The sequence below is a fragment of the Flammeovirga agarivorans genome (genome assembly GCF_012641475.1).
GTDB classification, from domain to species: Bacteria; Bacteroidota; Bacteroidia; order Cytophagales; family Flammeovirgaceae; genus Flammeovirga; species Flammeovirga agarivorans.
On sequence record NZ_JABAIL010000001.1, the window covers coordinates 519,043 to 749,728 of the forward strand.

Genomic DNA, 230,686 nt, shown 5'->3' on the forward strand with positions numbered 1-230,686 from the left:
AATAACCTTTTCTACCACCTTTGAATTTTATTTCTACTATATTAAAACGTTGCGATGACGGCAAATCCATGTCGCCAAGCCAATCAAAAGCGTTTAGTTTACTACATCCGCCCGAGCGGCAATCACCATTGCTTCCACAGCCTGTCGGCACTCCACACGCCACCGTTGAACACGATTGACATCCCATAATCTATATATTTATACTATCTGTCGATAGGTTCGGCAACCTAGCCTGAATGCAATTTAGCATTTAATCATTTAACAGCACCTTTCCCATGAAATTTATGTGGAAAAATGCTGTTAATATAAAATTTGATAGAGAAAGTAATCATTGTTACTCCTCGTCGTTTTTAAGCTCAAAAGGAACAAATTCTCCTACATCATGTCCAAATTTATGCAGTTCTCTGATAATGGACGAACTTAGATGTGAGTATTCAGGAGAAGTGTAAATAAAAATAGTGTCTAAGCCATTAATGTGTCTATTGGCTTGAGCAATACTATTTTCATATTCAAAGTCTGTTGTATTACGAAGACCTCTAAGTAATACATGGGCACCTAAGTCTTTAGCAACCTTAGCGGTAAGATCTTGGTAAAGTATAACTTTTATTTGAGGGTTATCACTGAAGTGTTCTTCAATTAGATCTTTCATTTTTTCGGCAGGGAAAAATCTCTTCTTTTTAGAGTTGTGACCTATGCCAATGATGATTTCATCAAAAAGTTGAGCACCTCGAAGTGCAATATCTTCATGCCCTTTTGTGAAAGGGTCAAAAGTTCCAGGGAAAAAAGCTATTCTTTTCATCGATTTAATTTCATATTACCAATAATGTCAACTGCTGAATATTCTTCAGGTTCTTGATCAAATTGGTAAGCAAAACGAACATCTGATGGTCTAGTACCTAAATGTACTTTACTAATAAATTGTCTTAAAGTTTTGATCGACTCATCATCATTTTTGATCTCCCCCCAAATATATAAGGGAACATCTTTGGCTGACAATTTCAGTTCATCAATAACAAAAAGTACGAAGTATAATAAATCTTGAGGTGTTTTGTATTTGAAGGTGTTCGCAAATTCAATGCTATTGTCCTCCTTACATTTAATCACCTGAAGCGTATTACTGTCAATATAACAGTGTATAGCATTGTTATCTTTTTCAATTGCTTCAATCATAAAACTTTCTGAGCTATGATTATAAGTGATTTCAGAGTTGCTATACATTTCTTTTAACCATTCTTCTAACTCGATAGGTACTGCAAACGTAATGTTGGCATCAAAAGGAGTAGAGTGGTTATAAACACGGTCTTTCTTTTTATTAAACTTAGAAGTCAGTGTTAATGCATTTTCTCCAGCTTCATTGTCTGAAATACCTGATGGTAAATAGGCGAATGTTGGTAAGGCAGAGATGATATGTACGTTTTTCCAAAACGCAGCATTCAAGAAAGAGTGTTTCTGCACAATATTATGCAGATTGACAATTAGAGCAGTAGTATTGAGTGCAGGATCATAGATATATGATTCCAGAGCAAGGCACTCATTGTTTTCGGCATCATATACCCCAATAGCCAAACAGCTTTGATGTATTCTCAAATGCAAGCTGTAATCAGCAAGTTGAGCAACATCAAAGCTGTCTGAATGTACGGAGTATCTGACTGATTCAAATAGCAGATCTTCCAATTTTATTCCCAGTTACCTGAAGTTGTAGCTTCACTTAATGAACCAAACTTAAGAAGTCTTCTTGTAGGAGATGCATTTGATTCTTTACGTTGTTTATCACGAGGGAATCTATCTACTACTTCGATAACAGCTACAGTAGCGTTACCCTTCTTAATTTTATCGGCAGAAAGTTCAAATTCTTTTCCATTTTTACCAGGGATTAATTTCAATTTAGCAGCACTAAAAGTACCGAAATCCTCCACTGGGAAAATTTTCTCTCTAACTTGGATTGCATCGATTGTGTCATATTCGATACGAACAGAGTCAGTACGAGTATAATATAAAGGATCATCCTTAGTACGAGCTTGGATAATTTCCTTTTTAGATACGTTGTACAATGAATCGTTATCAATGAACATTGCTAAAGTATCCCAAGAAGCTGTATATTCTTTGTATCGTTGGAAGTATGCTGTTTCAGCATCACGAATCATTTTTAAGCTTCTAATCACGTTTTTCTCAGAAACACGGATTTCTTCAGATTCTTTAATTGTGTCAAAAACACTGTGGTATAATGAATAACCCAGGAAAAGTACCACTGGGATCATTAAAAGTGTAAGTATTTTTGTTTTTGTCATTTCTCTAAGAGTTTGTTGTAATCTTGCTGCGAACTAAATACTATTTATAATCAAAATAAACGATATGATTTTAATAAATCATAATGACATTTTTATCAACATATCAATTTTGACCAAGGCAAATTTAATTAGAAAAGTGATAAAAAATAATTCCGTTAACCTAAAACTTGTTACGATAACGCGTTAAAATGACTTTTTTTTGCAAATAGTCTCTAAAAGTTATCTAAATCAAAAGTTTTAGCTATATCCTTCTTCTTTTGTTTAACAACTTTTATGTTTATTTCATATCTATTTAGGGGTTCTCCGTCATCATCGATCTCTAAATCAGCAATCTTTTCTACAACATCCATTCCTTTGATAACTCTTCCAAAAACGGTATAACTGCCATCTAAATGATGTGCGCCCTCTTTGGCCTCAACAATATAGAATTGGGAGCCACTCGAAGATTTACTTGGGTTGATTTCATCATTTTGTCGGGCAGCACCAACAGCGCCATAATCATGTACTAGCTCGTCTGTAAACTCACTATTGATAGTATAGCCAGGATTTCCAATGCCAATACGTGTGGAGTCTCCATCGGATCTAGTGTTAGGGTCACCACCTTGTATCATAAATCCTTTTAAAACTCTATGGAATGTTGTGCCATTATAAAAGCCTTCTTGAGCAAGTTTTAGAAAATTCTTTTTATGCTCAGGGGTTTTATCAGAAAGTAATAATACAATTTCTCCATAATCAGAAGTGATAATGGCTAATTGGTCTTTTCCTCTTAGTTTTTTACTCTTTTGAGCAGCTACTTCAGAAAAACTGAAAAAACACAATAGAAGGGTGATATATAATGGGATAGAACGCATATTTTTGCGGCTTGATATGATTATACAAAATTTGTAATGACGAAAATAGAAAACAAGAACGGAATACTAAAAGATATTTTATTCTTCCTGCCATCAATTATTTGGTTTGCAATGACAATCAAGTTGTTGTTGACTGTTGCACCTGTGGATCCGGATAATTTTTTTTCAAAGATCCCTCATTTTGATAAAGTGGCTCACTTTGGGATTTTTGGAATATTTACAGCTTGCCTTATGTTTTCTTTTTGTGGGTCATCTATCCTCAATAGGAATAAGAAAAAGATTATTCTAACCGTATTAAGTATAGTATTGGTTTGGGGAGCGGCTACTGAAGTTTTACAAGGCTTGCTGTTAGATGCTAGAGAAGGAGATGTGTTTGACTTTTTTGCGGACGCTATAGGTGGATTTCTAGGAGTGTATTGTTATGATATTCTAAATAGATTAGTACCTATAGTTCCTATATATAACAGATAATATTAACTAAAAACGGAAAAAGCCTATCACAACAAATAAGTATGTGATAGGCTTTTGTATTTTGAAAGAAAGGCTAGCCCCTTCTTAGTTTGTCATTACAGTTGACAGTGGTCACCGTCACAGAATTTCTCAGCTTCAACATCTTGACCTTGACCCATCTCATCGAAGTTCAATGGTTTAATATGTTTGGCTAGCTCCTCATACTTATCTTGTGAGATTTCTTCGTAAGGCATCTGAGGATATACTGTGTTACCTAATTCTAATTTTGGTAAGAATGAGATAGATTTCAAGTGGTATTGGAAGTAATTTAAGATTGGCTCAATCTGATTTGCTTCATCCTTCTTGAAAGTTACAGTTACTGAAACTTGGTTATCTGCCCAATAGCGTTGTAAGAATGCAGCAAGGTGTACTTGTTCCCAAATACCTACTTGGTTGACAGTTCTTACGTTTGGAATCTCTACCGGGATTGAAACTACCATTGTATCAGACTCTGAAACTGATGGTTCAACGTGGTAATTTGCTGCGATACACTTCTCAATAAGAGGTGATTTTTTCGACAAACGAATACGTCTGATGTAGTGATTACTTTCTGGGTAGTGCATACCTGGTGTTACACCTGGAAGTAATGATACAGTACCTGAAGGTTTTACAGAAGTAGTTTTTACTGATGGAGTAACACATAACCACTCAGCATAAATTGTATCCCAATTTTGAATAGTTTTGTATCCTTCATCACACCATTGTCTGAAAGTATCGATACCATGTTTTTCAACAAACTGAGCAATACCAGACATTGATGTGCCAATACGACGGTTTCTTAATAATACCCTGTTGGTTTCAGGCCAGTGAGTATTCGTTAATGTTACCGTTTTAGCATATAAATAAGCGAACTTAAGAGTTCTTAAATAATCTTCTTTAGATGTAGCTCTAGTAGGGAATGTTTCTACTAAACAGCAAAGTTCGTAAGATTCTAGTGTTTGCTCAGCACAAGGGTTAGTACCCATAGATCTGTTGTCTTTGTTGTCTGGAGCATCACCCATACGACCAAACTTACGCATGTTGTCTAACCAGATATAACCCGGCTCACCATTTACAGCAGTTTGATTTGCTACTTTACCGTAATCCATACCGACAGTAGAGAATACAGAGTTGTTAGAAGACCATCCGTATTCAGAACGGTGTGCTGAAGATCCTTCCATTTGTTGAGTTTCAGGATTCCAACGGTAGTCTTTTAGTTTTAAGTATTCTTCATCATCAGGATTACCAAATACAATCTCTGCAGATCTACGAACGTTACCAGCAACTACACAACAACCGATCATGTTCATGATATCTACAATATCAGTTACAGTGATTGTAGCACCTTCTGGTCTACCTGTAAACATAGTTCTGATTTGATCATGAAGTTTCATTAAAGGACCAGGTCCAGATGACATACCTCCGAATCCTTTGATCGGTAAACCTGCTTCTCTAATCTTAGAATAATCAAATTCTACGTTCACTCTTCCTGCGTGGAAAAATGAGTCAAGTAACATTCCTGTACTGTTTACCCAACCTTCACGAGAATCTGGAATTACGTAAGTAACCTTGTCTTCGCTGCTTGGTTGATAAATTGTTACAGTACCTGCTCCTTTAGTATCAAAACCAACACCAACACCTAGCATTGACATATCCATTAAAAACTCAAATGGTTTTGTTGGATCCTCTGCCATTGTTTCTGTACTAACAAATGAACAGTTGTTTAATGCAGCAAAAAGATTTCTTTTGGTAGTTAGTTCCGAACCCATTGCCCATAGACCACGACCTGGAGGTAAGAATTTCATATTGAACATTCGGTCGTACATTTCTTGAGCAGAGAGCTGTGCTTTATTGTCATCCCATCCTAATTGGTACTTAAGGATGTGATTTTTTTGGATTGTATAAGTACCTTCAACAACACGCTTAACAGTTTCCCACCATACCTCGTTAGTTCCGTCATCTTTAAGGCGAGAATAAGTACGCATGTAAACTAGTTCACCCAAACCGTTGAATCCAAACGGCGGACGTACTGTTTTGTACTTGTCAAGAAAGCTGTCATTCAAGGCGAATTTATATGTCATCATTTTTTAGAAATGTTATAGTATATCAACACACACTGCCGATACACAAGGGTACTGGTATTTTTCTAGTTTTGTTTATCTATTTTTCAAAATCAAACCTTGTAATAATATAAGGAGATAATATTATTAATACAAGATGTATATGTCTGTTTTTTAATTGATTATAGACAAATAATTAAGGAGTAGAAATCCTTTAGATTAATAAAATATGTCTTACAATAAACTGTTTAGGTTATTAAATATTCTCATACATACTTTGTCATCCTACCCTACAAAATAAGTGATAGAATATATCAAAAACAATATTGCTTTTTAGGTAAAAATTTGCATGTAAAAAGGTCTCTTATATATAAAGTGAATTAAGTCTATGATTTATTATGATTTAAGTAAATGTTTGCTTAATTTTTTTCATTGAACTATTTCTCAAGAACCAGATTTTATTAAATGATTATCCAAAAGTTGCCAAAAATTTTTAGTTCAAAGCTACTAATTCAATTTTTTTTGCTACTCTTTTTTGTAGGTCCAAAGGTGTCTACTTTTGGTCAATGGCATAAAGTGGAATATAACGAACTAAAAGGAATGCAGAACCCTTTGGTGAAGTCTATTACCAAAGATAGTCTTGGTTTTGTATGGGCTGCTACTGATGGCGGTGTGATTCGTTTTGATGGAAAAGAATTCCTTCAAATCAATGAAAATATTCCAAGTGAGTATATCAAGCACATATTTACCACCTCTACGGGAGTTACATTAGCCTCTTCTGATCTGGGCGTTTTTAAAATAAACACCACTGCATATCAACCAACAGTAGAAACAATATTGAAAGGTGATGTTTATGCATCTGACTCTTTGTTATGGTATCCAAAGTATATTTATGAAAGTATTTCAAAGGATATTTGGATAGCAGACAATCACTCTATAGTACAATTAGACTCTTCGTTAGCTGTTAAGAAAAGATACCAGTTTTTTGAAAAAGATATTCCTACAAATTTCCAAAGATCATTTTCCATTATAGAGGATAATATCTTAGGATTGTATGTGCTTTCTGAGGCGGGGTATATCTATCATCTTAACAAAAGGACTTACGAATTTGAAGAGGTGATGTTATTATCTGAATTGGATAGAGTAAACCATGCTTTTTTTGATGATGGTATAATCTATGTTTCAACACAGTCGGGCTTTTTAGCATTACAATTAAATAAGTCTGGAGATGAAATATTATCACAGAAGGTTCTAATTAATGAATTTGCACCTTCTTGGGTAACCCCATTGTCAAATAATGAATGGTTGGCCAGTACATGGAATAAAGGGTTGTATTTGATTAATTCATCTACCAAAAAGCTTACTTATACTAAAGTTGATTTGGTCGATCAAAAAGTAATCTCTTCTGTTTATGTAGATCCTAGTGGAGAAGTTTGGTTGTCTACAGATAATGGGATGATACTTTTGAGGGAACAATACTTCGAGGCTCCATTTAGTGATCTGACTGCAAACTATATACAAGATATTCAGGAAATGGACGGACAAATGGTTTTTTCTGATGGTCGTAAAGTATATTTCTGTAAGGATGATCAGGTAGAATCAGAAATAGAGGTTCCTTCTAATTATGGAATTGTTCTTAGAATTCAGAAAGTAAAAGGAAAATATTGGTTTTCAACGAATATTGGTTTTTTACTCGTGTATAATAGTCAACATAAGTTAGTGGATATTATAGATAGTTCTTTTGAAGGCGGTGCGATTTATAGCTTTTTGGAATTTAATGATGAAATTTGGTACCTACAGGATCATGCAGGAGTTTATCGCCTAAATAAAAATAAGGAACCAATAAGTTATGGAAGAGAGAAGGGGGTAGAAAGTAAAATTAATATTTTACGAGTGATTGATGGAGAACTTTACGCAGGTGGTAATAGTGATGAAGGCTACCTTTTTAGATATAAACCAAGGATTGATCGTTTTAAAAATGTAAGCTACCCTTTGCTGTTCGATAAAAATATTGATGTTGGTGTAAACGATATTATTGTAGATAAGGATCAGTTTGTATTGGCTACTAATTTTGGTATTGCAAAAGTAGTGAAGGATACATTAATATTAATTGAACCTGAAAATTTACCTGTGGGTGAAGTGAAAGCGATCACAACAGACCCTAATTACAATGATGTACTTTGGATTTCTAATGCCAGAGGGATCGTTCGTCTGCAGAATTGGACAGATTATCTAATTTTTGATGAATTAGCAGGTTTACCTAGTAAAACGATGAGTTATCGTACGTTATTCATTCGAAAGAATGGACAAATTTGGGCAGGTACAGCTTCAGGTTTGGGAATCTCTGATAAACAGATAAAATTAAAGGCAACACCTAAACCTGTGTTTACTTATATCGGTAACGCTATTTTTATGTTTCTAGGAAAAGAAAACCCTGAAATATCTTCTTCTTCTTATATCGATTTTCAATTTGCCAGTTTGTCTTACCCAGGTAATCTTATTCAATACCAGTACCGATATAATAACGGTGATTGGTTGGATATTGGTTGGAATAACAAGCATATCATCTCTGGATTAGATATTGGAGAGTATGATCTAGAAGTAAAGGCAAAGCAAATTGGTGGATATGATTGGAGTGAACCTTCAAAGTTCCATTTCAACGTAACAGAAAAATGGTATAAAACAGTTTATGGGATTTTAGGGCTGATTTCTTTATTAGGAGGAATCGGTTTTGTTGCTTTTAAACTTTACGATGAAAAAGTACAATATGATAAGGAAGTACTGGAACAAATTGTAAAGGAAAGAACCAAACAAATCGAAAGTCAGAATAAAATTTTATCTAACAGAGAATTGATATTAAAGAAGCAAGTAGACAGGTTTAAGAAGGTCAACGATAAGCTTCAATACCAAAGAAATATCACTCATGAACGTTTACAATATGCTAAATCATTGCAGTCTGTTGTATTACCGTCTGCAGAAAAGCTAAATACATTTTTTAATGACTCATTCTTGATCTTTAAGCCTAAAGAAGTGGTGTCTGGCGATTTCTATTGGGTGAAATCTTTTGATGAGAATGTGTTGTATTTAGTATTATCAGACTGTATTGGTCATGGTATGCCTGGAGCTATACAAGCTTTGATCGGTATGGAATCATTAGGTCAAATTATCGATTCTCCTAGAAAAAGAACCAATGAGATCTTAGAAGAGTTAGATGATAAACTCAGTGAAAAGTCTAGCGAAGATCCAACATTGGTAGGTATGGATATTATGATCTTAAGAATTGAGAAATTCAAAGAAAATGTAAATCTATGCTTCGCGGGTGCCAAAAGACCGCTATTCTATTTTGAAAACAATGAATTCCACGAGGTAAAAGGAACCCGTAGGGCAATAGGTAACGAACCCAATCATGTAAAACAAAAAGGGTTTATTGAACATACCTTTATCATGCCATATGGAACACAATTGTACCTGACATCAAATGGCTATTACGACCAATTCAATAATGAGAAAAAACGTATTGGGATTGTGAAGTTTAGAAAATTGTTAGAAGAAGTAGCCATTGACCAATCTATGGAAGGTCAAAGAAAATGGTTACAAGATTATCTTGTAATGTGGAAATCCTCTGCAGAGCAGATAGACGATATCACAGTATTAGGAGTAAAAATATAAATTCTAATAAGGAACTTTTTTATTGTTTGAAAATAGGTTTGTGAAGAAACTGAAGAACGATGCTTGTTCCTTTTTGTATCTTTTCAATTCACGCAATAAAGCCCTTCCTTGAGATTTCGAAGTGATCACTAAATCAAACGAATCTTGAGGAAAGTTTTTATATGTAATTACTTTTCCCGCATGTTTTCCTCTTTTATAGGAAACTTGCAAATTATGTTCTTGTTTATCGTAGATTAGAAATTCTATCAACGATGATTTTTTAGGGATAATTTTTTCAACAAGTATTTCTCTCATGGTTTAGTAAATAAATGATAGTCGAGTAGGGAATAACTAATAGTTTATAGCGCGGACGTAAGCTTAATAAAAATAAGGTTTTTATGTCAAAAATACACATAAAAGTGTACTTATTTTCTGTTGTCGTCGCCCTCTAACATACTTAAATAGCTTAAATATCGTGATGTAGCTATTTTTCCTTCATCAACAAGTAGTCTTACATTACAGTTTGGTTCATGAGTATGGGTGCAATTGTGATATTTACAATCATGCATTGCTTCTCTGATTTCCGGAAAAAAGTGTCCGATTTCATTTTCCTCAATGCTCATAATACCTAATTCTTTAATTCCAGGAGTATCAATTAAATGCCCGTCATGTTTTTCTAATTCAAACATTTCGGCAAAAGTAGTCGTGTGTTTACCTTTCATTGCAAATAAAGATATCTCGTCTGTTTTTTGTTGCACATTTGATGCCAACTTATTCAGAAGAGTCGACTTACCGACACCTGAGTGTCCTACTAAAAGTGATGTTTTACCTTCGATAATTTCAGTTAATTCATCGAGGTTCTTGTCCTCTAATACTGAAATACGCAGACACTTATATCCTAGTGGTTCGTAAATTTGTTTGAGGTACTCTAAGTATTCGCGGTCCTCGTCTTCTAATAAATCATCTTTGTTAAAGACAATGTAAGTAGGCACATTGTATGATTCAGCAGCTACCAAAAAGCGGTCAATAAAGCCTAGCGAGGTTTTTGGAAGTGCTAAAGTTGCAATTAATATTGCTTGATCGATATTTGCTGCAATGATATGCCCATGCCATTTTTTTCTTGTAGACTGACGTAAAATAATGTTTTTACGATCCAATATTTCATGGATAATAACAGTGTTTTCTACTTCATCTTCAAGAGAATAGTGAACATAATCTCCTACAGCAACGGGGTTAGTTACTTTTAAACCTTTTAATTTCAGTTTACCTCTTAATCTACCTTTGTAAAACTTATGAGTATCGCGATCTTCAATAGAGTACCATAACCCAGTAGACTTTGTAATGATGCCAACCTTAAGGTCTGCTTGTGATACTTTTGGTGTACTCTTTTTCTTTTTTGATCCGCTTTTTTTCATCCGTTTTATTAAAGACTAACGATTTATATGAAGAGGTTTTCCTCCTAATTAAAATACAAAAATATTGTGTTAAACTGAATTTATAACAAACATAATAGGAATTAAATAATTACTGAAGTTGTTTTTTACAGTATGTGATGATTTTTTCAGTACTTCCTAGGTTTTCTTGTACATAACCTTTTGTGATTTTACCTGATTTTTTTCTGAACTCAAGATCAGAGTTTAGTTTGTTGAATATTGATAGACAGGAGTTTACGTCTGTAATACTGAATGTGCCTTTACGTTTTACTAATTCAATAGCTTCATTAAACTTCTTGAATTCTTTACCAATAACGATAGGAATCCCAAATGTAGCTGGTTCAAGAATATTATGAAGTCCTTCTTTAAAAGCACCTCCTACAAAGGCAAAATCAGCAAATTGGTAAAGAGAAGACAGCATACCTACATTGTCAATAATGAATAGGTTTTTGTCAATTATGTTTTGTTCGGTTGCTTCAGAAAAAAGAATAGCTTTTCTAGTAGAAAAAGTATCTTTTATGTGATTAATTTTTTTATCTGAAATTTCATGCGGGGCAACGATAATTTTTATATCCTCCAATTCAGATGCGACAAGGCGTAATGCTTCAATATCTCTAGGCCAACTGCTTCCTACAACTAAAGTAGTAGCGTCTTTAGAGAATTGTTCAGCTAATGGTATTTGTTTTGGATGATTACAAATCTCAGCTACCCTATCAAATCTAGTATCACCTGCAACCTCTTTATTATCAATGTTAATAGAAGATAGAAGGTCATAAGAATTTTGATCTTGTGTGAAGAAGTAATCAAATTGCTTCAACATATTTTGTTGAAACCCATCTTTATTTTTAAAGAAAGCTTGATCTTTTCTGAATATTGTCGAGAAGGATACTACAGTTGCATTTATAGCTTTAAGCGCTTTTAAGTAATTGTGCCAAAATTCGTATTTGACAAAGAAGGCTATTTTTGGTTGAATAGCATCAACAAACCTTTTGGTATTCTGTGGTTTGTCGAGTGGTAGATAATATATAAAATCAGCGCTATCGTAATCTTTTTGTACTTCATACCCACTTGGTGAGAAGAAAGTCAATACGACTTTATGAGTTGGAAATTGTGTCTTATATTCTTCAATAACAGGACGGCCTTGCTCAAATTCGCCTAGGGATGCACAGTGAAACCATGCGACCGTACTGTTGTTATTTGCGAAATCAGATTCAACTTTTTCTAATAAATTTTTTCTTCCTTCGACAAATAATTTGGCTTTTGGATGTAAATAGGAAGCAAGTTTCATTGCTCCAGAAAACGCCGTTGTTCCGAGATTGTATAATGTTTCTTCCATCATACCGCAAAAGTACATCAAAAACTTTCTTTGTAATACTTTTTCTCGGGCTGCTAACTAATATTTGTCAGCGTAAATAGACAAAACTTGTTTTAACTCTTTTCTCGCTAAAAAGATTCTGTTTTTTACAGTACCAATTGGAATACTTAAACGATCTGAGATCTCGTGGTATTTAAAACCTCTAAAGTACATCATAAATGGCTCACTGTATGTGTCATCAAGATTTTCAATTGCCTCGTTGATGTCATCCATTGCAAATTTTGAGTAAGCAGAATTTTCATGCTTTACATTAGTGCTATTGATGAAATGTAAGTTGTCTGATGTGTCGATAAAAGTTTTTTGACGAGCTGATTTTTGGTAGTTCGTTAAGAACGTGTTTCTCATAATCGTAAATACCCACGCTTTCATGTTTGTACCTGCCATAAACTTGTCCTTATTCGAGAATGCTTTCAGCATAGTTTCTTGAATAAGGTCTTTTGCATTTGCTGAGTCTTTAGTCAATTTGATTGCAAATGGCTCTAGAGCTGGTATCAAATACTGTAGTTTGTGATTGAATTCTATAACTGTCATGATTGAAAAATGTTAAAGTGGTGTTTTGTTTAACTTTATTGTATTGTTGTTAAAACAAATTTAAGGTAAAAAATGATTCAAGGCAATATTTTGTTTAATAAATTTCAAAAACAGTTAAACAAAATTATTTGTAAAGTCATATAAATATTAAAGTTTGGTGAGTTATTTGTTTGATTTTTAGCTGTTTATATATGAATTAACTGCTTTACGATTTATGTTTATTTTGTTTATTAATTCTCTCTTTTGGGGATTTTTTGGTCATCAAACAATTAACAGTCAAGCTACTATGTTATTACCTGATGAATTGTTTCTGTTTTTCAAAACTCATATTACTGATATTCAAAAAGGGGCGATACGCCCTGATCAAAGGAGAAGGTTGTTAGATGAGGAAGGAGCAAAACATTATATAGATGTTGAGCTTTATGATTCAATGTTTAAACAAACTCCTATTTATTTTGATGATGCATTAATCAAGTATTCTAATGATACTTTATTGAAAAGAGGAACTTCGCCTTGGAATATCTTTATGTATAAGCAGATGTTGACAAAGGCGTTTCAAGAAAAAGATCCCTATAAAGTTATTAAGTATGCTGCTGAAGTAGGACATTACTATGCAGATCTACATGTTCCATTACACACTACTGAAAATTATAATGGTCAACTAACTAACCAATTGGGAATTCATGCCTTTTGGGAAACAGTTTTACCTGAGAGGTATTATGATGAATACAGTTTGCAAACACATGAACCAGAATACGTCACACATTTTATGGATACCTTATGGAGTGTGATGAATGAATCTCATGATTTAGTAAAGGTGGTGTTATCTGAGGAAAAACGTATTTCACAACTGTTGCCTAATCAGAGTAAATTAGTTTTGAGAAGAAGAGGGGCAAGTCTTCAACTTTTACCTACTGATGAATATGCTTTGTTATATCATGAAGCAGTCGGGGAAATGGTTTCGCATAGAATGAGTTTAGCTATACAAAGGATTGCAAACCTATGGTTTACTTGCTGGGTAGATGCAGGACAACCTGATTTGATGGAATTACCTTATCAACCTCCGAAAAGAAAAAAGAAACATAAAGGAATCTAATATTATAGATAACACCTCAATTTTAATTATTTTCGTGGTCTTATTTATTCTTGAAATATCATGTTCAACAACTATTATTTTTTAAGACAACTCAGTCGTTCGTTAAAAGAACGTTTAGTGGGGATGACTTTAGGGGCTTGTTTTAGCCAAAGTAAAGACGAATTGATGATTGGCTTTTATAAAGGTGGTCGAGAACAATGGATCAGAGCTTCATTAATTCCAAATTTTAATCTACTTACGTTTCCTCTTGATTATCAGAGAAAGAAAGTAAATAGTATAGATCTTTTTAAAGATGCTATTGATGAAGAAGTGACTGATATTATACAATATGAAAACGAAAGAGCATTCCTAATTCAGCTGACATCAGGATGGGGGTTGTTGTTTAAAATGTATGGTAACAGATCAAATATTCTATTAACTCATGAAGGAGAAGTACATGCTGTTTTTCAGAAAAGACATATTGAAGATCAGAACATGGATATCTCTTCTTTGGATAGAGAATTGAATCAAACAAAAGAAGGATTTTTTGAAAATGGATTGAGAGGTAGTTTTCCTACTCTAGGTAGGGAAGTGCAAGGATATTTAGATACAAAAGGTTTTGAGGTACAGGATCAAGAAGCTCAATGGAACTTGTTGTCTTCGATGTTAAATAAGTTGGAACAACCTAATTATTATGTCGAAGAAAAAGACGATCAAGTACAGTTTCTTCTATTTAAATTAGACGATGCTACAACTTTATTTGAAACATCAGATCCAATTGAAGCCGCAAATGAATTTTATTTCCGTTTTTCAAAACGCTACTTTGTTGAAAGAGAAAAAGGTCCTTTAATCAAAGAGATTGATAAAAGATTAAAACAATCTAAAGGGTACTTGAAGAAGAATTACGCCAGGTATGAAGAATTAACTGAAAATGCCAGGTTTGAAGAAATTGCCAATATTATTATGGCTAATCTTCATGCAATTCCTCCAAGGACAAAAAAGGTGAAACTCTTTGACTTTTATAAAGATGAAGAAATTTCTGTAAAGCTGAATGAAACACTGACTCCTCAGAAAAATGCTGAGACGTATTATCGTAAAGCCAAAAACCAGAAGCTTGAGGTAAAAAATCTTGAGGCAAATATTCAGCAGAAAGAAGGAGAAATGGAAGAGCTGAAAAAGCATAGAGATGCCTTGAATGATTTAGAGATGGTGCGCGAAATTCGTAAATACATCAAAACAAATAACCTTCAAAAGCTTCAAAAGAATGAGCCAGTTTTCCCATTTAGAAAATTTGAATACAAAGGATTTGAAATTTGGGTGGGTAAAAATGCCGTAAATAATGATTTACTAACTCAACGTTTTGCACATAAAAGAGACTTGTGGTTACATGCAAGAGATGTGGCAGGATCTCATGTTGTGGTGAAGTGGAAATCAAAACAGCCCAACTTCCCGGTAGATGTAATTGAAAAAGCAGCTTCAATCGCAGCATATTATTCTCAAAGAAAAACAGATACGCTTTGTCCTGTGATTTATACTCCTAAAAAATTTGTACGTAAGCGAAAAGGAGATCCAGCAGGATTAGTAGTTGTGGATAAAGAAAAGGTGGTTTTAATAGAGCCAGCTCCTTTTTCAGAGACTTTAACTTAAAATTCCGCAGTATTTTTTCATATCCTGTAGAAGCGTTTAACTTTGTAAATTGAATTGTACTTAAAAGAAGATAAAATGAGTAACAAAAAAGAGCATTTGGCTTTCGGTAAAAAGAACTATATGTGGATGTTAATCGGCATCATTACTATTGCTGTTGGTTTCTTTATCATGTCATTAGAAGATAGTCCAATGGGCTTTGGTGCATTAGGCTTAACAGTTGGTCCTATTGTAATTATGACAGGGTTTGGTATTAACTTTTATGCTATTCTACTTAAGTCTCCTAAAACTACTACAGAAGATTAATCAACAACTTAATTATATTATCCTATAGCTAAAACATGAATATCTTTGAAGCAATTGTCTTGGGAATTATCCAAGGCCTAACGGAGTTTTTGCCCGTAAGTAGTAGTGGTCACTTAGAATTAGCAAAAGCAATATTCGGAAACCAAGATCTTGGAGCAGAAGAAAGTATGATGATGACTGTAATGCTACATTTTGCTACTGCATTATCTACATGTGTCATTTTTAGAAAAGATATTGGAGATATTCTAAAAGGTCTTTTTCAATTTAAATGGAATGAAGAGACTGAGTTTTCTGTAAAGATTGTATTATCTATGATACCTGCAGCATTTGTAGGTGTATTCTTAGATGATCAAATCGAAGCTTTTTTTGGAGGAGCAGTTCTTTTAGTAGGTTGTATGTTGTTGGTAACAGCAGTATTACTTTTACTAGCAGACAAAGCAAAAAATACAAGTAAAAGTGTTGGGTATAAAGAAGCCATTATTGTAGGTATTGCTCAAGCTATTGCTATTCTTCCTGGTATTTCTAGATCAGGAGCAACGATCTCTACTTCAGTACTTTTAGGTATTGATAGAGAAAAGTCTGCAAGATTCTCTTTCTTAATGGTAGTACCATTAATATTCGGTAAAATTGCAAAAGACTTATTAGATGCTAGACATGAAATTGCTGAAGGTACATTTCAATTAGGTTTAGAACCGACAATCATTGGAGCTGGATTTATTGCAGCATTTTTATCAGGCATGTTAGCTTGCCAATGGATGATTGCTCTAGTAAAGAAATCTAAGTTGCAATATTTTTCTATTTGGTGTGCATTAGTAGGGTCTATTGCCATCATCTATTCATTAATGAATTAATATTAACTGTTAAATCTGATCATGAAAGATTTTGATTTTGCTGCTGGTGAAACAGTATTGGTAGACAAACCACTTGAATGGACCTCATTTGGGGTAGTGAAGAAGTTGCGTTGGGAAATGAAAGTGAAAAAAGTGGGTCATGCTGGCACTTTAGATCCTTTGGCGACAGGTCTGTTAATTTTATGTACAGGAAAGAGTACTAAAACCATAGATCAGATTCAGGGTAAAATAAAAGAATATGAAGGGGAGATGGTCATTGGTCAAACTACTCCTTCGCATGATTTAGAAACTGAAGTAGACAGTGAAGCAGATATCTCTCATATCACTGAAGACGATATCTATAACTTACTACCAAAGTTTACTGGAAAAATCATGCAAGTACCTCCCATGCACTCTGCTATTAAAGTAGATGGTGTAAGAGTTTACAAACATGCTAGAAAAGGAAAAGAAGTAAAGATAGATCCAAGAGAAATTGAGATCAAAGAGTTAGAAATAACCAATATTGATTTTCCTAGAATTCAGTTCAGAATGGTATGTTCAAAAGGAACATATGTGAGAAGTTTCGTGAGAGATTTTGGTAAAGAATTGGGTGTTGGAGCATACATGTCTGCACTTCGTAGAACCAAAATAGGGGAATATTCTGTAGAAGATGCCAAGTCTGTAGACGAATGGATTGAAGTAATCCAAAATTGGAGAGAAAAGAAAGAAGCAGAAGGTGAAAAGTAATTCATTTTTGCTTGAATAGATATTATATTTGGAGCATGTTTGATCAACTTCAGACATGCTCCTACTTATTTAACAACTAATAATGAAAGTACATTACGGTATTGATAATTTTCAACCTCTAAAAAGAGCTACTGTAACCAGCGGAACATTTGATGGTGTACATTATGGGCATCAACAGATTTTATCGCACCTCAGAAAAACTGCTCAGGAAGATAATTCCGAAACCGTATTGATCACTTTTTGGCCTCACCCGAGGTTTACATTACAGCCTGAAGAAGCAAGGAAAAGCCTCAAGCTCATCACTAATTTAGAAGAGAAAATTGCTCTTTTAGAAAAGGAAAATATTGATCATCTCATCGTTTTGAAATTTGATAAAAACTTCTCACAAATGTCTTCTATGGACTTTGTTAGAAAGATTCTTATCGAGAAAATCAATACAACAAAATTGGTTATTGGGTATGATCACCGTTTCGGAAAAAACAGAGAAGGCGGCTTTGATTATTTAAAGGCAAATCAAAAAGATTTTGGCTTTGAAGTAGAAGAAATAACAAAGCAGGAAATTGAGAATGCTGCCGTAAGTTCTACAGCGATTAGAAATGCATTATTAGAAGAAGGAGATGTTGAAACAGCTGAAAAATATTTAGGCTATCATTATTCTTTCGAAGGTTCTGTAGTTGATGGTAATAAGATAGGACGTAAAATCGGCTTTCCAACGGCCAATATTTCATTAGCAGATTCGTTTAAGCTTTTACCAAAAATTGGTGTCTATGCTGTGAATATTTTCATAGAGGGTAAAAAGTATAACGGTATGATGAATATTGGAAAACGACCGACAGTAACTGAGGGAGTACAGAAAACAATTGAAGTTAATATTTTTGATTTTAATGAAGACATCTACTCCAAAAGTGTCAATGTTTCTTTAATTCATCGAATCAGATCCGAAATGAAATTTGATGGAGTAGACGCCTTAATAGAACAACTGAATAAAGATAAAATAGAAGCACTTAAAATATTAACTACTTAATTTTATTTTTTCGTTTTTACTTCTTCTAAAATCCATTCACTTACCTTGTTCATAAATGTTGGGGAAAGTGTTTGATTTAATACTCCATACTCATTAGGCAATCCAGTTTCACATTCTTGGAATAAATGATTTAAGCCCTCAAGCTTTTCCATTTTATAGCGCACATTACCTGCTTTTTTTAGACTGTTCTCAATACCTTCTAGATTCTCATCTGCAAATACCTGAAGATCCTTACTGCCATTTAAAGCATAGACAGGAGCTTTTACTTTCGATAAATAATTTTCGGGATTAGTTTTAATAAACTCGATAAACCAAGGGTTTGTAATGCTTTTAACTATTGAATTTACTTGTTGATCACTGATATTATTGTGATACTGATGTTTAAAGAAATCCGATAATTTATCTTGAAGTGGAACTTCATTATTGAGTATCATATCGTATGCTTTGTCAAAGATTTTCTGATTGGAAGCAACAATATTTTTAGGTAAACCACTTATTATTTCAATTTTTTCCTTTTGATGAAGCATTAGGTCTTTACAAGGAATTCCAGGGGAAGCCATTAATACCATAAAATTAACTTTATCATTTTTGCTAGCCACCATGGATGCAACAATACCACCTTCACTGTGACCTATTAATCCAATGTGTGTAGGGTCTACATCATTTCTAAGTAATAAGTACTCAATAGCCGCTTCCACATCTGTAGCAAAGTCAGAAGTCGTTGCATTTTCAAAAGTACCTTGAGAACCACCTACGCCTCGGTCATCAAACCTTAATACTGCTATTCCTTTTTTAGTGAATTCGTCTGCTAATACTAAAAAGGGTTTGTGACCTAAAATATTTTGATTTCTGTCTTGAGGTCCACTTCCCGAAATTAAAATGACTGTTGGGTATCTCTTTACATCAAATGGACGAGTGAAGGTACCAGACAACATGATTCCATCTTTTTTATTATAAAACTCTATATTTCTAGAGAGGTATGTAAAAGGTGGACGAGGTTCTTGTGGTTTAGCTTCAGGAGTTTCTTCTTTTAAACTTTTTATTAGTGGCATTTTAAAAGATTGTCCTCCTTGTTTAAACGTTCCTTCAATATTTTCGTCGTCTATAACATTGCCTACATATTCTATTCCTAGGTTTGGAAGCTTGATAAATAAGAACGGCGATTCGTATCTGATTTCATGTATTGGAACACCTTTTACTTGCTGTGCAGGTATGTCCATAATTCCTTTTAAATTATTTCCTTGAGCAGATATCTTAAAGATGATATCTAGCTTACCATTTGGTAGTTCTAGTGTCCCTTTCCAAGGACCTGCTAAGTTTTGTCCAAAAGTGGGTAGACTAAATAAAAAGAATAGTAATAGAAAAAAATAGTTGTTTTTATTCATAGGGAATTTTCGAAGTATAATATTTAATGTAATACTTAACCTAAGCTTATAATAAAAGTACCATTACTATGTGTTCTTAGCAAGAAAATGAAGATTATGAACGATTTTGTCATGTTTTCTTCATCTATCAAAATAGCCGATGTATGGAATGTTGTGAATAATTATTCAATGAATATCAGTTCATTAACAAAATTAAATAAAATTAAATGAATGTAAATTTCAAAGTAAATATTGTATTTATTAAATTTGTTTTAACATATGTAAATGAATCACGACATAATTATTTTTCAGGGCTTATGGTTCACCAACTAAAAAAGTTCATACTTGGCAATAGTTCATTTGGTTTAGGTTTATTAATTGGACTATTATTCGGCTATTTTCTAGCTTTCTTAATGGTAGGTTACTACCTAGGATAAGTTACCACAATTCTAATTGATGGGTGCTGTTATCAATATCATCATCTTCATCAATTTCACTTAAGTTGCTAACACTTATTCCTAGCAATCGGATGTTTAACGATTGGGGATTAAGAGCTTCTAAAAGATAAATTGCTTCCTCTACTAAAAACTCTTTTGAAACAATACTCTTAAGAAATGTCTTACTTTTCGTATGCGTTTCGAAATCATGTTGTTTGATTTTTACAGTTAGGGTTTTTCCTCTCTTGTTACCTTTGATTATTCTTTGCCATAAGATGTCAGCAACATTAATAAGATGGGATTTCATTTTTTCAACATTTGCAATATCTTTTGAAAACGTTCTTTCTGCCCCAATAGATTTTCTTTCTCTATGTGGTTTAACTTTTCTATTATCGATACCTCTAACGATGTGATAATAGAACTTTCCCGTTTTACCAAAATTATCATTTAGGTGAGATATAGGCCATTCTTTTAGGTCTTTGCCTTTATAGATACCCAACTTTTTCATTTTTTCGGCAGTAACACTTCCAATACCATAGAATCTTTCAATAGGTAGTTGCTCTAAAAAAGCGGTAGCTTCCTCTGGAAGAATGACTGATAACCCATCAGGTTTGTTGATGTCAGATGCGGTCTTCGCCAGAAATTTATTGTAAGAAACACCGGCACTCGCGGTAAGGTTAAGTGTATCGTTGATTTTTGCTCTTATTTCTTTTGCTATTTGGATGGCAGAAGAGATACCTTTTTTATTCTCAGTAACATCTAAATAGGCTTCATCCAAAGATAGAGGCTCAACTAAGTCTGTATATTCAAAGAAGATTTTTCTAATTTGAAAAGACACTTCTCGATAAACATTAAATCTAGATTTGGTAAAGATAATCTGCGGGCATTTTCTGTAAGCTAAAGCTGAAGGCATAGCAGATCTTACCCCAAATTTTCTAGCTTCATAACTTGCGGCAGCAACAACACCTCTTTCTCTACTACCTCCAACAGCCACAGGCTTTCCTCTTAAATGTGGAAAATCTCGTTGTTCAATTGAGGCAAAGAAGGCATCCATATCGATATGTATAATCTTCCTTTGGATAATTGCTAGATATGTTAATCAAAGAACTTTACATCATAACTTTTTGAGACAAATTCAATGGTTTCTATGTTTTCCATTTTGTTTGCAAATACTGACATCACAAAGAAAATATCAGCCATTGTATTTAAAAGATCTGTAATAAGCTTGTCAACTTTTACATCTTCAAATTTAGCTATCTTATAAGCCCATCGGGTAGAGTTTTTACTTTTTGATCGGCATAAATTTAGAATTCCTGCAAGTTCACATCCTATTGGAAGACTAAACATTTTTGTCTCTTCTTTTACTAAGGCTTGGTATTTATCATGTATAGCTATAGCTCTATCTACGTCACTTTCTGTAACGGCAACATTTCCTCTAATAGAACCATTTACATGATATGCCATCTCGCAAAGCCAAGTTAATTCTTTCAACATTTCTGGATATTTAGAAGCTTTAGAATAAGCATATCCAATATGACTGGCTAGTGAATCCGTTTCAATTTCATAGTCACATTTAAAACTTGTCTCTTTTAGGTAAGGATAACACATTCTCACCTTTTTAGTTGATTTATTTTTATCAGTAGTAGATGTTGTATCTATACTTTTTTCATCATTTAAATTTCCCATGGAACTAAATTAGACTATGCTATGGACTAATCAAAGACAATAAATGTTTAGGGAAAACTTAAATTTCTAGGGAATCACATTGAAGCTGAAATACTGGGTACTTCAATAATTATTATTTCTTAAAGTATGGTATCAAATAATAAAATGATCATACTAAAACCTTTCTCGGATTAGGCATACTATGGAGTTTTTTGTACTCTATTAAGGTGTTTACTCTTATTTTTTGACCTCATCAAGGAATTCTATGACCTGAATTCAGTAAAACCAATACAAGGTAACGGCGTATATCAAAATAGGTCAATTAATGATGATCTAACTGAATAACAGCTATGTTGTACTATGTATAGAGATGAAAACTTCTATCATCATCAAAATAATCAAACTAAACATCTTAGAAACTAAATAAATTAAAAATGAAGACATCTATAACTAAAACGGAACGAGCATTTCTTCGCTCAGAATACAAGAGATATTCAGACGAATTAAAAGATCAAATACGTTTAGATTCCACTTCAAATGACGGGATTAATGCTCAAGAGCAAAAAAAACAGATTATTGCTATTATCAAAAGAATTCTATTTACAGAAGTTCATAATGGTGAGGTAGATATATTAGCAGATTTATATATCGCTCAGAATGATGCTTACGGTCTAAATTCGATGATATTAGAAAAAACGTTCACTCAACAGCTTTTAAACTTGAACTAAGTGAGATTTCAGTCCTATTACTTTTCTTATCTTAGATCAATTTATAGTAAATGTTTAATGTCCACCTTTGTAATGTAAACAATGAAATAAAAGTCTAATTTAACATTACAAAAATGAAAAGTTCAACATTCAATCGTATTATAGTTGCAGTAGCATTAATGATTACATCTACATTTACTTTAACAAGTTGTTCTGATGGTGGAGATGTAATTACTTCCGAACCAGTAGATCCCATTTACGGAAATACTCCAGCAGTAGATGACGATTTTGGTAATACACCTGAAATAGATGGAGATTATGGAAATACACCAACTCCAGTAGCTGAGCCTGTTTCAGAATAAAATAGAATAATTAATAGGGTTGTTTAAATATTATTGAACCACTTCAGAAATGGAGTGGTTTATTTTTTTATTGGTATTTATTTTCAAAAAATAGTTTAAATTCTATCATTGTTAATCCATATTAACCATCCTTCTATTTATTTTCTAGACTATATCTTATTGATTTGTAGATATGTACTAAATCACTTAAGAATGAAAAAGTTATTAGCATTACTACCAATAAGCTTATTGATCTTTAGCTGTAATAAGGATGTAGAACCGATTGGAGGAAACTTTGATAAAGTATTAGAATCACAAGGTGGAGATACTCTAATGATTTATCATTCGGGTGGTTTCTTCGAAGGGTATATTATTTCATCGAAAGAATACTTGAAATCTGGATGGAATTATAATACTGAAACCAATGAAGGTACATACGTAGATGTATCAAAAGGCATGAGGTGGATAGATTGTAAACCGATGTTAGGGAGTTTTGATAATTTCCCTACTTATAATATTGAGGAATTAAAGGTTTCAAGTAAGGATTTTGTTTCCTGTGATTTCTAACAAAATGATATAAAAAAAGCTCAAGGAATTACCGTAATTCCTTGAGCTTTTTTCTTATCTGACAATGGCAAACTTACCGACATATTTTTCATTTCCATCATTATCTGTGGAGAATATAAAATAGATACCTGTTGCAGGCTTTTGACCGTTATTAAGCCTGAGATTCCAAGAAGTACTTCCTCCAAATGATTGACCATCCCAAACTAAATTACCAGCAGTATCAGTGATTTTTACACTAGCATCAGTAACCAAACCGGAAATAGTAAGCACTCCTTGATATTCGGGTCTTACTGGACTTGGAAATACCTTTACATTTTCAAACTTTCCTGAACTTGTTGTAGCATCTGATCGGTAAGAAATAATGCCTTCTTGTGTTCCAATAAATAATTCACCACTCACTGGTTGAATATCCATGGTAATAATATTATTAGAAAGTAATGGAGAGTTATCGGTGGTAAATTGTTGATACAATCTTCCTCCATCACTACTAAATAACCATAGGCCTCTGCCGGTTCCTAACCATTTACGATTACCTCCATCGATAGCAATGGCCTGTACTTTTTCACCTTTCAATAATGGGAAACCATCGTATCGAGGTAGTGATACTGAAAATTCTCCAACTTCAGTAGGTGATGTACCAAAATACTCTGCTGTACCATCATCTGTTCCGATCCACATGCTTCCATTATTATCTAAACTAAGGCTCAAAGTGGTATTGCTTGGTAAGCCACCATTGGTTTGATCTGTATCTAAAAACCTTGAGTCGCCATCCTTAAAAGTAAGTAGTCGTTGATTACCTAATATCATCCATACATCACCTTGTAATGAATTTTCCATTTGTACGGCAGCACTACTGATATTACTATCTCTAAAGTGTTGCCACTCACCCGCAGGATCTCTAAAATGTAGCCATCCTTGTGTTGTTGTCCATAAATTTCCCCATTGATCTATGGCTAAACTATTGATGACAGCCTCAGTACGTCCCTCAACAAGAAAAGGGTCTTTGATAATTTCTGTTGTATGATCATCAATATGGAATGTCATAATACCATCACCTTGTGTAGCAAAATACACTTTTCTTTCTGCTGGCATAAAAGCTAACCCTAACATTGGAGCTGTTTGCGGAATTTCTTCTGCATTAGAACGTTCTAGAGAAGTATAGTTCGTCCACTGTCCGTCATTAAAAACAGAAAAACTACCAACACTTAGATTGTTATCTTCAGCTGGCGTTAAAAATATTTGATCTTCAGCATGAATGATTTCATGAGCTGTAGGGTAAAGGGGACCGGCGGGAGCATAACTTTCTATGGTATTGTTATTTACCCTCACCAAACCGTTTATCTCATCTGCAATCCAAGCAATATTGTCTTCATCATCTAGGATTTGACGTGGAGAAGGAGACTTTTCATCTTCCCATGTAGATACATTGTCATTGGCGTCGATCACCTTGATATTATTTGAGGTTGGAAGTGTAATGTTTTCCCCCCATAAGTCTAATAAATAGACATCACTATCAAAATCTAAAATTACTTGAGTAGAAGAATAAGTTCTTTTCTTTACTTGACTATCGGCAAGATCTGTGAAATATAAACCATCTTCAGTATATAGTAGGGTCGTTATGTTATTAGGGGATGAGCTGACAACCGTTTCCCAATTATTAAAATCTTGCTTATTTGTATCTTCATCATCGGCTACTCTTTTAATCCCTTCGGCTGAGGCTATATAAATTGAATCTTCCGAGAAACTAATATCATAGACAGCATTTTCGCTTCCGTTTTGACCGATAAAATCATATGTTTCTTCGATGACATAATCAGTTGTATTGATCTTAACTACCCCAAAAGAGGCACATACATACATAAACTGTTGTTCCATTCTTAATCCATAGAAAACCTTATCAGGATAATTTGAATTAAGTAATGTTCTCATGTTTACAATTTCACTTTCTGTGATGAAATCAATATTACCATTGCTATAGAGAACAACTAATTGGTCTGTCGGAGCGGCATAACCAAGAGTAAGAATATTTGTATCACTAAGACCATCATCTTTTGTGATCGTAGAGATGATACCACTTTCCTTTTCATATGAAAATAAAGCATTTGTCGATGCAGAAAAAACTTCATTATCTGCTATTGCTACTGAATGTGCATTTGAGTAATTTAGGTGTGCACGCCAAGAATTAACAGGAATATCTTGTGCAAATAATGGAGATGAAAATATCTTAAGAATACTGAAGATGAAAAAATATAAATAGTTACGATTGTTCATGAAGTTCCATTTCGTTTAGACTTTCTAAGATAATAAGAACCTATTAGTAATGATGAAAAATTACATGAAAATGTAAAAAAATAAACAATTGCAATCGGTTTCGTTTCTTGAGCGTTTTTTATTCCACAGCAAACCGTTTAAGTTTGTTATCAACGAATTGATTATCACTTATCAAAACATATGAAATTATTAAAAACAGGTGTGGCTTTGTTATCTGCCGTTTTGATGGCTTCTACAGTCTCTGTTGCAGATCATGAAGTAAACCTACCCGAGAAAACCTCTGTCGTTAAAAAAGCAAAGAAACCCGTTGTAGATCTAGTAGAACCCGCATTCTGGTGGGCTGGAATGAAATCAAGCACTGTAATGTTAACTGTTCATGGTGAAAACATTGCAGCAGCAAAAGCAACAATCGAAGGTGAGGGAATCAGTATTAAAGCTGTAAATTCTCTGGATAACCCTAATTATGTATTTATTGATTTAGATATCAAAGATGCTAAAGCAGGTTCTTACCCAATAACATTTACTGAAGGAAAAAAGAAAACGGTTTACAATTTCGAGTTAAAGGCAAGAAATTCAGAAACAAAAGCTCAAGGGCTTAACCAGTCTGATGTGATGTATTTGATTATGCCCGATCGATTTGTAAATGGAAACCCAGATAATGACTCTCAAGAATCATTAGTTCAAAAAGCAGATAGAAGTGATCGCGGTGGAAGACATGGTGGCGATATCGCTGGTGTTACTTCTAAGTTAGATTACCTAAATGACTTGGGTGTGACAACAGTATGGTTAACTCCATTCTTGGAGAATAATCAACCGGGTTGGTCATACCATGGGTACGCAATCACAGACTTCTACCATGCAGATGCACGCCATGGTTCAAATGCAGAGTACAAAAACATGGTTACTCAAGCCCACTCTAAAGACATGAAAGTAGTGATGGACTTGGTATTTAACCATATTGGTAACGGTCACCTTTGGATGAAAGATCTTCCATCAGAAGACTGGATTCACCAATGGGAAGAGTTCACGAAAACAAACTATAAAGGAGAGGCTTTATCAGATCCTAATGCATCTGATTATGACAAAAAGATCATGTCTAATGGTTGGTTTGATGGTCATATGCCTGACTTAAATCAAGATAATCCATACTTAGCTAAATACTTAATGCAAGCTTCTGTATGGTGGATTGAGTATGCAGGTATTGATGGTATTCGTATGGATACTTACCCATACAATAAGAAGGAAATGATGTCTGAATGGGTTTCATATGTATTGAATGAATACCCTGACTTTTATATCGTTGGTGAAACTTGGTTACCAGGTGCAACTTGGGAATCTTATTGGAAAGCCGGTGGTAAAAATAACGACGGTTTCGTTACTACATTAAAGTCAATTTCTGATTTTCCTGTATGGGACGCCGTTAATAGAACTTGGAGAAATGATTGGAGTATCACAGAAATCTACAAAACTTTGACAGAAGATTTCTTATATGATGATGCAAGCCAAAACAAAATTTTCTTAGATAATCATGATGTAGATAGAGCATTTGGTGTTTTCAAAAAAGATGTAGAAAACATGAAATTAGCTACAGCATTTTTATTAACTACAAGAGGTATTCCTCAAATTTTCTATGGTACAGAAATCCTAATGTCAAAAGGTGGAGACCATGGTGATTTAAGAGAAGATTTTCCAGGAGGATGGGAAGGTGACAAAAGAGATGCCTTTACTGAAGCAGGAAGATCGGAAGAAGAAAATGACTATTTCAACTATATGAGAACAATCCTACAGTGGAGAAGAAGTTCTGATGCAATTGAAAATGGTAAATTAAAGCATTGGGTGCCTTTTAATGAGGTTTATGCTTATGCTCGTTACTCGGACAAGCAAACTGTTTTTGTAGTCTTGAATAACAATAAAGAAGACCAGACATTTGATGTAAAACGCTTCGAAGAAGTTTTAAAAGGAAAGACTTCTGGTAAAGATATTATTTCAGGAAAAACAATCACTTTTGATGGTAAGATGACTATCCCTGCTAAGACAGCATATATTATCGAACTGAAATAACATCAACGTTTTTGATATACTAAAAAGACTGTAATGGATATTGACTCTGTTACAGTCTTTTTTTGTCTAAATTTTATCATTCTTTTGCTTAATTGATTTTAATAAACATTGTTACCTATTGATTTCATTCTCATATTGTTTCATCAAATAAACGATCCATTGAATGAAACAAATTTTACTAATATTATCCCTGGCGGTATTGTTTTCTTGTAACAATGAAAGCAGTAATGAAGCTCCAAAATATCATAAAATAAGAATACAGAACGCCAATGTTGTTATCCAATATGGTGATTCTTTTGATTACGAATTGACTAATGCAGACCCTAATTTACAAGTGTCTTATTTTGATAAAGTAATGCAAGTAAGCGGATCTAATAGTGGCGAAACGGATATTATCATATCGCTACCAGATTTAGATTCGGTAGGTATTGCAAGTAGAGGTAAATTGTCTTTTTCGGAAGGTTTTACTTCTTCAGCTCCATCACTTTTTATTTCTGGTATTGATGATACAAATATTTACGCCGAAAGTGAATTCAACATTGATACCTTATACTTGGATATCAGTAGTAGTAGCCAATTATCATTTCATCAACTAAATGCAGAAAAATTAGCGATTGATGTAACAAGTAATGGTAATGCTAATATTGAAGGAATGGCCACTTACCAACAAATAAGAGCTTTCAATGGAGGGCACTTCAATATGCAAGCTTCTGAAGAAGGTTGGAAGGTCGGAAATCCTGTAATTGGTAATACAGTTTATGCTTATGTTGGAAGTGGTGGTACCGCATGGGTACAAGCTACAGACTACTTGGAGTCAACAAACGGAAATGTTTATTATAAAGGAGAACCAAAAGAAATAAAAGGTATTGTAGAAAACAAAGAAGAGTAATCTACATTACTTAAGAGAAGATATATCTTAGAACACCACAGTACCTGTTATTGTGGTGTTTTTGTTTTCTTATACTCTTTTGGTGTGATCCCAAAGTACTTTTTAAATACCGAAGTAAAGTGACTGGAGTTGGAAAACCCTAGGTCCATAGCAATCATGGACATTGTTTTGGAATGGTCATTAAGTAGCCGTTTGGCTTCTTCCAAGCGTACTTCCTGTTGAAATTTATAAATAGGTTGTTTAAAGAATGTTTTAAATAATAAGCGTAGTCTGCTTACACTCATTCCACATTCTTTCGCCAAATCATTGATGTTGATATTACTCCCTTTTTGCTCTATTATAATCTGTCTCGCTTTAAATAGACTTTGCATATTTAATGAGGAGTCCTGTTTTTTTTCTGCTTGTTTAGAAAAACGAGCCAAGGACAAAGTGATTAAATATTGAACGCAATTATGGATTAACTCATTTCTATAAAAAGGATCGTTTACCTCAAAAGCACGAATAAGTGTTCCTAGCATCAGGTTGTCTAGATGGTCAAAGAGATGGAAAGTTTGCTCTTGTTCTAGCTTTTCTTTTAGAGGAGGAGATAATGATACAAGTTTATAAAAGGCATCTGGATGTATTTTTACTAATAATGCTTTAACAGGAATATGAGCCGGATGAAACCATTTCATTTTTTGTTTATCATCATTACTTAAAATCACACCTTTTAATTCAACAAACTCAGAAAAGTTTAAAGTGATGAATTGGTTAGAATTAGGCTTAGTTAAACCAAATAGAAAGTTGATATAACCTTTGTCATCCACTAAGGTAGTACCGTCTCCTTTTATTTCTTCTATTAGTTGAAAATCAAATTCTAGAGCATACATTTCTTCAGAGAATAGATATCCTTGCAGAAAACCTTTTCCTAAGTGATTATCAAAACTAATACGTTGGTCGTTTATCTTGCCTTGAAAAATATTGTTCCAAAACTCAAGTAAATGATGAAGCTTTTGTTGATTTGTCGTCATGTGGATTCAAGATTATACTATGAAAATAATAATATTATCGTTGCCCTCATAAGAATTATTGCTATTGCCTTCTTAGAGGTAGTTAACTGTCACAAAATCCAGATCTTTTTCGTATCTTAAATAAAGTGCGAAGTTGAATATAGACTCATCATCTTTCTACATTAGAACATAAATTAATAAACATGAAATATACACAAGGCATAGTAGATAACTGGCAATCAAAATTAAAGGAACAATTAGACGATCAATTACCCGGTAGGTTCGCTCATGATTTTATGTCTTCTACACAAAGACAACAAATCACACCACAAAAAATACCAGAAGGGGCAAGAAAAGCTGCTGTTTTAATTCTTATGAAAGAAGATGGAAATACTTGGAAGTTTCCCCTTATCCAAAGACCATCTTATGATGGAGTGCATAGTGGACAAATGGCTTTTCCCGGAGGAAAATATGACGACACTGATGAAGATATGATTTATACTGCCTTAAGAGAGTGTGAAGAAGAAATTGGTATTAAGGTAGAAAGATCAGCCGTATTAGGTACGTTATCAGATATCTATATACCACCTTCGAACATGCATGTAGTACCAGTAGTAGCGAAATACGATGAACGTTTTGAGTACGATATTGATACTTTTGAAGTAGCTAAAGTCGTAGAAACTACATTAAGTCAATTGCAAGATCCTGCCAACCACAAAGAGTATACTTTCAAGATGAGTAATGGTTTAATGTATAAAACCCCTTCTTTTGATGTAAACGGTCATACTGTTTGGGGAGCTACTGCGATGATATTAAGCGAGTTAATGATGGTTGTAGAACGCCTTTTTTAACAACATTTCTTTAATGAAGTGTAATGAATGTGAATACCTACCGAGTGTTTGTAACTCAAAAGGGGGGAGTAATCGTATTTTGATAGTATTAGATATATTTTTGATATTTTAAGACACTGTTAAACCCGTATATATAACTATCTATCGGAAATATATCGAAATATGATTACATCTTACCCGGCAGATTTATAAAAGAAATCATCATTACACTTTTAAATACTATGCAAAATAATCTATTAAATCAATCCCTACGTTTTTGGAAATTATTATTTCAAGGAAATATTGAAGGCAATACAATGAGATTTAATAATAACATTGGAAAAGGTATCGTACATGCTTACCATATTTCTGATGAGTTAGAAATGTTATTATTTGATTATACATTAAGAAAAGGGATTGAATTTAAATTTGACACTTTTGATGATAAAGAAGTATTAGAATATGTTCCGATCCTTTTCGGTGAGCCAGTTGATAATAAATTAATGATTAACGAAGAGGATGGTTCTGTAGATAAAATTAATATTAATTCAATCGGTGCATTTTGTTCTAATTCGTATAGATCGTTAGGTTTAGATTATACAGAAAATATGGGCAAGCCATTACGTTTTATCTCAATAAGATTACGTAATGATGTTTTCCAAAAATATATTTCAAAGTCAGAAAATATTCGTTCTCTTTTTAATTCAGAAAAAGAATACTTTATCTATGAAGAGTTTGATTCTAGTATGAAAGAGACTTTCAATAGATTATATGAAATTTCTGAAGATTCTGATTACGCACTAGATCACTTCGAAGTTTATGCTAAATTTTTAGTGACATCGTTCTTCACAAAAGTGAATGATAGAAAGACAATTAGTAAATCCAATAAATACACTTACCATTTAGATCCTGTATATAAGGCGAAGGAAATCTTAAAGGATAAAGCCAATACAAAAATCACCATCGATGAATTGTCTAAAGAATGTGGATTAAGTGGGAGCCGTTTAAGAGCATTATTTAAAGAAACATTCGGAATTACGATTCATCAATTCCAGCAAGATGAAAGATTAGAAACTTCTAGAAAAATGTTGTTGGAAGGAAATATGACAATCATGATGATTGCAATGGAATTAGGTTTCTCTAGTGCAAGTCATTTTACCATGGCATTTAAGAAACGATTTAATATCACTCCCAAAGAGTTTCAGAAAAAAGAATATGCAAGTAAACTTTCTGCATAGTTCATCAATTTTATATAAAGAGAAAGAGGTTGTCTTAACTATAAGTCAACCTCTTTTTTCAATTTATCTTGCATAATCTAATAAGCAACAGATATTTAAATCAATGGTTGTTGCTCATGTAAAATTCATAATATAGTCTACTTTGTTATTTTAAATGTGTTTTTAAAGATTGAAAGTCTTTAGATTGTAGCTTTATGGGCGTGTTATTATAGTTACTTCAACGAACTTCTTATAGTAGTGCCATTTTAAAAAACAGTTGATTTTTTTCGAAAAAAAACTTCGTAAACCATTTATTCCAAAATTGTTTAAAAACCTTAAATAGGATTTGCTTTTTCTTATAGATTTTAATCATTTTTTGTGATTATCCTTAATACATCCTCCGTAAAATAATAGAACAGTGTCTGGACACCATAGAGTAATACTAGATGTTTCTGACTTTATTTTTTATACTAACCTATTTTTTATAACTAATTTTTTTGCACACTATGTTTAACAAGAGTTTAAATAATGCCTTACAAAAATGGGCCGAGTTATTAGGAGGAGCAGTGAATAACAATATTGTAACCATTAATAATGATAAAGCCATAGGAACAATAGAAGGCTTCTCAATATCTGAGGATATGGATTTATTGAGATATGATTTTACAATTCTTAAGCCTGTCCATTTAAAAGCATCTGGTAAAGAACCTTTTCAAGATTATGAAGTTCCTATTTATTTCGGGGAGCCCTTAAGTAAATCAATCAAAGTGATGAGTAATGAGGATGGTACGCTTACAAAAATGAATACCACTTCGATAGGTGGCTTTTCTTCTAACGCTTTCACCCACTTAGATTGTTCGAATGAAAATAATATCAATAAGCACATGAAGTTGATTTCTGTAAGAGTTAAGAACAATGCTTTTGAAAAGTATGTCAACTCAACAGAAAATATCAAAAAACTATTTGATACCTCTAAGCACTTCTTTGTATATGAAGAATTAGATTTAAGCATGAGAAACATCTTTAATAACCTTATGGATGTGGATATTTCAACTCCTTTTGCAAAAGAACATATAGAAATCTATGCTAAACACTTACTGGCGACATTCTTCTTAAGAATCGAAGAACGAAAGAATATTGAAGCCTCAAATACATATAACTTTCATGTCGAACCTGTTTTTAAAGCAAAACAGATATTGAATGATGTAAAAAATGAAAACCTCAATATCGATTACTTAGCAAGAGAATGTGGGTTAAGTGGTAGTAGATTAAGAGTGCTCTTTAAAGAAACTTTTGGTATTACGATTCATAAGTACCATCATGATATTCGATTGGATGAGTCAAAGAAACTATTAATCGAAGGGCAAAAATCGATCATGATGATTGCTATGGATTTAGGTTTTGCAAGTGCAAGTCATTTTACTACTTCATTTAAAAAGAGATACAATACCACCCCGAAAGATTTTCAGAAGAGTATTTTTGGGAATAAAATATATGCATAAGAAATATAAAGGAAGTCGATTTTGACTTCCTTTTTTTGTGAACTTATTTTCCAATTCTTTGATCTTTTTCGCCAATTGATCCTTGTAGAAATCGACCACCTTTGTAATGTTCAGAAAATAAAAAACTATAAAACTCTTATCTACTATGGAAACATTACAACCTCAATCGCAATCAGTTCTTATCACCGGTGCAAATGGCGGAATGGGAAAAGAAACTACTAAACTATTAGCTAAAAAAGGATATAACAGAATTGTTATGGCTTGTAGAACTGAAGGTAAAGCCGAAAAAGCAAAACAGGAAATAGTTACAGAAATTCAGCCATACAAAGTAGATGGTTTAGAAGTAGCAGGAGGTTTTGATATGAACAATCCTGATGAAATTGAGAAAGCGGTAAATGCTTTACCTGCTAATAAACCTTTTGATGTGGTTTTTCTTCAAGCAGGGGGAGTTGTTTTTGGTAAAGATTTCGAGTTTATCAATTATAAAGGAAAGAAAATAGAAAGAACCATTTTCCAAAATACTCTTGGAGGTTACGTAACACTTTTTCATCTAAAAAGAAGAGGGTTATTGAAACCAAATGCCCGAGTGATATTTGCAGGAGGCGAAGGAGCAAGAGGAATTCCTGGAATGATTGAAAAACCTGAGTTTACTTCAGCACAACATCTAAATCAATATGTCTATGGTAATGTGAAATCAAAATATGTTGATATGAATGCCATGGGAGTAAGCAAGTACAGTTCTGCTATTTTAGTTCAGAAATTGGCGGAGTTATATAAGGATGAATTCCAAACGGTATGGTTTACGCCTGGTTTAACGTATGGTACCAATGGTTTGGCTTCTAAGCCTGCCTTTGAACGTTTTATATTCGAAAAAATCGGTTTTGGAATTATGGCTTTCTTCGGGTTAGCTCAAAGCCCAGTGGCTGCTGCACAAAAATATGTTGATGCTATTGAAGGAAAATATGGAGAAAATGGAGATGTATTAGGAGCACCAGAGAAAAAAATGTTAGGCTCAATATCAGATCAAAAACCAATGAATAGTTCATTGACAAACCAAGCTTTGATAGATGAGTTTTACTCTATTGTGGTAGATACTTTTGGTGAAATTCCAAAGAAAGAGAAAGCTACTGCATAGCAAAGAAGTCGTTCCAGACAATTTAGATAGTTAAGAGTATAGAGTGATGAAGTTTATTGACTTCTCACTCTTTCTTTTTAATAAAAAAGGCTAAATATTTCTACTTAGCCTTTTTAATTTATATTGTTGATGAGAAAATTCTTGATTGTGGTTTTGCAACCAACATTCTCGCATCTAGCGTCATGCAAATATTCCTTACAAAAGGTCTTCCTTTTTCTGTTACTTCTAAGGATCTATCATTTACGATCACTAAACCATCTTTTTGCATTTCTTCTAGCTTTTCGTCTAGATTCGCAAATAGAGGCAATTGAGCGGTCATATCGTCCCATTCTGTTTCGAAGTGACACATGATATTTAGAATATGCTTTCGTACCAATAAGTCTTCTTCAGATAAAACATGTCCTCGATAGATAGGTAATTTTCCATCTTCAATTACAGCTTTATAGTCTTCAACCTTTTTAATATTTTGAGCAAAAGAAGTCCAAGAATCTGAGATCGATGAACATCCAAGACCTACCATTAATTGAGTATAAGTAGGTGCATAACCCATAAAATTACGGTGCAGTGCTTTTTTATCAGCAGCGATTGCTAGCCCATCTGTTGGTAGTGCAAAGTGGTCCATACCAATTTCTACATAGCCAGCCTTTTCAAACATTTCTTTTCCTACTTCATACAATGCTCTTTTCTCTTCATTAGAAGGTAAATCTTCTTCTGAAAAACCACGTTGTCCTGGAGCAGTCCAAGGTACATGTGCGTAAGAATAGTAAGCAATTCTATCAGGTCTTAAAGCGTTAGACTTTGCGATAGTATCTTTTACACATTCTAATTTTTGGAATGGCAAACCAAATACTAAATCAAAGTTGACAGAAGTATAACCAATTCTTCTTGCTTCATTGGTCACAAATTCTACTTGTTCGTAAGATTGAACTCTATTAATAGCTTTCTGAACAACTGGGTCAAAATCTTGAATTCCTAAGCTAATTCTTGTATACCCAACATCAAAAAGAGCTTGTAAATGTTCTACTGTTGTATTTACTGGGTTGGCTTCAAAACCCATCTCAGCATCTTCATGAAGTTCAGCAAATTCAAAAATTCCTTTCGTTAACCTTTGTAAGTTTTCTGGGCTAAAGAACGTTGGAGTTCCTCCCCCTAGATGAATTTCTTTGATTTTTGCTTTTTCCTCACCAAAAATAGAAACATACATTTTCCATTCTTTTAGTAAAGCATCGATATATGAATCTTCAACCGAGTGGTTGATTGTAATTCGTTTGTTACACCCGCAGAAAGTACATAGCTTCTCACAATAAGGAAGATGAATGTATATACTGATACCATCTTTTGCATTACTTGCTTTAAAAGCTTGAGCAACATGTTCAGACCATTGCTCTACAGTAGGGTCATTATCCCAATAGGGTACAGTAGGGTAGCTGGTGTATCTTGGTCCGGGAACGTTGTATTTTCGAATTAGTGTCTTATTATCCATAATCATTTTTACAGAGAAATTCAATTACAAAGGTAGTCATAGATAGAATTGAAAGTGAGGATTGTTGTCATCAGAATTGATTTTTTTATTAACAATATTCAACAGAAAATCCATATTTCAATTCATCTGATTTTTCTAAACGAAAATCTCTCCTTTTAAATATGTAACAGCTTTGCCTGATATCAATACTCTTTCTCCCTTGTCTACACAATGTAATACACCACCTCTTTTTGAAATTTGATGAGCAATCATGTGCTTTTTATTTAGCTTTTCAGACCAAAAAGGAATTAAAACAGTATGAGCTGATCCTGTAACAGGGTCTTCATTGATACCAATACCAGGATGAAAAAATCTAGAAACAAAATCAACATTATCTCCTTTTGCTGTAGCGATAATACCTAAGTCTGGACTTTCTTTATTGATTAAATTGAAATCTGGAGTTAGAGAACGGACTTCTTCTTCAGAGTCTAATTCTGCAACTATAAACATACCTTGTTCATAACACTGTTGTACTGTTTTTCCTAATGCTTTCTCAATAAATAAAGGTTTAGTAATAGCACTGGCTTTCTGACTTGGGAAATCCAACGTTAATCCATTCTCATTTTTTTCTACAATTAATTCACCACTTAAATGGGATTTGAAAACAACTTTATTGTCATTATATTTTGTGTGTTCGAATAAGTAATGAGCAGCAGCCAGGGTAGCATGTCCACATAAACGGATCTCACTTTCGGGTGTAAACCATCTTATTTGATAGTGATCTTTATGAAAAACAAAGAAGACCGTTTCTGCTAAATTATTTTCCATTGCTATGTTTTGCATCAGCTTTTCATCGATCCAATTTTCAAGTGGAACAACAGCGGCAGGGTTACCTTTAAAAATTTTTTCACAAAAAGCATCAATTTGATAGATTGAAAGTGTCATGATTTTAATTTTAGTACGACTAATAAATTGAAAGTATATGTTTTATTATTTAATTACACTTGGAAAAGTGATATGATCAATATCAAAAGTATTTGTTTTCATTGCTAAAAAACAAAATTAAAGTGGCTTAAGTTATATTACTTCAAAGTGTAATTTGTGATAAACAATTATTCGAATCAAGCAAAACAATACATTACCAAGCTTACAATTACTACTATCATGAAAAAAATAATTTTCTCAATCATTGTTCTTTCATTATGCTTTTCAACTTCTTGTTCAAAGAATGAAGAGCCTGAGCCTTTAGACTTATCTACATTAACTCCTCAAGATGATGATGCCAACTCTAATAATGATGCGGAGGAAGATACTGAAACTGGGGATATGGATGAAAACATGGAAGAAGAAGAGACCGAAGGGTTAATGGGATCTTTTCAAGGAAGTGCCCATCCAACTTCAGGTGATGTGAAAATTGTCAACGACACCGTAATTATGTCAGATAATTTTAAATCTGATGATGGTCCAGATCTATACATTTACCTAGCACAAGATGTAAATGGAAACGGGTTTATTGATTTAGGGACCTTAAAAAGTACATCAGGAGTTCAAGAATACAGTGTTCCTGCTGGAGTAGATTACACCAAGAATAAATACGTTATGGTATGGTGTAAAAAGTTTAATGTACTCTTCGGCTATGCTGTAGTGGAATAAAAAAAGGGAAGTTTCAATTAGAAACTTCCCTTTTTTTTGAGCTGTATTAGACTAGAACATATGGTAAGCAATTAATGCACCTACATAAGCTAAACCACTCATATATATAAATTGAACAACAGGCCATTTCCAGCTTTTTGTTTCTCTTTTTACTACCGCTAATGTAGACATACATTGCATAGCAAATACATAGAAAATCATCAATGAGAAAGCAGTAGCTTTTGTAAATTCATGTTTTCCTGTAACTGGGTCAACTGCAGTTGCAAGTCTTTTTCTTAATGGTGCAATATCATCACCGGCAGATCCAACACTATAAATAGTAGCCATTGTACCTACAAAAACTTCTCTTGCGGCAAATGATGTAACCAGTGCAATAGAGATTTTCCAATCATAACCTAGAGGAGCAAAGATTGGCTCAATACCTTTACCGATGATACCTACATAAGATGCTTCAATTTGTTTTGAAGCTACATAATCTTCAGTTTCTAATTGATTGAAGCCTTTAAATTCAGCTTCTTTTTCTGCAAGTTGAGTAGCTTCTTCAATATTATCTCCAGGACCATATGATGCTAAAGCCCATAGAACAATAGAAACAATCATAATCACTTTACCTGCTTCCATAACAAAAGTATTTACTTTTTCACTTACAGTTAATGCGACATTTTTCCAGTGAGGCATTTTATAAGAAGGTAATTCTATTGCAAGGAATGAAGGCGCATCTGCTTTCAATATTAACTTGAAAATAAAGCCAGCAATTAATGTAACTACTATGCCCAATAGATATAAGCCCATAAATGCCAATCCTTGTAAGTTAAATACGCCCCATACCATTTCATCTGGTACAGCGAAGGCGACCAGTATTGCATAAACAGGAATACGGGCAGAACAAGAAATTAATGGCGTCACTAAAATAGTAATCATTCTTTCTTTCCAATTGCCAATTGCTCTAGCAGCCATTACAGCAGGAATTGCACAGGCACCTCCAGAAATTAATGATACAATCGAACGTCCACTCATACCAAATTTGATCATCAATCGATCAAACATATACACTGCTCTAGACATATAACCAGACTCTTCCATTAATGAAATAAGGAAGAAAAGTATAGTAATTTGTGGAACAAACACTAGCACTCCACCAAGACCTGCAAGTACACCGTCTAATACAAGATCCGTAAACCAGCCTTCCGGCATGACACCTTTAAGGTATTCACCAATAGTAGCAATACTTTCATCAATGAAATCCATAGGAGCAGAAGCCCAAGAAAAGATAGACTGGAATACTAACATTAATAATCCGAAGAATATTAATGGACCAAATACTTTGTGAGTAACAATTCTATCTAATTTATCACTAAAACTATCTTCTTCAGAAGCTTTTTCTTTTACAGCTTCTTGAGTCAGTGGTGTAATGAAGTTATAACGTTGAAGCGTTTCGTCAATCTGAAGTCGCATGTCTTTGAAGTCATGCTTTTCAGTAATATTCTTAATTTCCTCTTTGGAAGAAAGATCTATAAATGGTAACTGATCATAATGATGTGCCCAAAGTAATGCTTGGTAATCGTTGATATTTTCATTTAGTTTTTTGATATCAATGATAGAAGCTTGTTCAACTGCACTAAAGTTGAAAGTTTTAATAGTAGATTCAGAAGAAGTACTAATTACTTGTTGAACTTTCTCTTTTAACTCGGCGATACCTTCTCCAGTTCGTCCATTGATTTTCACAACAGGAACTTTAAAAGCATTCTCAATTTTCTTTAAATCTAATTCAAACCCTTTTTTTTCAGCGATATCAGACATATTTAATCCCAAAACTGTTGGGATCCCGAGGTCCTTTACCTGAGATAATAATAATAGGTGTCTTTCAAGGTTTGTTGAATCAGCTATATATATAATTGCGTCGGGATAATCCTCGGAAGAAGGGTTAGCAAAAGTGTTGAGAACAACTCTTTCATCAGATGAAGTAGGATATAAACTGTAAGTACCAGGGAAATCAATTACGGTAGCTTTATGGTCGTTGTCTAATGAAGTAGTTCCGATTTTTTTATCAACCGTAACTCCTGGAAAGTTACCCACTTTCTGACGTAAACCTGTTAATTGATTAAATATAGAAGACTTTCCAACATTTGGATTGCCTAGTAGTGCTATGGTTTGTTTGTTCATGATTTCTTAGTCTATAGTAGCAAATACAGTTTTGGCTTCTTTTAAACCTAAAGCAAAAGACTGTTGTTCAGATTTGATATATAAAGCTCCTCCAAATGGTGCTTTTCTTAAAATCTGAAGCTTTTTACCTGGATATAAACCAAGTTCAATAAGTCTACTACCTACCACTTTATCTTTGAACTCACAGATTGTTCCAACCTTTCCGTGAGGTAATGTATCGATACTGACCATGTTTGTTATTCTAATCTCGAATGAAAGTCTTATTTAGACTTAATATTGATAGGCGAAGATACAATTCTGTTCTGAAATTTGGTAGTGAATATTTTTAATGAGGGGAAACTTGTTGACTTATTTATCAAATTTTCAATAAATTGAATGATTACTCACTAATAAATAAGTAAATGACCTCTCCTCAAATAGACAACATCACAAAAGACGAACTTTATGTTTCTGTTGGATCAGACCAATTGTATGTGAAAAGGTATCGACATCAAAATGCCCAAGAAGCTATTTTAATGATTCATGGAAGTGTCGAAAGTGGGCGTATTTTTTATTCCAACTCAGATAAAGGAATTGCTCCATACCTCGCTCAGAAGGGGTTTGATGTATTCGTTGCTGATTTTAGAGGTAGGGGAAAAAGTACTCCCCCTGTTTCTTCAAAAAGTAAGAACAGACAAATTGATGCTATAGAAGAAGAAATACCAGCATTATTGAATAGAATTAACCAGGAATATGATGCGAAGGTAAATATTCACATTGTTGCACATTCTTGGGGCGGTGTATGGATGTTGGCACATTTAGCAAGACATCCAGAGTTAACAATAAAAAGTATGGTCTATTTGGCTGTTAAGAGAAGTATCTCAATAAAATCATTTAAAAAGTTTTTTGAAGTAGACCTTGTATGGAAATGGCTATCCGGCTTAATCACAAATATTGTGGGTTACTTTCCAGCAAAAGAAATGAAGATTGGTGATGAAAATGAAAGTAAAGGTGTTTATCAAGATTGTAAATCCTGGGTATATTCTTTAGATAAGTGGGTAGATCCAACAGATGGTTTTGATTACCTGAAAGCGTTTGAAAAAAGATCAGATTTACCACCAACTTTATATTTAACGGGAAAGAAGGAATATTACTTGGGGCATCAGCAGGATGTAAAAAGGTTGATGAAAGAAGTGAATAACACAAAAGACCAATTTATTTATTTGTCGAAGGATAATGGGTATGCTTTAGATTATAACCATATAAATATCTGCACAGCAAAGGAAGCAATTGAAGACCATTTTCCCATCATAGACCTTTGGTTGAAACAACAAAAACTAGCACAATAAAAAAAGACTTACCATTTCTGATAAGTCTTTAAAAGTTGGGCGAACGATGGGATTCGAACCCACGGCCCCCGGAACCACAAACCGGTGCTCTAACCAACTGAGCTACGATCGCCATTTTTTTTGCGTTGCAAATATAATATGAAGAATTAAAAAAATGCAACAATTACCTAGATAAAAGTTGCATTTTTTTATAAATGACTTGTTTTCAGTGGGAAAAATGCCCTCATGACTCCAAAGAATCATGAGGTGTATAAACATCCCACATTATATTATATCCTTAATTACTTAAGGAATAACATTTCTGAGTATTTCGGTAATGGCCATTCAGCGTCATCAACGAATAATTCAAGACGGTCAACAGCTTCACGGATAGTGTCAAAGTATTTAGTTTTGATGCTATCACAGAACTCAACAGCTTGAGCATTTGTGTCCTCGATTTCAAGAACTCTATCACGCTCTAATACCATTGCAGCTACACCTTCTTTAGCAGTCTTCATGAAACCAGTTACTTCTTCGATAGTAGTAACGATTGCAGAAGCGTCTAAACCAAGATCTTTTAACTTAGCAGCCGAGTCAACTAATTTAGCAACATAGCTAGTAGCAGCAGGGATTACTTTGTTTAATACGATCTCTTCCATAGTCTTAGACTCGATATCGATCTTAGTAGAGTAGATCTCAGACCATACATCATGACGAGCTTCGATTTCTTTTTCGCTAAATACATTGTGCTTAGCGAAGATCTCTTTAGCTTCAGAAGAAATGAAGAAGTCTAATGCTCTTGGAGTATCTTTAACGTTAGAAAGACCTCTTGATTCAGCCTCATCTACCCACTCTTGAGAGTAACCGTCACCTTCGAAACGGATAGCTTCAGATTCTTTGATGTAAGAAACTAATACTTCTCTGATAGCAGCCTCTTTGTCAGTACCAGCACCAATCTTAGCGTCTACAGCAGCTTTGAATTGTGATAATTGCTCAGCAACGATCAAGTTCAATACTGTCATTGGAGTTGCAGTGTTTTGGTGTGAACCTACCGCTCTGAACTCAAACTTGTTACCTGTAAATGCAAATGGAGAAGTACGGTTACGGTCAGTGTTATCTAACTTAAGACCTGGGATCTTGTCGATACCTAACTCGATAAATGCTTCACCACCTTCTTGGTATACTAATTTACCTGATTCAGCAACTTCGTTTAAGAATTCAGTTAAAGTAGAACCTAAGAATACTGACATAATTGCTGGAGGAGCTTCGTTTGCACCTAAACGGTGATCGTTACCTGCAGAAGCAATTGATGCTCTTAATAAATCACCATACTGGTGAACAGCTTTGATAGTGTTTACTAAGAAAGTTAAGAAGTATAATGAACCTTCTGGTTGGAATAAGTTACGGCCTTTGTTAGTGATCAATGACCAGTTGTTATGCTTACCAGAACCGTTCAAGTTAGCAAATGGCTTTTCGTGTAATAATACAGCGAAGTTGTGCTCACCTGCAACTTTCTCCATAACGTCCATCATCAACAAGTTGTGATCTACACCAGTGTTGATTTCTTCGTATAATGGAGCTGCTTCGAATTGACCTGGTGCTACCTCGTTGTGACGAGTAGTAATAGGAATACCTAATTTATGGCATTGGAATTCGAAGTCTTTCATGAATGCTGCAACTCTTGGAGCAATTGAACCAAAGTAGTGGTCATCTAATTGTTGACCGTGTGGAGGTTTTGCACCAAATAATGTACGACCTGTGATATATAAATCAGGACGAGCAGCATAAAATGCTTTGTCAACTAAGAAGTACTCTTGCTCACAACCTAATGAAGCAGAAATACTAGTTACACCATCCTCGAAGTAGTTACATACATCGATAGTTGCTTTATTGATTGCTTCTTGAGCCTTCAATAATGGTGTTTTATAATCTAATGTATCACCTGTGTATGAAACGAAGATAGTAGGGATACATAAAGTATTATTACTAATGAAAATAGGAGATGAAGGATCCCAACCTGTATAACCACGAGCTTGGTTAGTAGCTCTGATACCACCGTTAGGGAATGAAGATGCATCTGGCTCTTGTTGAGTTAACGTAGAACCTTTGAACGTTTCAATACCTTTAGTGTAATCAAAGAAAGAGTCATGTTTCTCAGCTGATGAACCAGTTAATGGTTGGAACCAGTGAGTGTGGTGAGTAACACCTTTAGAGATTGCCCAAGTAGCTACAGCAGATGCAACAGCGTCAGCAGTAGCCTCATCGATTTTAGTGCCATGTTTAACAGCTGATTCTACTTTCTTGTAAATAGCAGGTGCTAAAGATGCTTTCATTTGTGGAAGACCGAAACAATCTTCTCCGAAGTAATCAGAGATTCTGTTTGACGGAGTTTCTACATTTTTCGCGCTTCTAGATGAAGCTGTCTCTAAGGCGTTAAAACGAAGATTTGTCATTGTAATGTGAGATTAAAAAAACAAAAGCTTCGAACTTCTGATAAATACCGATAAACAAATAGATAAGTACATACAGTAGTTCGTTAGCTGAAGTTGTTAAATTGTTTATGTTGTAAATATGACTTAGATTTTCAAAAAAATCAAGAAAAAATGGGATTTAAGGGTGAATTTTCATGCAAACACCTTTAAACTTATGAATTTTTATAAAAAACAGGGTCTTTTTTAAATATAAAGCCGATCAAGGAGTGCTTGATCGGCTTCGTATATATAAATAGTATTGTTAGCTATTCTTAGAATGCATAAACAACTGCTAAAGTAGCTTGAGTAGCCGATTTAGAATCTAAGTTACCAGCAGCTTCAGCATCTTTGCTACCAAAGAAGATTTCTGAGTCAGCAGTATCGAATCTAAATTCAGGGATTACTGTCAATGGACCTAAAGCAACGTTACCAGTTAAAGTTACAGCGTTAACTGCACCGTCGAAGTCCTCAGTAGAGTTGTCAGCACCATATACTCTTGCGATATCTTTGAAGTATTCGTAACGAGCACCTAAAGCAAATGTTTCAGTTAAAGAGTATTGTAAGTAAGTTGCAACACCTGAGTATAATTGGTCAGCTTGTAAACCTAAGTCAGCATCTGTGTAAGCATCTTTCTTGTCAGCCCATGCAGCATTAACACCTAAGTAGAATGCATCAGATACTTGGTAACCTGCAGTTAAGTCAACAACAGTTCTTGTAGAAGAAGAGAAACCGTTTAAGTAAACATCAAGACCGTCAACTGGAGCAACATATAATTGAGCACCAAAACCACTCATACCTAAGTTAGGAGCAGCATTGTATGAATCCCACTCGTTAGTAAAGATACCAACCATTAATGCAACTTTGTCAGAGAATGAGTAATCAAACTTAAGACCTGCATTTTGGAAAGGACCGTTAGAGAATAAGTATGAAGTAGAGTAGTTGAAGTTTCCTGTTGGAGAAATTACTTCATAACCTACGAATGTACCCATGAAACCAGCAGTTGCTGATAATTTCTCAGATAATTGGTATGAAGCATATAAGTTTTGAATGTGGAAGTTACCGTCTCCGATTGATCCATTAGATCTTGGACCGAATGATAAGTCAGCAACAAATGAAGCTTTACCTAATGTTTGTGATAATATAACGTTAGCCATACCTAAGTTGATAGAGTTTTGACCTTCGTTAAAGCTTGTACCGATATTCATTGCATCTGTTCCAGCGAAATCATAGTTATAGAATAAATCTACTGAACCAGAAATAGAAAGTTTGTTAGCTTCTTCTTCCGTTGTTTCTTCTACCGACTCTTCAGGGATAACTACTTCTTCAGTTTTATCTTGAGCCATAGCGAACGATCCTGCTACCAATAATGGTGCAACTAGGGAGAAAATCTTAGTTTTCATCTTGTAGAATAATTAAAATGAGGTGAATAATAATATGTTGGATTCATATACTTACTTCGCACACAAAGAAGTAACTATACGTTTTAACTTCGAGTAATAGTAGAAGTTATAAGAGTGAGATTGTTGTTTTACGACTTTTTAAAAGTCATATAACGGATATTTTTGAATTCAATTGGAGAGATTATTTAATCTCTCCAATTGATATATATTTCTTAGTTATCGAAAGTGATAGTATAACCACGGATACCATGCTCATGGCTATCAAGACCTTCGTTTTCATGCTCTTCAGATACTCTTACACCGATAGTGAATTTCAAGGCGAAGAATAAAGCTAATGAAGTTGTGAATGCTACTGCACCGTAAGCAGCTACACCAGTTAACTGAGTGATGAACTGATCGAAACCAGCCTTTTGTCCTAGAACACCAATTGCTAAAGTACCAATGATACCACAAGTTAAGTGAACTGAAACTGCACCAACACAATCATCAAGTTTTAATTTGTCCATACCAACAGCAGAGAATACTACGATAACACCACAAACTAAACCGATAAGGATTGATTCGTTTGGTGACATTTGGTCAGCACCAGCAGTAATACCTACTAAACCAGCAAGGATACCGTTTAATACCATACCCAAGTCAAAACGCTTGAACATGATGTAACCACCTAACCATCCACCGATAGCACCTGCAGCTGCAGCTAAAGTTGTAGTTACTAATACTAATGAGATCGACTCAGCATCAGCTGATAATACTGATCCACCGTTGAAACCAAACCATCCGAACCATAATAAGAATACACCGATTACAGCTAAAGGAACTGATGAACCTGGCTTGTCAATTACTTTACCGTTCACATATTTACCTTTACGAGCACCAATTGCAATGATACCAGCTAAAGCTGCCCATCCACCAACTGAGTGTACTACTGTAGATCCAGCGAAATCATAGAATCCCATTTGAGATAACCATCCGCCACCCCAGTGCCATGAACCTAGTACTGGATAAACGAAACCTACAAGGAAGAAAGTGAAGATAAAGTAAGCAGAAATCTTAATACGTTCAGCAACCGCTCCTGATACGATAGTCGCACAAGTTGCAGCGAACATTGCTTGGAATAAGAAGTCTGTCCAATAAGTGTAAGCACCACCTGCGTAACCTAAAGAAGTATAATCTGCAGGAAGGCTGATTCCCCAACCAGAGAAACCGAAAACACCGTTGAATTCGCCTGGGTACATTAAGTTGAAACCAAACCAAGCGTAAGAGATAATACCTACACTTAAATCAACTGTGTTTTTGAATAAGATGTTTACTGTGTTTTTAGCTTGAGTGAAACCCGCTTCAACACATGCAAAACCAAGTGCCATGATGAATACTAGCATTGTTGAAACTAGCATCCAAACGTTGCTTGTTGTTAGACTTACTGTTTGTAATTGCTCAGCTGTTACAGCTTGAGCGACTGATTCTGTTGCCAACGTTGCATCGGCAATTAGGTGAATAGATGAGAACATTGCAGTCAAAAATTAAAAATTATAAGATAGTGTCATATTCATTTTAAATGTGATGATATTCCGTTTAGTGAGGATCTTAGAGATCCCCAATAAACGGATCACTCACATCTATTAAGGAAGAGAAATAAAAAGATTGGAAGATTCTTTTGTACTTAACTCCCTTGATTTCATATTACAATTGTAGAGTCTCGTGTTAAGAATTGCAAATGTGAGGTTAAAAAAATACCCTGTTTTCCTTGAAATATATAATATTTTCAAAAAATAGGGTGTTTTTTTATGGAGATTGCAATGATTTTGTTTGAAAATTTGAATTAGTAGGATTAAAAATTAACCTACAATTATTCAATTTGTAGTAATATTTGGAAGTTAGGGTCGAATTTTAACCTACCATTTGACTTTTTACCACTTTTTTCGGTAAATCCCTTGATTTTTGGGGTGGATCCCTTTTGAATAAGAGATTTTAACTGATTTTTTGTGATTTTTTTACCGTAATTCTCAAAAGGCACCTTAAAATCACACCCATTTTTCCAATTTGAGCACCCAAAAGCAGATTTTCCCTCTAAAATTTGACCTTTTTGACATTTTGGACATATAAGAGGAGCTTCTAAGGTCTCCTTGAATTCAATTTTACTCTCATTATTTAATATAAGGTAGCCTTGTTTTGTTTTTCCATCAATTTTCAACCCTTTTAGTTCAGGTGTCCTACCTTTTATAATAAGAGATTCAATTTGCTTATCTGTTAACTTTTTATTCTCGTAGTCAAACTTAATAAGAAAATCACATGACTTGTCTTTAAACCCTAGACAGCCATATGCACTATTTCCTTTTATTACTTCCTTTGTTTTACACTTCGGACAGGTGAGGGATATTTTTTGTTCACTCTTCTTTTTCGTTTTTGGTTTCTTCGACACTAGACTTTCTGTTGGAGTCTGAATCTTGAAATTAGAGCGTACTGATTTTACATTTTGTACGACTTCAGTTACCATTTCTTTAATCTCATTCATAAAGAGATTAATTTCATAGGTGCCGTCTTCTATCTGTCGTAATTTCTTTTCCCAAATACCAGTAAGTTCCGCAGATTTTAATAAATCATTTTGAATGGTAGCAATGAGGTCAAGTCCAGCTTGTGTAGGAATAATATTCTTTCGTTGCCTTTCTATATATTTTCTTCTGAAAAGAGTTTCAATAATATTGGCTCTAGTTGATGGTCTGCCAATACCGTTTTCTTTCATTGCTTTTCTTAATTCTTCATCGTCAATATTCTTTCCGGCTGTTTCCATCGCTCTTAATAAGGTAGCTTCCGTAAACAGTTTTGGTGGTTTTGTTTCTTTAGTTAATACTGAAGGAGTGTGTGGCCCTGATTCCCCAACTTCAAAATTGGGGAGAGTTTGTTCTTCTTCTTCTCCTTTTTTCTTTTTCTTCTTTGCTTCTTCTTCTTCCTCCTTTTTATATAGTATCCTCCAACCCGGATCTAGAATTTCTCTTCCGGTAGCTTTAAACTCAGCCTTATCTACTTGACCCATCACTTCCGTTTTTGCTACTTTACAGTCTGGGTAAAACGCAGCGATAAATCGAAGGGCTACTAAGTCGTAGACTGCAGCTTCTTGGGCATTCAAGTTTCGAGCTGCAATTTTGGTAGGAATTATTGCATGGTGATCGGTTACTTTCTGATCATTGAATATTTTCTTGGTTTTTCTGAAAGCAGATTTAAACAATGGAGCAGTTTCATTTTGGAACTTAGTTAATGCTCTCATTGTTGGTCCAATTTCGGGATACATATTATTAGGTAGATATGTTGTATCTACTCTCGGGTAGGTTAAGACCTTTTTTTCGTATAAGCTTTGAGCAATTTTTAAAGTTTGCTCAGCAGAAAAACTAAACTTTTTGTTACACTCTACTTGTAAAGAGGTAAGATCAAATAAATAAGGAGGAGCTTCATTGCCTTCTTTTCTATTGGCAGAAGTAATTTCAAAAGGCTTGTCTTTAATATAAGCTAATCCTTTATCTACAATTTCTTTTGATGTAAACTTTCCTTTTGTAGAATTAAAAGTAACATTTCGATATTTCGTTTTTAATTCCCAGTATTTTTCACTTTTGAAGTTTTGAATTTCTAAAAAGCGATTAGCAATAAGTGCAAGGGTAGGTGTTTGTACTCGACCAATAGAAAGTAATTGTTTATACCCACCAAATTTAATGGTGTATAATCTAGTAGCATTGATTCCTAATAGCCAATCTCCAATAGCTCTGGCACTACCTGCTGCATATAGTAAATCAAAGTCTTTTTCTTCTTGAAGTTTCTTGAATCCTTTTTTAATTGCTTCTTCAGTTAATGAAGAAATCCAAAGTCGTTTTACAGGTACTTTACATTTAGCTTGTCTAAGTACCCAACGTTGAATTAACTCTCCTTCTTGGCCAGCATCACCACAGTTGATCACTTCAGTAGCAGAATTTACCAGGGTTTCAATGACTTTGAACTGCTCTTTCGAACCACTATTATTAATTAGCTTAATAGCGAATTTAATAGGTATAATAGGAAGCGTGACAAGATCCCACCTTTTTAAGGTAGCATCATAATCATGTGGTTCCTTCAAGGTACACAAGTGCCCAAAGGTCCAAGTAACTTGATATCCATTTCCTTCAAAATACCCATTTCTCTTTTGAGTAGCTCCTAATACTTTAGCCAAATCCCTAGCAACACTAGGTTTCTCCGCGATACAAACTTTCATAATTCAAAAAATTCAAGAATCTAAAGATCTTAAAAATTGATGGAATCAAAAATGTATGAGATTATTTAAATACTTATTGAAAACTGAATGAAACGATTATATTTATAGTATTAACAAATGATAAGATTTAATTGAACGATTGATTAAACTTCATTTTACCTTATCCGTTAGTTAAATTATGAAGACCAAAATCTCTTCAAGAAATAAGAGAATAAGCTATTGATGGAACCTTTTTTGTCTTAAATTAAGTGTTACTTAATAAAATTCTCTTTAAATTATTTATTGAACACACTCGTTATAAAGCAATCAATCTAATTACACTATGAAAAAAAATAATTTAAGTTACCTGTTCGCTTTCTTATTGATGTTAATTTCTTCTGTATCATTTGCTCAAGAAGATAAGCAAATTGCAGAGCTGATTGAAAGAGTCATTGAAGCTAATAAGCATGCTAACAATAGTGTTGAAAAAATAAACAACATCACTGATATCTTCAGACCAGATGCCATAATTAATATCACTCGTATTGGTGTGGATGGTTCTAGAAATCATAATGTATTGAGAAAAGCAGATTATAAAGCTGTATTTGTCTCTCAATACCATCAAAATTTACATAGAGAATCAAACCTTAATATGCATGAGGTGAGAGTACAAGGAAATGTAGCTGTAGCCTCTTTTTCATTAGACTATACTATCATGGCTGATACAAAAAATAAAGTTGTATCAAAAGGGTATGAATCTATGGTAGCTACTCTTGTTCGTAGAAACGATAAATGGGGAGTATTGGAATTAAATATTACTGATATTGAAGAAGAACAATATCAAGGAAACTGTTCTTGTGAGTTGTACAAGAATCCTAATACTGGACAAGTAATTGCCAAAGTAGGAGCACCAAAAGGTGATAGATTTGAAAACGATCTTAATAACGTCTACAAGAGAAAGAAAGGAGGCGTAACCTACTTTATGGTAAAAGGAATTGTCTTTGAATGGAAAGATTTAAATAAAATCTGGACAGTAGATTCAACAATGAAGAGAATTGAACAGTTGGGGCCTGCAAAAACAGATGATGATGCAATTATGTTAATCTTGCGTTATGTTTATAAGGACGAATGTTCGGAGATGAAATTATTACAATAAAAAATGCCTCAATTTGAGGCATTCAGAATATCTTTGGAGTGTAGCTTTTGCTATGCTCCTTTTTTATTGGGATTAGGTACGAACAAATGATCAGATAAGATATAATTGATATCTAAATTTTGTAACTGATTTGTGATATCGAAATACGTCTTGTTAAAGTCTTGGTAACTTTTTGCAAAGAACTCGATTTCATAGTGAGGTCGATAGTCGATCACTCTGAAATTGTATTTTTCAATGATGTGATAGACCTGTTTTTTATTTTCGATAAGTAGTTTAAAGGTTAACATAATGGGTAGGTTTATGAGAAATGGGTTGTCAATAAATTTTCGTATCATAAGAATAATAAAGTTTTTTGAAAATGTGTTCATCTATCTAGAAATCTCAAAATAGAATAACCTTATTGTACAGTAATTCTGTGATCGATGAGTCCATTTTTGAACACAAATAAGAATTGTGTTTTTACCTTAACTCCCTGATGTTCTTAAAATCTGCAAAAAATGAATAGTTGTTGTAGGATATAGTTGTAATCATGAATTAATATGAATAAACCGATAATACAAATACAAAATATCAACAAGTCTTACAAAAGTGAAGACAATGAAACTCTTGCTCTTAATCATGTGACTTTGAATATACATGAGGGAGAATTTGTATGTATTATGGGCCCTTCTGGATGTGGTAAATCAACCTTATTAAATATTGCAGGATTACTAGATTTACCCTCGGAGGGAGAAGTGATTTTTCAAGGAGAAAATGTCGTCAATATCTCATCAAAAAAGAGAGCTCAGCTAAGAAGAAATTATATTGGTTTTGTATTTCAAAGCTTTAATCTAATAGATGATCTTACTGTTTATGAGAATATTGAGTTACCTCTGATTTACCAGCAAGTAGCACCTAACGAGCGAAAGTTTAGGGTAGAAAAAATCATGGATAAACTTCAAATTTCTCATAAAAAAAATGTATTTCCCACTCAAATTTCTGGTGGACTTCAACAAAGAGTGGCAGTAGCAAGAGCTGTAGTCTCTCAACCCAAACTTATATTGGCAGATGAGCCAACCGGTAACTTAGACTCTGAAAGAGGGCGCGAAGTAATGGAAATCCTTCAATCGTTAAATGACTTAGGAACTACTATCTTGATGGTAACCCACTCTACAGCAGCTTCAGATTATGCTAGTAGAATTATACATCTTTTTGATGGTCAGATTGTTACTGAAAATCTTCATAAAGGTAAATAAATAACAGTGTTAAGAAATTATATACTTATAGGCATACGTAACCTCCTCAAACATGGAGTGTATTCGGGTATCAACATCGTTGGTATGTCGATGGGTATAGCATTTTTTTCGTTATTATTTCTTTTGGTCAACTATGAAATGTCTTATGATGAATTCCATAAGGCATATGATAGAACGTATCGTATTGTCGAAATTATTGATACTGAGGATATAGGTGAACGATCTGCAAGTGTACCAATAGGTTTGGGACCAACCTTAAAGACCCTTTATTCGAACTATGTAGATGCTTCTGTACGGTTTTTCAACCATCAGGCTTATTCTCATATGGTGTTTGCAAAAGACCGACAGTATAATGAAAAGCACCTATATTTTACCGAACCCGACTTTTTTAAAATATTTAATTTTCCTTTAATCGCTGGTGATCAATCAACGGCTTTAGAAGAACCTCAAACAGCTATTGTAACAAAAGAAATTGCTCAAAAATACTTTGGAGATGAGGACCCCATCGGTAAAAAAATTCTATATGAAAACCGCTTCTATTTAACGATTACTGGCGTAATTGATAAAACAAATTACCCTTCTCACTTAGATTTTGAAATACTGGTCTCTTTTAGTACCCTTTTACTTACTGATCAGGAAATAATGCTGAGAGACCGTTGGGTATGGAACCCTTGCTGGACCTATGTTTTATTAAAGGAGGGAGTAAAACCAGAAGAGCTTGAAGCAGATTTTGAAGTACTCTACCAGGATAAATCTAAATTTCCTGATTATCTGAGAGATTATGTGCAGTTATATTTACAGCCTATTTGGGAAATACATTTATATTCTGACCTAGATTTTGAGATGTCACCCAATGGAGATTATATGTATATCTATATATTCTCATCTATTGCCTTAATGGTACTTCTGATTGCCGCTATTAATTTTATGAACCTTTCTGCAGTACGTTATTCTACGAGAATGAGGGAGGTTGGAATTAGAAAGGCAATAGGAGCAGATCAAACAGAATTGATTTTTCAGTTCTTAGTAGAGGCGATTATCTTAAGTATACTTTCCATGTTTGGAGCAGTAATGTTTATGGAACTCTTGTTTCCATTAATTTATCCTATGCTTGGTGATTCAGGTTTTATCTTAAGAGAGGTAGATACTCAAAAGCTTATTATTTTGATAGGCGGTAGTGGTATTTTTGTCGCAGCATTATCTAGCTTCTATCCATTATATTACCTATCTGGTTTTAAACCTATTGATGGATTACAGGAGTCTAAACGAATGGGTAGACAACAAAAAGGATTTAGAAAATGGAGTGTGATTGTACAATTCATTATTGCGATGTTTTTGTTGTTCAGTACTTATGTCTCTAAGAGGCAATTGGATTTCATGAGAGAATCTGATATTGGTTTTGATACTAAAGATGTCATGCTAATACCACTAGGTGAAGTAAGGTTTCAGTCCAATCAGATCTTTAAGCTGAAAAAGGAATTTTTAAATATATATGAAATAGAGGCGGTTACGGGAATTGATGAAATTATGGGCGTTTGGGTTCAAAATTACCCTATTTCATTCAAGGTAAAAGACAAAGTTTATCCTTCTTCTTTCTATGCAGGAGTGGTTACCAACCCAGAATTTTTTGATGTTTTTGATGTCAAAATAATTGCAAAAAATGATTTATATAATGATGGAGGATTATATAATAATCGTTATATTTATGTGAATGAAGCGTTTGTGGACTTTATGGGCTACACTAGTCCAGAGGAGGCCTTGAATACTACATTTTGGAGTAAGAATGGATACATTAATAAAATAGCTGGTGTTGTTAAAGACTTTAACTACGAACCTGTACATAAACCAATTGAACCATTTGTAATAGACATCAATAATGTTTGGCGACTAAAAGGGAGCTATGCGATTAAGTTTTTAGCTTTAAAAATAAAATCAGGAGCCAATTGGACAGATGTTGAAAGAAAACTGGAAATCTTATGGTCTAAAGTGATTCCTTACCGATTGATGGATGTCTTTTCATTGAATGATAAAATTGAAGCATCCTACCAAAAAGAAGAACGATTAGCTAGGGTATCATTAATATTTTCGATCATCGGTGTAATTATAGCCAATATGGGACTTTTCGGGTTGTCTTCTTTTATTACTGTTCAGAGGAAAAAAGAAATAGCGATTAGAAAAGCTCTAGGAATGGAAAACATTCAGGCGATGCTATTATTATCTAAAGAATTTTTTACTCTCGTAGGAACTGCATGTTTGATTGCTTGGCCTACAGCTTATTTAGCAATGAGGTTGTGGTTAGAGAATTTTCCTAAAATTATAACCATTGATCTTGGAGCTTATATTTTTTCAGGTGGTGTTACTTTGGTATTAACTTTCCTAACAGTAAGTTATCATGTTGTAAAAGTTGGAATAAAGAGTCCTGTTGAGGATTTGAAGTCTGTTCAATAAATTTTAAAAGCAACTTTTGTAATATATTGATATTTAAAAAAGGTCACCACTTATATTTCTTATCTTAAGGGAAAGAATCCTACCTGTATTCAAAATTTTGTACGAACAATTTACTTGTGGAATTAAAATCTTTACGAGAACTATCGCAACCTGATTATCAAACTAGAGAAGATGATTTTTTTACTGAAATCTATAGAGAAGAAGACTTAAAAACATTATCTGACCAATTATTTTCTCTACTCACTATTACTGTAAGATACCAGCCATTTGACACAGTAATAGAAAGGATAAGGCAATCTCTGCCTTTGATGGGGTTTGATATGCCTAATGAAGGGCAGCAGCTACACAGGGACTTATCGTTACAACATTTGAGGCTTTTAGAAAATGTTGGAGAGCGAGATGTGAAAGAAGCCTTGAACTCATTGGAGGAATTACCTCTAAATGATACTTCCTACTATCTCAAAATTATTGCTCCTCTGATTCTCTGCCACCGAGTTAGTAACTGGGAGACCTATAAATGGGTCGCTTTGGAAATTGTGAATTATGCATTCGAAAATGGGAAGTCTGAAATTACTGCTTTTGGTTGTTTAGCATTAGCAAGGTATATGATTACTCGATATGAAGATATCAGAATTGCTCATGAGTATGCCAAGTTTGCCATTACTGAGATCATGAAGTCAGACGATGATCTTTTTATCAATAATTTTCACTCAGATTATGCTTTTACAATACTTCCGTGGATAGAAAAGACAGATGTTTGTCTTCAGCATATTAAAGATTACTTCAATTATGCTGAAAGATCGAATGATAACTTTTCTGTCAATCGAGATGTGAAAAGATATTATCAGTTACTTCTATTTAATGGTTATAATAAAGAAGAAGCTTTAAAACTTACTTTCTCTGAGTTATCAGAAGGGAAAATCGAAATGTTCCCTCAAGTGGAGGAGGTGTTAGATTACTTTCAATTAGAGAAAATTACGGAGCGTTCTAATCTTGAAAAAGTAATTATGGTGATAGACAGTGAACCTGAAATGTATGAAGGGAATCTTTTACATCCTGCACTTCTTTTACTCAAAGCGGTGCAGATCAATAATGATCATGTTCAAGATGAAGGTTCTTTAAGGAAAATATTGGATCGATTTAAATATTGGGCGGGTTACTCCCCAGATATATTTAATGTTTGGGTAGCATTTGTTGAGGCAGAGTGGAGGTATTTCAAGAAAGAATATACAGTAGCTCAAGGTTTATATGATAAAGCACTTGACTTTGTTAATAGTAATAAGAATGATTTGAAATGCTTGATCGCATTAAGAAAGCTTGCTGTCTTTTATCAAGCGAAGGATAGTGGGATTGATACCAAGCAATTGTACCAGAATACTTTGAATATGTACACATCTTTTGGAAATACGAAAGCAATTGAAACATTGAAATCAAGATTTCAGATATCAGAATAAATAAAAAAGACCTAGAAACATCTAGGTCTTTTTTCATCTCTATATCTAAGTGTACCACCCAGTAATTATTTTGATAAATCAAATTTTAGCCCTAATTGTACTCTTGCATTGTAGTATTCACTTTGCATAGTGTACTCTTCAAAACCTTGATAGTATCTAAGTGGAGTGTTAAGAAGATTGTTGCCTTCAACATATAGGCGTAGTTTTTCATTAAATGCATAAGACGCATTAGCATCTAAGAATAATTGCTGATCGTAATATCTGTCTTTGAAAGCCTCGTCTGATAATTCGTCTAAATAAGCAGCAGTGTAGTTTAAAGAAATTCTAAAGCTGAATTTTTGAGAATCAAATGACAATGAGCCGTTTACTGTATGAGGTGCAGTACCAGGTAAGGCTAATGTTTCATCTTCTCTTTCTTCAATACCTAAATCTTGAATTTCTGAGTGAGTGTAAGTGTAATTGGTGTATAAAGCGAATCCTTTTAATGCTCCCGTAAATGGATATTGGAATGCCACTTCAGTACCTAATAAGCTAGCTTTTGCACCGTTTCTAGGTTGAGAATATCTATCGTAAACATTTCCGCTAGCAGGATCTTGGTAGTTTCTTGCTTGATAATCATAAATGAAATCATTCAATGTTTTTTGGAATACACCACCTGATAGAATACCTACATTTTCGAAATAATGTTCAGCCATAAAATCGAAGTTCATAGAAGTAGTAGGTTTTAAGTTAGGATTACCTTCCGATAACTCATTGTCTTCTCTTGAAATTGATCTATAAGGTACCAAATCATAATACCTAGGTCTAGCTAAAGTATTTGTCCAGGCAGCTCTTAAGATAGTGTTCTCATTGATATTGTATCGTGCTTGAACGTTGGGTAAGAAGTTCGTATAGCTGTTAGTACCCTCAATTGTTTTAGTAGCTGAAGGATCAAAGTCGCCTTCTTCATTAAATTCAATTTGGTATCCTGTATAATCTACTTGAGTATTCTCGATACGAGCACCCACAATAAAGAACCATTTTGTACCAACACTTTGCTTTAACATGGCATATCCGGCAGAGATTTGTTCTTTCGCATTGTAATTGCCACCGAGGTATTCTTCAGGTAGATCTGTAGCTTCGAATAATGAAGTATTTGTTAGATCATATTGTCCTAATGCAGTAGCATCAGTAAAGTTACCAGATGTGTAATTTCCCGCTAAGAAAGGATCTCTTGTTTGGTCTTTCATCGGTTGCAAAGTCATATTTCCAAAAGGAGCTTCATCTAGAGGAGCATATTCCATGTACCCATTGTTTCTTGACTTTTCTTTACCTCTATATCTACCTCCAATCTTGATAATACTTTTGTTCTTTGTGTTATTTAAAGGTATTTCAAGGTTGATTTTAGCATTTTTGTCAAGTTCTTCAGTGTACTGTTGCTCTTGTGTGATTTCTTTTAAATCGAAATCCCCGTACTGCATACCTGCACCGTTATCATTGATATTTGGTTGGCGAGTACTAGTCAAGTCTTGTGATAACCCAACATCTTTTTGTCTCCAAGAAATATAACGTTCGTGAGGTCTTTCTTCTGAAGCTTTTGCAAGTGTACCAGACCAGTCTAATTTGAAACGGTTAGCAAGTAAATGCTCTCCACCAAGAGTAACATTATATGTTCTTTGATCTTCTAGTCTTGTATTCTTATTGTTGTTATCATCAAGTCCTCCTTTCGTTTGTCTTCTGATCTCAGCAGTATAAGAGCCATCGTCGTTCATTTCGATGTCTTTGTATCTTAATCTGTATCTGTTTTCTCTATCATCTCTATGATTGTAAATACCACTCACATAAATTTTAGAGTTAGTACCTAGAGTATAATCTAATGTAGTTGATAATGATCTTCTAATTCTGTGAACATCATAAGTTCTCACCTGGAAGTCTGTCATATAAGGATTGTCTGCATCATCCCATTCTGCTTCAATATTATGAGAACCTAGTTGATGATCGAAGTATGAACTTGAAACGATCACACCTAACTTATCATCAAAAAATCTATTACCTAATACGATTGCTCCATTTAGCATAGGCTTTTCAGTAAGAAAGTTGTACCCAGTTCCTAAAGTTCCTGATACTCTTAAATTGGAAGGAGCCGAACGTAATACTAGGTTAGCAGAACCACCAATTGCATCGGCATCCATATCTGGAGTTAAAGTCTTACTTACTTCGATAGATTGAATCATATCAGCAGGAATTAAGTCTAACTGTACTGCTCTTGTTTCACCTTCTGCAGAAGGAACGCGCTCACCGTTGATAGTAATTGCACTTAAGTCTGGTGAAGTACCTCTGATAAGGCCAAATCTAGCTTCTCCTTGGTCGTATTGCATTGTAATACCTGGGACACGCTTTAATGCGTCTCCTACATTTGAATCTGGAAATTTACCTACTTGGTCAGCAGAGATTACGTTGACAATGTTGTTGGCATTTTTTTGTTGACCTAATGCTTTGGCCTGTCCTTGAAGGTTTGTTCCTAAAATGACTACTTCATCACCAAGTATAAAGTTTCCTTTCATCTGAATGCGTTTCAGATCTAGTTCTTGTCCAGCAGCTAAGTCGATTGTTTCTTTATAAGTTTCGAAACCTAAATAAGAGATTTCAATTTCTTGTTTTCCTTCAGGTACATTAACCAGTATAAACTTACCATTGTTGTCAGAAATTGTACCTAGGTAACTAAGGCCTTTTACTTGAACAGTTGCTCCAATTAGAGGAAGGTCTGATTCATCTAATAAAAGACCTGTAATTGATCCTTTTTGAGCATAGCTAAAGTTTGCTATAAGTAAAAAAATGATAGAAAATAAAGAGTGCTTCATGATTGAAAATTTATGATAGTTGTTTGTTTCTAAATCATGATGCAAAACAATAACTTATATATTATTTGATGTTTGTTGAACTATGAACGTTATTTTATATATGGATCGAAAGAGAATAGACAGTGTTAATTTAATGTCTCTTTATTAAATGGATTGATAACCCTATGTAAAGAAAAAGCCAATCTTAAGAAAAGAAAGGCTTTCAAATGCTTTAGTATAAAGGGCTTTTATACTTTTACTACTTAACAAAGGTCAAATAGCAGAACGTATTCTTAGTACGTTCAACATTTTTATTTATTAAATCATCTGTATTTATTAATAGATGTCTGTATATATCCTTTATTATCAATTCTTTATTGTATTATTTTTATAATTATTACTTTATATGGCTTCAATAATTGATTTGTAGGGCTATTTATTGTCTTCCGATAAAAAAAACAATAGCTTGCAAATACAGTTGGTTTACATACATACTCATTTTATTATCTATGAAAAAAGCATTAGGAATGTCTCCTAAGGCGAATGTTACTATTAAAAAGAAATCTAATTACCTGGACAAACTGATCATTGCCCAATTAAAAGAAGACAAACGAGAACAATATAATAGGTCCAAGTAGTAACCTTTAGAGACAAAAAAAGCGATCCATTAAAGATTTAGTCTTTAATGGATCGCTTTTTTATTTATCTACTGTATACTATTAATTAAAGTATATCTTGTCGCCTTCTTTAGCATCATCGTCTTTCTTCAGTTCATTTAACTTAAGAAGAGCCTTACGATCAATACCATATTTTACAGCAAGATAAGTGATAGTCTCACCTTCTTGAAGTATGTGATAGGACTCAGGAATTGTTTTTGGAAGTGGTGCAAGGTAATAGTGAGTATCTTTAATTAACTTATCCTTTTTTCCTTCGTAATTGTATTTTCTGATTTTACCTTTAGAAATACCTACAGCAGTAGCTAGTTCCGTTTGTGTCATTTCTTCATGTAGTATTACAGCTTTTACACCATTTACTAAAGCATAATCAAACTTCTTGTTTGTAGATTCGTCTGCAATAGGTAATACAAATGGGAAGCTATCCTGAATAGTATCTGAATAGAATTGGAAGATCGCTTTTCTATCTCTAGTCTTTCTAGGTTTTGCATATGGAGTTAAGCGAGCAACCAATTGATTGATTTCATCTGGTTTCGATTCGATCATTACAGAATATACCTTGTCTTCTGGAATGTACGAACTAGTAAGCCAAGTATTATTTTTTGTGAGTGTTGTTTCAGGTTGTCCTGTAAATTGAGATACTTGTGATAAAGTATATCCATTAGTTGGGAACTCGATCATTACTACATGACCATCATCTAAACCTACTTTGTCTTTAAATGCAAAGTAGTGAGCAAGATAATGTAACACATAAGGGTGTGTTTTTTCATTAATAGTAACCTGGTTGTAGTAGTTTAAGTTGTTAGACTTAATATAGTTTCTAGCACCACCTAAACCATCATGATATGAAATCATAGAGTAGAACCAGTTACCTAAGTAATAGTAGTTCTTTGAAAGGTAATCTGCTGCACCAATACTAGCAGAAACAACATTCTTACGCTCATCAATTTTATTATTGATTTTCATACCTCTTTCTTCGGCTGTGAAATCCTTAAACTGCCAGAAACCAACAGCTGGAGGAGTTGCATTAGAAATCGCATTACCATTTAAAAGTGATTCTTGTAATGCTAAATATTTGAACTCACCAGGAACCCCTCTGGCTAATAATTCTCTTTCTATATATGGGAAGTAAGAATTACATCTTTCCAATAATTCGTTGTAGTGTTTAGGCGAACGAGTTAGGCTATTGTATTTCACCATAATCTTATCCATTCCACCTTGAGTAATCACAACTTTTGAACCTAGTAGTTCAAATGAAGAGGGTATTGCTACCGTAGTTTTTGCCTGAGAGGAGAAAACAGTAATTAGGCAAAGTAATAAGAAGTTAATAAATCTTGTTTTCATAGAATGTTGTCTATAAACTTTGAATAGTTTGTTTTGATGCATTGTAGATGAAAGGCCATCAAAACAGGATTAAAATATAAATATACTTTCTTTTTAAAGGATAAAAAAAGCCAAGTTCCCGAAAATTGAAGAACTTGGCTTAATATACTTGTTAAAAATATGAATTATTGGTGTTTGCCAACTCTAGGTTTGTTGTCAAATCCAAATAGGTCGTTCAATGATAATTCTTGAACTTTTCCATATTCTTTAAGTGTTTTCATATCTAATTTATCTTTGTCGCCTACAACACAAACATTGTAGTTCTGACCTTCGATAAATTCTTTGTGGAATGCCATTACATCATCTACAGTCATTGTTTGTATAGCATTATAAACGTCTTTTCTCACGTCATGGTCATCACCTCGTTTTAATGCTGTTTCATAATTAAATAGCACCGCAGACTTAGTGATACGCTCACTTTCTAATTGACTCAAGATAGCCTTTTTAGCAGCCTCAAATGATTTTTCATTCTTAGGAGGGTGATCCAATAAAGATTTCATACCTGCCATAGCTTCTTTTAGTTTATCAGATTGCGTTCCGATGTAAGCTAAGGTGTAATCATTTTTATTCTTCTCTGATGCTACTCCGTATTTACTGAATACTGAATAAGCTAAACCTTGTGCTTCACGCATTTCTTGGAATACGATCGCATTCATACTTCCTCCAAAGTACTCGTTGAAGAGTGTAGCAGCAGCAACCCTTTTCGGATCATATTTATCTCCTTTTGCTAAGAAGATCACTTCTGCTTGTACCATATCATAATGTGACCAATATACTTTTGGTTGATCAACATCTTTGATAAAGAATTCTTTACGAGTAGGTACTGGACTAAGTTTCGCCGGAACCTTATGTTCTTTATTTAAAGTAGTCACTACTTTATCTAAAGATTCCGGTCCGTAATACAATACTCTATGTTTCGTTTTTGTAAGGCTATGAATACGTTCAATCAATTCTTCTGGCTTAATCAGGTCAAGCTCTTTGTTTGATAAAGCATTGGTTAATGGGTTGTTTGCTCCATATAAACCATAATTCATCAAACCTGAGAAAAGGATTGCTCCTTTATTTTTCTTAGTATCCTCACGACTTTTCTTCTCATTGGCGATCATATTTTTTAATACCATATCGTCAGCTTTGGCATTATTTAATAGATCTTCGAATAATTGAATCGCCGGAACCATTTGTTCCGTAAGACCATTCAATGAAACATATACTTGGTCAGCACTTGTATTCACATTAAAGCTGGCGCCAAGTTTATAGAATTCTTGTTTGATCTGTGCAGAAGACATTTTATCAGTTCCTAAGAACTCTAAGTATTGAATTGCAGTACTTAGTTTAGGGTCTGTATCTTTTCCGACATTAATGATATAATAAAGTTCGAAAAGATCATTTTCTTCATTCTTCTTGTAGCGAACAGTAATATCACTGTTCATTTTATCTTCTTTGATATCTTTACTGTAATCCAAGAAAAGAGGAGATAATGCACCTGGCTTTTGAGCTGCAATTTTTTGGAAGAATGTAGATTCTTTACCTCTATTTAGTTCCACCTTAGTAATTGAAGGCTTCTCTACTTGCATCTTATTAGGGTCTTCTCCAACTCTCTTGTATACAACTACATAGTTGTCCTTATAGCGTTCTTGAGCGAAAGCCATAATTTCTTCTTTTGTAATTGTCTGCATTACATCGATATCATCAATATAATTTGCCCAATCAATATTTCTTGTAAACGCCTGAACAAATGCATCCGCTCTTGCAGAGTTGGATTCAAGCTTCTTGATTTCAGATTTTTTGAAGTCGTTGACGATGGCTTCTAATAACCAATCTTCGAAATCACCACTCTTCAATTTCTCAATTTCACCAAGTAATAATTGCTGTGCTTGTTCCAAAGTCTGACCTTGACGAGGAATTGCATATAAAGTATGAACAGTGTAGTCATTGAATGGATAGACAAAACTAGATGCATTCAATACTTTCTGCTGTTGATTTAAGTCTAAGTCGATCAATCCTGCAGAGCTGTTTGCAAGGATCATATCACAAAGTTGTTCTTTAAGAAGGTCTCTTGAATCTGATTTTAAACCAGGCATTCTGTACCCCATAAATACCATCCCTGTTTGTGGACCATAAACTTCCTTTACGATAGGCTTTGTGATAGGTTTTTCTTCCTCGTAAGTAAACTCAGGGATATCACCTGGTTTCCAATCACCAAAGTATTTATTAACCATTGCGATTGTTTTATCAGGATCTAAATCACCACTCAAGCAAATTGCAATGTTATTTGGTCTATAATAGGTGTTGAAGTATTTCTTGATCTCTGTAATTGAAGGATTCTTCAAGTGGTCAATCGTACCAATTACAGTCTGTGTTCCATAAGGGTGATTAGGGAACATCGATGAGAACATAGCCTCAAATACTTTTCTCTGGTCGTTATCTAAAGATCTGTTTTTCTCTTCATAAACAGCCTCAAGTTCTGTATGGAATAAACGAGGAACGATTTCTTTAAATCGATCTGATTCAATTTCCATCCAACGTTCTAACTCATTGGCAGGGACATCGTTTACATACACAGTTCTATCATTAGTTGTGTAAGCATTTGTACCTGTGGCACCGATCATTCCAATCATTCTATCATATTCATTGGCGATAGAATATTTTGAGGCATCATTAGATACCTGATCGATCTTTTTATAATACTCAGTTCTTTCCCCTGCATCAGTTAATGTTCTGTAGTGTTCGAACATATTTTCGATACTATCTAAGTATACTTTCTCTGTGTCCCAATCTAGTGTTCCAAAATGAGAAGTACCCTTGAACATAATATGTTCTAAATAGTGTGCTAGGCCTGTAGCTGTAGCAGGGTCATTTTTACCACCAGCTTTAACAGCAATGTAAGTTTGTACTCTAGGTGCGTCTTTGTACTCAGACAGGTAAACTTTCAGACCATTTTTAAGAGTATAAATTCTAGTTTTTAGAGGATCATTTTTGACATATTCATAGTCAAATTCAGACGATTTTTGCGGGGCTGAACATCCTCCTGCAATCAGAGCACCAGCAATCAGAACTGATGCCACAGCAGATTTGTAAGTCATAATGGTTTTAAGATGATGATTAGTATAATTTAAATTAAGAGAAAAGTGTGTTTTACCGGTAATAATAATTTGACACTGATAGTTAGACACAGGTAAAACAATCTTCTTTAAATGTGAAATTAGCAATTATTTTAAAATATATAATAACATTAAAGAAAACAGACGTTAAGTAATCTTAATTTTCATTTTACCCATAATCCAATATTCAGTAAACAAGAACTTTTCACACAGAATAATTTCCTTTTATATTTTTTTGGTATATATGTGTTTATAACCATGAAACACACATAAATCAATGAATCAAGCTATAGACTATCAAAGTATTATTAATGAGATCTATCGAGACCTAATGTTTGAAGAGGACTTCGGACAGATAGCGACTTATATTCCAGAACTAGCAAAAGTATCGCCTAATAAGTTTGGAGTTCATCTTTATACACACGATGGTTTCAATTATTCAATAGGCGATGCAAGAGAAAAGTTCTCTATTCAAAGTATTTCAAAAGTCTTTTCCTTGTCAATTGCATTGTCATTATTAGGACCAGCCTTGTGGAAAAGAGTAGGGGTAGAGCCTTCTGGTACAGCCTTTAATTCGATAGTTCAATTGGAATATGAAAGAGGGATACCTAGGAACCCTTTTATTAATCCTGGAGCAATAGTGGTTGCAGATCTATTGGTGACTTACCTCAAAGATACAAAGAAAGAATTTCTCGAATATATAAGAGCACTTACAGGTGTAGATACCATTGATTATGATAAAGATGTAGCGAAATCGGAACAACGTTCTGGTTATAAAAACTCTGCTCATGTAAACATGCTAAAGTCTTTTGGTAATATTAAAAATGATGTTGAAGAGGTGTTAGATTTTTATTATCATCAATGCTCTTTATCAATGACTTGTGAAGAATTAGGTAAAGCATTCCATAAGTTTTCGGATACAAATTCCGTTTTTTCCTATAATGGTATTCACCTTTCCCAAAGCCAGGTAAAAAGAATTAATGCTATCATGCTAATGTGTGGTTTTTATGATGAGTCCGGAGAATTTGCTTTTAAAGTGGGTTTGCCAGGAAAGTCTGGAGTAGGAGGTGGGATTGTAGCAATACTACCCAATAAGTATACGATTTCGGTTTGGAGCCCAAGGTTAAACAACAAAGGTAATTCGTATATGGGAGTTAGGTTTCTAAAACAATTTACTACTCGCACCAATCAATCAATATTTTAAAACCTAATAGTTATTAACCATATTGTGAGATCATTTTTTTTTAATTCTCAAGTCTTTAAACTTACGGCTTAATTTAAGCTAATTACTAAATATGATATATTTCCAACTATTTTATAGCTTCTTTAAAATAGGGTTATTCACTTTTGGAGGAGGTTATGCAATGGTGCCTTTATTAGAGAAAGAACTCATTGATAATAAGAAGTGGCTCACGAATGAAGAGCTGCTTGAGATTATGTCTATTGCACAGATGACGCCTGGAACTATTGCTATCAATGCTGCGACATTTGTTGGTTACAGAGAAAAAGGATTCCTCGGAGGGATTATGACGACTGCGGGCGTAATAGCTCCTTCATATCTTGTCATCACTATTATCTACCATTTATTTGATGAAACATTTGAACACCCTATTGCTCAAAAAGCATTTATGGGAGCAAGAGCTTGTATTGTGGCTTTAATAGGTCATTCAGTTTGGAAAATGTTCAAAGGTAGTGTGACTGATAAATATGGTTTAGGGATTTTTCTAATTGCTTGCCTTTTACTTTTTGTTTTCCACATCCATCCAATATTATTAATTATCGTTGGTGCAATGTTAGGAGTAGGCTTATATGTTGCTTTACCAAAAGAAATGAAAAACTTATTGAAATAGTATGGAAGCATTATCATTAGAAGCAATTCAGGAGTATTTTGATCTATTTATTACGTTCTGTAAGATAGGTTTTTTCAGTTTTGGTGGTGGGTTAGCCATGGTACCATTATTTGTTGTAGAGTTTCAAAAACAAGGGTGGATGAAGCCAGATCAATTTTATAATGTACTATCCTTGGCACAGATGACCCCTGGAGCTATTGCAGTAAATTCGGCAACCTATGTGGGCAACCAAGCAGGGGTAAGTGTAGGTGGTAGGTTGGGAGCGATTATCGGAGGTGTTTTTTCTACTTCTGGTTTAGCAACACCTTCTGTTGTATGCATAGTGGCATTATCAGAAATCTTGAAAAAGTTAAAACAAAATAAATGGAAGCAAGCCTTTTTCTTTGGTATCAAACCGGTAACAATTGCCTTGATCTTATTTGCAGGATGGAAGATTGCTGAAAGTACTTTCTTTGATATTGAGATAGATAAGGTTCACTATCCTAGCATTGTATTATGCATAATAGTTGCTGTTATTATAAAATTCTTTGATAAGAAAATACATCCTATCGCTTTAATTGCAGTAAGTGCAATTCTTGGAATAGTATTATTTTAATATAAACTAGCATAAAAATACTAATAATTGTCCCCTCATCTGACTTCTTTAAATTTTACTATTTATAAATCTATTCTCTTTTGTAAATTGTAAAAGCTTAATCTAGCCACAACAAACTGAATATGACTCCTCGACTAAAAAGCATCTGCTATTGGTTACTGCTATCCCTACTAACTTTTCTTGTTTCATGCGAAAAAGAAGAGCCTATACAACAGGGGACTATGACTATTTCTTTTGATCCACAAGAAGTAGCTAATATTGCTTTGTCTAATCTTTCTTTACAGATTTATGATGAGTCTGGAGAAAAACTAATCGAGAGTTACAATCGTTATGCTGATATCCCTAAAGTGGTCACTCTTAATGAAGGGAAGTATACCGCTCTATTCTTTAATAATCAAAACTCAAATCAACCTAACTTTTATAATCCATTTTATTACAGTAGTGAGTCATTTACTGTATTACCCAATGAAAACTCTTTGGTATACTTTACATCGAAGCTAGAAACAAAGAAGATTAACATTCAATTGAGTCAAGATGTAGTAAACTTATATGAAGATGTTGTTATTGAGATTTCTGATGAATTCGGTACACTGTCTTTCTCAACAGATGAGATTAGAACAGGCTATTTCTTAGGTGAAGAATTTTATGTCAATATCATCTATAAAGATCAAGGTTTTGAGCGATTTAATGTAGATACTTTAAGGTCTATTAGTACTGAAGTGATTAACCAACTGGCAATTAAAAGAACCGGTGAAGATCAAAACTCAATGGTACTACCAGAGTATCAGCAAAAGTTTATGGACATTGGAGATGCACAGCCTGTAGGTAGTTTTTCTATTCTACCTTATGCGGTGAAAGGTATGGCAACAGAAATGCTTTTTACGGAAGATGAAAATGTGGAATATATCTCTTACGATTTTGGAAATGGAGCAGGTCTTATCGTTACATCTTCATTAAATGATCCCTTAAGTTATACTTACAATGCTGGTGGACTTTATTCGGTATCGCTAGTAATTGTAAATGGATATGCTAGAGATACGTTAGCAGCTCAACAAATAGAAGTCTTGCCTGCGGAAACTTTATTGTCACAAGACGTTGTAGGCGATAAGAAAGTTTTTGTTGAGGTAGATGGTACCAATAATAAAGTAGACGAGTTTATCTACAATTTTGGAGATGGAAATATTATAATTTCTAATAATGATACTTTGACTCATCACTATGTTAGTCATGGAAATTATAATATTGATGTTTCGATGAAAATCGATGAACAAGTATTACCGTTGGAAACGAAATCAATTGAAATTACCCCAGATTGCCAAGATGAACTGATGTTATTACTTGCTGGAGGTTGTGATAGCGAAGGGAAAACATGGAAGTTATCTGTTAGCGAAGGTGCAATAGGTATTGGAGATGAAGCTTCGGAATCATCAGACCTATATACAAGTAATAGTGGATATTTCATTGGTAATAACGTAGAAAATAGAAGTTTTGAAAATTCATTAGCTTCTCGATTTACATTTACAGCTACAAGTGAAGATCAATTTACAGTAGCAGTAAACGCAGATTACCAGATAAACCATTGGAGCTTGAGTGATTCTGAAGAAACAGTTGAGTTTGAAACTCTTTATTCGGGTCCGAAAGTATTTAATTTCAATTATACTGTTGATAACGGTAAAGATGTAATTTCATTTACTGATAATGGTTATTTAGCATATTATGAAGAGTACAACTCTTTACCAATAGTAAACTATGAAGTTGTTTCAATTTCTGAAACAGAACTCTATTTAAGATACTTGATAGAGTATGAAGGTTTGGTTAGTTATAGATACATTAAATATGTTCAAGAAGATGTTGTCGAAGAGGTTGAACTTGATACACCTTTAGAGGAAAGAAGCATTAATTTTCCTTTCAATAGTAATTTAAATGGAACTGTTGGAGATGAGGAATTGTCCTTTCAAATCAAGGATATCGATGGAGAATTCGTTTTAAATCCAAATAACACACAAGAAAATGTGTTTTCTTATGCTAAAAATGATAATATTATTCATTATATTTATCTTCAACTAAATCACCGATTAGACCTTTCATCAAGAAACTCTTTTAGTCTGGATGTATATTTTCCCTCTACAAATGACTATCAAACTATTGGTCTTCATGAAGATTGGAGTGATACTGACGGAAGTTTAGACCCAGTCGTATCAATAAAACTTGGAAACTCCAAAAAAGGTGAATCATCTTGGGACACATATGCTGCTGTATCTCAGGTAGTAAATCAGTCTGATCAATGGGAAACGATCACTTTTACATTCTCTGAATTTGAAGTGACTGACAAGTCAACAGGAGAAGTCATTTATAATGATGTATCCGAAGCGACAGATTACGATCAGATAATTATTCAATTAGGCGGAGAAGGACATGCTCGGCCAGGCACATTTTTTATTAAAAACTTTACTTATTATGAAAGTCAATAAACTAACCATCATTTTAGCCGGATTGTTACTATCAATTGTAAGCGTAGGACTACTAAACGTTGGATCACACCCATCCATTCCAGTAATGATGTGTTTAGGAGGCGTAATTTCAGCCTTCTATTACTCGATGTATTATAATCATAAGTCGATTAATTAAAATAATCTCTATCTACTTTCTAAGTGGAGATAAACCTTAGAAAGTAGATAGAAAAACAAAAGACAGTTCATAGACTGCCTCCTGTTATACTGTGGATTTATTCTTTACCAAATAAAATAACCTACACTCAATAGGTATTGATTGCTTTCAATGCTGTTACTTCCAGTTATAATATTAGCTCCTCTTTGGTATTTTAGGTCGACTGTAAACTTCTTGATATCAGCACCAACACCTGCTTGCCAGCCCCAACCAAAATCATTTAATTCTAAATTACTGTCGAAATCCGCAAGGTTATCTCTAACGGTTTTTTGAGCAATTACACCCCCAAAGCCTCTTACAGCAATTTCGCCAAGGCTGAAACGAGCACCTAATAAAATAGGTACTTCCACTCTATTCGTAATTAATTCTTGCTCAACATCATTGTATGATAATGTGCTTCCGGCATTAGTATAATTTGCCTCAATTTGTGCATAGATGGGAAGTACAGGAATATTTGCTCGTAACATTATACCTCCTTCCCAAGATTGTCTTGTATCTGTATTAATTCCATGATTACCGCTGATTGAAAAATCAGACATACCCACAGCAGTTTTAACACCAAAATTTAAGAGTTTGTCTTGTGCATTAGCAAATTGATAAAACGACAAAGAACACAGGATAATAAAAAAGATTTTTTTCATTTTGTAAGATGATTAATGATTAAAAATAGGTTCATTTAGGACGTAAAAAGCCAGGCCATAAATTATATGGCAGAAATTTTACAAGAAAATGATGATTTATATAATAAGCAGACTTATAAGTCTAGCCACTCTTTAAATGCTTTTACTCGGTCTCGACTAACAATGATCTCTTCATCAGGTGCATTTACCTCTACTTGCAATCTAGAATTGAACCATGTGTTGATCTTAGAAATACTATTTACATGAATGATATATTTTCTGTTTACCCTAAAGAAAGTAGTAGGGTCAAGTTCAGTTTCCAAAGTGGTTATACTTTTGTCAACTGGGTATTTTCCATGATCAAACAGGTGTATAAAAGATAAACTGTCTTCATATTTGATGAATGCAATTTGTTCAATGGAAATACTTTTTAATTGATCTCCAATATTAATGAGAAACCTTTGTTTGTATTCCTTTTTATTCGTTGTACTTACTTCTTTTAAAACCTTTTGATTGGAAGTCTGAAATAGGTTACCATAACTAATAAATTTGTCAATGACCCTTTTTATATCTTTTAAATCGTAAGGTTTTAGTACATAGTCGATACTATTTAGTTGGAAAGACTTTAAAGCATATTCACTGTAAGCAGTGGTAAATATAATTGGTACATCCACATCGACAGTATCATAAATTTGAAAGCAATTGCCATCACTTAATTCAATATCTTGAAAAATAAGGTCTGGAGCTTTGTTTTCCTGAAACCACTGAATACTATCTTCTACCGATTCAACCTTGTCAACGACATTTATTTGAGGATCATACTGTGTGATTAACTTTTCTAATCTTTGTGCAGTATGTATCTCGTCTTCAATGATCAAAACGTTCATAATTCGAATGGTTTAGGATAGGAAGTAAAATGCTAAATGTATCTTTAGTTTCTTTAATGTGAATATTTTCCTGAGCAATTAATAAATAACGTTGTCTGATATTTTCTAAACCTAACCCTGTGGAGTTTTCTTCTCCTGTTTCTTTTTTGTTTAGGTTATTGCTAACAATGATGTAGTTTTCTTCAATGCCAATAGTGATTTTTAATGGCTGTTTTTTGGATAACTTATTATGCTTAATCGCATTCTCAATTAAAGTTTGTAATGCTGTAGGTGGAATGTAAGTACTCTTTAAAGTTGGTTCATCTAAGTCTATCTGAAGATGAACAGCATCATTAAATCGTGTCTTGATAAGAAAAAAATAATCTTCAACGATATTCATTTCTGTAGACATTTCCACTAATGTATGTTGGTTTTGAGCGATAATATAACGTAAAGTCTTCGACAGTTTGATAATAAAGTCAGATGCCAAATTCTGATCAGTATGTACAATACTGGATAATACGCTTAGGCTGTTGAAAAGAAAGTGAGGTTCAATCTGTGCTTTTAATGCCATGTATTGAGATAACACTTTTTCCTTCTCTAACTCTTTAAATTGTAACTCTTGCTCTTTGTAATTAATGCTTTTTTTTAAATATAGGTTGGTCATATAAATCATCATATAGATGATAGATAAGCCAAAGGTTAACTCTGGGTTGATAAAGCTTATTTCTTCCCAAAGGTGAGCATTATTATATATCGTTGCATCTCCCCACATATAGATATTATTGGAGATAAGTCCAATAGTGAGTGAATACAAAATATTTAAACCTATTTGTATACGAGTTTCTCCTGGATAAATTCGTTTGTTGAGGTAACTAATAATATACCAGCAAAATAGCCAGAATGAAGTAAAGACCACTGTGAAAACAGCTGCTCTCTCATTCAAAGGGAAAAAGCCACTGAAACTTCTATCGAAGCCTTTTATGGTTAATTGTATTAAAAATACAATTAGTAGGCGAATGAAAAATTTCTGTAAAGGTGAAAACTTCATTGATTTTAATTTTTTTCAACACTACAAAGGTAAGTTACTGAAAAATCAAATCAGATGAATATTCTCTGAATTGTAGCATTTTCTGTTAAGCCGTAAAATTACACCGTTGAAATGTTAGAAACTCCATTTTAGTCTCCAGTTAATTTGAGAGCCACCTTGGCCGTATTGAGAATCCTCTTCTCCAAAGAAGAACATACCAAAAACAAAAATTTCAAAATTGTCACTTAATGATGTCGTCGCATTACCACCAATATAATAAGAGCCATCATTACTATTAATAATACTATTTACGCCTAACCTCGTTAATGGGGTGAGCTGGTATTGCATTTCATTAAAAAAGGCAAATCGACCGAGTGAAAGTGTTTTAGGAGTTAATTGAAAGTTAGGGTCGATGGGACCGATAGCATCTGTAGCACCAGCACTATTATAGATAGTTTCTGTATGTAAATACAATGAATTTTTGAAAGTATAGTCTAAAGATATATCCATTACAACAGAAGGTGATTCACCACTGTAATCAGGGTAAAAGAAAGTGCCTTCACCTTTAAAGCCTGCTCCTCCTATCTGTCCTTCCCAGCCCCAACCAAGGTTGTAGTTTTCTCTTACATAACCTGCAAGAAACTGGAAGTCATATTGCCATAAGTTCGTCTTAAACAGTGCTGCAGCATTGTAATACTCAAATTCATTGGAAGGAGAGAAGACAAACTCTATTGAACTTACCGGCCCTAGATAATTTCGGATTAGTATAGCATCAGCACCTGGTCTTTCTTCGTAGTCAAAGTCAAAAAATGAATAGGTGTTGAATAAGTCATTTGGGTTCCATACCATAGTCACTCCCCAGTTGATACGCTGTCTACCGACTCTTACTTGCCAATCTCCTGTTGAATAGTCAAAATAAAAACGATCAATTTGTGAGTTTAATACATATGAATTCCCATCTGTCCAATTATAAGACATATTGAATGCGTATTGATCTTGACTAGCAAATTGCTGTGCATAATCTGGGACATATTGCGGACTTGCACCAAACAATAACCGATTACGACCTTCTAATGCTAAAGTGATTTTATCTGAGGCATAATATTTAAAGTTTAAGCGATTGTGAAACAGGTTGTCAATAAACCACTCGTCATCAATATCAGTGGGTAAACTCACTGTTTGCATAAATTTTAAGTAACCACTAGAAACAAAGTTTTCTTTGAATTTACTGGTTTTTACCTCATCATCTTGAGCAAAAAGTAGTGTTGGTAGTAAAAGTAAAAAAGGTAGTAAGCTTTTTTTCATTGTTGTAAGAGAAGTAGGTCAAGCACCCATAACTTAAGTCGTGGGTGCTTGAGTAGATATATTATTTAGCGTCAATAATTTTACCGTCATCAAATTGAATCACTCTTTTAGCTCTATCCATTACTCTTTGGTCATGAGTAGCGATCACAAAAGTGATATTTTCCTTTTCATTAAGGTGCCTCATGATATCTAAAAGGTCAGAAGTAGCTTTTGAATCAAGGTTGGCAGTAGGTTCATCTGCTAAAATCAATTTAGGTTTTGAAGCTAATGCTCTTGCAACAGCTACACGTTGTTGCTGACCACCTGAAAGTTTGGTAGGAAACTGCTTGCCTTTATCACCAATACCAACAGCGTCTAATAACTCTTTTGAACGAGCAGCTCTTTCTGATTTTGGCTTTCCTTGCAATTCCATAATGAACTCTACATTTTCTTCTGCAGTGAGTACAGGCATCAAGGAGTAGTCTTGAAAAACAAATCCAATATGATCTCTACGGTAAGTAATCATATCAGCTGATGAACGATCATGAAGGTCAGTTCCATCAATTAAAACTTTACCTGATGTTGGTGTATCTAATCCTCCTAGAATATTCAAGAAAGTTGTTTTTCCACAACCTGAAGGACCAACAACAGCGGTAAATTCACCTTCTTCTATTTTTAAGTTCACATGGTTTAAAGCGTGAACTGGAATTGTATCTGCGTTATATGTTTTGACTAAGTCTTTTATTTCGATCATCTTAGTATGAATTTAAATTTGGAAATAGAGTGATGCATTGCTGCATTTTTTGATTGGATTATCCTTTGTATCTCACTGCTTCGGCAGGGTTTAATCGGATAGCTCTGAATGCAGGAGGTAAAGCCGAAACAATAGCTGTTACCAAGATCATAAAGAACAATGGAATGAAAGAATCAGGCATTAATGGATAGACCACATTGCTGAACCCTGCGATTGAACTTTCCGAATACTTTAGACCATGTTCACCATAATAAGTAATCAATCCTATTGATAATCCGGCACCAATTACACCTCCAATTAAAGAGATATAAATTGTTTCTAGTACAATCATAGTGAACACTTTAGTTCTATTTAATCCTACAGCCATTAATACACCAAGCTCTCTAGATCTTTCCCAAATAGCCATTGTCATTGAGTTCAGAATACCGAAGCCTAAAGCGAAAAGTATGATACCTAAAATGATATAACTATTGGTATTGCCAGTCTCCGCTAAGGCACTTAACTCTGGCATTATTTCTCTCCAAGTTTGAATGTTCAAGTCTTTTTTAGTGATTTCACTTTTAAGATGATCTCTTAAACCATTAGGATTTGAACCACCTTCAATTGATGTCATTGCTATTTCATGAATAAACTTTTGCCCAGCATTTCTCCACATATCTTTGGATTGGGTAAAGGCTACAGTTTTATCAAAATCAGGAGAACTCGTAGCAAAAATACCAGCTACTCTATAGGCAGTATTGACCATTTCGTTATTAGGTCCCATATAGGCAATAACGATCTTCGAACGGATCTTTACCTTCAACTTTTTTGCTAAACTTTGCCCAATAACAATTTGATTTTTTCTTTTTCCTTTGAAATAATCCCCTTCAATAAGAAAAGATTGAATCTCTGTAACATCCTTTTCCTTATTGGGATCCATGCCTATGATTTTGATTCCCTGACTATCGTTGGCAGATGAGGCCATACCATTGATAATAACTCTAGGTGAGCAACCTTTTGTCAATGAATCTTTTTCTGCAATTTTAACGATGGCCTGATAGTTAGGAATAGAATCTTTAAAGCTGTTGTTAACTTCAAATCCTGTTTTATGAATTTGTACGTGGGCTAAATCTGTGATCAAAGATTCTTGTACTTTCGATTCCATCATCCCTGTGATCAGGGCCATGGTGAATATCCCACCTAAAAGTCCAATAGCAATTGAGGCGATGAGGATACCACTTCTCATTTTGTTTCTCCAAACATTTCGCCACGATATTTTTGTAATCATCATTGTATTAAATGTTTAAGAGTGAATAGCTTCAACAGTTTTGATTCGAGATACATGAATCATAGGATAGATTGTACAGACGATCATGATAAATGCCATCAATAGTGCTTGAGGCCAAATAATATCTAAACTTGCAGTAAATCTTAAGATAGGTTCCATTCCCATTTTAGCCATAGCATCACCTTTTGCACCATCGATGTGAATAGGGTGATTTTCCATGTACAATAGGATAGGGAAGCCAGCAACAATAGAAGAAACGATGCCTATTAAACCAATAAATAATGATTCTTGTAAAAGCATACTGTAGATTTTAGACTTCACCATACCTACTGCTGTAAGAATACCGAATTCTCTTTCCCTTTCGATTGTCATCATTAAAATGGTACTGAAAATTCCGAAAGCAATAACGATATATAAGATATAGATCATGATCTTTCCACCTTCACGGTCAGTGTTAATCATATTGACCATCTCAGGTGATAATTCGTCCCAGCTCATTACCTCAAATTTTGCTTTGTCAAGGCGGTCTCTCAGTTCAGTAACTGTTTGATCAATTTGTCTTGTGTCTTTGATATTTAGAATATATGCGTTCAGCATATTGGGAGCGGAAACAAAATATTGAACAGTAGGCAAAGACATATATACTACTTGATTGTTCATTTGTGGGTTGGGGTGCTTAATAATCCCTTGAATTTTATATAATTCAGCGGCACTAGCTCCATGGTATCCTTGACCAAGTAAGGCGAGTGTATCATTCACAGAGATTCCTAAATACTTGGCTAAACCTTCTCCAATGATAATGTCTTTACTATCATTAGAAAGGTAAGTTCCCTTTACCATTTTTTGAGAAAGGCTACTTAATTGATCTTCACCTTCAGGTTCTGTACCCACTATCATTACACCTTTTGTAAGTGTGTCAGTAGCAGCCATTCCATAGGTTTCTAAACGACCAAAAGCTCCTTTTACATTTTTATCTGATAGTATTTTGTCTCTAGTGTCTTTGGAATCTTCCATCAATTTATTGATTGATTTATCATTCCAATATCCTTCTTGATGAACTTGAGCATACCCCATATAGAATCTTGCAGCAGTATCAATCATCTGTCCATAAGATCCTTCTTGAAGGGAACGCATCAAGATCGCCAAGATAACAGCGAAGAAGATGGAAGAAATACTCGTTATTGTTCTACGCTTACTTCTCCAAAGATTTCGCCATGCAATTTTAGTAATCATGGTAATCGTTGCTTTAAATTATCTAACTCTTTTCATATTTTGTTGAGTGAAGAAATTCTCGTTGATCTTCTGATTGTATTTAGCTTCATTGTAGATCATCACAGTTTTCTTACCTTCTTCATCAGCGGGTACCATTTCCATTCTTGTAGGCATTGTTCTACCTCCCATTTCTTTCACATCAAAGCAGTTCAAAGTATTGACTAAGTACATATCTTCATCATAATTTTCTACTTTGATTTGGTTGTAAATGCCATCAGTTGTTACCCAGACTAATACCTTACCCCAAACAACAGCTGCATCTTCATGTGGAATCATTTCTATTTTATAGCACTCAAGCCCATGAACTGTTTCTTTACCTAGTAATTTATGGCTGTAGTCTTTTACAACAGAAGCTCCTTTCATTAAATCATCATTGGTAAAGTCGGAGCCCATCCAAGCTTGAGACATCATAGAGGGGGAAATCTTAATAGTACGTTCAATACTTGGTGTCCATGACCACATTTCTTTGTAACGTTTTAATGATGAGGAACCTTTGTCTTTTGCAGGAGAAGTGACTAATACTAAGAAAAAGTCATCTGTACCTTTAGACCATGATTTCATCTGCATGGTTCTTGTCCAATCCGGTCGGATAACTTTCATGGTCATATTGATATAGCTACTTTGTCCTCTCTGTTGCTCTTGCATTTTTGCAATAATCTCTGAAGCAGTTTCTTGTGCTACAATGGGGAAGGATACAAGGTAAAATACTAGGGTTATTAATGCTGATGTTAAACGTTTCATAATTATTTAGTGGTGATTGATTTATATATTTGATCGTAAATTATTTCTAGTTTTTGATTTGGAGAATCATAGATGTTGGCAGAAGATAATAAGCCATGTCCTTCTGTACATGTTGTTATTAATAGTGCTGTGTTTTCTGGATCGACATCCTCTCTGATAATTCCTCTCTCTATTTCTTTTTTGATACAGTCACTAAGCTTTTGTTTGAATTTTTTAAAGTAATTCCTTGACATAGAGAGGATTTTCTCATCATTTCTGATAGAATAAAGCATATTGAGATACATTTCGAAGAAATTGTCATTCCCTTCATTTATCCTTTTGATTGCTTCATCGAACTGTTGTAAAATCATTGATAATGCATCTTTTAAGGACATGTCTTGTATGGGTAGTTTTACAACATTGTTAGACATGTCTTCCCAATAATAATGGATGCAAGTTGAGGTGAGCTCCTTCTTGTCTTTGAAATGATGGTAAAATGCACCTTTTGATAATCCCGAAGCTTTAATGACTTCATTAAGAGATACTTTGTTAAGTCCTTTTTCTTCAAAAAGCTGTAGGGCTACAGTAATTATATGTGTTTTAGTGTCTTTTTCCATAGATAACATTCAATAGACCGACTGGTCGGTATGTGAATGTAATAATATATTTTTTTAGAACAAAATCTTGTAAATAAAAAAGCCACTTCCTTTTCAAGAAGTGGCTTTTTTAATCAGAATATGATACTTATTAATTAAAAACTGGTACTGGCTCAGCTTTTAAAGATTCTGTATTAAAGTTGTTGATGATACTACCATCCTTACGAATAGTAATGTGATCTTTAGTACAATTCACTTTGTATTCGTGTTTTTCTATTTGGATAGTGAAGTTATTATCATCTAATGCTTTGAAAGTATAGCCTTTATCTGATTTGAATTCAGATAATAGAACATCTTTATAGTAGATACCTACCCACTTTTTGTTGTGAGGTTTTACTTTAATATCATGCTCATCTCTGAAGTTCTTAAGTGCATACTTTTTAGTATCATGTGATTGGAAGTACTTAGGGTCAATCTTAAATAAGTATTCACCGTCAAATGCCCAATCATGACCTTTCTTAATATCGTTTAGGTGAAGCCAAGAGTAATAATCATTCTTGATCGTATACTCCTCTTCTAATAGCTGAGCTTCTTTAATAATTTCACTTGTTAAATCGTCTCTAGACTTAATATCCTCAACGTTAGACATGCTGTGTTTGTAGTGGTTATACACTAAAAACTCTTCATATACAGTCATTTTGAATGTATTTGATTCAGCTTCTCCTTCTTCATCTTCTTCAACTACAGTAGTTGTTTCTTCGATTTTTACACCTCTTTCGTCCACAGGTACCACTTCGATAACATCTGGTTCTTCTTCAGGCTCAGGAGGAGTAATAGGTTGTTGGTCTACAACTACAACTTCCTCTTCTTTAGGTTCTGCTTCTTTAGCTCTAGCAACTCTTCTATCAAAAATTACAGGGTTTGTGTATTGAATATGTCGTAAAGTAACAGAAGAAAGAATTACGTTATCTTGTTTTACAGCAATATATCCTTTGTCTCCAGGTTGGTAGGGTAATTCTATAACATCACTTCTTTTATTAATATCAAAAGCAGTTCTATTGTTGTTGATGAAACTTACCAATTCAAGATTGTCGGTATTGGTAATGTTATCTACAAAAGCGTAATATTTGTTGTCTTGTTCTTTGATTAAAATAACACCATCCCATTCTTTAGAGCTGGAGTGAAATGCAAATGAAGACAAGAGTATTAGGCCTGTTAGTAGATTAATATACTTTTTGTAGTTCATTTTTGTATTTAGTAATTCAAATTGAATGAAATCTTTAAAGAATAAATAGTTTTACTGTTTAAAAAGTTAAAAACAAAAGTAATTAAAAAAAATAGATATTCAGTTATTTTACCTTTGTGCAAAGTAAAAATAAAGATCTAATGTTGGTAATAAAACTGATTCTCAGTTTTTATTGTCTTTTTATTAATTTTATGTAAAAGTTTCTCATTTTCTTTTACTATTAGATATTTATTATCTGAATATAAGGTGTATATATGCTCTCCAGTCTTGATTTTAAGCATATTGTCATTTCTCATTTGAATTGAATATGAGCTATTTGATTTAAAAGCAATGATCTCATGGTCTTCGAAATAGATTCCCAAAAGCTTTTTACTATGAGGTTTAATAAAGATTTTTTCATGTTTAAGAAAGTCAGTAACTGATGCTTCATCTTTGTATTTAATCCTGAAATAATTCTCTTTTATTTCAAATAAATACTCCCCGTCAAAGGCGTATTCAAGCTTTTTTCTTTTGTGCTCAAGATGTAACCAACTATTGTGATCTTTCACCACATAATACTCTCCATCAAACATTTTGGCATCTTTTTTTAGAGATACCCCTTCTCTTGTAGGTTGTTTATTGTTCTTGTAGCTTGGGTAAAGTGAACTTTGAATAATCATTTCAAATTTAGAAATATTACTCTGTTTTTTCATTTTCTTAGCTCCTCTTGTAGCATAAAGCTTTGTTTCATCTTCATCAAGTATCTCAGTAGTAGATGATGCATACACAGCATTTGATCGTTTTAACTTTTTGCCAACGGGTTCTCTATCTTCTTTCAATGAGAAGCCTTGATTTGCCTTCGAGGCAAGCATAATATCTTCAGCTTCACTTCTTCTTGCTATCTGCTTGTAGGGTATTGTAGAATATTTTCGGGAAGTGAAAATGTGACCAGATTTTTTATCCATTGAATTCATGATGGTCACCCTTGCTGATAAATAATATTTATTGGCCGACATGATATCATGTAATTTTACAGAAGAGACAATAAAACCAAGTTTTTTTACCATGATAAAGCCCGAGGCTTCTTTATCTTCTGTTATAGTTACGGTTAATGTTCTGCCATAATCTCTTACAGAATGTTTTATTGTTTTACCATTAATATTGGCTAAAATAATAAGATCATCTATTTGTTCTGTTTTATCTATAAAAGCAGTGATTTGATTATCAGTTTTATTTGCCAATAATATTCCATCCCAAAAAGGACTTTTGGGGTTGACAGCTTTGACGTTAATGGATATAAGTAGTAACTGTGTTAATAGTAATATCTTTAATTGAATAGGTCTTTTCATTAGGTAAGAATCTCATTTATAGTACTTTATTAACGTGTGTTGGGTGAATTTTATTTCAAGATTGAATCGTTTTGTTAGTTACTCACAAGTTTATGTCTGAATAGTTATATAATGCTAGGTTTTAAGGAGGATCATTTTATGGTGTAAGAAAAAAGGACTACTTGATATTATTACAAGTAATCCTTTCAATATTATAATTTTAAAGATCTATGCTGGATTAACGTTATCGAAGTTTGGCTTATCTCCAGGATTTTGTCCAATTTCATTAGTGATGATATCAACAATTTCTTGTACTGAAGCCTCTTGTGGAAACTGAATTGGCTGTTTGATTTTTACTTTCAATTTAGTGCCACGCTTCTTGAATAATAATCCTTTCTTATCAAATGCTCTTCTAAAGCCATCAATCACTATTGGTACTACAATAGGGTTGTAACTTTTAATGATATTACCTGTACCTTTTCTTACTGGAGCATATGGACTAGTTGTACCTTGTGGGAAAGTAACTAACCACCCTTGATCTAATGCCTTCTTAATTTTAAGCGGAGCATTAATATCTGCAGATCTTTTAACGTCTTTACCTTGTGCTCTCCAAGAACGTTTAACAGTTACGGCACCAGCTAAAGAGAAAATCTTTGGAATAATACCGCTTTGTTTCATTGTTTCTTCCGCTGCAACATAATATGTATTCACTCTTGGACTTAACATATAAATAGGGAGAGGTGCTACACCTTTTTTAAAACCCCACTTTGCACTTGCGAAAATATGGTAGAAAGAAATAACGTCTGTATAATATGTTTGATGGTTGGAAACAAAAAGAACATTATTTTTAGGTAAGTCTTTTAATATTTCCATTCCTTCAACTTCTAAGTTGTTATGTAACTTAAGTCTTGGGTAAGTTAATGCTGCTAGTGTACCAATAAGCATTCTCTTTAAGAAAATGACATTACCAAAATTATCACGTCTTATTAATTGAAATTTTTTCTTTTTATTGGTATCCTGACTACTCGCTTCATCAAATACTTCTGTTATCTTCTTTGGATCTTTACTATTTTCTTTCATTATCAATATTATATATCTACCTGATAGTGTTGCTATTCAGACAGTGTTCTATTACATATACTCTATTTTTAAACGACTAGTTTAAAAGTTTAATAAAATTAGGATGAACACAAAAATACAAAATATTCTTCCGAAAGAAGTGTAATTATAATATAACTTTTCTGTGATTTTGTTAAGAGCTATATAATGCTCTCTATTGCAGAAGAGGTTATTCATTTATTTTCACGGAGAAATCTTAAGAATTATTTATTTTTGCAAAAATGTCACTTTTGCTACTGAAAAAGGCTTGTTTAAACTCTTTAAGGATTAAAGTTCAATGTTTTAGTAGATAAATGTTTGTCTATTCTAAAAAATAAAGTTACATTTGCAGGCATTTCGAGGGAAATTATAATCGAAGACACAATGTACGCAATTGTAGAAATAGCAGGTCAGCAATTCAAAGTTGAAGAAAATAAATACATCTACACGCATAAATTAAACTCTGAAGAGGGTGCTGCGGTAGAATTTGATAAAGTTCTTCTAGTTGATAACGCTGACAACGTATCAGTAGGAGCACCAACTGTAGAAGGTGCAAAAGTGACAGGTAAAGTACTTGGTCACGTGAAAGGCGAAAAAGTTATCGTCTTCAAAAAGAAGAGAAGAAAAGGATACAGAGTGAAGAACGGTCATAGACAACACTTCACAAAGGTTCTTATCGAAGGTATCTCTAACTAATTGATTTTAGAAATCGAATCCATAACGATAAAAAGACATGGCACACAAGAAAGGAGCGGGTAGCTCGAGAAACGGTAGAGAGTCGGAAAGTAAACGACTTGGTGTGAAAATTTTCGGTGGATCAGCAGCTAAAGCTGGTAATATCCTTGTTAGACAACGTGGTACTACTCACCACCCAGGTCAAAACGTAGGTATGGGAAAAGATCACACGTTATTTGCCCTAGTTGATGGAACTGTTGAGTTCAAAAAGAAAAGACTAGGTAGATCTTATATTTCAGTAGTTCCAACTGCTGAGTAATATTCAAGGTCGATTATATTAAGAGGTTCAAACCTATCACTTAGGTTTGGGCCTTTTTTTGTCTGATTAAAAGTTTAAGATTCTTAAAAAGAATAATTGTGTTAAAGTACTGGGGATTTTGTAATTATTTTTATCTAATTATTGTTACAATTCTACCTAATTAAGTGCAAATACTTTACTTTCGCACAAAGTTTTTGAGTATCTTTAAGGTCTGAATTATTTTTTCGCAATAGATGGGAAAGGATTGTGTAACAGTTTGGCGAGAATGCCTAGATATTATTAAAGGAGAGATCTCTGCACAGAGTTTTCATACGTGGTTTGTTCCAATCAAACCCGTTAAACTGGAGCATAATGTCTTAACTATTGCGGTGCCTAGCCCTTTTTTCTACGAGTGGCTAGAAGAATACTATGTTCATGTCCTTAAAAAGGCAATTGATGCTGTACTAGGGCCACAAGGTAAGCTAGAATATTCTATTATGATGACTAGAAGACCTAAGAATGCTCCTTTCACATTACAGAGAGGAAATCAGCCTCAGCAAGAAAGAAACTTTTTTGATCAACAATACGGTAATTCGAATCAAGGACAAGGAAATTATACTCCACCTCCTGCACCGAATACAGGTATGGATCAACAGGATAATTACATGGGAAATAATAATCAACAATTTCCTCAGTATAATACACCTTCTCAACAACAAGACGGTGGACAAAATCCCTTTCAGCAACAGTCGCAGCAGCAACAGCCACAACAACCTCAACAGCGTCCGGTAAACCCCAACCCTTACGCTAAAGAGAACAGAGAAGGAAATAGACCAAACTTCGGACAACAAGAAAATAGACCACCTCAGAACCCTTCAAATGATCAAAACGAATTTGGAGCGTCTGATCCTTATTTTCAACAATCCAATTTTGATCAGCAACAACAATACAATAGAGGAAATCAAAATCCTCCACAGCAAGGTCAAAATCCATGGTCAAATCAAAACCCTTCTTTAAACCAAGACAGTAATCCTACTCCGCCTCCGCAGGAACCAAGAGTTAATCCTTCTCAAAATGAGAACCTAGGCGGTGGACAGAGAAATTCATATCAAAACCCTCCTCAATACAGAAAGAGTAATTCTAATGAATTGCCTCAGTATAGAAATTCTCAACAGAGAAGACAAGAGGAGCAAAAGCAACAACCACAGCAACCTTCATATCCTTCACATCAAGGAACGAATATGGATGGTTTTGTGGATCATTTCAGGGTACCTCAAGCACAAGAAAGTAGCTATAGAGAATCTTTCTTGAATCCTACGTATACATTTGAAACTTTTATAGAGGGAGATTGTAATCGTTTGGCAAGGTCTGCAGGTATCGCTATTGCTAGAAAACCAGGCGCTACAGCTTTTAACCCTTTGGTCGTTTATGGTGGTGTTGGTTTAGGTAAAACTCACCTTGCACAGGCAGTAGGTAATGAAGTGAAATTGAGTGACCCTTCTAAGTTTGTGTTGTATGTGTCTTCGGAACAGTTTACAACTCAATTTATTGAGGCATTAAAGAATAATAACGTTCAACAATTCACCAACTACTATTTACAAGTAGATGTGTTGATTGTTGATGATATTCAATTCCTTGCTAAGAAAGAAAAAACTCAAGAAAACTTCTTCCATATCTTCAACCGTTTACATCAAAATGGTAAACAGATAATCATGACATCTGATAGACCTCCAAGAAGCTTAGAAGGTTTAACAGACAGATTATTATCTCGTTTTAAATGGGGGTTAACGGCAGATATTCAGAAGCCTGATTTTGAAACTAGAGTAGCTATTGTAAAGCAAAAACTAATGTCTGAAGGAGTAAATGTTCCTGATGATGTAGTAGAGTACTTATCTTATAATATCGATTCGAACATTAGAGAGTTGGAAGGTACTTTGGTATCGTTAGTAGCCAACGCTTCGTTAATGCAAAGAGAAGTCGATTTAGATATGGCTAAGAATGCTTTATTGAATATTGTAAGAAATACTGAAAAAGAGATCACAATTGAATTTATTCAACAGATTGTATCAGAGTATTTTGGTATTTCAGTGGATGAATTAAAGTCTAAGACTCGTAAGAAGGATATTGCTCAAGCAAGACAAATTGCGATGTATTTCTCTAAGGAGTATACAAAAGAGCCATTGAAATCGATAGGTAACCAATTTGGAGGTCGTGATCATAGTACAGTAGTTCATGCAAGTAAAGCAGTAACAAAACGAACAGCTTCCGATGCACTTTATAATAGAATTCTAGAAGAACTTCTAGACCAGATGAATATAAAGAGTAAAGGCTAAACGTAACGATATACATAAGAATACGTGACAAAAAAAAGGCTTAGTATAAATGCAAAGCTTGGTCTCGTTCAAATTTTTGCCCTATTATTTATTTTGATAGGGTTTTATTTTATAGATGAAACGAGAAAAGCTGCTAACGAAACAGACATTTGGCATGTAGTAGCCAGTGAATCTATTGCTCTTGTTGAATTAGAAAATCCTCAGCAAGTGAAAAGTCTGATAGACTCTTCTGAAATGATTATTGCCTTAAAGGATCTAGAAGGAGGAGTTTCTACTTTAAAGACTTTAGACCAACTATTATTAATGTTGGATTCTGCTAAAGTCAACCCAATTCTTGGAACAAAACAAAAAGTCTATTTTTCTTTAAACTCTACCGGAAGCCAGCCCATTTCTTGGTCTGTGTATATTCCTACTGATGAGAGAGTTTATCTTGATCCCTTTACACAACTGACGTCATTACCTCAAAGTACTTCTACAAGACAGTATAAAGGGATGATTGTCCATGAGTATTACGTAAATGGAGAACTTCTAACCGTAGCTAAAATCAGAAATTTTATTGTTGCTTCGACAGATGCTTTATGGGTAGAAGAGGCAATAAGAAATAATGGAGAGAAATTTTACGACGAATACTATTTCAAAACACTTTCACAGAAGTTAAGTCAATATGATCAGCAAATAGAATTAGCTGAAGGTATTAATGTGTGGTTAAGGCCTAACTCAATCGCACATTGGTTTTCAAGAAAAAACACACCAAGTCTTTTACATCCTTTTCCAAGTATCGAAGAGTTTTCTTATGGTATGAGAATAAAAAGTGCTTCAGAGAATAGTAATGAAGTTCAAATTATTGCTCATAATGTGTTACCAGAGAATGCCTTTAATGGATTTGTCAAAGAAGCTTTGACCTCTTCAATAGATAAAATACATCCTTTAATGGTAGATGATATTGCATTTTATCAGAGATGGCATGTTAGTAATATCAATACTTTTATAGATGGAGCTGCTGATTACTCAGACCTTGTAAAAAAAGGCTATTTGGAGAGTGTACAAAAGAGGCTTCAAAAATCAGGATTCGATTTAAATAAATTATCTGATCAGATTAAGGGTGACATTGCTAAGGCAACAATTACGAATGTAAGCGGTAGTGCATGGCAACACTTGTATTTCATGCAATTGAAAAACAATGTTGAATTTGATATTGCATTAGGTGATCTAAGAAATGACTTTGATGATAAGTCATCACAAAAAGTAGAATTAATAGGAAGAAGTGGTTTTACTATTTATAGGTTTCCTGTTGGTGATGTTTCTGGCGGTTTAATGGGTGTAGAATTTCAAGATTCATATCAAGCCTCTTATCTTCTAAGATTTAACGATTTTATGGTTATCTGTGGAGATTTACCAACTTTATCACAGTGGTTAAATGATTGGCTAGTGAAAAGAAGGTGGGTGAAACAACAACGATATAACGTATTAATCAATAAATTAAAAAATACTGAAGGCGAAGCATCTTTTGTAATGAATACAGAAACCTCTTGGCCTGCATTAAACTATCCACTTTCAAAAACATACCGAGATTATTTAAATAGACATCTCCAATTGTTTTTAAGCTTGAATTTCCAACTATGGAATATCAATAAAGATCAAATTGAATTATGTGGATTATTCAGTGGTCAGTTGAGAGAAGATAAAGCGAAGAAAATTGAAAAGGTATTAACGATTACAACAGGTGAAAAACTAGCAATGGCCCCGAGTATCTTTAAAGATGTAATGGGACAGCCAAAAGGGTTTACTTTAATCGATAAAGAGAATATCATAGAAACTTATTCTTTTGCAGGTGATACATTATTCTATCAAGAATTTGATTCAACGATATCTTCTGAACCGCAACTCATGTGGGATATGAATGGTGAAGCATCGGTATTTATTAGTTTAAAAAATAAGATTCTTCATCTATCAAGAAATACTTCGTATACAACTGGTTTTCCTGTAGAATTACCAATTTATTCACAAATCCAATATTTGAAGTGGTTGCCTTGGCATGCTAAAGGTAGTTCAGATATGATCCAGAATACAGATGGATTGGTACTGGCGACAGATACCTTAGGTAATATTTATGGGATCGACAAAAAGGGAGAATATAGAGGAAAGTGGTTACCTCAGAATACACTAGAACCTTTAATTATTCCACCTTATTTATTCCAGTCTGATGCAAAAAATTATGTAGTTACTTTATCGAAAACAGGTAAACTGATCATTTTTGATGCTGAAGGAAGATACATGAAAGGCTTCCCGATGTTATTTAAAAATATCGTTTCTCCACAGATTTTCGTTGTAGAGAATGCAAACCTAGATGAGACTGTGATCACTTTTATTACTTTAATTGGTGATTTAGTGGAAGTGAACGGAAAAGGTGATTTAATCCGTAAAGAAGAGTTAGGAGATAGATCGTCGGGGAGAACTTTTGATTTATTAATCGATGAGGCAAGAAAAAGGTCTTATATGATTTTGGATCAAAGACATGGGTTGGTGAAAGTAAAAGACAGTTCAGGACAGTTACTTTTCGAGAATCAATTTGAGGAAAAAGGAAAAGCAATAGGACAGTTTTTTGATTTTGGTATTGATGCGGAAGTAGTTGGAATTACTTTCCCATTATCACAAAAGACCTATTTGTATTATACCAATGGGAAAAAATTTGTAGAACAACCGATTAGGAATAATACTACCTTTAATATGTTCTATGATGCAGATATACAGAAATTTGTTTTGGTTTCATCTTTTGATAATAAGTCAGAAGTTTATCATCTTAATAGAAGAAATTAGTCTTAGAAAACTAAAATACTGTTAATCTGCATACAAAGATCAATCTTATGTATATTTTTGTAAGATCAAATGTTTTGACGTAAAAGAAAGACAAATAATGATTAAAAGAATATTTATTATCGCAATTGCTTCAATGACTTTATTTTCTTGTGGAAGCAAGACCAAAACTAAAAGAGAAGCAAGAATGATATCTTTAGGTGAAGATACACCTGATTTTACAGCATTTGATATTGAAACTCTTCATACTGAGGATGCTGTACCTCAAAATAAATTAAAAGCAAAAGTTCAGATGAGGTATAAAAATGGTAATGAAAGATATCCAAATGGTATCGATATCGTTACTTATGATACGGAAACTGGCGACGAATCATCACATTTAATTGCAGATAGTGCTATCTATACAGCTGATAGTACAATGTATACTGTATATTCAAATGTAGTTTTACAAGATTATAAGAAAGGTCAGATGTTGGAAACTGATACTTTACATTTCAATAAAGAAACTGGAGATATTTTTACAGATGATCATGTGAAAATTACAACAGAAGACGAGATCGTAACAGGTAAGGGTATGAGAGCCAATCAAAACAACCCCGAAGAATACGAAATCTTGGATATTGAAGGTTCAGTATACGTAGGCGACTAAGGTCAACTAAAAGATATGAAAAGTACAATATTGGTAGCACTTGGTGCTGCCTTTTTCATTATTGGGGTACACCAATCTTTTTACTATGGTATACCTCAGAGTTATTGGTTGTTTATGCTTTCAGGAGCATGCTTTTTACTTATCCAGTATTTTAAAAAGAAAGATGAAGAAAAGCAGAAAGCAATCAAAAAAGACAAAGACAACAAACAAAACACCCCAACAAAAAAGAAAAGAAAGAAAAAATGAACTTCTCAATCATAATTCGCGAGCTTAAATTTTTTGTGTTTTTTGTGATCGGATATTTACCTTTTTTCTTTGGGGTAATGTACGTCATTGAGGAAGAACCAAAATCATCTTACTTTTTTCAAGGGATGATAGTAGCGTTTATCGTTACTTATATTACAAGGTCAATCTTGTATATTATGAAGAATATGGAATAAGATAAGTCTATGAAAAAACTATTTTTCCTTCTTGTAGTGATGTCTTACTTTGGTGTGGAGGCGTTTGCTCAATATCAATCAAAAGAGCAGAATAATGCTGCATTTACAGTAGCTATGTCTGATTTAACAAGTAAGAATGTTTTGTTGTATACTGCTTGTTATAATGTTGATCGAGGAACAGAGTATCCATCAGAAGCTGAGTTTTCTAGTGATAAATCATTGATTCAATTACTAACAAACGAAAACGATCAAGGGGAAAAGTATCATATCTTATTTTCTAGAGGTGTTTCTATTGTTAATCGGCCTCTATATACCAACGAAGAAATCTTATCTACTGATATTCAACAAAAGAAGGATCAGGATTATATGATTAGTCTTGAAAATGGAATTTACCATGCTTCTGGATCAGGATTCAACCCGTCTTATGATTACACTTTAGAAATTGTGGAAAAGGGGGAAAAAAGTCAGAATGATCATGTAAATACTATGATTGGTGAGCTGTCAGGCTTGGAAGTGGATGGTAAAACGATACAACCTTCCAAGGCAGTGATAAAATATGCAACAGGCTTTTCTAAAGTGATGATGCAGAAAACAAATAAACTGACACGTCAAATAACATTTTATTACCCAATAGATGAAGAGAGAACGATAGTTCAATATTATGTATTGAGCTATGTAAATAATTTGCCACCATCTTTTGTGGGAGGAGCAAAACTAATGGTAGATAAGGTAAAGAAAAGTGTTCTGTACGGTATGAATGCTTCAGAAGAATTATAATTTTTCTTCCTCATTAAATAAATCGTGAAAATAAATTGCATTCTGAGAGAATAGGGAGTAACTTCTATTGTTAGCAATACTATTGCTTTTTTAGTTTGTTTTTATAGCTAGATAATTAGGCCAATGATAAGACCTAATGCTAATCTTTACTAAATCCATGAATGGACTTTATATAGAATACTCTTGGTGGTGGTTGTTTTTTGGTGCACTAGCATGTGCTTTAATCACTTACTTTTTTTATACTCAGAAACAAATATGGAACCTTACTGTCAATAGAATTTTGATAGTATTAAGGTTTTCGGCTCTTGTCTTAATTTTATTTCTACTTTTGGATCCAATGTTCAAGAGTATACAGAGGTATTATGAGAAACCCATCATGTCATTTATCATCGATGATTCTGAATCGATGATTGCAACAGTGTCTAAAGACAAGCTTCAAAGTTTAGTAAATAGTATTGTTGATGTCGCTAAAAAACTCGAATCAGACGGTTACGATACTAAATTCTATAATCTATCAGGTGATAAGATTGAGGAAGAAGATTTAGCTTCTTTGAACTTTGATGGTAAGGTGACAAACTTAAGTAAATCCATTCAGAAGTTAGAAGAAATCAATGAACATGAGAACTTGGCAGGTATCACATTAGTGACGGATGGTATCTTTAATCAAGGCTTTTCTCCTTTATATGTTCCATCCGTAGTTCCAGTTTACACAGTTGGAATCGGAGACACTATTCCACAAATTGATCTACAAGTAAAGGATGTATATGCGAATAGAATTGCATATATGGGGAATAAATTTCCAATTATAGCAGAAGTAGTAAATGAAGGCTTTTTAGGTAAAGTGGTAGAAGTTTCTTTAACGTCCAATGGAAAAATTCTAGATAGAAAAAGGTTCAAAATCTCAAATGAAAAAGGGTTTGAACAAATTGAATTTTTAGTAGAGGCTAAGAAGAAAGGATACCAAAAGTTTATAGTTTCTGTAAAAAGCCTAGATGGTGAATTCTCTAAAGAGAATAACTCTAAGTCAGTATATATTGAGGTCATAGAAGGAAAAGAAAAAATATTACTAATTGCAAATGCTCCACATCCAGACATTAAAGCTATTAGAGAGGGCGTAGAAAAGAATAAAAACTATGAGCTTCATGTTTATATTCCAGGGCTAAAACTTAACAACGGTTTGGGGTATGATAAGAAAGCAAAATATGACTTAGTTATCCTGCATGAGTTTCCAAATATTAAAAATAAAGCAGGGTTGCTCATAAAGAAATTTGTCAATGAACAAGTCCCCTTTTGGTATATCATAGGAGATGTTACCGATATCAATGCCTTTAACAAAATGAATAACCTATTGACAATTGAAGGGTATAGAGGGCAAAAAGATAAGGTGACAGTGGCGTTTAATGATACTTTCAAAGCATTTACTTTCCCAAAGGAGAAGAAGGACTTGATAACGAAAATGGCTCCTGTTGAAGTGCCTTTTGGTGAGTACAAACTAAAATCTGGTAATATTTTAATGTATCATCAAATTGGTAGTGTAAAAACGTCTAAACCTTTATTAGTTTTAGGAGAGACTGGGGATGTGAAATCTGCAGTATTAACGGGTACCGGTTTATGGAAATGGCGACTTCAAGAAGGTTTGTTGGATTCTGATGAAGGGGCAATTGATGAATTGATCAGTAAAGTGATCCAATATTTATCAACAAAAACAGATAAGAGAAGATTTAGAGTAAATACTACGCAGCCAGAATATTCTGATATAGAAGATATTGTGATTGAAACGGAAGTGTATAATGATATTTATGAGTCGATTTATGGTCAAACCATCGACCTAGTGATACAGAATGATAAAGGAGAGAAAATGTCATATACTTATTTAAACTCTGCTCCCTATTTCAAGTATCATTTATCTGATTTGACAGAAGGCGTGTATAAGTATACAGCATCGACAAATATAAATGGTAAAAAAGAATATTCAACAGGTAATTTCACGGTGAAAACTATGGAATTAGAAGCTTTAAATCCTACGGCAAACTTTGAGTTATTAAGAAGCATTGCAGATAAAACAGGAGGAGCTTTCTATGAATCGAATACCATTAATGAGATCTCTGATTTGGTATTATCTAATAAGTCAGCTCAAAGAATTCATGCTGAGGAAATGTATAAAGAAGTGGGCTCTTCTTATTGGATTCTTACACTATTATGCCTGTTATTGTTCTCAGAATGGGTGATTCGTAAGGTATTTGGAGGGTTTTAGGCTCATTGAAATATTAAATTTATAAAGGATAATATTCTTTATTAAAAAATAGGTGTTGATCATGATGAAAATTTGTGAATTCAGCACCTATTTTTTGCATTTATAATCATTAGTGTAAAAATTACATTATTTTCATAATCAATGCGAAAAAACATTTTATTAGAATAAATATCTTATACTTTTGTACAAAGAGCAAAGCGGTATTGATTTTGTTCATTGACCAAGTAACATACTAGAAAAGACCAAACTTAAACATTTGATTACTTATTTGATTTATAATGTAGTATAGTATTGGTTGGCTCTATTATATATTCACATACGCAAAACATAGAAGTACCTTAATTTATTATGGGATTCAACAAATTGACCACAAAGGAGAAAGCTTTAAAAATTAACCTTGATCCAACAATTTATGGTTCAATTGCAGAAATCGGAGCAGGTCAGGAAGTGGCTGCCAATTTCTTTAAAGCCGGAGCAGCTTCCGGAACAATTGCCAAAACGATGTCTGCCTACGATATGGCTTTTTCAGATGCTATTTATGGTCCAGAACCGGGCGGTAGGTACGTATGTCAAAGTAGAGTGGAAAGAATGCTTGCAAAGGAGTTTAGTCTTTTGGGTGAGCGTCTACCACAAAGAGCTGATAAAACTTGCTTCTTTGCCTTTGCGGATACAATTGAACAGCTAAACTTTAATCGAACAAACCAGGGTCATGGATGGCTTGGTGTTCGTTTTCAGACAAAACCTAACGGAGGTGCAAATGAAGTTGTTTTACATGTTGAGTTAAAAGACAACGACCCTCTACTACAACAAGAAACTATTGGTATTCTAGGAGTTAACTTAATCTATGCATGTTTTTACATGACAGATAATGTAGATGACTTCTTAAGTTCATTAATGGATGAACTTAGTATCCATAAAATTATCGTCAACTTTATCCGAGTGACTGGTCCTGATTTCTTGGATGTTGATAACCGATTATTAAGTTTATTATTAGTTAAAAATGGTCTTGCAAAGACAACTATGTTCGGACCTGATGGTCAAGTTGCTTTACCACAAGACTTCCTATATAAGAAAAACATCTTAGTACTTAGAGGTCGATTTAGACCTATTACTAAGGTGAACATTGATATGATGGAACGTTCTTATGAACATTTTAAGAATGATCCTGAAGTCGATGAAAATAACATCGTAACTGTAGCCGAGTTAACATTAGAAAACTTAAGAATATCCGAAGATCGTAAGAAAGATGAAAATGATTTCTTGGATAGAGTAGATATGTTATGTTCGTTAGGATATACAGTAATGATCTCGAAGTACCAAGAGTACTATCGTTTAACTAACTACTTATCTCGCTTTACAAGAGGTAGAAAAATTGGTGTAGCAGTTGGACTTTATAACTTAGAATACATCTTTACACCAAAATATTATGATCATCTTAAAGGTGGAATTTTAGAAGCATTTGGTTTCTTATTCGGTAGAAATATTAAGCTTTATGTTTATCCATCATTAGCAAGAGAAAGTGCTAACGGAGCAGATGTATTAAGAAGTAAAGACATTAAATTGGAAGATGGAATACACTCATTATTCCAAGCGATGGTCGATAACAATAAGATTGAAGACTTAAGCGATTGTAACATCAAAAACCTTCAAATTATTTCGGACAGAGTTCTTGAGTTGATCAAAGAAGGAAGTACCGAATGGGAGGCGATGGTTCCTCAGATTGTGGTAGAACAAGTAAAACAGTTCTGTTTATTCAATTATCCTTGCTCAGTAGAAAGGAAAAAGGAAATTGAACAATCTCGAAAAGAGTCTACAAGGAAAAGGCAATTAGAGATTATGAATAAAGGTGCAAGTGTAAAAATCTAAGCATCAGAGAAATATATTTCAAAAAAATGTCACCTTTTAAAATTTTAGAAGGTGACATTTTTTATTTAACGATATAATGAGATAAGGTCTTTTTATATCGTGGATTTTAAGTAATTTTATTAATATTGGATAGATTAAAAGTAACCTAAATCCTAGAATGTTGGAGCAAGAATATACCACGTCATTAAAATCACTATTAGAAGATCTAAAAGAGCACAGAGAATCTGCTTGGAAATATTTATATGTGAATTATCAAGCAATGATTGTAAACCTTGTCAAGAAAAACGGAGGAGACGAGGAAGCAGGAAAAGAAGTTTTCCAAAGTGTGATTATAGATCTGCATAATAACCTTGAAAAAGGTAGAGTGAGGGATGATTCCAATCTAAAAAATTACTTATATACCCTAGCATACAATCAATGGAGAGTTTTCCTTAGAAACAATAAAGGAAAAAATGACGAGCTGGAACATGATAATACACTCTTAGATGATAGTGTGAGCTTTGATGAAGAACAATACGAGTTATTCGATGAAATGTCTTCAATTATTAATCACCTTGGAACTAAATGCCAAGAACTAATACACTCAAAATATTCTAAGATAAAGTTATCGATGTCGGAAATAGCAGAACAACTTGGTTTTGCTAATGCAAGGTCAGCAACCTCCCAATTGAATAAATGTATGGAAAAGGCCAGAAAAGAAGCAGTAACGGTTCTGAAGTCAAAAGGGATGTAACATGGAAGAAAACAGAGATTATACAGCGTATATTGATGCTTATCTGGAAGGTAAATTATCAGGTGATGAATTGAAAGAGTTTGAAAATCAACTCAAAGAAAATGTTGATTTCGCTTTGGAAGTTAAGGCTCATCAAATTCTTATCAATACAGTTCAACAGAGATCTATTGAGGAAAAACTAAAAGCTTTTGAAGCGTCATTTATTCCTGATAAAACATCTTTAATAGATGCTTATTTAGGAAAAGAGCTAACAGAGGAATTACTTGAACTCGTCGAAAATAAGATAAGAGATGATGAGCAATTTAAAGATGAAATTGAAGCTCAGAAATTACTCATCGAACAAGTAAAAAGAGATTTCTTAAAAGGTAAACTAAAGACATTCGAGGACTCTTTGTCTGAAGAAAAAGAAGAGAAAACATCTCCTGTCTTTAAAGTAGAAAGACCACAGGAAGAAAAAAGCAAAGAAGTGAAGTTCTATACATCTAGGACTTTTGCTGCAGCAGCTTCCATCTGTGTTATCTTGTTAGCAGCGATTTTTATGCTAAAAGATTACGGAGACAAACCCACAAATACCATTGTTTCTACATATACTATAAAGGTCGAGAATATTAATGAAGGCCTTGGTTTTGCAGATGACGGAGAAAGTGAGGTTGAAGTAGAAGTGATAAAGAATAAAGAGTTGGAAGGATATTATGAGTTTGAAAACAAGACATTAAAAATTTATTCTTCTGAGAAAATATCTAATATAAAATTAGAGTTTGATGCAACATCAGACCCATCGTTTTTATTAAAATTAGATGGTAAAAAATATTTAATTGATTATACTTCAAAACCAACTCAATTGAATTAGTAATTAATCTAAAACTTCCCAACGGAACCAATTTACAAGTTTTTGGTCTTCGAAGGTAAATGCAATACGCCCCGTATCATAAGTTAAAATGGTATGGGGTTTATTGTTCCATCTAAAAGTAGGATAACCATAATATTCTGAAGATCTCACTTTAGCAATATTGTCTTTCACTTTAATTCCTTTTTGAGTAGTTAAAGGATAGTTGTCCATGGCTTCTAAAAGTTTGATTTCAGTGGTTTTGCCTCTAAAAATAAACATAGAATAATCATCTTGTTCACTATAGTATAGCATCGACCAATTGCCTAAATCTGTTTTATGGTATCTTTTATCGACTTCTAAATCTTTTGGTAATAGTTTTCTTATTTTCTCTTTATTGCTATTAATTACTATAGTTTCTTTTTCGATAGGAGTTTCTGTTGAAATATATTCTTCTACCCAAGCCATGAAGTTATCGAAATAAGAATTTTCTTTTTTTACCTCAGCATCTAATACTTTTTTATTGTAATTATTGATGTCACTATTTGTTGTGAGGTGTTGAAAGTATTTAGAAGCTTCCTCGTAATTTTCATTTAAAGCTTTACTAATTCCTTTCACCATGTATGCATTTTCAGAGATACTCTTTCCTTCTAGTTGTAATTCTGACTCCAACTCAAAAATGGTCCCACTAGCAGCATCTTGATTTCCTTTTATGGAATAAGCACAGGCAAGGTTGATGTAACCCGTTTCATATAACGGATCAAGTTGGATGGCCTTTTTGAAGTTTTGTATGGCTAAGTCAATTTCACTAAAATTGAAATCTCTACTTCTTAAGTCAGTATTAGGTACTTTACGCTTTACTCGGACATCAAACTCAAAAGGGTAGATGTAGGGGTAGATCTCTTTAGACTGTACCTTATTCATGTATATTTTCAATTGACAAACCCCTAAATTATTATAGATAAGTTTACTTGGGTAATGGTTTAAAATATACTCTAAACATTGGTAGGCTTCTTCATATTTACCAATAGCATAAAGCATTTGCCCTACTTTATATACATGAATAAATACATCAACTTCATTAATAGCTTTATTGATAATCTTTTTTCTCTGTTTTAATTCGGGGTAACCTTTTAAGTGACTGTCTCTGTGATATTCGTCGTAAATTTTATCAAGAATTTTTGCAAAGGTCTTTGGTGTATTAAAACCAGCGACGGCACCATAGAACAATCCAAATTTATCAGCATCATCTTCCAATTCGGTTTTGGAATGAGTAACATCTGTATCCGAAAGACCAAAAGATTGAATATGATCTTCATAATAATGCCCCAGCTCATGCCCAATTATGCAAGCAAGTGCATTTAATGAATCACTACCAAGTGTAGCACATAAGTCATAGACTTTTTCATCTAAATAAATGAAATGTTGGCTTTCACCTGGGTAGTATTTTGCTACATACTTAGGCTCTATAGATATTTTTAGTTGTGGAATAGGACGATTGTCTCCTTTAGTGAATGCAATTTTATGGAGAACATTATTCGCTTCTTGAAACTTATAATTTTCTTCCTCTAAAAATTGTGCATTAATAGTAGAGGTGATACAAAAAAATAAAAAGATAAAAAAAAGATATGGGCTGTTATACCTAAGCATGTTTACTAAAATCGTCTAATTATATACATCACAAAAATAAGAGATGGAAACGATTTTTATATCATTACCAATAAAAGTTAACGCTTAGAAGTATTTGGTGACATTTTAAAGTGGGGGATATAACATAGTGAATCACAAAAAATAAAAAAACATTAAAATGAAATTCATCCATCTTCAATTGTCATTTGCATTACTTCTATTCATACAATTTAATACTTCTGCACAAGAATTCGATATTGAAATTTCAAAGCCTACTGTAATAAATGCTGATAATTACCTGGGCGATGCAGCAAGAATTCCTGGAGATATGATAGTGAAAAAAGAAATGCCGCTTTCATTTGAAGGAGAAGATCAAGACAAGTATACGGTTGTAGAGAAAGATTTGATATTAGAAGAGGGATCAATTTTAGTGTTAAATGAAAATACAAAATTAATCATTGAAGGTGAACTCATTATTCAAGGAGAAAATGTGATACTGGACATTGCTCCTGGAGCTCACTTTTCGATACAAGGAGATATTTCAGGAAATGGTAAGGCTTACACTGTTGAGTCTCCTGTAATTTACACCAACGGAAACACAAGTAATAATATTCATAATGCTGAATATATTGTCTCTTACAGCAGATAATGAATGCTTTAGATAAATGTATAATATGTTAATTATTTTAAGAAAGTAAATTGAGAGAGAGTTTTTAGTAGGGTAAGCAGCTTGCACATTGTGAGCTGTTTATTTTTTTAGAAATATAATATAAAGATGAATGTTTGTTAATACTCGAGTAAAATATCAACAATTCAGAATAAGATGCGTATTATAATAATGTAAGTAGTTTACAAGGTGAAAGAAGAATGTCTTTCCAAGTATTACGAACACAAACAATCAATAATAATTACAATTGGTTGTTCAAAAAAGTCAAAAAGAATTTATGTAGATAAAAAGTAATAATTCATTTCATTTCATACTAAGTTGGAGAGGTAGTTACTAAATAGTAGTTACCTCTTTTTGTATTTACATGATTTTTTTTGGTGACATTTCTAAACTTCTGATATAAGTAAGTGAATAAAGAAAGAAATACTTATGTCTAGAAAATCAATACTCATTTTAAAGAAATTAAAAAGAAAACCTGTAATAGAACATGTTGTTGACATCTCTATTTACGGTATAATGATGATGAGTCTACTTGTTATGATTGACCTGGAAGTACGTTAGATATTACTCTTACAGACGGTTAATCCCAAAAAATTAATTTGATCTCATAAAAAAGGCCTTCAACCACTAGTGATTGAAGGCCTTATATTTTTATTGAAATATATTATTTCAATTTGATCTTACGCATACGGATGTTCTCAGGAGTTACCTCAACTAATTCATCTTCTCTAATGTATTCCATACATTCTTCCAAAGAGAATTGACGTTTAGGAGCAATCTTAGAGTTGTCATCAGAACCTGCAGCACGCATGTTCGTTAATTTCTTACCCTTGATTACGTTTACTCTCAAGTCCATTGGACGGTTAAATTCACCAATTACTTGACCTTCGTAGATTTCCTCTGTAGGGTCTACAAAGAAAGTACCTCTATCTTGTAGCTTATCTAAAGAGTAAGCTGTAGGAGTACCTGTTTGGTCAGAAATGATAGCACCATTTGTCTTAGTAGTCATTTCACCTTTGAAAGGAGCATACTCATGGAAACGGTGAGTCATAATTGCTTCACCAGCAGTTGCAGTTAAGATGTTATTTCTTAAACCGATGATACCACGAGAAGGAATTTGGAACTCTAAGTGTTGCATGTCACCTTTTGGCTCCATGATTAGTAATTCACCTTTACGTTGAGTCGCTAATTCAATAGCTTTACCAGAAACGCCTTCAGGAACGTCAATTACTAATGTTTCAATTGGCTCGTGCTTCACGCCATCAATCTCTTTGTATAATACTTGAGGTTGACCTACTTGAAGTTCGTAACCTTCACGACGCATTGTTTCAATCAATACAGCTAAGTGAAGAATACCTCGACCATAAACAATAAATCTATCTTCAGAATCTGTAGCTTCAATACGTAAAGCTAAGTTCTTCTCAGTTTCTTTGTATAAACGATCACGTAGGTGACGAGAAGTAACGAATTTACCCTCTTTACCGAAGAAAGGAGAGTTGTTAATCATAAACAACATACTCATTGTAGGCTCTTCGATAGCCATACGTGGAAGTGGTTCAGGGTTTTCTACTGTTGTGATTGTATCACCGATTTCGAAATCATCGATACCTACAATAGCACAAAGGTCGCCAGCTTGTACTTCAGAAACTTTTTTACGGCCTAAACCTTCGAAAGTTTGAAGTTCTTTGATGTGTACTTTTTTGATTGAACCATCAGCTTTAGCTAAACCAACAAAAGTTTTCTCTTTTAAAGTACCTCTTGTTAAACGACCGATAGCGATACGTCCAACGAAGTTAGAGAAGTCTAATGAAGTGATTTGTAACTGTGGATCACCTTGAGGTGATGGAGCTTCTGGTACAAGATCAATAATACCGTCTAATAAAGGAACGATAGAATCTGTCTCGTTTTTCCAATCAGTACTCATCCAACCATTTTTAGAAGAACCATAGAATGTTGGGAACTCTAATTGTTCTTCCGTTGCATCCAAGTTGAAGAATAAATCAAATACCTGATCATGTACTTCGTCTGGGCGACAGTTTGGCTTATCAACTTTGTTGATCACCACGATAGGTTTTAATCCTAATGAAAGTGCTTTACCCAATACGAAACGAGTTTGAGGCATTGGGCCTTCAAACGCATCTACCAAAAGCAAAACAGAGTCAGCCATTTTTAATACACGCTCTACTTCTCCACCGAAGTCGGCGTGACCTGGAGTATCAATGATGTTAACTTTAACACCTTTATACTCGATAGCTACGTTTTTAGATAAAATTGTGATACCTCTTTCGCGCTCTAAGTCGTTGTTGTCAAGAATCAGTTCTCCTGTTTCTTGGTTTTCTCTAAACAACTGAGCTGCGTGCAGCATTTTATCTACTAATGTTGTTTTGCCATGATCGACGTGGGCGATGATAGCAATATTACGGATACTACTCATGATAATTTTAAATGAACCCCCAAAGATAAGAGAATGATTTGAGTTTAATAGCTTTCTATCAATGTTATTAATATCTATTGTTGATAAAGTGTAATTAATTGTTGTTCATACAATTAAATATTTACAAACAATTAACAATGGAAATTTGCGAAATCGGTTGCAGAGATTGATATTTGTATCATCAGAATAACCTAAAATAGTAGAACCCTTTCACTTACAGGGATTTATCTACTACCAAGTGACAAAAATTTAATAACCTTTATAAATAACCAAGTACTATGTCAAGCGAGACGAAATATTCGAAGTTCCTTATTGGAATGTGCCTCAACACTGGCCAATCTTTACAAGCAATTGCAAAAAACTTAGGTATTTACACTAACCGAGATGAAATCAATGCATTAGCAACAAAATTAGAAGCAGAAGGTCTTGTATCTAGAATCGAACGTACAGCAAAAGAAACATATGTATCTCTTTCGAAAAAAGGTCAAACGTATGCTTCCACATTAATGGACTCTGCTATTTAATAGCTAGTTAGTTCTTTAAAAGATTTTATAGCACTCTGATATATTCAGAGTGCTTTTTTTTGCTCGATGGATAAATCCTTAATATATATCAATGGTTTTTTATTAATGCAACCGGTTGTGTAAATTTATACTAACCTAAAACAATTACTGAGATTCAGTATATTCTTATAATAACTAATACCAACACAGTCATGTCCAGAGAGATTAAATTTTCGAAATTCCTAATGGGATTATGCCTTAATACAGGCAGTACTTTCCAAGATGTAGCAAAAAAACTAGGTATCTGTGCCACTTCAGATGAAATTAATGTGTTAGCCGAACAAATGAAGCACCAAGGGTTGATCGGTGATGTTGAAAATCATGGATACGTCACAAAAGCAGATTTAACAGCTAAAGGTATTCAACAAGCTCAACACATGATGGAGTGGGCGAACTAAAAGAATTCACTTAATAACATAGCTTCAACTAAATGTATGCGGTCAAAAATTTAATTTGACCGCTTTTTTATTGAATTAACTTACTACCACCATTTTGAAAAGAAATGATTTTTCCATTTGGTGTAGAAATAATACCTAATGTCCAGTCAGTTAGTTCTTTACCATCTTGGTTAACTACTTTTTCCAATTGCTTAATATGAAAAGTAAATACTCCTTGATCATATTTTACCTTTTCAAATGTAATAGGGTTGAGGGGAGTTCCATCAAGCCCAATCATTCTCCAAGTACCATCATGGATTTTCTCGAAACCCATATCTTGTGATACATCACCCGTTAAAGAGACTACCTTTCGCTTATTACCGTACTGCTCAAGATAATTTTCCATTTGAAACTTAGTGAATCTCTTTTTGGTTGTGGTCTTATTTATTTTTCTTGTAAGCTCCCAAATTTCACCAGTCTTCACAAAGGCTACACCGGCGTTATTGTATGGAGTAACCTCATCAAACTTCATCGCATAGGCAGCTATACCATTAGGTAAAATATGGCGTTGATAGCCTGTACCTTTAACAATTCCTCTAATGCCATTGTAATCATAGAGTTGTTCATGGTCTTTAAGTTCTCCTACAGTTAACCCTTTCTTATTAATAATAAAATGATGATCAACTTCAGCTAGTTCACCTTTAAAGTCTAATGCTGTAGAGTACTTGATAGGTATGACTACTTTGCCATTTGCATCTATATATCCCCATTTATTTTTTGAGCATACTGCAGCTAAACCATTACTAAATTGTTTTGCATGGTTATAAGTAGGAGCAATAATCCATTTTCCTTTTTTATTGATATATCCGTACTTTCTCTCTTTAACATTCTTGCTGTCTTTTTGAGCGGGAGCCAAATCACCGGTAAAAGGACTAATCTTTTTGAATTCTAGCTTCACTAATATTTTTCCATTAGGATCTATAACACCCTGTAGTTTTGATTTTCCTTTTTTAGATACAATTGCATAATCACTACCAATGTGATGGTATTTGTAATCATCAATCTTTTTAAACGAAGGTTGAATTGGAGTAACTTTTAAGTTTGCTATACCCCAAGTGCCATCATTAGAAATAGAAAAAGAAGATGTTGAATCTTTTAGAAATTTAATGTTTTCTGTCCCTTTTAAAGGAGATGACTTTTTATTAATAAATGATGAAAGAGTATCGCCGTCAGCATTAATTATCCCCCAGAGCTTATCTTTTTGAGCAATAAACCTTTGATCATTAATCGGATAGAGTTGTTGGTAAACAAAAGGTGATTTGTGATTTCCTTGGTAGTCCAAGAGGCCTTTCTTACGGTTTATTGTACCGATAGATACACCACTACTATCTTCTGCTATTTTGTAGAACGATTGGTCAATTGCACTGAATTCTTCTGGTAATACCTCATCGCCATGATAATCAACAAAATTTATGTACTTATTTTTTGTTTCAACCATAGCTACTCCTTTATGAAGTGTCCAGACCTCAGAAAAGCCATCTGCTTTTATATACTTTGGCTCTAAAACAGTTTCTCCTAGATAGTTGATGTACCCTACTAGTTCCCCCTTTTTAAGAATACCTAGTCCTTCTTGTTTTTCCCATGCTCTTTCAAAACCAATGATATCAGTGTAGACAGGCGGGATGATAACAGTACCGTCTTCTTTAATGTATCCTTGATATTTAAAACCAATGAGGGTTATTCGATCTACAGGGTTATAGATTGGTTTTCTTTGTAGTTTTGCTATACCATTTTTGAAAGAAAGCATCTCATTCACCTTGATAGAAGGTTGGAATGCCCACTTTTTGGTTCTTAAATAACGACCCCATCTACCGTTTTCGAAAACATTAGCTCCTTTTTCGTCCAAGTAGATTTTTTCATATTTAAAATCTAAAATTTGATGCCCTGTTTTATCAAAAATTCCCCACCTGCCTGCAGTTCCAGGACCTTTTTTAACAGACATCCAGCCATTATTTAATTTTGAGACACCGTTGTATTCTATAGGAAGAATAATTTCTCCATTTACATCTATAGTTCCATATAGGTTATTTCTTTTTACGATAGCTTGTCCATCAGTGAAATCTGTGATCACTGAATAGATTGGTTTTACAACTACTTCAGCTTTATCATCGATCAAACCATATTTGTAATCTTTGGTACTAAACCAAGCTCTTTTTTCGTAGAAGTTACCAATGTTATTGAATGTATAGTCATTACCTTGAACAGTTGCTTGTCGTTTCACTGTACCTTTTTTGTTGATTAACTTGTCCCATAATGTATCAACAGAAATTCTAGCCCATTCAGATGAATTGAAATCACTAAGAACAATCTCTTTGAAAGTATCATTAAAAAGGGTCGTTCCTTTGGTCATATCAATTAAGTAGTTCATGTACACATCTTCACTTTCCTGTCTTCGAGCAACGGATAGGTTAGAGTTGGGATCGTATTGAACGAAAAAGAATGATTTGCCACCCATGAGAATTTTACCATTGGGAGCAATTAAATATTTTTCATTTTGTACATCTACCCAGACAGGTTGAACAGGAGCATTGTTTATTACTTTATTGATTTCAGCACTTAAATACAATTCTTTTTGGTAACGTTTATAGTCAGTGTCTTTGTTGAAGGATTTTTCATTGATGACCGTACCTGACTCCTCTATTGTGAACCATTGAACTAAAGGGCCGCCTTCAATTCTACATATGATATGATTATTATCTAAAAACTCAACTGATTTAAATTGAGGAGAAACCTGCTCTTCTCCCTTTAGGTTAAGAAAGCCTTTCTTATTATTACTTTCAGTGATATATATATGTTGCTTTTTTTGGATGTCATCGAATTTCGGAGAAATAATAACTTCTCCATTTTTGTTGATGAGACCTACTTTATTTTTATGGAATACCTTTAAATAAGAACCAAAAGGGGATATAGAATAGTAGTTTTCTTTGGTCAGTTTTTCTTGTTTTTGATTGATTAATGAACATCCTTCACTATTCCAGATGACAAATAAGTTATGATCAAGAACTTCTAATCTTTCGTATACAGGAGGAATAATTTCTTTCCCTTTATTATCCATCAAACCTGTTTTATTATCAAAACCAAAACGGTAGAAAGATCCTTTTAGTATTGGAGTGATATATTGATATTTAGGTGAGACAATTTCGGAATTATCTTCAGTGACTAACCCCCATTTTCCTTGGTCTGAAACAGGAATAAGTGATTGAGCAGTAATGTAAAAAGGGAAGATTAGTATATTTAGTAGTATTAGAAGTGGCTTCAACATAATATCGTGATTTTATATCATGAAAATAGTCGAAAGTCATGCCAAAGAAAAAGGGAGATGGACTTTTTATGGTCATCTCCCTTTTAATTTATGCAATCACTTTAAAGTGCTTCTTTACTAAATCAACTTTTTCTAAAAGTTGTTCTTTTGTTTCGGCAATTATGGTGATGTGTCCCATCTTTCTTTCAGGCTTCGTCATCTGTTTATCATACAAATGAATATATACTCCAGAGATAGAAAGAACTTCATCGACACCTTCATACTTTGCAACGCCAGTGTATCCTTTTTCACCAAGAACATTTACCATGGCTGATGGAGATCTTCTAGCAGTATCTCCTAAAGGTAAATTTGCTACCGCTCTAATATGTTGATCAAACTGAGAAGTAATATTTCCTTCAATTGTTTGATGACCAGAATTATGCGTTCTAGGTGCAACTTCATTGACAATGACATTTCCTTCTTGATCTACGAAAAATTCGATGGCAAGTAATCCTATGAAATCTAACTTTTTCACAAGATCGATGGCAATTTCAGTCGCTTTATCTTCAATTTCTTTAGAAATGGTTGCTGGCGATAGAAGATAATCAACAAGATTACTTTCATGATACACTACCTCAACAGCTGGGAAAGTATTGATCTCACCTTTTTCGTTTCTAGCAGCGATGATAGATATTTCCTTATCGATATCTACCATTTTTTCAAAAACTGATGGTCCGTCAAAACCTTTTTCAAAGTCAGTCTCAGTGCGCATCACTTGTACACCTCTACCATCGTAACCACCTTTACCAATTTTCATTACTGCAGGTAGTAAGTCTTTATGCTTTACCAACTCTTCTTTGTTTTCAACTAATACAAATGGAGATGTTGGAATGTTGTTTTCCTGATAGAATTGTTTTTGAACTCTTTTATCTTGTATAAGAGCAATATGTTCTGGTTTAGGGAAAACAGGAGTACCTTGTTTCTGAATCTCAAGAAGTGCATCAGTATTGACATTTTCAATTTCTATAGTAACAATGTCAACATCTTTTGCAAATTCTAATATTGTGTCGTAATCATTTAAAGATCCAACAACAAATTCATGAGCAACTGCCTTACAAGGGGCATTTGGGTCTGGGTCTAATGTTTTGACATGAATGTTGAGATTCATAGCAGATTGAATCATCATACGTCCTAATTGACCACCACCTAAAACACCAATCTTTTTCATAGTGATAAGTAAAAATTGAAAGCCACCTAATTGCAATATTGTGTTGAACTAAGTGGCTTTGTAGTTTATATTATTGTCGTATCAAATTAAAGATCGAAACCAATATCAGAACGGAAGTACTTCTTGTCGAATTGTACTGTTTCTGCAGCTTTGAATGATTTAGCTAATGCTGATTTCATATCCTTACCTTTACCAGTCATTGCAATAACACGTCCGCCATCAGTGATAACTTCACCAAGTTCACTAAACGTAGTACCTGCATGGAAAGGAGTTACATCATCTAAATTATCTAATGCTGTGATTTCTTTACCTTTTTGGTAAGCTTCAGGATATCCACCTGATACTAACATTACAGTAGTAGCAAAATCAGAGTCAATTTCTAAAGAAGCTTCGTCTAATCTTCCTTGAGCTGCAAGGTCTAATACTTCTAATAAGTCTGAATTGATTCTTGGAATAACAACTTCAGTTTCTGGGTCACCCATTCTTGCGTTATATTCGATAACGTATGGTTTACCATCTACTTTAATTAATCCAAAGAATATAAAGCCTACATAATCAATTCCATCTTTTGCTAAACCATCAATAGTTGGTTTCACAATAGTCTTATCGATCTCTTGCATGAAGTCAGCATCAGCAAATGGTACTGGAGAAATAGCTCCCATACCACCAGTGTTAAGACCTGTATCACCTTCTCCAATTCTTTTGTAGTCTTTTGCTTCAGGTAAAGTAACATAGTTTTTACCATCAGTGATTACAAAAACAGAAAGTTCAATACCGTCTAAGAACTGTTCTACCAATACGGATTTACTTGCTTCACCGAACTGACCACTCAACATTTCTTTAAGGCTGTTTTTAGCTTCTTCAATGTTATCGATAATCAATACACCTTTACCAGCTGCTAAGCCATCTGCTTTTAAAACATATGGAGGCTTTTGCATTTCTAAGAATGCATAACCACTTTCTAAAGTTTCTAAAGTAAATGTTTTAGATGCACCAGCAGGGATGTTATGACGCATCATGAACTTTTTAGAATAGTCTTTACTACCTTCTAATAAAGCACCTGCTTTTTTAGGACCAATAACTTTTACATGAGATAATTTATCATCCTCCGCAAAATAATCTGCAACACCTTCTACAAGTGGGGCTTCAGGACCAACAATAAGCATGTCGATACCTTCTTCCAAGACAAATTGACCTAGCTTTGAAAAATCAGTAACTGAAATACTGATGTTTTGAGCAACTTCTGCAGTTCCAGCATTACCTGGTGCAGCGTACAGTTTCGTGAGCTTTTCACTTTGGGAGATTTTCCACGCTAAAGTGTGCTCTCTCCCTCCGGAGCCAAGAATGAGTACTTTCATCTCTTGTTTCTTAGTTGTAAGTATGTCAAAAAATTTCTGCAAATATGCTAAAAAAAAAATCGATTTGATAGTCGTTGCTTGTTTTTCAGAGAGTTGATTTAATAATTCAGATATTTTAAGTTACTTATATAAGAGAATTCAATTAATTAACTTCAATCTAGGATAATGAAAGCAATTTTAAAACGTACCAAGTTCCTGGAATTGCAAACCCAAGGAAAATTTGAACTTTATAATAATGATGATGAATTGGTATTTTCATGTGATACATTGGAACTACCATGGAAAGACAATCAAAATAGAATTTCCTGTATTCCATTGGGAGAGTATAAAACAATTCCGAGAACACATGGAGCTTATGCCAATAGAGCTTTTCATGTACAAGAAAAAAATGGAGGTGAGGTGAAAGGAAGGAGTCACATTCTTATACATTCAGGAAATTTCTTTACAGATACTAAAGGGTGTATACTATTAGGTAGAGGATTTCATGATATTGCCTTAAAAACGAAAAAGAGGGAAATTCAAAAAGATGGAGTGATGGACCTGCTAAATTCAAGGCAGACAATCTCTGAATTATTAGAATTATCTGATGGGTTTGAATTATCTGTTCAAACCGACGAAAAGGTAATAGAGAAAAAATCAAATTCTAGAATAAAGATTGACTTTATAAAAGAAGGTGAAATAGCCTATGTCAATGTAAAGTCAAAATTAAACCTTAGATCAGAGCCAAATACTGAAAGTCTTGTAATAGACCAATTGGTAGATGATACTCCATTATTAATAAAAGAAGATTTAGGAGAGTGGATGAAAGTCGCTACTTTAGGTGTTGAAGGTTGGTGTTTTGGTGAGTATATAAGTCTGATAGATAGTAATTTAGGTGTTGTTTCTGTAAATTCTGGAACTTTAAATATTAGAAGTGATTGCCATGTTAAGGCATCTAAAATTTTGGAAAAAGGCCTAAATAAAGAAGAAAAAGTGGAGATTTTAGAAAAAAGAGGAGACTGGTATCGAGTGAAAGCTAGAATAGAAGAAGGTTTTGTGTTTAACGAGTTTTTAATTAGATAAATTTTGGTATTCATCGAAAGATAAATATAAATTATCGTAGAAATGTAAATAACTTTAAATTAAAATTTGTTTAAGTGCAAAAAAAACACTTCTTTAGTGTTGTAGTCAAAAATAACAAAGCAAAAACATTCTCTTAAATAGAGAATCTAAAAATATTCGATTAGTTGGAAGTTTGTTTGTTAGTTTAGTTTTAGTGAAAAGAACCTGTGAAATTCGCAGGTTCTTTTTTTGTGTATGATAATTTGTTAATTATCTGATTTTATGTAAATTACAAGAACCTTACACCACGAACAACAATAACAGATAAATCAGACATGACAATTACTTCAACTAGAAAGCGCTTTTTTTCTGTTTTTCGACAACCATGTAAAAGCCACTACCATCGGTCCTTCAAAAAACAAGCAAATCCTCCAATCGAAAGATTAGAGATTTCGACTTCCAAGATGAACACAAAGTTTTATGAGTTTTATCTTCAACTAAGAAAAAGGAAAAAGCAAGTGTCATTTCAAGAATGTATCGACGAAATGTCACAAGAATTAAGGATTTCACCTCAAGAAATTCAATCAAGGATTCAGGTGAATCGATAATTATGTCAAATTAGAAAAAAACAGAAAGCAGTAATCTATATTATTAGGTTACTGCTTTTTTTAGATAATTCTTAGAATAATAGATTGGATTTAGGAACTATTTCTGTCCTACATAAAAAGTTCCCTCTAGTTGAGAAAATACAGAAAATAGAAATTAATAATATAAGAATATAAAGTTTGTTATTGGATTATTTTTATATGTATCGTTTCAAAGGGGGGTAAATGTTGGACATTTGAAATATTTACAACTATTTGGAAACAGAAACAAAGACACAATGTCTTTTATCTTTTGTCTATCTGCTAAGTAAAAACCGTATTAATTATGATCTTATTACATCAAATTTCATTGGAAGGAGAATTGAAATATTCTGATATAAATACTCCAGTATTCTTGAAGGTATCTTATAAGAATAATCAAGTAAGATATGAAGTTGATGCTAATGGAGAATTATTAAACGAGGATGAAAGAAATACCTTATTAATAGTAGGAATAGATCAATTTGTTGAAACACGAGTTTACGAAACATTCTTGACATTTAGGTCAGAAGGTAATTCTGCTACAGTCCAAGATTACATTGATGCTTTAACAACAGAAATACCAGCAGACATGGTATATTCTAAATTGATGGACTTAGCGATCTTTAACGAAGAAAACTTAATGAGGGTAGCGTCTTAAAAATGTTATATTTTTTTATTACGTACTTCATTTCAAAAATATTTTCATAACCCAATTACTATCTTATATTTTTATTACTCTTATTACCTACAAAAAATTAGTTGGAAGTTTGTTTGTTAGTTTAGTTGAAAAAGAGCTTGTTGGTATGCAGGCTCTTTTTTTTGCATTTACTATTTAGCACTATACTTATTTGTTAAAAGGTCAGGAACTTGTATTTTTTTACTACAAAACACGTTTAAAAGTAGTGTTTGAGGGGTTGATTGGATTTAAAAAAGAATGCTGTTTATAATTTAAATAAGTAGTTTTTGTATTTTTCTAATAAAATGGAATTATTATATAAAAAATGTTTGCTTAACGCTTATCAAATTATTTGTTTGCAAACATCATATTATTAGTAAATATTACTTAATAACCTATCTCAAATAAACGTAACCTGTATGATTATCAAATACAACTTCAGAATTGAAGAAAATTCGTCCAAAACTTCTACTGTAGGTACTTTGAAAATTACAACTGATAAAGTTGCTTCACCTATCTATGAATTAGTATCAAATGCAGATGCTACTATCGAAATCAAAGACGTTTTAAAGCAATATTCTGAATCAAGAATTTTTGAAATTTTTAATCAGGCAAGAACTGAAAATACGTATTTAAGTTCTGATGATTATTTGGATATACTTAAAAATGAAGTTCCGGCTTCATTAGCACAAGATGTAATTAATGAAATGCAGTCTTTCATTGAATATGATAATGTAAGACAAGCATCATAAAAATATTAGATTAGTTGAAAGTTTGTTTGTTAGTTTAGTTTAAGAAGGAAAGAGTTTTCGAATTTCGAGGACTCTTTTTTTATTTTCTACCGTTAAATATCATTTTCTCTTACGTATATTTGAAACTTGATAAAAATTGCACAGTAGTTGTATACAACTAACAGATAATCTTCATTTTAAATTGTTCAGTTCTAATGTTATCCAAAATAACTAGAAATACTTTTACTTTTTTTGTTTTCTTTTTGCTGTTGTCTTCCTCGTCAGTAATGGGGCAGTATGCCAAATGGAAAGTGGGTTTTGGAGTACAATCTGAACAAATTTTTGCCAAGAATTGGAACAATACCTTATATCAATTCAATACAGAGAATGCTATGAATATACCTAAACTCGGTTGGGGTTGGGGGTTCAATTTTAATTCTGATTACGAAGTGATAGAAGGATTAGCAGTTGGTTTGAGATATGGAATGTCAACTTACGATTCTAAAACAGAATATCTAGGAGAGGAAGTCAGTCTTACGACAAAGTTTCATGATATTTCAGTTTATGGTGATTTCTATATATTGAAATTTATTCCTAACTCTTTTTTACCACACATTAAAGAGAGTTTCTTTGTTAGAGTAGCTCCTACTTATCATAGTCTAAATGCTGAAACGATTTTTCCAGATTCTTTAAGGGTATATCAATCTGAGAATATAACGATTGATTCAACTAGTTTTGTTGGCGTAGAAGGTACCTCTGGATTTGGTTTAAATCTTGGTGTGGGATATACTCAGTATGTTACTGATAGGATCAGTATAACAGGAATGCTGAATATGGATTACAGCTTCGGACATAAAATTAATGGATTGTCTGATACTTATTTGGGAACAAATGACCCTTCAAGAGAAAGTGCTTTTGTTACAAGACTTTCTGCTGAAGTAAAAGTAGCGTATACTATTAAACAAAAGTTGCCTTTATGTCCTATTAAATCATGTCACATTCAACAGGAGCATAGGCATGCAGTGTTAGGAGGAGCGACGGTAAGAGGTAATAAGTATAGCTTAAGGCAAAACCAGAAATATGGAGATAAACATAGAGGACAGGTAGAGCCTAAGAAGAGGAAAAAGACAAAAACTGAGAGGCAACAAAAACGCATTCAGAATAAAGAAAAACGCAATCGTAAACGAATTAGGATATTCGGAGCCGGTCATTAATGAAAATTTACACCGGAATTGATTTTTTTATCATTGAAAAATTTTATTTTTGGGACAAATTAAATTTCCGGATACTTTGCCAAACAATTTTTGCGGAACACTAAGTTTGTTTTTAGAAGTATCGGGAACTAGTATTGTTCATTTTAAACACATTCATGACTATACATAAAGAAGGACATTCACTACTAATTAGCTTGTTAATTATTCTTGGGGTCCTAAACGCACCTTTGTACTACTATATACCACAATTTGGTATCTGGCATGGAATCGCATTAACTGTCAGTGTAATATTTTATTTATTGATTCTACAGTTTTTCAGAAACCCTAACAGAACAATTCCACAAGGAGAAAATTTAGTTATTGCACCTGCAGATGGTAAAGTAGTAGTGATCGAGGAGACAGAAGAAAATGAATACTTTAAAGATAAAAGGATTCAGATTTCGATCTTTATGTCACCTTTGAATGTTCACTTAAGTAGAAATCCTATTTCTGGAGTATTGAAATATTTTAAATACCACCCAGGAAAATTTCTAGTAGCATGGCACCCGAAGTCAAGTACTGATAATGAGCGTACAACTTTAGTAACTGAAAACTCTAATGGTGTTCAGGTATTATTTAGACAAATTGCTGGAGCATTAGCAAGACGTATTCGTTGGTATGTGGATGAAGGGGATCAGGTGAATCAAGGTGAAGAATTTGGTTTCATTAAATTTGGATCAAGGATAGATGTTTTTCTACCATTAGATTCAAAAATCAATGTCACTTTAGAGCAGAAAACTAGAGGAGGAGAGACAATCATTGCAGAGTTACCTCAATAGTTATTGAAAGTATTAATTAAAAAAGCACTTCATATTCCTAAGTTTATGAAGTGCTTTTTTTATAACTCAATTATTAGTCCGTCTTCGGCTAATTTCACATGTTCTGGAAGTTCTTTCTGAGTGTCTGAATGTAACCCCATTTTATGCCCTATGTGGGTGAGGTATGCTTTTTTAGGTGATAGTTCCTGAATAACCTCAAGTGCTTCTTCTAGATTGTAATGTGAAATATGCTCCTTCCTCTGTAGAGCATTAATTACTAAAACATCTAAATTCTTTAACTTACTCATTTGGTCACTGTCAATCTTATTTGCATCAGTGATGTATGCAAAGTTCTTTATCCTGTAACCCATTACAGGTAACTTATAATGCCATACTTGAATTGGGTCAATTAATGTTTTCCCGATATAGAATTCTTGATCTTTTTTGATCTCATTTAAATTAACAGAAGGAACACCAGGGTATTTGTTTTCTGCAAAAACATAGCTAAACTCCTGCTTTAACTGTGAGAATACAGCATGTGTACCATAGAGTTCTATAGGTTTCATTCCGTTTAGAAAATAAAACCCTCTAATATCATCCATGCCTGCAGTGTGGTCTTTATGTTGGTGGGTAAAAACCAATCCGTCTAACTGAGTGATACGCTCTCTCAATACCTGCTGTCTAAAATCAGGCCCTGAATCTATGATAATGCTTTCACCTTCATCTGTTTGAATATGTATAGATGAACGTAATCGTTTGTTTCGGTAATCTAATGATGTACAGACTTCACATTTACACCCAATAATTGGTATACCTTGTGAGGTGCCAGTTCCTAAAAAAGTTATTCTCATGTCTTTTTAAATAGAAAAATCTTTGTCCGTAACCTGTTGGTAAAGGGAAACATTTTTTTCACTAAGCTGTGAGGTGTCAATATCAATTTCCTTCAAGATATCAATCATCGACTGTATTTTACCTTCTTGACTGTAAAATTTATTGATTATGGCCACTTTAGCATTTCTAATTAAGCAATACCCAGATTTGAAGCTACCTCTTTCATAACGAAGATTGTAATCGGATTCTGCAAAAATATCTTCAAGTTTTGCTTGTAAGTGTTTCGTAGGTTTTAAAGTACTTTTTGTATTTGACATAAAAAAACTGAATAAATTACTTTTGCAATGTAATGTATTCAGCTTAGATATTTTGATGACTGTGAAAAAAATTAATTATTAGTAACTTTATTCACTACGTTAACAAGGTTGTCAAAATTTAAAGGTTTAGGTAGGTACTCATTGATTCCAACAGCTTTGAAATCATCCATAGAGTAATTTTTTGCATTTCCTGTAATTGCTACAATTGGAACATTTTTCTTTGTTTCATCATCTAACCCTCTAATTTTTTGGGCACATTCCATACCGTCCATAACAGGCATATTGATGTCAAGTAAAATGGCATCGTAATGACTTTTGGCTAATTTGTCTAGTACTTGTTGTCCGTTTTTTACAGAGATGATTTCATAGTTTTGGAATTGTAACACTTTTCTTGTGATATTTTGAATCACAGAACTGTCTTCAGCAACTAATATTTTTTTTCCCATTTGTGTAAATAGTTTCAGATAGATACAGAAATATAAACTTGGTGTAGTGTTAATCTGTGTATTTTAGTTTCGATTACTTATATAATTTTACAAACTAATAGTGAAAATTAAAAATATTCTGAAAGATTAAATGCGTAAAAATTATAAACTTCTTTTAGTAAAATACATTTCAAACTACATTGATAGAATTTTAACAATGAAGATCACTTGAAACTTATTTCTATTGTACTACCTATATTAAAATCGTAATGTTTTCTAAATTGCGAAAATCATGATCAAATTACATACAATGAATAAACTGATTATCCATTTTTCAATTTTTACTTTAATCCTAGGCTTAGTTGCATTTGCACATCCAATACATTTAAGTGTTTGTGAAATGAACTTCAATAAAGAATCAAAATCATTAGAAATTGCACAAAAAGTATTCTTTGATGATTTAGAAGATGGTGTGGAGCTAATAGGAGGTCCTAAACTTAATTTATTTACTGAAAAAGAACATCCTGATAGTGATTTATGGCTTAATAGATATTTTAATCAACACCTAAAAGTTCAAATTAATGGGAAACCCAAAGAGCTTATTTGGGTGGGTAGAGAAACGGATGCAAAGCAAGATATTCAAGCATTGTGGGTATATATGGAAATCCCCGGTATTAAAAAAGTAAAGGAATTGACCATAGAGAATACTATACTCTATGATGTACATCATGATCAAAGAAACATGTTGCATCTAACTTGTAATGATACAAAAAAGAGCTGGTTGTTTGATTTTGAAAAAAATACAGAAACAATTCAATGGTAAACATTGACTTTAGGGTAAAATGCTTTGTATATTAAATAATAGAATTAAGCTATTTATGAACTAGAAATTTCTGATTGTTAGCTAAATGACTTCAAATCATCTTTTTTTCATAAATACCTTGAGTATTATAAAAATAGTAAATGACCTATTACTCCTCTAAGTAAACAATATGAGATTGCAAACATATAAACTATTCAGTGCTTTACTGACTCTTCTTTTATTGACAATTCTGGTACCTGATGTGGTATATGCTACCCATATTAGAGCAGGTGACCTTACTATGAGAAGAAAGCCAAACGGTGGTGATAGAGAATACATTATAACGGCAATTCTATACAGAGACGTTACAGGTGTTAATGCTGGAGATGGTTTGATTGATTTTGGCGATGGATCAGATAATGCAATTGTGAAACCTCAGTCTTTGGGCTATACCGAAGATGGAGAAACAGAGATAATACAATATCAAGTAGAACATACTTTCCCTTCTGACGGTAATTATAAGGTAAGTTATTTTGAACGTAACAGAAACCCCGGTGTAAGAAATATGGAAATCTCTTCAGAGACTCCTTTTTACATTCAATCTGAATTTATGATTAACCCTGCTTTAGGATTGAATAGTTCGCCTGTACTTTTAATTCCTCCTGTAATTAAAGGAGCTATTGGACAGAAATTTATTCATAATGCCGGAGCATATGACATTGATGGTGATAGTTTATCCTACCGATTAACCGTTTGTTTACAAGGTACTGATACACCGGTACAAAACTACCGTTTTCCTGATGATCCAAATGAAGATTGGTCTAAAGTGACAGAGCAATGTGAAACTCCTGCTGTTTTCTATATTGATGAGTCGACAGGGGATTTAACATGGGATGCACCTTTTGTAGCTGGTGAGTATAACGTTGCATTTTTTGTGGAAGAATGGCGAGATGGTATTCGAATAGGGGCAGTAAATAGAGATATGCAGGTCATTATTATCGACCCATTAAACTTAAGACCAATTATCGAAGGCCCTGCAGATACTTGTGTAATTGCAGGAGATCCTTTATTAAAAGAAATATTTGCCTACGATCAGGATAATGCACCGTGTTATAATTCAGATTCAACATTAGATTGGGGACCACATCCAATCAAATTAGAAATCTCACAGCAAAGTGATGAGATCGCAATCCCACCTTATGCTGATATGATTTTTACTCCTACTTATAGTGGAGTGAATAATTCAGAGGCTAGAGGGGACTTTAGTTGGACACCGCAATGTGCTGATATTAGACAAGAACCTTATAAGATTACTTTTGAAGCCAAAGATTTTCCAGATAAATCTAACACGCAACTAGGAACATTACAGAATTGGAATGTTAGAGTTTTAGGTCCAGCACCTACAGGTTTGGTAGCTGAACCTGCTTCTTCAACAGATCTATCCAATGGAAATACGTTTGTAAGTTTAACATGGGACCCTTACACTTGTGATGGTGCAGATGAAATTCATATTTACAGAAAGAAAGGATCTTTTGATTTTAATCCTGTTTGTGAAACTGGTTTACCATCATGGACTGGTTATGAGTATGTGAATTCAGTTGATGTATCAGAATCGTCATTTAGAGATTTTACTGTAGATCAAGGAGCAAATTATTGTTATAGAATTTATGCAACATTTAGATCTCCACAAGGAGGAGAAAGTATTGCTTCAGAAGAAGACTGTGCATTTATTCCAGATAGCCAATATATCGTACAAGTAGATGTAGAATCTACTGAAGAAGAAAGTGGACAAATTAATTTAAAATGGACTGTACCAATGGATGTAACTCCTGGAAGAACACCATATTATAATGTTTACAGAGGAGAGGGAATGGAGAAAATTGAATTTGATCAATATACTAAGATCAATACTGATCCATTAACTGATACTACCTTAGTTGACAACCTTCTAAATACTGTTGAAACAGAATATCATTACAGAATAGAATTTTTAGAGGGAACTAGTTCTGATAATGCGGCACCTAGAGATACAACAACTTTAGCCTCCTATGTAAGGTTGTCATCTGATGCTGGTTTAGACTTTATTACTTTAAATTGGACAGGAAATGTACCATGGAACCTTACTCCAGATACTGTCATTGTAAATACAGACACATCTGCAGTATACCATAAAGTCTATCGTAAAATCGAAGGAGATGAAACAAGCTTTAGTTTATATGATAGTGTATTTACTCATTCAAATGGTTTAAGCTATACAGATAGAGGTACTGCAGATCTACCTTTGGATGATAGAAAACTGTATACCTATTATATAGAAACCATTGGTTCATTTGAGCATCCATCTATTGCAGAGCCTTTGATTAATAGAACACAAGAATTAACTGTGGAACTATTAGATACTATCCCTCCTTGTCCACCAATTTTGTCTCTTGCTAATTTGGAAGAAGGTTTCCCTATGGACAGTTGTGTTGTTGAACCAGAAACGGATGGGGAAAGATCTTGTCAGAAAGACCGTTTTGAAGTAGAGTTGACTTGGTTAAATGAGCAAGGTTCAAATTGTGATGATGACATTGTAAGCTATAATATCTATTATTCAAGAAGGACAGCAGTATCAAAGAATGATTTTGGAGCACCTGTAGCGACAATGGATCATCCAGAAGGAAGACCATTAACCATTCAGTTGTTGTATGAATTCCTTAATAGAGAATATGTTGAAGGTAGTTATGCAGTAACTGCAGTAGATGACTCAGGAAATGAAAGTGATCTGAGCAATATAATTATCCAAGATAATTGCCACTACTACGAGTTGCCGAATGCATTTAGTCCAAATGGTGATGGAATTAATGAGACTTTTATTCCAATGAGATGCCCTAGGTTTGTTAAGAGTATCAATTTTACGGTATTCAATCGTTGGGGTGTAGCCATATTCTCTTATAATTCTGATGAACATGATGGAGACATTGAGATCAATTGGAATGGTAAAACCGATTCAGGAAATGATGTCGAGCCTGGTAATTACTATTATAGAGGAGAAATGATGATTTATCGTCTTGAAGAAAGTGACGAGAAACAAGAAATAAAAGGTTCATTTGTGATTCTTAAGGGAAATGAATCTCAGTAAAATCTATTAATAAAAAAATAATTCTACTTTTGTAAAAGTATCCTCCAAAGGGATACTTTTACTGTTTGTTCAGAGTTATTTTTTTTAATTTTGAAACGTTATAACCCTTTTTTATATCAATAGATCACTATGAAATTGAAAGTCATCATTAGTGGTGGAGGAACTGGAGGTCATATCTATCCTGCTATAGCCATCGCCAATGCTATTAAAGAACAAAATAGCGAAGCAGAGATTTTATTTGTCGGTGCAGAAGGTAGAATGGAGATGGAAAAAGTACCTGAATCAGGTTACGAGATCATAGGTCTTCCTATAAGTGGTATCCAAAGAAGGTTGACGATACAAAATCTATATTTTCCATTTAAACTGATAAAAAGTTTATGGAAAGCTAGTAGTGTAGTACATGAATATAAACCCAATGTCGTTGTTGGAGTTGGTGGTTATGCTAGTGGTCCAATTATGTGGAGAGCACAATCGAATAAAATACCAACAGTAATTCAAGAGCAGAATGGATATGCAGGTTTAACCAATAAAATTCTTGGAGGTAGAGCAAATAAGATATGCGTTGCCTATCCTGGAATGGAATTTTACTTTCCTGAGAAGCTTATTGAATTTACAGGTAATCCAGTTAGACAAGATATCACAGATCTTGAAGAAAAGAAAAATGCAGCCTATCAAGAATGGAGCTTTTCTTCAGATAAAAAAACGGTATTTATTTTTGGTGGTAGTTTGGGTGCATTGACCTTAAATGAAAGTATGTCTGCAGGTGTAGACAAGTTACTGGAAAAAGGTATTCAGGTGATCTGGCAAACAGGTAAATATTACTTTGAGAAGTTCCATTCTCAATTTGGTGGTAGAGAGAAAGAGGGGTTACATGTTGTATCATTTATAAAAGATATGGCAGGTGTGTATGCTATTGCAGATGTAGTGGTAGGAAGAGCAGGCGCTCTTTCAATTTCTGAATTATGTTTGGCAGGGTTACCTACTATATTGGTTCCTTCTCCAAATGTAGCAGAAGATCACCAGACGAAAAATGCAATGGCATTGGTAAAAGAAAATGCGGCTATTTTAGTAAAAGATGTAGACGCTCGTTCTCAATTAATTGATGAGTTAATCACTTTGGTTGAGGATGAAGATTTGCAAAAATCATTATCTGAGAATATAACAAAACTTGGTAAGCCTAACGCTGCCAACGATATCGCATCTAAAGTTTTAGAGATTGCGGAAAAACATTACAAACGAATGAACTAATATGTTGCCTTCATATATATATTTTCTAGGAATAGGAGGAATTGGAATGAGTGCCTTAGCAAGGTGGTTTAATGCGAATGGAACTACTGTGACTGGGTATGATAAAACGGAAACAGAACTGACAAAAACATTAGAATCTGAGGGCATCCAAGTGATGTATAATGATAAAGTAGAAGCTTTACCCAAAGAACTCTTGACCTTGCCAAAGGATGATGTTTTAATCGTTTTTACACCAGCTATTCCTAGTTCTCATGAAGGCTTCCAATATTTGAAGTCAAATGGTTATACCATAAAAAAGAGAGCCGAAGTTTTAGGTATTATCACAAAAGCGAGCTTTACTATTGGTATTGCAGGTACGCATGGTAAAACAACTACCTCTTCGATGTTGTCTCATATCTTGAAAAGTGCAAATAAAAATGTGTCTGCATTTCTTGGAGGTATCGCGACCAACTATGGGACAAATATGCTGTTAGGTGATAGTTCAAAAGATGACCATATTGTTGTTGTTGAAGCTGATGAGTTCGATCGTTCTTTTTTACAGCTTTCCCCAAATATTATTGGTATTACTAGTTGTGAAGCAGATCATTTAGATATTTATGGAACTGAAGATGCCGTTTTTGAGTCTTTTCAGGACTTTATTAATAAGCTACCAAATGACGGGAAACTTTTTTTAGAACATAAAATCAACAGATTAACTGCAAAAAAAGAAGTTTTATCTTATTTTTATGGTATAAACGATGGAGATGCCCAAGCTTCTAATTTAGAAGTGAAAAATGGTAGGTTCTATTTTGATGCTAAATTTCACGAAGGAACTGTTATAGAACAGGTTGCTTTACCTTTACCGGGATTCCATAATGTTGAAAATGCCTTGCTTGCAATGTCCATTGCATTAGAGGTGGGTTTAACGATAGGGGAAGTTAAAAACGGTATAGAAAGCTATAAAGGTGTAAAGAGACGATTTGAGAAATGGGTGGAAACGGAAAATAGTGTTTACGTTGACGACTATGCACATCACCCAACAGAAATAACGACATTTATCAACTCCTTAAAAGCTTTATATCCTACTGAAAAGATTACGGTTGTTTTTCAACCACACTTGTATTCAAGAACATCTGATTTTGCTGATGGTTTCGGCGAAGCTTTATCATTAGCGGATGAAATTTGGTTGTTACCATTATATCCTGCTAGAGAAGAGTTTGTCGAAGGTGTAAATTCAGAAATGCTTTTAGGAAAGATCCTACATGATAACAAGAGGATTGTTCAGGATGAGGATTTGCTAAACGAAATAAAAGCATTTGATGGAAAAGTCATCGCTACTGTGGGTGCCGGTAACATCGATCGTTTTATCAGAGATATTGCTGATATTCTTTCTTAATTTAAGATGAGTAAAGAAAATAAGATACAACAATTTTTTAAGCAGAAAGGGGCCATTAGTCTCACTGTAGTTATTTTTTTAGTCTTATTGTCAATAGTCTTCACTGTAACAAGACCTAATATTGTCAATGAAGGTGAGATGATTATTAATGTCACAAATTATAATGCACCTAGGTTTGTTGAAGCTACAGAAGTAAAAGATGCGGTAGCAAAGATGAACTTAGATCGTACAGATCAAGGGATGTCAATTAAAGAAATTGAGAATTCTTTAAATGCCATTCAATTTGTCCGAAATGCAGAAGTATCCCGTGATGTTAAAAATAATCTTGTGATTGATATTGAGCAAGATCGTCCAATTGCTAGGATTCTAACACCTAGTGGAAAATCTACTTATATTAATCAAGAAGGTAAGATGATTGGATTATCAAAAAAACATGCTGCTCGTGTGTTGCTGATAACTGGTGCGGGAGCAGAAAAATTAATGAGTCAAAACTATTGGGAAGATTCTTATTACACTTATCTATTGTTGGAGTTTGTCAATAAACTAAGTAATGATAGATTTTGGAATGCCCAAATAACCCAATTAGATATCAATAAGGACATGTCGATTATCGCTTATCCTCAAGTAGGTAAAGAGAGAATTGAATTTGGACAACCAACTGATTATCTAAAAAAACTTGGTAAATTAAAGTTATATTATAACACGATTGTTTCAACGAAAGGTTGGAACGTTTACAAGAATATTAAATTACAGTATGCAGGCCAAATAGTTTGTGATTAATGAATCTTTGATCAAATAAGTTGAATCAATTATACCATTATCAATTAAACGTTTTGAATATTTGCTTTTTTCGGAACATATTAAGAAATTTTGTTTTTTTAATAGGATTATAAAAATTACCATCACAGAAAGAAAGTAATACCCGCTTGTTACTCACAATAATTCACGTTGAATATGGAAGAAAAGATTATAGTAGGGCTTGATATTGGAACTACAAAGGTGTGTGCCGTTGTAGGAAAGATGAATGAATATAATCAATTAGAGATATTAGGATTAGGTCATGCAACATCTGAAGGTGTTCGTGATGGTACTGTTAGTAATATCGCTAAAACTACAGAGGCTATCGACCAGGCAATTACAGATGCCGAAAATGATTCTAATATTGAAATCAATGTTGTCAATGTTGGTGTAGCTGGAAAGCATATTAAAAGCTTCAGACAACATGGAAGTATCACACTACCTCATCAAGAAGATGAAATATCAGTAACAGATGTTGAGCGTCTGACTAATGATATGTATAGAGTGATTACAGAACCAGGGACAGAGATTATTCATGTTCTTCCATTGCATTATACTGTTGATAGTGAGGAGAAAATTAAAGATCCTGTGGGGATGGCTGGTGTGAAACTGGAAGCAGATTTCCATATCGTAACAGCTAATAGTAACTCCATTCGTAACATTAAAAAGTGTATTGAGAGAAGTAATCTTGAAATAGACCAAATGATGTTGGAGCCTTTGGCTTCTAGTATGGCGGTACTTACTGAAGAGGAAAAAGAAGCAGGTGTAGCAATTATTGATATCGGTGGAGGTACTACTGATATTGCAATTTTCTATGATGGTATTATCAGACATACTGCAGTAATTCCTTTCGGTGGTGATATTATTACTTCAGATATCAAACAAGGTTGTGCTGTGATGCAACATCAGGCAGAACTTCTAAAAGTAAAATTTGGTCAGTCTATGGCTGCAAATACTAAAGATTCTGAAGTAGTAGAAATTCCAGGAATCAATAATAGAACTCCAAAAGAGGTATCTATTAAGAACCTAGCCTATATCATTGAGGCAAGAATGGAGGAAATTATTGATTTAATTAAAGCAGAACTTAAAGATTCTGGATATATGGATAAGTTGGCTGGCGGTTTAGTATTAACTGGTGGTGGATCAAAACTTAGAAATATCCAGCATTTATTTGAATATAAGATTGGTTTGGATACTCGTATTGGTTATCCGACAGCTTTCTTAGGAAAATCAGATCGATCTGAAAAAGTGAAAGATCCAAAATTTGCTACAGCATTAGGCTTAGCATTGGCAGGGTTTAAAGCTTTAGATCAGAGAGAAGAAGATCGTCCAAGAAAAATGTATCAACAACCGATTCAAGACGAGAAAACAACATCATATTCAGAAAGAACTAAAGTTGCGGATACTTCTGCTGCAAGAGGAAAGAATATTTTCTCAGATTTTCTTCAAAAGGCAAAAGACCTTTTGATAGATGATTATGATGATACAGAAGATTATAAAGATTAATACTTTATTTTAAATAGTTCTAGGTTGAACTATAATTTTTGTGTATTTTCATATAGGAAAGATGATATTTTTTTTAAATACTTATTTAAAGAATGTAAATCTTTCAAATTATGCTATTATTTTAGCAAAAGTTTTAACAAAAGAGCAACATGGATTCCTTTTAAAAGGATCCTAAATTTATAAATTTTTTGAGTCTATGACTGAAACGAGCTACGAGTTTGATATGTCTAGCAACTCTGCTGCCAATAAAATCATCAAAGTGGTTGGTGTTGGTGGAGGCGGTGGTAACGCCGTGCGACACATGTATGAACTAGGAATTCACGATGTGGATTTCTTTATCGCTAACACAGATAAACAGGCATTAGAGTCTAGTCCTGTACCTAATAAAGTACAATTAGGTTTAGAACTAACTTCAGGTCTTGGTGCGGGAGCAAAGCCAGAAATTGGTAGAGAGTCTGCATTAGAGACTAAAGATGATATTAAACAATTTCTTTCGAACGGTACTAAGATGGTGTTCATCACTGCAGGTATGGGTGGTGGAACAGGTACAGGTGCAGCTCCTGTTATCGCAGAAATTGCTCGTAGCTTGAACATTCTTACAGTAGGTATTGTTACAATGCCTTTTAGATTTGAAGGAAAACCAAAAGAAAGAAGAGCACTTCAAGGTATCGAAGAATTAAAAGAACATTGTGATACTGTTCTTGTTATTCTAAACGAGAAATTGAAAGAGGTTTACGGTAGATCTTCAATGAGAGAAGCATTTTCTCAAGCAGATAATGTTTTAGCTCGTGCTGCAAAATCTATTGCAGAGATTATCACTGTAGACGCATATATCAACGTCGATTTTGAAGATGTTAATACAGTAATGAGAGATGCGGGTACTGCCGTAATGGGCTCATCTATTGAGTCTGGTGAAGACCGTGCAATTAGAGCTACTGAAGCTGCAATTGCGTCTCCATTATTGAATAATACTGATATTACTAATGCGAAGTACATTTTACTAAGTTTAGTTGTAAGTGATTATGACAACTTAGATATGAGTGAACTTGAGCAGGTGACAAGTTATATTCAAGACAGAGCAGGTGAAGAAGCTGAGGTGATCTTTGGTGTAGCTAAAGACGAATCATTAGGCGATGCAATTAGCGTTACAGTTATTGCTACAGGTTTTGAAGAAGATAAAGATAAGTCACCTTCAGATTTTTTTAACAAAGGGGAGTCTGGTTTAGGAAATAAGACAAGTAGAATTTCTACTTCAATTCCTACAAAAACACCTGAACCAATCTCTACAAAGGAGGAAACTACTCCAGTTGTTGAAGAAAAATCTACAGAATCAGTTGAAGAAACTCCTGTAGCAGAAACTTCGGCGGCTCCCCAGGTTGAGGAAAAAGTAGAAGCAAAACCACAAAAAACGGTTTACTCACTTAATGATGAATATGAAGCAAGCTCTGCAGCATCAATATCTAATGATGATAATGTTGAAGAGACTGCAACACCAACATCACAAAACTTAAGTAGTTATAAAAAGTTTGACTCAATGAAAGAAATTTCAAATGATGAATTGAAAGATTTGAGAGACATTCCAGCTTACTTAAGAAGAGGAGTTAAATTGAATCCTACAAAAAATAATGAAGAAGATACAGAGGAATAATCTTATCTAATTCAAAAAAAGGGTTGATATCTACTAGATATCAACCCTTTTTAGTTTATGACTATTTTTGTAGTCTAGTTTTGTATATCAAATTTAATATTGTTCCTAGCATAACAAGGAGCATACCTAAGATTACTTCAATACTAAAGAATTCTCCAAAGAAGAATATACCATAAAGAGCTCCGTAAATCACACTTGTATAATTCATACTTGAAACTGTTGCAGCATCATCATCAGATTGATAGGCTTTAGTGAGTAGTATTTGGCCAATTTGAGATAAAATTCCAATGCTTAGTAATGCTATCCAAGTCCACCCTGTTGGGGTAACCCAATCAAAATAACACCATAACCCTGTTATTGGTACGGCTACAAATGGGAAGTAAAAAACAACGACGACAGGATTTTCTTTACCTTTTAATTTTCCTATTACAGTATATGCAGCAGCAGAACCAATTGCTCCACTGATAGCAATGGCTAGGTATAGAGGATCTACCCTTGGATCAAAACCCTTGATTAATACTACTCCAACAATACTTAAACTCATAAATAATAGCTGAGCGGGTTTAAGAGGTTGTTTTAAAAAGAGCATAGCAAAAATTGCTGTGAATAAAGGTGCTAAATTTTGCAATACTACAGCTGTAGCTAATGGTAGATTTTGAAAACTGGCAAAGACTAAAACAAGAGAAACGGTTCCAAAAAATCCTCTGAGAAATAACATCTTCTGATTGTTACCCCATAAGTAAACACTTGCTTTTTTGAGGGTAACATAACTTAAGACTAGAGAGACTAAAGCCCTGAAAAAAACTACTTCTTGAGGTGGTATTTGAGGAATCGATTTGACGATTAACTGCATGGTAGTCATGACTAAAGCAGCTAATAACATTTGTTTGGCTCCTGTACCAATATGTAATTTCATGTATTTGTATCTTTCGCGTCTAATATTAATTGCAATGTTAACTGAATTTTCCTAATATTTTTGATCAACTGATAATTGTCAGTAATGAATTCAGAATTGCTAACGAAATTTGTAGCATCTCAGAATTATATCTATCTAAATGCACTCAGAAAAGAACATACAAACTTGTTACCATTGCGGAGAAGACTGTAAGGATGAATTAATAACCAATGATGAAGGTAAATCATTTTGCTGTAACGGCTGTAATATGGTTTATGAATTATTGCAAGAAAATAATTTATCAGATTACTATAAATTAAATAATCAACCAGGAGTAAGACAAAAAGGAAAATCTCAAAGAGATAAGTTGGCTTACTTGGATGATGATTCGATAAAAAAGAAGTTGATTGATTTTACAGATGGTGAAATTGCAAAACTTAGTTTTTATCTCCCTCAAATTCATTGCTCCTCATGTATTTGGTTATTAGAAAAGCTACCCGAATTGCATGGAGGTGTGCTTGAGTCTAAGGTGAATTTTTTGAAAAGAGAAATTTATATAACCTTCTCAGAAGAAAAGATTTCATTAAGAGACCTAGTGATGCTCCTAATTAATTTAGGGTATGAACCATTAATTAATTTAGAGGATCTAGAGAAAAACAAGAAGAAGAAACAACGATCAGAACAAGAAAAGACTTTCTTTATTAAGTTAGGTGTTGTAGGATTCTGTTTTGGAAATATCATGATGCTGAGTTTTCCTGAATATTTGGGAATCACAGTAGAGGATCAAGAATTCATTGAGATTTTTGGCTACTTAAACCTAATATTAAGTTTGCCAGTATTCTTTTATGGGGCTAGAGATTACCTTACATCAGCTTGGCAAGCGATCAAGCATAGAGGAGTAAATATTGATGTTCCTATTTCATTAGGCATTCTAGCCCTCTTTCTTAGAAGTGCTTTTGAAATACTATCTGATACTGGTGCAGGTTATCTTGATTCTTTAGGAGCGTTAATCTTTTTATTATTGATAGGAAAGTGGTTTCAACAGAAAACGTTCGACAACATTAGTTTTGAAAGAGATTATAAATCTTATTTCCCTATTGCAGTTACTAGAATAAAAAATGGTGAGTTAGAGAATATTCCACTTTCAAAATTAGAAGTATACGATACGCTGCAGATTAAAAATGGAGAATTAATTCCTGCAGATGCTATTTTAAAAAGAGGGGATGCTCAAATTGATTATAGTTTTGTAACAGGTGAATCTAAACCTGTAGAAAAGCAATCAGGAGATTTATTGTATGCAGGAGGTAAACAAACTGCAGGGGTTATTGAAGTAGAAGTAACAAAAGAAGTTTCTCAAAGCTATCTTACAAGACTCTGGAACGAGCATACTTTTACTAAGGAAAATGCAACCGATTTTCTACAATCAAAAACCAATGTGATAAGTAAGTGGTTTACTTTAGTCATCTTATTTGTAGCTGCAATTGCTGGAACATATTGGTGGAATGTTGATGGACCAACACATGCCGTAAATACATTTACAGCTGTTCTAATTATTGCTTGTCCATGTGCATTGGCATTAAACGCCCCTTTTGCTTTAGGTAATGCCATGAGAATAATGGCAAGGTTTGGTTTGTATGCGAAAGACACAAGAACCATTGAAAATATGGCCGCTATTGATCATTTAGTATTTGATAAAACAGGAACGATTACCTCAGCAAAAGAACAGGCAATCAATTTTGTAGGGAATAAATTAATACAAGTACAATTAGATAAAGTCTATGCAGTTACATCCCAATCTACGCACCCTGTTTCGAGTAGAATAGCAAAACATTTAGCTAATGAAGCTCAAAGGGGTATTACAGTTTCTAATTTTAAAGAAGTAGAAGGAAATGGTATTGAAGGGATTGTGGATGGAATTCTAGTACGTTTAGGGAAAGCTACATTTGTAGGTGCAGATTCATCTTCTAAAAAATCATTTCAGACGGTTTCTTATGTGAAAATAGGAGATGATATTTTAGGTCATTTTTCTTTAGCTCAATCTTTAAGAGGTGGAATCGACCAGCTTTTAATGGACTTGTCAGAGAAAAAATATGAGGTATCATTATTATCTGGAGACAATTCATCGGAAAAAGAAAAATTGTCGAAAATTTTCCCTCAAAATACTGAGATGAGGTTTGAACAATCCCCTCAGGATAAAATGAACTACATCGTCAATAATCAAGACAAGCAGAAAAAAGTATTGATGATAGGTGATGGGTTGAACGATGCGGGAGCACTAAAACAATCTGATGTAGGTATAGCTGTTGCTGAAGATGCCCATCAATTCTCACCAGCTTGTGATGGGATTATTTCAGCAGAAAAAGTAAAAGATTTGAATATTTATATGAAGTTTTCAAAATCTGCAATGAAAATGGTTTATGTAGGTTTTGTAATTTCATTCTTATACAACATCGTAGGGCTTAGTTATGCTGTACAAGGAAATCTTTCACCGTTGATAGCAGCGATCCTAATGCCACTCAGTTCCATTTCAGTAGTACTAATTGGTATGCTAGGAACTACAATCGCCGGACGAGAATTTTTAAAGAAATAGAAAAAGGGCAATCATTTTTACGATGATTGCCCTTTGTTTTTGACTTTTATCTTAGCCAACAGAATTAGTTGATTTTTTCGATATCACCAGAACCTGAAACTTTAATTTTAGTTTTCTCAGGGTCTCCTTTATATCTAATATCTCCTGATCCTGAAACTCTTGCATTAATTTCCTCTGTCGCAAAACAATCAACATCGCCAGAACCACTTACAGAAATAGTAACAATTTTAGCTTCTAATTCTTTTGCATCGATATCTGCAGAACCACTTACACTAATAGAAAATTCGTCTACTTTTCCAGTTAAGTCTAATTCCCCAGAACCACTTAATGATGAAGTTAAAGCAGAACATTGAACATCTCCTTTAAAACTGCCTGATCCACTTCCTGATAAAGAAAGGTTAGACGTCTTAATCGTGTTTTGAGCTTCTATATCGCTAGAACCAGAGAAACTGATTTTTGTGATCTTTGAAGAATAAGTTAATGTTACTTTTGCATTAACGTTTCTCACCCCTTTTTTAGGTCGGATAGATAATCTATCACCACTTACCTCAGTGATCACATGTTCAAGTTTGGTATTCTTGTAAACCGTAATATCTGCTTGGTCTTTGTTTCCTGCTACTAAAACTACATCAATTGCACCCGAGATACCAATAACACTGAATGGTTTTAATTCTCTAGAAGATTGAGCAAGTGTAAATTGAACAGAAATAATAAGAGCTGTTAAAGTTGAAAGAATAAGTTTTAATTTCATTTTTTATTGTAGATTTGTGCCCGTGTATATATTTATAGCAATATCATTTTTTTAATATTGCGAACATTGTGCGAAACATTATTCACTAGTAAAGACAATGCGATTATTAAAAGGTTGCATATAATTCTAAATATCATAGAATAGGGTTACTTAGGTCATCCTTTTTTAAGATATAATTACTGTAATTCGTGTTTTGAAATTGATATCTAAAATTAGAACATCTCATGAACGACTTGAAAAGAGAAGACTTTGAGGTTAAGAAGCTTGGAAAAGCTACTATATTATCACCAATTTATAAGAACTACAAAGAAGCAGCACCAGACAAGGAATATATTGATGACTCTCGTAGAATTATTTATGATGCATCATTAGACGCTTTTAATTCTGCAAAATCTAGCGAAGAAGAACCTATCTCATTCTTAAAAGCAGGTGCAAGAAAGGACATCTACTTCGATCCGTCTAAAACAAAGGCAGCAATTGTTACTTGTGGAGGATTATGTCCTGGCATTAACAATGTAATCCGTGGTTTAGTAAACGGATTATATTATAGATATAACGTTAAAAATATTTGGGGTATTCAATATGGATACCAAGGTTTTATCTCTGACTATGGTCATGAAATGGTAAAACTTACGCCAAATGTTGTAAAAGATATTCACTTATTCGGAGGAACCATCTTAGGATCTTCAAGAGGTCGCCAAGATATTTCTGCAATGGTAGATACATTAGAAAGAGAAAATATCAATATCTTATTCACTATTGGTGGAGACGGTACTCTTTCTGGTAATCATGTAATCCAACAAGAAATTGAGCGTCGTGGATTAAAAATTGCTACTGCGGGTATTCCAAAGACAATTGATAACGACGTTAACTTTATGACAAAAACTTTCGGTTTCGATACTGCATTTACTACTGCAGCATCAATCGTAAGGGATGCTCATAACGAAGCAACAGGTGCTTATAATGGTGTAGCCATAGTAAAATTAATGGGTCGTGACTCAGGTTTTATTGCTGCAAATGCCGCTTTAGCAATGCCAGATGTAAACTTCGTTCTTATTCCAGAATCTAAATTTGACATGTATGGTCCTAAAGGATTCTTAAATGAGTTGAAGAAGCGTGTAGATGAACGTCATCATGCATTAGTGGTAGTGGCTGAAGGTGCCGGACAACATCTATTTGAAGAAGGTGATGAAGTCCTTGATAAATCAGGTAATGTGAAGCATAAAGATATTGGTGTTTATCTTAAAGATGAGATCAATAAATTCTTTGCTGACGAAAATATGGAAGCGACAGTGAAATACATTGACCCTTCTTATATTATTCGTTCAGAAGTAGCTATCCCTGCAGACTCAGTATTCTGTAATGATCTTGCATTAAATGCAGTTCATGGTGCTATGGCAGGTTTCACAGATTTTGTAGTAGGTCGTTGGCATAACCAATTTACTTACTTACCAATTCCTGTAGCAACAGCTTCAAGAAAGAAAATTGATATTGATGGTCCATTATGGTGGTCTGTATTAGAGACTACAGGACAACCCATCAATATGTATAATGAATAATAGAATTTTCTATTAATTATAGAGAAAAGGTATCAGAAATGATACCTTTTTTTTATATTCATTATTATCCCAAAAGCCCAAAGCATGAAACTATCTATTACGTCTTTTTTATTATTACTATTTATAAATATTTCATTTTCAGCCTTTTCTCAGGATTCTACTGCCGTTCAAAAAAATCGGAACAAGGAAATGACAAAGTTCGATGCTGTTAAAGAGAGAAAAGGTGTGAAACTGAGAGTGATCCCAGGGCCTATGTATGACCCATCGATTAAATTCGGACTTTTTGTAGCACCCATGTTGACGTATTATCCATCAAAAGGAGATACAATTTCACCAAACTCTATGACTTCAGTATATGGAATGTATACAACAAATAAATCATATATAGTTGGTTTTAATAATGAACTCTATTTAAAAGAAGACACTTGGAGAATTAGAGTGAGAGCCGGAGGAGGAGGCCTTAATAAAGAGTTGAGTTTATACGATTACTCAGAGACTCCAGATGGCACTTTGTACCCAGATACAACAAAGTTAGTTGGAGCCGATGCCAAGCAAAAAGTCTTTCAGTTTGATTCCTATGTGATGAGAAGAGTGATTCCTCACCTTTATTTAGGTCTGGGGTACAATTATAAAAAAGTGGATTTTGAAGGCAATAACCCTGAATCAGATACCTTAGTTACTGTTAATGGATTAACTGAAAGCTCAGGAAATAGTGGTGTAGCATATAAATTAGATTTTGATACTAGAGACAATGTTAATTATCCTTATAGTGGATATTTTGTGAGTTATACTGGCTATCAATATTTCGCATCAGACGAAAAAAATAATGAGTATTTAACCAATATGATTGAGTTGATGGGGTTTTGGTCTTTAAACCCAACGCATCGATATATTATTGCAGCTAAAGTATATGGAAATATTTTAACAGGAAACCCAGAGAGAGCAAACTATTCTTATTATGGAAGAGTGAATGGAGATGTTCAAAGAGGATATCAATCAGGACGAAGAGTAGATAAAAATGCGTTGAATATTGAAGTCGAATTCAGGTACACTTCCCCATTCTTCGATAATAAGTTACGTTTTATGGGACTTTTGGGTAACGGTAAAGTTTATGGTGATTATAATGATTTCACTGATGCCGAATGGTTGCCTGTTGTTGGATTGGGAGTGAGATATACAATTTTACCTTATGCAAGAATTAATGTCCGTTTTGATACCACTTACAGTAAAGATGGATTTATATGGTACTTTGGTATTCGGGAAGCATTTTAATGAATATATACTTTGTGTATAGATACCTAATTTCTCAAATTTATGAAATATGATACTTTTTTGATCAAGAATTAAATTTTTGAATAAATTCATCTACACATTTATCTATTTGGTTTTACCTTTATATTCAACTATAAAAAATAGTATTTATCTATATTATTTCGGAAGCACTTTATTGAATTAAGAACTACACCTAAGCAAGTCTCTATATGAAAGTATTAATCCCTGTCGCTGGAAGAGGGTCCAACCTTCGACCTTTAACAAATACACAACCTAAAGCGTTATTACCTGTTGCAGGAAAACCAATTATTGCACATATCATCGATAAATTTATTGATTCAGGGTTTGATGAATTTATCATTGTGATAGGGTATATGGGGGCTCGAATTGAATCATTCATTCTTGACAATTACAAGGATACCAAAGTACATTTTGAGTTTGTTGTTCAGATTCCGAGAGAGGGTTCAGCACATGCGATTCTTGTAGCTCAGAAATTCTTTAAGGATGAGGATGAATTAATGTTGTGTTTAGGGGATTCAATTGTGAACCTGGATATGAAACAGATGTTAGGTAATTCTAATTCTGTTGTAGGTGTACAAAAAGTGGATCAACCTGGAAAAGTAGGTGTTGCTGAAGTAAATCAAGAGAATATAGTTAAGAAGTTCGTAGAGCGACCAAAGATTCCTAAATCCAATTTAGGACTGGTGGGTATCTATAAAATAACAAACGTACCTCTGTTATTGGAATCATTAAACTATGTAGTACAGAATAACATTACTTGTAATAATGAGTTTGTGATTACTGATGCCATCCAACATATGGTTGAGCAAGGGGAAGTATTCAATATTCAATTTGTAGAAAACTGGTATGACTGTGGTGCAAGGTTATCTTTATTAGAAGCAAATGCCACTTTATTAGCTAGACCTGGATTTGAAACAAATACGACTTCAGATTTAGATTGTGATAAATCGATTATCATTGAACCAGTAAAAATAGGAGAAAACGCTGTCATTAGAAATGCGATTATCGGCCCTAATGTAGTGATAGGAGATGAGGCTAGAATTGAAAATTGTATAGTAGCCAACTCAATTATTGGGGCATATACAAGTTTAAATGATCTGTTATTAAGAAATTCTTTAGTAGGACACGATTCTACTTTAAAAGGGATAGCACAAAGCTTAAATTTAGGAGACCATACTGAGATAAATTTTGGCAACTAACCAACAAAAAGGATGGGATGAATTCTATCAACATCCTGATGCATTTGGAGCACCTTATCCTGAACTAAATAATTTTTTAGAAAACTTAGAACAAAAGAGAGCTCTTTTGGATTTAGGTTGTGGACAAGGTAGAAATTCTATGTTGGCTTTGAAGCTTGGCTTTCAAGTTACAGGAGTAGATTATTCAGCTGTTGGAGTAGATACAATGGTTACGAAGAGTAATCATCAGATAGAAGGTGTTGTAGAAGATATCTATAATTACAATCCTTCAAATACTTTTCAGGTAATATTATTGGATGCAGTTATACACTGCCAAGAAGAAGATAGGTCCAAAGAAATAAATATGTTTAAGAAGCTACTTTCATCATTGGAAAATGAAGGATTTTTACTGATCATTACACACCAATGGGATATGAGAGAAACTTACCTTAAAGAAACCATTGAAAAAGAATTTCCTCAATTAAAATATCAATTCAATAAGCATTTAGAGCATTTCTATTTTCCTCCGTTAGCTGAGGAGGAACATATTATGGAAATGTCATTTATGTGTTTTAAATATCAAAAGAATGACTAAAACAGCATTAATTACAGGAGCAACTTCAGGAATCGGAAAAGCAACAGCAGAGATGTTTGCAGATCATGGAATCAATTTAGTGATCTGTGGAAGAAGACAGGAACGTTTAGATGAATTGAGAAATCAGTTATCAGAGAAAGTAAAAGTACATACTTTATCATTTGATGTGCGAGATAAGAAAGACGTTTTTGCCAAACTAGAAAACTTGCCTCAAGACTTTTCTGTAATTGATATTTTAGTTAATAATGCAGGAAATGCTCATGGTTTAGCACCAATACAAGATGGTGATGTTGATGATTGGGATGCAATGATTGATATTAATGTCAAAGGATTACTATATGTTTCCAAAGCAATTATTGATCAAATGAAAGAACGAAAATCAGGGCATATCATCAATATCGGATCAATTGCTGGTAAAGATGTTTATCCTAATGGAAATGTATATAATGCTTCAAAATTTGCAGTGAATGCTTTAAATGAAGCAATGCGATATGATCTAAATGAGTTTGGTATTCGAGTAGGTGCAGTACACCCAGGGTTAGTACATACTGAATTTTCTGAGGTGCGTTTTAAAGGTGATTCAGAAAAAGCGGAAAATGTGTATAAGGGGTATACTCCATTATATGCGGAAGATATTGCTGATATAATCTACTTTATGGTATCAAGAAAGGGTTCTGTAAATATTGCAGATTTAGTGGTATACCCAACAGCTCAAGCATCAGCTACAATATTGAATAAGAAAGTTTAAGGCATAATTAAGCCCTATACTTTCGTGTAGGGCGGTAAACATTTCTAATAAAATAGACCTAAACCGTCTGTTCCTAATTCTTGTTTAAGGTCTTCTTTGAAGTAAGCCTTGTATCCATCATTTTGTAGTGATAAGGCTTCTTCTTCATTTTGAGGTACAATTAATCTACCTTCCTCGCTTGAAAAGATTACTTCAGAATCTTTAAAAGTCTTAAAGGTATCGATTAACTCATCCTTAAGGTTCTTGATATTCATGATAGTAAAATTTTAGTCTAAAAAAGTTAGTGGGTACTATATTAAACATACTTTTTTAGGAAAAAGTTTCGTTATTGATGCATTACCAACCGAAGTATAACGACTAACCAATTAATGTAATAATAAACTACTTACAAACTGCTCTATGGTAAACCAACAAAAAATTAATGCTGATGATTTTTCTTTGTCTACTGATTTTTTGAAAGAAAATGAAAAGCAAAACCAATCTAGGTTTTTACTAATTACCTTATTTACAACATTAGGAATAAGTATTGTCTATCTCATTCTATCCGAATTAGTAATGAAATTTGATGTAGGAGTGTACGTTTGTGCTTACTTCATTGTAGTTCATGCATTATTATTTCTACTACTAAAAATTAAAGCACCATATTATATCATAGGAAACCTTTTTGCCTTTCTTATTTTATCAGGACTAACGGTTATTGCGTTATACTCAGGAGGAATAACAGCTCCAGTTATTGCATGGTTTCTATGTGCGATTGTTAGTGCATTTTGGTATGCTAATAGGTTATCTGGAATCATTTGGGCGGTATTTACTGTATTAGATGTCTTAATTATTTTTCTTTTGGACTATCATGATATTGTGGTAAAAAATCTAATGCCAGATTCGTCATATGACTTTTATGCAGGAGTGATGTACACAGGGGTAATTGTGTATTATCTTATTGTTGTTTTTACATATGAAAATTGGAAACAAAAAGCGTCTGTTGCTTTAAATGATCAGCATAAAACACTATTGTCTAATCACGAAGAACTGACTCAACAGAATGAGGAAATTATTGCTCAAAGAGAAATGCTTTCTGAGAAAACAGATCTTTTAGAAAATGTCAATAATAAATTGAATTCAAGTATACGTTATGCGAGTAGGATACAACAGAGTTTACTGGAATCTGAAGAATATTTTAAAGAATTAGTTCAGGATGGTTTTATATTTTGGGAACCTAGAGATGTAGTAGGAGGAGACTTTTATTGGATGCATGATTATGGAAACGGTGTAAAAACAATTGCTTGTATTGATTGTACAGGTCATGGTGTACCGGGTGCATTTCTAACTATCATGGCCAATGATATTTTATCAGGGGCAGCTTCTCTATTAAAAATATCAGACCCAAGACACTTGTTGATTTACCTAAACCAGAATGTGGTAAAGCTGACAAGTAAGAATACTACCACCGTTGAGGATGGTATGGATGTTTCTATTATTAAGATTGATGATAGGAAACAAGAATTGGAGTTTGCCGGAGCAAAGCAAAATTTGTATTTGGTTAATAACTCTGGACTAACTGAATATAAGGGAGGTAAGTTTAGTATTGGAGGGCAATTAATCAAAGATAAAAGATTTGATTCTATTAAAGTCCCTTATCAAAAAGGAGATTGTATTTATCTTCAATCAGATGGGTATCAAGATCAGTTTGGAGGAGTTAAGAATACTAAGTTTTTAAAGAAAAAATATAAGCAACAATTGGCAAGCTTTGCAGGGTATACTATGCAAGAACAAAAAGTGAAATTAGCTGATAACTTTCTTCAGTGGAAAGAAAAAGAAAAGCAGACAGATGATGTTCTTGTTATAGGTATTCAATTATAGCAGCAAAAAAAACTCTTCTACTTTCATCATACATAGACGAAAACAGAAGAGCTTATCATTTTATAGATAAAACAAAATCTTATCCCTCTTCACTTTTTGAAGTGATTTCTACATTAAGAACACTTTGAGTTTCATTTCCTTCATGATCCCATAGGTGTAAAACGAAATGATAGTTTCCTTCTTTTATTGGAAGACCATCTACCGCTCTAGGGATATCGATATGTTCATGTAATTTATGATTATTAGGGTAAACACCCTCAGGAGTAAGACCATCATTTATTCCAAATTGCCAAATGATATTGGTGGCCCATAATATTGAATCGCCTTCATGAGTAACATTATGCTCATGACCTTCTCCCCAATGTATATCTAGTTTAACCGTCGATAATTGGTTTCCTTCGAGATCAGCATCAATAATTGCTTCTTCTCCTTTAAAAATGACACTTCCTTCATGTAGGTTATGATGGTGATGACCATCACTGACCTTAAAGTTTGTGATTTGAGGTTTAGGACTTAAATCCTCTTTGTTGTTGCATGAAAAAAGAATTATTAAAGGTAGTAGAATGATATAATGGAAATTGTTTTTCATGATTTTAATTTTTGATTGTATATAGATTGATTTTAGTTTTTAATTCTTGTTGTAAGAAAGTTGATTGATATTCTTTCATAATTGTAAGATTGGAGGTGAAGACACCTATCCTGATAGTACTCCACCTCTTGTATGTGTTTATTTAACTCTTACTATGAAATGACCTATTTTTTATATATTACTTTTCCTTCTTTAATCGTTTCTTGTACTTCTATGTTCTTAATATCCATAGGGTTAACCTTTAAAGGATTGTCAGAAAGAACTACCATGTCAGCATATTTACCGACAGTAAGTGTACCTTTAATGTCTTCCTCAAAATTCATGTATGCACCCCAATCAGTGATTGATTTTAATGCGATATATGGACTTACTCTTTCATCTGGACCAATAATATTTCCATTTCTTGAAACTCTATTCACAGCAGTCCAAACAGTAAACAATTGATCATGAGGAGTAACCATATAGTCTGTATGGTTTTCAAACTTAACTCCTTTTTCATAAGCTGATTTCATTGGACTAATAAAGTTGGCTCTTTCTTCACCCATATTTTCTAAGTGAACATCTCCCCAATAATATGTGTGGTTTGTAAAGAATGATGGAACAAATCCTTCTGTTGCATATCTATCTAATTGTTCTGGTCTCATAAACTGTGAGTGAATGACTACAGTTCTTCTATCACTTAAATCTTTTTGAAGATTTGCCTCCGCTTCTTTATGACTATCTAAAATTAAATCAATAGTAGCATCACCATTACCATGTACAAATAATTGTGCATTATTTGCATAAGCTCCTTGCATTAAACCTATAAGTTGTGCTTTCGTAAGATAAGGCAATCCTTTACATTCATGACTACACCCTGGAACATCTGTTAAGTAAGGTTCAGACATTGCAGCTGTTTTTCCTTGTGGAGAACCATCTGCAATAATTTTAATACCCGCTATTTTAAGGTGTCCGTTATATTCTTTATAATTTACGTCGTATTCAGTAAATAATTTTTCCATAAAAGGATAACCTACTAAAGTCACAATATCCATTTCTACTAACCCAAGGCTATCCATTTCTTGCACAAAGTCAATAAATTCTAATTCTGTAAAACCATCTTGTGCAGTAGTAATACCATGACTTGCATAATACTCTTGGATTGCTTTGAAATTTTGGATTTTTGTCTCTTGGTCAGCTTTTGGTAGCTCAAAAAGTAATTTTTTAACTGCATTTCCTTGAACTAAACCTGTAGGCTCATTACCACCTTCTTTTCTAACATATCTTCCTCCTTCTGGATCTGGAACCGACTCATCAATGTTCAATAATTTTAAAGCATAACTATTAATCACAGCCATATGACCTGATACATGGTGAATAAATACTGGGTTATTTGGGAATGCTTTATCTAAATCCTCTTTAGTTGGGTGTCTTTTTTCTGCCAAGAAATCTTGATCATAACCCCATCCTCTAACCCATTCACCTTCGGGAATGTTGTTTTTAGTTTGATTTTCTTTTAAAGCTTTAACGATATCATCAATAGATGTAATATCTCCAACAGGTGGTGAGGATAATTGAGCAAATGCAATATTTTGCATACCAATAGCCATATGGCTATGACCGTCTGTAAAGCCTGGTAATAAAGTTTTTCCTTGAAGATCCTTTTTTGAAGCTGTAGGGTATTGTTTTTTTGCATTCTCAATAGTACCTACATAAACTATTTTTCCATTTGATTCTACTAAAGCTTCTGCATAAATAGGAGAGTCTCCGTCCATCGTGATGATATCTCCATTATAGTAGAGTACAAAATCAATATTATCAGCTTTAGTTTTACAAGACCATACCAAAAGCATGGAAAGTATTATGGTTAGTGTTCTTTTGATGTAATTCATATTCCTCTTTATCTATTTGTTTAATACAAAATTACAAAAGCACTCCTCCTGTAAATACTCAGTTACAGTAATCCAATACTCCAAAACGGTATATTTATTTCTAGCTTAATTGTGTATGAAATAGTAGAAATATTATTATATAAATTGTCTAATTTTATGAAAAAGCCAATCATCTTTGATTGATGATTGGCTTATTTATTCCTAAATAACTTCAATTGGATTGACTCCTTTCATTTTCCTAAACATCTCAGAAAATTTAGATAAGTTAGTATACCCTAAATCATATCCTACATCACTTACAGAATACTTACCTGTCTTTAGCCTTCTATAGGCTTCGTCCATTTTCGCGTTGATATAAAACTTATAAATGGAAGTGCCAGTCATATTCTTAAAATCTTTATTTAATTTAGAAACACTAATGGCAAACTCCTTGGCGAGTTCTTCTGTGTTAACAGAAGTGGAAAGTGAATCTAATAATTTAGCTTTTACAGCATTCATTCTTTCCATGTCCTGAACCTTTAAGCTATTTTGCTTAGTAATCTGATTGTTTTCAAGCTTTTTAAAGAGAACTGCTAAAATTTCTAACCCTCTTGCTTTCAAATATGCCTTACGGTTAAAACCTTCTTTGTAAAAGAAGATAGTATCATTTGCTAACTTTTTAATTTCTTGAAAAATAGGTAAGTGGTAAATAACTCCTTCATTTTCGTCAAATAAACCATTGATAAAAGCAGAAGAGTCTGTGAAGACTTCTTCTATATCTGATTTATAAAACTTAAAAGTAATAGAGGTTAAACGTTTATTAGGTTCAAATTCAACATTAAGAGGGAACAATCCATTATAAAATATAATTCCATTCATATTGTCGGCTTCGACCTCCTTTACTTTATTTTTGAAATAATGTTTCAAATTGCCTTCACAAATAATTGCTAGATGAAGCAAATTGGGATCATTGTCTGGTTTTATTCTTTCCCATATCATTTTTTTTGAAAGAGAACATGAAAAAACAGCCATACTTATCCTATCACAGACTTTAATAACAGTACCTTCAACCACGTCATTACCCTTTTTATGGTACAAATCGTGATTACTGATATTCATGTTGGTGAAGTACCTAGAAAGTGTATTGAAATAATTTACATGAGGTCCTTCTTCAAACTGTAAATAATAAGTATCTTCTTTTTCCATAAGTCTCTCTCAAAAAAAATGAATAAATTGAATGTTAATTAATAAAGTAGGTTTTTTCTTTTTAGAAGTACTCGGTTAAATTCAAGTATAAAGCTCCACCTTCTCCAGCAGTATTCATACCGTAGTCAATGCCAATATTGGTACGTGTAGCTTTTTGAATTTGAATTCTTAAGCCTGCTCCGTATCCCATATTCCAGTTTTGCATTAATCTTTCTTTAGCATCTCTTGCGGCAACTGAAGTTGCGTTAGCAAAAAGTACTCCTCCTAATAAATCAGGTTTACTACCTATTAATGGTAAGCGGAATCTATATTCTGCCTCAGCATAGAATAAATCTTCACCTCTGAATCGTCCTTGTGCATATCCACGACCTGATCTACCCATTTGATCCCATGCTGTTGATGGTAAAGCCATGTACGGTAAGTGACCATGAGTAGTTACGTTTGCATAAGTCCATAAAGCAAGAATATTTCTTGGAACTTTTTTCGATAAGCTAATATACTCTCTATATTCCAAAAATAATGTAGATGACCCCGTAGAATTACCTAAAACTTCACCATTGTATCTAAATGAAGCATTTAAGAATCTACCTTCGTATGGATTGGCAATATTATCACGAGTATCATATAATGCAGTAGCAGAAAGACCTAACAAGTTATATCCATTTGGGTCAAATCCGTGTTTCTGACTATATACATAGTGGTGTGTCAAATCACCATTTTCTACATCCAGATTTTCATCAACAATGTTTGCAAAACGGTCAAAGTGAATACCTGTACCTACATAAAAAGAAGGTTTTATTTCTTTTAATGCTGTTTGGTGTATTCTGAAGAAGTCAAAATTCATTAATTCACCATTAGTATTGTCTTTTTCATCAAAAACTGAATATCTAGGAGAATTAAAATGTTCTGTTGAACCTGTTCCAAGTCCATATGTAGGTTGAGACGATAGCATTAACCTGTAATCTGATTGGAACATCCATTTATTTTCGTTGGAATAAATATTACCTCTCATTAATAACATAAGTTGATCCTTCGTTGTATACGTTGCTGTAGCCAATACATTAGACATTTTTGTGGTCTTAGGATCTCCCATAAACATACTACCTGATGCTGCTACACCATATATTAAACCATAGGCGGGGTTAGAAGCAATTACAGGTAAAGGAGCGATATAAAGCTTTCCTTTCTTTGGAATATTCTTATTTTCGACTAATTCTTCTAAGTCCTTAGTGTCATTATTACTTTCTTGAGAATAAGCAATTTGAGAATAGGCCACTAAACTTGTAATTAATAAGGGCTTCATTAAATTCCTTATCAACTCTTTACACACATTTTTCATTTGATTTTAGATTTATTTTAAAATTGGTTTTGTTGTCGATTTATAAGAGCTTTTTGTTAGTTGTTTACCACTTTGTTATTTGGAAAATATCTATTGCAACATTTAAATAACTTGTTTGATGTAGTGGGTTTGTAATCATTCCTATTTTTAGTGGAAGCGTAATGTTATCGTTTAATTGTACTTTTCTAATAACAGCTAGACCAACATCATTTAAACCAGCTTTACTGCCATAAAACTGTGAACCAGAAGGGTCTGTTAAACTAAAAGATCCACCTATATGGGCCTTTAATTTATTTTTACCCCAATACCAATTGTATTCTAATTGTAGATATTGTGTGTAACGTTGGTCTCCCCTTCTTGTTATTTCTTCACCTTCCTGTTCTATTGTCTCTATATAGGTATCTCGTCCAAATACTAAGGTAGATGAAGTAAGATTCCACCTTCCTTTTTTATCCAGTTGTACACTAATGATAAAGTCTAAAAACCCTCTTGTTGTTTGTCTATTAAAATCAAAAATTCCTGAGGGGATAGGTATATCTGTAATTCCTTGAGTGAAGTTATAGTAATACTCAAAACGGACGTTAAAACGAGGTGTATAGTATCCAAAAATAAAGTCTGTTTCCTGGTATACACCATCTAACCCTACACCACCATACATGGCAGCTACCCAGTTCTTATATTTAACACCTAATTGAGATGCCATAGCAGGAGCAGCAGAAGGTAAAAGTCCTCTAAATACGTTTTGAGATTTAAGAGTTAAACTCATATCCCAATCTAAAGGTGATGGCTTTGTATCTTCCAATAAATTTATATTATTAATATCCTTTTGTTGAGAGAAAGTATTTATTGAAGACCCAATTATTAGTAGCAGAATTGGTAAAATTTGTCTCATATTTTTCATTTTTTATTTATTGTAAAATTACTTTCATTACTTTGTTTTTGTTACTCTATTTCAGTAATCTAATGCTCCAAAAAGGTTTATTTTTTTGCTCAAAAATGTGTATGTATAAAAAAAATCTCCCTTAAAAAGAGAGATTTTTTTAATGACCTTAATCAAATATTTAACACTAATTTTGAAAGCACTTTCCCTCAAAGACAGTACCCCATATCTTTATGTCTTTTAAGTGACTTTCCTCAACCTCATAGGGGTTTTCTTCAAGAATTGTAAAATTCGCGATTTTACCTTCTTTAATACTTCCTAATTCATTTTCCATTCTCCATGAGTAAGCCGCTTCAATTGTAATTCCTTTCATTGCACCATGTAATGATAATGCAAGGTCAGGTCTATATGAATTTCCTTGTAATGTTCCTCTAGTTACCGCACACCACGCTAAGAATAATGGATCGGATGGACCGATTGGTAAATCTGAGTGTAATGAGAAGGGGATTCCTCTTCTTTCAGCTTCTCCAGATCTTACCATAGCTTGAGCTCTCACAGGCCCTAACCCTACTTCAGAATATTTATCTGAAAAAGCAGTGACATAATAAGGATTCGCACTTACAATACATCCAAGCTTTTGAATTCTTTCAACTTGTCCATTAGTTGAATTTGCAAAGTGTACAATCGTTGTTCTGTGATCTTCTCTTGGCATTTCTTCCATTTTTCTCTCAATAACCCTAAGAAGTTCATTCATTCCTTTGTCACCATTTACATGAACATGTAGTTGGTAATCTAATGGCCAGAAGATGTCGAATAGTTCAGAAATTGTTTCAGGTCTTTGTATCCATTCTCCTTCATGGCCATCCAAATAACCATCTTCCATCATCATTAATTGTGAAACAATTGCACCGTCGATAAGTAATTTTACATGCTTATCAAAGAAACGAACTTTACCTTCTTTAGGGAAACTATGAGTGATATCTTCTACTGCTTTAACGATGGCCTCAGGACCTTCATGAGCATGTCTGAAATAAGGTGTTTTAGACTCTGGTATAAAGAAAGAATACATTGGTGTTTCTTCAGCTCCTAACATTTCCATATAAATTTCATGATGACCTGGCATAATAAAAGCTCCAGGCTCATTGAATGCAGTTACACCATTTTTTCTCAAGATCTTAATCATTTGATCAAGCCCTTTTCTCATTCTTTCTTCTGATCCCATCAAGTGGTGAATTTTAGGAAGTAAACCTAGCATTAATCCTGCTTCTATGAAATAGCCTTTTTCGAAATCGATTTGTTCCTTTAGCTGCTCATTTAAACCTTCTACCCATTGTTCAGTAAGCCCCAAATGTTCAATCATGGCCGTATTTAAATACATCTCATGTACTGATCTATGCCATACTAGGATAGGGCGATCTTTACTGATCTCATCAAGGTAATCTCTATCAATTTTACCATGGAAATTATGGTGATATCCCCAAGTCATTAAGATTTCATTAGGATCTTCCTTCTCTGCCTCAATTTGAATTAGTTTTTCTTTGTAGGTTTCAGGAGTATAAGCAGGTTCCCAATATTTTGTTGGTAAATCCCAAGGTTCTGGTGCAATTACATCCATTACTAATGTTAAAGCTCCTAGAAATGGGTGTATATGCTGTTCGATAAAACCAGGGAACATTGTTTTGCCTTCTAAATCATGCTCTACAGCTTTGGGATAAAGAGCTTTTGCTTTTTCTTCTGTTCCTACAAAAACAATTTTATCGTCTATTGAAACAACAGCTTCAGCAGTTTCTCCTGCTTCGCCCTCCATTGTTACAATTGTCCCACCTTTATATAAAACTGTATTAGAATTAACCTTTTCTGTAGCAATACTATTTATAGCAATTAAAAGGGTAATTATGAGAGTTGTAATTCTAGTCATCTTTTTTCTTTTTCGTATCGTAATTATTTGTTGATAACAAAATTAGAAATACCTCTTCTTTTCAATTACTCCATAATGGTAATTCAATGCTCGTAAACTGTAATCTTACCTGTAGGCATAAATTGTAATAGATAAATAGAAGGAATGAGTGGTATATAACCATAAAAAAAGGTCAATATTCAAAAGAGAATATTGACCTTTTATAATTAGTATTTTATGAAAAACTATTTCATAATTGTTTCTTCACGATCTGGACCCATTGAAACCATTGTGATCGGTACACCAACGTACTCTTCAATAAATTTCACGTAGTCTAATAACTCTTTAGGAAGTTGGTCAAAAGGAAGTTTTACATCTACCTCTTGGTTCCATCCTTTAAGTGTAGTATAGATCGGCTCTTTGATATCTTCTAAATCGTAGGGAACTTCTGTAGTTTTAGTACCATCTTTAAGAAGATATTCAGTACAGATGCTGATTTCTTCAAACGTATTCATAACGTCTGCTTTCATCATAAATAATTCAGTAGCACCGTTAAGCATTACTGCATATTTAAGGATTGGTAAGTCTAACCAGCCACAACGACGACGACGACCAGTAGTAGCACCAAACTCATGTCCTAAGTTTTGAAGCTCTTCGCCAGTTTTGTCGAATAATTCTGTTGGGAAAGGACCAGAACCTACTCTAGTACAATATGCTTTGAAGATACCGTAGATGTTCTTTTGAGCGTTTGGAGCAACACCTAAACCAGTAGAAGCACCAGCAGCAAAGGTATTCGAAGATGTAACAAATGGGTATGAACCAAAGTCAACATCTAATAAAGAACCTTGTGCACCTTCAGCTAAAACTTTCTTGCCCTCTTTTAAAGCATCATTTACATAATACTCAGAGTTGACAAAGTTTAATGTTTTGATGTATTCAACTGCACTGAAGAATTCTTCTTCCATAGCAGGAAGTTGTTCAGAGAAGTCAAATTTGTAGAAATTCAGAATTTCAATATGCTTTGCCTTTAATGCTTCATATTTTTCTTTGAAGTTTTCAGCAAACAAATCACCAGTTCTTAAACCTACACGAGCAGATTTATCTTGGTATGTTGGGCCAATACCTTTTAAAGTAGATCCAATTTTCTGATCTCCTTTGCTTTGTTCATAAGCAGCGTCTAAAAGACGGTGAGAAGGGATGATCAAGTGAGTTTTCTTAGAAAGAAGGATTTTATCTTTTACAGAATAGCCAGACTCTTCTAATTTTTCGATTTCTTCGCGGAAAATACGAATATCAAGTACGACACCATTACCGATGATGTTTGATGTACCTTCTTGGAAAACACCTGAAGGAATTTGATGTAAAACGAACTTTTTACCATCGAACTCCAAAGTGTGTCCAGCGTTTGGTCCACCTTGAAAACGTGCTACGACATCATATTTTGGAGCAAGGACATCGACAACTTTGCCTTTTCCTTCATCTCCCCACTGCATACCTAAAAGAATATCCATCTTTAGAATGATATATATTTATTGTTATATATTAATTTCTCGTTATAATAATTAAGCACTTTTCTTGGAAAGCCTTAAATTCTGAATAGCTTCACCTCTTCTTTCTGCTTTAGTGAATACCTTATCTAATTTTGTAATCTTAAGTAGTTTTGAAAGTTGCTCAGGCGAAGCGACAAGAAGCATTCTCCCTTTATGTTGAGATACGTCCGTATATAATCTCACCAGCATACTTAAACCACCGCTATTCATATGATTTACCTGAGCTGCATCTATAACAAAATCTCTTAATCCAGACTTTGTAAAGTTTTTAGCGTCCCTGATTAAATTTTTTTCTTCGGGGTGGCCTAAGAAGTCTCCAACTAACTTAACTCCTACGACTCCATCATAAATAAAGAAACTGTATTCCATATTTTTCAAGATTTTGGTGAAAAACCTCACAAATATAACTTGAAGATAGTTAGGAAACTGTACTCAAATCTATTTTTATTATAACTTCGGGGCGGAAAGTGTGTTTCTTTGGAATTTATAAGAAAAAAAGATCATATTTTTGGGGTTGAAACTAACAATATAGGTAATGAATACGTTTGGAAAAGCATTTCGAATCACAACTTTTGGAGAATCGCACGGTCGTGCTATCGGTGTAACAATAGATGGTTGTCCTGCAGGAGTAGCGTTTGACTTGGAAGAAGTTCAAAAAGAATTGGACAGAAGAAAGCCAGGTCAATCAAAAATTACTACTCAAAGAAAAGAAGCAGATAGTGTAGAAGTATTATCTGGAGTTTTTGAAGGAGTAACAACAGGTACACCTATATCTTTATTGATTTGGAATCAAGACCAAAGAAGTAAGGATTACTCTCATATTAAAGATGTTTTTAGACCATCTCATGCAGATTATACTTACCATACAAAATATGGAGTAAGAGATTATAGAGGTGGAGGAAGAAGCTCTGCAAGAGAAACAGCTGCAAGAGTAGCGGCAGGTGCAGTAGCAAAAGCATTCTTAAAAAACATGGGTATAGATTTTAATGCTTATGTTTCGGAAGTAGGAGATATCCGCGTTTCTGATGATTATTCTACTTTAGATTTTTCTGAAATTGAGAACAATATTGTAAGATGCCCAGACCCTGTAAAAGCAGAGGAAATGATCGAACTAATCGATGGTGTTCGTAAAGATCGCGATACAATTGGTGGTATTGTTTCTTGTGTTGTTTCAGGAGTTCCTGCTGGTTTAGGTGAGCCTGTATTTGATAGATTAAATGCTGAACTAGGTAAAGCAATGCTTAGTATCAATGCTTGTAAAGGTTTTGAATACGGTAGTGGGTTTGAAGGAACTAAATTAAGAGGGTCTACTCACAATGATACATTCTATACTGATGCTGAAGGAAAAGTGAGAACAAAAACAAACTTATCTGGAGGTATCCAAGGTGGTATTTCAAATGGAGAAGATATTTACTTTAGAGTAGCGTTCAAACCTGTCGCAACGATTATGGTTGATCAAGACTCAATAGATAAAGAAGGAAATTCAGCAACAGTTTCAGGTAAAGGCCGCCATGATCCATGTGTGGTTCCAAGAGCAGTACCTATAGTTGAAGCGATGGCTGCATTGACAATTGCAGATATGGTGGTTCGATCGAATGGAAATCGATTGGATCAGTTTATTAAATAATTATCAGAGTCCTGATAATTAAAAAAGCTTTAGAGATTAGCTTCTCTAAAGCTTTTTTTTTCGCTTCAAATTGTTTTTCTTCATCCAAACTTTTTAATAATTATGACAAACAGCACTTTCTCAGCTCCACACCGAATTCTACATTGGTTGATAGCTTTCACTATGTTATTTCTTACTCTAACCATTTTTTTAAGGTTAGAATGGATGAACAAATATCTAATGAGTGATATCTTATTAGATCAACTGGCAAAAATTGATGTAAGTATCACAAAAGACCAATCGATTAAAATTGCCAAAGTCATTAGAGGACAAATGTGGCAATGGCATATTAATGCTGGATATCTTTTAATAGTATTATATGCTTGTAGATTAAGTTTAAACTTAAAAGAAAGAGGATTTAAGTTTACTACAATTACATCATCAACAGCTTCAGCAAAAGAGAAGTTTCAATGGTGGTTATATACTATTTTCTATATCTGTGTAGGAGGTAGTCTTTTAACTGGAATGTTTGTTATCAATGATATTGGTGATCATGAATTGATGGAGGATATCCACAAACTTTCATTGTATTATCTACTGAGCTTTATTGTTATTCACTTTGTTGGTGTTATTGCTGCAGAGCTAACTGATAATAAAAATATAGTATCTGAAATGATTAGTGGTAAAAACTAGTTGATTTTCAGGTTTAAACGAAAACTCCCTACTTAATTATAAAGAAATAAGTAGGGAGTTTTTTGTTAGTAAAGATATTTACTTCTTAAGATGGAGATGTCTGCTTGTGATAACTCTAAAACATTTTCAAAGTATTGGTCGATACTACCATAATCTTTTATAATCTGATCAAATCCTGCTTGAAGCCAAGTACGATCAACACCTAATAATTGTCTCATTATCTCTGGCTGTACACCCAAGAAAGAAATCTTTTTAATTAAGGATTCGTTTTTGCCATGTCTATAATGGTTTGAGAGTTCATATTCGTCATAGATAGTTTCAAGATCAACACCTAAAGCATAGAGAGTGAGTGCTGAACATAATCCAGTACGGTCTTTTCCTGCAGTACAATGGAAAACAATAGGCTCTTCTGTATTTATGAGAATATTAAAGTATTCTTTATATCGATGGGCCCATTTTTTTACAAAAAGACGATTCATTTCTAAAACTAAATTATCGATATCTTGTTGGGTTGTATTTTTATCCATAATCATAGTTTTAAATTCATCCATATTTCCGGGGTCTATGATCAAGTTGAATTCATTACCGTTCAACCTTTCAACAAACTTATCTGGATTCTCTTCTTTTTCTTGTAATGAACGGAAATCAACTTTACTTTTTACATTTAACTCAGATAGCTTTTCCCATCCATATTCGTCTATTTCAGAAAAATCATCACTTCTATAAATAGCTCCCCATTTCACTTGGTGATTATCTTTAGTATATATTCCTCCGATATCTCTAAAATTTGGAGCACCATTAATGGAAAGGTTTCTTTCTGAAACCCAAACACTATCTTGTTCTGAAATAGCCAAAAAAATGCCTCTATGCGATGGATGAAAATCGAGATCAAAATGATCGACTAATCTTCCAACTTTAATATTTCTATGATAGATGTCCCATTCTTTATCACCAAAGTTCTCAAACTTATAGTTTCCATCATCTGTTCTTTGGACATAAATTTCTTCAAAAAGAGTACGCTCAGGAGTATCTTTTTGCACATGCTCATTACATGACATCATTATTAATGTTGAAATTAAAATAACTAACTTTTTCATTGGGATAATAAGGTTTGAAGTCTCCTTCTTTTAAATTGTTATTTGATGAAAGAAGGAGAAGTGTAATAATTAATATTAGGTATACTTTATAGATTGTATCGAAGACCAATCTGTCCTCGGATACCATAGTACTCTACTTCTTCGGGACGATCAGGTGTGCCATGATAATATACTAATGGAGCATTAGTAAGATTATTAACTTCAGCATACATTTGGATTCGATTATTAATAGCATAACTACCAGAAGCATCTAGCATAAACATTTTGTCATACCATTGATAATGATTAGCACCAGCTTCTAGACGATATTCTGATATAAATGCTCCCTTATAGTTTGCTGCTAGGCGAAGCATTAAGCCATTGTGCTCATAATAAAGTGAGGCGTTGTATAAGTGCTTGGGTTGGTTTTTTAATGGTTCATAGACTAATTCGTCTTCTGAAACAGGAATCTCAATTTCTGACGCTGTGTACGTATAGTTCATGTCAATACCGAAGCGAGAGGCGAATCCAGGCAAGAAGGTTAATCGTTTTGAGAATACTAGCTCTAGACCGGCTAACCAACCACTATTAGAGTTTTCTGGGCGATAAAATGTAGTTAGAGTACCATCAACCATTCTTTGAGAGGCATTTGTATAAATGACATCATTTAGCTGTTTGAAAAATACGCCTGCTGATACTAAACCAATATCTTGAAAGAAATATTCACCCATTAAATCAATATTATGTGCATAAGTAGGGTTTAAATTCATGTTACCCCCACTAACAGTTGGTAGTCCATTGGCCCCCATATTTGTTGAAGTAGAAGGGTTAAGTTGAGAGAAATTAGGTCTTGCAAAAGTTCTTGTATATGCAAAACGAAGGTTGGTTTGCTCATTGGCAGCATATTTTAAATGAGCCATTGGTAATAACGAATGATAAGTGTTTGATGGAGATACAGCTTTTAAGTTTCCATCATTATTCATCTCATAGCCATCCATTTGTATAAAAGTGTTTTCATATCTTATACCACCTACAAAAAGTAACTTGTTGTTTAATTGCCACTCACCCATGATATATGCAGCTGAAACATTTTCTCTAGCATAAGTATTGGCTAATAATAAGTTATCAGTGTCTGTGAGATCAATAAAAGAACCTTGAGCATCCTTCGAACCAATCCAAGCGGCAGTTCTATCCAATTCGTTCATAGTAATATGCGGTAAGAGGTTTTTACCATATGGTGCTCCCATTTCTTTTAAGAATTGATTTTTCTGTGGTAAAGTCTCTGTATTAAAAGATGAAAGAGGATATACTGTAGCATCTGGAATTCCAATACCCGCCATAGAAAGATATACAGCTTGTCCTGTGATCATTTGGTGTTCTTTTCTTCTATGTTTACCTCCAAATTTTAATTTGAACTTATCATGTAATTGATTCTCAAGATTGAATTGATAATTCTGATCTGCTTCTCTTCCTTCAACACCAACCAATAATATCATATTTAAATTCATATGATCAGGATTTAATGGTATTTCATTATGAGGTAAAATACGGTAGGATGGGTCTCCAATACCATTTGGAGAATCCATAGCTAAATATTTATATCCATCACTGGAACGTCCTCCATAGGTTACTCCATTTTGTCTAAAATAGGTGAAAGGTAAACCATATTCCATATACTCATTATTTAAAGGTGTTCCCATCAATGAGCCTGTTTCATAATAAGATCCTTTCCAGTCTAATTTCCAACCTTTGCCAAGATGGTGTTCCCCTTCAATTTCTCCACCAAAAAGATCTGTATTTGCTGCATTTCTCCTTGTTAGCATTTCAGCAGCATTATCATCAAAATGGAAAGTATATTGTCTAGTTTGGTAGTCTTCTGACATTCTATTAAAAGTACCATTTATATAAATATGGTTTCTTTCATTGATTTTATAATCTGTTGCTAAGTAACCACCTGTAGTCACTCTTTGACCTCTATATTGTCTTAATTCCATATTATTGATGGAATAAGTAGGAGCTTCCTCAACCATATAGTTATAATTGATAATTTGATTATCCTGCGTTACACCTCTACTCCAAGATGAAGCAGATGCAATTACTCCTAATTTTCCATCAAGGAAACGCTTTTGAAAAATACCTGCGAAGTTATACCCTGGTTGATCTCCTTTTTCATTATATCCTGCTCCTAGATTGATATTTAACCCAAAGTCATCAGCTACTTTTCTTGTTTGAAGATTGATGCTTCCACCAATGGCATCACCTTCCATATCAGGTGTTAGAGCTTTAGTTACAGTTGCATATTCAATCAATTCACTTGGGAAAACATCTAATCCCGTAGACCTGGTGCCACCGCTATACGTAGACCCAGCAGGAAGACGGCTACCATTGATCATCATCGAGTTCCATTCCATTGGAGTTCCTCTTACAATGGCCATTTGTCCTTCACCTCTATATCTAGTAATGGAAACACCAGGTACTCTTTGAAGAGCTTCAGCTGCATTTCTGTCTGGTAATTTTCCTACTTGGTCAGCAGCAATAACATTTCCTATCGTTAAGTTTTTTTGTTGTAAACCTAAAGCTCTTACTTGTGAAGGAAGGTATTGAGAAGTGATAATGACACTCTCTAGTTCTGTGGCATTTTCATCCAGATGTATCGTTCCCAATTCAATATTACTTTCCTCTGTAATCAAGGCCGATTTGGTTACTTTTGAATAGCCAATAAATGAGAATTCAAAAGTTTGTTCGCCAGTGGGGATATTGTCTAAAAAGAATTTTCCAGATTGATCAGTAATTGTTCCTGTATTCGTTCCAACAAGTTTTATACTTACTCCTGGGAGAGGTCCTGTAGCATCTAATACAGTACCATAAATTGCACCTTTCCCTTGTGCATGGAGTAAGGAGTTTAGTCCAAAAATCATCACAATTAGTGATAAATAGTAAACTAGATCTTTCGATTTCATTTGTTTTTTCGTTTAAGTGATACCCAAATTTGTGGGCCAACGAAAAAAAAATCGACAATATGGATTGTCTTCAAATTAAATATAAAAACCGATTGTCTTTTACCTTGTAAGTTGCTGGTATTTAACTTTTTAGTTAGTTATTGCTAAATTGTTAAGTAATAATTACCCCAATTTACTTTTATACATTAAGTGAGTTTTCTTTATGATTAGACTTAAATTGACTAGGTGTATTCCCTGTAGTTTTTTTGAAATAGGTATTAAAAGTAGCTTTGGTATTAAATCCACATTCGAAGGCTAAGTGTAATAATTTTCGACTCGGGTCTTCTTCAATTAATCGAATGGCTTCTTGTATTCTATATTCATTAATGAATTGATAAAAGTTTTTTTCTAGATGAATATTTAAAGCCTCTGAAAGATGATGTTTTGGGGTTTTACTTTGTTCGGCTAAATCGGATAATGATAGTTCATGATTTAGGTATAATCTATTTCGTTCCACATACTGTGTGATTCTTTTGACAATAGTTTCTGCTTGATCTTTTGATAAGCTAGATCTTTCGTATTTTTTAGAACCTTCAATGGTTTGCTCTTCTTTAATTATTATTTCTGGAGACGATTCTATCTTTTGATTTTTTTTCCAGAGACTTACAGATTCTTTTAACGATAACTCATAACGTAGATATTGAATTGCAATTAATAGGAAAGTGATGTATGTAAAAGTCCTTAAGTAGGGGATAGGTATTATTTTAAAAAAGGCAGTTGTTACAATCAAGATTAAAATAGCAGAAAGAGGAATCATCCATTTGACAAATGCATTTGGGTATTTTTTTAATTGAACTAACCATAAAAATATATACCCAAAATACCCTAAAATACTTGGAACCATCACCCATGAAATATATTGGAAGTAATAATCCAGATAGATGATCTCTTTGTATATAATAGACATCACACCTATATATAAGTAAATAGTAAAACCAATAAAAAGAGGAATGAAATGAAGTTTCGAAAGTCTTTTTTTATTATACAACATTTTAAGAAAATCGAGAATCAAAGGTCCATATGCAAAAGTGAAACATGTCGCGTAGTACTGAAACATATATTCATCCTTTAGAATTAAGAGGATGTAACTTTTTATGGAAAAGTGGATAGCTAAAAGGATCAACATAAGCATCATAGGTGATTTGTTGATTTTGAAGCTTCCTAAATCGAAAATTAGAAAAATTGATAATAGTGTCTGGAATAGACCAATAGCCAATAAAGTCTGCATGTTTTTTTATTTAGACTTGCAATCTACCTATGGAATGTAAATTCAGTTTTGCATTAACATTATCTATCGGTCAACTTTGTTGGATTACAAAAAAATGAAGTAAAAAAAATCCCCTTCTCATTACAAAAAGGGGATTCTTAATATTTAAAATCTTACAGACTTAGTCTTCGAAGATATTTACGTCATTCAAGTCAGCAAATGCTTGCTCTAAACGAGAAATCATTGACTCTTCAGAAACTCTTAACCACTTACGTGGGTCATAGTATTTCTTGTTTGGCTCATCAGCACCTTCTGGGTTACCGATTTGACCTTGTAAGTAGTCATGGTATTTAGCTTCGTAACCGCGGATACCATCCCAAGTAGCCCACTGAGTATCAGTATCGATGTTCATTTTGATTACACCGTAAGAGATACCTTCACGAATTTCTTCTAAAGAAGAACCAGAACCACCGTGGAATACGAATTTAACTGGCTTCTTAGATTCAGTACCGTGCTTCTCAACGATATATTTTTGAGAATCATCTAAGATAGATGGAGTTAACTTCACGTTACCTGGCTTATATACACCGTGAACGTTACCGAAAGCTGCAGCTACTAAGAATTTATGGTCGATAGCACCTAATTGCTCATATGCGTAATCAACTTCTGAAGGTTGAGTGTAAAGACGAGAAGGATCAACGTCAGAGTTGTCAACACCATCTTCCTCACCACCAGTGATACCTAATTCGATTTCAAGAGTTTGACCCATTTTAGCCATACGCTCGAAGTATTTTTTAGAGATTTCCATGTTCTCCTCGATTGGCTCCTCTGAAAGGTCAATCATGTGAGAAGAGAATAATGGCTTACCAGTTTCAGCGAAGAACTTCTCAGAAGCATCTAATAAACCGTCAACCCATGGTAATAATTTTTTTGCACAGTGGTCAGTGTTTAAGATAACACGAGCACCATATTGTTCAGCCAATTCGTGAACGTGCTTAGCACCAGCGATAGCACCTGCAATTGCTGCAGCTTGACCTTCACCTTTAATGCCTTTACCAGCGTAGAAAGAAGCACCGCCGTTTGAGAATTGAATAATTACTGGCGCTTTAAGTTTTGCAGCAGTTTCCATAACAGCATTAACTGAGTTAGTACCTACACAGTTTACAGCTGGAAGAGCAAAACCTTTTTCAAGTGCGTATTGATAAACTTTTTCTACGTCCTCACCAGTGATTACACCTGGCTTGATATCATTAATGTTGAAAGACATAATTATAATTTGAATAATTTGTGATAGTGTCACACGTACATCTCGTGCGATCATTAGCGTCACAAATATACAACTTCATATTCTATCATGGTAGTGCAATTTTGGTGACTTTAGTAATGTTAATAGGTGTACTTTTGTCAATTTTTAATTTAATTTTTCACCATTTCAATAAGGTTATTAAATATTTATAATTATTTAGCTTTTACATTCTCTCTTGAAAAACAATACCTTGAACACAGTTTTTTTGATAAAATTCCGTAAAATCTCAATAAATTATTATGCAAACATACCTTTAAACTTTTTATCTGAATTCTTAATGAATATCTTTACGATCCAATTACGCATAAGTTTTATGTGTATTAATGTATAATTTCGATACAAGTTTAGTTTTTCCTATGGCTTGGTTTAAAAGAAAGGAACAGGGGATCCAAACCCCAACTTCAGAAAAGAAAGATTCACCAGACGGTCTTTGGTATAAAACAAACCAAGGCAAGATCATACATATGCAGGAGTTACGTGAGAACGCTTACGTTTGTCCTGATGATGAATTCCATGTACGTATTGGTTCAAAAGAATATTTTGAGATTATTTTTGATGATAACAAGTTCACAGAGTTAGATGAAAATATGACTTCTGGTAATCCATTATCATTTAAAGATAGCAAGTCGTACGAAGATAGAATTGCTGCTTCTCAGAAGAAATCTGATTTAAAAGATGCTTGTAGAACAGTATATGGTAAGGTAAATGATGTCGACTTAGTAGTAAGTTGTATGGACTTTAGCTTTATTGGCGGTTCTATGGGTTCTGTAGTAGGTGAAAAAATCGCAAGAGGAATTGACTACGCATTAGAAAACAAGTTACCATTCATGATGATTTCAAAATCTGGTGGTGCTCGTATGATGGAAGCAGGTTTCTCATTAATGCAAATGGCAAAAACATCTGCTAAATTAGCTTTATTAGAAGAAGCAGGTTTACCATATATCTCTTTATTAACAGACCCTACAACTGGTGGTGTAACAGCTTCTTATGCGATGTTGGGTGATATTAATATTGCTGAACCTGGTGCTTTAATTGGTTTTGCAGGTCCTCGTGTAATTAGAGAAACTATTGGTAAAGATTTACCAAAAGGATTCCAATCTGCAGAGTTCTTACAAGAGCATGGTTTTGTTGATATGATTGTCAACAGAAGAGAACTGAAGAGAAAATTAACGACAATCTTGAAGATGCTTCAAAATTAATCGTTAAAACTATTTATATTGAAGTCCTTAGAATTGCATAATACATTCTAAGGACTTTTTTTTGTAAAAACCTTTTTGTTCATGACTATCTTATCAATTTTAAGATAGTAGTACGAGCAGATTTGCTCAATTATCATATATCCCCTAAGAAAATAAAATGCGTCAGGTTACCGGAAGAAGAAATATAGACTGGTTAACAGTATTTCTTTACATCATCATGGTTATTGTTGGATGGTTGAATATTTATGCAGCTGTTTATCAACCAGATGCCCCTACAAGTATTTTTTCATTGAGTCTAAACTCTGGAAAACAATTAATGTGGATAGGAGGTGCCTCTCTGATAGCTTTCGTGATTATGATGGTTGACTTTAAGCTTTTTAGCACTTTAGCCTATCCTATATTTATAGTCACATTATTGGCATTATTAGGTGTTTTAGTAATTGGTCACTCTGCCGGGGGTAATACATCTTGGTTTAAAATAGGCTTTATCCGTATCCAGCCATCAGAATTTGCGAAGTATGCACTGGCATTAGCTTTAGCAAAATACATTGATGATCCTACTGTTCGTTTAGATAAATGGCGTTATTTGATAATGGCTTTTATTATTATCCTTATCCCATTTTCACTAGTTATGTTACAGAAAGATACAGGATCAGCCATGGTATTTGCAGCATTTTTCTTCATGTTGTACAGAGAAGGGATGCCTGCATGGATTATGGTTTTAGGACTTTGGATGGTGTTTTTATTTGTCACAGCCTTAGTGTCTACCACTTTGGTGGCAGGTGGAATATTAGGAGGAATGGTAATTATTGCAGTCATCTATATTGTTTACAATAAGCGACCTAAATCCATGATATTTATTGTCGTCGGGATAGGAACTTTATCTTTCCTATTTACAGAAGGTATCGATTATATTCTCTACGACATCATGCGACCTCACCAAAGAAAAAGAATTGAAGTTTTGGTGAATCCTAATATTGATCCTTTGGGAGTAGGGTATCAAGTTACTCAATCGAAGATTGCCATTGGTTCTGGTGGTGTTGCTGGGAAAGGATTTCTAGAAGGGACTCAAACAAAATTCAACTTCGTTCCAGAACAATCCACTGACTTTATTTTCTGTACGATTGGAGAAGAACATGGATGGATAGGTAGTTTGGTAACTATTGGACTTTTTGCCGCGTTAATTATTCGCTTAATTATGTTGGCAGAACGGCAAAAATCTAGATTTGCCAGAGTATATGGGTATTGTGTCTCCTGTGTATTCTTCATACACTTTATGATTAATATGGGAATGACAATAGGAATTTTTCCTGTAATTGGTATCCCGTTACCGTTCTTTAGTTATGGTGGTTCATCACTTTGGGCATTTACAATGATGCTATTTACATTTATCAAATTGGATAGTCATAGAACACAAATGCTAGCAAGAAACTAGTTGTTAAATATAAAAAAAGAGGCTGTATTCTTATTGTAGAATACAGCCTCTTTTTTTGGAGTTAGGTTATTTTTCTAAAGCCTTCTCATGATATAAAAGAATACCAATATTGAATAAGAACATTAGATTGTAATCTTCTTCATTATAATGATTCACCGAAAAACTTACAGGACCGATTGGACTGGTATAAACGATAGAGCCAGCTAATGCATAATCCATTGTACTTGGTTTAAAGAAACTATTCTTTGTTGTATTCGGGAAAATAGTGCTGCTATTGGCGTACTTTACATCTGTAGTAAAGAAATGCCCCTCTAAAAACAAGTTCAGATTTGGAGTGAAAAAGCTCTTAATTAATTTGAGACCACCTGCAAAAAACCTTGGACCTCTAAATCCATGTGTAAATAAGGACCTAGAATCTAGTAACGGATAGTATGCAGGAGCATTAGCAAGAGAAGTCGTAGTAGTAATTGAAGCCTCATAATTTGACCAAAGTGCATGCCCACGAACACCTAAAGTAAACCATTTCATAGGGAAGTATTGTTCATACTGAGCTTGAATTGTATACCAATCTTGAGATGTTTTTCCTTGGTAAGGTTCATCTATATAGATATTAAAATCACTATCTCCCCAAATATATTTTCCAGAAACTTTAAAATGTCTACCCGTAGTTGCAAAAGTTTTTCTATTCAATGAATTGGCTTCCCAAGCTACACCGGTTGTCCAACCTTCTAGTTTTTGTGAACCAACTAAGTCAATTCCGACTTGACTGTTATTTGAATCGAGGTCAATTAATACGATTTGATCATAACTATCTTTGTTCCAGAAATAGCCACCAAAGCCAATTAGTTTTGTCTTTCTACTTGTGGGAAATGACATTTTTCCACCCGCATAATTGTCAGCCCTATAAATGGATAGGTTTTCTTGAGGTTGAAAAATAAGTTCTTTGGCATTTCCATAATTCCACCTGTTAAGCACATATTCAGCACCTAGTGAAAAGGGAAGTTCTCTTGCATAAAGAGATTCTACTTCTGCTTTTATTGAGCTGTAAAAAGTACCTGCCATTGCTGATACTCTTACGGTATTTAATGACTTAGTAAATACGTTAAATTGCCCGTTGAGGTAAAATTGTCCAATACTCCTTGATGCAATATTACCACCAACACCTAGTTTAAACTTTTTATTAGGGGTTACATCTATCAATAAACTTGGTGTATTGTCAATACTGTCATATAGAAACTGAGCATCAACATTAGAAAAGTAATTATTGGAAAGTAACATGCTATATCCATCATAAAGTTCATTGATAGACGATTGTTTACGTCTTTTAGGCTTTACAATGTTTCTTACAAAAACTCTTTGTCCAAAAGTTAGATTATCTCCTAACTCTACTCTTGTGATAATTTCTTCATCAGGGTCAAAAAGAGCATCAAAGTTACTGTCTTTAGGTTTTACTTTTGGTTGATTATGTCCGTAGAGATCAACTACAGAGTCTATCATTGTTCTTGCATAACGATCACCAATAGCTAGAAGTGAATCAACAGGAGTAAAATCAGCAGCAGAATAATCATCTACAGGTACTCCAAGAAATATATCTCTTTCAGGATCCAATTCTTTAGGGTATACATTGTTCATAACGATGTATTTGAGGATATTTCCCTTAATTAATTCTTCATCATTTTCAGGATATTTCGCAAGCATATCATGTGCTCCTAGGTTGACGGCAATAACCATGTCAGGGTTAAACTCCTCTTTCATGACATCAACAGGGATATTATTATATATACCACCGTCGTATAAATATTTTCCATCGATTTTAACTGGCCTAAAAACAAGAGGAACAGCCATCGAAGCTCTGACAGCTTTTTCTAATGGCCCATGATCAATTACAATAGCTTTTCTTTCAAATACATCTGCAGCTACAGCTCTAAAAGGAATATCTAAGTTGTCAAAGTCGTAATTTATTTCTTTGGATTTTTTATAGAGTCTTGCAGATAGATTATAGTTTAATAATCCATCTGGCACTATAGTCGGATTCCATGAGAAACCATAAATTGAGTCTAGTTCTATATTGAAATTGATCCATTCGGCACCTCTGGATTGTCTTCCAAAATAATATTGATCTTCAGTATTGACTTTACCGTTGACCCAGTCTTGAAATTCAGGGTCACTCAATATCGTGATCATCTCATCGGTAGTGTAACCTGCAGCATAAAATCCGCCAACAATAGCACCCATCGATGTACCTGTGATATAGTCGATAGGGATTCCATATTCTTCCAATACTTTTATGACAGTGATATGAGCAATACCTTTTGCTCCACCACCGCTTAGTACAAGTCCAACAGTTTTTCGGTTTTTAACTTCTTGTTTAAACTCTGAATGGTTATCGGTAATATTTTGTGCCCAACAGAAAAGAGATTGAAAACTAAAAATTAATATGAATAGTATTTGTAAAGTACGCATAATAAAAAAATCCTTGTTGATTTGAAATTACCAACAAGGATTCAGAAAAAATACTTTTTACATAAAAATATTAGATACCAAATGCAGATTTAATCTTATCTACATAGTCTAATTTTTCCCATGTAAAGAATTCTACTTCTTTATTTTCAAGTTTTGTTGTCGTTACTTTTTGACCATTGCTTTCTACAATATCTTTCACTTCAACTTCAACTTCTTTTTTATAAGGTTTTTGTCCCATGTGACCGTAAGCGGCTGTTGGAGCAAAAATAGGGTTTGTTAATCCTAAGCGATCAACAATAGCTTTAGGTCTCATATCGAAGATTTCTTCGATTTTCTTAGAGATTTCAGCATCAGTTAAATCCACTTTAGCAGTACCATAAGTCGTTACATTCAATGATACCGGGTGAGAAACACCAATTGCATAGGCAACTTGTACTAATGCTTCATCTGCGATACCTGCAGCTACTAAGTTTTTAGCGATATGTCTTGATGCATAAGCAGCAGATCTATCTACTTTCGAAGGATCTTTACCAGAAAAAGCACCACCACCGTGAGCACCTTTACCACCGTAAGTATCTACAATGATTTTACGACCAGTTAATCCAGCATCACCATGAGGACCACCAATAACAAACTTACCTGTTGGGTTGATGTGGAAAATTGTATTTGCATCAATCAACTCTGCAGGGATAACTGTAGGGATAACATGCTTCTTCACATCTTCAGCGATTTGTGCTAATGCTTCATCGTCTGAAACTCCAGGGAATTCATCGTGTTGCGTTGAAACAACAATAGTATGAACTCTCAAAGGAGTATTGTCTTCATTATATTCGATGGTAACTTGAGCCTTAGCGTCAGGTCTTAAGTAACCGATTAATTCTGGTTCATGCTTACGGATTTCAGCTAATCTTTTCACTAAGCCATGAGAGAAAGCCAAAGCCATTGGCATATAGTCTTCAGTTTCAGTTGTCGCATAACCGAACATCATACCTTGGTCACCGGCACCTTGTTCTTTGTCGACACCTTCTCCAACATTTACACCTTGAGCGATGTCTGGAGATTGACTATGTAGAGCTACTTGTACACCACAAGAGTGTGCTGCGAAGTAGTAATCTTCTTTGTTATATCCGATTTTATCAATTGTTTCCCTTACAACGTCAGGGATTTCAACGTATGCTTTTGTAGTAACTTCACCTGCGATTACAGCTAATCCAGTAGTTACCATAGTTTCACAAGCCACGCGAGAGGCAGGGTCTTGCTTTAACATAGCATCTAGAATCGCGTCTGAAATTTGATCAGCGATTTTATCAGGATGTCCTTCTGAAACGGACTCGGATGTGAATAAATACGTCATATTTTATATTCTGTTCTTAGAATCTACTTGAATTTAACATCCCATTGTGTGATGAAGTCTACATTATCACTATTTGGGATTTTGCCTTTATATATGAGTTCGGTTGAGCCTAAACGCTCTATTTCGTATGATTTAACTGTTTTAATTTCTCGGTTTAACATCCAGTGAAAACTATAATTTGCAGAGTCGATATGCTGAGTCATAATCGTATTGGCATCCGAAGATGATGGCATATGTTCTGTAATAAGCGTTTTCCAATCGACATTTCGTATCCATTCGGCCTTTCTTTTTTTCATTTTCAAAAAAGTGTCCTCATTTTTTTTGGCTCTGTCCAATTTTGATAGTGCACTATTTAAGGCATGGATGTCAACAAAGGCGAACCTAATTCCTAATTTCCAATGTGTAGTATCGATCACTGATCTACTATCATACACACCGGGAACGTTATCAAGTTCTTCTGCAATGAGCATCAAAGGTTTCTTAAATTGACTGGGTTGGAAAATGCTATTGCCCTCTGCATTTTTATAAGCAGACACAATATTTAGCAACTCTTTACTTTGTGAAAAATCAAACGTAAAAGAATAGTTTCCTTTTCCGTCTTCCATAATCTGAAGCTGCTCCTGTAATTCAAAGCAGCTAGTAAATACTGTTGATAAAATAATAATACAACAGTTGAGATAAATATTCCTAAAAGCCAATCAGTCTAAGATTAAATGTTAACCCAAGTACTTATCAATTTTAGACATTGTACTGATAGACAGTACTTAATGAAATTTTTCTGGAGATAAACTCATCTTTTCTCGAACACCTTCGAGTTGGGAGTTAGCACCTTGCTTTGAGGAGCGCAGGTTGCCAAGACTTCATTGGGCCCAATCCCTCTGCCTTTCTTGATAAGTAATGCGATGCAAATATAGATAATTGGTTTAAAGATCAATAGATTTCATGCTTTATTTTTTTTCAAATTTTATTAACACTGTAATCTAATATACTCACAAAGAGTGGAATAAATCGAATTTTTTTCAAAAAAAATAAAACTACAATTTTCTTCAGATTTGCTACAGATTTGAAATCTACTTTTGTGATATCATTTAAATTCGACTCAATTCATGTTCAGAAAAACTTCCACATTAATCGCATTTATAACTTTCATTATTGTTTCAGCAGCATATGCCAACGACCCAATTAAAAAAGGTATTATTCTAGGTAAGGTAAAAGAAGCAGGTAGTAATGTACCTGTAGAATATGCTACTGTAAGTATTTTTGATCAAGCATCACATACACTTATTGGAGGAACAGTAACGAACCTTGAAGGTATGTTTGTTGTGAAAAATATTCCTGAAGGAATGTTTACCGTTGAAATCTCTTTTATCGGTTTTCAGAAGAATATTATTGATGGTGTTGAAATAGGTAAACCCAATTATAAAGCAAACTTAGGAGAAGTGGAGTTGTCTACAGATGCAGAAGTTTTAGACGCTGTTGAAGTAGTAGGTACTCAAAATTCTGTGACTTATGATATCGATAAGAAAGTAGTTAATGTAGGAACTCAGTTTGCCGCAATGTCAGGAACAGCAGTAGATATCTTAGAAAATATTCCTTCAGTTACTGTAGATGGTGATGGTAATGTGAGTTTAAGAGGTAGTTCTGGATTTACTGTTTTAATTGATGGTAGACCTTCAGTATTAGATGCTTCTGAGGCATTACAACAAATTCCTGCTAGTACAATTGAAAATATAGAGTTGATTACAAACCCTTCTGCAAAGTATGATCCCGATGGTACTGCTGGTATTATCAACATCATTACAAAGAAAAATAAGTTAGAAGGTGTAAATGGTGTAGCCAACTTTAATGTGGGTAGGTATGGAAGAATTGGTGGAGACTTCTTACTAAACTTCAGAAAGAAGAAATGGAACTACTATATCGGAGCTAATTACAATAAGAGACCAGGTCCGGGTAGCTATAAATCTGAACGTAGAACTACTACAAATGATACCACTTCTTATGTGATTTCTGATGGAGAAAGAGAACGTACTTTTGAAGTAATGGGTATTCAAGCGGGTGCTGAATATTCTATTTCGGATAATGATTTCATTAAACTATCTGGTAGAGTTGGTGATTTTAAAATGTATGGTGGGATGGATGCGAATTTCTATGAATACCAACAAATTGGAGGAAGTGACCAACCGATCAACGAGACGGAATATATTTCTAGTGAATACTGGCAAAGAGGTGGTTTATACTACAGTGCAAACTTAGCTTATCAACATAAATTCAAAGATAAAAAAGGACATACTTTAGATGCTATGGTAGATTATGGCGGTAGAGATATGACCGAAAGCTCAATCAATGAGTTGTATCCAAAAGATGCAAGCGGAGTGATAGCAGAAAACCCAGCTTCAGGCCAGAGGTCTACAGAAATTGGCCCTGGAGGAAGATTAAGAGCTAAAATAGATTATACGTTGCCTATCGGAAAAACAGACAAGTTTGAAGCAGGATGGCAAACAAGATGGAACAAATCACAAGATATTAACGAGGTATATAATTATGATGTGTCGACTGGTGACTATGTCTTTGCACCAGACTATAGCTTTACTACCAACTACACGCAAACAATCCACTCACTTTACGGTATGTATGCCGGTAAGGTAGGTAACTTTGGTTATCAGGGTGGATTGCGAGCGGAGTATACAGGCCGAAACATCAACCTTGAAGGAACTGAAGAGGACTATCCTGTAGATCAGTGGAATGTTTTCCCAACGATTCACCTATCTTATGGATTACCAAAAGAAGACCAATTGATGTTGAGTTACTCTCGAAGAATTGAAAGACCAAGAGGATATTACTTAGAGCCTTTCGTTACTTGGCAAGATGCCTTTAACGTACGTAGAGGTAACCCAGCTTTATTACCGGAAAACATTGATTCATTTGATTTTGGTTATTTAAAAGGATTAGGAGAAAAAGCTACTTTATCTTTTGATGCTTACTATAGAATGACACAAAACAAAATTGAAAGAGTTCAGAGTGTTTGGTCTGAAGGTGTTATTTTACATACTTATGAGAACGTAGGAACTGATTACGCTTTAGGTTTTGAACTTTCATTAAACTATAATCCTGTAAAATGGTGGACCATTGATTTAATGGGCAACTTATATGATTACAGAGTAGAAGGTGAATTGGAGGGACAGAGTTTTGATCGCCAAAGCTTAAACTGGAGTAGCCGTTTTAACAACACATTCAGATTGACAAAACAAACTCAATTGCAAATCAATAGTAGATATACTGGACCTACTGTAACTGCTCAAGGAGAAAATGAAGGGTACTATATGATGACTGCTGCTTTAAAGCACAATATGATGAAAAAGAAGTTGACCATTACAGCTTCAATGAACGATGTATTGGGGACAGCAGTAAGAAAAAGTACTTCAGAGGGTGTCGGTTTTAATAATTATACTGAAGATTTTAGATATGCTCAGTATTTTACTATGACATTCACTTATAGATTGAATAACTTTAAGCCATCGAGAAGAGGACCTTCAGGTGGTGGAGGTGGAATGGATGACTTCTAGAGACATCCTCTCCTGAATAAAAATATGCATTGAGTAGCCATAGCTTGCAAAAAGTAATATGGCTACTCTTTATTGATATTAGTGATTATGAAACTGTTATTGATCGAAGACAATCATTTATTAGCTGAAGATATATTAGCCAATCTAAAAGATCAGAGTATCGGTGTAGAACATGTCTCTACTTTAACTGATGCTAGAGAAAAAATAGGTGTTTACGCCTATGATATCTTAGTGGTCGACTTAGGCTTACCTGACGGTAATGGTTTGGATGTAGTCAGGTTAATAAAAGAAGTGGATGCCAATGCAGGAGTATTAATCGTTACGGCAAGGGATAGTGTAGACGATAAAGTAACAGGTCTTGAATTAGGTGCTGATGATTACATCACAAAGCCCTTCCACATGGCCGAATTGATTGCAAGGGTTCGTTCATTATTCAGACGAAAAAAGTTAAAAGGAAGTAATGTTATTGAGGTAAATGAACTAAAAGTGGATATCTCTTTATCAACAGTTTCTATCAATGATCAAATCATAGAAATGACAAAAAAAGAATATGATTTATTATTGTACTTCCTTTATAACAGAGAGAAGATGCTGACAAAAGAAAATATAGCAGAACATCTCTGGGGAGATCATATTGATCAAGCCGATAGTTTTGATTTTATTTATACTCATATTAAGAACTTAAGGAAAAAGTTACAGAAGGGAGGAGCCAAAGATTATATCAAATCAGTCTATGGCATGGGGTATAAATTTTCTACTAGCAAATAAATCTATGCAAAGTAAAAGAACTTTTAATTTACTATCACGAATCACCTTCTTTTACCTCATTTTCACTTTTGTGGTATTTTATTTTAATGCTAAACTACTGACAAAAGAAGCGGATGAATTTATCGATTCAGACTTAAATAGAAGATTTGGTTGGATTGAAGGAAGAGTGGAACATCACCTGAAAAAAGGTAGATCTATAGATTCACTTATCGGAGGAAGTGTATCCAATATTCAGGAGATTTCATCTCATTGTAAAAAGACGGATTATCCAATTACGGAAGATATCACTATTTATCATCCTGAAATTGAACGTAATTTAATTCATAGACGTAAAGTGGTCTTGGTTGAAGCTAATGGAAAATTTTATCGAGTATCTATGGATAAGGAAGTTCAAAATTACTATTACTTCCGAGATGATATTTTCGAATACCTTATCCCTTCTTTTATTGTACTCGTCATATTAATTGTAGCTTTTAATGTACTTCTACAAGGGTATTTCTTAAGACCTTTCAGAAGGATATTAGAAGCAATGCAAAACTTTAAAGTGGGAGGTTCAAAAGAAGTGGAGAAAGTATCTACAACAACCAAAGAGTTTGTAGATATGCAAGACTTGTTCACAAATATGATCGAAAGAATCGATGCGGATTATAACCACTTGAAAGAATATACAGAGGATGTAGCACATGAGATACAAACTCCTTTGGCAATAATTCGTAATAAATCAGAGTCACTTTTATTTTCTGAAAAGCTTGAAGAGGAAGATGCAAAGATGATCAAAACGATTTATGATGAAGCGAACCACCTGTCAAAATTAGGTACTACTCTGAACTTGATTACTAAAATTGAGAATGGTGAATTTACAGATATCAAGACACTGTATACCATTGAAGAAATTAGGAATCAGGTGGAGGCTGTAGAGGAATTAGCTCAGTTGAAATCGTTATCTATTGAGATGAAATTAGATGAAGAACATGCTTTAAATATAGATCCTTATCTGTTTGATATTATTCTTAAAAATTTATTGAAAAATGCCATCAGATATGGTACAGCTGAAGGACCAATAAAGATTGAAACAACTTCAACAGAGTTTCGCATAAGTAATTATGGAGCTCCTTTGAATATATCAAAAGACCAACTTTTTAAACGATTTGTAAAAGGGTCGGAAAGTGCTCAGTCTTTGGGCTTAGGTTTGGCTTTAGTGGCTAAGATATGCTCTGTTAGTGGACTGAAAATTTCGTACGGATACGAAAGAAAGCAGCATGTATTTCTATTAAAAAAGTAGATATTACAATTATTTAAAATGATTACCTTATCTTTAGGAGTTAAAGATTAAAACCATAAAGATTTTACATACCAATTCGAATTATCCAACTTTCATTAAAAGCGTTGCTTCGGTAACGCTTTTTTATTTTATAAATACTTAAAAATTAAATACAACTTACTATCTTAATATCACCAAAAGAAAACTTTATAAACTCTACACTTCAAAAATGAAAAGGCTTTTAGGAATTATCCTCGGATCACTAGCTATCGCTTTAGTTTATATTCTTGCAAACTTATTGTTGTTCTCATCAAAACAATCTGACATAGAAAAAATTGCTCCGATTAAGGTGACCAATGCAGCACCTCAGCATTTATCTGATGCGATAAAAATCAAAACGATATCGTACGATGATCCAGCTATGATTGATACAGCATCATTTCATCAGTTTATAGAATTACTGTATGAAAAATACCCTGTAGCTTTTGGTAAGATGGAGTATACTTTTTTGGGTGGAATGACCATGTTATTCAAATGGCAGGGAAAAAGAACAGATTTGAAACCCATGATCTTAATGTCACATTATGATGTGGTTCCAGTACCGGAAGCAAATTTAAGTGAATGGAAAGAACCACCATTTAGTGGATTAATTAAGAATGGAGAAATTTGGGGTAGAGGAGCTATTGATGACAAAGTGGGAGTGATTGGTATTATGGAAGCGGTAGAAATGCTTATTAGCTCAGGGTTTCAGCCAGATAGAACAGTGTATTTATCTTTTGGTCATGACGAAGAAATAATGGGAATTAATGGTGCAAAACAAGTTGCTCATTATCTTAAACAAAAAGGGGTGAAAGCTGAATTTGTCTTGGATGAAGGAGGTTATATCACCCAAGGCTTGGTACCAGGAATGCAGAAAGATGTAGCACTTATTGGTACTACAGAGAAGGGGTTTGTTACCTTAGAATTAAATGTTGACGTTGAAGGTGGACATGCTTCAATGCCTAAAAAAGAAACTGCTATAGATGTTTTAAGCAAAGCGATTGGTAAGATTAATGAAAACCCTTTCCCTTCATATATTTCAAAACCACTTAATGATTTTATTGATTATGTTGGCCCAGAAATGCCGCTAGGTTTTAGGACTGTTTTTGCAAACGCAACTCTATTAGAGCCTGTATTGATGGCGGTGTATGAAAAAGCACCTTCGTCAAATGCATTGGTGAGAACAACAGTTGCACCAACAATTATTGAGGCAGGAGAGAAGAATAATGTTTTACCTACCTATGCTAGAGCAGTTTTAAATATTCGAATTTTACCAGAAGAGTCAGTAAATTCTGTACATGAAGATCTAAAAGAAGTAATTGATGATGAACGAGTGAAAATCAAGATTCTTGAAAAATCTGAACCAGCATCAATTTCTAATCCTGATCATCCAACTTATGTGATGTTGGATAAATCTATCAAACAGGTTTTTGGAGATATAGTAATTTCTCCTTATATCATGATTGCAGCTTCTGATTCTCGATATTTCTCAAAGGTGTCGGACCATATCTACAGATTTTGTCCTTTTAAACTAAACAAGCAAAATATTAAATCTTTTCATGGTATCAATGAGAAAATAGGTGTGGAAGAATTTAAAGATTGTGTTCGTTTTTACCATCAGTTAATAAAGAATGGTGCAACAGAAATGTAGCCGTTCTCTAAGGCCTATTATAAAAATATAATTGAAAAATAGTTTAATTACCGTCGTATTATTGATCATAACCATCTCAGGATTGGCTCAAAACACTTCAACTTTTCGGGGAAAAGTAATCGAAGACAAATCATTGCGTCCAGTTGGTTTTGTAAATATCAATCTAGTTAATAATGCAGATGGTACATCTACAGATGCTTTGGGTCGATTTTCTATTTCAGTCAATCAACAGGATATCATTGAACTATCTTGTTTGGGCTATTCAAATATGAAAATCAATTTAGATACAGTAGATCTAAATACGGAAGTATTAATAAAGCTATCCAAAAGCGTCACAGAGTTAGAGGAAGTAGTAATTGGTCGAAAAGGGTATGAAAACCCAGCTTGGGAAATTATTCGCTTAGCTATGGCCAATGCAGATGATCATAATTTCAAGAAAGCGAAAGATTTAAATTATCAATCTAAAATACTAACTCATATCTACATTGCGGATTTGGATTCCAATAATTTGGAACAACGTCTTGTTAATAAAGCAATGGATAGGATGGAAGCGATCAGTAAATTAGAAACTGATGATAAAGGAATGCCCATCATTCCAATTTATGCTTCCCATTCAGAACAAGATATCCATTACAATGGTTTGTCTGAAGATCGTGATATTACTAGTTATAAAGAATCCTTCTTGGGACCAGATTTTGAAGACCAGTTCAAGCAAGGATTGGATACAGAGAAGACCACAATCAATTTTTATCAACATTGGTTGCGATTTTTGAATTATGATTTTGTATCACCGCTAAACCCCACTTTCAAAAATTACTTTGATTTTGAATTAGTGACCTATGAAAAGGTAGATGAGGATTGGTGTTATAGAATCAATTACATTCCTAGAAGAGCCAATGATATGACTTTTGGTGGTACTGTTTGGATTACTGATGATGTAAAAAGTTTTGCTGTCAAAAAAATTACAGCGAATATCTCTAGAGAATCTCCTATTAACTTTATAGATAGTATCACTGTAGATCAAAAATTGGCTCCTTTGGATACTTCGAAAGTATGGGCACCTTACAACCAGAGAATTAGAATGTGGGTGGGAGGAAAACTTAATGAAAATTGGTCAAAATTTTTAGTGGATATAAAAACTGAAAATACATTTGAATCCACTCAAAAGATCCATTTTTCAGATGCAGATACTACCATTTTTGCAATGATAGACACTGTAAAGCAGATGCCTTCTGTAAAAGCAACATCTAAGGTAATCGATATGGTGGCTACAGGATATTACAGAATGGGAGGGTTCGATTTTGGTTCCTTATTAGCATTATATGCTCAGAACAACATAGAAGATCATCATATTCAAATAGGAGGAACAACCAATACCCAATGGTTTAAAAACTTTGTAGCAGGTGGGTATCTTGCATATGGAACAAAAGATGAAGAATGGAAATGGGGTATCTCTGGAAAATATGTTTTCAATGAAGAAAAATGGACTTATTTATATGCCCGAGCACAACATTCACTACAACGTTTAGGGGCAGGAATTACTTACCCTGGGCAACCTCCTTATCTATGGTTTCAGCAATTATGGGGCAATTATAGTTACCCTTATTACTTAGATGAATATAAAATTATAGGTAGTTCTTATATTGCAGAAGGGATACAATTAAGAGGACAGTTTACTTATAAAGATGAAAATTACTTTACAGGGTCTACTACAGATTCTTTAATCTTTGATCATATAAGAACTGCTGAAGTTGGAGGTTCAATTATCTTTGATTTTGGTAAACGTTATGTTACGAGTAGACATCTGAACAGATATGTTGCTGCAAACGGAAAGTATCCCACAATTACTTTATCTTATAATAGAGGTCTTCCTGATGTGTTGAATGTAACAGACAGTTATCATAAGGTGACTGCAAGTATGCAACATAGGTTTAAAATTGGGGCAATAGGACGAATGGATTATGTAGTGTCAGGAGGTTGGACACCTTCGACTGTACCCTTTCCATTATTGTTTGTTCATCGAGGAAATAATTTAAGGTATATCTATGACGGAAGTGCTTATAACCTAATGGATTTTGGTGAGTTTATGTCAGATAAATACGCTAGTTTAAGAGTATTTCATCATTTTGAAGGATTGTTTATGAATAGAATTCCAATGGTGAAAAAATGGAATGTGAAAACCTTTGTGGTAGGTAACTTATTGTGGGGAGGAGTATCTGATGAAAATCTAGAAAGAAATGTAAACCCGTGGGATGAAAATACCTCTTCTTTCGGAAGTTTAGATCCAAGTACACCATATGTAGAAGTTGGTGGAGGGATTGAAAATATATTTAGAATGGTAAAAGTTATGTTTATATACAGAGCGACATACCAAACAAATGAAAGTAGAAAGTATGGTGTTATGTTTGCGTTAACACCCGAGTTTTAGAATTGAAAATCAATTACATCTAATCAAAAAAATGTAACTTGATATATAATTACTAAAAACTAATTATAAATACTGATGCTATTTAAAAAACAACTTTCTCTCTTGTCAAAATCTGTAATCATTTACAGCGTTTTTAATCTAATACTCTTTGCATGTCAAAAAGATGTTGAGACCAGTACTTGTGTTGATGGAATGGATGAATACATTGTCTCGATTGATGATATAAAGTTAACTGTTGGTCAGCTTCAATTAGATGAAAATGAAGAGTATGCATTTACTGTAAATGAGGATGCCAATGCTGTAGAAATAGCACTAAACTTTAGTTCAGTTTTATCAGAAGTGAATGTCTTTAACTACACATATTCCTATATTAATTCAGCAATTGCTTCTCCAGGTCCAAGATTTATTAATGAACAACAAATTGAAGATATTATCATCAGTTCAACAGACGGAAATGATTTAACCAATGAATTTGTAGTTCAATCTGATTATAACCCTGAAAGAGTAAATATCGCTGAAAGTCTTGTCTCAGAATATACACATTTCTATTTAGAAGGTGATCATGAAAGGTACTTTTACTTTATTCCTAATGAAGGTGTTTCTTTAGAAGGAGTGAAGTTTTCAATAGAACTCAGTGATGGGACATTCTATAAGTTTGATATTTAAAATCTAAACAAAGCTACCTTAAGATCGTTATCTTCTTAGAATCATAAAAGCTCTCAATAATGATCAACTTACAACGACTGAATATGGATAACTCTTGGTTTCTTGAGTTTGATGGGCTACGCATTTTAGTGGACCCATGGCTCGAAGGTACTGAGGTTGATTTTTTTACATGGTTTAATACACAGTGGCATAGAACTGCGCCAGTTCCCTACAATGAATTACCTGCCTTTGATGTTGTCTTGATAACTCAGAAATATCCTGACCATTTTCATCATCAAACATTAGAAAAGCTACAACCTAAGTTGGTAATCGGACCAGATAGTATTCAGAAAGATCTAATGAAACTGCTACCTAATACGGAGTTTCATGCATTAAACAAAAAACAGACAAAAGTAAATGTCAAGGGAATTGATGTCCATTTCTTGCCTACAAGAAGGTGGATAGATCCTATATACGATGCAATAGTCTTAAGCAATGGCAATGAAAGTGTTTACTTTATGACGCATGGTTTTACATTGGACCAAGCGCATCAAGAGCAGTTGAAAGAAGTAGGAGATTGTTCATTATTAGTAACACCTTTTAATCTATACAAGTTACCTTTTTTCTTAGGAGGTGTAGTATCTCCAGGTATAAAAGGGGTCGAACATCTTTGTGAAACTATTCAACCTAAAGTTGTTGTTCCAACGCACGATGAAGACAAGTATGCTAAAGGCATAGTATCTAAATTTGCTAAAATTAAAAGAGCAACACCAAAAGAACTTAACAAATACACTTGGTTGAAAGACAGGTATCAAGCATTTTCTGACTATAAATTATCATCTATCTCATGAAACAAAAACAAAAAGATTTATTAGAAGTAACATTAATTTATTTAATAATAGGATTTGCGGGATTCTATACATATTTAGAGATAGATGTACGAGATACCGTATTTCGATTATTAGTATCAGACCTTGTGATGACAGTAATTTGCTATATTTTTTCAGTGTTCAAAAAGAATAGTAGCACTTATGATGCTTATTGGTCTGTGATACCTTTTTATATGTTGATATTCTATTTCTATGATTTTTCGGGAGCATCTTGGGGTATACCACAATGGATTTGTGCTTTTGTAATTAGTGCGTGGTCATGGAGATTGACATTAAGTTGGGCAAGAGGGTGGCCCGGTTGGAATCATGAAGATTTCAGATATGTCAATTTTAGAAATCAGTTTGGAAAGTTTTTTCAACCTATTAATTTTCTAGCGATTCATTTATATCCAACGTTAATAGTTTTTGCAAGTATGTGGGGAGTACTGTATGTATATAATGGAGCCACTTTAACAATACCGTATTTATTTTACCTTGGAGCTTTAACTTCTTTAATAGGAACTGGTTTTGAATATTTCGCAGATAATGAATTAGATAAATTTAGAAAGAGAGAAAACCCTAAAAAGGAAGATATTTTAAAAACTGGAATTTGGGCGAAGTCAAGAAACCCTAATTACTTAGGAGAAATGATGTTTTGGTTTGGTGTTGCAATGATGGGTGTATCATTTTCTGCACCATGGTATACAACTTTAGGGTCAATAGGAATGTGGGCCATGTTTATGTTTGCTTCAATTCCATTAAAAGATAAACAAATGATGAAAAATCGCCCAGAGGCGTTTATTGAATATAAAAAGGAGGTGTCAAGGGTACTTCCATTCTAATAAAAAAGGACTCCAAGAGAGTCCTTTTTTTGGTGTAAATGTTTTAATTGAGAGTAAATATGTGAGTTAAACGTTAATTTCAACTTCTGTATCAGATGTTTTTAAAACACCTAAAATAATTTCTATTGCTCCTAAAAAGGTCTTTTTTCTATCGGCAATATAGAATCTAAAAGGATTCTGTAATTTTTTATCCTTCGCTTCACTGACCATAAACTTATTGACAGCCATAGGAAACTTGAAAAACTTAGTGAGCTTTTTAGATTTGGTGCCAAATAAGTAATATTCAGCTTTTCCAAAATATCCATGGTAACCAATGGAAGCCCATAAGAATTTATTTAATAGAGATTTCTTGTAAGATTTATCGATCCATAAACATGTGATTTCAGTTACATTGTTATATGCAGTGAAATGCATCATTTTTTGTTGATCGTATTGATCTGTTAAATGTTGTGTGTATCTGTATGGATAGGTATTTCCGAATACATATCCTCCGCAGATTTCGTCTTTGTGAATAAGTAAGTATGTCGTGTTCTTTTTAAGATAGTCGATACTTAAGTCGGAATGATGACACTTTTGTAGAAAAACCGAGTAGTGATTTTCATTTATAGCTTTGATAATCTTCATGGTGGTGTTGTTTATTTAATCCTTAAATAATTAATTAGTTAGTGAACAGGAGATAGTCAGATAGTTCGTATCAGGTCATTAATGTTCGAAAAACACAATGTAACTGATAATCAACTAGGTTGTCAACTAACAGCCTGTTATCTCTTTAAAAAGTTAAACTAAACCTTTAAATAATGATTTATTAATTTTTGGGTCCTATGTATTTGAATAGGAGTGTTTTATCTCATTGGAATTTATGAGACTATATGAGAACTAGAAGTTTGTGAAATTGTTTTCTTAATTATTAATGATTACCTGTGGTAATCCAACCCAGCTTCCTTGTTTATTTTCAATTTCGGCAGAAAGAATATAAGTACCTTCAGAGAATTTATCATATTCAACCTTTATAGATTCCGATGGTGGGTAAACGAATCGCTTCACTGTTTGACCTTCTTTATTTTGTACGGATACCATACAACTCTTATAAGAGACATCTTTCATTTTCATCATTACAACATTCTTCTTAGGATCAGGGTAAAACTTGACGGTTTCCACCCAATGCGAAAGTTGTTTTGGATCACTAGAAATTACTTGTTTTAATGCAGTTCTACTTCTTTGTAGAATGAATTCTTTTAGTCCATAATCGATATGATTTCCTACACTATTTTCAAATGAATTGATAAAATCAAATGTAGTCCAGCCATGGTCTAGTGAATATTGATAATCATTTTCTACAAAAGGTAGAAGCATTTCTCTTTGCTTGTTGAGGTAAGGACTTAGTGTTGAAATATTAAAAGTTCTAAGAACAAACTCTTCAATAAATCGATTAAAGAGGTTTCTGTATTTTGGCTGATCTAAAATTTTGTTGACTAGCACCCTAGCTTCGTAAGGTTCTCCCCATTGATTAATATCTCGACTAGCCCAATCATACTGATCTGATATAAGATTAATACCGAATGTGTGATCAAATTGATAGGGGATATAAGACCATTTTCCTGTTTTATCATCAAAATAAAGGAAGAAGTTATCTTTATTGAAAGCATATCCGTCCCAATGCCCACATAGAATTTCGATTGCTAATGCTTTTACAAATTGTTCCACCTCAAAATGAGTTTCAACATAGTGTATCAGTTCTTTATGATGTAAAAGATTAATACTGTCTAAAAAGGATTGAAGATGTTCTCTGTGAAAGTCTTTGCCTTGGCATAAAGGATACGTTTTTTCATCCAAATAACTATTAGGGTCATTGGTTAAATCTGCACCATAATTTCCCATATAGAGTATACCTTCATTACTCTTAAAATGATGGGTAAGAAAAGATGAGTCTATGAGTTCAGACATTAGATAAACACCATGGTATTCACCATTAATAAACAACAAAGTATGTGCTGATCTAGGAGCAGGGATTCCTTCGTTAGACATTAACTGATACATTAACTTGGATCTAGATAATGTAGGATCCCCACTATTACTTTCAAGTTTTAACCCTTGAAGGTGACAGATAGACTTTTTTCCAAATGCAATTTCAAATGACTTTTTTAAAGAGTAGCGAGTATCTTTTCCTGATAAACCTACACAAATGCTGCTTATAGTATCTTTAATAGTTTTGCTTTCGAACGTCATAGAGCCAAAGAAACGAAGTTGTTTTTCTTCATTACCAACGGCTAATAGTTGTTGTAATTCTGCTGAATCTAATGTTATATCAATTCTACTTACTTCGTCTGGGTGGAAAAAAGAACATTCATGGCCTACTGTACATTGGGCATAAGAAAGAATTGTTATATATATAAGCAGTATTGTTAGTACAAACTTTTTCATTCGTTGTTACGAGTTCATTTCGTATTTTAAATATTTAGCTACACAAAATACATGGTTTAAGAAGTAGCATATACAATTTACTACTTAATTGGTTATCAGACAAAAAGAAATAGTAATTAAGGCAGTCAATTATGAAATATTTGAAGTGAATATACCTGCATTAGGCACTGTTAAATTGTATGATTTATAGAATTATATATGAATAATTATTCATCAGAGAAGAAAAAGTAGTCATAATGATGTGGTTTTGTATAGAAATCAATAAAGCCACAATTTATCAAAACTGTAAAATCTGAAGAATAAACATTTTCGATAGAAATTAGTTGTTGTTTAAAGTTCTTTAAAAAAAATAATAAGTACTATCCACAAAATACTAACTATTACTATATTTGCGGTGCAAATGAATGGGAGGATACGGGAACAATTTACCATATCCTTGTTAACCATCGTAGGCCGAAATTTATTACCACAACACAACCATAGTCGATGAAGATTGATTTAAACAACTTCGAGAGATTTGAGGCAAGGCATAATGCGCCCAACCATACTCAAATTGAAGAGATGTTAGCCGCTTTAGGGGTATCAGATATTGATGAGCTCATTTCTCAAACTGTCCCTGAAAAGATTCGTCTAAAGAAACCTTTAGAGCTTCCTCAACCTCTTACTGAATACCAATTCCTTCGTCACTTCAAGACGATTGCGGATAAGAACAAAATTTACCGTTCTTACATTGGTATGGGATATTACAATACTATTACTCCTCCTGTAATTTTACGTAATATCATGGAAAACCCAGGCTGGTACACAGCATATACTCCTTACCAAGCAGAAATTGCACAAGGTCGTTTAGAGATGCTACTTAATTTCCAAACTATGGTCACTGACCTAACAGGTATGGAACTAGCCAATGCATCTTTACTTGACGAAGCTACAGCTGCAGGTGAAGTAGTTCATATGTTCTATGGTGCTAGAAAGGGAGCAAAAAAGAAGCAAGCCAATAAGTTCTTTGCTTCAAATACATGTCACCCTCAGACATTAGACTTATTAAAGACACGTTGTACTCCAATCGGGGTAGAGCTAGTAATTGGTGAAGTTGCTGATTTAGATGTGACAGATCCAACTTTATTTGGTGTACTTGTTCAGTATCCAGATACTAATGGTGGTATTACAGATTATACTGACTTTATTGCTGCAGCTCATGAAAATGGAGTATTGGTAGCAATGGCATCAGACCTTTTGGCACTAACAGTACTAAAAGAGCCAGGCAAGATGGATGCTGATGCAGTAGTTGGTTCCGCTCAAAGATTTGGTGTGCCAATGGGTTATGGTGGACCTCATGCAGGTTTCCTTGCGACAAGAGATGCTTACAAGCGTCAAATCCCTGGTCGTATTATTGGTATTTCTAAGGACAAGGATGGTAACGAAGCTTACCGTATGGCCTTACAAACTCGTGAGCAACATATTAAGCGTGAGAGAGCAACGTCAAATATCTGTACAGCACAAGTGTTGTTAGGTGTGATGGCTTCTGCTTATGCAATATATCACGGACCAGAAGGGTTAAAAACAATTGCTTACCGTACTCATGGTATGGCGAACCTTCTGAAACAATCAGTAGAAAAGTTAGGTTTCGAAGTAGTTAATAACGGCTATTTTGATACTTTAAGAATAAATACAACAGCACTACAAGCTAAGGCAATCCGTTTATTAGCGGAAGAGAGATTAACAAATTTCCGTTACTTTGAAGATGGAAATATCGGTCTTTCTATGAACCAATCAACAGATGTATCACACATTGCTGATATTGTTGATTTAATTCAAGATGCTTTAGGTTTAAACGTTGCAGTTAATGTAGAAGCATTAGCTGAAAATATTGAAATTGCTGTTCCTGCAGAATTACAACGTGAGTCTGATTTCTTAACACATCCAGTATTTAATCAATACCATGCAGAGCATGAGATGTTACGTTACTTAAAACGTTTAGAGAATAAAGACCTTTCGTTAGTGCATTCAATGATTTCATTAGGTTCATGTACTATGAAATTGAATGCAACAGCAGAGATGATTCCTGTAACTTGGCCTGAGTTTGGACAGATGCACCCATTTGCACCAAAAGAACAAGCACAAGGTTACCAAGAAATCTTTAAGGATCTTGAAGCATGGTTGTGTGAAATCACAGGTTTTGATGCTATGTCATTACAACCAAACTCTGGAGCAAACGGAGAATATGCTGGTCTTTTAACGATTAGAGCATACCATGAAGGTATTGGCGAAGGTCATAGAAATATAGCCATTATTCCATCGTCTGCTCATGGTACAAACCCTGCATCTGCTGTAATGGCAGGTATGAAGGTAATTATCGTTAAATGTGATGAGGCAGGAAACATTGATGTGGAAGACTTGAAAGCAAAAGTTGAGAAGCATAGCAATGAATTGTCTTGTTTAATGATCACATACCCATCTACTCATGGTGTATTTGAAGAGTCTGTAGTAGAGATTTGTCAAATTATACATGATAATGGTGGTCGTGTTTACATGGATGGAGCAAATATGAATGCTCAGGTAGGTCTTACATCTCCAGCTAATATTGGTGCAGATGTTTGTCACTTGAACTTACACAAAACATTCTGTATTCCTCACGGTGGTGGTGGACCAGGTGTTGGCCCTATCGGTGTTGTTGCTGATCTAGCTCCATATTTACCAGGTCATGCTGTAATCGATAACAATGTAGGAGAAAAAGCTTCTACAGCCGTTGCTGCAGCGCCTTGGGGATCTGCTAGTATTTTACCAATCTCTTATGCATACATCCGAATGATGGGAGGTGAAGGTTTAACAAATGCTACCAAAATAGCGATCTTGAATGCAAACTATATGCAATCGAGATTAAAAGATCACTACCCAGTTTTATATGTTGGAGCAAATGGACGTAATGCACATGAGATGATTGTGGATTGCCGTCAGTTTAAACCAGCTGGTATTGAAGTGGAAGATATTGCTAAACGTTTAATGGACTATGGTTACCATGCTCCAACAGTATCATTCCCAGTACCAGGAACATTAATGATTGAACCTACTGAATCAGAAAGCAAAACAGAATTAGATCAGTTCTGTGATGCGATGATTCAAATTCGTCAGGAAATTCAAGAAGTGATTGATGGACAAGCGGATGCTGTTGAGAATGTATTGAAGAATGCACCTCATACTCAGGCTCAAGTCATTACTGAAGAATGGACTATGCCATATTCGAGAGAAAAAGCGGTATATCCTCTTCCTTACGTACAAGCAAATAAATTCTGGCCAACAGTACGTCGTATTGATAGTGCTTTCGGAGACAGAAACCTTGTATGTTCTTGTATTCCTGTAAGTGAATTCGAAGAAGCAGAAGCTTAAATAATATACTATTTAAGTACCTTTATAGACATAGACAAAAACCTCCAGTCACTGAAAAGTGGTGGAGGTTTTTTATTATATTAAACTAAAGTATAATCAAATAAATGACTTCTTTATAAATTTGAATTGCTTTCTGAATCAATCACTCTTTGAATAAAATCGAACAACTTTTCTTTGTTTTCATCATTTTCATAGGTGAAGAAAGTTGAAATCTGATCTACATTTAATTCATGATTGAAATGTAAATCTTTTATGTGATCAATAATCTGCTGACTTTGAATTTCTTTTTCTATGCCTCTCATCGTAGCATCAAGATCATTATTTAATACTTTTTCTTTTTCTTCTGCTGAGAGGTCATTGGTAAGATATGTTTTGTCTACATCCACAGAATCAATGAGGTCTTTTGATACTTTTCCAGTGCCGTTACAATAAGCACATGTTCCGGGTAACCACCTTAATTCTTGTTTAAGTCTTTTGATGTCTTCATGATCGACATGCCCTTTACCTAAACATCTTGGGCATTCTATAAATGAGGTTTCCATAACTATATAGTTTACTTTGTGATAATATCTTTTACTGAACTTTCATTGATAATTACATCCTCTAATACACCTTTTCCATCTTTGATTTTTATTTTGGCATAGGTAATCAGAGTAGAATCTATTGCAGCTTCATTATAAGCATTTTCGGCTTCTTTGGCTTTACTTTCTTCTAAATAGAATCGAGTAAATGGAATAACGAATTCAACATATTGAGCATCATTATATGGAATATAGTTAATTGAAGTTTGTAAGTAATCTACATTACCAGAAGGGATTTCTTTTGTAATACCATCATATCTAACAAAATCACTTTCGTCTTTATCGAGTAAAATATACACAGTTTGTCCTACACCCCAATCCTTTGTGTTTTCTACAGCAATTCTATTTTCCTCATACCATAACGTAATGTATTTACCTCTAAAAGGATCATAAGGGTCTATTGCAGCAGTTCTAAATTTATACATAGTTCCCACTTCTAATACTTCCTCATTTTGTAAAATGAATGTGGCAGGAACATACAATTGAATGATAGCGACAATAAAAAAAAGTGCGATAAAAATGAGTTTCTTATTCATGAGTTTGTTTCTTTTTAAGGATAAAATAGTTGGTTAAGAAAAAGCCAAGTCCACCTAGAACGAAAATAATTCCTTTGTAAACGAAACTAATATCTGTATCAAAGAACCTACAATAAATAAGTACAGCGATCATTAATAAACCATAGTTGATTTCCCAAAGCCTAACAGTTTGTCCTCCTTTAATAATATGATATACCCCCAAGACAAAAATGAATAGGTTAATCAATAAAGTTGAAATAGCGGAGTAATATCCCAAAAAGAAAGTAGGGATAAATAGGATAAACAATAAAGGGAAAACACCTATATCTGAAAATGATTTTTTTCTATTTTGGTATACAAATACTACTAAAGTCAAAGCAGTTAAAAGGACGATAGGAATAAATTCTTTTGCTGAATAAATAGTGTTGATATTATCTCCTCTGAGGTCGTTCCAAATTATATCATCAAAACTTAAAATGAATAAGATAATTATAGACCCTATAACACTGATTACATGATAGGCGTTGCTGATGATAGAATAAGGTTTGAAATATTTCATTTCTCCTATCTGGTACATCAATCCAAACAAGGTAAAGAAAGTGACAAACATTAATTCATTAATATCATGAGTGTCTATCATTAAGCTTATAACAACGGAAATACAAACACTCCAATTTAAGAAGGAGATATAATTATTGTTTCTATATGTTTTTAATTGATAGATATAATAGGGTACTACCGTAGTAAATAAAATCCAATACCAATAGTGGTTTGAAATACCTAAATATTCCCAGTGTCTGTATTGAACACCAAATGCTGTAATACCAATAATAAATAAGATGGCAGCAATTGAAGACCTCATCACATAAATAAGTGGTAAGCTAAGTAGGGCCCAGGTAAATAGGAATGAAGTGAGGTTTCCATGATGGTGATAAATCTGACTTACTAAGGCAATGCAACTGCCAATAGCAAAGACTAAAAAAGTAGTTCCACCTTCTTTTAATACTGTATTACGGTTATTCGTAAAGAGTGAGTATCCACAGATTAATTGCCCTAATATCAATGGAATAAAGGCTAAGGTAGTTTGTGTACCTCTACTAAGCTGATCCCAATTATGTGCTATAATAAGGATGATACCAGATCCGACAAGTAGTGCCCCTAATATACCGAAGGCAGTGAGGACTCTATTGGTTTTAGGAGGGTTCCTATTTTGATAGTAAGCTTCTATATTCTCAGCAGTTTCTGAAGTGATTATTCCTGCCGTTTGTAGTTCTTTGAGTTCGTCAATTAGACTCATATTATTGTTTCAGTTAGTCGATGAATATACTAAAGATATAAATCGAAAGTTTATTAAAGCAGTAAAGGATAATATGTTTACGTTTATTTACGATTTAAGTTTTATCATCAATCATAAATTGATTTCTCAGCGGTTTCATACTTTGTAAACGTTGTTATTTGTTTTATGCATCTAACATTGTTAAATAGATTTCAATTTCTTTAAATTCTACAAAAATTGAAGATGATATTTATTAACAAATCTAAGATTTAGTATCACTATTTTTTTATTTAGTTTTGGTTACTAAGAGTTTAGGGCCTACAATCAAAGTTGATTCTTTATAAACCTAATCTACAAATACTTCTACTAACCTGTTTATTACAAAAAACTTTTCATTTATGAAAAAACTATACAAGCAACTATTATCTGTTTGTATGTTAGTTTGGCTAACAACTTCCTTCACTTTTGCGCAACAAACTTATTATACAATCAAATCTGGAGGGACTCTCAATTGGAATGATAATGCAAGTTGGACATTTGATCCCAACTCTGTTAACGGTGGAGCCGGCATTCCTGGAGAGCATGATAATATCTACATCCATACAGGTGTAACGCTAAAAGTACCTGCAGATCTCAGTATCGTAAATTATGGTACAATAGATATCTCAATAGGAGGTACACTAAAATTTGAAAATGAGAAACAATTAAACTTCACTTCCATTAATGGTGCGGGTAATATTGAGATCAATAATACCAAACTCCCAAAAGCATCAAGTCATTCTACTCAATTGTTTTCAGATAGTTCGAAAGGGTATATCATATTCTATGGCTCAAATAATTTGAGTATTAAGAATAAAGTTGGGTATATGTTTTCTAACCTTATCAAGAAAGGAAATGGTCAGTTAGAAATTGGAAAAAACAATTTTCAAGATTTTACCATTGAAGAGGGAACAGTTGTATTACCATTTTATACAAGAGCAATTGTAAAAGGAGATATTACAATAAAACCTGGTACATTCTTTTTGACGGATGATGATAGTGATAAAAATAAAGACTCCGCATTAGAAACCTATGGTAATTTTACAAATGAGGGGACAGTTGATATCAAAAACTGTAAGTATTATTTGTATGGCGAAAATGATCAGCAAGTTGTCTTGTCAACAGAAAATGGTGGTACAGTAGATCTAGAAAGGATTGTAATTGAAAAAAATAGTAAAAGCGATAAAGTTAGTTTCACTTCTTATCAAAACGATATTCTTACTCTACATGGTGTGAATAATGGGAAATTTTCTGGCACTGAAGGTGTATTGGAAGGGAAGTTCTCTTTTGCATTAGAGAAAGGTACTGCAATTATTGGTGAGAATATTCAATTGAATCTAGGAAATGGTGATGGAAACAGACCCTTACGTTCTGAATCGATTTTACATATCGATGGAGGCACAATTGAAAACGATAATAAAAATGCATTAACCGTTTATGGTCAGTTTAAAATTACAAAAGGAAACTATACTTCTTCAGGTAGTGAAGGGATAACATTAAGAGAAAGAGGAGAAGTCGTGATCAACGGAGGTCTTGTAAATATCAAGAAAATGAAGACTTCTAATCAGGGAGAAGACCATCAGGGGTCTTACACACAAACTGGTGGAATCTTAAATATTAAAGGCTTTGATGATAAGTACCAACCTTTCTCATTACCATATTCTTCTAATGTATTTAATATGAGTTCTGGTGGTTTGATTATTATTGATGGTACCGATAGTAATTCAGACAAAGGGCTTCTTATCAGATCATCTGATGGTAACTCTAAAGTAACTGGAGGTGAAATTAGATTGATCACTAAAGACAAACAAAAACTTGTAGTAGCATCTCAACCTTATCTGCCGACGTTAAATGTAACTGGTGATGGTGAAGTAGAAGTGTCTCCACTTTCATTTGATGGAGAAGCACCAACCCAATACCCATTAAGAATTGAAAAGGACCTAAAAATTGCAACAGAACTATATGTAGGTACTCAAGATGTTATTATTGGAGAGCAATTACACATTTTGAAGAAAGATGCTTACCGATATAAGAGTAATGCCAATAGAGAGATCAGGATTAACAATAACAGAACAATTTTTTCTGGAGATCGCAAAGGTTCAATTTTTATTGATTATCCAGCTTACAAAGAAAATTCAACTTCAGAAGAAGTTAACTTATACCATGTCGTTGTTGATAAGTCAGGTGCTGTAGGACAAGATTCTGTAGTTCTATTTGCTTCTGACCATGTGAAAGCAACAAAAATGCTTGCAGACTATATTGCTGGTGACAAGGATGAGGAAAATGAATGTAACTTATTAAGAATTGGAGACACAGATTCGGATAATGTTGATGTAGGTACATTGGAAGTAAAAAGAGGTATTTTACACCAAAACGAATATTCTATCCGACTATTTTGTAATACATTTATTGGTAAAGATGGACAGTTAGGTGTTTTTGATGCAGAAAAAACTTCTTCCAATGCAATTGTAAAGTTCAGACCTAAAAACCAAGTTATTAATGTAGAAAAAGGAGCTAAAATAGGTAATGTCAAAATCAATGCAGAAAATAATACTATTGCTTTCGATGACGATATCTATATCCAAAGAATCTATTATAAACATGGATTAGTAGACCTAAGAGAGAATAATATGAAAGTAGATCGTTTTGATCTACGATCTGACTTGGGGTACCATGGCCAAAATAAGAACTTCTTTATTACAAATGGTAATGATTCAGATGGTGGCTTATCCATTCTTGTGCATGATGGAATGTACCATAGAACCGATAGTAAAAATATCATCATTGACATTCCTATTGGTACAAGTTCTACAAACTACTCTCCTTTAAAACTACTACTAGAATCAAATACAACAGACTTAAGTACAATCAATGATTATATTACTGTTAAGGCTGTAAATAAGAAACTTGCTACTGCAAAACCTGGTAGTGATAATGAAGATATGCTTCCGTTGTATTGGAAAGTAACCAGAGGAAATGATAAGATGCTTCCTCAGATGATACTGAATGGTTACATTCAAACCAATTATACCATTGAATCAGATTGGGAAGCAGGTAAAGTTTTAGATTCAGATCAAATCATTGCTGATATCTATAATGTGGCCAACTATGAAAGAAAATCAACTCCAAATAAAATCACAGAAGATCTAAAAGGTTCAAAAGATTTGTATTTGTATAGAGATGGTTACTTTATGCATAGAGTAGTATTTGATGGCCGTTGGGATAATGATAATACAAAAGAATTTACAGAATTAGAAAATGCTAATTATACAATTGGTATTGAACAATCATTTGTAGGATCACCAGAGGTTTTCTATTGGACGTTTAAAGGTAATGGTGTAGGAAATGCCGCCGCTCGATGGGATAATGCTGATAATTGGGTAGATGTTAATGGAAAAGGTATTTATGATCCGACAGGTAAAATTAGATGGTATCCTATTAAAAATGATATTGCGGTTTTTGATAGAAGTTTTGTGAATAACCCGACAACTCAATTAAATGATATCAGGGTGCCTAATTATTTCTTGGGTAATGATGGAAAAGAAGATAAAACTAAACCATTTGTTGCTGAAGTAGCTGAAGTTGTATTTGCAGACCCTGATCCAGAGTTTAGAGTGATTGTTCATGATATAGGAACTTTAAAGGCTAGAAATGTAAAAGGCCCTGGGCAAATTATCGTTCACTATGGTGTTACAGAATATGGGCATTTAGAAGGTGACTTTGGTGCTTGGGCAAAAGAAGATTCTTCAGTGTTTAATGCCAGAGTAGCTAACAGTGTAAATACGTTAGATGATGTAGCTATTATTAGAGACCAGGAAGCGATTAAAAGCTATCCTAAGTTTTATGTAAACGCAGAAGGAGCCAATAAATTTGCTCGTTTAGACTTCGATTTATCCGCGACTGAATTTAGAGTCATCAATAAAGCAAAAGTACTTATTGATGGAGCTGTAGAAAAAGGAGGCAATATGAATATCAAAAATGATATTTATGTTGGTAACTATGCGAAAGGACAATTGATGTTTTATGGGGGGCAGTTTGAAAAAGAAATAAAAGCTCGAAACATATTTATTGGTAACCCTAATAATAATGATGGAGCCAAAATCATCACAAGTGATAATAGTTACACTGGTAAAACAGAGCATAAGTTCTTTTTGCGAGGAGGTATATTACTTACGAAAACGAAAAATGGGCTGAATAATATCAATGTTTCATTGATTGATAATAACACTTCAGTAAAAACTTATTTTGAAGGTACAGATAGAGGTTTTATTGATTCATATATCACGGAGAAAAACCCTATCAAAATGGGGGATATTGTTATCAATAAAGATTTTGTTACTGACTCAGTATTTTTCAATGCCGATATTGAATTTGTTCAGAACCGAGTAGCAACTAATAATGAAAAATCCTTTGTTTTAAATTCAGGTACTGTAATTCTAAATAACCCACTTCAGGTATTAGATGTAAATGCTGGAGGAGGAAACTTCGAAATCGCCAAAGAAGCAAAGCTGATTATTCAAAATGGTGCTAAAGTAGTTACAACTTCTGACCATGAAACTGGTGGAGGTGTTGATTTACATGGAGGTTTATTTGTAAAAGGAGGTACAGCCGATTTTAGTGGAGGACCAAATGGTAATACACCCGTAATTTATAGTTCTAACGCTACTATTTATATAGAAAATACGGACTCAAATCAAAGTAAACTTCTTATTGGAGCACAATTAAGAACACCTTTCAATACTCAAAAAGGTATTTTAAATTATGTTCATAAAAGTGGTGTTGTAGAAATTGGAGGGCAAACCTTAAAAGGAGAGAACCTTAATCAAGCAGTTTTAGAGTTAAATGATATAGAAAGTGTTTTCAATTTAGGTTTTAAATACGAAAAAGGAGTTAATGAATTAATCATTAGAGGTGGGAATAATACTGACAGAGTATTAATTGATATTTTCAACTTAACGCTAAATAATAACACTTTTGCTCATGATGCTAAAATTGTCATTGAAACAGAAGAAACAGCTCCAGTAAAGATTTATGCCAAAGACCTACCTTATTTATTCATTAATAAAGGTAAGATTGAATTAGATGAAAGAGCAACGAATACGAATATTCATTATGGTCTTGAAATAAATAACTTAGACGCTCAATTTAATCAAAAAGGAAAGGGATTAACTTTAATCAATCCTTATAAAATTGTAAACAACAATATTTGGTCTACTGAAGGTGGAGACTTAACCATCATTGGAGATGATCATGTGGTTTATTCAGGTGTAAATAGTACTCATGAAGCCATTAATAATTTGGTGATAAGTGTACCATCAATAAAGTTTGATCAGCCATTTACTTCCAATTCATTACAGGTAAAAGGAAACTTGGATATTCAAGACCAATCTGAAGTAATTTTAAAAGGTACTGATTTATTATTTGATGGAAATCTGTTGTCTCTTGACGGGAAGATTTCTAGCAATACTAAGACGGAGAAAATATCATTAAATAAAGGGAGTGAGCAATTCATTAAAGCAAACAATGGACATATCGATTTCTTGTCTATAAATAATGATGTCACTTTATATGACGCAGATCAGTCATCGTCTTTCTTTAAACTAACCTTACAAGAAAAGTTAGAGTTATTGAATGGTGTACTTTATATCCAGGAGAATCAGCTTTGGTTAGGAAGAAATTTAGAGATCACTTCAGGAGCAAATAGTTTTGATGAAACTAGAATGATTGCTACAAGTGGTAATCAGAGAGATGGAGGTATTGTAAAAGCATTTAAAGGAACGATCGACGGAAATACTATTCCTTTGGGGGTCATCACTGGTAGTGATAGAAAATATACACCGTTATCATTTACAGCTTTATCTGGACATGAAAAGGTAGATCCAGATGCTTCTTTCAATATCAATGTTGCCATTCTTAACCAAGTATATCCAGGTTTAAAAGTGGAAGGTAAGCCCGATGGTTATATCCATAGTTTGTTAGACTATACTTGGTTTATTAATTCTATTGATGATAATGGCGATATTTTACAATTACCAGATCATTTCAACTTAGCAGTAAATATGACCTATGATCAAGGTGATGTTATTACTAATGCTCCAATTACAGAAGATGATTACTTAACGGCTGAATTCTTTGAAAATGCTTTAAACTGGCAAGTGGGAAAAGGTGGAATAGATATTAATAATAACTATATCCAATTTATTCTCTCTGGAAATGTAATGAAAGTACTTAATAACAATGTTATTTCAGGAGTTTATTCAGCAGGGCATAGAGATGATATGAGTATCGGTATCACCGAATATTATACAGTAGCTGATGGTGATTGGAGTAATCATACGATTTGGGAGACTTACCCATTAAAGGAGGGAAGTAAGATTATTATTGATGGAGAGGAATATCCTACGTATGTAAAAGGTGATCCAGAACCATCTTCTCATGCACCTTCAAATGGTACTAACATTACGATTAATTCAGGCCATGTAGTGAATTACAATACACCAGGGCTATTCCTATCTAAAATGCAATTGGATGGCCACTTAAAGTTGTCACAAACAGGAGCACAAGGTGGATTCGGTTTTGTTTATGGAAATGGTACTATTGAATTGAATAAGACTTTGGCATTACCTGATGGCAACTGGGATGACTTTATGAAATCTGATGCTCAGGGAGGTATTGTGATGATGAACTTAGACCCTGATATGTATGGTATTGGTACTATCGATTATAAAGATGGAGTAAATGTAAACCTTGGTAGTTACCAACATATTAGAGGATTACAATTCAGCAATGCTGATATAAGCAAAAGCTTGGTCATGTATAATCTTAATTATTCCAATATCACAATAGGTGATGCAGGATTTACAATTGGAGATAATGCTAGAGTAAATATGGGAGGTACTGACCAAACTGTATTTACAATAAATGGAGTGACAACTATTGATGGGCATTTATCATTAACTAATGGTCCTAAAGCTTATTTCAATAAAGACCTTAATGTCAATTCAACAGGGCACCTACAATTAGAAGGTGAGCTTTACTTGTCTGAAGATTTTAATGTGACTAGTGGTGGTACAATATCACATAGCTCAACATCGCTCACTGTATTTAATGGTGTAGATCTTCAATCTTTATCATTGGCAGGGCAATCTTTAAGAAGTATTCAAGTGGCAATGACAGGAAGTGCACCAATTCTTAATGTGGTTTCTGAATCAACAATTGATAACCAAATTTTATTTACAACGGGTAAAATCAAATCGTCGGGTAACTTAATTGTCAACAACCCAGAAGGAGTATTTAACTCAAGTGATGTCAGTTATATTATTGGAGAAACCTACTTCAAGTTAGGACAAACCTTCAATGCTGATATTATAATTTTCCCTATTGGTTCAGACAAATATTTCTACCCAATTGCAGTAGGAACAAGAACAGATGGCGCAGGACTAGGAAAAGATGTGATGTTCAAGGCGGACTTTACTGCCGACATTAAAGAAGAAGATGTAAATGTGAATGTCCCTGATATCGTAGATAGTAATGGACATAAACTAACAGCTATACAAAAAGATGGTACTTGGATTTTAGAACCTCAAGATCTAAAAGTAGGAGAACAGATCGAGCTTTATGTATGGAAATATATTGGTAGAATCAAAAATGAATATGGTTCGGCCTTAGATGATCATGAAACTGATTTTAGAAACGTATTTATCGACGATGCTTCAGAATATCATGTCATCGGAGGTAATGTTAATGAAGTTCACGTTTCAAGAAATGGTATCAAACCAAACAGCACTATCTACTTTATTGGACAGGGTGTAGGGAAAAAGGCAACTATTAGCATAGCTTCTGGTTCTAGTAGTGCTAGAACAACATCTACAGAGTATTCTAATGCTGGTTTCCAATGGGGATATGTAGGACATGTTTTCGATAAAGATTTACCTGTCGAATTAATTAGTTTTGATGCTGAAGTAACAGATCAGGAGCAAGTTTTCTTATCATGGTCAACTGCACAAGAACAAAACAATGAAGTGTTTGTAATTGAAAAATCTTCTAATAATAGAGATTGGGAGTATCTTGGAGAAGTAGAAGGGCAAGGAAATACAAATGTGAGAACAGATTATTTCTTTAAAGATAAGTCACCTTTCAAAGGGCAATCTTACTATAGATTAATTCAGTATGATTTTAATGGAGACTTTGAAGTATTTGGACCTGTAAAAGTGTCAATGAATACAGAGGAAGAAGCATTGGAAGTAAATGTATATCCAAATCCAGCATATGGAGAAACAGTGACTTTAGAGTTTTTAACTGAGGCAGATAAATATTTTGTAGAAGTATTAAATGCTTCAGGTAGAAGAGTCTATTTCAATGAATCGGACCATTTCAGACATGAAATTAATATCTCCCAATTCACTAGCGGGATGTATTTTATACGAGTGACAGATGGCAGTAGACAAATTATCAAAAAGTTGATTTGTAAATAGATAGAACTTGTATACATAAAAAAGCCCTTACTGAACTTAATAGTAAACAGTAAGGGCTTTTTTGATACTTTTGAGTGACTAATCCTTTTGAAGAATCAAACCTTCATTAATACCCCAATCGTAGAAACGATCTATCCACGAATCAGAAGGAGTATTTTTTGTTCTCATGCCAAAACCATGACCACCTTTTGCATACATATGAAGTTCGGTATTATATCCTGCTTTTCTCCAAGAAGTATATAATGCTATTGCACCCTCTGCAAGTTGAAGGGGATCATTAGTAGCACAGGCGATAAACATTGGTACACTATCTTTTGGAGCATTGGGTTGCACAGGCATCTGAATGGTCCAAGGATAAATGGGAGCAAAGAAGTTAGGACGATTTTTTTCTACACAATTGTAAGCAACGCCCATGGTAACTGCTCCACCTGCAGAGAATCCCATAAAGCCAATATGTTGGGGATCAATACCCAATTCAGAGGCATGCTCTCGGATATAAGTAACAGCATTTAACCCATCATCAATAGAGTGGGGAAGCATTGTCTGTACATCTGCATTAAATTTCTTTTTTCCCTCTGATTTTAAGTGGCTAATTTCATCAACGGCATCTTTTCCTGTAGGAATCAACCTGTATTTTAATATTACAGCAGTGATACCTTTTTGAGTGAGAGATTTAGCTACATCAATACCTTCTGAAATAATACTATGTGCATATAATCCTCCACCAGGAGCAATAATTACCGCTGTCCCATTTTTCACCTTTTTAGAAGGTTCATATATCCAGATTTCAGGCTTTACCGTATTCGTAATGACTTCAGTATCCCAAATTTTAGAAAAGTACCTATTCTCTTTCGTTGAGTAAGTAACACCTTCCACAGGTGTGTATGGTAATGAGATGATTTTAGGATGAAGGTCAGATTTCTTCTGAGCAAAAAGGTGAACTCCACTCATAAGTGTCACACAAGTGAGTAAAGTAATAATTGTTGATTTCATTTTATTTGTTTTGTCTAGAATTCTATGTTGAAGTAAATATCATTGTGAAAATATTAAATCACAATGATATTTATTGACTGGCGCTTAATTGTACTTTCCTTCACTTTCTAAACCCTGACGGATATGTGCAAGATGATGTCGACAATGCCAATCGTACACCATAATATTTTCACCTAAATTAAAGCGAGTACCATGTTCAGGATGTTCAAACTCCAAGAGTAAATCACTTTCAGTCAAACTCTTTAAAAGTGACGCCCATTTATTATGAAGTCCCTTAAGTAATAACAACGTATCACTTAAGTCATCACTTAAACTATCGTTTAATTCTGCCCAAAGGTGTTCATGATAAGGTCTGATATGAGGAATATCTTCAGTTAAGGCTAGTTTAAAGCGGATAATGCTATTCATATGAGAATCGGCACAATGATGTACGACCTGTTTTACCTTCCAACCATCTGGCCTGTATCTATAATTTAGAGCTTCATTTGATACCCCATTTAATGTACTTTCAAGTAATTGTGGGAATACTTCGATAGATTGTATTGCAGCTTCGATTTCTTGATTCGAAGGATGCTTAATAACGGGACATTCACCAATTGGAAACTTTAATTGTTGTAAAGAGGTTGTTTGCATATTCTTAATAGTTTAGATGTTGAGAAACTAAGATAAGGTTAATTCTTTAAATAGCTGAAACAGCAAAAAGATGTAAATCCATAATATTCTGCTTAATTCTGATTTTTTAATTCTAAGGGTTTATCTATTTTATCAATTTAAATTAGCTTTGCAGCTTAACTATTTGATTTATGATTTCAGTTGATAATTTAAGTGTAGAGTTTAGTGGTGCAACACTATTCAGTGATGTGTCATTTGTGATAAACCCCAATGATAAAATCGCATTGATGGGGAAAAATGGAGCAGGAAAATCAACCATGATGAAAATTGTGGCTGGCGTTCAAAAGGCAACAAAAGGACATATTAGTGCTCCCAAAGATGCCGTAATTGCTTATTTACCTCAGCATTTATTAACTGAAGATAATTGTACTGTCTTTGAGGAAGCTTCTAAAGCATTCAAACAAATTTTTGAAATGCGAGATGAAATGGAAGAACTCAATAAACAGTTGGAGACGCGTACAGATTATGAATCTCCAGAGTACATGGGAATCATAGAAAAAGTAACGGATTTAGGAGAGAAGTTTTATGCTCTTGAAGAAGTGAACTATGATGCTGAAGTAGAGAAAGCATTAAAAGGTTTAGGATTCAGACAAGAAGATCTACACCGCCAAACTAGTGAGTTTTCCGGAGGGTGGAGAATGCGTATTGAGTTGGCAAAAATACTTTTACAAAAGCCTGATCTTATACTACTGGATGAGCCAACAAACCACATTGATATTGAATCTGTGATTTGGCTTGAAGACTTTTTAGTAAATAAAGCAAACGCGGTAATGGTTATCTCCCATGATAGAGCCTTTATTGACAATATTACCAATAGAACCATTGAAGTGACAATGGGTCGTATTTATGATTACAAGGCCAACTACTCTAAGTACTTAGAATTAAGAGAAGATAGAAGGGCACATCAATTAAAAGCTTATCAAGAGCAGCAAAAGTTAATTGCAGATACAAAAGCCTTCATTGAGAGGTTTAGAGGTACATATTCTAAAACCAACCAAGTGTCTTCTAGAGAAAGAATGCTTGAAAAATTAGATATTATCGAGATCGATGAGGTAGATACTTCAGCATTGAAGTTACGTTTTCCTCCAGCTCCAAGATCAGGCGAAGTGGCAGTGACAGTAACAGATGTATCAAAGTCATATGATACACATACTGTATTTAAATCTGCAAATATGTCTATTCGTAGAGGAGAGAAAGTAGCTTTTGTTGGTAGAAATGGTGAAGGAAAATCAACAATGATAAAAGCGATTTTGGAAGAAATTGGTGTTGATGCGGGAACTTGTGAATTGGGACATAATGTACAAGTAGGATACTTTGCCCAAAATCAAGCTTCATTGTTAGATCCTAAGTTGACTATTTTCCAAACGGTAGACGAAGTAGCTAAAGGAGATATCAGAAAACATATCAATAATATCCTTGGGCAGTTTATGTTTGGAGGAGAAGATGTTGATAAAAAAGTAGGTGTTTTATCAGGTGGTGAGAAAACGAGACTGGCGATGGTTAAACTACTTTTAGAGCCTGTAAACTTATTGATACTTGATGAACCAACGAACCACTTGGATCTAAAATCAAAAGATGTTCTAAAAGAAGCATTAAAATCTTTTGATGGAACTTTGATTCTAGTTTCCCATGATAGAGATTTCCTTCAAGGATTATCAAATAAAGTATTCGAGTTTAAAGACCAAAGAGTGATTGAGCATTTCGAAACCATTGATGCTTACTTGGAAAGAAACAGAATAGAAAGTATTGCAGAGATTAACTTAAAAGGATAAGATATAAAAAAAGTAAGGAGGAAAGTCGGAGATGAAAAAATCCCTTTGCTTCTTACTTTTTCCTTATAACTTTACATATACTATGAGAAAAACAAACAAACGTATTTACGGAAAAAATATAAAATCTGAAGCTGCTGAATTAGTTGGGAAAAGTATTGATATCGTTATGAAGAATGATAGATGCTATAAAGGTGTCGTCACAAAAGTTTCTGAAGATGCATACCACCTAAAGGACGGCTTGGATGGAAAACACTCATTAAAGTATGAGGATATTGATGAAGTTATAGTCATTATTGATGCTCCTTATTAATATTTGGTAACTCAAGTGAATACGGTGTAACATATGTGATTAGGCTTCGTACATAAAATGAACTTAACACACTATGAAACACAATAGATCAATCTATTCACTATGATTACTAAAAAGAAAGCTAAATCTGCGAAAGGATCTACAATTAGAGGTATTCGCAATCAGGTTTCAGTACCAAAATATGAATTACCTGAAGGCCAAATGGAACCTAATGAGGCCTACAATATAATCCATGACGAATTAATGTTAGACGGTAATTCCCGTCTAAATATGGCAACATTTGTGACTACATGGATGGAGCCTGAAGCAAAACAGTTAATGTCAGAAACGTTCGACAAGAACATGATTGACAAAGACGAGTATCCCCAAACGGCAATCATCGAAGAACGATGTGTCAATATTATTTCAAGATTATTTAATGCTCCTGAAGATGGTGAAGCTTGTGGATCTTCTGCAATAGGTTCATCAGAGGCAGTGATGCTAGCAGGTATGGCCTTCAAACGAAATTGGAGAAATCGCCGAGAAGCAAAAGGCTTATCGACAGATAAACCTAATCTAGTATTAGGATCCAATGTTCAGGTTGTTTGGGAAAAGTTCTGTAGATACTGGGATGTTGAGCCCAAGTATATCCCAATGAAAAAAGATAAATACGTCATCACAGCTGAAGAAGTACTGGATGTTGTTGATGAAAATACGATTGGTGTAGTTGCAATTTTAGGAACCACTTTTACAGGTGAATTTGAACCCATTGAAAAAATTCATGATGCACTTGTAGCCAATAATAAAAAAACGGGTTGGGAAACACCCCTTCATATTGATGCAGCATCTGGAGGGTTTGTGGCACCGTTTATTCACCCTGCTTTGAAATGGGATTTCCGCCTTCCAAATGTAAAATCTATTAATGTATCTGGTCACAAATACGGATTAGTATACCCTGGTGTTGGTTGGGTAATCTGGAGAGATAAAAAAGAACTACCAGAAGACCTTATTTTCCATGTGAATTACCTTGGTGGAGATATGCCAACTTTTACATTGAACTTTTCGCGTCCAGGAAATCAAATTGTTGGTCAGTACTATAACTTTATACGTTTAGGTAAGAAAGGGTATAGACAGATAATGAAAGACCTTCAAATGATCGCTATGAAATTGTCTGATGGAATTAATAAAATAGGAGACTTCGAACTCTTGTCTGATGGTAGTGCGATTCCTGTTTTTGCTTTTTCTGTTAAAGAAGGTAGAAACTTTTCAGTGTTTGATATCTCAAGTAAATTAAGAGAAAGAGGTTGGTTAGTACCGGCTTATACAATGCCTGCTGATGTAGAAGACATTGCTGTATTAAGAATTGTAGTCAGAGAGGGCTTCAATAGTGATATGGCAGATATGCTATTACAGGATATTAAAAATGCAGTTGCTCATTTTAAATCAAGAGGCGATAGAGAGATGCGAACTTCAGGGTCAAGTTTTGCGCATTAATATCAAGATATATTCAGAGTAGGTCACTTGATCTACTCTGTTACTAACAAATCAATATACGACACACTTTCATCATGCATATTCATACTCACCCCTTAACATCCAGGAAGATGGTTACTTGGATGTCTGTATTATTTATGTTTGGAGCTTCCTGTTTTGCGATAGCATCCATCATGTTTCTTTTACCAAAACAAGATGCTGACTTTTGGAATAAGATCTATTTTGTAGGTTCAATACCCTTTACTTCAGCTGCTTTTCTTCAATTGTTAGATGCTACTAACCAAGAAGGTCAATCATGGAAGTTAATGGCATATAGGCCTCAAAATAGAGGTTATATGGCAGGGTTAACACAATGGTTAGGGACTATTCTATTTAATTTTAATACCTATGATGCAACCTTACAATTAACTTGGCTTCAAGATGATTTTGCAGTATGGACTCCAAATATGGTAGGTTCTATTTTATTCTTAATCTCAGGTTACATTCTATTAAAAGAGATTGGTTTTACTTTTTCAATCAGCAATAAGAGCAACCTGAGTGTATGGATTAATATGTTAGGGTGTGTAACTTTCATGATATCTGCAGTAGCTTCTATTTATTTACCAATAGAATTGGGTTCTTGGGTAACAAATTTGGCCTTGGTTAATACTTTAGCTGGTGCTTTATGTTTCTTTACTTGTGCAGTATTGTCTTATCAAGAAGTACATAAAAAAGGGTAAGACAATGCTTACCCTTCAAATTATTTTTTTTCTAATGTCACCTTCACAGACTTACTAATTGGTGTGTTACTTATATCAGCAAATTGATCTATTGGAATCACAACATTAGCTTCTGGAAAGTATGAGGCTAAGTTTCCTCTTGGGATATCATAAGGAATAATTAAAAAGTTTTTAGCTCTTCTTTCTGTATCAACATAGTTACTTACAATATCCACAACATCAAATTTGTTGAGATTCATTTCTGCTGCTTGGTCTTTATTGATTAAAACCACTCTACGTTCATTATAAATTCCTCTATAACGGTCATCTAAACCATAAATAGTGGTATTATATTGATCATGAGTTCTGATTGTCATCATCAAAAATTCATCTTCTTTTAGTTGATGATCAGGCAATCGATTGATACTGAATTTAGCTGTACCTCCAGGTAATTGAGAAAAATCTCCTTTTCTCGCATGGTTTGGTAAATCAAATCCAGACTTTTTAGAGCGTTCAGAGTAATTGTCAAAACCATTGAAAACTTGTGAAATTTTCTCTCTCACTAAGTCATAGTTTTTTCCAAGTGTATTCCAGTCTATAGTACTATTTTCTTGAAAATAACTTTCAGCAATTCTAGATACAATCTCGGGTTCACTCATCAAAAATTCTGAAGCGGGCTTTAACCTTCCCTGAGAAGAATGCACTCTACCCATACTGTTTTCTACCGTAACAAAACGGTTTTGATCTTCCTCTGATCTACCGAGAGTAGGTAAAATCAATGAAGTTTTACCTGTAACCAAATGTGTACGATTTAATTTTGTACTGATAGATACTGTTAAGTTACAATTTTGTAATGCTTCGGCGGTGTAGATCGTATCAGACGCGGCAGATAGGAAGTTACCGCCAAGTCCAATAAATACTTTTGCTAACCCATTATGCATAGCTTGAATACTATGGACAACATCTAACCCTTCTTTTGTTGGAGGAGTAAAATTGAAGGTTTTTTGAAAACCATCATTTAATTTTTTCGATACATGATGGGTAATCCCGACTGTACGGTCTCCTTGTACATTACTATGGCCTCTTACAGGGCAAGTACCCGATCCCTTTTTACCTATACTCCCTTTTAATAGAAGAAGGTTTACACATTCCCGAATATTATCGACACCATTTTTATGTTGAGTTAAACCCATGGCCCAACAGATGATCACTCTTTTCTTTTGAGCAAGTAATGCTACTGTTTTGTCAATAAGCAGTGGATCTATACCTGTTTGCTCAAGTAATGTGTCTTCATCATAATTAGAGAGATCATTAATGAATTCGTCATATCCTGAGGTATTCTTTTTAATAAACTCATGATCAAAAACACCACCTTTTTCCGTCTCAATCTTAAGTAATCGTTTCATGATCAACTTAAGCAATGCAACATCTTGGTTGATATTTACTTGTAAGAAAATATCGGTGATGGCAGTACCACCTAAAACAACACCTTTTGCTTCTTGAGGATTTTTGAATCGTACTAGAGCTGCTTCTCTAAGCGGATTTACTGTGACAACTTTTCCTCCATTTGCTTTACACTTTTCTAAAGCGGATAACATTCTTGGGTGGTTTGTGCCTGGATTTTGACCGATTACCATAACCACTTCTGCATCCTCAAAATCGTTTAAGGTAACAGAACCCTTACCAATACCTAAGGTTTGGAAAAGTCCTGCTCCGCTAGACTCATGGCACATATTTGAACAATCAGGCATATTATTCGTTCCCATCGCTCTAGCAAATAGTCCATATAAAAAGGCAGCTTCGTTGCTTGATCTGCCAGAAGTATAAAATACAGCTTCGTTCGGATCATTTAAAGCCTGAAGTTCTTTTCCAATAATTTTAAAAGCATCATCCCAAGAAATAGGTTCGTAATGTTCCTTACCTTCATATGCAACCATTGGATGAGTAATACGTCCACTTTTACCAATTTGAAAGTCCGTCCATTGAGACATTTCTGCAATGCTATGCCTTTTAAAAAAGTCTATATCTACTCTTTTATTTGTAGCTTCTTCCGCAATCGCTTTTACACCATTTTCACAAAATTCACCAAGATTTGAACGATGGTCGGGATCTGGCCATGCACAGCCAGGACAATCAAAACCATCTTTTTGGTTCATCTTAGATAAAGTTTGGAATGACTTGGCCATTCCCATTTCTTTCATAGCATGACCCAATGCAATTTTAACCGCAGGGAGACCTGCTGCATAATCCTGAGGTTCTTCTAATGTGATATTAGTAAACTCACTAGGCCCTGTGATAGAAATAATACGTTTTTCAGAAGTTGCTTTCATAGTGTGTGTTTATGGTATTATCTCCATAAGATAATCAAAAAAGTAGCTTAAAAGTGAGAAGCTGTGAATTTATAGTCTATCAAAAAACTTTAAGGTATCTTCTAAATGCTCTTGCCAGTATTCCCATTGGTGTCCTCCTTCGAATTCTTCATATTCGTGTGGAATATTATTTACAGTTAAGTCTTTATGTAATTGTCTGTTGTAAGAGATTAATTCATCTGAACTTCCACAATCAAAACGGAAAGGAGGCAAATGTTCTTTGTTATCCAATACAGCAGTAAAAACATCTTCATCTATACGGTAAGCTTGCTTATAATTACTAATATCTTCCTCCACGAATAATTTCATCTGATCAATTTCTGTAATTGAGCTATGTCCTGTTACACCTGAGTATTGATGTCCGTATTTTGCACCTATTCTTAGTGCACCAAAGCCTCCCATAGACAATCCTGATATAAATAATTTAGACGAAGCTGAAGCCTGAGGGATATTTTCTAATACCGCCTGTGGTACATCTTCGGCAATCCATTTTTCAAAATTATAATCATGATGCTGATTGTAGGCAGAACCATCTCCCCATAATCCATCCGACGGCATCGCCAAAATACATGGTTGTATCACCTTTTCGTCTATTAGTCTTTGGGCAGTAATATGAGCCGCACCCATAAAAGCCCAAATCCATGCACTACCATATACACCATGTAGTAAAGTGACAATTGGTAGATCTTTATGTTCTCCTTTGGGAACAAATACACAAATATCTCCTCTTCCTTGTAAGTTATCCGTTTTTACTGTGATAAAGCGGAGTCCATCCATTTCAAACTTTGGGTTTGAAATTTCTGTAGTTCTAAATTTTGATGTTACCATTATTCAAATACAATTACTCCTTTAGCATTTTTACCTTCAAGCATATCTCTAAATGCTTGCTCTAGATTCTCCAATGGATATGTTCTAGTGATCATTTGATCTAACATGAGGTCCCCTTTATTGTATAAATTAACAAGCTTAGGGAAATCTACTTCAGGTCTACAACCTCCATATAAAGGATTGATATAGATTTTATCCCATTCAAATAAGCGCATATCAATAGTAATTTCTTCTTCAATTCCACTTACTTGAATGGCTGTTCCTGCATTTTTAACCATAGCCAAAGGAGCAGCTCCTAGTGCAGGAATAGCTGTACATTCAAAAGCGTAGTCGGCTCCTCTACCATCTGTTAATTCTTTTACAGATAACGCAGCATTTGCTAATCCTTTATCATTTTTATCGGCTAAGATGGTATGTGTTGCTCCAAATTTCGTAGCCATTTCTAAACGCTCAGGATTAATATCAATAGCAATAATTTTAGAGGCCCCAGAAATTCTAGCACCTTGAATAGCGTTAAGTCCAACACCTCCTGTTCCAATTACTACAGCAGATGATCCCGCTTGAAGTTTTGCAGAATTAACTACAGAGCCATATCCTGTCATTACCCCACAACTAATAATACTAGCCGAAGAAAATGGCATTTGACTGTCCAATTTTACACAAGCAACATCTTTTACTAAAGTGTATTCTGCTAGAGTACCAATATTAAATGACCTCTCTATAGCTTCCCCGTTAAAGGTTGTTCCTTCTAAGTGTGCATGTCCCGGTGTATAACCATTACCTCCCGCAGTAACTGGAGAGTTTGTTTCACAGATATGTTGATTACCGTCCTGACATTGATGGCAAGTCATACAAGGCGTTGCCCAATTGAGAATTACTTTGTCTCCAACTTTTACATTTTTGACACTTTTACCAACTTTTTCTACAATACCTGCTCCTTCATGCCCTAAAACAATAGGTTTTCCCCAAGTCAATGAATCATGATCAGTATGACAAAGTCCTGCAGCTTTAATTTTAACTAATACTTCATCATCTTTAGGATCTTCGACAGAAATAGTGTCAATTTTAAATCCGCCTTTACCATTACTAATAGCAGCTTTTGATAGTATCCCCATAGTGTTTTTGTTAATTAGATGTTTCTATAGCGTTCCAAAAAATGAGTGTGTTGTAATTATGTTGTACACTAACTCGATTACAAATGACGTAGCTTTTATTGTTGATCTTGTTCTTTATTTTGATGAAAAAGTTATTTATTTTGCAATCAACATTCTTTCTATACCTAAACTAATTACTATATACATTACTTTTTAAGCTATGAAAGCAATTTTAGAAAAGGTGATTACACAAGATGAATCTAATGTAAGAGCCTTTAAATACAGCAACAGACACTTTGAAACACCTTGGCATGTACACCCAGAATTTGAACTGACATATATTATAAATAGTGTAGGAAGTAGATACGTAGGAAATAATATCGCAGATTATCAACCGGGAGAACTGGTACTATTGGGAGCTAATTTACCTCACTGTTGGAAAAATGATCAAGAACGACCTGAACATGCTGAGTCATTAGTAATACAATGGCCTAAGGAACTTATCGATTCGGTAGCCCATTTTCATGATATCCAAGTTGCATTAAAGAATATTGAAAGAGGTATTCTTTTTCATCAACCGGAAAAAGTAAATGCTTTTGATAGAATGATGGAGATTATTAATGCCCAAGGTTTAGAAAGGCACCTTAAGTTTATTGAATTATTAGGACAACTTGGTTCTTTAGAGGATAAACAAATTTTAGCAGGAGCATCGTATTCTTATAACAATAATCACGAAACTAATACTAGGATAGAAGTAGTTCAGAATTATGTTGAAGAAAACTTCTCAAGAAAGATTAAATTATCAGAAATCGCGGCTGAACTAAACATGACTGAGCAATCTTTTTCAAGGTTCTTCAGTAAAGTGATGCAGAGACCTTTCTTCGTTTACCTTAATGAATACCGTATTAACAGAGTAAGTCGTTTATTGTTAGAAACGGATATGCAAGTAGCTGAAATAGGTTATACTTGTGGATATGATAGTCTTCCTTTTTTCTATCAACAGTTTAAAAAGTTCAAAGGTTATTCACCTCTTGGTTTTAGAAAAATGTATAAGAAGATTGGATAATTTGTTATCTATTATGTGATGATTTTATATTCAAATAATATTTGATGTTAAAATACATTACTTTTTAATTAAAATAAAGAACCTTAAATGTGTTTCCTCTCCCGACATTTGTAATGTAGGCGTTGCCCTCTTTTTTGAAATGAAGTGATCGTTTACTTTTTCTCTCTTAGTTCATCTCATAAAATTCAGAATTACCAAACTAAGCTTTGTGATATAGGTTTTTTATGTCTGATGTTTTTTGAAAAAGCACCTTCACTAGTAAATACACACATTACTTTGAACTATGGAACACGTAACAAAAGATCAGAAAAAGACCAAGACAAGTGAATTTCCAGATCCATTTGAGCAAGCTAGAATTCAGAAAGGTTACAGCGATATTGAGGATCAGAATGACCCTGTAACGATGCTTTTACGTCTTAAGGATGTAAGAAAAACAGCACATAATTGGAAGACATTTATTTCTGGAGCAAAACCGGGAAGAATTGTTGTACCATCAGAAGTGGCTATTCGAGACATCAGACAAATTCCTTTTGAGGTAGATCCACCTGAACATACAGATTACCGAAACTTGGTAGAGCCATGGTTTAAAAGACCATTAGAAGAGGAATACCAAGCTAAATTGAAAGGTATTATTGATGAGTTAGTTGATGAAGTGATCAATAAAGAGGATGTGGAAGTAGTAGCAGACTTCTCTTTGAAATTACAATCTAGAGCACTTACTCTATTACTCAATATTCCATATGAGGAGTCTGAAACATGGATTTCATGGGGTGTTCATGTTTTTAGAAGTGAAGACACTGCGTTAGACGGAGATAAGGCAAACATTTTATACGATTACTTGGATGAACAAATCGATAAAGCCATAGAAAACCCAGGGAATGACCTTTATTCTATGTTATTATCTTCTGAAGTTAATGGTCAGAAAATGTCAAAGGAAGAGGTAAAAGGAGTGATGATTCTAACCTTCGCAGGTGGACGAGATACAGTGATTAATGCTGTCACAAATTCAATTTCATATTTCGCAGAAAATCCTAAAGCTCTAAAAAGAATACATGAGGAGCCTGAAATCATCACAAAGGCTGTAGAAGAATTAGTGCGTTATTTTTCTCCTTTAACACATATGGGCAGAGTAGTAACAGAGGATACCAAGGTTTGTGAACATGCCATCAAAAATGACTCTAGAGTATCTATGTGTTGGGCTTCAGCAAATAGAGATTCAGCGGTATTCGAAAAACCAAATGAAGTAGTGTTGGATAGAAAAATTAATCCTCATGTAGGGTTCGGTTTTAGTCATCACAATTGCTTGGGAGCAACTCATGCCCGTCAGATTTTGAAAGTACTATTAGGCTCATTGGCTGAGAAAGTAGGAGGTATTGAGATTAAAAATTATAAAGACAATATCGAAGAATGGGGAGAGTTTAACCGTAAAGTTGGGTTTGATAATATTACCGTAAACTTCTCTGGAAAATAAATCTTATGGCGTCTCAATCGACGTTCTGTCTCAGAGGTCACAGCATAGCTGTGACTTTCTTTCCAATCAATTTTAATAAGACACTATTATGGCAAAAATAACATTTATCACAAAAGATCAAGAAGAAATTATAGTAGAAGCAACGTCTGGTTCTGTTATGGAGTTGGCAGTAAAAAACAATGTAACTGGCATTGATGGAGATTGCGGAGGAGTTTGTTCATGTGCAACATGCCACGTTCAAGTTGATCCATCTCATGTTTCAAAAACCGGAGAAGCTAGTGAAATAGAACAAGATATGTTGGAGTTGGATGATGATGCTAATGAGTACAGCAGACTATGTTGCCAATTACAAATTACCGACGCTATGGACGGAGTAGTCTTGAATGTGGTTAAATAATTTAGGTTGATGGAAACACAAAAAGACAGAGCGTGTGTGATCATTGGTGGTAGTCATGCAGGAGTGAATGTAGCATTTTCTCTAAGGAAAGAAGGGTATAAAGGGAGTATAACCATCATAGATAAAGATCCTGTATTACCATATCACCGACCACCGTTATCAAAAACATATCTTACTTCAGACGATAATATTGAACAAAATTGTATCAAATCTCTAGAGAGCTATCAGAAAGAGAATATTCATCTGAAGCTAGGTACTGAAGTAAAAACAGTGGATAAGCAGAAACAAAGTGTGACAACCTGTACCGGTGAAGAATTCAGTTATACTGAGTTGATATTAGCAACTGGAGCATCTCCAATTATTCCTAACATCGAAGGGATAGATCAATTGAATAACTGTTTTTCGTTACGTAACGCAAATGATGTTACATCAATAAAAAATTATATAACTACCTCAGAGCGTAAAAGAGTTGTAATTATTGGTGGAGGGTATATAGGTTTAGAGATCGCTGCATCGTTAAAAAAGTTAGGGGCAAGTGTTGTTGTGTTGGAAAGAGAGAACCGGATTTTAGCAAGGGTGACCTCCGAAGAAACATCATCTTATTTTCATGAATTACACAGCGATCATGGTGTGGATATTCTCACAAATAAATCAGTAGTATCGTTTACGGTAAGGAATGAAGATACCATCGTTTACTGTGAAGATGATTCTAACTTCTCTGCAGATATGATCATCTTAGGTGTTGGTGTAAAAGTGAATACTCACTTAGCAAACATGCTCAATCTCGAAGTGAAAAATGGTATTTGTGTTAATCAGTTTACTGAAACTTCTGAGAAAAATATCTTTGCTATTGGAGATTGCAGTTATCATTATAATCCACATTATGAGACTTCATTGAGATTAGAATCAGTTCAAAATGCAGTCGATCAAGCAAAAGTAGCGGCAGCAAAGATTTGTAATACCCCTTTTACTTACAACAGTATTCCTTGGTTTTGGTCTGATCAATTTGATACAAAATTACAAATTGTGGGTGTATCTGATGGTTATACAGATAAGGTCATCAGAAAAGAAGAAGGAAATAAAGTATCGATTTGGTATTTTAAAAATGATGAACTCCTTTCTGTAGATGCCATTAATAATGCAAAAGCATATGTAATAGGAATGAAATGCATCAAGGAAAAGCTATATATCAATAAAGGAAATTTAAAAGATATAGATTTGCCTTTAAAACCTGCAAATATTATCGAGAAGGAATTATCTCCAATGAAATAAAACAATAAAGGCTACCTTGGTTTAGGTAGCCTTTATTATTAAAAATCTTTTTCGAAGATGCTTTCATTACCAGCAGCATCTGTGATTATCATTTTAAAATGACCTTTAAATGGTCCGTTTTTATTCTTTAGTCGAGTAACTAACATATCTTTTTTAGCATCATATTCCAATAAGATAAATTGCCCGTTCAATGTAGCAGAATATTTATGTATACCAGATTCCTCATCCTCAATTTTGAAACGTAATTGATTGGGCTGCCACTGTTTTAATAAAGTGATTTTAGGAGGTGTATCTTCTTTGTGAATCTCGAATGTACCTAACCTATTTGTTCTAAATGAAATAGTTTTTCCTTGCCAAGTTCCCCCAATATATTCTAACTCTCCTTTTCTTGTTCTTCGGAAAACAAATTGTTGATCTCCCAATAAGGTAGAATCTTTTACAGTGTAATCAATTGAAACCTTGCCATGTAAAGGTGTGTAATAATTACCTATAATTAATTGATTCTCTTTCTCTTCCATATTGAGGAAAAGGGTATCAAATAAGATATGATCATTTACTTCGATGTTAGCAATTTGATCGAAGTATTTAAAATGAGCTCCTGAAGGAATCATATACTTTAAATGAGTAGCTTTTTTCTCTCCATTAACTGTATAGGCCCTTGGAATCCCTTTTCTTAAATCCCATAAGTAGTACTTAAGCTGACCTTTACTGTAAGCAAGTGGAATCTTTTCACTCCATAAAGGAAAATGTAAAGGGAGTTCCTTTTCACTCTGATTGGCTACACCTAAGATCAAGATATTTTCGTCTACTTTAAGAGTATCTTGTAGGATTATTTTGTTGGATTGCTTTGGTTTTATATGATTACCAGAAATTGTAAATTCTACTTGAGTTTCATTGTTGAAACTGTCCCATAGTCTAACAGTTATAGCATGTTTTTGCCCATCATTAATATTGAGGTGACCATTTAGCTGTTTATTAGGATAAATAGGTAAGTGATTCGCATCAAAGAAATAAAGACGTTGATACCTTCTTTTTTCCTGTAAGAATGCATAATAATCAGTAAACGTATTAATGTTAGCACTCATGTCGAATGGAATTCTATCAATTTCATGATGATAGATTAGTTCATCGCCATCATAGATTTTAATAGTGTTGATGCCATATTTATTGTAGGTTCCATCTGCTCGGTCATAAGTGTCAATTTCAATACCTACTGATCCAGTGGCGTAAAATGCCTGATTCAATCTATATTGCCCATTTTTACCAACTGCATTTATTTTTTTGATCGAATATTCTCCATTAACTCTACTGTTAATAGATAGTGGTTTTAATCGAATAGCTCTAACAGTAGGAGGAATATTGTCGACTACTTCATTGAAACCAAAGTGAACGGGATTTAATGGCCTCTCTTCTTTATCTCTTATTTCAAAATGAAGGTGAGGTGCAGATGAAGAGCCTGTATTTCCAGCGTATCCAATTAAATCACCCTTTTTGTAAACAAACTGATTTTCGGGTAGGTTTTCTAAATTGATTTCAAAAGTTTCTTTTTTGTATTGTTCATTTACAATAAAAGATTCTAATTCATCATTAAAACGTTGTTGGTGAGCATAAACCGAAGTTTGTCCATTTGGATGCATCATGTATAAAACACGACCATATCCGAAGGTAGATACTTTTATTCTAATAATATAGCCATCTTCAGCAGCATAAATTGGGTAGCCTTCGACTCCTCCAGTTTTGATATCCAAACCGCCATGGAAATGTGTAGTTCTTAGCTCTCCCATAGAACCCGCAAAGTAGTTCCGTTCTCCCGGACGTATGGGAAATTTATATCCTTTATAGTCATAATCCTCTTGTCCAAATGTTAGGAACGAAATGGAGAATATGAATAAGAAAAATAAGATTAAATGCTTGAAAGGATGTTGGTTATACATAAAATTAGAACATATGTTGTGTAGAAAACCAAAGCAGGCTTTTACTTGGAGCACAAAAATACAAACAATTGGATATAAAAAAACCGATGCCTGTATAGACATCGGTTCTTCTTAATATTTTGTCTGGGATTAACCTAGCTTGAATGAGATAGGTAATACCATTCTTTGTTTTACTGCACGACCACGTTGCTTACCAGGCTTCCATTTTGGAGCTTTCTTTAAGACATTGATAGCTGCTTCATCACAACCAGCACCAATACCTCTAACAACTTTGATATCAGTTAATGATCCGTCTTTATCTACAACGAATTGAACATATACTTTACCTTCCACGCCCATACGCTTAGCTTGTGAAGGGTATTTCATGTTTTTACCAACCCACTTGTAGAATTTACCCATACCACCTGGGAAACCTGCAGGATCCTCTACGATTTCGAAGATTTCGTCAACTACTTCCTCAACTTCTTCTTCTTCAACCTCTGGAGCTTCTTCGATGACAGTTTCTTCGTCGAATTCCTCAGGAATTTCGATTTCGATCTCATCTTCGATTTCTTCCTCATCAGGTACCTCTACGATAACTGGAGCAGTTACTTTTGGTGGTGGAGGTGGTTGTTGTTGAGTAACAGGAATATCTACCATTTCTTCTTCTTCAAATTCTAAAGAACCTAAGTCCATTAAAATTTGCTCATCATATGAAGGGAACTCCATTGCTACTAGTACGACTAGCATTGATAATGACATACCAATTAATCCAAATAATGAAGAGTATTTTGATACATCTACATCATTGTATTTTTTTACGAGGATGTTACCCTCTTTTCCTTCCTTTTTACCAGCAATAATATCAGAACCAGTTTTATTCATTATAAAACGGAAAATCTGAATAATTGCTAGGAAAGATAATGCCAACAGAGCTGCGACCCCTCCGGCACCTAATTTTCCTAAGATATCTACCATCTGAATACGAATTTAATGCTACGAATAATCCAAATCAAAATGTTATTCAGCGCCCGAAATTACAACTTGATATCATTAATTACAAAAAACTGTTTGTAAAGAACGGTTAAATAATTTCAAATTGAATATCACACGCTTCACATTTAGACCACAAAATAGTTATGTATATTCATTGGATGTTCAAATTTAACGGTTTTAACAGTTAATTATACTATTAATGTAGCTTCTCAATTGTTTTTGCATTTTTCTAGCCCTTGAAAGAAAGAAATCAACCTTTCAATATCTTCATAGGAATGGGATGGAAAATTTGCAATTCTTAAAGAAGTGTCTTTCCATTTTCCATATCCATTACCTAAAGTAATTTCCTCTTTTAATGCTCTTTCTTTAATTAATGAGATTTGTTCTTTAGAACTAATGATTCCAATGACAGTCTCCGATTGTACCTTATTTGTATTGATCAGAAAATTATACCCTAACCTTTTTAATGCTTTCTTCAATTGAAGCATTTTTTTCTTGGTATGATTCTCTACAGATTTAATCTCTTTTCTATTACTCAATACTTTCTCTAAAAGGTATATTCCTAAAGTGTTAGGTGTGTGGGTCGTTTGTCGTTTCTGCTGATTATTATAAATCGAAAGTATGTTGTTATAATGGAAATCATTTGCATTGGCTTCTTGTAATGCTTTTGGCGAAACAATCATAACTCCTAATCCAGAAGGCAATCCAAAACACTTTTGTACTGAAGCATACCAAATATCTCCAGAGAGCCAGTCTAAACGGACACCAGACATACTACTTGTTGCATCTATAAATAGAAGAGCATCTTTATATCGACTTCTTATTTTCTGAAAAGTTTTCTGATGAACTTTTGTTGTATTTGACGTTTCACAACTAGTTAAACACAATATATCAGCATTTTGAGCATCGATTTTCTTTAAGTGATTTAAACTGATACTTTTTTGAATGGAATATTCATGAGCAGTTACGTGTTGGTTTATTTTCTGATTGTACTGAAACCATTTTTGTCCAAATGATCCATTATATATATGTAAGAACTTTTTTCCTAAATAGGATTGAGCTGTAATTTCCCAACATTCGGTAGCACTAGAAGTAAATAAGACTTCATAATTTTTAGGTACATCCAATTGCTTTTTTATGGTTTTGATACAATTTTCCATCAAATCCATAAAAGGTTTACTTCTGTGATTATTGGATAAAATTCCCGATGCATGCGCTTCCATTAAATAGGAAGAAAGTTCCGGGTCAACTTTACTAGGACCGGGATAAAACGATAACATTTTTTTCATGCTTCAAAGGTAATTGAATTGGATAGATTGTTTATGAAATAATATACCGAACTCTTTTTTTAATTTTTGAAAACAAAAACGCCTTACAGTAATTACTATAAAGCAAAGGTTTGGTACAATATTGTTATGTTCTAATTTAACTCAATCGATAAGAATTTATGAACGTATTTATGGATCGAAGCCAACTGATAAACGAACGAAAGAGACAAACACTTTATGTGGCTCTTTGTGCTATATTTCTAACAAATGCCATAGTAGCAGAATTAGTTGGCCCTAAGATTTTTTCATTGGAAGCATTTATGGGTATTGCTCCAGCTCAATTAAAAATAATGGACGGTTTTGTCTTGGATTTTAATTTAACAGCAGGAGTTGTACTTTGGCCGGTAGTGTTTATTACTACAGATATAATTAATGAATATTTTGGCAAGAGAGGGGTAAAGAAAATCTCTTTTATTACTGCAGGACTTATTACCTATGTCTTTGTGGTAGTATTTTTTGTTACAAAACTTCCTCCCGCACAATTTTGGTTGGATTTGAATAGTACCGATTCTGCAGGCAACCCATTTAATATAGAAGAAGCCTTTGATAAGATATTTACTCAAGGAATGGGTATTATTATAGGATCTTTGGTCGCTTTCTTAATTGGTCAATTTCTTGATGCGCATACATTCCAGTGGCTAAGGAAACTGACAGGTAGTAAGCAGATTTGGGTAAGAGCAACTGGGTCGACTTTAATTTCACAACTAGTAGACTCTTTTGTAGTGTTAGGTGTGGCTTTTTATGTTTTTGGAAATTGGCCATTAAAACAAGTATTGGCCGTTGGTATTATCAATTACATCTATAAGTTTATTATTGCAGTTGGTATGACACCTTTATTATATGTATCCCATTATGTAATTGATAGCTATTTGGGAAAAGACTTTGCAGAACAAGTAGTAGAAGATGCAGCCAAGACTAATTTATTTGAGAAAAACTCCGATTAGTTTTTTTATTGTATTAATCTGTCAAACTTTTCTCATTTAATTGACTAAATTTATTCTTACCTAGTTTTTATCAAAAAAGACAACTATCTATTAACAAAGTAAACATTGGTAGTATTGGGTATCACTTGCCAAAAATTAATTATCAAGAAAACAATTAGACTATGATTAACCATGTAGACTTTTCAGGACTTTATGATGTAGCAGATGGAGATGAGGATTTCTTAGTCTCTGTATTAATGGTAATAGAGAAGAACTTGAATGAATTTCCAAATCAACTACAAACTCATTTAGACGAGAACGATACAGTAGCTTTTGCTAAAAAGGCACACAAATTAAAATCAAGTACAGCCTACCTAAAACATAAGGATTTAGAAACCCTGCTTTTATTTATGGAAGATGGGAATGATGTTGAAATATCGGTCTTACAGGATAAATTAGATACCTTTCAGCAAGTTGTAAAGGTGATTTTGGACGATGTTCAACAGAAAATCGATGAATTAGGGTAAATCTTTGATTTTGTTTTCATAAATAAGGTGTACAATATCAGAAAGTTCGCGAACTTTGTAATTGTTGGTTTGTGTTATGCAATACATAAACCTTTTACTGCCGTGTTGGCAGCATGTGTTACCTTCTAATAAAATTAGATGAAAAAGAATACTCCTAGAAAAGGAAAATCAAATACTAGTCCTTTCAAGAAGTTTATGAAAGAGAAACCAAAACGAGATGAGTTCCAAGAAAGAAGTTTTGGTGGACCTAAGAAAAGAATTTCCAAGAAGAGCGAGGAAAAACAAAAGCAGAGGAAAAACGAAAAGATTAAAAAGACAGCTTATAGCCCTTTCGAAAAAGGAACTCAAAAGCCTGTTTATGATATCAAGAAGGTAATGAAAGTTACCAAAGAGTTAAAAGAAGAAAAGCCTGAGGTTAAAAAAACTTCTGAAACTCGTTTAAATAAATACATCTCAAATGCAGGTGTATGTTCCCGTCGTGAGGCAGACCAATTGATTGCTGAAGGTAAAATCAAGATCAATGGTAAAGTGGTCACAGAAATGGGATACAAAGTAAAACCAAATGATAGAGTTGAATACGAAGGAAAACTACTGAAAAAAGAAAAGTATGTTTACGTATTATTAAACAAGCCAAAAGGTTTTATTACAACTACTAAAGACCCTCAAGAAAGAAAAACGGTAATGCAATTGGTGAAAAACGCTTGTGATGAGCGAATTTACCCTGTAGGCCGTTTGGATAGAAATACTACCGGACTTTTATTATTTACTAATGATGGTGAGTTTGCAACAAAAGTAGCACACCCTTCTAGTAATACACAAAAGATATATAGAGTAGAATTAAATAAGTCATTTAAAGAAGAGCATGAAGAAAAACTTCGTGATCCAAACTTCGCTTTAGAAGATGGACCAATCTTTATGGATGGCTTGTCTATTAATGGTGACGATAGAAAAGAAATTGGTATTGAACTACACTCTGGAAAAAACAGAATTGTACGTCGTATCTTCGAATCGTTTGGTTATCAAGTAGAAGTTCTGGATAGAACAGTGTTAGCAGGATTAACGAAAAAAGATCTACCAAGAGGTAAATGGAGATACCTTTCTGAAGATGAAATGATACAGTTGAAATACTTATCAGGACTAGATAAGAAAAAGAAAAAATAATTTAAAGAGGAAACAGAAATGTTTCCTCTTTTTGTTTTAATCGAGTGTAAAGTATGTTAATTTTATATCAATAATTATTTCAACACTTTTATGCTATTCATATGGTCCAAGCTACTTTAGATGTCCCTGACTTGCATATCCCAAGAGTCGTTATTATCGGTGGCGGCTTTGCAGGATTAGAACTTGTCAGATCATTAAAAAGTCAAGAGGTACAGGTAGTCTTGTTGGATAGAAATAACTATCATACATTTCAACCCTTATTGTATCAAGTAGCTACAGCAGGCCTAGAACCGGATGCGATTGCATTCCCGATAAGAAAGCTTTTCCATAATTATGAAAACTTTTACTTTAGGTACTCTGTAGTTCAAGAAATTGACACCCAACAGAAAGAGGTAGTGACTAACTTAGGTAAATTAAAGTATGATTACTTAGTGGTCGCTTCAGGGTCAAGAACTAACTTTTTTGGTAATGAGAATATACGGTATCACTCAATGCCATTAAAAACTGTTGTACAATCTCTTCAACTAAGAAGTTTATTACTCCAAAACTTCGAAAAAGCACTTCAAACTAAAGATCTAACAAAACGCGAAGCTTACATGAACTTTGTTATTGTAGGAGGAGGTCCTACAGGAGTGGAGTTAGCCGGTGCGTTATCAGAATTAAAGAACTATGTTTTACCTGTAGATTATCCAGAATTGGATGTTCGTAAAATGCAGGTTCACCTTGTAGATGCAGGTCCAAGAGTTTTAGCAGCGCTTTCAGAAGAATCTTCAGCATCTGCTGAGAGGTACTTAAAGAAACTTGGGGTTCACCTTCATTTCAATACATTAGTAAAAGACTATGATGGTACCACTGCGATTACAATTAAAGATGGAGAAGAAGGACAATTATTAGGTCGTAATCTGATCTGGTCTGCAGGGGTAGAAGGAAATGCTCCAAAAGGATTTGATGCCTCTAAAATTACTGAAAGAGGAAACCGAATCTTGGTGAATGAATTTAACCAAGTAGAAGGAGTACAAAATGTATTTGCCGTTGGTGACGTAGCATGTATGAAGCTAGAAGATTTTCCAAACGGACATCCCATGGTGGCTCCAGTTGCCATCCAACAAGCAACATTGTTAGCCAAAAACCTGAAATGTTTAATAAATGGAAAAAGCTTAAAACCCTTTAAATACCAGAACAAAGGTAGTATGGCTACCGTTGGTAAAAACAAAGCTGTTGTTGAAATAGGTAAAACACGTTTTAAAGGGGTGTTTGCGTGGTTTATATGGATGTTTGTCCATATTTTATCATTAATTGGATTAAGAAACAAAGCGATTGTGTTTATTAATTGGTTTTGGAACTACTTGAACTACGATAGATCCAACCGATTGATTATAAGCAGATTTAGTAAAGAAGAAAGGAAAGAAAAAAGGGATAAAGGTAAAGCAGGAGTTGTGATTTAAAGGTAGTTATTGTTAGAACTATTTTTGAAATAAACAAATAAAACAATTATTTACTTTGATGATGTATATCTCATTTTTTTTTTAAATTTTATATTATTCTTGCATATAGAAATCGTAAACGAAAGAATTTATATTCTCATAATTTAAAATCTCATAATAACAATGTCTAAAGAAGCAGCAAAGGTAACTCCTCTAAGTGCTCTTGAAGTTGTCAAGAAACACTTAGGAAAACCTTACGAAGATTTAGAATTCTTACTGAAGTGCCTTCATGAAGTACTTATGGATAGTGGGGAGGAAGAAATGGCCAACGCTATTCCATGGATTAACGAACAAACTCCAGAGCTTAAGAAATTTGATGTAAAATATATGCAATTGTATTCTATCGTATTTCAATTATTGAATATGGTAGAGGTTAACGGTGCTGTTCAGTCAAGACGTAAGAGCGAAGAAGATAAAGGCTTAGCAAGCGTAAAAGGTCTTTGGGGTGAACGTCTTAAGGCTTTAAAAGAGCAAGGTTATACTCAAGAGCAGATTGCTAAAATATTACCATCAGTAAAAGTTGAGCCAGTACTTACTGCTCACCCTACTGAGGCAAAAAGATCAACAGTTTTAGAGCACCATAGAACATTATACTTATTATTAGTACAAAGAGAAAACTCTATGTTTACTGGTATTGAGCAACGTTCTATCAATGCTAAAATTAAATTAATATTAGATACTCTTTGGAGAACTGGTGAAATCTATATTGAGAAGCCAGATATCGCATCAGAGAGAAGAAACGCAATTCACTACTTAACAAACGTATTCCCTGAGGTATTACCTATCTTAGATCAACGTTTCCAACAAGCTTGGGGTGAAGCAGGTTTCGATAAGAAATTTATCAATAAAGTAGATCATAGACCAAGAGTTTCATTTGGTAACTGGGTAGGTGGCGATAGAGATGGTCACCCAGGTGTAACAAATGAAGTAACGGCTGAAACATTAAGCATTTTAAGATTAAATGCATTTGTATTAATCCGTCGTTCATTATTCAGCTTGGTTAAAAAATTATCTATTGCATGTGATTTAGATCAGGTGCCAGAGGCTCTTCGTACTCGTATCTATGAGTTAGCGAAAGAACTTGGCGATGCTGGTAAAGATGCGTTAGAAAGAAACGTAGGTGAAGCATTCAGACAATTTGTAAACCTATGTCTTGCTAAGCTTCCAGTAGAAGTAAAAAGAGAGCATGCTGTTGAATTATCAGAAAGCGAATTCAAATATACTTTTGCATCAGAACTAAAAGCAGATTTAGAGTTATTACAATCAGCTTTAGAAGAGTTTGGTGCAAAAAGAATGGCTTACTCTTACTTAAATGAATCTATTAGAGTATTAGATACTTTCGGTTTCCACTTAGCGAGATTGGATGTACGTCAAAACTCTACGTTCCATGACAATGCGATCGCTCAATTATTGAACGCATCATCTATGGACGGTGATTCATTCTTAACATGGTCTGAGGAGAAACGTTTGGCATTCATGAACAATGAATTGTTATCAAACAGACCTTTCACTCACCCATCTACAAAACTTCCTAAAGAAGCAGATGCTGTTACTTCTGTTTACAGAGTATTAGCTGAATATATCTCTGAATTTGGTACTGCTGGTATCGGTGCATTGATCGTGTCTATGACTAGATCTGTATCTGACCTTGTTGCAGTATACTTATTAGCGAGAGAGGCTGGTTTAATGGAGCAAACTCCAGAAGGTTTAGTTTGTAAACTTCCTGTAGTGCCATTATTCGAGACAATTGAGGACTTGGAAATTAGCCCTCAAGTGATGCAAAACTTCTTGGATCACCCAATCACTCGTCGTTCGTTAGAATACCAAAGAAAATTAAATGGTAAAGAGAGACCAGAACAAATGGTAATGGTTGGTTACTCTGACTCTAACAAAGATGGTGGTATCTTAGCTTCACAATGGTCACTTCACTTCGCAGAATCTAGATTATACGAAGTAGGTGAAAACAGAGGTATCGATATCAACTATTTCCACGGTAAAGGTGGTACGATTTCTCGTGGTGCTGGTCCTGCTCACTGGTTTATCCAAGCTTTACCTCATGGTGGTGTAAATGGTAACATGCGTTTAACTGAACAAGGTGAAACAATTGAACAGAAGTACGCAAACAAAATGAACGCTTCATACAACATGGAGTTATTAATGGCGGGTACTATGGCCAATACTGTTACTGACCAATTAGGTAAGAAACCAGCTCACCCATTGGAGAAAGTAATCTCATGGTTAGCTTCTGAATCTAGAAACTTCTATGTTGATTTATTAGAAGATCCTAAGTTCATCAAGTTCTATGGTGAGGCTACTCCAATTGATGCAATTGAATCATCAAGAATCGGTTCTCGTCCAGCTCGTAGAACAGGTACAAGAACATTAGCCGATCTTAGAGCAATTCCTTGGGTATTCTCATGGAGCCAAGCTCGTTTCAACATGACATCTTGGTACGGTGTAGGTTATACATTAGAGAAACTTTCAAAAGAACGTCCTGAAGACTTCGCCCAATTGAAAGAAATGATCAACCATGATCCTCTAATTCGTTACGTATTCACTAACATCGATACTTCATTAGAAGCAACTGATGAGAAGATCATGAAAGAATACGCTGCAATGGTAACTGATAAAGATGTTAAAGAAGATATCTTAAACAAAATGTTATCAGAGCTAGCTAGAACTAGAAAAATGATGGATAGCTTATTGAAAACTTCTTTTGCTGAAAGAAGAGCTAACCACTATTACTCTAGCTTCTTAAGAGCTGAAGCATTGAACCCACTTCATAAACAACAAATTAAATTGTTGAAGAAATGGCGTAAAATGAAAGCTGATGAAAAAGCGAATCCAGAAGATGTAGAGGCAGTATTATTCCAATTACTGACTTCGATCAACGCAATTGCTGGTGCGCTTAGAGCTACTGGTTGATACCAACGCTGTTACAGCTTTAGATATAATAATCCTTGTCCGTTTATTCGGACAAGGATTTTCTTTTTTGGAGTAATTGGGTTTCATACAATAATTAATTAACTTCAGTGAAACTCAAAGACTCATATGAAACACTTCAATCTCGCATTCTTATTACTTTTTGCATTACCTTTTTATGCCCATGCCCAATACAGTGAAAGTATTACAACAGACAGACCTGGTTTAACTTTCTCTCCTTATACATTAGGCAAAAAAGTAGTACAGATTCAATCTGGATACAATATTTCAGGAACAGAATTTAAGGATATAGACTCTCAATCTAATGGGTGGTTATTTACAAATTTTCTAAGAGTAGGTTTATCAGAGCATTTTGATATTGAAGCCGTCATTGATTTACAAAGTGATAGAGTAAAAGTAAATAGTGTTGATGTTGATAGTTTACGCTTAAAAGGAATAAGTAATACTCAATTGGGTATACGTTATAATTATACTAAAAATGATGGTTGGGTACCTGCTTTTGGTTTTCAGGGAAGATTACTGCTTAGAGCAGTTTCCAATGATTACAAGAGAGAAAAAGTAGGGATGGTCTTTAATTTTATGACGAGTAATCAAATAAATAGTTGGTTGTCGTATAATATGAATATCGGAGCCTACTTGCCGAATACCGGAAATAATGATTATACTTTACCTTCTACATTTAATTTTGGTATTACCATAAATGATAAATTCGGAACATTTGTTGAAATGTTTGGTAACCTAAACAACTTCAAGCCAGGAGTAGATACAGGTCTTTCTTATCTGATATCCAATAATTTTATGTTGGATATAGGAGGAGGGATTACACCTACAAAAGATTCAAATACCTGGTTTACGGAAATAGGATTGTCATATAGATTTGATTGGAGAAATGGAACAGAAACAGATAATAGACCAAATAGTGAAATCATTAGAGCTTTTGATTGATGAAAAGAAAGTTGAAGCTCTTCCAAAATTTTTTAAAGCTTTTCCAGGAGGATATGGAGAAGGAGATCATTTCTTAGGAGTAACGGTGCCAAATATTAGATTAGTAGCAAAAGAAGCTTATCTATCATGTGATATTGATGTTATTCAGAAACTATTGACAAATAAATACCATGAAGTGAGAATGTGTGCTTTAATCATCATGCTCCATCATTATACCAAAAAACAGATACCTAAAGATCAAATTATTGAAACTTACATCCATCATTTAGATTATGTCAATAACTGGGATTTGGTAGATACCTCATGTTACAAACTTTTAGGAAGACATATTTATGATGGTAGGATGTCATCAGATATATTATTTGAGTTAACAAAATCAGGCGAACTATGGAGAGAAAGGGTAAGTGTTGTGGCTACAATGTATTTCATCAAGAAGGATGATTATGATATTGCTTTCAAGTTATGTGAGTACCATTTAGGGCATCAACATGACCTTATGCATAAAGCAGTTGGTTGGATGTTAAAAGAAATAGGTAAGCGTAATGAAGAAGCTGAAATTAAATTTTTAGATGAGCATTATAAAAAAATGTCAAGAACAACTTTGAGGTATGCGATTGAAAAGATGGATGAACGGATAAGACAATCCTATTTGAAAGGTGAAATTTAAAGGAATAATACAATAAAATTTGATATTTATAGTTATAGAATTAAATACATCCTACATAAAATGAAATTTACTTACATCTATTTACTCCTCTTATTACCAATACTTTCTTTTGCTCAACATACCCCGGAAGAAATCTCAAAGGAGTATGTGGCCTATGCTTACGATTTACTAGAAAAAGAAGATTATGATCATGCATTAATTAAAACCGATGAAATCATCTCTTTATTACCAAGAAGTACTGCTGAATTGCAATACATTAGAGCGCTTGCTCACCATCATTTGGATTTAGATATCGAAGCTCAAAAAGAAGTGGAAGATATGTACAACTATCCTATGACAGATGAACTCAAAATGCATGCAGATGAATTATCGCTTCTTCTAAAACATGAAATTGTAAAAGAAGCGAATACTGAAAAAGATACTTCAGGAAAAATCTACAAAATGGCTGAAGTAGGAGCGAGTTACCCTGGGGGAATGGGGGAGTTCTATAATTGGTTTCATGGAGCACTACATAGTCATGGAGTAGATAGAGAAGGACATGGTAGAGTATATGTACAATTTGTTGTGAATATTTATGGCAATTTGGATGATGTAAAAATCATAAAAGGTGTAAGTGAAGACGTTGATCAACAAGTCTTGAAAATATTAGGGGATTGCCCGAAATGGATGGTAGCTGTACAAAATGGAAAACCAGTAGAACAAAAAATTGTATTGCCATTAAATTTAGAAGAGCACCCTTACTAGAAGGCTTCACCAATTAAAAAGTAAAATCCATTGTCATTTTTACCCCATGCTGCGTCTACACCAATATTGATATTGTATTGTTTGGAAGCTCTATATCTAATGCCTACACCTCCGGCTGGTAGAAATGGAATATCATTACCCTCTGAAAATACGGTTCCCATGCCATAATAGAAGTTGGCTCCCCAATTTTTATAAAACCTCCATCTTAGTTCTGTTTGAGCTATATACAATTGTTCTCCACGATATTCTCCTTTATTGTAGCCTCTTAAATCTTGGAAACGAGTACCACCAAAACCCATAACATTTTCTTCTGAAAAGGGTACATCACCAAATAGAGTAGCAATATTTGCTTTAGAGGCTAAAATCATATTATCCCTGAATGAATGGAAATATGAGAATTCTCCATATAACCCAGTAAAAGTAGCGTCAGAGCCTATTCCATTAAAATAGGATAAAGAGTATACATTGGCATAAAAACCCTTTGTAGTAGAGAAAATATTATCTCTAGAGTCATAATCGAAAGTAAGGCCAATCCCTGAGGTTACAAACTCTCCAATATTAGCAAGTTCAAGGATTTCGTTTAATGTATCGTTATCGAATGATAAATTATTTATACCATAAGTGTAAATAGGTCCGAGAAATGCATTTTTGAAAACTTTTGTTGAAAAACTAGCCTGAACAGAAGAAACAGTATTTTGGTAAGGAACTATAGTAGAGGGAATATTTGGTAGAATATTATCTGTAAAAAACTGGAAATTTACTTCTGTAGTAAAGAATAATAATCGACTTCTGAATCTATCTTGAGAAAAGTAATTTTCTTGTAATAATGCCAACCACCATGTCGAGTTTTGAAAATACATGGCTTGCATAAAGGTCATGGAAGGAGGTGAAATGGTGTCGTTTTTATTTAACTTATAAAACGCCCCAATATTTGCACCGCCACCCCAACCAAAGACTTTATTATTCGCAAGGTTAGGTATACCTAGTAATTGTAGGTTTTTTTCTTTTTTGGTAGAATCGCTTTCGGCTTTTTGCCCAAATACTGTGCAGGAGAAAATTAAAAGAAGAGAGAGGGTAATGGCTTTCATAATATGGGTTACAATAGTTCTTGGTGTCTAAAACAATCTGTAGTGTGATCATTAACTAATCCCGCAGCTTGCATAAAAGCGTAGCATATGGTACTGCCGACAAACTTGAATCCTCGTTTTTTTAGATCTTTACTCATTGTATCACTAATAGGTGAAGTAGAAAGGACTTCATCTCTAGAAGTGACTTCGTTTTGAATAATTTTATGATCAACAAAGTTCCAAATGTATTTGCTAAAAGATCCAAATTCCTTTTGGACTATCAAATAAGCTTTTGCATTTGTAATGATAGCATTTACTTTTAGTTTATTTCGGATAATACCTTTGTCTTGTAGAAGTTCTTCTACCTTACTAGAATCATAATCTTTGATTTTAGAAGCATCAAACTTATCAAAAACTTCTCTGTACCTTTCTCTTTTTTTCAAGACTGTACTCCAACTTAAACCTGCTTGCATTCCTTCTAAGCAAAGCATTTCGAAAAGCTTCTGATCATCATATTCTGGAACTCCCCATTCCGTGTCATGGTATTCTGTGTCAAGTTCACTTATTAAACACCATGAACATCTTATTTTATCATCACTCATAAAAATAATTTACAAAAAAAGGTCGATCAAGTATATTGATCGACCTTTAAATATTGAATTAATACCTAAACTACTTGGCAAAGTGAACAGAGCGCGTTTCGCGAATAACTGTTACTTTAATTTGTCCAGGATATTGCATTTCTGTTTCGATTTTGTTGGCAATATCAAATGATAATTGTCCTGCTTCAGCATCTGGTACTTTTTCAGCATCAACCATCACTCTCAATTCTCTACCAGCTTGAATTGCATAACACTTATGAACTCCCTTGAAGCCCATTGCTAATCCTTCCAGTTCTTTTAGACGTTGGATGTATGATTCCATCATCTCTCTACGAGCACCTGGTCTAGAACCAGAGATAGCATCACATGCTTGAACGATAGGAGAGATAAGTGTTGTCATTTCAATCTCATCGTGGTGAGCACCAACAGCATTACAAACATCGGCAGATTCACCATATTTCTTCGCTAAGTTCATACCTAGAATAGCGTGAGGAACCTCAGGCTCTTCTGGCCAAACTTTACCAATATCGTGAAGTAAACCAGCTCTTTTGGCTACTTTAGCATTAAGGCCTAATTCAGATGCTAAAGTACTCGCTAAGTTTGCAACTTCTCTAGAGTGTTGTAATAAGTTCTGTCCGTAAGAAGAACGGAATCTCATTCTACCTACCAACTTAATTAATTCAGGGTGTAGACCATGAATACCTAAGTCGATCACTGTTCTTTCACCGATTTCGATAATTTCGTCTTCGATGTTCTTTCTTGTCTTCGCCACCACTTCCTCGATACGAGCAGGGTGAATACGACCGTCAGCTACTAACCTGTGTAATGAAACTCTTGCGATTTCTCTTCTTACAGGATCAAATCCTGAGATGATGATTGCTTCAGGAGTATCATCAACAATAATTTCAACACCAGTACTTGCTTCTAAAGCTCTAATGTTTCTACCTTCTCTACCAATAATTTTACCTTTCAATTCATCTGATTCAAGGTTAAATACTGATACACAGTTTTCGATGGCTTGTTCAGCAGCTGTTCTCTGAATAGTAGTAATTACTGTTTTACGAGCTTCTTTAGTTGCAGTCATTTTAGCCTCTTCCATGATATTTTTAATATGCATAGAGGCTTTTGTTCTTGCTTCGTCTTTTAAGGCTTCGACAAGTTGTTCACGAGCTTCTTCCGCTTTTAAGTTAGCTACTTTTTCAAGTTGTTCTACTTGTTTTAAGCGTAGTTGCTCTGCTTCTTCCTTAGCTCTAAAAGTAAGTTCTTTTTGCAAGGCAAGTTCTTCGAAACGCTCTTCCATTTCTTTATCTTTCTTTTTGAAAGATTCAACTTGCTTAGCAATAACTGCTTCTTTTTGTTTTTGTTTTGCTTCTTGTTGTTTTAAACGATTTTCAAATTGTTTTAATTTGTTCTCGTTTACGTTAAGCTGATTTCTTCTTTTTGCTGTTTCAGAATCAAAGTCTTGTTTCATTTTTAAGAACTTCTCTTTTGATTCGATCAGCTTTGTTCTTTTGATGCTTTCAGCTTCCTTCTTTGCATCTTGAACAATGTTTTGTGCTTTATCCTTTGCTTCTGTTTCCAGTCCCTTCAGCACTTTTTCTAGCAAAAATCTTCCGATGCCAATACCTGCGCCCAAACAGCCAACGGCTGTTAAAGCTATAATTATGGTTGTATCCATTTGTACGTACAGATGTCTGTGCGTAGTTCTTAAACTACAGTTTAAAATATATATATAAGCTAAAGGAAACTACCGTATCAGTGGAATGTGTTTATCTACTGTAAGATGTCGTCAAGTTGTTTGTTTAATGCTTTCAAACGATCATTTGTATTTTGTAACTCGTCTCTTTCTGTCATTGATTTTACAATCAAGTCGAAAGCGGTGATAGTTAGAAGATCCTTAATTTCTGCGTTTGGTAAAATGGCCTTTTTTTCCTCAAGAAGGTGATTCAACAGATCTGCAGCTTTAAGCAGCAGGTGTTCTTCAGTTTTGGTGGCTTTTACGTTGTATACTTTACCACAAAGTTTTAATTGTATACTTTCTTTAGGAGACCTTAATCCCATTCTACACTGCAAGTTTTTTTGGTTATTTACCTCGGGTAAGAGGCACAAATCTAATCGTTCGAATATATCTATTAAACCGTTTTGACTGACGATTTAAGTAAAATTCCCTTTATAAAAATAAATGTACTCTAAAAATTGGAATTTTTTGTGATTTAACGAAAAATGATGATTTATTTTTTAGATAATCGATCGATTTCTTCGTTTAAAAGTTCTATTTCTGTTGATAATTCCTCTTTTTCTGATATACAACGAGTATTTTCTGCTTTTAATGAGTTGTATTTTTCAGCCATTGCTCTCAACTGAACTACTTCATCCTTAAGCTTTTGATTTTCTTTAATCCACTCTCTTTTTTGTTGATTAAATATATCAATAGTTTCATCCTTTTCTTCAATGGATAATCGTAATTGATCGATATCTTGGTTTAAAAATTGGATGACAGATTGTTGTCCTTCAGTCAGTTGTTGTGCCTCATCCCTTTCTTGAAGAAGTTTCCCTTTTTCAAGCATCAGGTTATTGATTTGTTCATTCCCCTTTGCGATCAGTGATTGTAATTTATCACTATGTTCCTGAATCTCAATCTGATTATCAACTTGCATTTCTAACACCTGTTGATTTTCTTGATAGTGAACCAGTTTTTGTTGAGCATCAGCATATAAAGCACTTAATGCAGTAACTTTTTCTACTAGAAGTTTTACTTCTTCGCTTAAATTGGGGATGATAGTTGACATACTTTCTTGGTGAAAAATACCTTCTCCTTCCTGTTCAACAAGAAGGAGAAGTAATAGTGGAAATTACTTACGAATTACCGCATTTAATTGTGTTTCGAAAGCTTTGATTAAGCCGTTCATTGCTTTATCAATAGCCTTATCATTTAACGTCTTATTCTCGTCTTGTAAGATGAAACTTACAGAGTACGATTTCAAACCTGCCGATAAGTGCTTACCTTCATACACATCAAATACGTTGATGTTTTTCAGTAATTTACGCTCAGTTTTTTGTGCAATTTCTTTAATTGAAGCAAAAGTCGCTTTCTTGTCTAATACTAAAGAAAGGTCTCTACGTACTTCAGGGAATTTTGGAATTTCCTTGAATTTGTAGTCAGCACTATACATTTTCACTAATGCAGACCAATCGATATCAGCATAGAAAACTTCTTGTTTTACTCCAGCAAGTTTTGCAGCTTTTGGATTAACCAAACCAACTGTAGCGATTACTTGTTTACGGGCTATATATTGCAAGCCGTATGCCACAGTGTCATTGTTGATGTATTCAACAGAAACACCTTGGATGTTTAAACGGTCAAAAATCTTCTCCACCAAAGATGAAACTGTATGGAAATCAGATGCTGTAGCTTTTCTGATCCAAGATTCATCTGTAGAAGTACCAGAAACAAAAATTGATAAATGTTCTCTCTCTTCGTAACCACTTTCTTCTTTGTGGTATGTTTTACCGAATTCAAAAACACGTACATTCTTTTGTTGACGTCTGATGTTATGATTAATTACTTCTAGACCACTGAACATCATCGATTGACGCATCACATCTAAGTCTGCACTTAAGATGTTTAAGATTTTCACATCTTTATCAGCGTCTAAATCACCAAGTTCAGTAGAGTACTTGCTTGTTGTTAAAGAGTTGGTCATGATTTCATGGCAACCTGAACCGGCAAGCATTTCAGTCACTTTTCTCTGAAGAATTTGCTTATCTTTCTTAGGGAATGAAGCTAGGAAATCAGCAGAAAGTGATTCACTTAGTTCAACACTGTTGAAACCATAAATTCTTAAGATTTCTTCAATAATATCTGCTTCTCTTTGTACGTCTACTCTATATGGAGGAACTGAAACTTTAATAGTTTCTTCTGTTCTTTCTAAAATAGAAATATCTAAACCTTCAAGGATTGAAATTACTCTTTCTTGTGGAATTGCTTGTCCAATAAGACGATCAACGTTTTTGAATTTGACATCAATAACGAAGTTCTCAATAGCTTTAGGATAAACATCTACAATCTCAGATGAAATTTCACCACCTGCTAACTCCTTGATCAATGCTGCAGCATATTTTAATGCAGTGATTGTCATGTTAGGGTCGCAACCTCTTTCAAAACGGAATGAAGCATCAGTTTTGATTGAATGTTGCTGTGATGTTTTTCTAATTACATCTGGGTGGAAGTAAGCTGATTCTAAGAATACACTTGTAGTAGCATCATTTACACCAGATTCGATACCGCCGAATACACCAGCAATACACATGTTTTCTGATGCATTAGCAATCATCAAGTCATTTCCTTTTAATTTTCTTTTCTCCTCATCTAAAGTGATAAATTCTTCACCTTCAGTAGCAAATTTCACATTGATCTCGTTACCTACTTTAGCTAAATCGAAAGCATGTAAAGGCTGACCTAATTCATGTAAAACGAAGTTGGTAATATCCACAACATTATTAATTGGAGCTAAACCAATTGAAGATAATCGTTGCTTCAACCACTTTGGAGATTCTTTTACAGTAATACCAGAAATAGTAATACCTGAATATCTTGGACAAGCGTCAGTATCTTGAACATTCACCTTTACAGGTGCATTGTTGTTATCTACTGCAAACTTGTTGAAAATTTCTTCTTGAGAAACGCTTTTAATTGGACGATCTAACAATACTTTCAAATCACGAGCTGCACCATAGTGAGATGATCCATCTACACGGTTAGGAGTAAGTCCGATCTCTAAAACGTGATCGTTTTCTAGGTTGAAATACTTTGCAGCGGGAGTACCATTTGGAAGATCTGTATCTAATACCATGATACCATCATGAGATGTACCAAGACCAATTTCGTCTTCAGCACAGATCATACCCATAGATACTTCACCTCTGATCTTACCTTTTTTAATTTTGAAGCTTTCTGTTGGTGATGGGAATAATTCAGCACCTACAGTGGCAACAATTACTTTTTGACCAGCAGCTACATTAGGAGCACCACATACAATTTGTACAGGCTCTTCAGTACCTAGATCAACTTTTGTTACCTTTAATTTATCAGCGTTTGAATGTTGCTCACATTCTAATACTTCACCAACAACCAATCCCTTTAGTCCGCCTTTTACTTCTTCTACTTCTTCAAGACCTTCTACTTCAAGGCCGGACATTGTTAATAGTTCATCAATTTCTTGAGGAGTTTTATCCTCTATATCCACAAGGCTACCTAGCCAATTTAAGGAGATTTTCATATATCGCTATTTTTGCCCACCGTGATAAAATCACAGTTATTTTTATTCTTTTTTACTTAACTAAAATGTTGAAAAATGAAAAGACACTTTTCAACGGCAAAAATAATAGGTTATTGCTAGAATCTGCAATAACCTATGCTTTGTTTGGTATTTATCTTAGAGTTGACCTCCTAATTTTTTAATTTCTTCGTTTTTTAACTCAATTTCACGTTCTAATTCTTCGATTCTTTGAGCTTTTTGATCTGAATTTTCTTTGAGCTCTTTGATTTGCTCTTTATAAGTCGATTCAGAGGTCCTCATTTTATCAAAAGCTTTCTTTAAGACTGCTTCGTTATGTTGCATCTTTACGTTGGTAGCTTCTAATTCTTTTTGCTTTCTGTGCATCTCCTCTTGAGTTGCTTGTAGCTCTTCAACATTTTGCCTCATCTCTTCTTCCTGAGCTCTCATTTGCTCTGCTTGAATTTGAGAATCTTCTAATAAGGACTTCATTCGGTCTGAGTTCCTTGTAGCTGCAATTGAAGAAGCAATTGTTTCCCCAAGTTTAATAACAAACTCTCTCTGATAGTCTGGCATTTCGTTTAGAGAAGCCAATTCGATAATGCCATAAACTTCTTCATTCATCATCATAGGAGCGATAAATAAATTGGTTGGTCTGGCCTTACCTAATCCACTTGTGATATTGATGTATTGCTCAGGAATTTCTTTCAAATACATTGGTTTTTTTTCAATAAAAACCTGACCTACTAACCCTTCTCGAGGTTTAACTGTCTTGTTAATGTATTTCTTTCGTTCATAAGCATAGGCAGAGATTAACTGAAGTTCTTTTCTTTCCTCAATGTTTTCATTGATCACAAATAAACCTCCTTGGGTTACCTTTAAATAGCGGACCAAACTGTTGATAATCTTATCACAAAGTTCTTCTAAATTACTCTGTGATGTTCTTAAAATATCAACGAAAGTGGTTAATCCATTTGAAACCCATTCTCTTTCTTTTTCTATGACTTTAAGTCTTTCTCTTTGAACCTTAACCTTTTCAATAGCTTCTAGGAGAGGAGAGTTTTCAAGCTTTTCTAAAGAAGAAAGATCTTCTTCATTGAGTAAAGCATTTGTATAATTTAATGCTTCATTCAATTGATTATTGAGTTGCTTGTTCTCTTCTTTCAATTTTGCGTATTGATCAAGCCATAATATTTTAATGCCTATCTGTTTATTCATTATTGAGGTCAATTATTTCTTCCTAAGAATAAAAAATAACTCATTTCCTTGCCTAGGTGGTATACTATTATAGCAATCTTCCATTTGCTCAATGCTAAAATATTTACTGAATAATGGTTGGTATTCTTCTATAGAACCTCCAAAAGGAGGGCCATCCTGAGTTAAAGGAAATTTGAATAACAACCCAGCAAGTTTTCCTTGGCTATTTAAGAAACGATGCATTTCTTCAACATATTGTACTCTTAAATTAGGATTTAGAGCACAGAAAAAAGTTTGTTCAATGATTAGATCAAATTTTGTGCTAATAGAAGCGTCAAAGAAGTTTTCACAGAACAAATGTTCTTTAGGGAAATCAGGGACTCTATCTAAAAAGCTTTTAATAGGTTCTTCAGTAATATCAATGGCATAGACATTCTTGAAACCTTGATTCCATAGATATTCTAATTCATATCCATTTCCAACACCTGGTATTAAAATGTTGATAGATTTGTCTGTCAGTTGATCTATATATTCTTTGATGGGTGTACTAGGGTAACCAATATCCCAACCTGTATCATTGTCCTTGTAATGCTTTTTCCAATAATTCTTATTCAGTTCCATAATTTATAAAAATAAAAAACCTCTATACATATCTAAATATATATAGAGGTTAATGTAATATCTTAATAGATTATTTTGCGATAGCTTTGATTACTTCATCATCTAAAGGTTTAATGTTGCTGTTGAAGAAATCTTTCAACTCACCTTTGTCATTGATGTAATATTTACAGAAATTCCAGCTTGGAGCTTCATCATTCCATCCATTTTCACTCGGATCAGATAACCATCTGTACAATGGAGATTGGTCGTCGCCTTTTTTGACATTCACTTTTTCCATCATTGTGAAAGTTACCCCGTAGTTTAATTTACAGAATTCAGCGATTTCTTTGTTACCACCTGGCTCTTGGCCACCAAATTGGTTACATGGAAAACCTAAGACAACTAAATCGTCTTTATATTTTTCATGTAATTCTTGTAGTGCTTCGTATTGAGGAGTGTAACCACATTTAGATGCTGTGTTTACAATCAATATTTTTTTTCCTTTTAGTGTTTGAAAATCTAGTACTTCTCCACTTAATGTTTTCATCTTGAAAGAATAAAAAGCAGATTCGCGCTTTCTGAATTCATCATCATAAGTCGTTTCAGGACTTGTTTTGTGAACTTTGGTACAAGCAAGTAATGCAATTGAGCTTATTATAGAGAATATGGTAATAAATTTTTTCATATCCGGTCAGTTTAATTAATCGTAGTTGAAATAAAGTAAGTGAACAGTAAATGTTAATAAGTTCTAATTTAAGAGAAAAATATAACTAATCAAAGATTTTTAAATTAAAAGCCACTTTTCTGCTTCAAGTATATCATCAAAATAGTTCAATTGGAAGGCTGTTTCGTCTTTTACGTTATCTAGAGCTTCTTCAAAAGAAATTTGAGAAAATAAATCACTAGAAACGGCCCAACCCATTTTTCTTAGTTCTATCTTCTTGTGTATCTGTATGTTTCGTTCGTTGATCCACTCTTGTGTATCAGGTTTTATTTTGTAATATGCACGGATTGCATCTACTAAAATTAATTGAGGTGAAGTTTCTTCAATAATCTCAAAATATTTGTTCAATTCTTCTCTATAAAGTTTCTCTGATAGATTTATTGGAGTATTCCAAGAAGATTTTATAATATTATGGGTTTCATTATAGCTGATTTCTTGAAAATCACTTTTATATAACTGTTTATATTCCATAGTGGCCATATGTTTAACGTGTGATTTCTGTTATTGCAAAAAAAGTACCTTTTACTACTTCAGACATTTTTTGAAAGTTTAAAGTTTCCGGTAAGTCTGATTTTAAATGATAATGAGGGTTTCTAAAATAAGAGGTGTCTGTCACCATTAGTGCATTTTGCTTAAAATTCCAGTAGTTTCTATGATCTGAATTGGCTAACCCTCTAATTGATGAAGGAGCATTAATAGAATACGTTGGAACTTTTGAGGTGAGTTGTAGTCCTCTCTTGAACTTCTTAACGGTATTATGGTTATCTAAATTGCCAACTAATGCTATAAAATTGGCTTCTTTTGGATATAACATGTTTAAAGATGAAATCGGATAGCTTTGTGAATTTTTGCTATCATCGAAATATCCAATCATTTCAAGACATACCATTAACAACATATCAATGTTATCCTTATAATTTTTTTGAGCATGGATATAACTACCCATTCCTTTAGTTGTAAAGAATGGTCGCTCCTCATTGGCATAAGCAACAAGTTCAACACAGAAGTCTATGTTCGGATTATGTAGCTGTAATAATCGAGCAATCTCTAGTACCCCGGCAATGCCACTTGCATTGTCATCTGCTCCATGTTGGTCTCCAAAAGTATCGTAATGTGCACCTACAACTACTCTTGGTAGGTTAGGATCACCATAAAACGCTATTAAATTGATGTATTTATCACCGGCGGCTTCAAATTCTTGAAGCTTCACTTCATAACCATATTCTTCAAATGTGGTATGTATATAATCTGTGGCTTCTTTTTGAGCTCCCTTGTTTTTGTAATTACGATACTCACTTGTTGAACATAAAGCTTCAACATGTTTTCTTAATAAGGTGTGATCTGGTGTAATTGTATTGGCTAACTCTTGATTGAATGTGGTGTTAAAAGTGGGCATATATACCGTATATATACCAATTGATATTACAAGAAGAAATAGAATTAATAAAGATATTAAGAATGTTACTAGCATAGGTGTTTTATAAGTTAAGGGCTTAATCTGATTCTAACATATCAGACAATACCCCAAAGTCCATCAATTTTCTGTTGGTTAAAGAGAAAACCTTGCTGATTGTCTTTGGTGAATTAGCTTTTGCATGAGTAATTAGTTTCCCATTTTTATCGGTTTTCATTATTTCTAAAATAGCACCTTTTTGATAAAGTGGTATTTCCTGAGTACTAGTTTCTTGAATTATCATCCAAAATCCTTTTTTAAATCCATTATTTCTAAATTTTTTATCATTGGTCAAGTTAACCTTAGTAGCAACAGTATTGTTTTGAAAAATATAGTTAAAAGGTTTATCAAGTTTTTTGTCTTTTTTGAAGTGATAGGAGGTGCTATCGTTTTGTATTTGATTGAAGTAGGAAAAAGGCCCACATATAGCAAAAGGTTCTTCCTGAACGGTACAAAAAGTAATGATATTCTCTAAGTCTAAATCAAAAACCATTACTTCACTATCACTTTCCTTTTGTGACAATCCGAAATAGTTTCCTTGAGTAGGAGTGTACAAATAGAAAGTTTTAATCTCTCCATCTTTGGTTTGCATAATTTCATATGCGTTATCAAAAGTATATTCCTGTTTGAAATTCTCCTTATCGGATTGTTGCTCTAAATATTCAGCAAATGAACTGATAAAATTAGGTGTTTGTGCAAATAGTTTAGAGGTAATAAGTAAACAGAAAATGATACTATTTAGATACTGACTTTTATTCATAAAAAAATGCTGTCTTATTTTTGTACTATATTCAAAAATAAGACAGCATTTCTTAAAAACTAAATATTCTCAATTAACGAGCATGTGATGTGCCGATATATTGGTTGACAAGTTTTTCTAAGGTAGATAATGGAAGTGGGCCATTACCTAATACTACTTCATGGAATTGTCTTATGTCAAAAGCATCTCCCATTTCCAATTGTGCTTTATCTCTTAATTCTTGGATTTTCATCATTCCTACCTTGTAAGCTGTAGCTTGACCAGGCATTACAATATGGCGGTCGACCATTTTCTCACATTGACCATATGCCGATGGCGTGTTGGTAGTATAATACTCAATAGCTTCTTCTCGGGTCCATCTTTTAGCATGAATACCGGTATCTACAACTAGACGACAAGCTCTCCAAAGTTCCATTGCTAAACGCCCAAAATTTGAATAAGGATCTTTATAGAATCCCATTTCTTTTGGAATCCACTCAGAATAAAGTCCCCATCCTTCGATGTAAGCTGTATAGTTTCCAGCTTTTCTGAATTCTGGAAGACTACTTAGCTCTTGTGTTAATGCCAATTGCATATGGTGGCCAGGTATGCCTTCATGGAAAGCTAAGGCTTCCATTTCATAGATAGGCATTTGTTTAGTATCGTATAGATTTGCATAATAGTATCCTGGTCTAGAACCATCTTTGGCTGGTTCATTATAAAATGCTTTACCAGCTGTTTTTTCTCTAAACTCTTCCACTCTTTTTACTTGAATCGGAGCTTTGGGTTTGGTGATAAATAATTCATCCAAACGATTTCTCATAGCATCTATGATAGAAGTGGCTTCTGCTAAATATTTTTCTTTTCCTTCGTTGGTATTGTCATAGTAAAACTGTGGAGAAGTTTTCATGAACTTAAAGAAGTCTTGAAGCGTTCCCTCAAAGCCAACTTCTGTTTTAATGGATTTCATCTCTTGATGAATACGTTCTACTTCAGATAATCCAATCAAATGAATTTCTTCTGCAGTTAAAGCTGTTGAAGTGATATTTTTAAGACAATAAGCATAAAATTCATCACCATCTTTTACTTTCCATACTCCAGCATCTTGATTAGCACCCTTTTGTTGTTTTTCAAGCTCATGAATCAGCTTTTTATAAGTAGGACCAAAATAATAGACCATTGCATGATCGAATTGATCAATCAATAATTGTCTTTCTGCATCTGGTAATTCTAGTGTTTGAACTTTAGTAACAAAATCTTCTTTTAATGGATGATTCTTTGTACTCTTTGTTAAAGGGTTACCCGAAATTAGATTTTGGCAATCACTAAGAACTTTTGCATATAAATACTTTGGAAGAGTGTATCCATGTTCTCTTGCAGTATTTGATAAGTCAAGTTGCTGTTGAATATAATCGGGTGTTTTCTTTACTCTTGAAATATAGTCTTCAGCATCTTTTTTAGTGGTGATACTATGAAAACCAATTAGAAATGATGGAACGTGGCTTTGTGCTCCATACATCTGATTAAAAGGGTACTGATAATTGTGGTAACGTTCACCTTCTAATGATAATTTAATTTCTTCTTGGAATAAAGAAAGGCTTAGTGCTCTATCACTAGATAATTTCATTTGCTCAAATCGGTGTGATTCTCGCAATGCTGTTTTTTTATCTTTAAATTCTTGATAAAATTTTTCTTGAGAATAGTCGTCCCATTCGTCTTTTAGACGTTTGTCTCCACGGAAAGTTAAAGATTCTGGACTTTGTTCTAAATTGGCAAGGAATACACTATCAAAAAATACATCCACTTTGATATTATCATTCTCAGTTAGATGTGTCTCTTTAGTATTTTGACAAGAAGTTAACCACCCAAAAAAAAGTAATACAGCTAGTCGAGTCGTATAGAAGTTGGTCATTTGATACAGTATAAAAAATTTAAATTTCAATTGGCAAGTTGGTATTTTTCTAATTGGTTTCCAATCAATTTGTTAAATAGCCGGCGTGAACATAAGAATAATGTCAATTTTGTTCTTTTTTGTGTTGTAAATGAGTGATTTAAGCTGTATTTATTGATGTGATAGCACTTTCCTCTAATCATACAATTCACTTATACCTTTCATTACTAATGCTTATTTCTAAGCAATCAAATGAAATATATCTATTAAGTATAACCTGAATGATGACATACCTTTGATGAGTATTCCGGTTTATTTCATTCAATAAAAAAAGGTCTATCTTTTGATGGAGAATAATATTGAAATAGCGATGGAATAGTCTCTTGATTTAGTCCATTAAATTTCACTTTGCAATATGTGGCTTATCTTAATCACCAAAGTAAGTAGAGGTATGTAGAATTCAGACTATCGACTCCTCATTTCCATCAACCGAGCATGATAAACCTTGTTGTCTAGTATATAAAAATAGGTGTGATAAGAAATGAGAAAAGAATTGAAAGATAAGGGATCATAACATCAATAAATTTACATCATCATTGTATTCGTATAAAACAAACATCAATTGATTAAAAGTATGAAGACTATTAAATTCTTATGTTTTGTGTTTATTACTTTGATTATTGCGGGGTGCAGTAATACAAAAAGTATTAAAGAGCAAAACGATGTAGTGAACACTTCACCTAAAGCAATTAAGTTTAGAGAACTATTAGAAAACTCACCTTCAGTAATAGAAGATAAGGAAGGGAAAATCATTGATGCTAAAAACTATACAATACAAAGAACTTGGGAAGGCAATGTTTGTAAGACTGTATTAAAGAATACAGGTAAAGAAAATATCTTTCCCAAAGAAGTAATTCTTTTTTCATTAAATAAACATGGTATTAATCCTAATTCACCTGTTTATGGGGAGGGGTTTCAAATGTTACATCAAAATGGAGGAACGTTAGGACAGCATAAAAATATTGGATCAAACGCTGATAAATCACACTATAAATTGAAGGAGCTTAGAAACCTACCTACTGTTTATGGATTGTTGAATATCAATGTGGATGAAGAAGAAAACTTTATGTTGGGTTTTACTTCATGTAAAAAATTTATTGGGCGTATTGCTTATAATCATGAGCAAATGCATGTGGCGATCGATGCAGAAGGTTTGAAGTTAGCACCAGGAGAAAGTTGGACACTAGAAGACTTTATTTTTATAGACGGTGAAAATCAAGGTGATTTGTACGATCAGATGTCTGATGAGATTGTGAAAAATCACCCAGCTATGAAAAGTGAGACAATGCCCATTGGGTGGTGTTCTTGGTATTGTTACAAAGAAGATATCACAGATGAAATCATGATGAAAAACCTAGATATCTTCGCGAAGAAAGTTCCTGAAAT

Annotated in this window: 182 protein-coding genes, 1 tRNA gene, 2 pseudogenes and 1 riboswitch (2 of these 186 running past the window's edge); of the genes and pseudogenes, 93 read left to right on the top strand and 92 right to left on the bottom strand. The window is 33.8% G+C overall.

The window, feature by feature from the left end; translation table 11 throughout:
- From ricT to HGP29_RS02190, 5 genes are all read right to left on the bottom strand, one after another.
- Positions 1-187: the 5' portion of a PSP1 domain-containing protein gene (gene ricT, locus HGP29_RS02170; protein ID WP_168880671.1), read on the bottom strand. Its footprint begins 1,271 nt before the window's first position; the window shows 187 of its 1,458 coding nt (coding positions 1-187); the start codon lies at positions 185-187; its stop codon lies off the left edge, out of view.
- Between the two features lie 147 nt (positions 188-334).
- On the bottom strand, positions 335-799 hold the full coding sequence (coaD, locus tag HGP29_RS02175; protein ID WP_168880672.1) for a pantetheine-phosphate adenylyltransferase: 465 nt from the start codon (positions 797-799) through the stop codon (positions 335-337).
- Entirely contained in the window at positions 796-1,674 is an 879-nt protein-coding gene (locus HGP29_RS02180; RefSeq protein WP_168880673.1) for a DUF3822 family protein, read from the bottom strand. Before HGP29_RS02180 ends, coaD begins: the two co-directional genes overlap by 4 nt.
- Before the next feature lie 2 nt (positions 1,675-1,676).
- Entirely contained in the window at positions 1,677-2,288 is a 612-nt protein-coding gene (locus HGP29_RS02185; RefSeq protein WP_168880674.1) for a hypothetical protein, read from the bottom strand.
- 212 nt (positions 2,289-2,500) lie between these two features.
- Positions 2,501-3,139, bottom strand: a complete 639-nt coding sequence (locus tag HGP29_RS02190) for a peptidylprolyl isomerase (protein ID WP_168880675.1) — start codon at positions 3,137-3,139, stop codon at positions 2,501-2,503.
- A gap of 36 nt (positions 3,140-3,175) precedes the next feature.
- On the opposite strand from HGP29_RS02190, the gene HGP29_RS02195 reads away from it, so the two are divergent.
- Positions 3,176-3,610: a VanZ family protein gene (locus HGP29_RS02195; protein WP_168880676.1), complete on the top strand. Its 435-nt coding sequence runs from the start codon at positions 3,176-3,178 to the stop codon at positions 3,608-3,610.
- Positions 3,611-3,705: 95 nt separating this feature from the next.
- Here the strand turns inward: HGP29_RS02195 and HGP29_RS02200 are convergent, their stop codons facing one another.
- Positions 3,706-5,712, bottom strand: a complete 2,007-nt coding sequence (locus HGP29_RS02200) for a glycyl radical enzyme family protein (RefSeq protein WP_168880677.1) — start codon at positions 5,710-5,712, stop codon at positions 3,706-3,708.
- 498 nt (positions 5,713-6,210) lie between these two features.
- Here HGP29_RS02200 and HGP29_RS02205 point away from each other — a divergent pair, with 498 nt between their 5' ends.
- The gene (locus HGP29_RS02205) at positions 6,211-9,357 is read left to right on the top strand and encodes a SpoIIE family protein phosphatase (RefSeq protein WP_168880678.1); all 3,147 of its coding nucleotides are present in this window, start codon (positions 6,211-6,213) and stop codon (positions 9,355-9,357) included.
- A gap of 3 nt (positions 9,358-9,360) precedes the next feature.
- On the opposite strand, the gene HGP29_RS02210 is transcribed toward HGP29_RS02205, so the two are convergent.
- The 4 genes from HGP29_RS02210 to HGP29_RS02225 form a co-directional block, all read right to left on the bottom strand.
- Complete coding sequence (locus HGP29_RS02210) at positions 9,361-9,651, bottom strand: KTSC domain-containing protein (protein ID WP_168880679.1); 291 nt, start codon at positions 9,649-9,651, stop codon at positions 9,361-9,363.
- Between the two features lie 110 nt (positions 9,652-9,761).
- Complete coding sequence (gene rsgA / locus HGP29_RS02215) at positions 9,762-10,751, bottom strand: ribosome small subunit-dependent GTPase A (protein ID WP_168880680.1); 990 nt, start codon at positions 10,749-10,751, stop codon at positions 9,762-9,764.
- 109 nt (positions 10,752-10,860) lie between these two features.
- Positions 10,861-12,108 carry a 3-deoxy-D-manno-octulosonic acid transferase gene (locus HGP29_RS02220; protein ID WP_211093175.1) on the bottom strand — a complete coding sequence of 416 codons (1,248 nt, stop codon included), beginning with the start codon at positions 12,106-12,108 and terminating at the stop codon, positions 10,861-10,863.
- A 54-nt stretch (positions 12,109-12,162) separates the two neighbouring features.
- Complete coding sequence (locus tag HGP29_RS02225; protein WP_168880682.1) at positions 12,163-12,675, bottom strand: sigma-70 family RNA polymerase sigma factor; 513 nt, start codon at positions 12,673-12,675, stop codon at positions 12,163-12,165.
- Between the two features lie 214 nt (positions 12,676-12,889).
- Between HGP29_RS02225 and HGP29_RS02230 the strand changes: the two genes are divergently transcribed.
- The 6 genes from HGP29_RS02230 to HGP29_RS02255 all read left to right on the top strand — a co-directional run bounded on the left by HGP29_RS02230 (position 12,890) and on the right by HGP29_RS02255 (position 18,301).
- The gene (locus tag HGP29_RS02230; RefSeq protein WP_168880683.1) at positions 12,890-13,771 is read left to right on the top strand and encodes a zinc dependent phospholipase C family protein; all 882 of its coding nucleotides are present in this window, start codon (positions 12,890-12,892) and stop codon (positions 13,769-13,771) included.
- A 60-nt stretch (positions 13,772-13,831) separates the two neighbouring features.
- Entirely contained in the window at positions 13,832-15,397 is a 1,566-nt protein-coding gene (locus HGP29_RS02235) for an NFACT RNA binding domain-containing protein (RefSeq protein WP_168880684.1), read from the top strand.
- 75 nt (positions 15,398-15,472) lie between these two features.
- Positions 15,473-15,700, top strand: coding sequence for a DUF3098 domain-containing protein (locus tag HGP29_RS02240; protein WP_168880685.1), 228 nt, complete (start codon positions 15,473-15,475; stop codon positions 15,698-15,700).
- Between the two features lie 35 nt (positions 15,701-15,735).
- The gene (locus tag HGP29_RS02245) at positions 15,736-16,551 is read left to right on the top strand and encodes an undecaprenyl-diphosphate phosphatase (protein WP_168880686.1); all 816 of its coding nucleotides are present in this window, start codon (positions 15,736-15,738) and stop codon (positions 16,549-16,551) included.
- A 21-nt stretch (positions 16,552-16,572) separates the two neighbouring features.
- Complete coding sequence (truB, locus tag HGP29_RS02250; protein ID WP_168880687.1) at positions 16,573-17,277, top strand: tRNA pseudouridine(55) synthase TruB; 705 nt, start codon at positions 16,573-16,575, stop codon at positions 17,275-17,277.
- Between the two features lie 82 nt (positions 17,278-17,359).
- Positions 17,360-18,301, top strand: a complete 942-nt coding sequence (locus tag HGP29_RS02255) for a bifunctional riboflavin kinase/FAD synthetase (protein WP_168880688.1) — start codon at positions 17,360-17,362, stop codon at positions 18,299-18,301.
- 2 nt (positions 18,302-18,303) lie between these two features.
- Here HGP29_RS02255 and HGP29_RS02260 read toward each other — a convergent pair whose 3' ends face one another.
- The 3 genes from HGP29_RS02260 to HGP29_RS02270 form a co-directional block, all read right to left on the bottom strand.
- Positions 18,304-19,686: an alpha/beta hydrolase family protein gene (locus tag HGP29_RS02260; RefSeq protein ID WP_168880689.1), complete on the bottom strand. Its 1,383-nt coding sequence runs from the start codon at positions 19,684-19,686 to the stop codon at positions 18,304-18,306.
- A 417-nt stretch (positions 19,687-20,103) separates the two neighbouring features.
- Entirely contained in the window at positions 20,104-21,156 is a 1,053-nt protein-coding gene (gene dinB / locus HGP29_RS02265) for a DNA polymerase IV (RefSeq protein ID WP_211093176.1), read from the bottom strand.
- Between the two features lie 41 nt (positions 21,157-21,197).
- On the bottom strand, positions 21,198-21,788 hold the full coding sequence (locus HGP29_RS02270) for a hypothetical protein (protein ID WP_168880690.1): 591 nt from the start codon (positions 21,786-21,788) through the stop codon (positions 21,198-21,200).
- A 413-nt stretch (positions 21,789-22,201) separates the two neighbouring features.
- Between HGP29_RS02270 and HGP29_RS02275 the strand changes: the two genes are divergently transcribed.
- The 3 genes from HGP29_RS02275 to HGP29_RS02285 all read left to right on the top strand — a co-directional run bounded on the left by HGP29_RS02275 (position 22,202) and on the right by HGP29_RS02285 (position 23,382).
- Entirely contained in the window at positions 22,202-22,495 is a 294-nt protein-coding gene (locus tag HGP29_RS02275; RefSeq protein WP_168880691.1) for a hypothetical protein, read from the top strand.
- A gap of 113 nt (positions 22,496-22,608) precedes the next feature.
- A complete protein-coding gene (locus tag HGP29_RS02280) occupies positions 22,609-22,836 on the top strand; it encodes a hypothetical protein (protein WP_168880692.1) in 228 nt (75 codons plus the stop codon).
- A 192-nt stretch (positions 22,837-23,028) separates the two neighbouring features.
- Positions 23,029-23,382: a hypothetical protein gene (locus tag HGP29_RS02285; protein WP_168880693.1), complete on the top strand. Its 354-nt coding sequence runs from the start codon at positions 23,029-23,031 to the stop codon at positions 23,380-23,382.
- A 54-nt stretch (positions 23,383-23,436) separates the two neighbouring features.
- Here the strand turns inward: HGP29_RS02285 and porZ are convergent, their stop codons facing one another.
- The gene (gene porZ / locus HGP29_RS02290) at positions 23,437-25,653 is read right to left on the bottom strand and encodes a type IX secretion system anionic LPS delivery protein PorZ (protein WP_168880694.1); all 2,217 of its coding nucleotides are present in this window, start codon (positions 25,651-25,653) and stop codon (positions 23,437-23,439) included.
- A 180-nt stretch (positions 25,654-25,833) separates the two neighbouring features.
- Here porZ and HGP29_RS02295 point away from each other — a divergent pair, with 180 nt between their 5' ends.
- Complete coding sequence (locus HGP29_RS02295) at positions 25,834-27,714, top strand: glycoside hydrolase family 13 protein (protein WP_168880695.1); 1,881 nt, start codon at positions 25,834-25,836, stop codon at positions 27,712-27,714.
- Between the two features lie 163 nt (positions 27,715-27,877).
- Positions 27,878-28,603, top strand: coding sequence for a GIN domain-containing protein (locus tag HGP29_RS02300; protein WP_168880696.1), 726 nt, complete (start codon positions 27,878-27,880; stop codon positions 28,601-28,603).
- Positions 28,604-28,650: 47 nt separating this feature from the next.
- Here HGP29_RS02300 and HGP29_RS02305 read toward each other — a convergent pair whose 3' ends face one another.
- The gene (locus HGP29_RS02305) at positions 28,651-29,613 is read right to left on the bottom strand and encodes a helix-turn-helix transcriptional regulator (RefSeq protein ID WP_168880697.1); all 963 of its coding nucleotides are present in this window, start codon (positions 29,611-29,613) and stop codon (positions 28,651-28,653) included.
- A 182-nt stretch (positions 29,614-29,795) separates the two neighbouring features.
- On the opposite strand from HGP29_RS02305, the gene HGP29_RS02310 reads away from it, so the two are divergent.
- The 4 genes from HGP29_RS02310 to HGP29_RS02325 all read left to right on the top strand — a co-directional run bounded on the left by HGP29_RS02310 (position 29,796) and on the right by HGP29_RS02325 (position 34,276).
- Positions 29,796-30,443: an NUDIX hydrolase gene (locus HGP29_RS02310; RefSeq protein ID WP_168880698.1), complete on the top strand. Its 648-nt coding sequence runs from the start codon at positions 29,796-29,798 to the stop codon at positions 30,441-30,443.
- Positions 30,444-30,664: 221 nt separating this feature from the next.
- Positions 30,665-31,660 (top strand): AraC family transcriptional regulator, encoded by a 996-nt coding sequence (locus HGP29_RS02315; RefSeq protein WP_168880699.1) that lies wholly within the window; start codon positions 30,665-30,667, stop codon positions 31,658-31,660.
- Positions 31,661-32,145: 485 nt separating this feature from the next.
- Positions 32,146-33,141, top strand: coding sequence for a helix-turn-helix domain-containing protein (locus HGP29_RS02320; protein ID WP_168880700.1), 996 nt, complete (start codon positions 32,146-32,148; stop codon positions 33,139-33,141).
- A gap of 145 nt (positions 33,142-33,286) precedes the next feature.
- Complete coding sequence (locus HGP29_RS02325; protein ID WP_168880701.1) at positions 33,287-34,276, top strand: SDR family NAD(P)-dependent oxidoreductase; 990 nt, start codon at positions 33,287-33,289, stop codon at positions 34,274-34,276.
- Positions 34,277-34,394: 118 nt separating this feature from the next.
- On the opposite strand, the gene hemN is transcribed toward HGP29_RS02325, so the two are convergent.
- The gene (hemN, locus tag HGP29_RS02330) at positions 34,395-35,759 is read right to left on the bottom strand and encodes an oxygen-independent coproporphyrinogen III oxidase (protein ID WP_168880702.1); all 1,365 of its coding nucleotides are present in this window, start codon (positions 35,757-35,759) and stop codon (positions 34,395-34,397) included.
- A 135-nt stretch (positions 35,760-35,894) separates the two neighbouring features.
- Entirely contained in the window at positions 35,895-36,683 is a 789-nt protein-coding gene (locus tag HGP29_RS02335; protein WP_168880703.1) for a PhzF family phenazine biosynthesis protein, read from the bottom strand.
- A 219-nt stretch (positions 36,684-36,902) separates the two neighbouring features.
- On the opposite strand from HGP29_RS02335, the gene HGP29_RS02340 reads away from it, so the two are divergent.
- On the top strand, positions 36,903-37,391 hold the full coding sequence (locus tag HGP29_RS02340; protein ID WP_168880704.1) for a DM13 domain-containing protein: 489 nt from the start codon (positions 36,903-36,905) through the stop codon (positions 37,389-37,391).
- A 51-nt stretch (positions 37,392-37,442) separates the two neighbouring features.
- On the opposite strand, the gene feoB is transcribed toward HGP29_RS02340, so the two are convergent.
- Both feoB and HGP29_RS02350 read right to left on the bottom strand, forming a co-directional pair.
- Entirely contained in the window at positions 37,443-39,554 is a 2,112-nt protein-coding gene (feoB, locus tag HGP29_RS02345) for a ferrous iron transport protein B (protein WP_168880705.1), read from the bottom strand.
- Between the two features lie 6 nt (positions 39,555-39,560).
- Positions 39,561-39,785, bottom strand: a complete 225-nt coding sequence (locus HGP29_RS02350) for a FeoA family protein (RefSeq protein ID WP_168880706.1) — start codon at positions 39,783-39,785, stop codon at positions 39,561-39,563.
- Positions 39,786-39,955: 170 nt separating this feature from the next.
- Here HGP29_RS02350 and HGP29_RS02355 point away from each other — a divergent pair, with 170 nt between their 5' ends.
- Positions 39,956-40,882: an alpha/beta fold hydrolase gene (locus tag HGP29_RS02355; RefSeq protein WP_168880707.1), complete on the top strand. Its 927-nt coding sequence runs from the start codon at positions 39,956-39,958 to the stop codon at positions 40,880-40,882.
- 38 nt (positions 40,883-40,920) lie between these two features.
- Here HGP29_RS02355 and HGP29_RS02360 read toward each other — a convergent pair.
- The 5 genes from HGP29_RS02360 to HGP29_RS02380 form a co-directional block, all read right to left on the bottom strand.
- Positions 40,921-40,994, bottom strand: a tRNA-His gene (locus HGP29_RS02360).
- A gap of 169 nt (positions 40,995-41,163) precedes the next feature.
- The gene (locus tag HGP29_RS02365; RefSeq protein ID WP_168880708.1) at positions 41,164-43,314 is read right to left on the bottom strand and encodes a glutamine synthetase III family protein; all 2,151 of its coding nucleotides are present in this window, start codon (positions 43,312-43,314) and stop codon (positions 41,164-41,166) included.
- A 290-nt stretch (positions 43,315-43,604) separates the two neighbouring features.
- The gene (locus HGP29_RS02370; RefSeq protein WP_168880709.1) at positions 43,605-44,732 is read right to left on the bottom strand and encodes an outer membrane beta-barrel protein; all 1,128 of its coding nucleotides are present in this window, start codon (positions 44,730-44,732) and stop codon (positions 43,605-43,607) included.
- A 212-nt stretch (positions 44,733-44,944) separates the two neighbouring features.
- A complete protein-coding gene (locus HGP29_RS02375; RefSeq protein WP_168880710.1) occupies positions 44,945-46,243 on the bottom strand; it encodes an ammonium transporter in 1,299 nt (432 codons plus the stop codon).
- 338 nt (positions 46,244-46,581) lie between these two features.
- Positions 46,582-48,969: a type IA DNA topoisomerase gene (locus HGP29_RS02380; RefSeq protein WP_168880711.1), complete on the bottom strand. Its 2,388-nt coding sequence runs from the start codon at positions 48,967-48,969 to the stop codon at positions 46,582-46,584.
- 322 nt (positions 48,970-49,291) lie between these two features.
- Between HGP29_RS02380 and HGP29_RS02385 the strand changes: the two genes are divergently transcribed.
- On the top strand, positions 49,292-50,104 hold the full coding sequence (locus HGP29_RS02385; protein WP_168880712.1) for a hypothetical protein: 813 nt from the start codon (positions 49,292-49,294) through the stop codon (positions 50,102-50,104).
- A gap of 50 nt (positions 50,105-50,154) precedes the next feature.
- Here the strand turns inward: HGP29_RS02385 and HGP29_RS02390 are convergent, their stop codons facing one another.
- The gene (locus HGP29_RS02390) at positions 50,155-50,391 is read right to left on the bottom strand and encodes a hypothetical protein (RefSeq protein ID WP_211093177.1); all 237 of its coding nucleotides are present in this window, start codon (positions 50,389-50,391) and stop codon (positions 50,155-50,157) included.
- 264 nt (positions 50,392-50,655) lie between these two features.
- Here HGP29_RS02390 and HGP29_RS02395 point away from each other — a divergent pair, with 264 nt between their 5' ends.
- The 3 genes from HGP29_RS02395 (at position 50,656) to HGP29_RS02405 (ending at position 55,241) form a co-directional block, all read left to right on the top strand.
- On the top strand, positions 50,656-51,339 hold the full coding sequence (locus tag HGP29_RS02395) for an ABC transporter ATP-binding protein (protein ID WP_168881222.1): 684 nt from the start codon (positions 50,656-50,658) through the stop codon (positions 51,337-51,339).
- A gap of 6 nt (positions 51,340-51,345) precedes the next feature.
- Entirely contained in the window at positions 51,346-53,787 is a 2,442-nt protein-coding gene (locus HGP29_RS29050) for an ABC transporter permease (protein ID WP_168880714.1), read from the top strand.
- 116 nt (positions 53,788-53,903) lie between these two features.
- Positions 53,904-55,241, top strand: a complete 1,338-nt coding sequence (locus tag HGP29_RS02405) for a hypothetical protein (protein ID WP_168880715.1) — start codon at positions 53,904-53,906, stop codon at positions 55,239-55,241.
- A 65-nt stretch (positions 55,242-55,306) separates the two neighbouring features.
- On the opposite strand, the gene HGP29_RS02410 is transcribed toward HGP29_RS02405, so the two are convergent.
- The 3 genes from HGP29_RS02410 to HGP29_RS02420 all read right to left on the bottom strand — a co-directional run bounded on the left by HGP29_RS02410 (position 55,307) and on the right by HGP29_RS02420 (position 63,200).
- Positions 55,307-58,081, bottom strand: a complete 2,775-nt coding sequence (locus tag HGP29_RS02410; RefSeq protein ID WP_168880716.1) for a TonB-dependent receptor — start codon at positions 58,079-58,081, stop codon at positions 55,307-55,309.
- A gap of 698 nt (positions 58,082-58,779) precedes the next feature.
- Positions 58,780-60,078: a transglycosylase SLT domain-containing protein gene (locus tag HGP29_RS02415; protein ID WP_168880717.1), complete on the bottom strand. Its 1,299-nt coding sequence runs from the start codon at positions 60,076-60,078 to the stop codon at positions 58,780-58,782.
- A 164-nt stretch (positions 60,079-60,242) separates the two neighbouring features.
- The gene (locus HGP29_RS02420) at positions 60,243-63,200 is read right to left on the bottom strand and encodes a M16 family metallopeptidase (RefSeq protein WP_168880718.1); all 2,958 of its coding nucleotides are present in this window, start codon (positions 63,198-63,200) and stop codon (positions 60,243-60,245) included.
- A gap of 295 nt (positions 63,201-63,495) precedes the next feature.
- On the opposite strand from HGP29_RS02420, the gene HGP29_RS02425 reads away from it, so the two are divergent.
- The 5 genes from HGP29_RS02425 (at position 63,496) to HGP29_RS02445 (ending at position 68,291) form a co-directional block, all read left to right on the top strand.
- Entirely contained in the window at positions 63,496-64,422 is a 927-nt protein-coding gene (locus tag HGP29_RS02425; RefSeq protein ID WP_211093179.1) for a glutaminase, read from the top strand.
- Between the two features lie 91 nt (positions 64,423-64,513).
- A complete protein-coding gene (locus tag HGP29_RS02430) occupies positions 64,514-65,068 on the top strand; it encodes a chromate transporter (protein ID WP_168880719.1) in 555 nt (184 codons plus the stop codon).
- Position 65,069: 1 nt separating this feature from the next.
- Complete coding sequence (locus HGP29_RS02435; protein ID WP_168880720.1) at positions 65,070-65,663, top strand: chromate transporter; 594 nt, start codon at positions 65,070-65,072, stop codon at positions 65,661-65,663.
- A 221-nt stretch (positions 65,664-65,884) separates the two neighbouring features.
- The gene (locus HGP29_RS02440; RefSeq protein WP_168880721.1) at positions 65,885-68,134 is read left to right on the top strand and encodes a DUF4493 domain-containing protein; all 2,250 of its coding nucleotides are present in this window, start codon (positions 65,885-65,887) and stop codon (positions 68,132-68,134) included.
- On the top strand, positions 68,121-68,291 hold the full coding sequence (locus HGP29_RS02445) for a hypothetical protein (RefSeq protein ID WP_168880722.1): 171 nt from the start codon (positions 68,121-68,123) through the stop codon (positions 68,289-68,291). The genes HGP29_RS02440 and HGP29_RS02445 overlap by 14 nt, the downstream gene beginning before the upstream one ends.
- A gap of 104 nt (positions 68,292-68,395) precedes the next feature.
- Here the strand turns inward: HGP29_RS02445 and HGP29_RS02450 are convergent, their stop codons facing one another.
- The 12 genes from HGP29_RS02450 to HGP29_RS02505 form a co-directional block, all read right to left on the bottom strand.
- Positions 68,396-68,971: an outer membrane beta-barrel protein gene (locus HGP29_RS02450; protein ID WP_168880723.1), complete on the bottom strand. Its 576-nt coding sequence runs from the start codon at positions 68,969-68,971 to the stop codon at positions 68,396-68,398.
- 113 nt (positions 68,972-69,084) lie between these two features.
- Positions 69,085-69,837, bottom strand: a complete 753-nt coding sequence (locus HGP29_RS02455; RefSeq protein ID WP_168880724.1) for a LytR/AlgR family response regulator transcription factor — start codon at positions 69,835-69,837, stop codon at positions 69,085-69,087.
- Positions 69,818-70,867 carry a sensor histidine kinase gene (locus HGP29_RS02460; protein ID WP_168880725.1) on the bottom strand — a complete coding sequence of 350 codons (1,050 nt, stop codon included), beginning with the start codon at positions 70,865-70,867 and terminating at the stop codon, positions 69,818-69,820. The genes HGP29_RS02455 and HGP29_RS02460 overlap by 20 nt, the downstream gene beginning before the upstream one ends.
- Before the next feature lie 114 nt (positions 70,868-70,981).
- Positions 70,982-72,151 carry a hypothetical protein gene (locus HGP29_RS02465; protein WP_168880726.1) on the bottom strand — a complete coding sequence of 390 codons (1,170 nt, stop codon included), beginning with the start codon at positions 72,149-72,151 and terminating at the stop codon, positions 70,982-70,984.
- A gap of 61 nt (positions 72,152-72,212) precedes the next feature.
- Positions 72,213-72,884, bottom strand: a complete 672-nt coding sequence (locus HGP29_RS02470) for an ABC transporter ATP-binding protein (protein WP_168880727.1) — start codon at positions 72,882-72,884, stop codon at positions 72,213-72,215.
- A gap of 58 nt (positions 72,885-72,942) precedes the next feature.
- Positions 72,943-74,154 (bottom strand): ABC transporter permease, encoded by a 1,212-nt coding sequence (locus HGP29_RS02475; RefSeq protein WP_168880728.1) that lies wholly within the window; start codon positions 74,152-74,154, stop codon positions 72,943-72,945.
- A 12-nt stretch (positions 74,155-74,166) separates the two neighbouring features.
- Complete coding sequence (locus HGP29_RS02480) at positions 74,167-75,384, bottom strand: ABC transporter permease (protein ID WP_168880729.1); 1,218 nt, start codon at positions 75,382-75,384, stop codon at positions 74,167-74,169.
- A gap of 18 nt (positions 75,385-75,402) precedes the next feature.
- Positions 75,403-76,164 (bottom strand): outer membrane lipoprotein-sorting protein, encoded by a 762-nt coding sequence (locus tag HGP29_RS02485; RefSeq protein WP_168880730.1) that lies wholly within the window; start codon positions 76,162-76,164, stop codon positions 75,403-75,405.
- Between the two features lie 2 nt (positions 76,165-76,166).
- A complete protein-coding gene (locus HGP29_RS02490; protein WP_168880731.1) occupies positions 76,167-76,760 on the bottom strand; it encodes a TetR/AcrR family transcriptional regulator in 594 nt (197 codons plus the stop codon).
- A 130-nt stretch (positions 76,761-76,890) separates the two neighbouring features.
- Complete coding sequence (locus tag HGP29_RS02495) at positions 76,891-77,985, bottom strand: hypothetical protein (protein WP_168880732.1); 1,095 nt, start codon at positions 77,983-77,985, stop codon at positions 76,891-76,893.
- A 137-nt stretch (positions 77,986-78,122) separates the two neighbouring features.
- Positions 78,123-79,313, bottom strand: a complete 1,191-nt coding sequence (locus HGP29_RS02500) for a hypothetical protein (protein WP_168880733.1) — start codon at positions 79,311-79,313, stop codon at positions 78,123-78,125.
- A 207-nt stretch (positions 79,314-79,520) separates the two neighbouring features.
- The gene (locus HGP29_RS02505; protein WP_168880734.1) at positions 79,521-80,372 is read right to left on the bottom strand and encodes a lysophospholipid acyltransferase family protein; all 852 of its coding nucleotides are present in this window, start codon (positions 80,370-80,372) and stop codon (positions 79,521-79,523) included.
- 402 nt (positions 80,373-80,774) lie between these two features.
- On the opposite strand from HGP29_RS02505, the gene rplU reads away from it, so the two are divergent.
- From rplU to HGP29_RS02565, 12 genes and pseudogenes are all read left to right on the top strand, one after another.
- On the top strand, positions 80,775-81,086 hold the full coding sequence (gene rplU / locus HGP29_RS02510) for a 50S ribosomal protein L21 (RefSeq protein WP_168880735.1): 312 nt from the start codon (positions 80,775-80,777) through the stop codon (positions 81,084-81,086).
- A 37-nt stretch (positions 81,087-81,123) separates the two neighbouring features.
- Positions 81,124-81,384 carry a 50S ribosomal protein L27 gene (gene rpmA / locus HGP29_RS02515; RefSeq protein ID WP_168880736.1) on the top strand — a complete coding sequence of 87 codons (261 nt, stop codon included), beginning with the start codon at positions 81,124-81,126 and terminating at the stop codon, positions 81,382-81,384.
- Positions 81,385-81,617: 233 nt separating this feature from the next.
- Positions 81,618-81,806, top strand: a pseudogene (locus tag HGP29_RS28850) (DnaA N-terminal domain-containing protein); the annotation flags it as partial.
- A 720-nt stretch (positions 81,807-82,526) separates the two neighbouring features.
- Positions 82,527-83,696: pseudogene (dnaA, locus tag HGP29_RS02525) on the top strand (chromosomal replication initiator protein DnaA); the annotation flags it as partial.
- A 93-nt stretch (positions 83,697-83,789) separates the two neighbouring features.
- Positions 83,790-86,513: a hypothetical protein gene (locus HGP29_RS02530; protein ID WP_211093180.1), complete on the top strand. Its 2,724-nt coding sequence runs from the start codon at positions 83,790-83,792 to the stop codon at positions 86,511-86,513.
- Positions 86,514-86,610: 97 nt separating this feature from the next.
- Positions 86,611-87,159 carry an LPS export ABC transporter periplasmic protein LptC gene (gene lptC / locus HGP29_RS02535; RefSeq protein ID WP_168880738.1) on the top strand — a complete coding sequence of 183 codons (549 nt, stop codon included), beginning with the start codon at positions 86,611-86,613 and terminating at the stop codon, positions 87,157-87,159.
- 15 nt (positions 87,160-87,174) lie between these two features.
- Positions 87,175-87,405 carry a hypothetical protein gene (locus tag HGP29_RS02540; protein ID WP_168880739.1) on the top strand — a complete coding sequence of 77 codons (231 nt, stop codon included), beginning with the start codon at positions 87,175-87,177 and terminating at the stop codon, positions 87,403-87,405.
- 203 nt (positions 87,406-87,608) lie between these two features.
- Positions 87,609-88,376, top strand: coding sequence for a hypothetical protein (locus HGP29_RS02545; RefSeq protein ID WP_168880740.1), 768 nt, complete (start codon positions 87,609-87,611; stop codon positions 88,374-88,376).
- Between the two features lie 157 nt (positions 88,377-88,533).
- On the top strand, positions 88,534-90,630 hold the full coding sequence (locus tag HGP29_RS02550; RefSeq protein ID WP_168880741.1) for a vWA domain-containing protein: 2,097 nt from the start codon (positions 88,534-88,536) through the stop codon (positions 90,628-90,630).
- Positions 90,631-90,978: 348 nt separating this feature from the next.
- The gene (locus HGP29_RS02555; RefSeq protein WP_168880742.1) at positions 90,979-92,496 is read left to right on the top strand and encodes a TonB-dependent receptor; all 1,518 of its coding nucleotides are present in this window, start codon (positions 90,979-90,981) and stop codon (positions 92,494-92,496) included.
- 157 nt (positions 92,497-92,653) lie between these two features.
- A complete protein-coding gene (locus HGP29_RS02560) occupies positions 92,654-93,229 on the top strand; it encodes an RNA polymerase sigma factor (RefSeq protein ID WP_168880743.1) in 576 nt (191 codons plus the stop codon).
- A gap of 1 nt (position 93,230) precedes the next feature.
- Positions 93,231-94,079, top strand: a complete 849-nt coding sequence (locus HGP29_RS02565) for a hypothetical protein (RefSeq protein ID WP_168880744.1) — start codon at positions 93,231-93,233, stop codon at positions 94,077-94,079.
- A gap of 3 nt (positions 94,080-94,082) precedes the next feature.
- Here the strand turns inward: HGP29_RS02565 and HGP29_RS02570 are convergent, their stop codons facing one another.
- On the bottom strand, positions 94,083-95,705 hold the full coding sequence (locus HGP29_RS02570) for a M48 family metalloprotease (RefSeq protein WP_168880745.1): 1,623 nt from the start codon (positions 95,703-95,705) through the stop codon (positions 94,083-94,085).
- A 157-nt stretch (positions 95,706-95,862) separates the two neighbouring features.
- Here HGP29_RS02570 and HGP29_RS02575 point away from each other — a divergent pair, with 157 nt between their 5' ends.
- Entirely contained in the window at positions 95,863-96,333 is a 471-nt protein-coding gene (locus HGP29_RS02575) for a hypothetical protein (protein ID WP_168880746.1), read from the top strand.
- 682 nt (positions 96,334-97,015) lie between these two features.
- Here the strand turns inward: HGP29_RS02575 and typA are convergent.
- Positions 97,016-98,785 carry a translational GTPase TypA gene (typA, locus tag HGP29_RS02580; protein ID WP_168880747.1) on the bottom strand — a complete coding sequence of 590 codons (1,770 nt, stop codon included), beginning with the start codon at positions 98,783-98,785 and terminating at the stop codon, positions 97,016-97,018.
- Positions 98,786-99,063: 278 nt separating this feature from the next.
- Here typA and HGP29_RS02585 point away from each other — a divergent pair, with 278 nt between their 5' ends.
- Positions 99,064-99,309: a helix-turn-helix domain-containing protein gene (locus HGP29_RS02585; protein ID WP_168880748.1), complete on the top strand. Its 246-nt coding sequence runs from the start codon at positions 99,064-99,066 to the stop codon at positions 99,307-99,309.
- 191 nt (positions 99,310-99,500) lie between these two features.
- Positions 99,501-99,746 carry a helix-turn-helix domain-containing protein gene (locus HGP29_RS02590; protein WP_168880749.1) on the top strand — a complete coding sequence of 82 codons (246 nt, stop codon included), beginning with the start codon at positions 99,501-99,503 and terminating at the stop codon, positions 99,744-99,746.
- Between the two features lie 67 nt (positions 99,747-99,813).
- Here HGP29_RS02590 and HGP29_RS02595 read toward each other — a convergent pair whose 3' ends face one another.
- From HGP29_RS02595 to purD, 3 genes are all read right to left on the bottom strand, one after another.
- The gene (locus HGP29_RS02595; RefSeq protein WP_168880750.1) at positions 99,814-103,047 is read right to left on the bottom strand and encodes a WG repeat-containing protein; all 3,234 of its coding nucleotides are present in this window, start codon (positions 103,045-103,047) and stop codon (positions 99,814-99,816) included.
- A gap of 88 nt (positions 103,048-103,135) precedes the next feature.
- Complete coding sequence (locus HGP29_RS02600) at positions 103,136-104,254, bottom strand: 5-(carboxyamino)imidazole ribonucleotide synthase (RefSeq protein WP_168880751.1); 1,119 nt, start codon at positions 104,252-104,254, stop codon at positions 103,136-103,138.
- An 86-nt stretch (positions 104,255-104,340) separates the two neighbouring features.
- Positions 104,341-105,612 carry a phosphoribosylamine--glycine ligase gene (purD, locus tag HGP29_RS02605; RefSeq protein ID WP_168880752.1) on the bottom strand — a complete coding sequence of 424 codons (1,272 nt, stop codon included), beginning with the start codon at positions 105,610-105,612 and terminating at the stop codon, positions 104,341-104,343.
- Positions 105,613-105,777: 165 nt separating this feature from the next.
- Here purD and HGP29_RS02610 point away from each other — a divergent pair, with 165 nt between their 5' ends.
- The 5 genes from HGP29_RS02610 (at position 105,778) to HGP29_RS02630 (ending at position 110,718) form a co-directional block, all read left to right on the top strand.
- The gene (locus HGP29_RS02610) at positions 105,778-106,674 is read left to right on the top strand and encodes a DUF5675 family protein (RefSeq protein WP_168880753.1); all 897 of its coding nucleotides are present in this window, start codon (positions 105,778-105,780) and stop codon (positions 106,672-106,674) included.
- Between the two features lie 909 nt (positions 106,675-107,583).
- Positions 107,584-107,937: a hypothetical protein gene (locus tag HGP29_RS02615; RefSeq protein ID WP_168880754.1), complete on the top strand. Its 354-nt coding sequence runs from the start codon at positions 107,584-107,586 to the stop codon at positions 107,935-107,937.
- A 437-nt stretch (positions 107,938-108,374) separates the two neighbouring features.
- Entirely contained in the window at positions 108,375-108,707 is a 333-nt protein-coding gene (locus tag HGP29_RS02620; RefSeq protein ID WP_168880755.1) for a hypothetical protein, read from the top strand.
- A 194-nt stretch (positions 108,708-108,901) separates the two neighbouring features.
- Positions 108,902-109,900, top strand: coding sequence for a hypothetical protein (locus tag HGP29_RS02625; protein ID WP_168880756.1), 999 nt, complete (start codon positions 108,902-108,904; stop codon positions 109,898-109,900).
- Positions 109,901-110,055: 155 nt separating this feature from the next.
- A complete protein-coding gene (locus HGP29_RS02630; RefSeq protein WP_168880757.1) occupies positions 110,056-110,718 on the top strand; it encodes a phosphatidylserine decarboxylase family protein in 663 nt (220 codons plus the stop codon).
- Positions 110,719-110,777: 59 nt separating this feature from the next.
- Here the strand turns inward: HGP29_RS02630 and HGP29_RS02635 are convergent, their stop codons facing one another.
- The 3 genes from HGP29_RS02635 to HGP29_RS02645 all read right to left on the bottom strand — a co-directional run bounded on the left by HGP29_RS02635 (position 110,778) and on the right by HGP29_RS02645 (position 112,291).
- Positions 110,778-111,548: an MBL fold metallo-hydrolase gene (locus HGP29_RS02635; protein ID WP_168880758.1), complete on the bottom strand. Its 771-nt coding sequence runs from the start codon at positions 111,546-111,548 to the stop codon at positions 110,778-110,780.
- A 6-nt stretch (positions 111,549-111,554) separates the two neighbouring features.
- On the bottom strand, positions 111,555-111,845 hold the full coding sequence (locus HGP29_RS02640; RefSeq protein WP_168880759.1) for a hypothetical protein: 291 nt from the start codon (positions 111,843-111,845) through the stop codon (positions 111,555-111,557).
- A gap of 71 nt (positions 111,846-111,916) precedes the next feature.
- The gene (locus HGP29_RS02645) at positions 111,917-112,291 is read right to left on the bottom strand and encodes a response regulator (RefSeq protein WP_168880760.1); all 375 of its coding nucleotides are present in this window, start codon (positions 112,289-112,291) and stop codon (positions 111,917-111,919) included.
- Between the two features lie 271 nt (positions 112,292-112,562).
- On the opposite strand from HGP29_RS02645, the gene HGP29_RS02650 reads away from it, so the two are divergent.
- The 7 genes from HGP29_RS02650 (at position 112,563) to ftsZ (ending at position 122,768) form a co-directional block, all read left to right on the top strand.
- On the top strand, positions 112,563-113,093 hold the full coding sequence (locus HGP29_RS02650; protein ID WP_168880761.1) for a DUF6702 family protein: 531 nt from the start codon (positions 112,563-112,565) through the stop codon (positions 113,091-113,093).
- Positions 113,094-113,262: 169 nt separating this feature from the next.
- Positions 113,263-116,193 carry a T9SS type B sorting domain-containing protein gene (locus HGP29_RS02655; protein ID WP_168880762.1) on the top strand — a complete coding sequence of 977 codons (2,931 nt, stop codon included), beginning with the start codon at positions 113,263-113,265 and terminating at the stop codon, positions 116,191-116,193.
- A gap of 129 nt (positions 116,194-116,322) precedes the next feature.
- Positions 116,323-117,441 carry an undecaprenyldiphospho-muramoylpentapeptide beta-N-acetylglucosaminyltransferase gene (gene murG, locus HGP29_RS02660; RefSeq protein ID WP_168880763.1) on the top strand — a complete coding sequence of 373 codons (1,119 nt, stop codon included), beginning with the start codon at positions 116,323-116,325 and terminating at the stop codon, positions 117,439-117,441.
- A 1-nt stretch (position 117,442) separates the two neighbouring features.
- Positions 117,443-118,816 (top strand): UDP-N-acetylmuramate--L-alanine ligase, encoded by a 1,374-nt coding sequence (murC, locus tag HGP29_RS02665; protein WP_168880764.1) that lies wholly within the window; start codon positions 117,443-117,445, stop codon positions 118,814-118,816.
- A gap of 6 nt (positions 118,817-118,822) precedes the next feature.
- Positions 118,823-119,596: a cell division protein FtsQ/DivIB gene (locus HGP29_RS02670; RefSeq protein ID WP_168880765.1), complete on the top strand. Its 774-nt coding sequence runs from the start codon at positions 118,823-118,825 to the stop codon at positions 119,594-119,596.
- A 174-nt stretch (positions 119,597-119,770) separates the two neighbouring features.
- Positions 119,771-121,120 carry a cell division protein FtsA gene (gene ftsA / locus HGP29_RS02675; protein ID WP_168880766.1) on the top strand — a complete coding sequence of 450 codons (1,350 nt, stop codon included), beginning with the start codon at positions 119,771-119,773 and terminating at the stop codon, positions 121,118-121,120.
- Between the two features lie 196 nt (positions 121,121-121,316).
- Entirely contained in the window at positions 121,317-122,768 is a 1,452-nt protein-coding gene (ftsZ, locus tag HGP29_RS02680) for a cell division protein FtsZ (RefSeq protein ID WP_168880767.1), read from the top strand.
- A 61-nt stretch (positions 122,769-122,829) separates the two neighbouring features.
- On the opposite strand, the gene HGP29_RS02685 is transcribed toward ftsZ, so the two are convergent.
- Complete coding sequence (locus tag HGP29_RS02685; RefSeq protein WP_168880768.1) at positions 122,830-123,684, bottom strand: DMT family transporter; 855 nt, start codon at positions 123,682-123,684, stop codon at positions 122,830-122,832.
- Positions 123,685-123,823: 139 nt separating this feature from the next.
- Between HGP29_RS02685 and HGP29_RS02690 the strand changes: the two genes are divergently transcribed.
- Positions 123,824-126,253: a heavy metal translocating P-type ATPase gene (locus tag HGP29_RS02690; protein ID WP_168880769.1), complete on the top strand. Its 2,430-nt coding sequence runs from the start codon at positions 123,824-123,826 to the stop codon at positions 126,251-126,253.
- Positions 126,254-126,317: 64 nt separating this feature from the next.
- Here HGP29_RS02690 and HGP29_RS02695 read toward each other — a convergent pair whose 3' ends face one another.
- Entirely contained in the window at positions 126,318-127,004 is a 687-nt protein-coding gene (locus HGP29_RS02695; protein ID WP_168880770.1) for a head GIN domain-containing protein, read from the bottom strand.
- 224 nt (positions 127,005-127,228) lie between these two features.
- Between HGP29_RS02695 and HGP29_RS02700 the strand changes: the two genes are divergently transcribed.
- From HGP29_RS02700 to HGP29_RS02720, 5 genes are all read left to right on the top strand, one after another.
- Positions 127,229-128,563, top strand: coding sequence for an ATP-dependent 6-phosphofructokinase (locus tag HGP29_RS02700; protein ID WP_168880771.1), 1,335 nt, complete (start codon positions 127,229-127,231; stop codon positions 128,561-128,563).
- An 84-nt stretch (positions 128,564-128,647) separates the two neighbouring features.
- Positions 128,648-129,835, top strand: coding sequence for a BamA/TamA family outer membrane protein (locus HGP29_RS02705; protein ID WP_211093181.1), 1,188 nt, complete (start codon positions 128,648-128,650; stop codon positions 129,833-129,835).
- Between the two features lie 209 nt (positions 129,836-130,044).
- Positions 130,045-131,055: a sugar nucleotidyltransferase gene (locus HGP29_RS02710; protein ID WP_168880773.1), complete on the top strand. Its 1,011-nt coding sequence runs from the start codon at positions 130,045-130,047 to the stop codon at positions 131,053-131,055.
- The gene (locus tag HGP29_RS02715) at positions 131,045-131,629 is read left to right on the top strand and encodes a class I SAM-dependent methyltransferase (RefSeq protein ID WP_168880774.1); all 585 of its coding nucleotides are present in this window, start codon (positions 131,045-131,047) and stop codon (positions 131,627-131,629) included. The genes HGP29_RS02710 and HGP29_RS02715 overlap by 11 nt, the downstream gene beginning before the upstream one ends.
- Complete coding sequence (locus tag HGP29_RS02720) at positions 131,622-132,377, top strand: SDR family NAD(P)-dependent oxidoreductase (protein ID WP_168880775.1); 756 nt, start codon at positions 131,622-131,624, stop codon at positions 132,375-132,377. The genes HGP29_RS02715 and HGP29_RS02720 overlap by 8 nt, the downstream gene beginning before the upstream one ends.
- A gap of 44 nt (positions 132,378-132,421) precedes the next feature.
- On the opposite strand, the gene HGP29_RS02725 is transcribed toward HGP29_RS02720, so the two are convergent.
- The gene (locus HGP29_RS02725; RefSeq protein WP_168880776.1) at positions 132,422-132,631 is read right to left on the bottom strand and encodes a hypothetical protein; all 210 of its coding nucleotides are present in this window, start codon (positions 132,629-132,631) and stop codon (positions 132,422-132,424) included.
- A gap of 145 nt (positions 132,632-132,776) precedes the next feature.
- Between HGP29_RS02725 and HGP29_RS02730 the strand changes: the two genes are divergently transcribed.
- Positions 132,777-134,237, top strand: a complete 1,461-nt coding sequence (locus tag HGP29_RS02730; protein ID WP_168880777.1) for a PP2C family protein-serine/threonine phosphatase — start codon at positions 132,777-132,779, stop codon at positions 134,235-134,237.
- A gap of 79 nt (positions 134,238-134,316) precedes the next feature.
- Here the strand turns inward: HGP29_RS02730 and HGP29_RS02735 are convergent, their stop codons facing one another.
- The 8 genes from HGP29_RS02735 to HGP29_RS02770 all read right to left on the bottom strand — a co-directional run bounded on the left by HGP29_RS02735 (position 134,317) and on the right by HGP29_RS02770 (position 143,917).
- On the bottom strand, positions 134,317-134,826 hold the full coding sequence (locus tag HGP29_RS02735) for a DUF4625 domain-containing protein (protein WP_168880778.1): 510 nt from the start codon (positions 134,824-134,826) through the stop codon (positions 134,317-134,319).
- 164 nt (positions 134,827-134,990) lie between these two features.
- Positions 134,991-136,697: an amidohydrolase gene (locus HGP29_RS02740; RefSeq protein ID WP_211093182.1), complete on the bottom strand. Its 1,707-nt coding sequence runs from the start codon at positions 136,695-136,697 to the stop codon at positions 134,991-134,993.
- A gap of 201 nt (positions 136,698-136,898) precedes the next feature.
- The gene (locus HGP29_RS02745; protein ID WP_168880779.1) at positions 136,899-137,882 is read right to left on the bottom strand and encodes a helix-turn-helix domain-containing protein; all 984 of its coding nucleotides are present in this window, start codon (positions 137,880-137,882) and stop codon (positions 136,899-136,901) included.
- A 61-nt stretch (positions 137,883-137,943) separates the two neighbouring features.
- Positions 137,944-139,185: a BamA/TamA family outer membrane protein gene (locus HGP29_RS02750; protein WP_168880780.1), complete on the bottom strand. Its 1,242-nt coding sequence runs from the start codon at positions 139,183-139,185 to the stop codon at positions 137,944-137,946.
- A gap of 100 nt (positions 139,186-139,285) precedes the next feature.
- Positions 139,286-140,113 carry a hypothetical protein gene (locus HGP29_RS02755; protein WP_168880781.1) on the bottom strand — a complete coding sequence of 276 codons (828 nt, stop codon included), beginning with the start codon at positions 140,111-140,113 and terminating at the stop codon, positions 139,286-139,288.
- Positions 140,114-140,288: 175 nt separating this feature from the next.
- A complete protein-coding gene (locus tag HGP29_RS02760; protein ID WP_168880782.1) occupies positions 140,289-142,019 on the bottom strand; it encodes an amidohydrolase in 1,731 nt (576 codons plus the stop codon).
- Between the two features lie 224 nt (positions 142,020-142,243).
- Entirely contained in the window at positions 142,244-143,509 is a 1,266-nt protein-coding gene (locus HGP29_RS02765) for an adenylosuccinate synthase (RefSeq protein WP_168880783.1), read from the bottom strand.
- A gap of 51 nt (positions 143,510-143,560) precedes the next feature.
- Positions 143,561-143,917 (bottom strand): STAS domain-containing protein, encoded by a 357-nt coding sequence (locus tag HGP29_RS02770; RefSeq protein WP_168880784.1) that lies wholly within the window; start codon positions 143,915-143,917, stop codon positions 143,561-143,563.
- Positions 143,918-144,083: 166 nt separating this feature from the next.
- On the opposite strand from HGP29_RS02770, the gene aroC reads away from it, so the two are divergent.
- Both aroC and HGP29_RS02780 read left to right on the top strand, forming a co-directional pair.
- Complete coding sequence (gene aroC, locus HGP29_RS02775) at positions 144,084-145,175, top strand: chorismate synthase (protein ID WP_168880785.1); 1,092 nt, start codon at positions 144,084-144,086, stop codon at positions 145,173-145,175.
- A gap of 102 nt (positions 145,176-145,277) precedes the next feature.
- Positions 145,278-145,847 (top strand): cytochrome b/b6 domain-containing protein, encoded by a 570-nt coding sequence (locus HGP29_RS02780; RefSeq protein WP_168880786.1) that lies wholly within the window; start codon positions 145,278-145,280, stop codon positions 145,845-145,847.
- Positions 145,848-145,912: 65 nt separating this feature from the next.
- Here the strand turns inward: HGP29_RS02780 and HGP29_RS02785 are convergent, their stop codons facing one another.
- From HGP29_RS02785 to fbaA, 4 genes are all read right to left on the bottom strand, one after another.
- On the bottom strand, positions 145,913-146,944 hold the full coding sequence (locus HGP29_RS02785) for a tyrosine-protein phosphatase (RefSeq protein ID WP_168880787.1): 1,032 nt from the start codon (positions 146,942-146,944) through the stop codon (positions 145,913-145,915).
- Between the two features lie 86 nt (positions 146,945-147,030).
- Positions 147,031-149,883, bottom strand: a complete 2,853-nt coding sequence (locus HGP29_RS02790) for a TonB-dependent receptor (protein WP_168880788.1) — start codon at positions 149,881-149,883, stop codon at positions 147,031-147,033.
- A 178-nt stretch (positions 149,884-150,061) separates the two neighbouring features.
- Positions 150,062-151,150 carry a helix-turn-helix domain-containing protein gene (locus HGP29_RS02795; protein WP_168880789.1) on the bottom strand — a complete coding sequence of 363 codons (1,089 nt, stop codon included), beginning with the start codon at positions 151,148-151,150 and terminating at the stop codon, positions 150,062-150,064.
- Between the two features lie 160 nt (positions 151,151-151,310).
- Entirely contained in the window at positions 151,311-152,396 is a 1,086-nt protein-coding gene (fbaA, locus tag HGP29_RS02800) for a class II fructose-bisphosphate aldolase (RefSeq protein WP_168880790.1), read from the bottom strand.
- 395 nt (positions 152,397-152,791) lie between these two features.
- Between fbaA and accD the strand changes: the two genes are divergently transcribed.
- Positions 152,792-153,634, top strand: coding sequence for an acetyl-CoA carboxylase, carboxyltransferase subunit beta (gene accD / locus HGP29_RS02805; RefSeq protein WP_168880791.1), 843 nt, complete (start codon positions 152,792-152,794; stop codon positions 153,632-153,634).
- 157 nt (positions 153,635-153,791) lie between these two features.
- On the top strand, positions 153,792-155,069 hold the full coding sequence (gene rodA, locus HGP29_RS02810; RefSeq protein ID WP_168880792.1) for a rod shape-determining protein RodA: 1,278 nt from the start codon (positions 153,792-153,794) through the stop codon (positions 155,067-155,069).
- Between the two features lie 66 nt (positions 155,070-155,135).
- Here rodA and HGP29_RS02815 read toward each other — a convergent pair whose 3' ends face one another.
- From HGP29_RS02815 to HGP29_RS02825, 3 genes are all read right to left on the bottom strand, one after another.
- A complete protein-coding gene (locus HGP29_RS02815; protein ID WP_168880793.1) occupies positions 155,136-157,532 on the bottom strand; it encodes a patatin-like phospholipase family protein in 2,397 nt (798 codons plus the stop codon).
- Between the two features lie 70 nt (positions 157,533-157,602).
- The gene (gene metK, locus HGP29_RS02820; RefSeq protein WP_168880794.1) at positions 157,603-158,886 is read right to left on the bottom strand and encodes a methionine adenosyltransferase; all 1,284 of its coding nucleotides are present in this window, start codon (positions 158,884-158,886) and stop codon (positions 157,603-157,605) included.
- A gap of 23 nt (positions 158,887-158,909) precedes the next feature.
- On the bottom strand, positions 158,910-159,491 hold the full coding sequence (locus tag HGP29_RS02825) for a hypothetical protein (RefSeq protein ID WP_168880795.1): 582 nt from the start codon (positions 159,489-159,491) through the stop codon (positions 158,910-158,912).
- Positions 159,492-159,673: 182 nt separating this feature from the next.
- A riboswitch (SAM riboswitch) is annotated at positions 159,674-159,783 on the bottom strand.
- Positions 159,784-159,992: 209 nt separating this feature from the next.
- Here HGP29_RS02825 and HGP29_RS02830 point away from each other — a divergent pair.
- The 8 genes from HGP29_RS02830 to HGP29_RS02865 all read left to right on the top strand — a co-directional run bounded on the left by HGP29_RS02830 (position 159,993) and on the right by HGP29_RS02865 (position 170,952).
- Complete coding sequence (locus tag HGP29_RS02830) at positions 159,993-162,449, top strand: TonB-dependent receptor domain-containing protein (protein WP_168880796.1); 2,457 nt, start codon at positions 159,993-159,995, stop codon at positions 162,447-162,449.
- A gap of 87 nt (positions 162,450-162,536) precedes the next feature.
- Positions 162,537-163,217, top strand: coding sequence for a response regulator transcription factor (locus tag HGP29_RS02835; protein WP_168880797.1), 681 nt, complete (start codon positions 162,537-162,539; stop codon positions 163,215-163,217).
- A gap of 4 nt (positions 163,218-163,221) precedes the next feature.
- Entirely contained in the window at positions 163,222-164,499 is a 1,278-nt protein-coding gene (locus HGP29_RS02840) for a sensor histidine kinase (RefSeq protein ID WP_168880798.1), read from the top strand.
- Positions 164,500-164,707: 208 nt separating this feature from the next.
- Positions 164,708-166,168, top strand: a complete 1,461-nt coding sequence (locus tag HGP29_RS02845) for a M20 family peptidase (RefSeq protein ID WP_168880799.1) — start codon at positions 164,708-164,710, stop codon at positions 166,166-166,168.
- 31 nt (positions 166,169-166,199) lie between these two features.
- The gene (locus HGP29_RS02850) at positions 166,200-168,596 is read left to right on the top strand and encodes a DUF5686 family protein (RefSeq protein WP_168880800.1); all 2,397 of its coding nucleotides are present in this window, start codon (positions 166,200-166,202) and stop codon (positions 168,594-168,596) included.
- A 75-nt stretch (positions 168,597-168,671) separates the two neighbouring features.
- Positions 168,672-169,262, top strand: coding sequence for a hypothetical protein (locus tag HGP29_RS02855; protein WP_168880801.1), 591 nt, complete (start codon positions 168,672-168,674; stop codon positions 169,260-169,262).
- 59 nt (positions 169,263-169,321) lie between these two features.
- Positions 169,322-170,092: an MBL fold metallo-hydrolase gene (locus tag HGP29_RS02860; protein WP_168880802.1), complete on the top strand. Its 771-nt coding sequence runs from the start codon at positions 169,322-169,324 to the stop codon at positions 170,090-170,092.
- Positions 170,089-170,952 carry a DUF1295 domain-containing protein gene (locus tag HGP29_RS02865; RefSeq protein ID WP_168880803.1) on the top strand — a complete coding sequence of 288 codons (864 nt, stop codon included), beginning with the start codon at positions 170,089-170,091 and terminating at the stop codon, positions 170,950-170,952. The genes HGP29_RS02860 and HGP29_RS02865 overlap by 4 nt, the downstream gene beginning before the upstream one ends.
- Positions 170,953-171,018: 66 nt before the next feature.
- Here HGP29_RS02865 and HGP29_RS02870 read toward each other — a convergent pair whose 3' ends face one another.
- Both HGP29_RS02870 and HGP29_RS02875 read right to left on the bottom strand, forming a co-directional pair.
- Positions 171,019-171,576 (bottom strand): hypothetical protein, encoded by a 558-nt coding sequence (locus HGP29_RS02870; RefSeq protein ID WP_168880804.1) that lies wholly within the window; start codon positions 171,574-171,576, stop codon positions 171,019-171,021.
- A 276-nt stretch (positions 171,577-171,852) separates the two neighbouring features.
- Complete coding sequence (locus tag HGP29_RS02875; RefSeq protein WP_168880805.1) at positions 171,853-173,373, bottom strand: CotH kinase family protein; 1,521 nt, start codon at positions 173,371-173,373, stop codon at positions 171,853-171,855.
- Positions 173,374-173,859: 486 nt separating this feature from the next.
- Between HGP29_RS02875 and gcvP the strand changes: the two genes are divergently transcribed.
- Positions 173,860-176,760: an aminomethyl-transferring glycine dehydrogenase gene (gene gcvP / locus HGP29_RS02880; RefSeq protein WP_168880806.1), complete on the top strand. Its 2,901-nt coding sequence runs from the start codon at positions 173,860-173,862 to the stop codon at positions 176,758-176,760.
- A gap of 113 nt (positions 176,761-176,873) precedes the next feature.
- Here gcvP and HGP29_RS02885 read toward each other — a convergent pair whose 3' ends face one another.
- The 3 genes from HGP29_RS02885 to HGP29_RS02895 are packed head-to-tail and all read right to left on the bottom strand — an operon-like array spanning position 176,874 to position 179,153.
- Positions 176,874-177,302 (bottom strand): DnaJ-like cysteine-rich domain-containing protein, encoded by a 429-nt coding sequence (locus HGP29_RS02885; RefSeq protein WP_168880807.1) that lies wholly within the window; start codon positions 177,300-177,302, stop codon positions 176,874-176,876.
- Positions 177,303-177,313: 11 nt separating this feature from the next.
- On the bottom strand, positions 177,314-177,877 hold the full coding sequence (locus tag HGP29_RS02890) for a GDYXXLXY domain-containing protein (protein ID WP_168880808.1): 564 nt from the start codon (positions 177,875-177,877) through the stop codon (positions 177,314-177,316).
- On the bottom strand, positions 177,870-179,153 hold the full coding sequence (locus HGP29_RS02895; RefSeq protein ID WP_168880809.1) for a DUF2157 domain-containing protein: 1,284 nt from the start codon (positions 179,151-179,153) through the stop codon (positions 177,870-177,872). Before HGP29_RS02895 ends, HGP29_RS02890 begins: the two co-directional genes overlap by 8 nt.
- A 377-nt stretch (positions 179,154-179,530) precedes the next feature.
- Here HGP29_RS02895 and HGP29_RS02900 point away from each other — a divergent pair, with 377 nt between their 5' ends.
- A complete protein-coding gene (locus HGP29_RS02900; protein WP_168880810.1) occupies positions 179,531-187,645 on the top strand; it encodes a T9SS type A sorting domain-containing protein in 8,115 nt (2,704 codons plus the stop codon).
- Positions 187,646-187,723: 78 nt separating this feature from the next.
- Here HGP29_RS02900 and HGP29_RS02905 read toward each other — a convergent pair whose 3' ends face one another.
- Both HGP29_RS02905 and HGP29_RS02910 read right to left on the bottom strand, forming a co-directional pair.
- A complete protein-coding gene (locus HGP29_RS02905; RefSeq protein WP_211093183.1) occupies positions 187,724-188,638 on the bottom strand; it encodes an alpha/beta hydrolase in 915 nt (304 codons plus the stop codon).
- Positions 188,639-188,722: 84 nt separating this feature from the next.
- The gene (locus HGP29_RS02910; RefSeq protein ID WP_168880811.1) at positions 188,723-189,271 is read right to left on the bottom strand and encodes a YfiT family bacillithiol transferase; all 549 of its coding nucleotides are present in this window, start codon (positions 189,269-189,271) and stop codon (positions 188,723-188,725) included.
- A 170-nt stretch (positions 189,272-189,441) separates the two neighbouring features.
- On the opposite strand from HGP29_RS02910, the gene HGP29_RS02915 reads away from it, so the two are divergent.
- The 4 genes from HGP29_RS02915 to HGP29_RS02930 all read left to right on the top strand — a co-directional run bounded on the left by HGP29_RS02915 (position 189,442) and on the right by HGP29_RS02930 (position 193,584).
- Complete coding sequence (locus HGP29_RS02915; protein ID WP_168880812.1) at positions 189,442-191,082, top strand: ABC-F family ATP-binding cassette domain-containing protein; 1,641 nt, start codon at positions 189,442-189,444, stop codon at positions 191,080-191,082.
- Between the two features lie 82 nt (positions 191,083-191,164).
- Complete coding sequence (locus HGP29_RS02920; protein ID WP_168880813.1) at positions 191,165-191,392, top strand: hypothetical protein; 228 nt, start codon at positions 191,165-191,167, stop codon at positions 191,390-191,392.
- Between the two features lie 102 nt (positions 191,393-191,494).
- Complete coding sequence (locus tag HGP29_RS02925; RefSeq protein WP_168880814.1) at positions 191,495-192,865, top strand: glutamate decarboxylase; 1,371 nt, start codon at positions 191,495-191,497, stop codon at positions 192,863-192,865.
- A 74-nt stretch (positions 192,866-192,939) separates the two neighbouring features.
- Complete coding sequence (locus HGP29_RS02930; RefSeq protein WP_168880815.1) at positions 192,940-193,584, top strand: hypothetical protein; 645 nt, start codon at positions 192,940-192,942, stop codon at positions 193,582-193,584.
- Between the two features lie 20 nt (positions 193,585-193,604).
- Here HGP29_RS02930 and HGP29_RS02935 read toward each other — a convergent pair whose 3' ends face one another.
- The 3 genes from HGP29_RS02935 to HGP29_RS02945 form a co-directional block, all read right to left on the bottom strand.
- Positions 193,605-195,893, bottom strand: a complete 2,289-nt coding sequence (locus tag HGP29_RS02935; protein WP_168880816.1) for an FdhF/YdeP family oxidoreductase — start codon at positions 195,891-195,893, stop codon at positions 193,605-193,607.
- Between the two features lie 69 nt (positions 195,894-195,962).
- Positions 195,963-196,760, bottom strand: a complete 798-nt coding sequence (locus tag HGP29_RS02940; RefSeq protein WP_168880817.1) for an alpha/beta hydrolase — start codon at positions 196,758-196,760, stop codon at positions 195,963-195,965.
- Positions 196,760-197,875 (bottom strand): Zn-dependent alcohol dehydrogenase, encoded by a 1,116-nt coding sequence (locus HGP29_RS02945; protein ID WP_168880818.1) that lies wholly within the window; start codon positions 197,873-197,875, stop codon positions 196,760-196,762. Before HGP29_RS02945 ends, HGP29_RS02940 begins: the two co-directional genes overlap by 1 nt.
- Positions 197,876-198,074: 199 nt before the next feature.
- Between HGP29_RS02945 and HGP29_RS02950 the strand changes: the two genes are divergently transcribed.
- From HGP29_RS02950 to HGP29_RS02965, 4 genes are all read left to right on the top strand, one after another.
- Positions 198,075-198,920: an AraC family transcriptional regulator gene (locus HGP29_RS02950; protein WP_168880819.1), complete on the top strand. Its 846-nt coding sequence runs from the start codon at positions 198,075-198,077 to the stop codon at positions 198,918-198,920.
- Positions 198,921-199,203: 283 nt separating this feature from the next.
- The gene (locus HGP29_RS02955) at positions 199,204-200,391 is read left to right on the top strand and encodes a cytochrome P450 (RefSeq protein WP_168880820.1); all 1,188 of its coding nucleotides are present in this window, start codon (positions 199,204-199,206) and stop codon (positions 200,389-200,391) included.
- 88 nt (positions 200,392-200,479) lie between these two features.
- Positions 200,480-200,788, top strand: a complete 309-nt coding sequence (locus HGP29_RS02960; RefSeq protein WP_168880821.1) for a 2Fe-2S iron-sulfur cluster-binding protein — start codon at positions 200,480-200,482, stop codon at positions 200,786-200,788.
- Between the two features lie 9 nt (positions 200,789-200,797).
- Positions 200,798-202,060, top strand: a complete 1,263-nt coding sequence (locus HGP29_RS02965; protein ID WP_168880822.1) for an NAD(P)/FAD-dependent oxidoreductase — start codon at positions 200,798-200,800, stop codon at positions 202,058-202,060.
- Positions 202,061-202,098: 38 nt separating this feature from the next.
- On the opposite strand, the gene HGP29_RS02970 is transcribed toward HGP29_RS02965, so the two are convergent.
- The 3 genes from HGP29_RS02970 to HGP29_RS02980 all read right to left on the bottom strand — a co-directional run bounded on the left by HGP29_RS02970 (position 202,099) and on the right by HGP29_RS02980 (position 206,258).
- The gene (locus HGP29_RS02970; protein WP_168880823.1) at positions 202,099-203,994 is read right to left on the bottom strand and encodes a M23 family metallopeptidase; all 1,896 of its coding nucleotides are present in this window, start codon (positions 203,992-203,994) and stop codon (positions 202,099-202,101) included.
- 129 nt (positions 203,995-204,123) lie between these two features.
- Positions 204,124-204,951 carry an energy transducer TonB gene (locus tag HGP29_RS02975; protein ID WP_168880824.1) on the bottom strand — a complete coding sequence of 276 codons (828 nt, stop codon included), beginning with the start codon at positions 204,949-204,951 and terminating at the stop codon, positions 204,124-204,126.
- A gap of 227 nt (positions 204,952-205,178) precedes the next feature.
- Positions 205,179-206,258 (bottom strand): aminotransferase class V-fold PLP-dependent enzyme, encoded by a 1,080-nt coding sequence (locus HGP29_RS02980; RefSeq protein WP_168880825.1) that lies wholly within the window; start codon positions 206,256-206,258, stop codon positions 205,179-205,181.
- 170 nt (positions 206,259-206,428) lie between these two features.
- Here HGP29_RS02980 and HGP29_RS02985 point away from each other — a divergent pair, with 170 nt between their 5' ends.
- From HGP29_RS02985 to HGP29_RS03020, 8 genes are all read left to right on the top strand, one after another.
- Positions 206,429-207,241 (top strand): queuosine precursor transporter, encoded by an 813-nt coding sequence (locus HGP29_RS02985; RefSeq protein ID WP_168881227.1) that lies wholly within the window; start codon positions 206,429-206,431, stop codon positions 207,239-207,241.
- 161 nt (positions 207,242-207,402) lie between these two features.
- Positions 207,403-207,747, top strand: a complete 345-nt coding sequence (locus HGP29_RS02990) for a hypothetical protein (RefSeq protein WP_168880827.1) — start codon at positions 207,403-207,405, stop codon at positions 207,745-207,747.
- A 138-nt stretch (positions 207,748-207,885) separates the two neighbouring features.
- Positions 207,886-208,908, top strand: coding sequence for a pseudouridine synthase (locus HGP29_RS02995; protein ID WP_168880829.1), 1,023 nt, complete (start codon positions 207,886-207,888; stop codon positions 208,906-208,908).
- Positions 208,909-209,009: 101 nt separating this feature from the next.
- Positions 209,010-210,353 carry an NAD(P)/FAD-dependent oxidoreductase gene (locus HGP29_RS03000; RefSeq protein WP_168880831.1) on the top strand — a complete coding sequence of 448 codons (1,344 nt, stop codon included), beginning with the start codon at positions 209,010-209,012 and terminating at the stop codon, positions 210,351-210,353.
- A 162-nt stretch (positions 210,354-210,515) separates the two neighbouring features.
- Positions 210,516-213,317 carry a phosphoenolpyruvate carboxylase gene (locus tag HGP29_RS03005; protein ID WP_168880832.1) on the top strand — a complete coding sequence of 934 codons (2,802 nt, stop codon included), beginning with the start codon at positions 210,516-210,518 and terminating at the stop codon, positions 213,315-213,317.
- Positions 213,318-213,443: 126 nt separating this feature from the next.
- On the top strand, positions 213,444-214,280 hold the full coding sequence (locus HGP29_RS03010; protein WP_168880834.1) for a transporter: 837 nt from the start codon (positions 213,444-213,446) through the stop codon (positions 214,278-214,280).
- Positions 214,225-214,947 carry a DNA alkylation repair protein gene (locus tag HGP29_RS03015; RefSeq protein WP_211093184.1) on the top strand — a complete coding sequence of 241 codons (723 nt, stop codon included), beginning with the start codon at positions 214,225-214,227 and terminating at the stop codon, positions 214,945-214,947. Before HGP29_RS03010 ends, HGP29_RS03015 begins: the two co-directional genes overlap by 56 nt.
- Positions 214,948-215,007: 60 nt before the next feature.
- Positions 215,008-215,691 carry an energy transducer TonB gene (locus HGP29_RS03020; RefSeq protein WP_168880836.1) on the top strand — a complete coding sequence of 228 codons (684 nt, stop codon included), beginning with the start codon at positions 215,008-215,010 and terminating at the stop codon, positions 215,689-215,691.
- Here the strand turns inward: HGP29_RS03020 and HGP29_RS03025 are convergent.
- The 13 genes from HGP29_RS03025 to HGP29_RS03085 all read right to left on the bottom strand — a co-directional run bounded on the left by HGP29_RS03025 (position 215,688) and on the right by HGP29_RS03085 (position 229,261).
- Positions 215,688-216,779: a BamA/TamA family outer membrane protein gene (locus HGP29_RS03025; RefSeq protein ID WP_168880838.1), complete on the bottom strand. Its 1,092-nt coding sequence runs from the start codon at positions 216,777-216,779 to the stop codon at positions 215,688-215,690. The genes HGP29_RS03020 and HGP29_RS03025 overlap by 4 nt on opposite strands.
- A gap of 8 nt (positions 216,780-216,787) precedes the next feature.
- Positions 216,788-217,360, bottom strand: a complete 573-nt coding sequence (locus HGP29_RS03030) for a DNA-3-methyladenine glycosylase I (RefSeq protein ID WP_168880840.1) — start codon at positions 217,358-217,360, stop codon at positions 216,788-216,790.
- Between the two features lie 70 nt (positions 217,361-217,430).
- A complete protein-coding gene (gene rny, locus HGP29_RS03035) occupies positions 217,431-219,038 on the bottom strand; it encodes a ribonuclease Y (RefSeq protein ID WP_168880841.1) in 1,608 nt (535 codons plus the stop codon).
- A gap of 95 nt (positions 219,039-219,133) precedes the next feature.
- Positions 219,134-219,421, bottom strand: a complete 288-nt coding sequence (locus tag HGP29_RS03040; protein ID WP_168880843.1) for a cell division protein ZapA — start codon at positions 219,419-219,421, stop codon at positions 219,134-219,136.
- A 170-nt stretch (positions 219,422-219,591) separates the two neighbouring features.
- The gene (locus HGP29_RS03045; protein WP_168880845.1) at positions 219,592-220,149 is read right to left on the bottom strand and encodes a hypothetical protein; all 558 of its coding nucleotides are present in this window, start codon (positions 220,147-220,149) and stop codon (positions 219,592-219,594) included.
- Between the two features lie 63 nt (positions 220,150-220,212).
- Positions 220,213-222,639 carry a phenylalanine--tRNA ligase subunit beta gene (gene pheT, locus HGP29_RS03050; protein ID WP_168880847.1) on the bottom strand — a complete coding sequence of 809 codons (2,427 nt, stop codon included), beginning with the start codon at positions 222,637-222,639 and terminating at the stop codon, positions 220,213-220,215.
- Between the two features lie 156 nt (positions 222,640-222,795).
- Positions 222,796-223,854, bottom strand: a complete 1,059-nt coding sequence (locus HGP29_RS03055; protein ID WP_168880849.1) for a GAF domain-containing protein — start codon at positions 223,852-223,854, stop codon at positions 222,796-222,798.
- A gap of 12 nt (positions 223,855-223,866) precedes the next feature.
- On the bottom strand, positions 223,867-224,454 hold the full coding sequence (locus HGP29_RS03060; protein ID WP_168880851.1) for a methyltransferase domain-containing protein: 588 nt from the start codon (positions 224,452-224,454) through the stop codon (positions 223,867-223,869).
- A gap of 70 nt (positions 224,455-224,524) precedes the next feature.
- The gene (locus HGP29_RS03065) at positions 224,525-225,118 is read right to left on the bottom strand and encodes a glutathione peroxidase (protein WP_168880853.1); all 594 of its coding nucleotides are present in this window, start codon (positions 225,116-225,118) and stop codon (positions 224,525-224,527) included.
- A 99-nt stretch (positions 225,119-225,217) separates the two neighbouring features.
- Entirely contained in the window at positions 225,218-225,628 is a 411-nt protein-coding gene (locus HGP29_RS03070; RefSeq protein WP_168880855.1) for a hypothetical protein, read from the bottom strand.
- A gap of 13 nt (positions 225,629-225,641) precedes the next feature.
- A complete protein-coding gene (locus HGP29_RS03075) occupies positions 225,642-226,553 on the bottom strand; it encodes a M28 family peptidase (RefSeq protein WP_168880856.1) in 912 nt (303 codons plus the stop codon).
- 97 nt (positions 226,554-226,650) lie between these two features.
- On the bottom strand, positions 226,651-227,370 hold the full coding sequence (locus HGP29_RS03080) for a hypothetical protein (RefSeq protein WP_168880858.1): 720 nt from the start codon (positions 227,368-227,370) through the stop codon (positions 226,651-226,653).
- Positions 227,371-227,443: 73 nt separating this feature from the next.
- Positions 227,444-229,261: a DUF885 domain-containing protein gene (locus HGP29_RS03085; protein WP_168880860.1), complete on the bottom strand. Its 1,818-nt coding sequence runs from the start codon at positions 229,259-229,261 to the stop codon at positions 227,444-227,446.
- 613 nt (positions 229,262-229,874) lie between these two features.
- On the opposite strand from HGP29_RS03085, the gene HGP29_RS03090 reads away from it, so the two are divergent.
- Positions 229,875-230,686, top strand: partial view of a glycoside hydrolase family 36 protein gene (locus HGP29_RS03090; RefSeq protein WP_168880862.1) — the 5' end (the start) only. The gene runs 1,078 nt beyond the window's last position; the window shows 812 of its 1,890 coding nt (coding positions 1-812); it begins with the start codon at positions 229,875-229,877; the stop codon falls past the right edge of the window.

Coding starts and splice junctions, on each gene's coding strand:
- HGP29_RS03010 (WP_168880834.1), top strand. CDS start 213,444: ATGAAACACTTCAATCTCGCATTCTTATTACTTTTTGCATTACCTTTT.
- HGP29_RS02570 (WP_168880745.1), bottom strand. CDS start 95,705: ATGCTTAGGTATAACAGCCCATATCTTTTTTTTATCTTTTTATTTTTT.
- HGP29_RS02550 (WP_168880741.1), top strand. CDS start 88,534: ATGAATGGACTTTATATAGAATACTCTTGGTGGTGGTTGTTTTTTGGT.
- HGP29_RS02620 (WP_168880755.1), top strand. CDS start 108,375: ATGATTATCAAATACAACTTCAGAATTGAAGAAAATTCGTCCAAAACT.
- HGP29_RS02940 (WP_168880817.1), bottom strand. CDS start 196,760: ATGGTAACATCAAAATTTAGAACTACAGAAATTTCAAACCCAAAGTTT.
- HGP29_RS02720 (WP_168880775.1), top strand. CDS start 131,622: ATGACTAAAACAGCATTAATTACAGGAGCAACTTCAGGAATCGGAAAA.
- fbaA (WP_168880790.1), bottom strand. CDS start 152,396: ATGTCTTTCAACATTAATGATATCAAGCCAGGTGTAATCACTGGTGAG.
- HGP29_RS02750 (WP_168880780.1), bottom strand. CDS start 139,185: ATGAAGCCCTTATTAATTACAAGTTTAGTGGCCTATTCTCAAATTGCT.
- HGP29_RS02760 (WP_168880782.1), bottom strand. CDS start 142,019: ATGACTAGAATTACAACTCTCATAATTACCCTTTTAATTGCTATAAAT.
- HGP29_RS02960 (WP_168880821.1), top strand. CDS start 200,480: ATGGCAAAAATAACATTTATCACAAAAGATCAAGAAGAAATTATAGTA.
- HGP29_RS03000 (WP_168880831.1), top strand. CDS start 209,010: ATGGTCCAAGCTACTTTAGATGTCCCTGACTTGCATATCCCAAGAGTC.
- HGP29_RS02835 (WP_168880797.1), top strand. CDS start 162,537: ATGAAACTGTTATTGATCGAAGACAATCATTTATTAGCTGAAGATATA.
- HGP29_RS02735 (WP_168880778.1), bottom strand. CDS start 134,826: ATGAAAAACAATTTCCATTATATCATTCTACTACCTTTAATAATTCTT.
- HGP29_RS02480 (WP_168880729.1), bottom strand. CDS start 75,384: ATGATTACTAAAATTGCATGGCGAAATCTTTGGAGAAGTAAGCGTAGA.
- HGP29_RS02355 (WP_168880707.1), top strand. CDS start 39,956: ATGACCTCTCCTCAAATAGACAACATCACAAAAGACGAACTTTATGTT.
- HGP29_RS02300 (WP_168880696.1), top strand. CDS start 27,878: ATGAAACAAATTTTACTAATATTATCCCTGGCGGTATTGTTTTCTTGT.
- rpmA (WP_168880736.1), top strand. CDS start 81,124: ATGGCACACAAGAAAGGAGCGGGTAGCTCGAGAAACGGTAGAGAGTCG.
- HGP29_RS02220 (WP_211093175.1), bottom strand. CDS start 12,108: ATGATGGAAGAAACATTATACAATCTCGGAACAACGGCGTTTTCTGGA.
- HGP29_RS02425 (WP_211093179.1), top strand. CDS start 63,496: ATGAATCAAGCTATAGACTATCAAAGTATTATTAATGAGATCTATCGA.
- HGP29_RS02415 (WP_168880717.1), bottom strand. CDS start 60,078: ATGAAAACAAGATTTATTAACTTCTTATTACTTTGCCTAATTACTGTT.
- HGP29_RS02635 (WP_168880758.1), bottom strand. CDS start 111,548: ATGAGAATAACTTTTTTAGGAACTGGCACCTCACAAGGTATACCAATT.
- HGP29_RS02740 (WP_211093182.1), bottom strand. CDS start 136,697: ATGAATTACATCAAAAGAACACTAACCATAATACTTTCCATGCTTTTG.
- HGP29_RS02485 (WP_168880730.1), bottom strand. CDS start 76,164: ATGAAACGTTTAACATCAGCATTAATAACCCTAGTATTTTACCTTGTA.
- HGP29_RS02445 (WP_168880722.1), top strand. CDS start 68,121: ATGAAAGTCAATAAACTAACCATCATTTTAGCCGGATTGTTACTATCA.
- porZ (WP_168880694.1), bottom strand. CDS start 25,653: ATGAACAATCGTAACTATTTATATTTTTTCATCTTCAGTATTCTTAAG.
- HGP29_RS02755 (WP_168880781.1), bottom strand. CDS start 140,113: ATGAGACAAATTTTACCAATTCTGCTACTAATAATTGGGTCTTCAATA.
- HGP29_RS02975 (WP_168880824.1), bottom strand. CDS start 204,951: ATGGTAGATATCTTAGGAAAATTAGGTGCCGGAGGGGTCGCAGCTCTG.
- HGP29_RS02645 (WP_168880760.1), bottom strand. CDS start 112,291: ATGGGAAAAAAAATATTAGTTGCTGAAGACAGTTCTGTGATTCAAAAT.
- HGP29_RS02210 (WP_168880679.1), bottom strand. CDS start 9,651: ATGAGAGAAATACTTGTTGAAAAAATTATCCCTAAAAAATCATCGTTG.
- HGP29_RS02575 (WP_168880746.1), top strand. CDS start 95,863: ATGAAATTCATCCATCTTCAATTGTCATTTGCATTACTTCTATTCATA.
- HGP29_RS02845 (WP_168880799.1), top strand. CDS start 164,708: ATGAAAAGGCTTTTAGGAATTATCCTCGGATCACTAGCTATCGCTTTA.
- HGP29_RS03060 (WP_168880851.1), bottom strand. CDS start 224,454: ATGGAACTGAATAAGAATTATTGGAAAAAGCATTACAAGGACAATGAT.
- HGP29_RS02695 (WP_168880770.1), bottom strand. CDS start 127,004: ATGAAATTAAAACTTATTCTTTCAACTTTAACAGCTCTTATTATTTCT.
- HGP29_RS03025 (WP_168880838.1), bottom strand. CDS start 216,779: ATGAAAGCCATTACCCTCTCTCTTCTTTTAATTTTCTCCTGCACAGTA.
- HGP29_RS03040 (WP_168880843.1), bottom strand. CDS start 219,421: ATGGGATTAAGGTCTCCTAAAGAAAGTATACAATTAAAACTTTGTGGT.
- rny (WP_168880841.1), bottom strand. CDS start 219,038: ATGGATACAACCATAATTATAGCTTTAACAGCCGTTGGCTGTTTGGGC.
- HGP29_RS03080 (WP_168880858.1), bottom strand. CDS start 227,370: ATGAATAAAAGTCAGTATCTAAATAGTATCATTTTCTGTTTACTTATT.
- HGP29_RS02920 (WP_168880813.1), top strand. CDS start 191,165: ATGAGAAAAACAAACAAACGTATTTACGGAAAAAATATAAAATCTGAA.
- HGP29_RS02950 (WP_168880819.1), top strand. CDS start 198,075: ATGAAAGCAATTTTAGAAAAGGTGATTACACAAGATGAATCTAATGTA.
- HGP29_RS02830 (WP_168880796.1), top strand. CDS start 159,993: ATGTTCAGAAAAACTTCCACATTAATCGCATTTATAACTTTCATTATT.
- accD (WP_168880791.1), top strand. CDS start 152,792: ATGGCTTGGTTTAAAAGAAAGGAACAGGGGATCCAAACCCCAACTTCA.
- HGP29_RS02925 (WP_168880814.1), top strand. CDS start 191,495: ATGATTACTAAAAAGAAAGCTAAATCTGCGAAAGGATCTACAATTAGA.
- HGP29_RS02585 (WP_168880748.1), top strand. CDS start 99,064: ATGTCAAGCGAGACGAAATATTCGAAGTTCCTTATTGGAATGTGCCTC.
- feoB (WP_168880705.1), bottom strand. CDS start 39,554: ATGAACAAACAAACCATAGCACTACTAGGCAATCCAAATGTTGGAAAG.
- HGP29_RS02875 (WP_168880805.1), bottom strand. CDS start 173,373: ATGAAAAAGTTTGTACTAACAATACTGCTTATATATATAACAATTCTT.
- HGP29_RS02650 (WP_168880761.1), top strand. CDS start 112,563: ATGATCAAATTACATACAATGAATAAACTGATTATCCATTTTTCAATT.
- rodA (WP_168880792.1), top strand. CDS start 153,792: ATGCGTCAGGTTACCGGAAGAAGAAATATAGACTGGTTAACAGTATTT.
- murG (WP_168880763.1), top strand. CDS start 116,323: ATGAAATTGAAAGTCATCATTAGTGGTGGAGGAACTGGAGGTCATATC.
- HGP29_RS02690 (WP_168880769.1), top strand. CDS start 123,824: ATGCACTCAGAAAAGAACATACAAACTTGTTACCATTGCGGAGAAGAC.
- HGP29_RS02990 (WP_168880827.1), top strand. CDS start 207,403: ATGATTAACCATGTAGACTTTTCAGGACTTTATGATGTAGCAGATGGA.
- HGP29_RS03075 (WP_168880856.1), bottom strand. CDS start 226,553: ATGCCCACTTTTAACACCACATTCAATCAAGAGTTAGCCAATACAATT.
- HGP29_RS02390 (WP_211093177.1), bottom strand. CDS start 50,391: ATGTTAACCTTTAAACTACTTATCGAAAATAAAAAACAGGTCTATCAC.
- HGP29_RS02475 (WP_168880728.1), bottom strand. CDS start 74,154: ATGATGATTACAAAAATATCGTGGCGAAATGTTTGGAGAAACAAAATG.
- HGP29_RS02865 (WP_168880803.1), top strand. CDS start 170,089: ATGAAACAAAAACAAAAAGATTTATTAGAAGTAACATTAATTTATTTA.
- HGP29_RS02470 (WP_168880727.1), bottom strand. CDS start 72,884: ATGATCGAAATAAAAGACTTAGTCAAAACATATAACGCAGATACAATT.
- gcvP (WP_168880806.1), top strand. CDS start 173,860: ATGAAGATTGATTTAAACAACTTCGAGAGATTTGAGGCAAGGCATAAT.
- HGP29_RS02815 (WP_168880793.1), bottom strand. CDS start 157,532: ATGCGTACTTTACAAATACTATTCATATTAATTTTTAGTTTTCAATCT.
- HGP29_RS03020 (WP_168880836.1), top strand. CDS start 215,008: ATGAAATTTACTTACATCTATTTACTCCTCTTATTACCAATACTTTCT.
- HGP29_RS02700 (WP_168880771.1), top strand. CDS start 127,229: ATGAACGACTTGAAAAGAGAAGACTTTGAGGTTAAGAAGCTTGGAAAA.
- HGP29_RS02935 (WP_168880816.1), bottom strand. CDS start 195,893: ATGAAAGCAACTTCTGAAAAACGTATTATTTCTATCACAGGGCCTAGT.
- HGP29_RS02765 (WP_168880783.1), bottom strand. CDS start 143,509: ATGGATATTCTTTTAGGTATGCAGTGGGGAGATGAAGGAAAAGGCAAA.
- HGP29_RS02235 (WP_168880684.1), top strand. CDS start 13,832: ATGTTCAACAACTATTATTTTTTAAGACAACTCAGTCGTTCGTTAAAA.
- HGP29_RS02730 (WP_168880777.1), top strand. CDS start 132,777: ATGGTAAACCAACAAAAAATTAATGCTGATGATTTTTCTTTGTCTACT.
- typA (WP_168880747.1), bottom strand. CDS start 98,785: ATGAGTAGTATCCGTAATATTGCTATCATCGCCCACGTCGATCATGGC.
- HGP29_RS02230 (WP_168880683.1), top strand. CDS start 12,890: ATGTTTATTTTGTTTATTAATTCTCTCTTTTGGGGATTTTTTGGTCAT.
- pheT (WP_168880847.1), bottom strand. CDS start 222,639: ATGAAAATCTCCTTAAATTGGCTAGGTAGCCTTGTGGATATAGAGGAT.
- aroC (WP_168880785.1), top strand. CDS start 144,084: ATGAATACGTTTGGAAAAGCATTTCGAATCACAACTTTTGGAGAATCG.
- HGP29_RS02610 (WP_168880753.1), top strand. CDS start 105,778: ATGAAAGCAATTTTAAAACGTACCAAGTTCCTGGAATTGCAAACCCAA.
- HGP29_RS02245 (WP_168880686.1), top strand. CDS start 15,736: ATGAATATCTTTGAAGCAATTGTCTTGGGAATTATCCAAGGCCTAACG.
- HGP29_RS02500 (WP_168880733.1), bottom strand. CDS start 79,313: ATGAAAAGACCTATTCAATTAAAGATATTACTATTAACACAGTTACTA.
- HGP29_RS03065 (WP_168880853.1), bottom strand. CDS start 225,118: ATGAAAAAATTTATTACCATATTCTCTATAATAAGCTCAATTGCATTA.
- HGP29_RS02540 (WP_168880739.1), top strand. CDS start 87,175: ATGAAAAGTACAATATTGGTAGCACTTGGTGCTGCCTTTTTCATTATT.
- HGP29_RS02465 (WP_168880726.1), bottom strand. CDS start 72,151: ATGAAAAAAAGCTTACTACCTTTTTTACTTTTACTACCAACACTACTT.
- HGP29_RS02240 (WP_168880685.1), top strand. CDS start 15,473: ATGAGTAACAAAAAAGAGCATTTGGCTTTCGGTAAAAAGAACTATATG.
- HGP29_RS02385 (WP_168880712.1), top strand. CDS start 49,292: ATGAAAAAAAATAATTTAAGTTACCTGTTCGCTTTCTTATTGATGTTA.
- HGP29_RS02895 (WP_168880809.1), bottom strand. CDS start 179,153: ATGAGTCTAATTGACGAACTCAAAGAACTACAAACGGCAGGAATAATC.
- HGP29_RS02625 (WP_168880756.1), top strand. CDS start 108,902: ATGTTATCCAAAATAACTAGAAATACTTTTACTTTTTTTGTTTTCTTT.
- HGP29_RS02410 (WP_168880716.1), bottom strand. CDS start 58,081: ATGAAGCACTCTTTATTTTCTATCATTTTTTTACTTATAGCAAACTTT.
- HGP29_RS02340 (WP_168880704.1), top strand. CDS start 36,903: ATGAAAAAAATAATTTTCTCAATCATTGTTCTTTCATTATGCTTTTCA.
- HGP29_RS02825 (WP_168880795.1), bottom strand. CDS start 159,491: ATGGAAGACGGAAAAGGAAACTATTCTTTTACGTTTGATTTTTCACAA.
- HGP29_RS02980 (WP_168880825.1), bottom strand. CDS start 206,258: ATGAAAAAAATGTTATCGTTTTATCCCGGTCCTAGTAAAGTTGACCCG.
- HGP29_RS02890 (WP_168880808.1), bottom strand. CDS start 177,877: ATGAATAAGAAACTCATTTTTATCGCACTTTTTTTTATTGTCGCTATC.
- HGP29_RS03085 (WP_168880860.1), bottom strand. CDS start 229,261: ATGACCAACTTCTATACGACTCGACTAGCTGTATTACTTTTTTTTGGG.
- HGP29_RS02710 (WP_168880773.1), top strand. CDS start 130,045: ATGAAAGTATTAATCCCTGTCGCTGGAAGAGGGTCCAACCTTCGACCT.
- HGP29_RS02795 (WP_168880789.1), bottom strand. CDS start 151,150: ATGCAGACTTTATTGGCTATTGGTCTATTCCAGACACTATTATCAATT.
- HGP29_RS02455 (WP_168880724.1), bottom strand. CDS start 69,837: ATGAACGTTTTGATCATTGAAGACGAGATACATACTGCACAAAGATTA.
- HGP29_RS02965 (WP_168880822.1), top strand. CDS start 200,798: ATGGAAACACAAAAAGACAGAGCGTGTGTGATCATTGGTGGTAGTCAT.
- HGP29_RS02255 (WP_168880688.1), top strand. CDS start 17,360: ATGAAAGTACATTACGGTATTGATAATTTTCAACCTCTAAAAAGAGCT.
- HGP29_RS02270 (WP_168880690.1), bottom strand. CDS start 21,788: ATGGGAAATTTAAATGATGAAAAAAGTATAGATACAACATCTACTACT.
- HGP29_RS02365 (WP_168880708.1), bottom strand. CDS start 43,314: ATGACAAATCTTCGTTTTAACGCCTTAGAGACAGCTTCATCTAGAAGC.
- HGP29_RS02430 (WP_168880719.1), top strand. CDS start 64,514: ATGATATATTTCCAACTATTTTATAGCTTCTTTAAAATAGGGTTATTC.
- HGP29_RS02440 (WP_168880721.1), top strand. CDS start 65,885: ATGACTATTTCTTTTGATCCACAAGAAGTAGCTAATATTGCTTTGTCT.
- HGP29_RS02350 (WP_168880706.1), bottom strand. CDS start 39,785: ATGGTCAGTATCGATACATTACCTCACGGAAAGGTTGGAACAATCTGT.
- HGP29_RS02600 (WP_168880751.1), bottom strand. CDS start 104,254: ATGAAAAAGATTGGTGTTTTAGGTGGTGGTCAATTAGGACGTATGATG.
- HGP29_RS02190 (WP_168880675.1), bottom strand. CDS start 3,139: ATGCGTTCTATCCCATTATATATCACCCTTCTATTGTGTTTTTTCAGT.
- HGP29_RS02670 (WP_168880765.1), top strand. CDS start 118,823: ATGAGTAAAGAAAATAAGATACAACAATTTTTTAAGCAGAAAGGGGCC.
- HGP29_RS02320 (WP_168880700.1), top strand. CDS start 32,146: ATGTTTAACAAGAGTTTAAATAATGCCTTACAAAAATGGGCCGAGTTA.
- HGP29_RS02375 (WP_168880710.1), bottom strand. CDS start 46,243: ATGTTCTCATCTATTCACCTAATTGCCGATGCAACGTTGGCAACAGAA.
- HGP29_RS02200 (WP_168880677.1), bottom strand. CDS start 5,712: ATGATGACATATAAATTCGCCTTGAATGACAGCTTTCTTGACAAGTAC.
- HGP29_RS02495 (WP_168880732.1), bottom strand. CDS start 77,985: ATGAACTACAAAAAGTATATTAATCTACTAACAGGCCTAATACTCTTG.
- HGP29_RS02910 (WP_168880811.1), bottom strand. CDS start 189,271: ATGCAAACAACCTCTTTACAACAATTAAAGTTTCCAATTGGTGAATGT.
- HGP29_RS02655 (WP_168880762.1), top strand. CDS start 113,263: ATGAGATTGCAAACATATAAACTATTCAGTGCTTTACTGACTCTTCTT.
- HGP29_RS02335 (WP_168880703.1), bottom strand. CDS start 36,683: ATGACACTTTCAATCTATCAAATTGATGCTTTTTGTGAAAAAATTTTT.
- HGP29_RS02955 (WP_168880820.1), top strand. CDS start 199,204: ATGGAACACGTAACAAAAGATCAGAAAAAGACCAAGACAAGTGAATTT.
- HGP29_RS02900 (WP_168880810.1), top strand. CDS start 179,531: ATGAAAAAACTATACAAGCAACTATTATCTGTTTGTATGTTAGTTTGG.
- HGP29_RS02770 (WP_168880784.1), bottom strand. CDS start 143,917: ATGGAATACAGTTTCTTTATTTATGATGGAGTCGTAGGAGTTAAGTTA.
- HGP29_RS02640 (WP_168880759.1), bottom strand. CDS start 111,845: ATGTCAAATACAAAAAGTACTTTAAAACCTACGAAACACTTACAAGCA.
- HGP29_RS02295 (WP_168880695.1), top strand. CDS start 25,834: ATGAAATTATTAAAAACAGGTGTGGCTTTGTTATCTGCCGTTTTGATG.
- HGP29_RS02490 (WP_168880731.1), bottom strand. CDS start 76,760: ATGGAAAAAGACACTAAAACACATATAATTACTGTAGCCCTACAGCTT.
- HGP29_RS02275 (WP_168880691.1), top strand. CDS start 22,202: ATGAAGACATCTATAACTAAAACGGAACGAGCATTTCTTCGCTCAGAA.
- HGP29_RS02325 (WP_168880701.1), top strand. CDS start 33,287: ATGGAAACATTACAACCTCAATCGCAATCAGTTCTTATCACCGGTGCA.
- HGP29_RS03005 (WP_168880832.1), top strand. CDS start 210,516: ATGTCTAAAGAAGCAGCAAAGGTAACTCCTCTAAGTGCTCTTGAAGTT.
- HGP29_RS02790 (WP_168880788.1), bottom strand. CDS start 149,883: ATGAAATCGAAAGATCTAGTTTACTATTTATCACTAATTGTGATGATT.
- HGP29_RS02840 (WP_168880798.1), top strand. CDS start 163,222: ATGCAAAGTAAAAGAACTTTTAATTTACTATCACGAATCACCTTCTTT.
- HGP29_RS02870 (WP_168880804.1), bottom strand. CDS start 171,576: ATGAAGATTATCAAAGCTATAAATGAAAATCACTACTCGGTTTTTCTA.
- HGP29_RS02785 (WP_168880787.1), bottom strand. CDS start 146,944: ATGAAAAAGTTAGTTATTTTAATTTCAACATTAATAATGATGTCATGT.
- HGP29_RS02380 (WP_168880711.1), bottom strand. CDS start 48,969: ATGAAAGTTTGTATCGCGGAGAAACCTAGTGTTGCTAGGGATTTGGCT.
- metK (WP_168880794.1), bottom strand. CDS start 158,886: ATGACGTATTTATTCACATCCGAGTCCGTTTCAGAAGGACATCCTGAT.
- HGP29_RS02450 (WP_168880723.1), bottom strand. CDS start 68,971: ATGAAAAAAATCTTTTTTATTATCCTGTGTTCTTTGTCGTTTTATCAA.
- HGP29_RS02305 (WP_168880697.1), bottom strand. CDS start 29,613: ATGACGACAAATCAACAAAAGCTTCATCATTTACTTGAGTTTTGGAAC.
- HGP29_RS02310 (WP_168880698.1), top strand. CDS start 29,796: ATGAAATATACACAAGGCATAGTAGATAACTGGCAATCAAAATTAAAG.
- HGP29_RS02705 (WP_211093181.1), top strand. CDS start 128,648: ATGAAACTATCTATTACGTCTTTTTTATTATTACTATTTATAAATATT.
- HGP29_RS02945 (WP_168880818.1), bottom strand. CDS start 197,875: ATGGGGATACTATCAAAAGCTGCTATTAGTAATGGTAAAGGCGGATTT.
- coaD (WP_168880672.1), bottom strand. CDS start 799: ATGAAAAGAATAGCTTTTTTCCCTGGAACTTTTGACCCTTTCACAAAA.
- murC (WP_168880764.1), top strand. CDS start 117,443: ATGTTGCCTTCATATATATATTTTCTAGGAATAGGAGGAATTGGAATG.
- rplU (WP_168880735.1), top strand. CDS start 80,775: ATGTACGCAATTGTAGAAATAGCAGGTCAGCAATTCAAAGTTGAAGAA.
- HGP29_RS02745 (WP_168880779.1), bottom strand. CDS start 137,882: ATGGAAAAAGAAGATACTTATTATTTACAGTTTGAAGAAGGACCTCAT.
- HGP29_RS03015 (WP_211093184.1), top strand. CDS start 214,225: ATGGAACAGAAACAGATAATAGACCAAATAGTGAAATCATTAGAGCTT.
- HGP29_RS02185 (WP_168880674.1), bottom strand. CDS start 2,288: ATGACAAAAACAAAAATACTTACACTTTTAATGATCCCAGTGGTACTT.
- dinB (WP_211093176.1), bottom strand. CDS start 21,156: ATGGATGCCTTCTTTGCCTCAATTGAACAACGAGATTTTCCACATTTA.
- HGP29_RS02260 (WP_168880689.1), bottom strand. CDS start 19,686: ATGAATAAAAACAACTATTTTTTTCTATTACTATTCTTTTTATTTAGT.
- HGP29_RS02225 (WP_168880682.1), bottom strand. CDS start 12,675: ATGACAGTTATAGAATTCAATCACAAACTACAGTATTTGATACCAGCT.
- HGP29_RS02905 (WP_211093183.1), bottom strand. CDS start 188,638: ATGAAATCAACAATTATTACTTTACTCACTTGTGTGACACTTATGAGT.
- HGP29_RS02195 (WP_168880676.1), top strand. CDS start 3,176: ATGACGAAAATAGAAAACAAGAACGGAATACTAAAAGATATTTTATTC.
- HGP29_RS02930 (WP_168880815.1), top strand. CDS start 192,940: ATGCATATTCATACTCACCCCTTAACATCCAGGAAGATGGTTACTTGG.
- HGP29_RS02565 (WP_168880744.1), top strand. CDS start 93,231: ATGGAAGAAAACAGAGATTATACAGCGTATATTGATGCTTATCTGGAA.
- HGP29_RS02435 (WP_168880720.1), top strand. CDS start 65,070: ATGGAAGCATTATCATTAGAAGCAATTCAGGAGTATTTTGATCTATTT.
- HGP29_RS02460 (WP_168880725.1), bottom strand. CDS start 70,867: ATGAAGTTTTCACCTTTACAGAAATTTTTCATTCGCCTACTAATTGTA.
- HGP29_RS02860 (WP_168880802.1), top strand. CDS start 169,322: ATGATCAACTTACAACGACTGAATATGGATAACTCTTGGTTTCTTGAG.
- HGP29_RS02370 (WP_168880709.1), bottom strand. CDS start 44,732: ATGAAAACTAAGATTTTCTCCCTAGTTGCACCATTATTGGTAGCAGGA.
- HGP29_RS02285 (WP_168880693.1), top strand. CDS start 23,029: ATGAAAAAGTTATTAGCATTACTACCAATAAGCTTATTGATCTTTAGC.
- ftsZ (WP_168880767.1), top strand. CDS start 121,317: ATGACTGAAACGAGCTACGAGTTTGATATGTCTAGCAACTCTGCTGCC.
- HGP29_RS02555 (WP_168880742.1), top strand. CDS start 90,979: ATGGGATTCAACAAATTGACCACAAAGGAGAAAGCTTTAAAAATTAAC.
- HGP29_RS02685 (WP_168880768.1), bottom strand. CDS start 123,684: ATGAAATTACATATTGGTACAGGAGCCAAACAAATGTTATTAGCTGCT.
- HGP29_RS02630 (WP_168880757.1), top strand. CDS start 110,056: ATGACTATACATAAAGAAGGACATTCACTACTAATTAGCTTGTTAATT.
- HGP29_RS02970 (WP_168880823.1), bottom strand. CDS start 203,994: ATGTATAACCAACATCCTTTCAAGCATTTAATCTTATTTTTCTTATTC.
- HGP29_RS02855 (WP_168880801.1), top strand. CDS start 168,672: ATGCTATTTAAAAAACAACTTTCTCTCTTGTCAAAATCTGTAATCATT.
- hemN (WP_168880702.1), bottom strand. CDS start 35,759: ATGGATAATAAGACACTAATTCGAAAATACAACGTTCCCGGACCAAGA.
- HGP29_RS02885 (WP_168880807.1), bottom strand. CDS start 177,302: ATGGAAACCTCATTTATAGAATGCCCAAGATGTTTAGGTAAAGGGCAT.
- ftsA (WP_168880766.1), top strand. CDS start 119,771: ATGGAAGAAAAGATTATAGTAGGGCTTGATATTGGAACTACAAAGGTG.
- HGP29_RS02280 (WP_168880692.1), top strand. CDS start 22,609: ATGAAAAGTTCAACATTCAATCGTATTATAGTTGCAGTAGCATTAATG.
- HGP29_RS02545 (WP_168880740.1), top strand. CDS start 87,609: ATGAAAAAACTATTTTTCCTTCTTGTAGTGATGTCTTACTTTGGTGTG.
- HGP29_RS02315 (WP_168880699.1), top strand. CDS start 30,665: ATGCAAAATAATCTATTAAATCAATCCCTACGTTTTTGGAAATTATTA.
- HGP29_RS02595 (WP_168880750.1), bottom strand. CDS start 103,047: ATGTTGAAGCCACTTCTAATACTACTAAATATACTAATCTTCCCTTTT.
- truB (WP_168880687.1), top strand. CDS start 16,573: ATGAAAGATTTTGATTTTGCTGCTGGTGAAACAGTATTGGTAGACAAA.
- HGP29_RS02590 (WP_168880749.1), top strand. CDS start 99,501: ATGTCCAGAGAGATTAAATTTTCGAAATTCCTAATGGGATTATGCCTT.
- HGP29_RS02560 (WP_168880743.1), top strand. CDS start 92,654: ATGTTGGAGCAAGAATATACCACGTCATTAAAATCACTATTAGAAGAT.
- HGP29_RS02995 (WP_168880829.1), top strand. CDS start 207,886: ATGAAAAAGAATACTCCTAGAAAAGGAAAATCAAATACTAGTCCTTTC.
- purD (WP_168880752.1), bottom strand. CDS start 105,612: ATGAAAGTACTCATTCTTGGCTCCGGAGGGAGAGAGCACACTTTAGCG.
- HGP29_RS03070 (WP_168880855.1), bottom strand. CDS start 225,628: ATGGAATATAAACAGTTATATAAAAGTGATTTTCAAGAAATCAGCTAT.
- HGP29_RS02505 (WP_168880734.1), bottom strand. CDS start 80,372: ATGAAAGAAAATAGTAAAGATCCAAAGAAGATAACAGAAGTATTTGAT.
- HGP29_RS02420 (WP_168880718.1), bottom strand. CDS start 63,200: ATGACTTACAAATCTGCTGTGGCATCAGTTCTGATTGCTGGTGCTCTG.
- HGP29_RS03045 (WP_168880845.1), bottom strand. CDS start 220,149: ATGTCAACTATCATCCCCAATTTAAGCGAAGAAGTAAAACTTCTAGTA.
- HGP29_RS03030 (WP_168880840.1), bottom strand. CDS start 217,360: ATGAGTGATGATAAAATAAGATGTTCATGGTGTTTAATAAGTGAACTT.
- lptC (WP_168880738.1), top strand. CDS start 86,611: ATGATTAAAAGAATATTTATTATCGCAATTGCTTCAATGACTTTATTT.
- HGP29_RS03055 (WP_168880849.1), bottom strand. CDS start 223,854: ATGAATAAACAGATAGGCATTAAAATATTATGGCTTGATCAATACGCA.
- HGP29_RS02985 (WP_168881227.1), top strand. CDS start 206,429: ATGGATCGAAGCCAACTGATAAACGAACGAAAGAGACAAACACTTTAT.
- HGP29_RS02725 (WP_168880776.1), bottom strand. CDS start 132,631: ATGAATATCAAGAACCTTAAGGATGAGTTAATCGATACCTTTAAGACT.
- HGP29_RS02780 (WP_168880786.1), top strand. CDS start 145,278: ATGACAAACAGCACTTTCTCAGCTCCACACCGAATTCTACATTGGTTG.
- HGP29_RS02915 (WP_168880812.1), top strand. CDS start 189,442: ATGATTTCAGTTGATAATTTAAGTGTAGAGTTTAGTGGTGCAACACTA.
- HGP29_RS02615 (WP_168880754.1), top strand. CDS start 107,584: ATGATCTTATTACATCAAATTTCATTGGAAGGAGAATTGAAATATTCT.
- rsgA (WP_168880680.1), bottom strand. CDS start 10,751: ATGAAAAAAAGCGGATCAAAAAAGAAAAAGAGTACACCAAAAGTATCA.